Annotated in this window: 218 protein-coding genes, 3 tRNA genes, 1 other RNA gene and 1 riboswitch (1 of these 223 cut by a window edge); of the genes, 111 read left to right on the top strand and 111 right to left on the bottom strand. The window is 61.6% G+C overall.

What is annotated here, in order from left to right; translation table 11 throughout:
* The 10 genes from E4662_RS01100 to E4662_RS01055 form a co-directional block, all read left to right on the top strand.
* Window positions 1-760: the 3' portion of a Bug family tripartite tricarboxylate transporter substrate binding protein gene (locus E4662_RS01100; protein WP_136439405.1), read on the top strand. It extends 188 nt beyond the left edge of the window; 760 of the gene's 948 nt are visible here — the last part of the coding sequence; its start codon lies beyond the left edge, outside the window; the stop codon is at window positions 758-760.
* A gap of 67 nt (window positions 761-827) precedes the next feature.
* Window positions 828-1,370, top strand: a complete 543-nt coding sequence (locus E4662_RS01095) for a hypothetical protein (protein ID WP_136439404.1) — start codon at window positions 828-830, stop codon at window positions 1,368-1,370.
* Window positions 1,370-2,968: a tripartite tricarboxylate transporter permease gene (locus tag E4662_RS01090; protein ID WP_136439403.1), complete on the top strand. Its 1,599-nt coding sequence runs from the start codon at window positions 1,370-1,372 to the stop codon at window positions 2,966-2,968. Before E4662_RS01095 ends, E4662_RS01090 begins: the two co-directional genes overlap by 1 nt.
* Window positions 2,965-4,479: a sulfatase-like hydrolase/transferase gene (locus E4662_RS01085; RefSeq protein ID WP_136439402.1), complete on the top strand. Its 1,515-nt coding sequence runs from the start codon at window positions 2,965-2,967 to the stop codon at window positions 4,477-4,479. Before E4662_RS01090 ends, E4662_RS01085 begins: the two co-directional genes overlap by 4 nt.
* Window positions 4,480-4,504: 25 nt before the next feature.
* Window positions 4,505-5,635 carry an alpha-hydroxy acid oxidase gene (locus E4662_RS01080; RefSeq protein ID WP_136439401.1) on the top strand — a complete coding sequence of 377 codons (1,131 nt, stop codon included), beginning with the start codon at window positions 4,505-4,507 and terminating at the stop codon, window positions 5,633-5,635.
* Window positions 5,636-5,665: 30 nt separating this feature from the next.
* Window positions 5,666-6,607: a formylglycine-generating enzyme family protein gene (locus E4662_RS01075; protein ID WP_136439400.1), complete on the top strand. Its 942-nt coding sequence runs from the start codon at window positions 5,666-5,668 to the stop codon at window positions 6,605-6,607.
* A gap of 136 nt (window positions 6,608-6,743) precedes the next feature.
* Complete coding sequence (locus tag E4662_RS01070; protein ID WP_136439399.1) at window positions 6,744-7,580, top strand: tryptophan 2,3-dioxygenase; 837 nt, start codon at window positions 6,744-6,746, stop codon at window positions 7,578-7,580.
* Window positions 7,577-8,764, top strand: a complete 1,188-nt coding sequence (gene kynU / locus E4662_RS01065) for a kynureninase (RefSeq protein ID WP_136439398.1) — start codon at window positions 7,577-7,579, stop codon at window positions 8,762-8,764. The genes E4662_RS01070 and kynU overlap by 4 nt, the downstream gene beginning before the upstream one ends.
* A 101-nt stretch (window positions 8,765-8,865) precedes the next feature.
* Window positions 8,866-9,079, top strand: a riboswitch (cobalamin riboswitch).
* A 117-nt stretch (window positions 9,080-9,196) separates the two neighbouring features.
* Window positions 9,197-10,426, top strand: a complete 1,230-nt coding sequence (locus E4662_RS01060) for an aromatic ring-hydroxylating oxygenase subunit alpha (protein ID WP_136439397.1) — start codon at window positions 9,197-9,199, stop codon at window positions 10,424-10,426.
* Between the two features lie 4 nt (window positions 10,427-10,430).
* A complete protein-coding gene (locus E4662_RS01055) occupies window positions 10,431-11,507 on the top strand; it encodes an FAD-binding oxidoreductase (protein WP_136439396.1) in 1,077 nt (358 codons plus the stop codon).
* 51 nt (window positions 11,508-11,558) lie between these two features.
* Here the strand turns inward: E4662_RS01055 and E4662_RS01050 are convergent, their stop codons facing one another.
* From E4662_RS01050 to E4662_RS01030, 5 genes are all read right to left on the bottom strand, one after another.
* Window positions 11,559-13,979, bottom strand: a complete 2,421-nt coding sequence (locus E4662_RS01050) for a GcvT family protein (RefSeq protein WP_136439395.1) — start codon at window positions 13,977-13,979, stop codon at window positions 11,559-11,561.
* A gap of 70 nt (window positions 13,980-14,049) precedes the next feature.
* Window positions 14,050-14,289: a hypothetical protein gene (locus E4662_RS01045; protein ID WP_136439394.1), complete on the bottom strand. Its 240-nt coding sequence runs from the start codon at window positions 14,287-14,289 to the stop codon at window positions 14,050-14,052.
* A 3-nt stretch (window positions 14,290-14,292) separates the two neighbouring features.
* Window positions 14,293-15,744, bottom strand: a complete 1,452-nt coding sequence (locus tag E4662_RS01040) for an aldehyde dehydrogenase family protein (RefSeq protein ID WP_136439393.1) — start codon at window positions 15,742-15,744, stop codon at window positions 14,293-14,295.
* Window positions 15,741-16,895, bottom strand: coding sequence for an aromatic ring-hydroxylating oxygenase subunit alpha (locus E4662_RS01035; protein WP_136439392.1), 1,155 nt, complete (start codon window positions 16,893-16,895; stop codon window positions 15,741-15,743). The genes E4662_RS01040 and E4662_RS01035 overlap by 4 nt, the downstream gene beginning before the upstream one ends.
* A gap of 83 nt (window positions 16,896-16,978) precedes the next feature.
* Complete coding sequence (locus E4662_RS01030) at window positions 16,979-17,893, bottom strand: LysR substrate-binding domain-containing protein (protein WP_136439391.1); 915 nt, start codon at window positions 17,891-17,893, stop codon at window positions 16,979-16,981.
* Window positions 17,894-18,113: 220 nt separating this feature from the next.
* On the opposite strand from E4662_RS01030, the gene E4662_RS01025 reads away from it, so the two are divergent.
* Window positions 18,114-18,764: a class I SAM-dependent methyltransferase gene (locus E4662_RS01025; RefSeq protein WP_206080242.1), complete on the top strand. Its 651-nt coding sequence runs from the start codon at window positions 18,114-18,116 to the stop codon at window positions 18,762-18,764.
* Window positions 18,765-18,883: 119 nt separating this feature from the next.
* On the opposite strand, the gene E4662_RS01020 is transcribed toward E4662_RS01025, so the two are convergent.
* On the bottom strand, window positions 18,884-19,381 hold the full coding sequence (locus E4662_RS01020) for a plastocyanin/azurin family copper-binding protein (RefSeq protein WP_240705079.1): 498 nt from the start codon (window positions 19,379-19,381) through the stop codon (window positions 18,884-18,886).
* 475 nt (window positions 19,382-19,856) lie between these two features.
* Here E4662_RS01020 and E4662_RS01015 point away from each other — a divergent pair, with 475 nt between their 5' ends.
* Window positions 19,857-20,594 carry a hypothetical protein gene (locus tag E4662_RS01015; protein ID WP_136439390.1) on the top strand — a complete coding sequence of 246 codons (738 nt, stop codon included), beginning with the start codon at window positions 19,857-19,859 and terminating at the stop codon, window positions 20,592-20,594.
* Window positions 20,595-20,714: 120 nt separating this feature from the next.
* Here E4662_RS01015 and E4662_RS01010 read toward each other — a convergent pair whose 3' ends face one another.
* From E4662_RS01010 to lepA, 3 genes are all read right to left on the bottom strand, one after another.
* Window positions 20,715-22,373, bottom strand: coding sequence for a dipeptide ABC transporter ATP-binding protein (locus tag E4662_RS01010; RefSeq protein ID WP_136439389.1), 1,659 nt, complete (start codon window positions 22,371-22,373; stop codon window positions 20,715-20,717).
* Window positions 22,374-22,505: 132 nt separating this feature from the next.
* The gene (locus tag E4662_RS01005; protein ID WP_136439388.1) at window positions 22,506-23,096 is read right to left on the bottom strand and encodes a hypothetical protein; all 591 of its coding nucleotides are present in this window, start codon (window positions 23,094-23,096) and stop codon (window positions 22,506-22,508) included.
* A gap of 115 nt (window positions 23,097-23,211) precedes the next feature.
* Window positions 23,212-25,017 (bottom strand): translation elongation factor 4, encoded by a 1,806-nt coding sequence (lepA, locus tag E4662_RS01000; RefSeq protein ID WP_136439387.1) that lies wholly within the window; start codon window positions 25,015-25,017, stop codon window positions 23,212-23,214.
* A gap of 243 nt (window positions 25,018-25,260) precedes the next feature.
* On the opposite strand from lepA, the gene E4662_RS00995 reads away from it, so the two are divergent.
* Window positions 25,261-25,575: a hypothetical protein gene (locus tag E4662_RS00995; RefSeq protein ID WP_136439386.1), complete on the top strand. Its 315-nt coding sequence runs from the start codon at window positions 25,261-25,263 to the stop codon at window positions 25,573-25,575.
* 335 nt (window positions 25,576-25,910) lie between these two features.
* On the top strand, window positions 25,911-26,282 hold the full coding sequence (locus tag E4662_RS00990) for an arginine transporter (RefSeq protein WP_136439385.1): 372 nt from the start codon (window positions 25,911-25,913) through the stop codon (window positions 26,280-26,282).
* A 1-nt stretch (window position 26,283) separates the two neighbouring features.
* On the opposite strand, the gene hisD is transcribed toward E4662_RS00990, so the two are convergent.
* On the bottom strand, window positions 26,284-27,573 hold the full coding sequence (hisD, locus tag E4662_RS00985) for a histidinol dehydrogenase (RefSeq protein WP_136439384.1): 1,290 nt from the start codon (window positions 27,571-27,573) through the stop codon (window positions 26,284-26,286).
* Window positions 27,574-27,647: 74 nt separating this feature from the next.
* On the opposite strand from hisD, the gene E4662_RS00980 reads away from it, so the two are divergent.
* A complete protein-coding gene (locus E4662_RS00980) occupies window positions 27,648-28,613 on the top strand; it encodes a LysR family transcriptional regulator (protein WP_136439383.1) in 966 nt (321 codons plus the stop codon).
* Between the two features lie 144 nt (window positions 28,614-28,757).
* Here E4662_RS00980 and E4662_RS00975 read toward each other — a convergent pair whose 3' ends face one another.
* The 4 genes from E4662_RS00975 to E4662_RS00960 form a co-directional block, all read right to left on the bottom strand.
* Window positions 28,758-29,522, bottom strand: a complete 765-nt coding sequence (locus E4662_RS00975) for an alpha/beta fold hydrolase (RefSeq protein ID WP_136439382.1) — start codon at window positions 29,520-29,522, stop codon at window positions 28,758-28,760.
* 121 nt (window positions 29,523-29,643) lie between these two features.
* Complete coding sequence (locus tag E4662_RS00970) at window positions 29,644-31,209, bottom strand: trimethylamine methyltransferase family protein (protein ID WP_136439381.1); 1,566 nt, start codon at window positions 31,207-31,209, stop codon at window positions 29,644-29,646.
* 72 nt (window positions 31,210-31,281) lie between these two features.
* Window positions 31,282-31,992 carry an HAD family hydrolase gene (locus E4662_RS00965; protein ID WP_136439380.1) on the bottom strand — a complete coding sequence of 237 codons (711 nt, stop codon included), beginning with the start codon at window positions 31,990-31,992 and terminating at the stop codon, window positions 31,282-31,284.
* Window positions 31,993-31,996: 4 nt separating this feature from the next.
* Window positions 31,997-32,281, bottom strand: a complete 285-nt coding sequence (locus E4662_RS00960; RefSeq protein WP_136439379.1) for a DUF3572 domain-containing protein — start codon at window positions 32,279-32,281, stop codon at window positions 31,997-31,999.
* A 98-nt stretch (window positions 32,282-32,379) separates the two neighbouring features.
* On the opposite strand from E4662_RS00960, the gene E4662_RS00955 reads away from it, so the two are divergent.
* Complete coding sequence (locus tag E4662_RS00955) at window positions 32,380-33,879, top strand: diguanylate cyclase (RefSeq protein WP_136439378.1); 1,500 nt, start codon at window positions 32,380-32,382, stop codon at window positions 33,877-33,879.
* A 92-nt stretch (window positions 33,880-33,971) separates the two neighbouring features.
* Here E4662_RS00955 and E4662_RS00950 read toward each other — a convergent pair whose 3' ends face one another.
* From E4662_RS00950 to E4662_RS00935, 4 genes are all read right to left on the bottom strand, one after another.
* Window positions 33,972-34,502, bottom strand: coding sequence for a periplasmic heavy metal sensor (locus tag E4662_RS00950; protein ID WP_136439377.1), 531 nt, complete (start codon window positions 34,500-34,502; stop codon window positions 33,972-33,974).
* Between the two features lie 3 nt (window positions 34,503-34,505).
* The gene (locus E4662_RS00945) at window positions 34,506-34,877 is read right to left on the bottom strand and encodes a hypothetical protein (protein WP_136439376.1); all 372 of its coding nucleotides are present in this window, start codon (window positions 34,875-34,877) and stop codon (window positions 34,506-34,508) included.
* Window positions 34,858-35,454 (bottom strand): RNA polymerase sigma factor, encoded by a 597-nt coding sequence (locus E4662_RS00940; RefSeq protein ID WP_136440195.1) that lies wholly within the window; start codon window positions 35,452-35,454, stop codon window positions 34,858-34,860. The genes E4662_RS00945 and E4662_RS00940 overlap by 20 nt, the downstream gene beginning before the upstream one ends.
* Window positions 35,455-35,589: 135 nt before the next feature.
* Window positions 35,590-36,159, bottom strand: coding sequence for an EF-hand domain-containing protein (locus E4662_RS00935; RefSeq protein ID WP_168797857.1), 570 nt, complete (start codon window positions 36,157-36,159; stop codon window positions 35,590-35,592).
* 238 nt (window positions 36,160-36,397) lie between these two features.
* Here E4662_RS00935 and E4662_RS00930 point away from each other — a divergent pair, with 238 nt between their 5' ends.
* The 5 genes from E4662_RS00930 to E4662_RS00910 all read left to right on the top strand — a co-directional run bounded on the left by E4662_RS00930 (window position 36,398) and on the right by E4662_RS00910 (window position 39,365).
* Window positions 36,398-36,778, top strand: a complete 381-nt coding sequence (locus tag E4662_RS00930) for a DUF983 domain-containing protein (protein ID WP_420819255.1) — start codon at window positions 36,398-36,400, stop codon at window positions 36,776-36,778.
* A gap of 15 nt (window positions 36,779-36,793) precedes the next feature.
* On the top strand, window positions 36,794-37,516 hold the full coding sequence (locus E4662_RS00925; RefSeq protein WP_136439373.1) for an NUDIX hydrolase: 723 nt from the start codon (window positions 36,794-36,796) through the stop codon (window positions 37,514-37,516).
* Window positions 37,517-37,637: 121 nt separating this feature from the next.
* Window positions 37,638-38,228: a heme NO-binding domain-containing protein gene (locus tag E4662_RS00920; protein WP_338113485.1), complete on the top strand. Its 591-nt coding sequence runs from the start codon at window positions 37,638-37,640 to the stop codon at window positions 38,226-38,228.
* The gene (locus tag E4662_RS00915; RefSeq protein ID WP_136439372.1) at window positions 38,225-39,229 is read left to right on the top strand and encodes a GGDEF domain-containing protein; all 1,005 of its coding nucleotides are present in this window, start codon (window positions 38,225-38,227) and stop codon (window positions 39,227-39,229) included. The genes E4662_RS00920 and E4662_RS00915 overlap by 4 nt, the downstream gene beginning before the upstream one ends.
* Window positions 39,230-39,290: 61 nt before the next feature.
* Window positions 39,291-39,365: transfer RNA gene (locus E4662_RS00910), tRNA-Gln, on the top strand.
* Between the two features lie 181 nt (window positions 39,366-39,546).
* On the opposite strand, the gene E4662_RS00905 is transcribed toward E4662_RS00910, so the two are convergent.
* The 10 genes from E4662_RS00905 to E4662_RS00860 all read right to left on the bottom strand — a co-directional run bounded on the left by E4662_RS00905 (window position 39,547) and on the right by E4662_RS00860 (window position 50,641).
* The gene (locus E4662_RS00905) at window positions 39,547-41,175 is read right to left on the bottom strand and encodes a recombinase family protein (protein ID WP_136439371.1); all 1,629 of its coding nucleotides are present in this window, start codon (window positions 41,173-41,175) and stop codon (window positions 39,547-39,549) included.
* Window positions 41,175-41,588: a DUF2924 domain-containing protein gene (locus E4662_RS00900; RefSeq protein WP_136439370.1), complete on the bottom strand. Its 414-nt coding sequence runs from the start codon at window positions 41,586-41,588 to the stop codon at window positions 41,175-41,177. The genes E4662_RS00905 and E4662_RS00900 overlap by 1 nt, the downstream gene beginning before the upstream one ends.
* 4 nt (window positions 41,589-41,592) lie before the next feature.
* A complete protein-coding gene (locus E4662_RS24495) occupies window positions 41,593-41,847 on the bottom strand; it encodes a DUF3489 domain-containing protein (protein ID WP_136439369.1) in 255 nt (84 codons plus the stop codon).
* 222 nt (window positions 41,848-42,069) lie between these two features.
* A complete protein-coding gene (locus E4662_RS00890) occupies window positions 42,070-42,441 on the bottom strand; it encodes a ubiquitination-like system serine protease family protein (RefSeq protein WP_136439368.1) in 372 nt (123 codons plus the stop codon).
* 1 nt (window position 42,442) lies between these two features.
* Window positions 42,443-43,834 carry a ThiF family adenylyltransferase gene (locus E4662_RS00885; protein WP_136440193.1) on the bottom strand — a complete coding sequence of 464 codons (1,392 nt, stop codon included), beginning with the start codon at window positions 43,832-43,834 and terminating at the stop codon, window positions 42,443-42,445.
* On the bottom strand, window positions 43,834-44,688 hold the full coding sequence (locus E4662_RS00880; RefSeq protein ID WP_168797856.1) for a multiubiquitin domain-containing protein: 855 nt from the start codon (window positions 44,686-44,688) through the stop codon (window positions 43,834-43,836). Before E4662_RS00880 ends, E4662_RS00885 begins: the two co-directional genes overlap by 1 nt.
* Window positions 44,689-44,757: 69 nt before the next feature.
* Window positions 44,758-48,174, bottom strand: a complete 3,417-nt coding sequence (locus tag E4662_RS00875) for an ATP-dependent DNA helicase (protein WP_240705077.1) — start codon at window positions 48,172-48,174, stop codon at window positions 44,758-44,760.
* On the bottom strand, window positions 48,158-48,706 hold the full coding sequence (locus E4662_RS00870; RefSeq protein WP_136439366.1) for a hypothetical protein: 549 nt from the start codon (window positions 48,704-48,706) through the stop codon (window positions 48,158-48,160). Before E4662_RS00870 ends, E4662_RS00875 begins: the two co-directional genes overlap by 17 nt.
* Window positions 48,696-49,499, bottom strand: a complete 804-nt coding sequence (locus E4662_RS00865) for an RNA polymerase sigma factor (RefSeq protein ID WP_136439365.1) — start codon at window positions 49,497-49,499, stop codon at window positions 48,696-48,698. The genes E4662_RS00870 and E4662_RS00865 overlap by 11 nt, the downstream gene beginning before the upstream one ends.
* A gap of 209 nt (window positions 49,500-49,708) precedes the next feature.
* Window positions 49,709-50,641 (bottom strand): hypothetical protein, encoded by a 933-nt coding sequence (locus E4662_RS00860; protein ID WP_206080240.1) that lies wholly within the window; start codon window positions 50,639-50,641, stop codon window positions 49,709-49,711.
* A 475-nt stretch (window positions 50,642-51,116) separates the two neighbouring features.
* Here E4662_RS00860 and E4662_RS00855 point away from each other — a divergent pair, with 475 nt between their 5' ends.
* From E4662_RS00855 to E4662_RS00835, 5 genes are all read left to right on the top strand, one after another.
* Window positions 51,117-52,703 carry a hypothetical protein gene (locus E4662_RS00855; RefSeq protein WP_136439364.1) on the top strand — a complete coding sequence of 529 codons (1,587 nt, stop codon included), beginning with the start codon at window positions 51,117-51,119 and terminating at the stop codon, window positions 52,701-52,703.
* Complete coding sequence (locus tag E4662_RS00850; RefSeq protein WP_136439363.1) at window positions 52,700-55,177, top strand: phospholipase D-like domain-containing protein; 2,478 nt, start codon at window positions 52,700-52,702, stop codon at window positions 55,175-55,177. Before E4662_RS00855 ends, E4662_RS00850 begins: the two co-directional genes overlap by 4 nt.
* A gap of 8 nt (window positions 55,178-55,185) precedes the next feature.
* Window positions 55,186-55,500 carry a hypothetical protein gene (locus tag E4662_RS23975; protein WP_168797855.1) on the top strand — a complete coding sequence of 105 codons (315 nt, stop codon included), beginning with the start codon at window positions 55,186-55,188 and terminating at the stop codon, window positions 55,498-55,500.
* A gap of 67 nt (window positions 55,501-55,567) precedes the next feature.
* Window positions 55,568-56,689 carry a hypothetical protein gene (locus E4662_RS00840; RefSeq protein ID WP_136439362.1) on the top strand — a complete coding sequence of 374 codons (1,122 nt, stop codon included), beginning with the start codon at window positions 55,568-55,570 and terminating at the stop codon, window positions 56,687-56,689.
* A gap of 182 nt (window positions 56,690-56,871) precedes the next feature.
* Window positions 56,872-58,218 carry an MvaI/BcnI family restriction endonuclease gene (locus tag E4662_RS00835; RefSeq protein WP_136439361.1) on the top strand — a complete coding sequence of 449 codons (1,347 nt, stop codon included), beginning with the start codon at window positions 56,872-56,874 and terminating at the stop codon, window positions 58,216-58,218.
* Here the strand turns inward: E4662_RS00835 and E4662_RS00830 are convergent.
* Together E4662_RS00830 and dcm are read right to left on the bottom strand one after the other, a co-directional pair.
* Window positions 58,191-58,670 carry a very short patch repair endonuclease gene (locus E4662_RS00830; RefSeq protein ID WP_136439360.1) on the bottom strand — a complete coding sequence of 160 codons (480 nt, stop codon included), beginning with the start codon at window positions 58,668-58,670 and terminating at the stop codon, window positions 58,191-58,193. The genes E4662_RS00835 and E4662_RS00830 overlap by 28 nt on opposite strands.
* The gene (gene dcm, locus E4662_RS00825; RefSeq protein WP_136439359.1) at window positions 58,663-59,895 is read right to left on the bottom strand and encodes a DNA (cytosine-5-)-methyltransferase; all 1,233 of its coding nucleotides are present in this window, start codon (window positions 59,893-59,895) and stop codon (window positions 58,663-58,665) included. Before dcm ends, E4662_RS00830 begins: the two co-directional genes overlap by 8 nt.
* A 175-nt stretch (window positions 59,896-60,070) precedes the next feature.
* Here dcm and E4662_RS00820 point away from each other — a divergent pair, with 175 nt between their 5' ends.
* A complete protein-coding gene (locus E4662_RS00820; protein ID WP_136439358.1) occupies window positions 60,071-60,286 on the top strand; it encodes a hypothetical protein in 216 nt (71 codons plus the stop codon).
* Window positions 60,287-60,375: 89 nt separating this feature from the next.
* On the opposite strand, the gene E4662_RS00815 is transcribed toward E4662_RS00820, so the two are convergent.
* The 4 genes from E4662_RS00815 to E4662_RS00800 all read right to left on the bottom strand — a co-directional run bounded on the left by E4662_RS00815 (window position 60,376) and on the right by E4662_RS00800 (window position 62,894).
* Window positions 60,376-60,780: a DUF5681 domain-containing protein gene (locus tag E4662_RS00815; RefSeq protein WP_136439357.1), complete on the bottom strand. Its 405-nt coding sequence runs from the start codon at window positions 60,778-60,780 to the stop codon at window positions 60,376-60,378.
* A complete protein-coding gene (locus E4662_RS00810) occupies window positions 60,777-62,105 on the bottom strand; it encodes a site-specific DNA-methyltransferase (RefSeq protein WP_136439356.1) in 1,329 nt (442 codons plus the stop codon). The genes E4662_RS00815 and E4662_RS00810 overlap by 4 nt, the downstream gene beginning before the upstream one ends.
* 77 nt (window positions 62,106-62,182) lie before the next feature.
* On the bottom strand, window positions 62,183-62,683 hold the full coding sequence (locus E4662_RS00805) for a hypothetical protein (protein WP_136439355.1): 501 nt from the start codon (window positions 62,681-62,683) through the stop codon (window positions 62,183-62,185).
* The gene (locus tag E4662_RS00800; RefSeq protein WP_240705076.1) at window positions 62,673-62,894 is read right to left on the bottom strand and encodes a helix-turn-helix domain-containing protein; all 222 of its coding nucleotides are present in this window, start codon (window positions 62,892-62,894) and stop codon (window positions 62,673-62,675) included. The genes E4662_RS00805 and E4662_RS00800 overlap by 11 nt, the downstream gene beginning before the upstream one ends.
* A gap of 115 nt (window positions 62,895-63,009) precedes the next feature.
* On the opposite strand from E4662_RS00800, the gene E4662_RS00795 reads away from it, so the two are divergent.
* The gene (locus E4662_RS00795) at window positions 63,010-63,513 is read left to right on the top strand and encodes a hypothetical protein (protein WP_136439353.1); all 504 of its coding nucleotides are present in this window, start codon (window positions 63,010-63,012) and stop codon (window positions 63,511-63,513) included.
* Between the two features lie 229 nt (window positions 63,514-63,742).
* On the opposite strand, the gene E4662_RS00790 is transcribed toward E4662_RS00795, so the two are convergent.
* Genes E4662_RS00790 through E4662_RS00780 form a run of 3 tightly spaced genes read right to left on the bottom strand, consistent with a single transcriptional unit; the run spans window position 63,743 to window position 67,025 of the window.
* On the bottom strand, window positions 63,743-64,642 hold the full coding sequence (locus tag E4662_RS00790) for a plasmid partitioning protein RepB C-terminal domain-containing protein (RefSeq protein ID WP_136439352.1): 900 nt from the start codon (window positions 64,640-64,642) through the stop codon (window positions 63,743-63,745).
* Window positions 64,639-65,532 carry a plasmid partitioning protein RepB C-terminal domain-containing protein gene (locus E4662_RS00785; RefSeq protein WP_136439351.1) on the bottom strand — a complete coding sequence of 298 codons (894 nt, stop codon included), beginning with the start codon at window positions 65,530-65,532 and terminating at the stop codon, window positions 64,639-64,641. The genes E4662_RS00790 and E4662_RS00785 overlap by 4 nt, the downstream gene beginning before the upstream one ends.
* Window positions 65,532-67,025, bottom strand: coding sequence for a recombinase family protein (locus E4662_RS00780; protein WP_136440190.1), 1,494 nt, complete (start codon window positions 67,023-67,025; stop codon window positions 65,532-65,534). Before E4662_RS00780 ends, E4662_RS00785 begins: the two co-directional genes overlap by 1 nt.
* 219 nt (window positions 67,026-67,244) lie before the next feature.
* On the opposite strand from E4662_RS00780, the gene E4662_RS00775 reads away from it, so the two are divergent.
* Entirely contained in the window at window positions 67,245-67,562 is a 318-nt protein-coding gene (locus tag E4662_RS00775) for a hypothetical protein (RefSeq protein WP_136439350.1), read from the top strand.
* A gap of 581 nt (window positions 67,563-68,143) precedes the next feature.
* Here the strand turns inward: E4662_RS00775 and E4662_RS00770 are convergent.
* The 6 genes from E4662_RS00770 to E4662_RS00745 form a co-directional block, all read right to left on the bottom strand.
* Entirely contained in the window at window positions 68,144-69,163 is a 1,020-nt protein-coding gene (locus E4662_RS00770) for a GlxA family transcriptional regulator (RefSeq protein WP_136439349.1), read from the bottom strand.
* Between the two features lie 20 nt (window positions 69,164-69,183).
* Entirely contained in the window at window positions 69,184-69,990 is an 807-nt protein-coding gene (locus tag E4662_RS00765; protein WP_136439348.1) for a crotonase/enoyl-CoA hydratase family protein, read from the bottom strand.
* Window positions 69,991-70,049: 59 nt separating this feature from the next.
* Window positions 70,050-71,870, bottom strand: coding sequence for a BCCT family transporter (locus tag E4662_RS00760; protein ID WP_136439347.1), 1,821 nt, complete (start codon window positions 71,868-71,870; stop codon window positions 70,050-70,052).
* A gap of 73 nt (window positions 71,871-71,943) precedes the next feature.
* Window positions 71,944-73,047, bottom strand: coding sequence for a dimethylsulfoniopropionate demethylase (locus E4662_RS00755; protein ID WP_136439346.1), 1,104 nt, complete (start codon window positions 73,045-73,047; stop codon window positions 71,944-71,946).
* Between the two features lie 13 nt (window positions 73,048-73,060).
* On the bottom strand, window positions 73,061-74,674 hold the full coding sequence (locus E4662_RS00750) for an AMP-binding protein (protein ID WP_136439345.1): 1,614 nt from the start codon (window positions 74,672-74,674) through the stop codon (window positions 73,061-73,063).
* A 45-nt stretch (window positions 74,675-74,719) separates the two neighbouring features.
* Entirely contained in the window at window positions 74,720-75,895 is a 1,176-nt protein-coding gene (locus tag E4662_RS00745) for an acyl-CoA dehydrogenase family protein (RefSeq protein WP_136439344.1), read from the bottom strand.
* Between the two features lie 97 nt (window positions 75,896-75,992).
* Between E4662_RS00745 and E4662_RS00740 the strand changes: the two genes are divergently transcribed.
* Window positions 75,993-76,886 (top strand): LysR family transcriptional regulator, encoded by an 894-nt coding sequence (locus E4662_RS00740; protein ID WP_136439343.1) that lies wholly within the window; start codon window positions 75,993-75,995, stop codon window positions 76,884-76,886.
* Window positions 76,887-76,889: 3 nt separating this feature from the next.
* On the opposite strand, the gene E4662_RS00735 is transcribed toward E4662_RS00740, so the two are convergent.
* Window positions 76,890-77,801, bottom strand: coding sequence for a LysR family transcriptional regulator (locus E4662_RS00735; RefSeq protein ID WP_136439342.1), 912 nt, complete (start codon window positions 77,799-77,801; stop codon window positions 76,890-76,892).
* Between the two features lie 204 nt (window positions 77,802-78,005).
* Between E4662_RS00735 and E4662_RS00730 the strand changes: the two genes are divergently transcribed.
* The 3 genes from E4662_RS00730 to E4662_RS00720 all read left to right on the top strand — a co-directional run bounded on the left by E4662_RS00730 (window position 78,006) and on the right by E4662_RS00720 (window position 84,196).
* Window positions 78,006-79,673, top strand: a complete 1,668-nt coding sequence (locus tag E4662_RS00730) for a GMC family oxidoreductase (RefSeq protein ID WP_136439341.1) — start codon at window positions 78,006-78,008, stop codon at window positions 79,671-79,673.
* Window positions 79,674-79,700: 27 nt separating this feature from the next.
* Window positions 79,701-82,211 (top strand): CoA transferase, encoded by a 2,511-nt coding sequence (locus E4662_RS00725; protein ID WP_136439340.1) that lies wholly within the window; start codon window positions 79,701-79,703, stop codon window positions 82,209-82,211.
* A 122-nt stretch (window positions 82,212-82,333) separates the two neighbouring features.
* Window positions 82,334-84,196, top strand: coding sequence for a sensor domain-containing protein (locus tag E4662_RS00720; protein WP_136439339.1), 1,863 nt, complete (start codon window positions 82,334-82,336; stop codon window positions 84,194-84,196).
* A 45-nt stretch (window positions 84,197-84,241) separates the two neighbouring features.
* Here E4662_RS00720 and E4662_RS00715 read toward each other — a convergent pair whose 3' ends face one another.
* From E4662_RS00715 to E4662_RS00665, 12 genes are all read right to left on the bottom strand, one after another.
* Window positions 84,242-85,168, bottom strand: coding sequence for a 3-hydroxyacyl-CoA dehydrogenase NAD-binding domain-containing protein (locus tag E4662_RS00715; RefSeq protein ID WP_136439338.1), 927 nt, complete (start codon window positions 85,166-85,168; stop codon window positions 84,242-84,244).
* Window positions 85,168-85,914: an SDR family NAD(P)-dependent oxidoreductase gene (locus E4662_RS00710; protein WP_136439337.1), complete on the bottom strand. Its 747-nt coding sequence runs from the start codon at window positions 85,912-85,914 to the stop codon at window positions 85,168-85,170. The genes E4662_RS00715 and E4662_RS00710 overlap by 1 nt, the downstream gene beginning before the upstream one ends.
* Window positions 85,907-87,328 (bottom strand): aminobutyraldehyde dehydrogenase, encoded by a 1,422-nt coding sequence (locus tag E4662_RS00705; RefSeq protein ID WP_136439336.1) that lies wholly within the window; start codon window positions 87,326-87,328, stop codon window positions 85,907-85,909. Before E4662_RS00705 ends, E4662_RS00710 begins: the two co-directional genes overlap by 8 nt.
* 12 nt (window positions 87,329-87,340) lie before the next feature.
* Window positions 87,341-88,270 carry a 3,5-dioxohexanoate:acetyl-CoA acetone transferase gene (gene kce / locus E4662_RS00700; protein WP_136439335.1) on the bottom strand — a complete coding sequence of 310 codons (930 nt, stop codon included), beginning with the start codon at window positions 88,268-88,270 and terminating at the stop codon, window positions 87,341-87,343.
* Window positions 88,267-88,434 (bottom strand): hypothetical protein, encoded by a 168-nt coding sequence (locus E4662_RS23970; RefSeq protein ID WP_168797854.1) that lies wholly within the window; start codon window positions 88,432-88,434, stop codon window positions 88,267-88,269. The genes kce and E4662_RS23970 overlap by 4 nt, the downstream gene beginning before the upstream one ends.
* Window positions 88,431-89,225, bottom strand: a complete 795-nt coding sequence (locus E4662_RS00695; protein WP_136439334.1) for an SDR family NAD(P)-dependent oxidoreductase — start codon at window positions 89,223-89,225, stop codon at window positions 88,431-88,433. The genes E4662_RS23970 and E4662_RS00695 overlap by 4 nt, the downstream gene beginning before the upstream one ends.
* A 1-nt stretch (window position 89,226) precedes the next feature.
* The gene (gene betC, locus E4662_RS00690) at window positions 89,227-90,759 is read right to left on the bottom strand and encodes a choline-sulfatase (protein ID WP_240705075.1); all 1,533 of its coding nucleotides are present in this window, start codon (window positions 90,757-90,759) and stop codon (window positions 89,227-89,229) included.
* A gap of 102 nt (window positions 90,760-90,861) precedes the next feature.
* Window positions 90,862-92,001: an aromatic ring-hydroxylating oxygenase subunit alpha gene (locus tag E4662_RS00685; protein WP_136439332.1), complete on the bottom strand. Its 1,140-nt coding sequence runs from the start codon at window positions 91,999-92,001 to the stop codon at window positions 90,862-90,864.
* 129 nt (window positions 92,002-92,130) lie between these two features.
* Complete coding sequence (locus tag E4662_RS00680) at window positions 92,131-93,144, bottom strand: GlxA family transcriptional regulator (protein ID WP_136439331.1); 1,014 nt, start codon at window positions 93,142-93,144, stop codon at window positions 92,131-92,133.
* A gap of 86 nt (window positions 93,145-93,230) precedes the next feature.
* Window positions 93,231-94,292 carry a tricarballylate utilization 4Fe-4S protein TcuB gene (tcuB, locus tag E4662_RS00675; protein ID WP_136439330.1) on the bottom strand — a complete coding sequence of 354 codons (1,062 nt, stop codon included), beginning with the start codon at window positions 94,290-94,292 and terminating at the stop codon, window positions 93,231-93,233.
* Window positions 94,282-95,667: an FAD-dependent tricarballylate dehydrogenase TcuA gene (gene tcuA / locus E4662_RS00670; protein ID WP_136439329.1), complete on the bottom strand. Its 1,386-nt coding sequence runs from the start codon at window positions 95,665-95,667 to the stop codon at window positions 94,282-94,284. The genes tcuB and tcuA overlap by 11 nt, the downstream gene beginning before the upstream one ends.
* A 100-nt stretch (window positions 95,668-95,767) precedes the next feature.
* Window positions 95,768-96,193: an Lrp/AsnC family transcriptional regulator gene (locus tag E4662_RS00665; RefSeq protein WP_136439328.1), complete on the bottom strand. Its 426-nt coding sequence runs from the start codon at window positions 96,191-96,193 to the stop codon at window positions 95,768-95,770.
* A 129-nt stretch (window positions 96,194-96,322) separates the two neighbouring features.
* Here E4662_RS00665 and ctlX point away from each other — a divergent pair, with 129 nt between their 5' ends.
* Window positions 96,323-97,246 (top strand): citrulline utilization hydrolase CtlX, encoded by a 924-nt coding sequence (ctlX, locus tag E4662_RS00660; RefSeq protein ID WP_136439327.1) that lies wholly within the window; start codon window positions 96,323-96,325, stop codon window positions 97,244-97,246.
* Here ctlX and E4662_RS00655 read toward each other — a convergent pair.
* Window positions 97,243-98,106 (bottom strand): helix-turn-helix transcriptional regulator, encoded by an 864-nt coding sequence (locus E4662_RS00655; RefSeq protein WP_136439326.1) that lies wholly within the window; start codon window positions 98,104-98,106, stop codon window positions 97,243-97,245. The two genes, ctlX and E4662_RS00655, sit on opposite strands and share 4 nt — an antisense overlap.
* A gap of 110 nt (window positions 98,107-98,216) precedes the next feature.
* Here E4662_RS00655 and E4662_RS00650 point away from each other — a divergent pair, with 110 nt between their 5' ends.
* The 8 genes from E4662_RS00650 (at window position 98,217) to E4662_RS00615 (ending at window position 106,460) form a co-directional block, all read left to right on the top strand.
* On the top strand, window positions 98,217-99,656 hold the full coding sequence (locus E4662_RS00650) for an aldehyde dehydrogenase family protein (RefSeq protein WP_136439325.1): 1,440 nt from the start codon (window positions 98,217-98,219) through the stop codon (window positions 99,654-99,656).
* A 23-nt stretch (window positions 99,657-99,679) separates the two neighbouring features.
* Complete coding sequence (locus tag E4662_RS00645) at window positions 99,680-100,891, top strand: amino acid ABC transporter substrate-binding protein (protein ID WP_136439324.1); 1,212 nt, start codon at window positions 99,680-99,682, stop codon at window positions 100,889-100,891.
* Window positions 100,892-100,963: 72 nt separating this feature from the next.
* The gene (locus tag E4662_RS00640; protein ID WP_136439323.1) at window positions 100,964-101,824 is read left to right on the top strand and encodes a branched-chain amino acid ABC transporter permease; all 861 of its coding nucleotides are present in this window, start codon (window positions 100,964-100,966) and stop codon (window positions 101,822-101,824) included.
* On the top strand, window positions 101,821-102,747 hold the full coding sequence (locus E4662_RS00635; RefSeq protein ID WP_136439322.1) for a branched-chain amino acid ABC transporter permease: 927 nt from the start codon (window positions 101,821-101,823) through the stop codon (window positions 102,745-102,747). The genes E4662_RS00640 and E4662_RS00635 overlap by 4 nt, the downstream gene beginning before the upstream one ends.
* Window positions 102,744-103,475: an ABC transporter ATP-binding protein gene (locus E4662_RS00630; RefSeq protein ID WP_136439321.1), complete on the top strand. Its 732-nt coding sequence runs from the start codon at window positions 102,744-102,746 to the stop codon at window positions 103,473-103,475. The genes E4662_RS00635 and E4662_RS00630 overlap by 4 nt, the downstream gene beginning before the upstream one ends.
* Window positions 103,475-104,197, top strand: coding sequence for an ABC transporter ATP-binding protein (locus E4662_RS00625; RefSeq protein WP_136439320.1), 723 nt, complete (start codon window positions 103,475-103,477; stop codon window positions 104,195-104,197). The genes E4662_RS00630 and E4662_RS00625 overlap by 1 nt, the downstream gene beginning before the upstream one ends.
* 17 nt (window positions 104,198-104,214) lie before the next feature.
* Window positions 104,215-104,994, top strand: a complete 780-nt coding sequence (locus tag E4662_RS00620; RefSeq protein ID WP_136439319.1) for a coniferyl-alcohol dehydrogenase — start codon at window positions 104,215-104,217, stop codon at window positions 104,992-104,994.
* 20 nt (window positions 104,995-105,014) lie between these two features.
* Window positions 105,015-106,460: an aldehyde dehydrogenase gene (locus E4662_RS00615; RefSeq protein WP_136439318.1), complete on the top strand. Its 1,446-nt coding sequence runs from the start codon at window positions 105,015-105,017 to the stop codon at window positions 106,458-106,460.
* An 81-nt stretch (window positions 106,461-106,541) separates the two neighbouring features.
* Here the strand turns inward: E4662_RS00615 and E4662_RS00610 are convergent, their stop codons facing one another.
* Window positions 106,542-107,393 (bottom strand): MurR/RpiR family transcriptional regulator, encoded by an 852-nt coding sequence (locus E4662_RS00610; protein WP_168797853.1) that lies wholly within the window; start codon window positions 107,391-107,393, stop codon window positions 106,542-106,544.
* A gap of 150 nt (window positions 107,394-107,543) precedes the next feature.
* On the opposite strand from E4662_RS00610, the gene E4662_RS00605 reads away from it, so the two are divergent.
* Genes E4662_RS00605 through E4662_RS00585 form a run of 5 tightly spaced genes read left to right on the top strand, consistent with a single transcriptional unit; the run spans window position 107,544 to window position 113,968 of the window.
* Window positions 107,544-108,800 (top strand): sarcosine oxidase subunit beta family protein, encoded by a 1,257-nt coding sequence (locus E4662_RS00605; RefSeq protein ID WP_136439316.1) that lies wholly within the window; start codon window positions 107,544-107,546, stop codon window positions 108,798-108,800.
* Window positions 108,801-108,809: 9 nt separating this feature from the next.
* Window positions 108,810-109,076, top strand: a complete 267-nt coding sequence (locus E4662_RS00600; RefSeq protein ID WP_206080238.1) for a sarcosine oxidase subunit delta — start codon at window positions 108,810-108,812, stop codon at window positions 109,074-109,076.
* The gene (locus E4662_RS00595; RefSeq protein ID WP_136439315.1) at window positions 109,073-112,066 is read left to right on the top strand and encodes a sarcosine oxidase subunit alpha family protein; all 2,994 of its coding nucleotides are present in this window, start codon (window positions 109,073-109,075) and stop codon (window positions 112,064-112,066) included. The genes E4662_RS00600 and E4662_RS00595 overlap by 4 nt, the downstream gene beginning before the upstream one ends.
* On the top strand, window positions 112,059-112,631 hold the full coding sequence (locus tag E4662_RS00590; protein ID WP_136439314.1) for a sarcosine oxidase subunit gamma: 573 nt from the start codon (window positions 112,059-112,061) through the stop codon (window positions 112,629-112,631). Before E4662_RS00595 ends, E4662_RS00590 begins: the two co-directional genes overlap by 8 nt.
* On the top strand, window positions 112,628-113,968 hold the full coding sequence (locus E4662_RS00585) for an MmgE/PrpD family protein (protein ID WP_136439313.1): 1,341 nt from the start codon (window positions 112,628-112,630) through the stop codon (window positions 113,966-113,968). The genes E4662_RS00590 and E4662_RS00585 overlap by 4 nt, the downstream gene beginning before the upstream one ends.
* A gap of 23 nt (window positions 113,969-113,991) precedes the next feature.
* On the opposite strand, the gene E4662_RS00580 is transcribed toward E4662_RS00585, so the two are convergent.
* A complete protein-coding gene (locus E4662_RS00580; RefSeq protein ID WP_168797852.1) occupies window positions 113,992-114,885 on the bottom strand; it encodes a LysR substrate-binding domain-containing protein in 894 nt (297 codons plus the stop codon).
* Between the two features lie 190 nt (window positions 114,886-115,075).
* Between E4662_RS00580 and E4662_RS00575 the strand changes: the two genes are divergently transcribed.
* The 5 genes from E4662_RS00575 to E4662_RS00555 all read left to right on the top strand — a co-directional run bounded on the left by E4662_RS00575 (window position 115,076) and on the right by E4662_RS00555 (window position 119,264).
* The gene (locus E4662_RS00575) at window positions 115,076-115,909 is read left to right on the top strand and encodes a transporter substrate-binding domain-containing protein (protein WP_136439311.1); all 834 of its coding nucleotides are present in this window, start codon (window positions 115,076-115,078) and stop codon (window positions 115,907-115,909) included.
* Window positions 115,910-115,990: 81 nt separating this feature from the next.
* A complete protein-coding gene (locus tag E4662_RS00570) occupies window positions 115,991-116,746 on the top strand; it encodes an amino acid ABC transporter permease (protein ID WP_136439310.1) in 756 nt (251 codons plus the stop codon).
* A gap of 1 nt (window position 116,747) precedes the next feature.
* Window positions 116,748-117,641, top strand: a complete 894-nt coding sequence (locus E4662_RS00565) for an amino acid ABC transporter permease (protein ID WP_136439309.1) — start codon at window positions 116,748-116,750, stop codon at window positions 117,639-117,641.
* Window positions 117,642-117,655: 14 nt separating this feature from the next.
* The gene (locus E4662_RS00560; protein WP_136439308.1) at window positions 117,656-118,402 is read left to right on the top strand and encodes an amino acid ABC transporter ATP-binding protein; all 747 of its coding nucleotides are present in this window, start codon (window positions 117,656-117,658) and stop codon (window positions 118,400-118,402) included.
* A 13-nt stretch (window positions 118,403-118,415) separates the two neighbouring features.
* A complete protein-coding gene (locus tag E4662_RS00555; RefSeq protein ID WP_420819248.1) occupies window positions 118,416-119,264 on the top strand; it encodes a D-amino-acid transaminase in 849 nt (282 codons plus the stop codon).
* A gap of 6 nt (window positions 119,265-119,270) precedes the next feature.
* Here E4662_RS00555 and E4662_RS00550 read toward each other — a convergent pair whose 3' ends face one another.
* On the bottom strand, window positions 119,271-120,299 hold the full coding sequence (locus tag E4662_RS00550; RefSeq protein ID WP_168797851.1) for an alpha/beta hydrolase: 1,029 nt from the start codon (window positions 120,297-120,299) through the stop codon (window positions 119,271-119,273).
* Between the two features lie 293 nt (window positions 120,300-120,592).
* On the opposite strand from E4662_RS00550, the gene E4662_RS00545 reads away from it, so the two are divergent.
* From E4662_RS00545 to cobA, 11 genes are all read left to right on the top strand, one after another.
* Window positions 120,593-121,177: an ANTAR domain-containing response regulator gene (locus E4662_RS00545; protein WP_136439305.1), complete on the top strand. Its 585-nt coding sequence runs from the start codon at window positions 120,593-120,595 to the stop codon at window positions 121,175-121,177.
* A complete protein-coding gene (locus E4662_RS00540; RefSeq protein WP_136439304.1) occupies window positions 121,174-122,349 on the top strand; it encodes an ABC transporter substrate-binding protein in 1,176 nt (391 codons plus the stop codon). The genes E4662_RS00545 and E4662_RS00540 overlap by 4 nt, the downstream gene beginning before the upstream one ends.
* Window positions 122,350-122,628: 279 nt before the next feature.
* The gene (locus tag E4662_RS00535) at window positions 122,629-123,993 is read left to right on the top strand and encodes a CmpA/NrtA family ABC transporter substrate-binding protein (RefSeq protein ID WP_136439303.1); all 1,365 of its coding nucleotides are present in this window, start codon (window positions 122,629-122,631) and stop codon (window positions 123,991-123,993) included.
* A gap of 157 nt (window positions 123,994-124,150) precedes the next feature.
* On the top strand, window positions 124,151-125,227 hold the full coding sequence (locus E4662_RS00530; RefSeq protein WP_136439302.1) for an ABC transporter permease: 1,077 nt from the start codon (window positions 124,151-124,153) through the stop codon (window positions 125,225-125,227).
* A gap of 24 nt (window positions 125,228-125,251) precedes the next feature.
* Complete coding sequence (locus E4662_RS00525) at window positions 125,252-126,934, top strand: ABC transporter ATP-binding protein (protein WP_136439301.1); 1,683 nt, start codon at window positions 125,252-125,254, stop codon at window positions 126,932-126,934.
* A 5-nt stretch (window positions 126,935-126,939) separates the two neighbouring features.
* Complete coding sequence (locus E4662_RS00520; protein ID WP_136439300.1) at window positions 126,940-127,368, top strand: globin family protein; 429 nt, start codon at window positions 126,940-126,942, stop codon at window positions 127,366-127,368.
* A 53-nt stretch (window positions 127,369-127,421) separates the two neighbouring features.
* Window positions 127,422-129,863: a nitrite reductase large subunit NirB gene (gene nirB / locus E4662_RS00515; RefSeq protein WP_136439299.1), complete on the top strand. Its 2,442-nt coding sequence runs from the start codon at window positions 127,422-127,424 to the stop codon at window positions 129,861-129,863.
* Between the two features lie 58 nt (window positions 129,864-129,921).
* On the top strand, window positions 129,922-130,254 hold the full coding sequence (locus tag E4662_RS00510) for a nitrite reductase (NAD(P)H) small subunit (RefSeq protein ID WP_136439298.1): 333 nt from the start codon (window positions 129,922-129,924) through the stop codon (window positions 130,252-130,254).
* On the top strand, window positions 130,254-132,869 hold the full coding sequence (locus E4662_RS00505) for a nitrate reductase (protein ID WP_136439297.1): 2,616 nt from the start codon (window positions 130,254-130,256) through the stop codon (window positions 132,867-132,869). Before E4662_RS00510 ends, E4662_RS00505 begins: the two co-directional genes overlap by 1 nt.
* Window positions 132,866-133,822 (top strand): glycosyl transferase family protein, encoded by a 957-nt coding sequence (locus E4662_RS00500; RefSeq protein ID WP_136439296.1) that lies wholly within the window; start codon window positions 132,866-132,868, stop codon window positions 133,820-133,822. The genes E4662_RS00505 and E4662_RS00500 overlap by 4 nt, the downstream gene beginning before the upstream one ends.
* Before the next feature lie 12 nt (window positions 133,823-133,834).
* Window positions 133,835-134,719: a uroporphyrinogen-III C-methyltransferase gene (gene cobA, locus E4662_RS00495; protein WP_136439295.1), complete on the top strand. Its 885-nt coding sequence runs from the start codon at window positions 133,835-133,837 to the stop codon at window positions 134,717-134,719.
* A gap of 127 nt (window positions 134,720-134,846) precedes the next feature.
* On the opposite strand, the gene E4662_RS00490 is transcribed toward cobA, so the two are convergent.
* The 7 genes from E4662_RS00490 to E4662_RS00460 all read right to left on the bottom strand — a co-directional run bounded on the left by E4662_RS00490 (window position 134,847) and on the right by E4662_RS00460 (window position 143,315).
* Window positions 134,847-135,893, bottom strand: a complete 1,047-nt coding sequence (locus E4662_RS00490; RefSeq protein WP_136439294.1) for an ABC transporter ATP-binding protein — start codon at window positions 135,891-135,893, stop codon at window positions 134,847-134,849.
* Window positions 135,893-137,158, bottom strand: coding sequence for an MGH1-like glycoside hydrolase domain-containing protein (locus tag E4662_RS00485; RefSeq protein ID WP_136439293.1), 1,266 nt, complete (start codon window positions 137,156-137,158; stop codon window positions 135,893-135,895). Before E4662_RS00485 ends, E4662_RS00490 begins: the two co-directional genes overlap by 1 nt.
* Window positions 137,159-137,163: 5 nt before the next feature.
* Complete coding sequence (locus E4662_RS00480; RefSeq protein WP_136439292.1) at window positions 137,164-138,375, bottom strand: carbohydrate ABC transporter permease; 1,212 nt, start codon at window positions 138,373-138,375, stop codon at window positions 137,164-137,166.
* Entirely contained in the window at window positions 138,372-139,601 is a 1,230-nt protein-coding gene (locus tag E4662_RS00475) for a carbohydrate ABC transporter permease (protein WP_136439291.1), read from the bottom strand. The genes E4662_RS00480 and E4662_RS00475 overlap by 4 nt, the downstream gene beginning before the upstream one ends.
* 120 nt (window positions 139,602-139,721) lie before the next feature.
* A complete protein-coding gene (locus tag E4662_RS00470) occupies window positions 139,722-141,056 on the bottom strand; it encodes an ABC transporter substrate-binding protein (RefSeq protein ID WP_240705074.1) in 1,335 nt (444 codons plus the stop codon).
* 27 nt (window positions 141,057-141,083) lie between these two features.
* Window positions 141,084-142,175: a LacI family DNA-binding transcriptional regulator gene (locus E4662_RS00465; RefSeq protein ID WP_136439289.1), complete on the bottom strand. Its 1,092-nt coding sequence runs from the start codon at window positions 142,173-142,175 to the stop codon at window positions 141,084-141,086.
* A gap of 195 nt (window positions 142,176-142,370) precedes the next feature.
* Window positions 142,371-143,315 (bottom strand): sugar-binding transcriptional regulator, encoded by a 945-nt coding sequence (locus E4662_RS00460; RefSeq protein ID WP_136439288.1) that lies wholly within the window; start codon window positions 143,313-143,315, stop codon window positions 142,371-142,373.
* A gap of 243 nt (window positions 143,316-143,558) precedes the next feature.
* Between E4662_RS00460 and E4662_RS23965 the strand changes: the two genes are divergently transcribed.
* Window positions 143,559-143,717: a hypothetical protein gene (locus E4662_RS23965; RefSeq protein WP_168797850.1), complete on the top strand. Its 159-nt coding sequence runs from the start codon at window positions 143,559-143,561 to the stop codon at window positions 143,715-143,717.
* A gap of 448 nt (window positions 143,718-144,165) precedes the next feature.
* Here the strand turns inward: E4662_RS23965 and E4662_RS00455 are convergent, their stop codons facing one another.
* The 3 genes from E4662_RS00455 to E4662_RS00445 form a co-directional block, all read right to left on the bottom strand.
* On the bottom strand, window positions 144,166-145,947 hold the full coding sequence (locus E4662_RS00455; RefSeq protein ID WP_136439287.1) for an acyl-CoA dehydrogenase C-terminal domain-containing protein: 1,782 nt from the start codon (window positions 145,945-145,947) through the stop codon (window positions 144,166-144,168).
* A gap of 33 nt (window positions 145,948-145,980) precedes the next feature.
* Entirely contained in the window at window positions 145,981-146,385 is a 405-nt protein-coding gene (locus tag E4662_RS00450; protein WP_136439286.1) for a MerR family transcriptional regulator, read from the bottom strand.
* 255 nt (window positions 146,386-146,640) lie between these two features.
* Window positions 146,641-147,015: a MerR family transcriptional regulator gene (locus E4662_RS00445; RefSeq protein WP_136439285.1), complete on the bottom strand. Its 375-nt coding sequence runs from the start codon at window positions 147,013-147,015 to the stop codon at window positions 146,641-146,643.
* Between the two features lie 346 nt (window positions 147,016-147,361).
* Here E4662_RS00445 and E4662_RS00440 point away from each other — a divergent pair, with 346 nt between their 5' ends.
* The 4 genes from E4662_RS00440 to trpB all read left to right on the top strand — a co-directional run bounded on the left by E4662_RS00440 (window position 147,362) and on the right by trpB (window position 151,346).
* Window positions 147,362-147,790 (top strand): PaaI family thioesterase, encoded by a 429-nt coding sequence (locus tag E4662_RS00440; protein ID WP_136439284.1) that lies wholly within the window; start codon window positions 147,362-147,364, stop codon window positions 147,788-147,790.
* Window positions 147,787-148,299 carry a PaaI family thioesterase gene (locus E4662_RS00435; protein ID WP_136439283.1) on the top strand — a complete coding sequence of 171 codons (513 nt, stop codon included), beginning with the start codon at window positions 147,787-147,789 and terminating at the stop codon, window positions 148,297-148,299. The genes E4662_RS00440 and E4662_RS00435 overlap by 4 nt, the downstream gene beginning before the upstream one ends.
* Before the next feature lie 403 nt (window positions 148,300-148,702).
* Window positions 148,703-150,019 (top strand): MATE family efflux transporter, encoded by a 1,317-nt coding sequence (locus E4662_RS00430; protein ID WP_136439282.1) that lies wholly within the window; start codon window positions 148,703-148,705, stop codon window positions 150,017-150,019.
* A 79-nt stretch (window positions 150,020-150,098) separates the two neighbouring features.
* Entirely contained in the window at window positions 150,099-151,346 is a 1,248-nt protein-coding gene (gene trpB / locus E4662_RS00425) for a tryptophan synthase subunit beta (RefSeq protein WP_136439281.1), read from the top strand.
* A gap of 396 nt (window positions 151,347-151,742) precedes the next feature.
* Here trpB and E4662_RS00420 read toward each other — a convergent pair whose 3' ends face one another.
* Both E4662_RS00420 and pth read right to left on the bottom strand, forming a co-directional pair.
* Window positions 151,743-152,114: a DUF2237 family protein gene (locus tag E4662_RS00420; protein WP_136439280.1), complete on the bottom strand. Its 372-nt coding sequence runs from the start codon at window positions 152,112-152,114 to the stop codon at window positions 151,743-151,745.
* Window positions 152,115-152,123: 9 nt separating this feature from the next.
* Window positions 152,124-152,810, bottom strand: a complete 687-nt coding sequence (pth, locus tag E4662_RS00415) for an aminoacyl-tRNA hydrolase (protein WP_136439279.1) — start codon at window positions 152,808-152,810, stop codon at window positions 152,124-152,126.
* A 189-nt stretch (window positions 152,811-152,999) separates the two neighbouring features.
* Here pth and E4662_RS00410 point away from each other — a divergent pair, with 189 nt between their 5' ends.
* Genes E4662_RS00410 through E4662_RS00400 form a run of 3 tightly spaced genes read left to right on the top strand, consistent with a single transcriptional unit; the run spans window position 153,000 to window position 155,019 of the window.
* Window positions 153,000-154,070, top strand: a complete 1,071-nt coding sequence (locus E4662_RS00410) for a hypothetical protein (RefSeq protein WP_136439278.1) — start codon at window positions 153,000-153,002, stop codon at window positions 154,068-154,070.
* A complete protein-coding gene (locus E4662_RS00405) occupies window positions 154,067-154,522 on the top strand; it encodes a hypothetical protein (protein ID WP_136439277.1) in 456 nt (151 codons plus the stop codon). Before E4662_RS00410 ends, E4662_RS00405 begins: the two co-directional genes overlap by 4 nt.
* Entirely contained in the window at window positions 154,519-155,019 is a 501-nt protein-coding gene (locus tag E4662_RS00400; protein ID WP_136439276.1) for a hypothetical protein, read from the top strand. Before E4662_RS00405 ends, E4662_RS00400 begins: the two co-directional genes overlap by 4 nt.
* A gap of 130 nt (window positions 155,020-155,149) precedes the next feature.
* Here E4662_RS00400 and E4662_RS00395 read toward each other — a convergent pair whose 3' ends face one another.
* The gene (locus tag E4662_RS00395) at window positions 155,150-155,788 is read right to left on the bottom strand and encodes a 50S ribosomal protein L25/general stress protein Ctc (protein ID WP_136439275.1); all 639 of its coding nucleotides are present in this window, start codon (window positions 155,786-155,788) and stop codon (window positions 155,150-155,152) included.
* Window positions 155,789-156,085: 297 nt separating this feature from the next.
* On the opposite strand from E4662_RS00395, the gene E4662_RS00390 reads away from it, so the two are divergent.
* The gene (locus E4662_RS00390; RefSeq protein WP_136439274.1) at window positions 156,086-157,540 is read left to right on the top strand and encodes a hypothetical protein; all 1,455 of its coding nucleotides are present in this window, start codon (window positions 156,086-156,088) and stop codon (window positions 157,538-157,540) included.
* A gap of 96 nt (window positions 157,541-157,636) precedes the next feature.
* Here the strand turns inward: E4662_RS00390 and E4662_RS00385 are convergent, their stop codons facing one another.
* On the bottom strand, window positions 157,637-158,800 hold the full coding sequence (locus E4662_RS00385) for an alpha-hydroxy acid oxidase (RefSeq protein ID WP_136439273.1): 1,164 nt from the start codon (window positions 158,798-158,800) through the stop codon (window positions 157,637-157,639).
* A gap of 135 nt (window positions 158,801-158,935) precedes the next feature.
* Here E4662_RS00385 and E4662_RS00380 point away from each other — a divergent pair, with 135 nt between their 5' ends.
* Both E4662_RS00380 and E4662_RS00375 read left to right on the top strand, forming a co-directional pair.
* Window positions 158,936-159,481 carry a heme NO-binding domain-containing protein gene (locus tag E4662_RS00380; protein WP_136439272.1) on the top strand — a complete coding sequence of 182 codons (546 nt, stop codon included), beginning with the start codon at window positions 158,936-158,938 and terminating at the stop codon, window positions 159,479-159,481.
* A complete protein-coding gene (locus E4662_RS00375) occupies window positions 159,482-160,891 on the top strand; it encodes an ATP-binding protein (protein ID WP_136439271.1) in 1,410 nt (469 codons plus the stop codon). It begins immediately after the preceding gene.
* Window positions 160,892-160,946: 55 nt separating this feature from the next.
* On the opposite strand, the gene trpA is transcribed toward E4662_RS00375, so the two are convergent.
* Complete coding sequence (gene trpA, locus E4662_RS00370; protein ID WP_136439270.1) at window positions 160,947-161,738, bottom strand: tryptophan synthase subunit alpha; 792 nt, start codon at window positions 161,736-161,738, stop codon at window positions 160,947-160,949.
* A gap of 420 nt (window positions 161,739-162,158) precedes the next feature.
* On the opposite strand from trpA, the gene E4662_RS00365 reads away from it, so the two are divergent.
* The 3 genes from E4662_RS00365 (at window position 162,159) to E4662_RS00355 (ending at window position 164,583) form a co-directional block, all read left to right on the top strand.
* The gene (locus E4662_RS00365; RefSeq protein WP_136439269.1) at window positions 162,159-163,049 is read left to right on the top strand and encodes an NAD-dependent epimerase/dehydratase family protein; all 891 of its coding nucleotides are present in this window, start codon (window positions 162,159-162,161) and stop codon (window positions 163,047-163,049) included.
* Between the two features lie 90 nt (window positions 163,050-163,139).
* Window positions 163,140-164,099, top strand: coding sequence for a polyphosphate kinase 2 (ppk2, locus tag E4662_RS00360; protein WP_136439268.1), 960 nt, complete (start codon window positions 163,140-163,142; stop codon window positions 164,097-164,099).
* Between the two features lie 103 nt (window positions 164,100-164,202).
* Window positions 164,203-164,583 (top strand): STAS/SEC14 domain-containing protein, encoded by a 381-nt coding sequence (locus E4662_RS00355; RefSeq protein WP_136439267.1) that lies wholly within the window; start codon window positions 164,203-164,205, stop codon window positions 164,581-164,583.
* Window positions 164,584-164,863: 280 nt separating this feature from the next.
* Here E4662_RS00355 and E4662_RS23960 read toward each other — a convergent pair whose 3' ends face one another.
* Window positions 164,864-165,547 carry a lipoyl protein ligase domain-containing protein gene (locus tag E4662_RS23960; protein ID WP_168797849.1) on the bottom strand — a complete coding sequence of 228 codons (684 nt, stop codon included), beginning with the start codon at window positions 165,545-165,547 and terminating at the stop codon, window positions 164,864-164,866.
* Between the two features lie 138 nt (window positions 165,548-165,685).
* On the opposite strand from E4662_RS23960, the gene E4662_RS23955 reads away from it, so the two are divergent.
* From E4662_RS23955 to E4662_RS00335, 3 genes are all read left to right on the top strand, one after another.
* Window positions 165,686-166,240: a CIA30 family protein gene (locus tag E4662_RS23955; RefSeq protein ID WP_168797848.1), complete on the top strand. Its 555-nt coding sequence runs from the start codon at window positions 165,686-165,688 to the stop codon at window positions 166,238-166,240.
* Between the two features lie 48 nt (window positions 166,241-166,288).
* Entirely contained in the window at window positions 166,289-167,092 is an 804-nt protein-coding gene (locus tag E4662_RS00340) for a DUF2189 domain-containing protein (RefSeq protein ID WP_136439264.1), read from the top strand.
* A 77-nt stretch (window positions 167,093-167,169) separates the two neighbouring features.
* Window positions 167,170-168,531, top strand: a complete 1,362-nt coding sequence (locus E4662_RS00335; protein ID WP_136439263.1) for an MATE family efflux transporter — start codon at window positions 167,170-167,172, stop codon at window positions 168,529-168,531.
* Between the two features lie 30 nt (window positions 168,532-168,561).
* Here E4662_RS00335 and E4662_RS00330 read toward each other — a convergent pair whose 3' ends face one another.
* A complete protein-coding gene (locus tag E4662_RS00330) occupies window positions 168,562-169,254 on the bottom strand; it encodes an SIMPL domain-containing protein (protein ID WP_136439262.1) in 693 nt (230 codons plus the stop codon).
* A 168-nt stretch (window positions 169,255-169,422) separates the two neighbouring features.
* Here E4662_RS00330 and E4662_RS00325 point away from each other — a divergent pair, with 168 nt between their 5' ends.
* Window positions 169,423-172,380 (top strand): hypothetical protein, encoded by a 2,958-nt coding sequence (locus E4662_RS00325; protein WP_136439261.1) that lies wholly within the window; start codon window positions 169,423-169,425, stop codon window positions 172,378-172,380.
* Here E4662_RS00325 and E4662_RS00320 read toward each other — a convergent pair whose 3' ends face one another.
* Entirely contained in the window at window positions 172,381-173,010 is a 630-nt protein-coding gene (locus E4662_RS00320) for a CatA-like O-acetyltransferase (protein WP_136439260.1), read from the bottom strand. It abuts the gene before it with no gap.
* Between the two features lie 165 nt (window positions 173,011-173,175).
* Here E4662_RS00320 and E4662_RS00315 point away from each other — a divergent pair, with 165 nt between their 5' ends.
* Window positions 173,176-173,952, top strand: coding sequence for a gamma-glutamyl-gamma-aminobutyrate hydrolase family protein (locus E4662_RS00315; RefSeq protein WP_136439259.1), 777 nt, complete (start codon window positions 173,176-173,178; stop codon window positions 173,950-173,952).
* Between the two features lie 24 nt (window positions 173,953-173,976).
* On the opposite strand, the gene E4662_RS00310 is transcribed toward E4662_RS00315, so the two are convergent.
* Both E4662_RS00310 and E4662_RS00305 read right to left on the bottom strand, forming a co-directional pair.
* Entirely contained in the window at window positions 173,977-174,288 is a 312-nt protein-coding gene (locus tag E4662_RS00310) for a hypothetical protein (RefSeq protein ID WP_136439258.1), read from the bottom strand.
* A 195-nt stretch (window positions 174,289-174,483) separates the two neighbouring features.
* Entirely contained in the window at window positions 174,484-174,690 is a 207-nt protein-coding gene (locus tag E4662_RS00305; protein ID WP_136439257.1) for a cold-shock protein, read from the bottom strand.
* A gap of 233 nt (window positions 174,691-174,923) precedes the next feature.
* Between E4662_RS00305 and E4662_RS00300 the strand changes: the two genes are divergently transcribed.
* Complete coding sequence (locus E4662_RS00300; RefSeq protein ID WP_136440188.1) at window positions 174,924-175,241, top strand: ArsC/Spx/MgsR family protein; 318 nt, start codon at window positions 174,924-174,926, stop codon at window positions 175,239-175,241.
* Entirely contained in the window at window positions 175,241-175,609 is a 369-nt protein-coding gene (locus E4662_RS00295) for a hypothetical protein (protein WP_136439256.1), read from the top strand. Before E4662_RS00300 ends, E4662_RS00295 begins: the two co-directional genes overlap by 1 nt.
* A gap of 64 nt (window positions 175,610-175,673) precedes the next feature.
* Here E4662_RS00295 and E4662_RS00290 read toward each other — a convergent pair whose 3' ends face one another.
* The 6 genes from E4662_RS00290 to thrS all read right to left on the bottom strand — a co-directional run bounded on the left by E4662_RS00290 (window position 175,674) and on the right by thrS (window position 181,385).
* Entirely contained in the window at window positions 175,674-176,246 is a 573-nt protein-coding gene (locus E4662_RS00290; RefSeq protein WP_136439255.1) for a DoxX family protein, read from the bottom strand.
* 10 nt (window positions 176,247-176,256) lie between these two features.
* Window positions 176,257-177,087, bottom strand: a complete 831-nt coding sequence (locus tag E4662_RS00285) for an HvfC/BufC N-terminal domain-containing protein (RefSeq protein ID WP_136439254.1) — start codon at window positions 177,085-177,087, stop codon at window positions 176,257-176,259.
* Complete coding sequence (gene bufB / locus E4662_RS00280) at window positions 177,084-177,932, bottom strand: MNIO family bufferin maturase (protein ID WP_136439253.1); 849 nt, start codon at window positions 177,930-177,932, stop codon at window positions 177,084-177,086. The genes E4662_RS00285 and bufB overlap by 4 nt, the downstream gene beginning before the upstream one ends.
* Window positions 177,933-178,006: 74 nt before the next feature.
* Window positions 178,007-178,306: a BufA1 family periplasmic bufferin-type metallophore gene (locus tag E4662_RS00275; protein WP_136439252.1), complete on the bottom strand. Its 300-nt coding sequence runs from the start codon at window positions 178,304-178,306 to the stop codon at window positions 178,007-178,009.
* 316 nt (window positions 178,307-178,622) lie between these two features.
* Window positions 178,623-179,177, bottom strand: a complete 555-nt coding sequence (locus E4662_RS24265) for a VPLPA-CTERM sorting domain-containing protein (RefSeq protein WP_136439251.1) — start codon at window positions 179,175-179,177, stop codon at window positions 178,623-178,625.
* Window positions 179,178-179,438: 261 nt separating this feature from the next.
* On the bottom strand, window positions 179,439-181,385 hold the full coding sequence (gene thrS, locus E4662_RS00265) for a threonine--tRNA ligase (protein ID WP_136439250.1): 1,947 nt from the start codon (window positions 181,383-181,385) through the stop codon (window positions 179,439-179,441).
* A 202-nt stretch (window positions 181,386-181,587) separates the two neighbouring features.
* Between thrS and E4662_RS00260 the strand changes: the two genes are divergently transcribed.
* The 13 genes from E4662_RS00260 to rpmG all read left to right on the top strand — a co-directional run bounded on the left by E4662_RS00260 (window position 181,588) and on the right by rpmG (window position 191,770).
* Window positions 181,588-182,259, top strand: coding sequence for a DNA-3-methyladenine glycosylase I (locus tag E4662_RS00260; protein ID WP_136439249.1), 672 nt, complete (start codon window positions 181,588-181,590; stop codon window positions 182,257-182,259).
* 169 nt (window positions 182,260-182,428) lie between these two features.
* Window positions 182,429-183,166, top strand: coding sequence for an alpha/beta hydrolase (locus E4662_RS00255; protein WP_136439248.1), 738 nt, complete (start codon window positions 182,429-182,431; stop codon window positions 183,164-183,166).
* Window positions 183,167-183,181: 15 nt separating this feature from the next.
* A complete protein-coding gene (locus E4662_RS00250; protein ID WP_168797847.1) occupies window positions 183,182-184,057 on the top strand; it encodes an alpha/beta hydrolase in 876 nt (291 codons plus the stop codon).
* Window positions 184,036-184,464, top strand: a complete 429-nt coding sequence (locus tag E4662_RS00245; RefSeq protein ID WP_136439246.1) for a VOC family protein — start codon at window positions 184,036-184,038, stop codon at window positions 184,462-184,464. Before E4662_RS00250 ends, E4662_RS00245 begins: the two co-directional genes overlap by 22 nt.
* Before the next feature lie 23 nt (window positions 184,465-184,487).
* Window positions 184,488-185,102 carry a hypothetical protein gene (locus tag E4662_RS00240; RefSeq protein WP_136440187.1) on the top strand — a complete coding sequence of 205 codons (615 nt, stop codon included), beginning with the start codon at window positions 184,488-184,490 and terminating at the stop codon, window positions 185,100-185,102.
* 120 nt (window positions 185,103-185,222) lie between these two features.
* Entirely contained in the window at window positions 185,223-185,957 is a 735-nt protein-coding gene (locus tag E4662_RS00235) for a hypothetical protein (RefSeq protein WP_136439245.1), read from the top strand.
* An 80-nt stretch (window positions 185,958-186,037) separates the two neighbouring features.
* The gene (locus E4662_RS00230; RefSeq protein ID WP_136439244.1) at window positions 186,038-187,090 is read left to right on the top strand and encodes a nuclear transport factor 2 family protein; all 1,053 of its coding nucleotides are present in this window, start codon (window positions 186,038-186,040) and stop codon (window positions 187,088-187,090) included.
* Window positions 187,087-187,704, top strand: coding sequence for a class I SAM-dependent DNA methyltransferase (locus E4662_RS00225; RefSeq protein ID WP_168797846.1), 618 nt, complete (start codon window positions 187,087-187,089; stop codon window positions 187,702-187,704). Before E4662_RS00230 ends, E4662_RS00225 begins: the two co-directional genes overlap by 4 nt.
* Window positions 187,705-187,835: 131 nt before the next feature.
* Window positions 187,836-188,960, top strand: a complete 1,125-nt coding sequence (locus E4662_RS00220; RefSeq protein ID WP_136439242.1) for a transporter substrate-binding domain-containing protein — start codon at window positions 187,836-187,838, stop codon at window positions 188,958-188,960.
* 3 nt (window positions 188,961-188,963) lie between these two features.
* A complete protein-coding gene (locus E4662_RS00215; RefSeq protein WP_240705073.1) occupies window positions 188,964-190,016 on the top strand; it encodes a transporter substrate-binding domain-containing protein in 1,053 nt (350 codons plus the stop codon).
* Between the two features lie 167 nt (window positions 190,017-190,183).
* Window positions 190,184-190,894 (top strand): alpha/beta fold hydrolase, encoded by a 711-nt coding sequence (locus E4662_RS00210; RefSeq protein WP_136439241.1) that lies wholly within the window; start codon window positions 190,184-190,186, stop codon window positions 190,892-190,894.
* A gap of 142 nt (window positions 190,895-191,036) precedes the next feature.
* Window positions 191,037-191,459, top strand: an RNA gene (rnpB, locus tag E4662_RS00205) — RNase P RNA component class A.
* A 143-nt stretch (window positions 191,460-191,602) separates the two neighbouring features.
* Window positions 191,603-191,770, top strand: coding sequence for a 50S ribosomal protein L33 (rpmG, locus tag E4662_RS00200; protein ID WP_065270785.1), 168 nt, complete (start codon window positions 191,603-191,605; stop codon window positions 191,768-191,770).
* An 87-nt stretch (window positions 191,771-191,857) separates the two neighbouring features.
* Here the strand turns inward: rpmG and E4662_RS00195 are convergent, their stop codons facing one another.
* The 4 genes from E4662_RS00195 to E4662_RS00180 form a co-directional block, all read right to left on the bottom strand.
* Window positions 191,858-192,286, bottom strand: a complete 429-nt coding sequence (locus tag E4662_RS00195) for a hypothetical protein (protein ID WP_136439240.1) — start codon at window positions 192,284-192,286, stop codon at window positions 191,858-191,860.
* Window positions 192,287-192,404: 118 nt separating this feature from the next.
* Complete coding sequence (locus tag E4662_RS00190; RefSeq protein ID WP_136439239.1) at window positions 192,405-192,860, bottom strand: cupin domain-containing protein; 456 nt, start codon at window positions 192,858-192,860, stop codon at window positions 192,405-192,407.
* Between the two features lie 125 nt (window positions 192,861-192,985).
* On the bottom strand, window positions 192,986-193,729 hold the full coding sequence (locus E4662_RS00185; protein ID WP_136439238.1) for a Bax inhibitor-1/YccA family protein: 744 nt from the start codon (window positions 193,727-193,729) through the stop codon (window positions 192,986-192,988).
* A 149-nt stretch (window positions 193,730-193,878) separates the two neighbouring features.
* Window positions 193,879-194,085 carry a DUF1127 domain-containing protein gene (locus E4662_RS00180; protein WP_136439237.1) on the bottom strand — a complete coding sequence of 69 codons (207 nt, stop codon included), beginning with the start codon at window positions 194,083-194,085 and terminating at the stop codon, window positions 193,879-193,881.
* A gap of 124 nt (window positions 194,086-194,209) precedes the next feature.
* Between E4662_RS00180 and E4662_RS00175 the strand changes: the two genes are divergently transcribed.
* Window positions 194,210-195,094: a LysR family transcriptional regulator gene (locus E4662_RS00175; RefSeq protein WP_136439236.1), complete on the top strand. Its 885-nt coding sequence runs from the start codon at window positions 194,210-194,212 to the stop codon at window positions 195,092-195,094.
* A 21-nt stretch (window positions 195,095-195,115) separates the two neighbouring features.
* Here E4662_RS00175 and E4662_RS00170 read toward each other — a convergent pair whose 3' ends face one another.
* Window positions 195,116-196,048: a LysR family transcriptional regulator gene (locus tag E4662_RS00170; RefSeq protein ID WP_136439235.1), complete on the bottom strand. Its 933-nt coding sequence runs from the start codon at window positions 196,046-196,048 to the stop codon at window positions 195,116-195,118.
* 137 nt (window positions 196,049-196,185) lie between these two features.
* On the opposite strand from E4662_RS00170, the gene E4662_RS00165 reads away from it, so the two are divergent.
* Window positions 196,186-196,662 (top strand): ester cyclase, encoded by a 477-nt coding sequence (locus E4662_RS00165; protein WP_136439234.1) that lies wholly within the window; start codon window positions 196,186-196,188, stop codon window positions 196,660-196,662.
* 39 nt (window positions 196,663-196,701) lie between these two features.
* Here the strand turns inward: E4662_RS00165 and E4662_RS00160 are convergent, their stop codons facing one another.
* Both E4662_RS00160 and ftsY read right to left on the bottom strand, forming a co-directional pair.
* Window positions 196,702-197,109 carry a hypothetical protein gene (locus E4662_RS00160; RefSeq protein ID WP_136439233.1) on the bottom strand — a complete coding sequence of 136 codons (408 nt, stop codon included), beginning with the start codon at window positions 197,107-197,109 and terminating at the stop codon, window positions 196,702-196,704.
* A 100-nt stretch (window positions 197,110-197,209) separates the two neighbouring features.
* Window positions 197,210-198,553, bottom strand: coding sequence for a signal recognition particle-docking protein FtsY (gene ftsY, locus E4662_RS00155; protein ID WP_136439232.1), 1,344 nt, complete (start codon window positions 198,551-198,553; stop codon window positions 197,210-197,212).
* A 106-nt stretch (window positions 198,554-198,659) separates the two neighbouring features.
* Here ftsY and E4662_RS00150 point away from each other — a divergent pair, with 106 nt between their 5' ends.
* Window positions 198,660-199,547 (top strand): lytic transglycosylase domain-containing protein, encoded by an 888-nt coding sequence (locus E4662_RS00150; protein WP_136439231.1) that lies wholly within the window; start codon window positions 198,660-198,662, stop codon window positions 199,545-199,547.
* Between the two features lie 53 nt (window positions 199,548-199,600).
* On the opposite strand, the gene E4662_RS00145 is transcribed toward E4662_RS00150, so the two are convergent.
* Complete coding sequence (locus E4662_RS00145; protein WP_136439230.1) at window positions 199,601-200,263, bottom strand: lysoplasmalogenase; 663 nt, start codon at window positions 200,261-200,263, stop codon at window positions 199,601-199,603.
* A gap of 139 nt (window positions 200,264-200,402) precedes the next feature.
* Here E4662_RS00145 and E4662_RS00140 point away from each other — a divergent pair, with 139 nt between their 5' ends.
* The 4 genes from E4662_RS00140 to E4662_RS00125 all read left to right on the top strand — a co-directional run bounded on the left by E4662_RS00140 (window position 200,403) and on the right by E4662_RS00125 (window position 204,281).
* Window positions 200,403-201,422 carry an alkane 1-monooxygenase gene (locus E4662_RS00140; protein ID WP_136439229.1) on the top strand — a complete coding sequence of 340 codons (1,020 nt, stop codon included), beginning with the start codon at window positions 200,403-200,405 and terminating at the stop codon, window positions 201,420-201,422.
* An 81-nt stretch (window positions 201,423-201,503) separates the two neighbouring features.
* Window positions 201,504-202,028, top strand: coding sequence for a redoxin domain-containing protein (locus tag E4662_RS00135; protein WP_136439228.1), 525 nt, complete (start codon window positions 201,504-201,506; stop codon window positions 202,026-202,028).
* 704 nt (window positions 202,029-202,732) lie between these two features.
* Window positions 202,733-203,635 (top strand): DMT family transporter, encoded by a 903-nt coding sequence (locus E4662_RS00130; protein WP_136439227.1) that lies wholly within the window; start codon window positions 202,733-202,735, stop codon window positions 203,633-203,635.
* Window positions 203,636-203,666: 31 nt separating this feature from the next.
* On the top strand, window positions 203,667-204,281 hold the full coding sequence (locus E4662_RS00125; protein WP_136439226.1) for an inner membrane-spanning protein YciB: 615 nt from the start codon (window positions 203,667-203,669) through the stop codon (window positions 204,279-204,281).
* Window positions 204,282-204,357: 76 nt separating this feature from the next.
* On the opposite strand, the gene E4662_RS00120 is transcribed toward E4662_RS00125, so the two are convergent.
* On the bottom strand, window positions 204,358-204,789 hold the full coding sequence (locus E4662_RS00120) for an Lrp/AsnC family transcriptional regulator (RefSeq protein WP_136439225.1): 432 nt from the start codon (window positions 204,787-204,789) through the stop codon (window positions 204,358-204,360).
* Window positions 204,790-204,914: 125 nt separating this feature from the next.
* Here E4662_RS00120 and E4662_RS00115 point away from each other — a divergent pair, with 125 nt between their 5' ends.
* The 4 genes from E4662_RS00115 to E4662_RS00100 all read left to right on the top strand — a co-directional run bounded on the left by E4662_RS00115 (window position 204,915) and on the right by E4662_RS00100 (window position 210,126).
* On the top strand, window positions 204,915-206,030 hold the full coding sequence (locus E4662_RS00115; RefSeq protein WP_136439224.1) for a type III PLP-dependent enzyme: 1,116 nt from the start codon (window positions 204,915-204,917) through the stop codon (window positions 206,028-206,030).
* Window positions 206,031-206,120: 90 nt separating this feature from the next.
* Window positions 206,121-208,415 (top strand): xanthine dehydrogenase family protein molybdopterin-binding subunit, encoded by a 2,295-nt coding sequence (locus E4662_RS00110; RefSeq protein ID WP_136439223.1) that lies wholly within the window; start codon window positions 206,121-206,123, stop codon window positions 208,413-208,415.
* Window positions 208,393-209,445, top strand: a complete 1,053-nt coding sequence (locus E4662_RS00105; RefSeq protein WP_136439222.1) for a DUF2235 domain-containing protein — start codon at window positions 208,393-208,395, stop codon at window positions 209,443-209,445. Before E4662_RS00110 ends, E4662_RS00105 begins: the two co-directional genes overlap by 23 nt.
* Window positions 209,446-209,658: 213 nt before the next feature.
* The gene (locus tag E4662_RS00100; RefSeq protein WP_136439221.1) at window positions 209,659-210,126 is read left to right on the top strand and encodes a CoA-binding protein; all 468 of its coding nucleotides are present in this window, start codon (window positions 209,659-209,661) and stop codon (window positions 210,124-210,126) included.
* Between the two features lie 66 nt (window positions 210,127-210,192).
* Here the strand turns inward: E4662_RS00100 and E4662_RS24260 are convergent, their stop codons facing one another.
* From E4662_RS24260 to hisA, 7 genes are all read right to left on the bottom strand, one after another.
* Entirely contained in the window at window positions 210,193-210,861 is a 669-nt protein-coding gene (locus E4662_RS24260; protein ID WP_240705072.1) for a VPLPA-CTERM sorting domain-containing protein, read from the bottom strand.
* Window positions 210,862-210,967: 106 nt separating this feature from the next.
* On the bottom strand, window positions 210,968-211,276 hold the full coding sequence (locus E4662_RS00090; protein WP_136439220.1) for a phosphoribosyl-ATP diphosphatase: 309 nt from the start codon (window positions 211,274-211,276) through the stop codon (window positions 210,968-210,970).
* On the bottom strand, window positions 211,273-211,689 hold the full coding sequence (locus E4662_RS00085; RefSeq protein WP_136439219.1) for a hypothetical protein: 417 nt from the start codon (window positions 211,687-211,689) through the stop codon (window positions 211,273-211,275). Before E4662_RS00085 ends, E4662_RS00090 begins: the two co-directional genes overlap by 4 nt.
* Before the next feature lie 5 nt (window positions 211,690-211,694).
* Window positions 211,695-212,114 carry a hypothetical protein gene (locus E4662_RS00080; RefSeq protein WP_136439218.1) on the bottom strand — a complete coding sequence of 140 codons (420 nt, stop codon included), beginning with the start codon at window positions 212,112-212,114 and terminating at the stop codon, window positions 211,695-211,697.
* On the bottom strand, window positions 212,111-212,869 hold the full coding sequence (gene hisF, locus E4662_RS00075) for an imidazole glycerol phosphate synthase subunit HisF (protein WP_136439217.1): 759 nt from the start codon (window positions 212,867-212,869) through the stop codon (window positions 212,111-212,113). Before hisF ends, E4662_RS00080 begins: the two co-directional genes overlap by 4 nt.
* 98 nt (window positions 212,870-212,967) lie before the next feature.
* Complete coding sequence (locus tag E4662_RS00070; protein WP_136439216.1) at window positions 212,968-213,405, bottom strand: DUF2867 domain-containing protein; 438 nt, start codon at window positions 213,403-213,405, stop codon at window positions 212,968-212,970.
* 167 nt (window positions 213,406-213,572) lie between these two features.
* Window positions 213,573-214,295 carry a 1-(5-phosphoribosyl)-5-[(5-phosphoribosylamino)methylideneamino]imidazole-4-carboxamide isomerase gene (gene hisA / locus E4662_RS00065; RefSeq protein WP_136439215.1) on the bottom strand — a complete coding sequence of 241 codons (723 nt, stop codon included), beginning with the start codon at window positions 214,293-214,295 and terminating at the stop codon, window positions 213,573-213,575.
* Between the two features lie 266 nt (window positions 214,296-214,561).
* On the opposite strand from hisA, the gene E4662_RS00060 reads away from it, so the two are divergent.
* Window positions 214,562-214,945 (top strand): DUF2147 domain-containing protein, encoded by a 384-nt coding sequence (locus tag E4662_RS00060; protein ID WP_136439214.1) that lies wholly within the window; start codon window positions 214,562-214,564, stop codon window positions 214,943-214,945.
* Between the two features lie 19 nt (window positions 214,946-214,964).
* Here the strand turns inward: E4662_RS00060 and hisH are convergent, their stop codons facing one another.
* Both hisH and E4662_RS00050 read right to left on the bottom strand, forming a co-directional pair.
* A complete protein-coding gene (hisH, locus tag E4662_RS00055; RefSeq protein WP_136439213.1) occupies window positions 214,965-215,600 on the bottom strand; it encodes an imidazole glycerol phosphate synthase subunit HisH in 636 nt (211 codons plus the stop codon).
* Window positions 215,601-216,000: 400 nt separating this feature from the next.
* Window positions 216,001-216,597 carry a TetR/AcrR family transcriptional regulator gene (locus E4662_RS00050; RefSeq protein ID WP_136439212.1) on the bottom strand — a complete coding sequence of 199 codons (597 nt, stop codon included), beginning with the start codon at window positions 216,595-216,597 and terminating at the stop codon, window positions 216,001-216,003.
* A 96-nt stretch (window positions 216,598-216,693) separates the two neighbouring features.
* Here E4662_RS00050 and E4662_RS00045 point away from each other — a divergent pair, with 96 nt between their 5' ends.
* The gene (locus E4662_RS00045; protein ID WP_136439211.1) at window positions 216,694-217,302 is read left to right on the top strand and encodes a DUF2306 domain-containing protein; all 609 of its coding nucleotides are present in this window, start codon (window positions 216,694-216,696) and stop codon (window positions 217,300-217,302) included.
* On the opposite strand, the gene hisB is transcribed toward E4662_RS00045, so the two are convergent.
* The 5 genes from hisB to E4662_RS00020 form a co-directional block, all read right to left on the bottom strand.
* On the bottom strand, window positions 217,282-217,869 hold the full coding sequence (hisB, locus tag E4662_RS00040; RefSeq protein ID WP_136439210.1) for an imidazoleglycerol-phosphate dehydratase HisB: 588 nt from the start codon (window positions 217,867-217,869) through the stop codon (window positions 217,282-217,284). The genes E4662_RS00045 and hisB overlap by 21 nt on opposite strands.
* Before the next feature lie 119 nt (window positions 217,870-217,988).
* Window positions 217,989-218,063: transfer RNA gene (locus E4662_RS00035), tRNA-Gly, on the bottom strand.
* Between the two features lie 70 nt (window positions 218,064-218,133).
* Window positions 218,134-218,208 (bottom strand) — tRNA-Gly (locus E4662_RS00030).
* A gap of 540 nt (window positions 218,209-218,748) precedes the next feature.
* A complete protein-coding gene (locus E4662_RS00025) occupies window positions 218,749-219,198 on the bottom strand; it encodes a phasin family protein (RefSeq protein WP_136439209.1) in 450 nt (149 codons plus the stop codon).
* Window positions 219,199-219,333: 135 nt separating this feature from the next.
* Window positions 219,334-221,133 (bottom strand): PHA/PHB synthase family protein, encoded by a 1,800-nt coding sequence (locus E4662_RS00020; protein ID WP_136439208.1) that lies wholly within the window; start codon window positions 221,131-221,133, stop codon window positions 219,334-219,336.
* 124 nt (window positions 221,134-221,257) lie between these two features.
* On the opposite strand from E4662_RS00020, the gene phaZ reads away from it, so the two are divergent.
* The gene (gene phaZ, locus E4662_RS00015; protein ID WP_136439207.1) at window positions 221,258-222,538 is read left to right on the top strand and encodes a polyhydroxyalkanoate depolymerase; all 1,281 of its coding nucleotides are present in this window, start codon (window positions 221,258-221,260) and stop codon (window positions 222,536-222,538) included.
* 186 nt (window positions 222,539-222,724) lie between these two features.
* Here the strand turns inward: phaZ and E4662_RS00010 are convergent, their stop codons facing one another.
* Window positions 222,725-223,300 (bottom strand): VPLPA-CTERM sorting domain-containing protein, encoded by a 576-nt coding sequence (locus tag E4662_RS00010; RefSeq protein ID WP_136439206.1) that lies wholly within the window; start codon window positions 223,298-223,300, stop codon window positions 222,725-222,727.
* A gap of 259 nt (window positions 223,301-223,559) precedes the next feature.
* Window positions 223,560-223,693 (bottom strand): biotin/lipoyl-containing protein (locus E4662_RS24490; protein WP_168797845.1); only part of this gene is annotated, 134 nt, incomplete at its 5' end.

Genomic DNA, 223,693 nt, shown 5'->3' with positions numbered 1-223,693 from the left:
CATTCCCGAGCAGGTGACCGGCAAAGGTGGCCTGAATGCGGTCAACGCGCTCAAGGGCGAGGCGACGGATGGCACCGCCATTGCGATGATCGTCACCGAAACGCTGGGCTACAACATGGCGTCGGCGAAAGCCGGGCAGCCGACCGATGTGACCCCGATCAGCACGACGGCGGGCACGCAGATGGCGGTGGTTTCGCTTGCGTCCAAAGGCTGGAAAACGCTGGGTGACGTGATCGAAGCGGCCAAGGGCGGCGAGCAGATCCGCTTTGGCGTGATGACCGGTCAGCTTGGCGATCTGGCCTATATCATTGGCAAGGAAAACGGTGTCGACTTCAACATCATCTCGGTGCGCGGCGGCAAGGCTGTCATGAACGGGCTCAACGCCGGGGACATGGACATCGGGTTTGGCGCTGGTGTTCAGGCCAAGGCTGTGGCGTCCGGAGACATGGTGGAACTGGCTTCGGCGCGCAGTGACGCGCTGATCAACTCGCCGGATGCGCCGTTGCTGACGGATTACGGCGTTTCTTACGTGAACGAGACCGCCTTCATGTTTGCCGGTCCGCCGAACATGGACGCCGGCGCGCGCGACGCGATTGCAGCGGCGATTGCCGATGTGGTGAACGCAGAAGGCGGCAAGGCCAACGCCTTTATCACACGCGCCTTTGGCGGCCCGGTGGTGCTTCACGGCGCAGAGCTTGAATCCGCCGTACAAAACGATTTCGACGCGTCCGGCGCGTTGATCCAGGCTGCATCGGAATAACCGTCCGATCGCTTCGGGCGGCCATGAGTGCCGCCCGACACGCCCCTTCAAACCTCGTGAGATCGTTATGCGCAAACTCTCTGCCAACACGGCACTGGGTCTGGGATGTATTGCCGTGGCGCTGGTCGTGGCCTTCGTCTGGATCCCTCTGGACACGGACACCTGGCTCGTCGAACGCAAGCGCGGGAAGTACATCATCGGCGACAGCCTCGCGCCGACTTTGGCCATGGGGTTTGTCCTGGTCGCAGGCTTGTTGCTGTTGCTGGAGAAAGGCGAGAGCGATGAGTACCCCCGCCGCGACAATCTGATTTTCATCGGTGCCATGGCCGGGATCGGCATCGTCAGCCTTTTGTTGATGCGCTGGGCCGGACCGGGGATTGCTGCGCTGTTTGCCAGCGAGGAATACCGGCTGCTGCGCGACACTGCGCCGTGGAAGTACATCGGTTTTGTGCTCGGCGGTGTGACCATGATCTTCACGATGATCACCTTTGTCGAGGAGCGGCCAAGCTGGCGCGCGCTGTGGATTGCGCTGGTCGCGGTGGCCGGGATCATCCTGCTCTATGACGTGCCGTTCGACGATATCCTCCTGCCGCCAAACGGGGACGTGTGATGACCGATCTTGGCACGCTTGATTACATCTGGCTGGGAGTTCTTGCGGTATTTCAAGGACCTGAGGCCTTCTCGCTGCTGGGTTTGCCGATCTCGGTGACCGTGGTGATGGTCACGTTCGGGTTGATCCTTGGCATCGTCGTGGGCGCGACCCCGGGGCTCGGCAGCGTGATTGCCATGGCGATTTCCCTGCCCATTCTCATCTCTGTCTTCGGCTTCAACTCTGACGCGCTTTTGCCGGTGCTTGGGTTCCTGATCGGGGTGATGAAAGGCTCCACCGTGGGCGGCGCGGTACCCGCGATCCTGTTCAACACGCCCGGCACGCCGGATGCCTATATGACGACGCTGGACGGCTATCCGATGGCGCGGGCAGGCAAGGCCCGCAAGGCGCTGCGGATCTCGCATTTCTCGTCCGTTTCGGGGGACACGTTTTCGGACATCGTTCTGATCCTCTGCGCGCCGTTTCTCGCTATTCTGGTCGAAGCCTACCTTGACCTGCCGGAGAAGACGGCGCTGCTGATCCTGTCGCTCAGCTTCATTGCGGCCGTGGTTGGCGGATCGGCGGCGAAGGGTTTGTTGAGCTGTGGCCTTGGGCTGCTCGCCGTCTATATCGGCACGGGCGAGGACTTTTATCCGAGGCTGAGCCTTGGCGCGCCCGCGCTGTCGGATGGCATCCCGATCACCGCCGCGGTGATTGGCATTCTGGTCATCGGGGCGATCTTCTTCGAGCTTGAAGGGCTGTGGCACCAGTCGCGCAAGGCGGGGCGGATCGAGGTGACGCGCGATGAAGGGGACCAGAGGCTGCACTGGGCCGACATCCGCCGCATCCTGCCTTACATTGGCCGGTCCGCCCTGATCGGCACCTCCATCGGTGCGTTGCCGGGGATCGGATCAACGCTGGCCGCGACGATTGGCTATGCCACGGGCAAACGCAGGCATGACCGCAACAAAGCCAAGGAAGACCCTGCGTTTGGACAGGGCGCGCCCGAAGGGATTGCGGCCACGGAAGCGGCGAACTCCTCGGTCTCAGGTGCAAACCTGATCCCTGTCCTGTCGCTCGGCATTCCGGGCAATACGGCGGCGGTTTTCCTGATCCTTGCGGCGGAGAGCATCGGTGGGCTCAACCCCGGTCCGGCGGTCTTCAAATTCTCGACCGAGCAGAACCCGGAACTGGTGATTGCCTTTGGTTTGTTCACCACGATGATCATTGCCAACCTGCTGAACTGGACGGTGGGCGGGGCGATGATGCGCTGGCTCGGCGTTCTGGTGCGCATCCCGAAACACTACCTGCTGCCTGTTGTCCTGCTGCTGACGCTGACCTCGCTCTACGTTCAGGAAACGGCGATGAGTGCGGTCTGGTTCGGCTTCGGCTTTGGTCTCTTGGGCTATTTCATGAAGCGCTTTGGTATCTCGCCCTTGCCCTTCGTGATCGGCTTTGTCCTTGGCGGACGGCTTGAGGCCACGGCGCGGCAGGCGTTTTCGGCCACCGGGGGCGACCCTTTCTTCCTTCTGAAGAGCCCGATTGCGGCGATCTTCATCCTTGCGGCCGTGGCCGTCGTCTATTTCTCCTTTCGCAAGCCAAAGGCAGCAAACCCATGACCCGTCCCAACATCCTGTTCATCACGTCAGACCAGCAGCGCGGCGATTGCTATGGCTTTCGTGGCCGCAACGTGCAGACGCCGCATCTGGACCTTTTGGCCAGCGAAGGGACAAGCCTTGAGACGGTTGTCACGCCCTGCGTGGTCTGCCAGCCGGCGCGGGCTTCGATCCTGACTGGCCTGCTGCCGCGCACCCATGGGGTGCATGACAATGGCATCGATCTGGACAAGGAGACGGGTGAAAAGGGGTTTGCCGCCTCACTGTCCGCCGCGGGCTATCACACCGGCAAGATCGGCAAGGCGCATTTCGCCACCTACCATGTGTTCGAAGACAGCGACACGGTGGAATCGATCCCCGGATCGCGCAAGGTGCCCGAAGGTTGGCGCGGCCCTTACATGGGGTTCGATCACGCGGAACTTGTTCATATCGGGCACAACTGGTGGCTGCCCGAAGAGCCGCCGGGTGGGTTGGCGTATGAGGAGTGGTACTACAGCGACGGGCGCGGCGAGTGGAAAAACAAGCTGCTGTGGGAAAGCGCGCGCGATCACAAGGGCGCGCCGCAGGTCTGGTCCTCGAAGCTGCCGGTTGCCTGGCACAACTCGACATGGATTGCAGACCGGGCGATAGATTTCATCAAGCAGGACCATGGCAAGCCGTTCTGTCTCTGGGTTTCCTTCCCCGATCCGCATCACCCGTTTGACTGCCCCGAGCCCTGGGCCTCGCTGCACCGGCCCGAAGAGGTTGATCTGCCCGAGCATCGGGAGCGCAACTTCGTAGGGCGGCCGTGGTGGCATCAGGCGGCGGTCGAGACCAAGATCGAAGGCAAAGGAGCGGAGGTGCGCACCAGTTATTCGCGCTACCCGGAGGTGCCGGACGAGCATCTGCGTGAAGTCATCGCCAACACCTACGGCCAGCTTGCGCTGATTGATCACAGCGTGGGCCGGATCATCGCGGAGCTTGAAGCGCAGGGTCTCGCGGACAACACCTACATTGTCTATACCGCCGATCATGGCGACTGGCTGGGCGATCACGGGCTGGTTCTGAAAGGGCCAATGCCTTTCGAAGGGCTGCTCAATGTCCGGGCGATTGTCAAAGGGCCGGATGTGCCCGTGGGCAAGGTCAGCCACGAGCCGCTCTCGACGCTGGATCTTGGGGCGACCTTCATGGATTGGGCCGGGGCGGACAGCCTGATGGAGATCCACGGGCGCTCCATGCGGGACGTGATATCCGGGGACGGCACCCGCGATGGGGCCTTGTCGGAATGGGAGCTTTTGCCGGGGCGCGTGGGCGTGGGCCTGTCGTTGCGCACGGTGCGGTCCAAAACGGCCAAGCTGACCGTGGATCTGAAGTCCGGGGCCGGGGAGATGTACGATCTCGAAAGCGATCCGAACGAGTTGGTGAACCTCTTCGACAACCCCGATCATGCGCAGTTGCAGGCCGATCTGACCGAAATTCTCATGGCGCGCCCGGATGACATTCAGCCGAACCGCGTGCCTGTGGGTATGGCGTGACATCGGGCGGATTGAGGGGCTGACAATGACAATCACCTGTGTCGACGACTTTCGCGCGCTGTACCGGCGCCGTGTGCCGAAGATGTTCTATGACTATGCCGAAAGCGGATCTTATACCGAAAGCACCTTTCGCCGGAACGAGAGCGATTTCGAGCGCCTGCTGATCCGGCAACGGGTTGGCGTCGACATTTCCGAGATCGATACCAGCGCCGAAATGGCCGGGGAGCGTGGCAAGCTGCCGGTGGCGTTTGCACCAGTCGGGATGCTGGGCATTCAGAACATCGGCGGAGAGATCAAGGTGGCCCGGGCGGCGCAGGCTTACGGCGTGCCGTTCATCCAGTCCACCATGTCGATCGCCTCCGTCGAAGAGGTGGCCGAGGCGATCAGGGCCCCTTTCTGGTTCCAGCTTTACGTGGTGAAGGACCGCGATTTTGTGCGCAACATGATCCACCGGGCGAAGGCTGCGGGCTGTTCACAGCTTGTGGTCACGATGGACTTGTCGATGCTTGGGCAGCGCCACAAGGATGTGAAGAACAAGCTGTCGATCCGGCCCAATCTGAAGAACCTGATCAACATCGCAACCAAGCCCCGCTGGGCCTATGAGTTTGCCACGGGACCGAAGCTGAGCTTTGGCAATGTGGTTGGGCATGCGAAAGGGGTGGACGATCTTGCCAGCCTGCTGACCTGGGCCGCGGAAATGGTGGACCCGGCGCTGGATTGGGATGACATCGAATGGATCCGCAAGGAATGGGGCGGGCCGGTGATCCTGAAGGGGATCATGGATGTCGAAGACGCGAAGATCGCCGCCGACATGGGGATCGAGACCATTGTCGTCTCCAACCACGGCGGGCGGCAGCTGGACGGGGCCGGGAGTTCGATTTCGTGGCTTCCGAAGATCGCGGATGCGGTGGGCGACCGGGTGGAGCTGATGCTGGATTCCGGGGTGCGCACCGGCATGGATATCTTCCGCGCCCGCGCGCAGGGGGCCTCTGGCGTGCTGCTGGGCCGCGCGATGGTCTATGCGCTGGGGGCCATGGGGCAGTCTGGCATCACGACGCTGCTTGAGGTACTGGAAAAGGAATACCGGACAACTTTGGGCCTGTCCGGGCGAACCGCGACCAAGGACATCACCCGCAGCGATGTGTATTTCTCCTGACCTTTTTCACCGCCTCGGCGCGGCGTCGATATGAGCGGGACAGACGGCAAGAGCGCCTGCTGCGCGCCGAGCCGGGTTGATGGCGGTCCGGCGGCACCTGAGCAGGTCACGGGCGAGGTCGAGCAGGACACCTCCGAACGCGTAGCGATCCCCGGCGGGCGCGGGCTGATCGGCACGGACCGGCCGGAATTGCCGGTGGATGGCGAAGCGCCGCTGCGCGAAAAGCGCGTGATGCCCTTCGAGATGGACACCACGGTTGTCACCAATGCGCGCTTTCGGCGGTTTGTGCAGGCGACCGGCTATGTCACCGATGCGGAACGGCTCGGCGACACCTTTGTTTTTGTGCACCTGTTGCCGATGGACGCGCCGCCGTCCCGCGCGGTCGAGGCTGTGCCGTGGTGGCGGGTGATCGAGGGCGCATGCTGGCATGCGCCGCTTGGTCCCGGCTCGGAGGCGGCCTGTGATCCCGATCATCCGGCGGTGCACGTGAGCTGGAACGACGCCCAGGCCTTTGCCAAGTGGGCAGGCGGGCGTTTGCCAAGTGAGGCGGAATGGGAGCACGCGGCGCGCGGCGGTCTGGGGGATGTGCGGTTTCCCTGGGGAGACCGGGAGCCAAACGACACGGATTTCTTTCCCTGCAATATCTGGCAAGGCCGGTTCCCGGATGAAAACCTGTTGCTGGACGGGCATTACGGGACGGCCCCGGCGCGCTCTTTTGAGCCGAACGGGTATGGGCTTTACAACATGGTGGGCAATGTCTGGGAATACACCTCCCAGCCGTTCCGGGTGAAATCCCTCAAGAAAGCGGTCAAACAGGCTCACGCGGGCAAGGCGGGCTTCAAGCTGTCCAAGGGCGGTTCGTTCCTGTGTCACGCAAGCTATTGCTATCGCTACAGGATCGCCGCGCGAACCGGCACGTCCGCTGACAGCACTACCTCACACCAGGGGTTTCGGCTGGTCTACGACGCCTGACGCCACCGTGGCGGGAGCCTCTGTGGTCCGGGTCAGATCGCGCCTTACATGTTGCTTCGAACCGTGATCTGAATGGGGGGCTTTCCCGTCAGGGAACAAGACGGATTCAATGCATGTGACTGAGGGAGGCGGTGCAATGACCGAGGCCTATGATCCCGGTGCCGATGGGGCGAAGATGGATTTCGAGGATGCGATGTCCTACGGGGACTATCTGCACCTGACCCCGGTTCTGACCGCGCAGCATCCGCAAAGCTCCGCGCATGACGAGTTGCTGTTCATCATCCAGCATCAGACGTCGGAGCTCTGGATGAAGCTGATCCTGCACGAGCTTGGCGCGGCGCGGGAGGCTTTGAAGAGCGGCGACATGGCGACGATGTTCAAGATGCTGGCGCGGGTGAGCCGGATCTTCGAGCAGCTCAACAACCAGTGGGATGTTCTGCGGACCATGACCCCGGCGGATTACACGGCATTTCGCGAGGCGCTTGGCCCGTCTTCGGGGTTCCAATCGTACCAGTACCGGATGATCGAGTTTGTCCTGGGCAACCGCAATCCGAACATGCTGGAGCCGCATCGCCACGTGCCGGAAGTGTCGGGCACGCTGGAGGCGGAACTGACGCGTCCAAGTTTCTATGACGAAGTTGTGGGCCTGCTGTTCCGCACCGTGGATGGGCACGAGGACAACCGTCCGGCGCTGCATCTGGACAGACCGCACAGCGCATTGCCGGAGGTTCAGGCCCGTTGGAAGGCGGTCTACGAAGACATTGACCGGTATTGGACGCTCTACGAGTTGGGCGAGAAACTGATGGATATCGAGGACTACTTCCGCCGCTGGCGCTTCAACCATGTGACCACCGTGGAGCGGGTGATCGGTTTCAAGCGCGGCACCGGGGGCACTGCCGGCGTGTCGTACCTGAGGCGGATGCTGGATGTCGAACTCTTCCCGGAACTCTGGCATGTGAGAGGTGAGCTATGACCCTGCCGCGCAAGGACTTTTTCGAGCTGCCCGAAGGGGTGATCTATCTGGATGGCAACTCGCTGGGGCCGTTGCCCAAAGGCGCTGCGGCGCGGGCTGCGGATGTCATAACGCGCGAATGGGGCGGGGAGCTGATCAAGGCGTGGAACACGGCGGACTGGATGGCATTGCCCGCGAAGGTCGGGGACAGGATCGCCGGGTTGATCGGCGCGCCTGCGGGATCGGTGGCCACGGGCGACACGCTTTCGATCAAGGTCTATCAGGCGCTGGCGGCGGCGTTGAAAATGCGCCCGGATCGCCGGGTTATCCTGTCGGACAGCGGCAACTTTCCTACGGATTTGTACATGGCGCAGGGCTTGGTTTCTACGGCAGGTCAAGGCCATGAGATCCGCACACCCGCGCCCGAAGCGGTGGCAGAAGCGATCACCGAGGAGGTGGCTGTCGTCATGCTGACGCAGGTGGATTACCGCTCCGGCCGGATGCATGACATGGCAGCAATTACCGCCAAGGCCCATGCGGTGGGGGCGGTGATGATCTGGGATCTGGCGCATTCCGCCGGGGCCGTTCCGGTCGATCTGACCACGTCAAACGCGGAATTTGCCGTTGGCTGTACCTACAAGTACCTCAATGGCGGGCCGGGAGCGCCGGCGTTTATCTATGCGCGCCCGGATATCGTGCTTGATGTGGAGCCCGCCTTGGCCGGTTGGCTCGGGCATGACGCGCCGTTTGCCATGGAGCCGGGCTACCGTCCGGCCATGTCCACAGAACGGCTGCGCGTCGGCACGCCGCCGATTGTGCAACTGTCGATCCTCGATGCCGCGCTGGATGCGTGGTCCGGGGTTGATATGGCCGATCTGCGGGCCGCCTCCGTGGCGCTGTGCGAGACCTTTATCCGGGAGGTCGAGGCGCGCTGCCCTGAGTTGACGCTGGCCTCGCCGCGAGACGCGGCAGAGCGCGGATCGCAGGTCTCGTTTGCGTTTGAGCAGGGCTATGCGGCGATGCAGGCGTTGATTGATCGCGGCGTGATCGGTGACTTCCGCGCGCCCAACATCATGCGGTTTGGCTTTACACCTTTGTACATCGAAGAATCGGACGTGCTCGCGGCCTGTGACATCATCGAAGAGGTGATCAAGGGCGAGGTTTGGCGGGATCCGAAGTATCAGACAAAGTCCCGCGTGACCTGACAAAACCCGAGCGAGGACGCCCGAGTTCAGGGGTTCGTCGCGATTGTCTTTTTTGTTCTCGCCGAGGTCGCAATTCGATGATCGCGGCGCAGGGCCACGGTTTACCCAAAGACATGTCAGGTGCCGCTCTTCATCACGGTTTGGAGGCGGAGAATTGGGAAGCCGGTGAAACTCCGGCACTGCCCCCGCAACGGTAACGGTGTTGTTTGGGGCGCGATGAAAACCACTGGAGCGGAGGAGCTCTGGGAAGGTGTTGCGCCCCGGTCCGATGGACCCCGCCGAAGTCCGGAAACCAGCCTGTCAAAACGTCAAACCGCGGGTGGCGGTCGGGATGCTGTTTCAGGGGCGGTCTCCTCTTGTGCCGCGCCCTGTGCGCTGTCCTGTTCTGCCGCCCGCCCAAGATCGTCGCGGGGACGCGGCAGGAGAGCGAAGATGAACGGGACACCCCTTACCGACATGCTGGCGCGGCGCAGGCCGGGTTATGCGCTGGAGCAGGCCTTCTACACCGATCCGGATGTTTTTCGGCAGGACATGGAAACGATTTTCTATCGCGACTGGCTCTTCGTGGCGCCGGTTTGCGAGCTGCCCAAGCCGGGCAGTTACATCACCCATCAGGTGGGCGCATATGGCGTGATCATCGTGCGCGGGCAGGATGGTGTGATCCGGGCATTTCACAACGCCTGCCGCCATCGCGGATCGGTGCTGTGCAAAGGCAGCAAAGGGACCAATCCCAAGATCGTCTGCCCCTACCACCAGTGGACCTATGAGCTTGACGGTCGCCTGTTGTGGGCGCGTGACATGGGCGAAGGGTTCGACGCCAGCCAGCACGGCTTGAAACCGGTGCATTGCCGGGAGGTGGCCGGGCTTTTGTACATCTGCCTTGCCGAAACCGCTCCGGATTTCGACACGTTCGCTGCGCTCGCCGAGCCCTATCTGGCGGTGCACGATCTGAGCGACGCCAAGGTCGCTTACGAGAGCAGCATCGTCGAACATGGCAACTGGAAGCTGGTCTGGGAGAACAACCGGGAATGCTACCATTGCGGCGGCAACCACCCGGGCCTGTGCCGGTCTTTCACCGATGATCCGACGGTGACGGGCATTGAAGAGGGCGTCAGCCCGCCGCATCTTCAGGCGCATTTTGACCGGCTGGAGGCGCAGGGCTATCCGTCCCGGTTCCGTATGTCTGAGGACATGCAATACCGCCTCGCACGGATGCCGCTTCTGCCGGGGGCGAAGAGCTTTACCATGGATCTGGACCCGGCCACCGCCAAGCGGCTTGGCCGGGTGCGGGACGAGACGGCGGGCACGCTGCTCAAGTATCATTATCCCACAACATGGAACCATTTCCTGCCGGATCATTCGCTGGTGTTCCGCGTCACGCCTCTGACCGCGACGACCACCGAAGTCACCACCAAGTGGTTGGTACACAAGGATGCAGTGGAAGGGGTCGATTACGACCTGAACCGTCTGACGGAGGTCTGGATCGGCACCAATGACGAAGACCGGCAGGTGGTCGAGGACAATCAGAAGGGCATCAATTCACCGGCCTATGAGCCGGGGCCTTATTCGCCGACCCATGAAACCGGCGTCATAGGGTTTGTCGACTGGTACTGTAACACGATGACGCGGCGGCTCGATCCTGTCGTTCTGGCGGCGGAGTAAAAACATGAACGATCTTTCCGGTATCCCCGCCCGCGCGAACTGGTCTGATGACGAGCTGCTCGAATGCGTGTCCGTCATCCCCGAGATGAACAATACCGCAACCTTTACGTTTCGGGCCCCTTCGGGCGCGTTGTTTGACTTCCTGCCGGGGCAGTTCCTGACGCTGGAGATCCCGGCTCCCGGCGGCACCGTGCACCGGACCTACACGGTATCCTCGTCGCCCTCGCGCCCGCGTTCGATTTCGATCACGGCCAAGGCGCAGGAGGACAGCATCGGCACCCGCTGGATGCTGGACAACCTCGCGCCGGGGGTGCGGATCAAGGCGTTTGGTCCGGCGGGGGTGTTCACACACCTGAACTTTGAGGCCGACAAGTATCTGTTCATCTCGGCCGGGTCCGGCATCACGCCGATGATGTCGATGACGACCTTCATGTTCGATCTGGGCAGCGAGCCGGACATTGTTTTTGTCAATTGCGCGCGCAGGCCCGGCGAGATTATCTTCCGCGAGCGGCTTGAACATATGGCCTCGCGCCTGCCGGGCCTTGATCTCAAATGGGTGGTCCAGACACCGGACCGCTACCAGCCGTGGACCGGCTATCAGGGGCAGTTCAATCAGCTGATGCTTGGCCTGATGGCCCCTGATTACCTTGAGCGCGAGGTCTTCTGCTGTGGCCCGGAACCCTTCATGCAGGTGGTTCGGGAAGCTTTGCAGGGGCTGGGGTTCGATATGAACCGCTACCATCAGGAAAGCTTTCACGCACCTGCGGAGACAGAGGCGGATCTTCCCGAGCTGGACGATGTTGTGCCGGATGAGGACACGCGGGCCGAGGTTGTCTTTGCGGTATCAAGGGTCACGGCCAAGGTGGCAGAGACAGACACGATCCTCGCGGCGGCCAAGGCCAACGGGCTCAATATCCCGTCGGGCTGTACGTTTGGCGTGTGTGGCACCTGCAAGGTGCGCAAGACCGAAGGCGAGGTGCATATGGTGCACAACGGCGGCATTTCCGAGGATGACATTGCCGAAGGCTATATCCTCGCCTGTTGTTCGAACCCGATTGGCAGGGTCTCGGTTGAGGTTTGAGGTTTGAGAACAGAGGCGGAGCGGTGACAGGGCCGCTCCGCCTTGGGCGCCTTATCCGCGCAGGATCCGGCCGTCCGGGTCAAAGGGCGGCCTGTCGAGGATCGTGGCCCTGTGCGGCTTGCCCAGCACCATCACATCAACCTCGTCTCCCGGAGCGGCGTCCCTGACGAAACCCAAGGCAAGCGACATGCCCACGGAGTAGCCGTAGCTGCCCGAGCTGACCCGCCCGATGCCTTTGCCGTCCTTGAAAATCGGCTCGCCGCCGGTGGCATCCGCATTGGATGCGGAAACGTCGGCTTCGTGCAGATGCAGGATGACAAGCTGCTCGCGGGGAGGATTGTTCACCACGCCAAGCGCTGCGGCCTTATTCAGGAAGTCTTTGTCGAACTTGCACAGCCGTTCGAGGCCAACTTCCTGCGGCCAGTACTCCGGGCTGTATTCGCGGCTCCACGAGCCATAGCCCTTTTCGACACGCAGGCTCATCAGGGCGCGGCTGCCCACCGGGCCTGCGCCCAGGGCTTTGCCGGTTTCGATCAGCGCGGCGTAGAGCTTTGCCTGATCTTCGGTCTTGCAATGCAGCTCCCAGCCCAGATCGCCGGTGAAGGAGACGCGCAGGGCAAGGCACGACACCCCGCCAAGTTCGATCATCTGGGAGCGCATGAACGGAAAATCAGCGGTTGCGAGCGAGGCATTTGTCAGCCGTTGCAACAGGTCACGCGAACGCGGCCCGGCCACATTGAACCCGCACATTGCCTCTGTCTGGCTTTCGAACGTGGTGCCAGCGGGCAGGGGGACCTGCTTGAAGAAGCGTCTGTGATACCGCTCTGCCATGCCCGAGCCGATGATCCAGAACGCGTCCTCGGCCACGCGGGTCACGGTGAAGTCCCCGGCGATCCCGCCACGTTTGGAGATCAGCGGCGTCAGGCAGGAACGGCCCACGGATTTGGGCATGGTGTTGGCAAAAACGGCGTTCAGCCAGTCCGCCGCGCCGGGGCCTTTGCAGCGGTATTTTGCGAAGTTCGAGATGTCGATGATACCGGCGCGTTCGCGTAGCATCTTGCATTCTTCGCCCACCGGCCCCCACCAGTTCTGGCGGGTGAAACCGTTCGTATCGGAAGCGCCGGGCGTATCGGCGAACCACAGAGGGTGCTCCCAGCCCGCGTTCAGGCCAAAGACCGCGCCCCTCTCTTTTTGTGTCTCGTAGATTGGCCGGGTGCGGGCCGGGCGGCCTGCGCTGCGCTCTTCGTTCGGGAAGTGAATGGCAAAGCGGTGCGCGTACTGGTCCTGCACGCGGGCCATGGTGAAGTCCTTGGTGGCCCAGCTGTCAAAGCGCGCCATGTCCCAGACAAACATGTCGTACTCGGTCTCGCCTTCGACGATCCACTGCGCCGCCATAAGACCCATGCCGCCCGACTGAGAAAAGCCCGGAATGATGCCGTTGCAGCAGAAATACCCTTCGACTTCCGGCACCGGCCCCATCAGAACGTTTGAATCCGGCGACCAGATCATCGGGCCGTTGATCACCCGTTTGATCCCGGCTTCGGCGACGGCGGGCACGCGCTCGATGGCGTTCATCATGTTCTCTTCGATCCGGTCCAGATCATCCGGGAAAAGGTCATGGGCGAAGTCCAGCGGGGTGCCGTCTTCGGCCCAGAACTTCATGTCCTTTTCATAAGCCCCGACAAGCAGGCCATTGCCTTCCTGACGCAGGTAATACTCTCCGTCGCGGTCACTGACTGACGGCAGGCGGCGGCCAGCGCTGGCCACATCGCCCATGGTTTCAGTGACGAAATACTGGTGTTCGGTTGGTTGCAGCGGCAAGTCTATGCCCGCCAGTCTGGCCACCTCGCGGCCCCAAAGCCCGGCGGCGTTGATCACCCAGGGCGTTTTGATATCGCCCTTGGGCGTGCGGACAATCCAGCTGCCGTCCGCCTGCTGCTCGGTGGCAGTGACCGGCGTGAAGCGGTGGATCTCCGCCCCCCTTTGCCGCGCACCAACCGCATAGGCGTTGGTCACGCCGGAGGGGTCCACGTTGCCGCCGTCGGGCTCGAACATCACGCAGCGGATGCCGTCGTAATTGACCATCGGGTTGAGCTTTTTGGCTTCTTCGATGCTGACCTCGTAGAAGTTCATGCCGTAGAGCTTTGCCTTGGCAGCCTGCAGGCGCAGCTGATGTTCACGCTCCTCGGTCTGGGCGAGATAGAGAGAGCCGGGCTGAAAGACGCCGCAGCTTTGCCCGGTTTCCTCTTCCAGTGCCTTGTAGAGGGTCATCGTGTAATGCTGGATGCGGGTGATGTTGGTGTTGTCATGCAGCCCGTGAATGTTGGCGGCAGCGTGCCATGTGGACCCGGAGGTCAATTCGTCCCGTTCCAGCAACACAACATCCGACCAGCCAAGTTTGGTCAGGTGATAGAGGATCGAGCAGCCAATGACGCCGCCTCCGATGACGACGGCCTGTGCTTCGCTTCGCATGGCATGTTTCCCAAGTTCGTGCGCGTTCGCGGCGCGGTTGTTGCCTGGCGGCCAACCGGCCGCCCGTGTTTCAGAATTCGAGCCGTTTGGCGCGGCCCCGTTCGGCCAGCCGGATATTCAGCGCCTCGGCCTCCGGCGCGCCGGATTCCAGCGCGAAGACAAAGGCATGGGTCAGATAGAAACAGGCCGCATCAATGTCTTGACGCTTCTCGGCCTCGTCCCCGGCGATAGTGTATAGGCGGATCAAGGCGCCTTGATCGTGGCGGGCGTGGGCGTCCAGCAGGGCCTTCTCCAGCGCGGCGCGTTCCATGGGTCACCCTTTCAGCGAGATCGCGATGTTCTTGGTGCGGACATAGTTCTGGAGTGCTTCCAGCCCTTTTTCGCGGCCAAACCCGGACTTTCCGACGCCGCCAAAGGGCGTCGAGATTCCCCCCGCAAACCATTCGTTCACAAACACCTGACCTGCCCGCAGCCTGCGTGCGACACGGTGGGAGCGGGCCAGATCCTTGGTGAAGAGACCGGCGACGAGGCCGAAATCCGTGCCATTGGCCATCGCGATGGCCTCGGCTTCCGTGTCAAACGGGGTGAAGCAGGCGACGGGGCCGAAGATTTCCTCCTGAGCGACACGGCTGGCCGGGTTCACGTCGGCCAGGATGGTCGGCGCCATGAAATGGCCTTTGCGGTCCAGGGGCGCGCCGCCAGCGGCTACGCGCGCGCCGTCCTGCCGGGCGGTCGAGGTCAGCTCTGCAACGCTCGTCAGTTGCAGAGAGGAGGCCAGCGGTGTGTGGTCCGGCTCGTCCAGCCCATGCCCGACGCTCAGCCCATTGGCCAGTGCTGCCGCGCGTTCCACGACCGCCTCATAGATCGAGCGGTGCACAAGGACGCGCGCCATGGCGGAACAGACCTGACCGGCGTTGTAGAAAATGCCGCTCTGCAAACTGGCAACGAAGGTGTCGAGGTCGGCATCTTCGAAAACCAGCGCGGCGGATTTGCCGCCCAGTTCCATCAACGAGGGCGTGACCGTTTCGGCGGCGGCATGAAGGATGGCTTGTCCGGTTGGCACGGATCCGGTGAAAACGATCTGGTCGATCTCGGAGCTTGCAACGAGCCGCGCGCCGAGATCAAAACCAATCCCGTTCAGGATCGAGACCGCCCCGGCGGGCACCTCCGCTCGTTCCAGCGCCCGGCCCAGCATGGCAAGACCAATGGGATCCAGTTCCGGCGACTTGATAATCGTGGCGTTGCCCGCAGCCATGGACGGGGCCAGGGAGCGGGCGGCGATGGAGACGGGAAAGTTCCACGGCACGATCTGGGCGGAGACGCCATAGGGTTCGAGCAGGGTGTAATCGGCGTAATCGGGGCCGAGCGGGATCGACTTGCCCTCAAGCTTGTCGGCCATGCCGCCGTAATACTCGAAGTAGGCCGCAGCCTCTTCGAACTCGTCGCGCGCCGCAGACAAAGCCTTGCCACTCTCACGGCACAGCAGGGGCGCGCCTTCCTCTGCGAGGGCGCGGATTTCCGTGGCGATGCGCTGCATCATGCGGGCACGGGCGTGTGGGTTCATGTCCGCCAGATCACCGCGATCCACCGAAGCGCGGGCCGCGTCCAGAGCGCGGGCGAGGCTGGCTTCACCCGCCTGCGCGCAATCGGCCATATGCTCTTCGAGGCCGGGGTCCTCGACAGCGATCACCGCGCCGCCGTCGCCCTCAACCCACGACCCGGCAAGGAAATTCCGTGCCAGACCGTCGTTCAGAAAGCCTGTCATGTGTCACGACCGTTTGCGACCTGTGTCGCCACCCAATGGTGGAAGTTGTGGGTCGGGCCGTCCATCGCGGGGGAGAAGCGACCCCCGTCAAAGAGTTCGCCGTGGCGGCCCTTTTGCATGCCTTCAACGACAAACACGTCTTCTTCGAACACGGTCTTCCACAGTTGCGCATTGGAGGCGCGCAGACCGTCCAGTTCCGGCGTGTCCACTTCGGGTTGCGCGTAGTAGAGTTCGATATGTTCGACGGTTTGGCCGCAGTTCTTCGGCTCCAGCACGATGGCGAAGGCATGATCACGCTGCACGCCCAGCAAAACGTTGGGATAGACCGCCACGTATTCCGCGCCTTCGTTCCATTTGTCGCTGAGCCCGTCGAAGTCCGGCAAGGTGTTGTCGTCTTCATCCTTGAGCTGGCGGTAGACCAGCGTGCCCTGACCGGAGTAATGGCCGCGCTTTTCGATGTTGTAGTGGTCTTCAAGGCGGGAATAGCTGTTCAGGCCGGGGTGGACCCAGGGCAGGTGATAGCTTTCGCAGTAATTCTCGACTGCCAGTTTCCAGTTCGTGGCGACTTCGAGCTTGAAGCCGGAGGTTTCACCACCATGAAAGAGCGGCTGTTCAAATTCGCCCCAGCGTTCCAGCAGTTCGGCGTGAACCTCTTCGAACGCCGGTGCGTTGCCATCCACGTTCACAAAGATCACGTCGCGCCAGACGTAGGCCCGAATACGGATAAGGCCCAGCTTGTCCATCTGCACGTCTTCATGGGTGTTCTGACCGGGGCCGCCCACATGCGGGGTCGCGCGCAGATCGCCGTTCAGGGCATAACACCAGCTGTGATAGGGGCAGCGGATCGCGCCGCCAATCTTGCGCGGTTTGTCGACAAGGATCATGCCACGATGGCGGCAGGTATTCTGGAACACGCCGATGTCGCCGTTGCGGTCCCGCACCAGCAGGATCGGCATGCCGAGGAAGTCCACCGGCTTGGCATCACCTGCTTCGGGGATGTCCTTGCCGAAGCCGATGCCGGACCAGTTTGCAAACAGGACCGAGCGCTTTTCTTCGTCAAAGACATCGGCATCGACATAATGTTCGTTCGGCAACCCGTTGGCCGTGTTCACCTCTGTGAGAACCGAAGACAGGGGATCGTGTTTGTTCATGGGAGTCTCCTTGGCGCAGTGCTTACAGGCACTTTGGGGGAGAGGTCCGGGTTCGCTCAATATCGGAAAACTTCACTTTCGGTTTATTTGATCTCATCCGAGCGCAGCCGCGCAGTTTTCAGGAGCCAGGCCTTGAGCGTTTGGGCATGCGCCGAAAGCTCCGCATCCGGCGGGCCTGCGAGGTAGAATTGATGGGGTGCGGGGACGGTATGGCTGCCCACGACGGTCAGTTTGCCGGAGGTGATCATCGGTTGGATCAGGTTTCGCCATCCGAGCGCAACACCGGCCCCTTTGCGCGCAATCTGCAAGGCGACAGAGTAGCTGGTCACGCGTGCGCCCGGCGCGACATCGCCCGTGTACCCAAGCCGATCAAACCACTCGGGCCATTTGGTCCAGCTCGGGCTTGCGGCGTTCAGATGGATCAGTCTTTGCCCTGCGAGGTCCTTCAGGCTGCAGCCATCAAGCTGCGCCGCCAGATCGGGAGCGGCAACAGGAACCAGCTCATCGCGGTAGAGCGGCGTATGGGTCAAGGAAGGGTGCGGTGCGCGCCCATAGCAAATGAAAAAGTCGAAGTCTCGGGTGTTGCCGAAAGGGCGGTCCTGTGTCACCTGATGCACGTTAATGTCCGGATGGTCGCGCCAGAACTCGATGATTGCGGGGGAAAGCCAGAGGGCGGCGACGGCGGTTGTGGAGCCGACAGTGACCGCATCGGTCTCGCTGGTTTGACGGATCCGTATCAGCTGTCGCGATATCTGCCGGAAGGTTGAAGAGAGTGTTTCGTGCAACGCTTCGCCATCCGCAGTGAGTTCGACGCCGCGGTGCCGACGGGTGAAAAGCGGGGTCCCCAACTCACCCTCCAGTGCCTTGATCTGGTGGCTGACGGCCCCCGGTGTTACCGACAACTCCTGCGCCGCGTTCTTGAAGCTGAGGTGGCGCGCGGCCGCTTCAAAGGCTGCCAGCGTTGTGAAGGGGGGCAGATCGTAGTGGCGTCTGGACATGCTGGCCTCAGCTGGAGTGGAGTTAGCTCATCTCACCTGTATAGGGGGCTTTGCGCGCGTGGGCGAGCCTTTCATTGTGTTCGACCGGTTCGGGTGGCCGACCAGGTCCTGACCCATTGAGGATGAAAAGTCCGGCGATCCCGACAATGATCGGTTGAGAGCTTTTATTAACGGGATCAATCTGCTTAGATACTTTTGTGGCCTCTTTTCGGGGCCGCGCGTGTGCGATTTGCGGGTGCCAGAGCCTACGGTCTCGCCCGGTGTGACGGAAGCGGAAGTGGTGACCATGCAGAACCTCCAGCGAAAATGCCGTTCAGAGGATCGCTCGTTTCTGCGAGAATGGGCCAGTGCGCCACTGCGCGTGGCGGCCATCGCCCCGTCAAGCGCAACACTGGCGCGGATTATCACAGCAGATATAGGTCCGGACACAGGCCCGGTGATCGAACTTGGGCCCGGAACCGGGGTGTTTACCAGAGCCCTGTTGGAACGGGGGGTGAAGCCGGAAAATCTCGCTTTGATCGAGTTGAGCACAGCGTTCGCCCGGCGGCTCGAAGCCGATTTCCCGGGTGTGGCGGTCCACAACCGAAGCGCGGCTGATCTCAAAGAGATGGACTTATTTGGCGGCGCGCCAGTGGGGGCGGTTGTCAGCGGCCTTGGCCTATTGGCCATGCCGGACGATCTGGTTCTGGCGATTTTGGACGGCGTGTTCCGTCACCTGAAACCGGGTGGGGCGGTGATCCAGTTTTCCTATAGCCCGCGCTCGCCCGTGCGGACGGGGGTTCTGGACAAATCCGGCTACGGCGTTGAACGGGTCGGGCGCACGTATCGCAACCTTCCGCCCGCATTTGTGTACAAGATTACACAGGGCTGACGGGCTACGGTTTCGATCAACTTTTGCATGGATGGCCTGCGCCGCAATGCGCTGCCTGAGAGCGTGCGCTGGTTGCCGGACGGGGCGTCCCCGTCCAGCGTTTTCATGAGGTGGTGGCTTTAGGCCGTGAGGTCCAGCGCGTCCACTTCTTCCCAGATTTTTTCCCAGATTTTCCGGGACTTGCCTTTTTGCTTGGCGTTGCGGACAGCGTCCATGTTGTCCATCATGCCTTCGCCTTTGCAGATCACGAGGCCGACCATGCCGATGGAGGCGTGCGGGGTGCAGACGTAGCCGTAGAAGCCCGGCACATCGATGGTGACGGAGATGTCCTTGGACACTTTGCCGTTCCAGGCTTCGGCGCCTTCGGGGATCTGGCCTTTGCCGGAAGCACTGTTGTGGCCGCGATCGGTTGCAACGAAGTTGATGGTGTCACCCTGCTCGACTACCGCGAGGTGCGGCATGAAGATGTTGCGCATCTTCTTGTCTTCGGGGTGCTTGTTCAGCATCTGGATTTCGTGGGTCGTGGCTGCGCGCACGATGGACGGCGCTGCCAGAAGGGATGCGCCTGCTGCGGAAAGGGTGATGAGCGCGGTACGGCGCGTGATGAGTTTGGTCAAGATGACCTCCTAGATTAACAGGTCTTGCAAGACACGCGAGAGCACCGCATGTGCGCCCGCATATCGCTGGATACGAGATAGCCTTGCCGGCTTCGAATAGTCTATGTGATCGATCAATTTCGGCCACACGACCATCGTCTAACAGGCCTATGTCATTGGTCTGTATTGGTTAATTTCGGGTGCGGCTTTTGCACGCACGTTTTTCGAAGCTCGGTTTTGATGCGGCTCGCGTTTGGTAAGCCTCTGTTGAAAAGGCGTTTTTTGCGGGGCGGCGCGCTGCCAACCAGTGGCGGCGCGGCCTTCGGTCACGGCACTGGCACCAACGTCAAATTTACATATTTGAAATTGTGGGATAGCAGGAGGCCGCGTTGCCGAAGATCGAATGGTCTGTCCCGGATTCCTGGGGTGGCCGCGTTCGTGGTGCGTGTCCGGCCTCTCGCAAACGCACCGCGCAAAGTCGCCAAGGAGCGCGCCGATGATCACAGCCCTGTTTCATGCCGTAGCGGCTTCAGCGCGATTGGCCTTGCTTGTCGGTGCGGTTGTTCTGGGCGCGCAGGTGCAGGCACAGGACGTGCTTCAAAGCAGGGAGATCCACGTCACATCCGATCCCTATGACTTCGAGGCCACGGTTTTGATGCGGTTCCCGCTGCCGCTTGTCTTTGGCGGCGTCTTGCCAACCTCGGGCGAACAAACGAGCCGCGCGCGCGCGCCTTTTTTGCAGGAAAAACGTCAGGACGGGCAGGTCACCTACCACGTGGATCAGGCCGCTTATGAAGACGATTTCGACGGGTTTGTGGACTACCTGCTGAAGGACTACCGGTTTTCGGTGGACGGGCGCGAAATTGAGCCGCTGCTCGGTGCGTTGTCGCTTGTGCCGAAGAAAGGCGCGGTCATGCCGCCCGAAGGCTATGCCGAAACGCTGTCTTTGGTGGATATCTGCACGGCGTTCCCGGGGCGTGAGGCGGTTGCCGATCTTGAGGTGGTGCTGCTCGTGTATTTGCCCGATACTGTGCCGTCCGACAGGCTGACCATCGCGGTCACGGCTCCCGAAGGCGTGCTGTCCAACACGCCCGGACCGGTGACAACCTTTACGGACCATCGCGGCGATGCCCTGCAGAGTGTTGTGCACGTCGGGTTTGCGCCGCCGGCGGTGGTGATGGACGGGGTTCAGGACAGCGGGTTCTGGGGCTGGCTCTGGGGCGCTTCGGAGTAAGCTCCAAGTATGGCAGAGGGGCTTGAGCACCCGCACAAACAGCCCCCCGAGCCGTGAGCGCGGGGGCCGATTGGTCTGTATAAATGCGGCGTTTGCCGTTTCAGCGACGTGCCGCGAGGCTCACACCCGTTCGATACTCGCGGCAATATCCGCCGCTTCCTGCGGGGTAAGCCGGGGCGGGTGCCAATCGCGGCCCGGTGCTGCAGCCAGAAGCATCTGTGTGTATGGATGTTGGGGGTTTTCGAAGACCTCTTCGGCGGGGCCGAACTCCACCATGACACCCTTCTCCATCACCGTGATGTAGTCGCTGATCTGCGCCGCCACGCGCAGGTCATGGGTGATGAAGATGATTGCCATCTTGTACTTTTCCTGCAGGTCGTTGAGCAGCAGGAGCACCTGTTTCTGCACGGACAGATCCAGCGCCGAGACGCTCTCGTCCGCGATCACCACATCCGGCTCAATGGCGAGGGCGCGGGCGATGCCGATGCGCTGGCGCTGACCGCCGGAGAAGCTGCGCGGACGGCGCTTCATCGCCGCTTCGCCAAGGCCCACCTGTTCCAGCAACTCAATCGCGCGAGCCCGGGCCTGCTGCGCGCCAATGCCCTGCAGCTCCAGCCCGCGTGTGACCATGTATCCGACGGTCTGCGACGGGTTCAGCGAGCCAAATGGGTCCTGAAAGATCATCTGAATGTTGCGCCGTGCGGCGACCAGATCCTCGCCGGTCAGCCCAAGGAAATCCTTTTCATGGATGATCACGGAGCCTTCGGAGGCTTCTTCCAGCCGGATCAGTGTCTTGGCCAGTGTCGATTTGCCGGAGCCGCTTTCGCCGACCACGCCCAGCGTCTCGCCCGAGCGCAGGACAAAGCTGGCGTCGTTGAGCGCATGTACCTGCTTGGCGCCGGAGGTGTAGATCTTGTGCAGGTCCTTCACCTCGACCACAGGCGCATCGTTGCGGCTCTTGTCCGGGCGGCGCGTGGTCTCCAGAAGCGGCATCGCATCGACGAGAAGCTGGGTGTAAGGCTCCTTGGGGTGCATCAGGATCTCTTCCTTGGTGCCTTCCTCGATCACACGTCCCCAGCACATCACCGCCACGCGGTCCGCAACCTCGGCCACCACGCCAAAGTCATGGGTGATGAAGATCGTTGCGTTGTCGTAAACCTCCTTGAGATCGCCGATCAGCCGCAAAATCTCGGCCTGCGTGGTCACATCAAGCGCCGTCGTCGGCTCGTCCGCGATCAGAATGTCAGGCTTGCAAGCCAGCGCCATGGCGATCACGACGCGCTGACATTGCCCACCAGAGACCTGATGCGGGTAGCTGTCATAAATGCGCGGCGGGTTCGGCAGCTTCATCTGCTCAAGCAGTTTGAGCGTCTCCGCCTTGCGGTCCTCCGCCGAAATCTCCGGGCGGTGCAACTCGAACACCTCATCCACCTGACGGCCAATTTTCAGCGTCGGGTTCAGCGCGGCCATGGGCTCCTGATAGATCATCGCGATCCGGTCGCCGCGCATCTCATTGAGCTCGGCCTTGGTCATGCTCAGAACGTTCTTGCCGTCAAACAGAACCTCGCCCGAAGACACCGTGAGCCGGTCCGCCACATCGGCCATAATGGCGCTGGTCATCACCGACTTGCCGGAGCCACTTTCGCCCACCACACAGAGGATCTCGCCCCGGTTTAGCGTGAGCGACACATCGGTCACCGCATGCTTGCGATCCGCGCCTTTGGGCAGGTCAATGGTGAGATTCTTGATCTCCAGAATCGGACGGCTGGTCTCGGACATCGGCTAAGCGCTCCCTGTGCTTGGCATTTTAAGTCCGGGTTTGTCCCGGTTACCGGGTAGCCAAGCAGGAAACGGGGTGTGGGGCAAGGGTTTTGGAGATTGAGGGGACGCCAAGGATGTTTGCGGCGAGGGTTAAGGTTTTCTTTCCGATGGCTCGATTGCGTAGGGGCGAACCACCTTCTTCAAGGTCATTTCAAATCTCGAGTCGTCGTAGGATCCAAAATGCTCAAGGCGTTGCAAGAAACCATCTTTCGAGAATTGTCTTCGGGTGGTCCAAAGCTCGGTACCGCTCTCACTCTTTACAATTTCTATGAGCCAATCGCCTTGAATTTGACTTTCGGTAACTCTCTTGAATTCGCGGCCTTTGATGTTCGTAAACGTATACTCGCAGTGACCGAGGACCCTTGAGCAGTTGTGTGGGGTGTAGGTTTCATATCGCCCGGGTTGGTATTCCAAACTGGTAACATTTCCCATTATGTCCGCGAAAATCGTGTGCGACACCTTGTTGTCGTTGTAATTCTCTTCGATGTCAGTGGACACTTTTAAGACCGGGTTTCCACTGTTGTCATAAGAGACCTCTCGAACTCTCGTGGAACCATCTGAAAGCTCATAGATTAATTTAGTACCGCTAGGCGTTTTGTCAGTTGGCCATCCCAGGATTTCCTGTGCGTCGGTGGATTGGCTGGCAAAGACGGCCAAAATCAACGGGAAAACTAAACGCATTGGCAGATAAAACCCTACTGCATATTAACTTGAAAACGACGGACTTCCAAAAAAGGCAACCGGAGCCTGCTACGAAAAACCCGCTTTCACCGCCTGCAAATAAAAACGGACAGCCTTAGCTGTCCATTTTCAAAGCAGAAATAAATGCTTCCTGCGGGATATCCACTTTCCCGAACTGGCGCATTTTCTTCTTACCGGCTTTCTGCTTTTCCAGAAGTTTCTTCTTCCGGGTCGCATCGCCGCCGTAACATTTCGCCGTTACGTCCTTGCGCAGCGCAGACAAAGTTTCGCGTGCGATCACCTTGCCGCCAATCGCCGCCTGGATCGGGATTTTGAACATGTGGCGCGGGATCAGCTCCTTGAGCTTTTCACACATCGCCCGCCCGCGCATTTCCGCGCGGTCGCGGTGGACCATCATCGAAAGCGCATCAACCGGTTCGTCGTTCACCAGAATTGACATCTTCACGAGGTTGTCCTCGCGGTAGCCCTCAAGCTGGTAATCGAAAGAGGCGTAACCCTTCGTTACGGATTTGAGCCTATCGTAGAAGTCGAAGACCACTTCGTTGAGCGGCAGGTCATAAACCGCCATAGCCCGTCCGCCGACATAGGTCAGGTCAAGCTGGATGCCGCGGCGGTCCTGGCAAAGCTTCAGCACGTCGCCGAGGTAGTCGTCCGGCACCATGATTGTCGCCTTGATGCGCGGCTCTTCGATGTGGTCGATCTTCGACGGATCGGGCATGTCGGCAGGGTTGTGCAGGTCAATCTGCTCGCCGTCCTTCATGTAGAGGTGATAGATCACCGACGGGGCCGTGGTGATCAGCTCGATGTTATACTCGCGCTCGATCCGGTCACGGATGACCTCAAGGTGCAACAGCCCAAGGAAGCCGCACCGGAAGCCAAAGCCAAGCGCGGCGGAAGTTTCCATCTCATAGCTGAACGAGGCGTCATTCAGCGCCAACTTCTCAATCGCGTCGCGCAGGTCTTCGAACTCGGCACTGTCCACAGGGAAGAGACCACAGAAGACCACAGGCACAGACGGTTTGAAGCCCGGAAGCGGCTCTTCGCAGCCCTTCTTCTCGGTGGTGATCGTATCGCCCACCTTGGTATCGCGCACCTGTTTGATCGACGCCGTCAGGAAGCCGATCTCGCCGGGGCCAAGTGCCTCAACCGCTTCCATCGCGGGGCGGAAGACACCGATCCGGTCCACGCCGTATTTCGCGCCGGTCTGGAGCATCTTGATCTGGTCGCCCTTCTTGAGCGTGCCATCCATGATCCGCACCAGCACCACCACGCCGAGATAGGGGTCATACCAAGAATCCACCAGCATCGCCTTGAGCGGCGCATCGGGATCGCCGCTTTCGGGCGCGGGCAAGCGGTTGACGATGGCTTCCAGCACGTCGGGAATGCCGATGCCGGTCTTGGCCGAGATCAGGCAGGCGTCGGAGGCGTCAATCCCGATCACATCCTCGATCTGCTCCGCCACGCGCTCAGGCTCGGCGGCGGGCAGGTCAACCTTGTTCAGAACCGGGACAATCTCATGGTCCGCCTCGATGGCCGTATAGACATTCGCCAACGTCTGCGCCTCAACCCCCTGGGAGGCGTCCACCACCAGCAGCGAGCCCTCAACCGCGCGCATGGAGCGGGAGACCTCATAGGCAAAGTCAACGTGTCCGGGGGTGTCGATCAGGTTGAGCACATATTGCTCGCCATCCTGCGCGATATAGTCGATGCGGACGGTGTTCGCCTTGATCGTGATTCCACGCTCCCGCTCGATATCCATGGCATCAAGGAGCTGGGCCTTCATGTCCCGCTCGGCCACGGTGTTCGTGGACTGGATCAGCCTGTCGGCCAGGGTAGACTTCCCGTGGTCGATGTGGGCAACAATGGAAAAATTGCGGATGTGGGACAGGGGTGTGCTCATAGGCTGCGATATGCTTGGGATTGGGGGTTTGGTCAAGTGGGGTTGAGTAACTGAAGGCGCGCGTATGAATGTGAATGACCGCCATCTCGAACTCTAGCAGTTATCGGAACAGTTGCAGGCATGGTCAGAAGTTAACAGTGTTACGCCTTCTGTCGCCAGATTTGTATTGAGAACGCTTCCAGTAAGCTTTGGTGAACCTGATGCCCGTTTCAGTCTTGGTGGGCACGAAGCGAGGCCATCGAGGTGGCTTTTCGTGAAGAAATCGGGCGGCTCAATGCGCGCGTCGCAAGTCTTGAGGCTGCGCTCAAGGAAGCCAAGGATAATCTGGAGCTACAAAGGAAGCCTTGGTTTGGCAAGCTGGCGTTATTGACGGGAGGAGTTGCCAGTGTTGGAGCAGCGGTGTGGACGCTGTCCGGCGATGACCTTGGGCCCAAGAAACGCTGCGAGATGCTGAGCAGTTATTGGGAGTTTTTTGGAGGTGCGAGTTGGCAATGCGAGGGACCGGTCGCGGAAGATACAGAGACTGTGCCGGAGTTGCCGCCAAAGTACGAAGTTTGAATCAAGCGCCCCGGCGCGGAATCAAGGCCGCAGGCCGCCGCGCCATCGACGGGCCGTCCCCGCGGCACGGCGATTGGGTTGGTGCCGGGCACTACACAATGCCAGCGCGCCAGTGGCTGGGATAAATCGAGGGGATCACAGGGAGGATCGCCGTACCACGGTCCGTCGATGGCGCGGCTTGCACCTTAGCGGACAAATCTCCCAATAGAGCAGCACCCCGCCACCTCTCCAAAACGCGAATTGATCCCTGACCCGTTTTCAGGCATCCTCCCCCCAAGAGCACAAAGCCGGACAGACGGGAAAACCCGCGCGGCGATAGCGGTAGAGCAGGTGACATGAAAACAGTTGGTGTGATGATGGTGGCCGTTCTGGCCCTTTCCGCCTGTGGTGGCGGAGATCGGAACAAGCGCAATTATGGTGGGGCAACGATCAGCCGGGCGGCTTCGGTGAGTTTTGCCAGTGGCCCGATTTCGCAGGCCTGCCTGAAGGCCGGGCGCAAGGCCGCGAACCGCAGGCTTTGCGGCTGTATCCAAGGGGTGGCCAACCGCGATCTGAGCAGCAGCGATCAGCGCAAGGCCGTGCCGTTCTTCGCCGATCCGCACAAGGCGCAGGTGACCCGGCAATCGGACAACCCGAGCAACGAGGCGTTCTGGAAACGCTACAAAGCCTTCGCCGCGCGAGCCGAGCAGACCTGCAAGGGGCTTTGATCTACCCGTTTACAACACGCGGAAACGGGGGCTGCGGCACGCGGGCTTCGGCGGTGAGCGCATGGCCCGTCATGCCTTCGGCGTGGGAGATCAGCGCCGTGGCGCGGGCGAGATCGGGCAGGGCCTCTTCGTCAACCTTCTGATAGGTCACCACTTTCACGAACTTATGCACCGAGAGGCCGCCCGTATGCCGGGCGGCGCGGGACGTGGGCAGGACGTGGTTCGGGCCTGAGGCCTTGTCGCCAAAGGCAACCGTGGTCTCTTCCCCAAGGAAGAGCGAGCCATAGGCGGTGAGCCGACCCTGCCACCACGGCAAATCGGCGGCCTGCACGTGCAGATGTTCCGGGGCGTAGGTGTCGGCCACCTGCGCCATTTCCTCGCGGTTCTCACACAGGATGACCTCACCCATGGCGTCCCATGCAGCACGGGCAGCGCTTTGGTTGGGTTCAGGAAGGAGGGCCAGGGTATGAGGAATGGCGTCCAGCACCTTGTGTGCGAGCCCGGCGTCATCCGTGATCAGCCAGCAAGGCGAGGTCGCCCCGTGTTCTGCCTGCCCGATCAGGTCGAGCGCAACGCGCTCCGGGTCCGCCGATCGGTCAGCGATGATGGCCACATCGGTTGGACCGGCGATCATGTCGATCCCGACCGGGCCATACAGTTGCCGTTTCGCTTCGGCGACAAAAGCGTTGCCCGGCCCGCACAAAATGTCTGCTTCCGGCGTGTCGAAAAGGCCGTAGGCCATGGCCGCAACCGCCTGCACACCACCCAGAGCAAGGATCGTGTCGGCTCCGGCGAGCCGCATGGCGTAAAGCGTCGCCGGGTCAATTGCGCCGTTGCGGGGCGGGGCGCAGGCGGTGACATGCTTGACGCCAGCCGCCTTGGCGGTCGCAATGGTCATCAGCGCCGAAGCGATATGGGCATAGAGTCCGCCCGGCACATAGGCGCCGGCGGCGGCCAGCGGGATGACCCGTTGTCCGGCGGTCAGCCCGGGGCGCAGTTCGGTTTCGAACTCTGTCAGCGAGGCGCGCTGGGCGAGCGCAAAGGCGCGGATGTTGTCATGCGCGTAGGTGAGCGCCTCTTTCAACTCTGCCGGAACAGCTGCTTCGGCGGCATCAATCTGCGCCTCGGTCACACGCGGCGATCCCTCCCAGCCGTCCAGCCGTTTGGCATAGTCCAGTGCGACCGCATCACCGCCGTCCCTGATCCGGGCCAGCATGATCTGAACCGTGTCGCGCACGTCGGCTTGGGCTTCGGGCGCGAGGCCCGGGGCGGATTTGATCATGCGCGGCATGGGTTTGCTCCTTGACGGATGAGGCATAGTTTCGGAAAACCCGAATATAGGGCCGGTTGAGGGAAGGATGCGAAGTGCTGATGAAAGGCGTGACCTTGCGCGGTCTTGAAGTGTTCGAGGCGCTCGCCGCCAGCGGCTCTGTTGCAGGCGCGTCCGAGACGACGGGGCTCAGCCAGCCCGCGGTCAGCCAGCAGATGCGCAATCTTGAAACAGCCCTCGGTGTCGATCTGGTGGATCATGCCCGCAGGCCAATGATGCTGACCCCGGCAGGGCGTGCTTTCCTCGAACGGACGCGCACGGTGCTTGGCCAACTCAGGCTGGCGCAGAACGAGTTGACGGTCATGGATCTGACCCATCTGAGCCAACTCAGCCTCGGTGTGATCGACGATTTTGACAACGATCTGACGCCGCGCCTCGTGACGCTGCTGGCGGAGAACATGACCCGCTGCCGCTTTCGGCTGATGACCGCCGCCAGCCACCAGATCACCGAAGCCCTGCAAGCGCGCCGCCTGCATCTGGCTATTGCGGCGTCGCCCAGTGCGATGACCGATGGTGTTGTCGAGTACCCGTTGGTGCGGGATCCCTTTGTTTTTGTGTGCCCTAAAGGTGCGAAAGCCGACAGGGGCGGGCTCGAGCAGGTGATGTCCGGACTGCCGCTGCTGCGCCATGATCGGGAACTTGTGATTGGCAAGCAGGTCGAGGCGCAACTGGCCCGTCACAAGCTGCGCTTTGCCGAACGGTTCGAGATTGGCGCGCATATGTCGCTGATGACCCTTGTCTCGCGCGGCGTGGGTTGGACGATCACGACGCCGCTCGGGTACATGCGTGCGGGCCGCTACCACGATCAGCTGGAGGTGCATCCGCTGCCGTTCAGCCCGTTCTCGCGCAGCATTTCCCTGCTGGCCTCGACCGATTGGACCGACGAGGTGCCGCGCGACGTGGCGCGCATGGCGCGCATGCTGATCCGGGAAATGGTTGTCGCACCGGCCATCGAGCGCCTGCCGTGGCTGGAGGGCGAGCTGCGAATTCTGGAAGGGTGAACAAGGCATGGCAACGGCGGGTCCTGTGGGCGCAACCTAAGGTGCCATCTGTGACGCCCGCGACAAGACGCAGGCGGACGCTTTTCGAAAACGGGACGTGCAGTTTTCAGAAAGCCGAATTTGAGAGCGGTTTGTTAACCACTGTCAGCGTGTCAGGGACAAAAAAGCCCGGACGGAGGCCTCGAAATCCCTTGGTTTCTCCGCGTGCAGCCAATGGCCTGCGCCGGGCAGTTTGGCGAAGCGTGCCTTCGGAAAATGGCTTCGGATCTTAGGGCGATGCTCGGGCAGGACATAATCGCTTTCTGCGCCTGACAGGAACAGGGTCGGCCCCGAAAACTGACCTGTAACCTCTGGGAAAGACAGGATCTTATCCATTTCAGAGGCCAGAACGTCAAGATTGAGAACCCAGCGTTTTCCCTTCAGATCGAGCGATTGGGTGAAGAAACTCTGCAAGGTCTTGTCGGGCACCGAAGCAGCCAGTTGTTCTGTCGCATCTGATCGTTTTTCGACCCGAGACAGATCCACTGCCCGCATGGCTTCGATGAACTGGATTTGGCTGTGGCCGTAGGCAACCGGTGCAATATCGGCGACAATCAGCTGGTTCACCAGATCCGGGCGGGTCAGGGCCAGAACCATCGCGGCCTTTCCCCCCATCGAGTGGCCCACAATGTCGGCAGGGCCGCCGATGGTTTCGATCACCTCGGCAAGGTCGCCCGCCATGTCCGGATAGCTGTGCGTGTCCGCCCAGGGGCTTTCGCCGTGATTGCGCTGGTCCACGGCAATGACTTGCCGTTCATCGGAGAGCCGTTTTGCAATGACGCCCCAGTTGCGCGCAGAGCCGTAAAGGCCATGCACGATGACGAGGGGCGGTTTGTCGGTGGCGGAGCCATGGGTGATCGTATTGAGCATGAGTCCTTGTTGCTCGGAACGAAACCGGGGCGCAAGTCGCTTTGTGACCGGTCGCATATTGCGCCTGCCCCGGTCCCCGATTGAAATGGCCCGTAGGGCGGGGCTGTGCCCCGCTACCCGCTCAGAAGTCGGTCGGCGCGCCGCCCTCTTCCTTGCGTTTGGCGACAAAGCTCTGCAACTCCTCGCGGATGCCTTCGTCCATCGGAGGCTCTTCGAAATCGGCGAGGATGCGTTTGTACATCGTATGCGCCCGTTCCGCCGTCCAGACGCCGCCCGCCACTTCCCAGGCCTCGTAGTTTTTCCAGTCCGACAGGAATGGCTGATAGAAGGCTGTGGTGTAACGGTCCTGCGTGTGCTGTGTGCCAAAGAAATGCCCGTTGGGACCAACCTCTTCGATTGCATCCAGTGCCAGCCCGTCGTCCGAGGTGTCGCAGATCTCCGGCTCCAGGTAGCGTTGCATCTGTTGCAGGACTTCGCAGTCCATGATGAATTTCTCCGGGCTGGCGATCAGCCCGCCTTCGAGCCAGCCTGCCGCGTGGTAGACCATATTGGTGCCGGATTGGATCGCGGCCCAAAGCGAATGCTCGGTTTCCCACATCGCTTGCCCGTCCGGCACGTTGGCCGCGCAGACGCCGGAGGAGCGCATGGGCAGCCTGTAATAGCGGGCCATTTGTCCGGTCATTTGCGTCGCGCGCATGTATTCCGGCGTGCCAAAGGCCGGGGCACCGGATTTCATGTCCACGTTCGAGGTAAAGGTGCCGATCACGCAAGGCACGCCCGGCGAGATGATCTGCGCCAGTACGACGGCGGCGAGCCCCTCCGCCAGCGATTGCGCTACAGCGCCTGCCATGGTCACCGGAGCCATGGCACCCGCCAGCGTGAAGGGGGTGACGACAAGCCCCTGACGCCGCCGCGCCAGCCGCATCCAGCCGTCGAGCATCGGCCAGTCGTGTTTGAGCGGGGAGGTCGAGTTGATGTTGGTGTACATGCGCGGCGAAGCCTCGAACTCTTCGTGGCTCAGACCGCCCGCGATGCGCACCATCTCCACGACGTCTTCGACCCGCTCCGGCCCGAGCGAATAGGCGTGCATCACCTTGTCGGTCAGTGTCAGCTTGTCATAGAGCACGTCGAGGTGGCGGACGGAGGCGTGAATGTCCACCGGCTCCACCGGATAGCCGCCGGCGAAGTGAATGCAGTTGAAGTATTGCGTCAGCTTCAGAAGGTTGCGGCATTGCTCCCGGTTCCCCGACACCTTGGAACCGATCTCAAGATCCCAATAGTTCGGCGGCGAAGATACGTTGCCAAAGAGAATATGCCCTTTGCCGATGGTGATTGTCTTGTCCGGGTTGCGGGGGGTGAGCGTGAAGTGGTCCGGGGCGAGGCCCACGTAATGCATGACCAGATCGCGGTCCATGCGGACGTTCTCACTGTTTACCGTGCAGCCCGCCTCGCGCAGGATCTTGACCGCGTCCGGGTGAAGGAACTCGATCCCGATCTCTTCGAGAATGCGCATGGTGGCATCGTGCATACGGGCCATGCCTTCTTCGGGGAGCGGCTCCGTGGGGCGGTCGATGTTCAGTGGCAGACGCCACGGCATCTGCTCGATCGCGGCGGTGCCACGCCGCGAAGCAAGACCGGCTCGACCGCCGCTGCGGCGTTTGCGGGTGGGGGCAGGGGTGTCTTCCATGGCGCGTATCCTTGCTCTGCGGCCCCATGAGGCCACCAGTATCGCGGGGATACATGCCGGAATACGACGAGATCAGTCGTTTTTGGATGATGGAAGGCCCAGCCAGTCCTGGAGATGCCCAATATCGGGCAGCACCACATCCGCATATGGCGCGAGGGTTTCGGTGCGTGCCGGGCCGGTCAACACGCCCACGGTTTGCATCCCCGCCGCCCGCCCGGCGATCAGATCATGCGTGCTGTCCCCCACCATGGCGCAGGTTTCCGGCGCGTGGCCCGTGGCGTCGGAGAAGGCCAGCAGTGGAGCGGGTGAGGGCTTTGCACCAAAGCCACTGTCAAAACCGGCAATGAAGTCAAACAGGGCCGTGATCCCTTCGGCCTCAAGATGCGCATGCGCGGCCAGTTCGCTGTCATTGGTCATCAAACCAATGGCGTAGCCTTGGCCTTTGAGGGCGCTGAGCAGCGGGTGCAACGGCACGGCCGGCACCAAGGGGGCTTCGGCCGCCATCTGGTTGAGCAAGGCTTCCAGCGCATCAGGATCGCGGTCCGGGATCGCCTGATGCAGGCACGCGGTCGCTTCCCGCGCGGTGCCTGCGATGATCGGGCTGGCCTGATCGAAGCTCCGGTTCGAGAGATCGAAGAGCGCGGCATCGGCAAGCGCAGCCCGCACCGCCGCATCGCCGCCGGAGAGATGGTCAATGACGTTCATGGCCCATATGTTCCATGTCTCGCCAAAGTGAAACAGGGTGCCATCCTTGTCGAACAGAAGCGCGGAAACTGGCGGCATGGGGTCAGGTCCAGTGTACTTGGTCGCCGCCGGGCAAAAGCGCCCGAGCGCGCATCAGGCGGTCGTAGGGAAGTGATTCTGCGTTGCAGAAGCTGGTGACCCATTCATCATTCATTAACAGAAAGTCGAGCACCGCTCCCTGGAACTCCGGGGATTCGAGATTGGTGCGAAAATCATCAATGCTTGCTCCGGTGGAGCCTAAAAACACTGATAAAAGATCATCTTGGCCCGCCAGCCACGCCGCGGCTCGCAAGCCCAGCAGTTCGGCGGATTCGCGCTCTTGAGTCATTTAGAAAGGATTCCGAAACGGTTTCTTAACCAATCGGGAGCAAACCTGAAGCTGCGATATTGTGCAAGCGCATACGGCGCGATGCTAGGGTGATATATATGACAGGACGTATTCTGGTAGTGGATGCGGTTCCCACGAACCGTATTATCCTGCGGGTCAAGCTGTCGGCGGCCTTTTACGAGGTCAGTCAGGCGGCCAGCGGTCTCGCGGCGCTCAAACTGTTCCGAAAGGCACGGCCAGATGTCGTTATCGCGGCTGCCAACCTTCCAGACATGTCCGGACGCTCCCTTATCGAGAAGATCCGCACGATCGCGGGCGACCCGCGTCTGCCGGTCGTTTTGATGCATGAAGAAGATGACATCAACGAACGCCTGGTGTCGCTGGCGGCGGGGGCGGATGACGTTTTGTCCAAGCCGCTTGACGAGTTGGTCATGCTGGCGCGCCTGCGTTCCTTGCTGCGCGCCCGCGATGCGGAAGCAGAGTTGCAGCTGCGCGACGACACGCGCCGCGCGCTTGGGCTGGCGGAGCAGGCCTCTGACTTTGAAACGCCGGCCCTTGTCCGGCTGATCACCACGGGCCGCGCGTCTTCGGTTCAGACGTTGCAGGCCGAACTGGGCCGTCGTCTCAGCGACAAGATCGAGATCAGCCCCGCGGACGAGGCCCAGAAGATCACCGGCGCGGTGCCGGATGTCTTTGTGATCATCGAGGGCGAAACGGCAGAAGGCGGGGGTCTGAAGATCCTGCCGCAAATCCGTTCGGACCGCACGATCCGGCACTCGTCCCTGATCTACGTGGCGCAGCCTGATCAGCGCAAGGAGGCGGCTGCGGCGCTCGACATGGGGGCCAACGATCTGCTTGCCTCCGGCCCCGATCCCGAAGAACTGGCCCTGCGGCTGAAAAAGCAGATCGCACGCAAGCGGATCAATGATCGGCTTCGGGCGAACATGCAGGATGGCCTGCGCGCGGCGGTGTGCGATCCGCTGACCGGGCTGTACAATCGCCGCTACGCTCTGCCTCATCTGCACCGGCTGGCGGAGCGGGGGGCGACGCAGGGGCGCGACTATGCGCTTTTGCTGCTCGATCTGGATCACTTCAAATCTGTCAATGATACCTACGGGCACAGCGCGGGTGATGCAGTGCTGCAGGAGGTTTCGAAACGTCTTGTCGACAACCTGCGCGCCGCGGACCTGGTGGCGCGCTACGGCGGCGAGGAATTCCTTGTTGCGATGCCGGACACCACGCGGGAACAGGCTCAGCGCACTGCTGAGCGCCTGTGCCGGTTGATGGCGGACCGGCCTGTGCGCCTCGGCCCCGACAGCGCGGTTACGGTAACGTTGAGCATTGGCGTCGCGGTGGGACACTCCGGGCGCATGGAAGATCCCACGGAACTGATCGAAGGGGCGGATCGCGCGCTCTATGCGGCCAAGAACAAGGGGCGCAACACGCTGGTGATGGCGGATACGGTCACCGCCTTTCCGGTCCGTGAGCAGAAGTCCGTGACGAAGTCATTCCCAGAGCCTTATCAGAGCGGCGGTCGGCCTGGTCGGGTTATTCCGTCCCGCTGGCCGGAACCGCGCGATTCCAAAGCTGGCGGTTGATAGCGGCTTGTAGCGCGTCACAGAAAAGAGCGACCGCCCAGTTTTGGGCGGTCGCTCTTTTTTTGGTGAAGCTGCTCGGTGCCTTGCCTGCCTCAGCGCCGATCTGAGCGCCAACGGTCGCGCCGTTCTTCGAGCTTTTCAATCTCGCGTGCCAGACGCTTGGCATAGGCCGCGCGTTCCTTTGCAGACAGGGCCTTGAGCTGTTCGGTGAGCACACGCTGCCCGGTCGCTTGCCGCTCGGACGCGCGGGCGGTCTGCTGTTCCAGCACTGCCATCATGGCCGCTTCATCAAAGGGTTCCGTGGTCAGGACCGCAAGCGCGTCCTGATAGCCGGCAATGACACCCTTGCCGGCATCTTCGTCTTTGCGGCGTTCTGCAAAATCGCGTCTGAGGGAGCGCCAGACTGCTTTGCGCTGCGCGTCATCAAAGGCCCGCGTGTACGGGATCACGTAGTCCGCGCCACCGCGTTTCGGCGGGTGGCCGGGGCCGTCACGCAGCATGACCCCTGCGGCCAACCCTGCCACAACAAGGTTGAGAGCCAGCGAGGCAAAGAGCAGAACACGCAGAGCAGGCTTCATTCGGTTGGAGGACGTCGGTGCGGAGGGTTTGGGATCGTCTGCCATGTCTCAGCCTTCCATCAACGCAAGTTCAAACCCGGAGAGCGGATCGACACCAAAGCTGTCGATTTCCGCCGCATCGGTTCCAATGTAGGGGCTGATGCTCGCAGGCGGGCTGACGCCCATCCAGACCCCAACGGCGCAGGCGGTGGCAAGCCCTGCCATGCCGGGCCAGCCGCCGATCGTTTCAAGCACCTGTCGCAACAGACCCGGCGCCGATTTCGGGGCAGTCGGGGCGGGCTGGGCTGCAAGTGCCTGCGCCTCGATCCGGGCCATGAAATCGCCGGAGGGCAGGGGGGCTTCAGCCCGGGCCGCATCGAAGAAGTCTTCGAGACCGCCGGTTGCTCCGGTCCACAGATCGTCATCCTTGCGCTTCGTCATCGTCCTCAAACCCCAATTCGTCGCGCCGTCCCGAGAGCAGCGCCTCCAGCATTCTTTTGCCCCGGGCGGTGAGACTTTCCACCGCGCGCGGGCCGATGTCCATGATCTGCGCGATCTCCGGGTTGGCCAACCCTTCTATATGGCGCAGGATGACCGCCTGTCGTTGCCGTTCCGGCAGTTGGTTCAATGCGTCCTGCAACGCCTCGGCGCGGGCCTGCGCCTGCAGCCCGGCGGCGGCAGAAGGCGCGGTATCCACAGGCTCGGGAATGGCATCCAAAGCCGGTCCGCTGCGGGCCTTTCGCATCCGGTCGATGCACAGGTTCGCGGTGACACGGTAGAGCCACGTCGTGACCTTGGCTTCGCCTTCCCGCCAATCGGGTGCGATCCGCCAGAGCTTTAGCAATGCGTCCTGCGCCACATCCTCGGCTTCTGCCCGGTTGCCAAGCATGCGCATGGCATGGGCAAAAACCCTAGGCCCGAGCCGCGCAGTCAGCGCGCGCGCCGCCGCAGCGTCGCCCGAAGCATAGGCCGCAAGCAGATCGTCGTCGCTTTTATCGCTCATGGCATCAAAAGGCATCGGCTCCATTCCACCGCGCTACCGCGCCCGAAGGCGCGGCGCAAGCGCGTCCATTGGACCGGGCTCTGACCGTGACTGGCGCTGAAGGGACACGTCGCGCCAGTCTGGCAGGGCAAAGCCCGGTCCGGAGGGTGCTTACTGCATCCACCACGGCATGCGGTCACCGCGCATGCCGCCGCGCTCGCCACGGTCGCCTTTGCCCCAGCCGCCATGATCGCCGCCGCCAAAGCGGCGCTTCATCTTGCCGCGCATTTCCTGCAGCTCTTCAAGGCTGACCGCGCCGTCGTCATCCGCGTCCAGCCGCGCCAGCATCTTGTCGCTGCCCGGGCCCATGGCCGCCGCTTCTTCGGCGCTGATCTTGCCATCGTCGTCGGAATCGATCCGCTCGATCATGCGCTCGGCACGAGCGGCACTGCGCTTGGCCTTGCGCTCTTCGCGCATCTTGTCGCCATAGGCGGCCATTTCCTCGGCGGAGAGGAAGCCGTCACCGTCTGTGTCCGCCTCCTGGAAGCGAGCGAGTTTGAAAGCGGTGATCTCGTCTTCCGTGACCTTGCCGTCGCCGTTGGCATCCACTTCGGAGAACCACTGCTCCATCATCTGGCCGCGCCCTTCGCGGTCCGGGCCGCCCTTGGCGGAAGCCATGCCAGCGGTGCCCATGATCAGCACCAGCGCGCCCGTCATCAGAGTTGCATATTTCGTCATCATCAGGTTCCTTCCTGCTCGCATCTTTGCGGTTTGTGATCAGCCCCTCTTCGGGGCGTCTCTGCAGTCTTCAACGGGGTGGCCCAGAGGTTCCGTCGCAGATTTCGAATCTTTTTTTGACGGCCGCGTCAGAGCCTTTGCGACATCCCGACGCAAGGACACTTTGGGCACTTCTTTTTAGCGCTCACATTGGCCATCGTCCGAACTCTGTTGCGCGAAGGACCGAAGAGACATGAGCGATATGACCGACATCGAAGAAACACCATTCTGGCCGACCATCTGGCGCGGCTGGCGGCGGCGTTGCCCGCAATGCGGCACCGGTCCGATGATGACGGGCTACCTGACCGTGAGGGACCATTGCCCGGTCTGCCGTGAAGACCTGCATCACCACCGGGCTGACGACGGACCGGCTTATCTTGCGATCATGATTGTCGGTCACGTGATGGCACCGCTCTTGCTGGTCGTCTTCGAGATGTACCGCCCGGAGCCGCTCATTCTCTTTACGATCTTTGCAGTTGGCTCTGTCGCTCTGTCGCTCTATCTTCTGCCTCGGTTGAAAGGGGCGATCGTGGCCTTCCAGTGGGTCCGCGGCATGCACGGATTTCCGGGTCCCTCTTCGTAGTGCAGCAGAGGGTTCATGAGCGAAGCAAACAACGCAGCCGCCGCGCCGGTTGACAAAACGGCGATCCGGGACGCGGCCACAGTAATCGTGGTGCGCGACCGGGGCGCGCGTCCCAGCGTTCTGATGGGGCAGCGCGGTGCAAAAGCCGCGTTCATGCCGAACAAGTTCGTGTTTCCGGGGGGCGCGGTTGACGCGGCTGATGGGCACGTGGAACTTGCCCGCCCTCTGCCCTCCCTCTGTTCGGATCGCCTTGATGAAGACGCACCGCTTGGCATCGCCAACTCACTGGCTGTGGCGGCTGTGCGCGAGCTTTGGGAAGAGACCGGCCAAATCCTCGGCGCTCCGGCGCCCTGGCCTTCGGATATCCCAAGCGATTGGCTGGCCTTTGCCGGCAACGGGTACAGACCAGCGGCGGATTCGCTGCAGTTCGTGTTTCGCGCGATCACCCCGCCGGGTCGTCCGCGCCGCTTCGATGCGCGGTTTTTCCTCGTGGATGCGGAGGCTCTGCAGTCCGATCCGGACGATTTCGCAGCGGCCGAGGATGAGTTGTCCCATTTGCAGTGGATACCGCTGGACGAGGTTCGGGGATTCGATCTGCCGTTCATCACGGAGGTCGTTCTCGCAGAGGTCACGGCACGGCTGCACGAACCTGGACCGCCCGCGTCGGTGCCTTTTTTCCGAAATGACGACGAAGAAAGCCTGTTTTTGCGGTTGCGGGGTGGTCCGCTGACCGATTGAAGGCGGTTTTTGGCCGTGAAAAATCGGCGCAATTGTCTCTGTTACACGTCCATTAAGAGTCCGTAGGTCAAAAAGGGCACCAACCGATGGGGTTTGTGCCGACATGATTCATGGTCTGATCTTGAAAACGTTTCAGGTGTTCGTCGAAGACACCTATGGAACAACGACCTGGGATGAGATTGCTGCAGAAGCGGGGCTTGATCCGCCCAACTTCGAAGCAATGCTCACCTATGAGAAGACCATGTTGCGCACGCTGATAAGCTCGGCGGAGACGGTTCTGGACAAGCCCAGCACGCAGTTCATCGAAGATATCGGCACTTATCTCGTCTCGCACCCGAACCGAGAAGGGCTGCGGCGCCTGCTGCGGTTCGGTGGCGTGGATTTCATTGAATTCCTGCACTCTTTGGACGATTTGCCGGGGCGCGCGCGCCTTGCTGTGCCAAACCTTGATTTGCCTGAGATTGAGTTGATCGACGAGGATCCGGCCCACTTCGTTCTGAACATCACCGGCGACATGCGCAGTTTCAGCCACGTTCTGGTCGGTGTGATGCGGGCGATGGCGGATGACTATGGCGCGCTTGTCCTTCTGGATCACAAGGGCGGGACAAGCCGGGTTCAGCAGATCGAAATCACCCTGGTCGAGACCGCCTTTGCGGAAGGCCGCGAGTTCGAGTTGAGTCAACCGGGAGAGCAAGCGGGGGAAGGAGTATGAAATCAACGGCGCAGATACTGCGCGGGCTGTGCCCGATGCATGTTCTGATTGACGAAGAAGGGATCATCCACAGCGTCGGTCCGACCCTGCACAAGTTGCAGACGCCCAAGCTGATTGGCGCAAACTTCCTCGAGGCGTTCGATCTGTACCGGCCACGCGGCGTTACGAACATGGCGCAGCTTCTGGCCAATGAGGGGCGGACTTTATACGTGCGGCTGCGCAACCCCAAGCGCACGCAGCTGAAGGGGGTTCTTGTGTCAGACGGCGCGGGGCGCGTCGTCATCAACCTGTCCTTCGGGATTTCCGTTATCGACGCGGTGCGCGATTATGCGCTGACCAGCAGGGATTTTGCCGCGACCGATCTGGCCGTTGAAATGCTGTATCTCGTCGAGGCGAAGTCTGCGGTTCTGAACTCTTCGTTGCATCTGAATACGCGGTTGCAGGGCGCCAAGACAGAGGCAGAACGCAGGGCGGCGACGGATGGCCTGACCGGCCTCGTGAACCGCAGCGCGCTGGATCAGGTTCTGGACCGTCTGTGTCGGAGTGGCCAAAGCTTTGCGGTCATGCATATGGACCTCGATTTCTTCAAGCAGGTCAACGACACTTATGGTCATGCCGCCGGTGACCGCGTCCTGCGGCGCGTGGCGCAGGTCATGCTTGAAGTAACACGTACAGACGATACGGCTGCGCGCGTGGGTGGCGATGAGTTTGTATTGATTTTCAATGGCTTGGTCAATGAAGTGCGACTGGGCGCCATTTCGGAAAGGCTGATCGGCCGCATTGAGCAACCAATTATGCATGAAGGTCAGGCCTGTCATGTATCGGCCAGTATCGGCATCTGCATCAACGCCGAAGAAGGGGCTGATCCTGACGTTTTGCTGGAACGCGCGGACCAGGCGCTTTACGCGTCAAAACGTGCTGGCCGCGCTCAATACACCTTCTATGATCCGGGTCAGGAGGACGGCAACTCGGGCGAAGGAAAGGCGCTTGCCGGAGAATGAATTTTTTGCGGAATAGGGGCTTGATCCCCGCGAAAACGCACATTAGATACCGCTCCACAGTTGGGGTGTAGCCAAGTGGTAAGGCACCGGTTTTTGGTACCGCGCACCGTAGGTTCGAATCCTACCACCCCAGCCAAACACTTCCCTGTTTTCAGACGTTGAAAGTTTATCGCGCAATTGTCGCGTGTTTTCGGGCGCTTGGCAGGCAAGGATTTCAGCAGAGACGCAGATAAGAGCGCGAACCAGACGGAATTCTGGCCGCAGTCTCTGTTTGCGATTCCGGCGGTACTAGTTTGCAGATTTCAGGGTGTTTTGTTTCAGAGCGCAGCGAACTGTTGGCGCTGTTCTGACCAGACAGCAGAGAAGCGGCTCTTGATCAGGTAGTCCGTGGTGAGGCCATCTGGCTGTTCACCTGTAGCGATACCGTCAAGAACGTCAGGCGCGAGCAATGCCAGGTTGGTCACGTCCTGAACCCGGCGCTTCGACACTCCTTCGGTGTCGGCAATTTCGGAGAAGGTTCTACCCGCGATAACCATCGCCAGCCAGCTACTCCCCTTCACGATGTTCTGCACCAGTGTTCTGTCGATCTCTGCCGGTGGTTCTCCGAGATGCAGTTTCAGTTCCACACCACGCCGACGCATCTGGAATGGAGCTTCGATTGTCAATCCAGCAAGATTGATCTTTTCCGGCATGCAACGGAGGTGGTCAGCAAGCATTGCCTCGTCCAGCCGCACTGTCAGGAAACCCTGTTGCAGATCGGCTCGTTCGATCAAAGCCAGTCGTTCCGTTGCATCGCCCAGATCCTGAAGCTTTTTCGGCACGTCTGCCAGTTCGGCTGCCGTCAAATCTACAGTCATCACTGCCGCGGCACCGGGTCTGGTCAGATGCTGCCCTACCAGTTCAGCCAGCAAGCCCTCCACCTGATCTGCAGGCAGCCGCCAGGCATCCGGATGCTTCCGGCTGCGATCTTTGACCAGCCTGCGGGATATGTAGTAGCGAAGTCGTTTGCCGTCCTTTCGGCTGTGGCTGGGCGTCAGGCGATCGCCGGTTTCATCAAAGAGCTTGCCCGCCAGAGGGGATCTTGTCGCTTTTTGTCTGGAGCCGCGAGCAACCACCGCCCCGCTCTGCAGCATGTCCTGAACCTTGTCCCAAACCGCCGGATCGATGATGGCCGGATGCTGTCCATCATAGACCTGTTTCTTGTGCCGAATTCGGCCCGCATAGACCGGGTTGCTCAGAATATGCTGGAGATGACCCCGGTCGAAGTGAGTGCCTCCTGAGATCCGACCGTCCGCTCGTTCACGGCGCCGGGATCTGAGGTCGAGATCCTCTGCCCGTTCTTTTACATCCCGCAGGGTGCCAAGTTTCAGATAGAGGTCATAAAGCGTTCTGATCGTTTCAGCTTCGGTCTCGTCGATTTCCAACGTTCGACCATCTGGCTGATAGCCCAGAGGGACACTCCCGCCCATCCACATACCCTTCCGCTTGGAAGCGGCGATCTTGTCCCGGATGCGCTCTGCCGTGACCTTACGTTCGAACTGGGCAAAGCTAAGCAGCATGTTTAGTGTCAGGCGCCCCATGCTGGTGGCGGTGTTAAAGCTTTGCGTGACAGAGACAAAAGATGTCTCAGCCGCATCCAGCCGGTCGACCAGCTTGGCGAAGTCGGCCAGAGAGCGCGTCAGGCGGTCAATCTTATAAACCACAATCTGATCGACACGTTTCTCGTCCACAGCCTGCATCAGCCGTTGGAGCGCCGGGCGATCCAGATGACCACCCGATATGCCGCCATCGTCATAATGATCGGGCAGCAGCTCCCAGCCCTCGTGTTTCTGGCTGGCAATATAGGCCTCACACGCTTCCCGCTGGGCGTCCAGCGAGTTGAAATCCTGCTCCAGCCCCTCTTCCGAGCTCTTGCGGGTATAGATTGCACAACGGATCCGGCGCATCACTGAACTCCAAAGAAACGCGGTCCGGACCAACGGGCGCCTGTGATGTGCCGGGCAATGGCAGACAATGACCGCCATATCCGTCCATCCATGAGATAGCCGCCGTCGACAACCTCAACCTGATAGGTGCGCCCGTTCCATTCCCGAACTAGATGCGATCCCGGCTTTGCCTTCGCGGGGGGCGTCTTGCCCGAAGCAATCTCCTTCAGGCGGCGCTCGGTGCCGATGGAAAGCCCGCCCAGTTCCTTGTTTTGCAGATCCCAGATCAACACTCGTTTCATGAACTGAGGCGAGAGATGCTTTGGCGGAGGCCGGCCGAACGCATCTCGCCAACGATCAAGGCATCCACCCCGGTCAAGTCGCTCGATATCTGAGATAGCCTGGTTCAGGTCAAACCGGAGTTTCCTGGCCATGGTCTCAGCCCTCCGTCAACGCGCGATAAACGGCTCCTTTGTCTGTATCGGTTCGCTCGATCCGAGATCCCCTTTTACGCAGTGTTGAAATCGCCGCCCGGGCAGTATGAGGCTGCCATCCAAAAGCCTTTTGTATCTGTGCGATCGAGGCACCGGATTTGCGGTTCAACAGCTTGGTCAGTTGCTCCCGCCGTGTAGGTTTGGCCCTAAAGGTCTTGGCTGGCTCAGCATTGGGCTTAGTTCTATTTCCAGTTGCCATGTTTCTCTCCACTTTTGTTGCGTGGGCCAATCCCACGCCGTGTACTGAGTGGAGCCCGGTGATCCGGGCGAACTGAAAGGTGCGAACACTACCGCTCCATGACGCTCTGAAGTCCAGTCGTTTCTTTAGGCTAGGGCGGAAACCGGTTATTCGCTGCATTGTGTCGGCAATCTTCGAACCAACACCCAAGCAGACCTTCGGCTTGCACCCACCATTGAGCCTTCATCTATCTGCCTTGGGGCGTTTGGATGGTCTTCCTCCCCGACACCAAGTGATCTGCCCGGTCTTAATCCAGAAATGGCATCCACACTCGTTCTTTTGATGAATAGACGGATGTATTGTTGGCCGTGCCCAAAAGTCTTCCGAAACCTGCCAGCGTGGTCGCTGGTTGGGGTTGAGCGAAAGACTGATGATTTCACCGCAGCCACCGGGACACTTCATGCACGCCCACTTTTTGACATCGCCACTTTCGACGATGGTGAGCTTACCGGCTTCAAGCATCGACCGGTCTGGCAAGGTTGATGCGCGAGTTGTCAGAACATCAAAACGTAGAAGGTGCAGCCGTCGTAAAAGGCGCGAGATGATATTTTTCATTTCAGCTCACCATGTCCAGAAAGGGGTGCATATCCCCACGACCAAGCGTAGCTGCTTGGTTGCAGCAGGGACAGTCCGGCTGCGTTTCGACCAAGGGTCTACGCTCATCTCTGGCGTGAAAGCGCCGCATGCGGGTGGGGACCATACCAGCCTCTCCAGCAAGCCCAGTCACACCGGCCAACCACTCATTGACCGCCATTGCCGCCGCTTCAGTCGTGAAGGTTACCACGGCGGGAGAAGGATCGCCTTCGCCCAGAACGTACGCTTCTTCTTTCAACCTCTCGTAAGCGTCAGGGTCGTCGCGTCTTGTAGCTTCTTCGCGCGCGCGGCGGAGATCCACGTAACCGCCGCAAAGCAGGCAGGGATGCCCAGGCACAAGTGTCGAAACGCGGGCGAAGAGATCATATGCTGTGTCGGTGCGCCGCTGCATGGCAAGCCCCACATCGATAACGGGGATGCCGTAGAACCGCGCGAAGCGATTGAGAAACAACCGTCCGGCGTGGTCATCTGTGCAACAAAAGATCACATCGCACGCTTTCAGCGCGTCCCGGGTTTCAGGGTCTCCGGCCCAGGCATCCACACTCACCAATGTCATACCGAGTCCGGATTCCTCTACGGTTCGCGTGTGAATAGCGATCTTCGGTAATTCGGAATCCACATCCGAGCGCCGCGCGCCATGAAGGCGGTTGAGATTTGTCTCGTCCACGATGTCCTTGTCGATTTGGATGGCCTCCTGAACCCCGAGCCGCAACAGCAGGGGCAAAACAGCACTTCCGGTCGCGCCGCCGCCAGCGATCCCACATCGGAACCCAGCAATTTGACGCGAGGCTTCCTTCCCGAAGAGCCGCACCTGGCGATCCAGAAAATCGGCCGGCGTTCCTTTCAGGCTCGAGATACGCATGCGAGGTCCGACATGGAGGATCCGATCGATGTCATCTGTTTTGTCCGACTGCGTCCAAATCCGTGCAGCGAGATCGCCATTGCCGGCGATAACGACACTTATCAATCCTGGCGTCCCCTTCAGAAGTGCGGTGCGGGCCAGCTCGGATTCGTTGCGGTCGTCCTGCTCAGAGAACTTGGCCTGGCCTTTGGGGTGGGTATGAACCAGCGCAGGAACGAGACCCATCACCTTAGCCTTGTTCAGGAGGTGCATGAAGCCATCGGTCTGCCAAGTGACGTGCCGCGCTGACGCTGACACAAGCTCGTCACCGCCGATAGCATGGAAATGATGCGAAACCAGCCGACGCCGCGATTGACGTGTCCACGGATCGACTTCGATATCGGCAATGCCAAAGAGCATATAGCCGGAGCGCTCCGACCCGGCCCCCGCCGTCAGCAGGGACCGAATCTGCGCCTCGTGCGGGTCCAACAGGATGAGATCCAATGCCTCCATCACGCCCGGGCCTCCGCCAACGCTGTTTGCACACGGGCGACCATAGTCTGAAGCCCGTCAACGCCCGGACGCCATGCATTATTGTGCCGAGACCACCGCTGCCATACGCGACCACCGAAGCGGTGCTCAACAGTACAAGCCTTTGGCACTTGCCCGGTGCCTGCCAAAGTCAGCTTCGGCGCGACGTAGAACATGTCAGGCGGGCAGTCCGGGTATCCCCTGGGAAGCAGGATCAGAACATCTGCCACCGTGTGGTTAAATTTGCCGACCGGCAGCGGCAGGTTTTTCAGGATGATCCCTGTGTTGCCACATTCCGTCACCACTTCAAACTCGTAGCCATGACCAGAAAGATAGACCTGATCTTTCGACGGAAGGGCATCCCCCTCCGTCGTGTGGTCGATCAGCGAAACGAACCGCTCAACCCCGGCATCGGCCAGGTTGATCACATCCGTATCCGCGATCTTCTTGTCGTGTTGCCCAGGGATTTCCTGCCAGAGGTTGTAGTTCGGCGGCAACTTGGCCAACTTGCGCAGCACGAAGCCGCTGATGCACGCCCGAGGCCATTCGAGATCGGCGTCGTCGATCTTGAACTTGAAGCTCCGATCGGAACGGGCGACGAGCACCTTTTCCACACCACGGCCACGTAGGTCATAGCTTTCGTCGAGCCGGATGTCTTCGAAGTCGCCATTGGGTAGGATCGCGATGGCCGCATGCTCGTCGACGGGGCGACCACCTGCAGCCTCGATAAGCTGGCGCCCCAAGACCTTTGGATCGTCGAAGACGTGCTTTCTGAAGTTGAGGTCCTCATCGGCGATGAGAACAGGGAAGCGAGGAGTGTTTCCTTGCGATTTCATAGTTTTAGACCTTGTACATTTTGAGGTCACAAACACCATGTCTGCGCCTTCACAAGGACAATCGCGGCATCAGGAAGAATCCGGTAAGCCTGATCCGATTTTTTTTCTGAGGGTGCCGGATGGTGGCGGATTACAGATGAAAAAGTAGGGGCATCGCGCACATCGGTCGTTGCGGTTGGGTGGAAATCGGCCCTCAATGATTGAGATCGCAGCGTCTGCGATCTTCTTTTTTCGGGTTTTGATTTTACCTTCGGACATACTCAGGCGATCCAGATCACCGCCTGTCAAGAACACGAATTCCGCCTCCCCGCGTCCTTCAGCTGCAATCTGAAACGCGGCAGCATCAAGAGCATCCAACGCCGTGCTTGTCTTGCGACCTGTGCGGATACGCCGGAACACCGTCGAATGACCGGTCTCGATTTGCTCATGCGCAGTCACCAAGACCTCGGCGTCCCCGAAGCGAAGAGAGAGAGATTGCGGCACCCGCCGGTGCTCGCCGTGCCGGAGTTGTATAAAGAATTGCAGCAACTCATCGGAAATCTGCCGATACTCGGTGGCATAGCCGTGGTCAGTCGGGCCGTGCGCTGCCCAGGCGGCATCGATAATCGTACGCATCTCGGTCTCGTCGGGGGCGTAGTTTGGGCGAGTTGTCAACTCATCGACAACAGCCTGTACGGCGTTGTGCATGCGCATGGGCGCGGACTCCATGCGCCGCCCACCAACCTGCAGCACATGGGCGAAGAAGAATCGCCGCGGACATTTGTCGAAAGTCGCGAGTTGAGACGGCGACATGCGGGCAATTCCATCGACCTCCAATGTGAAGCGCTCAGCCTCGCCTGTGACATCTCTCACCGCGGAAATCGGGGCTTGATCGGACAAATAGCCCGAAATGTCGTCGACAAAGTTGGACCGGCTCTGCCGATGACCATTGGATTTTTTGTTGGGCGCGTAGAGGAACAAACCGTCTTCCGCCCGGGATAGCGCTACGAAGAACAAACAACGCTGTTCCTCATCGTGGCCAGCATCTATTGCGTCGCATCCTCGAAACACCGGGCCCTCGATCATGCCGTCGGGTGGAGGAAGGCCACGGCTCTGTTTGGCCGAGCGTGGGATCGAGCCGCTTGTCAAAGACGGGAGATGAAGCACCTTGAACTCAAGCCCCTTGCTTCCGTGGATCGTCATCAGACGAACAGCGTCTATGCTCTGGGCAGCGGCAGGCAGATCGCGTAAATCCCGTTCGTCCGACAGGATCACCAGACGCCGGATATGTTCCAGGAGATCGCGGATAGGGTAGCCTGATTTTTCGGGAAGGGTTGAGCGCAGGAAGTTTTGGAATTGCCAGAGGGCAAGCGCAGGGTTGGCGTTCCCCTCACGCGCCTGTTTAGCGATGTCGGCGGCAAGGCGGGTGCGATCCAGATAGATTTTCGTGATCACCTGCCACGCGGTTGTCGTAGGCTCGATTCCCTCAAACGCATTAATAAGAGCTTTCGCTGAGGCCCGACCCGGCTCGCCCATCCCTGGTGCTGTTGCTAATATAATGCGCCAGTCGAGCGGCAGAGGCTTCTTGCCAGCCCGAACTGTTTCGATGGCGACGGCGACGTCTTCGATAGACATCTGAAATGGCGAAATCGAAGCCATGCACGTCAGCCCCATAGCCCTTGGATCGATCACGAGCGATAGGAGGGACAATGCTTCCTTGATCTCCGGCCGGTCGAACAATGGACCGAGGAACAGCACCGGGATCCCACGCGCCTCGAGGCCCGCAGCTATTTCTGCCAAACGTGCATTTCCCTTGCAGATCACGGCCTGATCGCGAAACGCGGTCGTATCATCGCAGGCAGCCATTATGCGTGCTGCGATTTCGTCAATCTCGTGATCTTTGGAGTCAACAGAAACGAAAAAGGGCGATACACCGCTTTTGCCCTTGAAGGCATTTGCCTGAAAACCCGTAGCCGCCATGCGCGTCGCCGCGAAAGCGCTGAACGTGTCGCAGATTTCCTGAGACGATCGGTAGTTCATACTGAGTTGCATCGACGTCCCACCCGGGAAGTCTTCGGCCTCGAACCGGTCGATATTGTAGGAGGACGCGCCCCGAAAACGGTAGATCGATTGCTTGGCATCTCCCACGACCCAGAGGTTCTTGCCGTCTGGTTTGAGAGCGCGCAGAAGCCGAACGCTTGCGCGGTTCACGTCCTGATACTCGTCGACAAGGACGTGTTCATATCGCCCTTGCAACTCCTTTCGCACGGCCTCGTCGGATTCGATCAAGGCCGTTGGGCGGGCGACAAGATCACCGAAATCGACCGCACCACGCTCGGATTTCAATTGTTCATAGAGGTCGTAAACGGAGGCGATCTCGAGGCACTTCTCCGCAGCTATCTTGTCTTCTTCCGCCTCCGCCGCATCAGCCATCTGTTGCGCCAGCTCGCGGTAGCGATGTTGATCGACAACTTCGTCTTTCGCCCGGGAGATTGCCGAAAGGATGGACCGCAAATTGTCGGTTGGGTCCCAAAGATCGTTGAAATGCTTTAGCCTCAGGCGCGGGAATTCGTCCTCAAGAAGTGCTATGGCTTCCGTGGCATCGATCAAGCGCGGGTTCGGAGGCAATCCTGCCCGATCATGGAACCGGCGCAGAAGGTCGAGCCCAAAAGAATGAAATGTTCCGATCCACGCAGACCCGGCTGCTTCCGGCCAGGCCAGCATGGCACGATCCGTCATTTCACCGGCCGCCTTGTTGGAGAAGGTGAGCAGCAAGATGCTCTCTGGATCGACGCTTCGGTCCTTCAATACCGACAGCCGGCCGACGAGCGTCTGAGTTTTTCCGGTGCCAGGCCCAGCTTTCAGGAGCAAGGCCTTGCCTTCATGTTCAGCCGCGCGTCGCTGTTCTTCGTTCAAGGGTTTGGGCGGCGAGGCCGCATCCTCATCCGGCTCATTCTGCGGAAGAAAGAGCGCATCAAAAAGCTGAACCGCCACCATCGGATAGGGGGCACCCAGCTTCTTGGTGATGTCATTAGCGCTCAAACCTTCGTCGATATGCCACGACCAGGCCAATGAGCGTGGAAACAGGAGCTCGCGTGCAAAGAGGTCCATTTGGACCTCCTCGCGTGCGCGATTGCTATAGTCGACTACTCGATCAGCGCCGACAGATGACGGGTCTGCAGACCGCGCTGGATCGACCTCCATGGTTGGCGGTATGTCTACTTCACCACCAAATTCGTGGTGCCCGATTTCGTGCGCGACTAGGAAAGCGTCGAGAAATATATTGCCCGTGTCTTCATGCAGGATGGTGGCAGATGCCCGTTGCAGAAGAGCTTTGCCGCCTTTGAGCTGCGGATGACCCGCTGGAAGTCTTCTAACCTCAAGATCGCGAACTCCGGCTTCAGCCAAAACGAATTCATAAGGCTGTGTGGGATCGCCGCCCTTGTTCACACGGTGATTATGAAGATCGGTCGCGCGTGCGCGTATCGCTTCAATCCGATCCATCATCAGATAGCAGCGACTGCAACACGCGCTGCTCCTCCTCGGAAAGACCGGCGCGACCAACGTAATCTTGGAAGTCGATCGGTGGCACGGCTCCTGGCTTTACATCTGATTTCATCGAAACGGCGTGCCCATCCCCTTGCTGCATGCCGCTGATGACATCCTGCATGTGTACGCCGAGCTTATTTGCCAGAGTTTTCAACAGGCTCGTTGGCATCGACGCGATATGGACAACTTCGGCGGTCAAGCCGGTGAAGAAGGCTCGAGGAAGACCGAGGTCACGGGCAAATTCCCTTACACCTGTTCCGAAAAGGGATTGTCGGACGTGTTGGACGCGCAGCGCTTCCGCGCTTACAGCCTTGGTTTCAAGTGGAAGACTTGCCTCAGCCGACGCCAAATCGCTCATCGACAGTTCGTTGAAGAGCGCAAGGAGGTCCTGGGTGAATTCCGGGAAACGCTGGAGGTATGCCTTGAGAATTGCAGGCGACATCTCCTCTTCCACGGTGAAGTCGTTGAGGACGTCTTCTCTATTGGCCATCACCAACCTCCAGTTCCAGCGCTTGCCGAATTTTCTTAAAAGCACGTTCTCGTCGGTTGCGCACAGTCTTTTCAACGCAGCCCAAAAGTTCCGTCATCGAGGGTTCGCCATCTTTGTTCGTCTCAATAGGAATGTCTGCGAGTATCAAATCAATTACCTCTCGTTCGTCTGTCGGTAGAGCGTTAATCGCGTCACGCAGATGAATCCGGTAATCGAGATCCTCTTCAGCCGTGAGGCCGACTTTCTTGTATCGGTCCAGAGCGGCTTCGACGATAGCGCGCACCTCGCCGGTGACTTCGTCCTCGATGTCCTCGCTCGCGTTTTCCCGTCGGCTTACTTTGCGGAGCTTCGTGATGTGCGCCGCGCGAACAGCCTTGTCGAAGACAACTTCATAGATATCGAGTTGTTCGTCATAGTCCTGCCGGTCGGTGAACATCAGCTCCGTGACATGATCGACGGTTGCGTCACGAATTTCAGAAAGACGCGCATCTTCATGAACTTTTTCACCCATGTGCCGGTTTGCCCTCGGACACGCTGCTTCAACCCGATCGCGCAGAATGTCGTAGAGCTGAATGAACCGACCATCCGCATTGTCTGACTTCGTCTGGCGTAGATAATAGACGAGCACTTCAGACGGGACGTACTCGCCCCGATTCCTATCCCGTATCGACGCGCGGTCAAGCAGATCATCGAAGGACCAGTGAAGGCTCTTCTCGATGTACTGTATCGTTGGTGACCGTCGCGTATAGAGTTCGCCGCTAGTTTTGCGTTTCCGCAGTGGTTCAATACTCATTCAGATACACGCTTAATCCTTACTCTACGCATTGCTATCAAGAGGCGAGCTTAAGTGGCAAGTTCTCAACTGTGTCGAGCACACATTTGATATGATTCTACGCAAGAATGAATGAAGTTCAATTTCCGCTTGTCGAAAAACCGGTTTGACTGCACATACATCGCATCACTGAAATCAGCCATTGAATGGATGTGACGGGGAGATAACTGTTACTCAGTAGAGAAGAAAACCTTTCGATCCGTAGCATTGTGAAGATCATGTCGAACAATAATGTCCTGTTGAACTGGAGCTGATTCTGAGAACAGCTGAAACGGTGGAACATCGAAACATATCTCAGCTACGACAGCAGCGAAATCCTTATCGTAACAGTCTGCCAATACCTTTAGATGAGTTGAAGGGAAACTATTTTTGAATTCGGTATTGTAGTGTGGGCGAAAGTAACGAATGAGAGACGCCTCGTAAAGTGTGATACGTTCATGCTCACTGGTGCCAAATAACTTGTCGAGGCCTTGGCCGATCCGATCCTGGCCGGCTGACGAGTCTTTCGCCCAAGGATTCAAAACAGTGAACATCGTGGTTGCTGGCTCGATCTCAAGCAAGAGTAATTCAAGTCGGTATCCGTCAGGCACTCCCGTAAGTGCAATCTTCTGCAACGTCTCGTGTTTGCGAAGCCGGTCAATGGCACTACGTGAACCATCTTTACCATACGCCTGCCCGACATAGACAACTTCAAATTCCGGGGTCCCATGCTGCAGAGTGAACGCTTGCATCAATTGCTCTTCAGTTGGTGCGAAGCGGTTTCCTTCTTCGTCGGTAAAATGCCATGTCTCTCCTACGTAATTGAGTTCAAGTCCCTCAGGTATTGGGAGCTCCACTGCCAAAGCTGTTCGGCATCTTTGGAATTCGACTAGGAGCTTTCGTCCGTCCTGTCGCGCGCCCACCAAATCGATTCTGGGCACAAAACCCACTAAGTAGATGTGGGCGTTTTGTGCTCTCTCACCTAGCCTTTCCAATAGATCGCTATCGTAGAGATGTTTTGCAGGAAAATGAAAGAAGCTGAGGGCGTACATCCCTAGAGCATGTTCAACATCGAAGCGTTTTGCGCCCATCAATGCCTTTAACTTATCGTTCTCATCGTTCACAGTGTAATTCCTTTGAGGTAAGTAAAATTCATCTCTTCAATTTTTCGGCGAGAACATCACCTAGGTTGGGCTCTGAATGGCATGCCTAATGATGTTGGCTTGAACACCTTCATCCAGCAAGCAGAATGCACTGTTTGATTGAATGACTTCTAACCGCAAGCTGCATCGCAGCGAATTTTGTTGCGAGCAATGTCCGGTTAGGGTCGACGGAAACGATAGTCAACACACAGACAAACTTTCATCGCGTTCTGATAGGTACGGTGTGCGAGGTTGTTCGAACCATGCATCCTTCAATGGGTCACCGAAATGCCCCATAACCGTTGGAAAATCACAGTTATCCTAGGGCGATGGCATTGAAAAGGCGACAGGTCCAGAGGGTCTTCGGGCTTTGCGCGCTGTGCAAAAGCAGTTTGATCTTGGGTTCATGCTCACCGAGTATGATTTCTAATCAGTCGATTACCAAGAGTACAGGTCTATGGATGGTGAAGAAAACGAGCAGGTGAATTTCCCCGAGTGGACAGAGTACCGGAGCAAGAACGGGCTCGATCCGCTTGGCATGCAGAATAGCAGCATCAACCTCTATCAGACGTTCCTGCCCGGCATCAGCAACGTGACGCTGCGCATGCGTTATTACGGCCTCTACGCATGGCTCAACCGGGCCTACGGCCAGAAAACCGGCGACACCAATCCCGAGACATGGAAGCGCTACATTCGCCGCACCGAAGCGCTCTACGCCCTGATCGCCTATCGGCATGGCGGCGAAACCGGTGTTGCCGGAATCGACTGGGCCACGAAGAAACTGAACAACGCCACCGGCGATACCATCGAATTTGCGCAGGACGCCGAACCCGGCAGCGAGACACATTATCTCCAGCAAGCGTGGGGCGCCTATGGCGCTGCCTATGGCAGTCAGGTTTCCGAGATTGGTATCCTCACCACCGTAGGACATCCGATACCGGTGCTCACCGAAGAGATCGGCGAGCCGCTTGCGGCTGTGTTCGATGATGCGATGGGACCGCTCGCCAGTCGCTTCTTCGAAGTGATCCAGCGCGGCTCTGTTAGCATATCCGAGCTCGATGAGTTTTCCGCACTCGCACCCTCCGAGATCGATCCATCAAGCAAGGAACGCGCATGCTATCAGGACATTTTGCTCAAAGAACCCGAAAGAGAAGATGCCTCCGCACTATCACGACGGCTGAGCGTGCTGCTCATTCTGAAGGTCGCGGGGCTTTTGGGCCGTGAACCCAAGCCGGATGAAATCAGATGGATTCTATACGCGGGATACGAAAGCGAAGGCCGCCCCCTCGATCTGGCATCCCCTTCTTTGGAAGCGCAGCGTCAGCGTTGGTGGGTCTATCATGCCAACGACCTTAGCCACATCGTGATGGAGACACTGCTCAAATTCGCGCTCGATCAGTTGGGTAATTTTCCCGCAGGAATCACGCTGGAGCGCCTCATCGGCCTTTGCGTCGATCAAATCCGTGATGCTGCCGACACATGGCCAGAAGACTGGGAGAGTTTCTTCGAAGAACTGAATCCTGCCGCAAATGCCTACGCTGCGAACGATCCGCATTCCGAGTGGTCGCTCTCGCGCGACATCGTGCGCGGAGCGGGGCGCAATGACGAGAAATTCTGCTCACCCGAACTTGCGTGGAAGGCCGTCAAACTGCTGGCGATCATCCATAAGCGCAGTCAGGTAGGCGAGCGCGACATTGCTGCCGAGCTCGGCCACTTCAATCCTGACGCTTTCCGCTCGCTGCTGAGCGAGACCCGTTTCCTCGACCGAAACCTGAAGGAGCCGTTTGCCGATATCATCGCACACATCGTCGAGGAACGGGTCATACGCCGCCACATGTGGGTGGCGCTGCGCAAATTCCGCTACCAACGAGATTACACTTTTCTCATCGAGATGGATGAGGGACGCATCAGGCTGCGCGAAAAGGACGGGCCGGTCTTCACTAACCCACGTCTCGGCCCCGCGATCACCTTCCTCAAAGACATCCATCTGGTCGGAGGTCAGGGTCTGACCGATCTTGGCGCAGAAGCGGCAGGTGTTGCATGAAACTCTACGAGCGCTTCGCCGACAAGGGCTATCACAGCAGCATCCTGACGACATTCGGGATCGATTTCGACGCCTACGAGAACATCGTACTGCCGCGCCTGTGCGGTGCAGGCTGTCGCAACAACATCGTCATTCCCGACGCCAGAATGCTGACGCACGCCCTCACCGGTGCATCGACGCTGCCGGACCATGCGGGCAAGCTCTACACGGTCACGGGTGCGACCGCCCGCCAGGTGTTTCACCCGAAGCTGTTCCTGCAAATTGGACGCAAGGGCGGTCGCATCATCGTCGGCTCCGCGAACATCACCTCGTCAGGCCTTGCGGGCAATCTCGAACTGGTCGGCACAATCAGCTGCGGTGAAGAAGATTCCGCAGAACAGCGCATTGTCGCGGCGGCATGGCAGTATCTGACACGCTTTGTCAGTTATGATCAGGAAGCACAGCGCGGCCAGCAAGACTGGATGCTGGCAAGGGCGCCATGGCTTCGGGATGCGGTCGCCTCGTCCGAGAAGATGGGCCTCGCGGACAAGACCGAAGCCGCATTTCTGACAACGGGAGAAGAGACCGGCATTGGCCAGCGCTTTGCCGATCTCATCGACGAACCGGTCACACGGCTGATCGTCGTAAGCCCGTATTGGGACATGGGCCTTGCGGCACTGTCCTATCTGAACGACCGGCTATCACCCGAAGAGGTTTCTGTGGTGATCGACCCTGCGGTCGTCCAGTTCCCGAAGGACGCCGCAAGCGCACTACCCAACCTAAAACTCTACCGTCGCAACGGGTTTCGGGAAGGACGCTTCATCCACGCAAAAACCATTATCGCGCAAACCCCTGACGCCGATCACGTTCTGTTCGGCAGCGCCAACTGCACGCTCGCGGCACTCGGTCGCGAGGGCTATGTCGGTGAGAACGAAGAAGTCTGCCTCTACCGAAAGCTGCCGCCCGACACCATCATACAGGTGCTCGATCTCGCCGGTGTCCTCCATGAAGAGCACACGATCGAGCCCGCAGAAATCGACGAACCCGAACTCGATGACGATCTGCCGCTGGAAGAGCTGGCAGAACAAGCTCCCGGCCAATTCGAGGTCAGGGTTGATGTGCTGGTCTGGCGGCCTGCATCCTCCATCGATCCCGCCGGTTGCACCATCGAACTGCTCGATCAGAACGGATCGGTAATCCCTTGCACCTTGTCTCCGCTGCACAGCGAGCGCAGTCTGCGCTTCCAGATTTCCAGCACGGATGTCGGGCCGTCCTTCGTCCGTCTGGTCTTCACTGACGGTCATCGGTCGGCACCCGCCATCGCCACGCTCATCGACCGCTTGAGCTCGGCCATCAGGGAGACACGCTCGCGCAAAACTGAGAATGCCCTGCGCGGTCTCGATGAAGAAACCGAAGCCGGTTTGATGCTGATGGAAGTGCTCGATGTCCTGGAACGGCTCGAACCGGATGCAGCCAAGGACAAAGCGCCGATCTCGATCCCGAAAGCAGGTCACAGTAACGATGGCGAGTCTGGGGCGCACTATGAAGTACTCAGCTACGAACAATTTATCGCCGGTCGACGTCCGCGCGCTGATCAAGCCAGCCTGACACATAACAGCCTCGCGGGGAGCGAAGTCACGCTCGTGCGCGGGTTTCTGAACCGCATCCTCGGCATGGACGGCCAGCGCGACGAGATCGACGAGGCCGATGATGATGACCTGATGCGCGACGCGTTCAATCTCGGCGATGAAACCGACAACGCGGAAGCCGCGATCGCCGCTGGGGCGGACTTCGGGAAAGAAAAAAAGTCGCCGGAAGAGGAAGAGCGGGAGGAAGCGGCGCGCAAACGCATAGCGGCACAGCGCAAAGTCACCAAAGACCAGCTCGTCAGCGCTACACTCAAATTCGGCCAACGCATCAAGGAGCGGCAAGAAACCGGCAAGCTGGACAATCGCGATATCCTGCGCCTGCGCGCACTGCTGATGATTGTCGCGGCTGCGTCGTGGAAGGGATCGGACGCCAAGAAAGGCAAGCAACCACCGCGCGCCTCTATCCAGGTTCTGCCTGCCGAAGGCGATAAAGACAGCTGGCCCTTTGTCATGGGAAGGCTGCTATTCACCGTATTCGGCGGCAACGATCCGGCCATCCGTCAGCTCTATCTAAGCAACGAGCACGACCAGATACCTGACGACATCGTCGAGTGCTGGGCGACTTGCTATTGGTGCTTCCAGGCCTGCATGCAGGCTTCGATTTCGGAGATTGAGAAGACACGGATCACCAAGCATCTTAGTCCGATCGCTTCCTATGCCTACACCATGACACTCCCGACCAAGGCAGAACTGCTCGGCGAAGATGTCATGACAATCATCGAGGGCATGAACGCACGCTATGCCGAGAAGCTCGGCATTGAACCGGAGGCCATCGAGAACGGCCACCAGTCGTTTATTGAGAACCTGTTCTCGCTCGATTTAGCAGCAACCCGACCGACGCTCTGAAGCTGACAATGATAGTCGACCGCGGGTTGGGCATGCGCGGCGGCGCTGAAGATCAGGCGCTTATCGTCCTCCAGAAACTTGTTCCACGAGGCGATATCGGCGTGATTTCGTTATGCGAAGAACTAAAGAACAACCCAAAAAACTCGAACGTGCCACGAATGACCGGCTTGGCGATGCTGAGCTGCGGCGTCGTGGATCATGTTCATGGTCCGGATTGGACCACCTTGACCAATTCGGATAGAGGTCATATCAAGATCATGGCCTTCACGCAGGCCGGTGTGCCCGCCATGCAAAGCAAAGCAGCGTTTTCAGCTTTGATATGACACTCTGCGCAATATGCGCGGGAAGATTAGCAGCGGGCACCTAGTCATATCCAATTGGAGATGACACATGACTGACCACAATATGAAAAAGCTAAAGACGCTTGGCAAACGGTATGCGCGTGCGACTGCTATGGCGCACACGGAAGCTTTGAACTTACTAGCCGCTGAGTTGGGTTTCGCACACTGGAAAGCACTAACCGATGCGTCAAAGGAGGGCTGGCTTCCAAGCGACGAGGATCTTGCGAAGACCGGCGAAATTGTGCGCCAAGCGGGAGCCAGGACCGAAACAGCGGTTTCCCAAGGCGAATTCACTTGCATTGATGACCCAGCTCCCGAGGAAGGTGAGCTTAGCAGTCACAAATACCGGATTGGTGACCACCTTGGGGACGTTGTCGTGTCCGGGGAAGGATGGGATTTGCGCATTCCAGAAGCTCCGTACAAAGCACCTATCGCGGAAATTGATGAGCGGCATGCAGAAAGTAGCCCAATCAAAGACCCTTCCTTTTTGGCTGAACTCCTCAATATCGCAAAAGCGCGCAGGACACGCATCCGAGCAAAGATCGCAGTGGATTGGCCCCGACGTTCTACAAAAGCTAATCTTGACGGAGTTGCGCGTCACCCACTGGGAGGTGGAGAGGCCTCAACCTGGTATTGTCACAGCTGCGATGCGCAGATTTCAGGTCCACAAGTTGCAGAAAACTTTTGGCACTGCCCGAACTGCGGCACGCATCCTCTCAATATCCGCGCTGTACCGTTTGACGAAGAGAATCCCGGGGAGCCAGTGCCGACGCTTGGTACGGCGCAACGAGAGAACCCGGAGATACGGATTGTGGAACCCAGGCTGACTCTGCACTTGAACGAGGAAACTGTCTCGTTGCTCATCCGCTGTGCGCTCCTTGAAGACGCGGCGTCAGTCAACGAACGCTTGGGCGCTATGCGAGCCGAAATCAGTCTCATAGATGGAGAAGAGGTCTGGATCACATTTGATGAGATGCTGTGGCCGGAAAACAAGGAACCAACTTCGGCTTTGGCGGTCGCCAAAAAGCTCGGGCTGGACGTTGAGCAGGAGCTGTCATTGTTTACCGAACCTTTTGCCTGGCCGGACTTGGGCAGTATGACTTCAAAGACCGCAGACTTCGCCACCACTCTAATAGATGCCTATGAAGCACACGGTGTGATCAAGCGGTGATGCTCCTAATACTGCTCGAGCTGGATGGTCGGCGACGCAATACTGTCTTCTTAGCTCGAGCAGCTTTGTCGAATGTCTGCTTCAGGAAAGCAGCTGCGCAGCATTTGACAGCAACGGCAATGGTCGGTTTTGGGCCGTGACCACCATTGTGCCTGACACAACCACCGCGCTAGTGTCCGCGCATGGGTATTTCATCAATCGATCAGTTCAGAAATCTATTCAGCAGTGCGGGCGTTGACCGGATTTACGTCAAGGTTCTCGCGCCCAAACAGGACAATGACAAAAACCAGATCGTGCTTGCCAGCCAGCTTGAAGGTCTGGTCAACGCGTTCCCGGTTCGCGAAATTCGCCTGCGCGAACCAAGCAGCAGCACAAAGAAACGAAAATCTGCCGCAGGCCGGCCAATCACCGAGGCGCATCTCAATTTCTTCTGGCTCAATGAAAACGGCGATCGATACCACGCACCTGACACGAAGCTGATCGAGTATTTTCAGTATCCGGAAGCCCGGCTGTCGGGATTCTTAAAAGGGTGCAAATGGGCACCCGCTGCAATCCGACGGACCAGACAAGCCGAGTTCGGTAAACGCATCCTCGGTATTGGGGCCAATCGGGCCGGTGAAATCTTCGGGTTGCTTCTGACCGAACGTGATGACCCGGTCGTAACGGATTTTCCCGAGCTCGCACCCTCGGGCATTTCAGGTGTTCTTGGCATTCTGAATGTCACCGGCGATACAACAACAACGCCCCAGGAACAGCTGACCCGCGAACTTCGGGGGATTGTCGCTGCCGGCTGGCATCCATCCGTCAGAAACAAGGGTGGCACGATCGTTCCGTTCAAAGGAAACCAGGGCGCCGGATACACGCTGGAGGCCCTGCTCGGTGTCGAGACCAACGCCCTGAAGGAACCCGATGCGTATGGCCATGAAATCAAATCCTTCAGAGGTGATAAGATCAGCCTGATGACACCAACAGCTGATCTCGGCGCCGAGGGAGACCTGACGTTTCGCGATTTCATGATGACTTATGGCTGGGAGGGGAAAAAGGGAGACGGCTCTCACCGCTTCACGGGGGTGCATCGCGCCGGAAAACGGAGCAACTCGACCGGATACCTTCTTGGGGTCTCAGGATTTGACCCTGTGAGCGGCAAGTTCAGCGACAACCCGGATGAAATCTTCGTTGGAATCTTAGATCCGGACACCGACAATCTGATTGGTGGGTGGTCTCTCGAAAAACTGGCTAACTCCTGGAACACAAAACACGCGCTGGCGGCCTATGTACCTGCCGGGCTCCGGAAGGATCCTGATGGTGGAGGTGATCAATACTGCTTCAACGCGCCCTGGTTCATGTGTGAAGGCACCGATGTCTGGCGTCTGCTGCGCGCGATCGCATCTGGTCTGGTTTACTATGACCCTGCCCACACAATCTACGCAGACGGCAGCGCGAAGGTCCGGCCCCAATGGCGGATCGGGACGTCTCGGCTGGAAGCGGCTCTGCGGGAGCTCTACGCAAGGGTATCGGTGGTTTCCTGACGCTGACCCTCAATCAAACAATCTGTGGCATTTCCAACGAGCCATTGGTTGAGAAGATCCAGAACGGTTGCTGGCTGAAGGCGGCGTTTCCCTTTCAGTGCACACTCCCAGACGACACCGACACGCCAGCCTGCGGCTTTCAGAGCAGCCATGTTCTTCTGGTCACGTTCCACGTTCCCGCCGATCTTGTCCCGCCAGAAATCCTCCCGGGTTTTCGGCCATTTGAAAAGCGGACAATTATGCCAATGCCAGAAGCAGCCGTTCACGAAAATCACTGCCTGGTACTTCGGCAGCACCAGATCAGGCCTGCCCGGAAGCTTGCGATCGTGTAACCGATAACGAAATCCGCGGGCATGTAGCCCCTGGCGGATGAGCAGTTCGGGTTTTGTATTGGTTCCCCGGATCGCCGCCATGTTGCGACTACGGGTTTCCGGGGAATGGACGTCAGCCAACTTTTCGGACCGGGCTATTCGCCTGTCCCTGCAGAATTGCCCGGACATGCGGCTCCATCACCCGCGCGACTTCGGCGAAAACCGGCACTGCCACCGAGTTGCCAAACTGTTTATAGGCCTGTGTATCCGAAACCGGGATCCGGAAGTCCTCAGGATAGCCCATCAGTCGGGCGCATTCGCGCGGGGTCAGACGGCGGGGGTTTTTTCCTTCGCCACGGCTCACCAGGATTTCGGATCCGTCCTTGTAGTACCGCGCAGACAGGGTTCGGGCGATGCTGTCACCGTCTACCAGACCAAAGCCAAACCCGTTGCCCTTGGCTTTGTGCTTTGCTGCATAGTCCTGCAGGTACTTCCACAGTTTGTCCGTCAGAGTGTATTTGTCGCTGACTTTGGCATCATTGCCGAGAGTGTAATGCCCCTCGGGGCTCTCAATGCCGTTTTCAGGGTGCAGGATATCCCGCATCCGGCGCTCCCGATGGGGGGGCAGCAGAACATCATCGAAGCTGAACGTTACGTCTTCGCGAAAGCCAACTATGACAATCCGCTCCCGGTGCTGCGGCACGAAATGGGCCGCATCAATGACCCGGGGTTCCGGCACATAGTAACCTAGCTCATCCCGCAGCTTACGCATGATGACCTGGAACGTACGACCTTTGTCATGGCTGCGCAGGTTCTTCACATTCTCGAGCATGAAGGCGGCGGGACGGTGATGCTTGAGGATCCGCAACACGTCAAAAAACAATGTGCCCTGAGTTTCATCATCAAAGCCGTGGGCGCGGCCAAGGGCGTTCTTTTTTGAGACGCCGGCAATTGAGAACGGCTGGCAGGGAAAACCTGCGACCAGCACGTCATGTTCGGGAATCTCTTCGGCTTCGATTTCGGTTATGTCCCCTGCGATGGGGCGGTTGTCCGAAAAGTTGGCATCATAGGTCTGCTGGGCGAACCGATCCCATTCTGAGGTGAACACGCAGCGCCCGCCTGCGCTCTCCATAGCTTTGCGCAGCCCGCCAATCCCCGCGAACAGATCGATAAAGGAAAATGCGGATCCGGAAGTCTCCGGCTGTCGCGCATCGACTTCCATACGAAGAAGGTTCATTACGCCTTCGCGCGGGGTTTCCTCTCCACGTTTCCAGCGGTAGATGTGCCCCTCAGAATAGCCGAGACTCTTTGCGGCTTCGGCGACTGAGTGCCCTGTTTTCTGCAAAAGAAGTTCGAATTCGGTCATTCTGCGCGCCCTCCGGTACCGCGATTCAGTCTCGCGGGGAATTTTTTTGTCACTATGGCGACAGGATTCCCGCGAGGCAAGAACATTCAGAAAACATTTCGATGAATGTCGGGTTAATCCTGATCACAAAAGAAACCACTGGACTTGCTTTCCAAAGGAAGCGTCAGTCACCGCTATGGAAAACGACCCGAAAGATACGGTTCAGCGCCTGTTTGCGGAAGTGACGGCCCGGCTTGAAGACGCGGCCCTTGCCGCACTTGAGGGGCAGTCACCGTGGATAGACGCGGAAAAGGCCCGCATTGCCGCAATGACGGTGCGTGAACACCTGGCAGATATTGACCGAAAGCTGGATGCGGCTGAGATGATCGCCGCACGGTATCTGCGCGGCTGATCAGATAACCAGCCCATTGATGGGCGCCCAAGCGGGAAATGCCTTTCTGCCCCGTCCCGCGGAATCCCTGTCGATGAAAGGTCAGCCATTTACTTCTCTTCCGAATCCGGGCCTCTCGCAAGAAACTCATCGTGGCTCATTCTCTGTCCGTCGGGCAGAACGAACTCCCAAATTACAGGCTCGGGCGCGGTTTCGTTCTCAAGCAATTCCGGCGCGATCCGTTCGACCTCTTTCAGGAACGCCAGCATGTCACGCATGCTCCCGTTCATCGCCTTTTCAGTGAGTTTTTGCACATAGGCTTCGCGTAAACGGATTGTTTTTACCTTGCCGTTCACGCGCACCTGCACGCGTTGGTTCAATGTTTCCCGCAGTAATGTTCTGACATTCTCACTCTTCCTGGGGCGACCCTTGGAATTCCCTGATTGCCCCTTTTTAAACTGCGTTGCCTTTGGTGGTTTTCCATAGCCAACTTCGTAGCCTTTCTTTTTACTCATAGTTCTGCCTCGCGTTCCTTGGCGACAGCTTCAAAGCTCTCGAAACTGTCTGCGTGAATAGCTGTTTCGCCGGTTGCGTCTGCCAGGCGGCGGACGGTCAGATCGGCGTAATGCGCATCAAGTTCAACACCGACACCAATGCGACCGGTCTTTGCGGCCGCCAACAGCGTCGTGCCGGATCCGGCAAAGGCGTCCGCGACGATGCCGCCACGTTTCGAGCAATCCATGATCGCGTCGGCGATCATGTCTATTGGCTTCACCGTCGGGTGAGCTTCAAGGTCATCCATCCGGCCCGCGCGGAAAGTATTTGCACCCGCATAGGTCCAGAGGTTGGTGCGGTGCCGGCCGGTTTCACCCAGCCCGAAATTGTTGATGTGACTTGCCCCACCATGCTTGAAAGCAAACACAAGTTCATGCTGCGAGCGATAAAACGACCCCATGCCTGCGTTGGTTTTGGCCCAGACACAAAGGTTCTTGAATTCCAAATAAACCCCTTCAGAAGCATCAAGGACTTCGCGCATATGACGCCAGTCCATGCAAATGAAATGGATGGCACCATCGGCGCTGACTGAGGTCAGATTGCAGAATGCACTGCGCAGGAAATCGGTAAAACCGCCCTGGCTCATTTCCCCCGACGCCATTGCGAACTCACGGTGCTGCTTCTTCCCGAGCCCGGACACATGGCCGGCGATGGGCACATTGTACGGCGGATCTGTAAAGATCATCTGAGCCTTGTCATCGCCCATCAGCGTTTGCCATGACGCGCGCTCGAGCGAATCACCGCAATACAGGCGATGTGAACCAATCAGCCAGAGATCGCCTTTTCGGCTGACCGGTGGTGCGTGTGTTTGCGGGAGCGGAACGATCTCTGGCTCCGATGATTTGTCATCCTTCAACAGCACATCGATTTCGCCCATCTCAAAACCGGTCAGTTCGATACTGAAACCGATATCCATTTCCAGAAGGCCCTGTAGCTCGATTGCCAGCAATTCATCATCCCAGCCAGCGTTCTCTGCCAGCTTGTTGTCAGCAATGATGTATGCGCGTTTCTCTGCTTCACTCATGTGATCAAGCTGCAGGACAGGGACCTCTTGCATACCAAGCAGCTTTGCAGCCTCGAGACGGCCGTGACCGGCAATAACCCCGCCGTCCGCATCAATCAGAACGGGGTTGGTCCAGCCGAAGGCCGTAATGCTGTCTGCGATTTGCCGGATTTGCTTTTTGGAGTGCGTTCGCGGGTTGTTCGCATATGGTTTGAGGTCGGAAACTCGCCTGGTTTCAATGCGGCCCGTGGGCAGGGATGTCGGAAGGTTCTGTTTGTTCATGGCATCACCGGAGATTTGCTCGTCGTGAACAACCCTGGCTGCAAACTGGCCTGATAGCTTGCCCAACAATCAAAGGGCTATTTCCGGGCGGATTTCCCGATTGGCGATCTTGCAGCACCTGCAAGATTGCGCAGCTTTTTGTGACTTCCAGGCTGCCCGTAGAACATGCATGAAACAACCATCCAGGCGGCCTCAGATGGCGAATAGCTGTCCTCAGTTTCAGACGCCCACGATTGCCAGATATTCACAGCTTCCGGCAGAGCATCTGGATCGCCATTCTGAGCTTTGCGAATGGCATCATAGCTGTGGGCCGCATGTAAGCCGATTACGCGCCGCTCCAATGGGGATTCACCTTTCCGGCCACGGGTTTCAATACTGCCTTCAAGGTAGTCACAAAGCCAACCCAGCAGCTCGGGAGGTAGTTCTGACGCTTCACGTTCACGAAGCTCGCTTGCGACGTCGACAGGGTCGACCTTCTCCGGCTCGCCCTGTTCAATGTGGTGAAGGGCGCTGGCAAAAGGGCGTAGATCTAGCGCTGGCCTGATCGGGCAATCATCGGTTTTGGTGTCATTCCCCATCGACTGGTTCTTCCAGCAATTTGGACGCCGGGATGCCGAGGGGCTCTGCCAATTGAGCCAGAACAAGAACAGTCGGGTTCCGCACGCCCCGCTCAACACCGCTGACATAGGTTCGGTGAAGACCGCATTCCAAAGCCAGCCCCTCCTGAGAGAAACCGGCAGCCTTGCGGTATATTTTGAGATTCAGCCCGACCAGCCTGCGAATATCCATCCCCATCTTGGGCCATGAATGCAGACGTTAAATCTACAGACTATGAGTCTCTTTTTTTACTTGACTGTTTGCGTCCCGGAAGCGTGACTGATGCCCAGGTCAATGCGGAGCAGTAATGAAAGACACCAAGCACAACGATGCTTCCAGCCTTCGGGAACAGTATCTTGAATACGGCTTTCTCGGTGAACTCTGCCGGGAGATGTGGAAACGCGGGATCGAAATGGACATCCTGCGCAGTCATACCGACCGCAGCGGCTATGACATCCTGCTGGAAGCGAATGGCATTGAGCGACATGTACAGATGAAATCCAGCTTTGTCGGCGCCAAAACCGCAAGGCAGAAGATCAACGTCCGGCTGGCAGACAAACCATCAGGCTGCGTGATCTGGGTGCGCTTCGATCCGGAATCTCTCAAGCTGACAGAATTTCTGTGGTTCGGTGCACAACCCGGCGAACCACTGCCCGAACTGGGAGACAAGATCGGCAAACATGAGAAGGGCGATCAACACGGGCACAAAGCCCAACGTGCTGCTATCCGTGTTATTAATAAGGGTAGATTTGAACGTATCCCCGACTTAACAAAACTTGCGGATCGCCTGTTCGAGCCAGACTTAACATAATGGCGCTTAAGCGGCGCGGCGGAAAACCGTCGCGCCGCCTTGTCGTGAGCAATACTCACAATTCAGCCGGGTGGATTATGCCGGCTTGGTGGGCCCCGTGCGGGATCGCCGCCATCCCCACCGCCACACTTGATCCGCCCCACCGTGCGGCGTCTCCTGTGGTCCCCGCGCTTCTATGGGTCCGGGTCCCCGGTTGTGATCCAGTCCGAATTGACCGGCGCCACTGAGATCAGGAAGTCAGAGCCTCCGTCTCTGTTATCTTTTCGAACTCGGGCAGAAACTCGGCGTGATGCATTTCAATGTATCGCGTGATCCGTGTATTGCTGATGAGTTTCGAAACGTATCCACGTGCCAAAACCAGATCGAGATGATCGGTGCCGTAGGTGTCTTCGACCAGTCGTAACTCCCGCTCCAGGTTGGCAGACTCGCGCTCCATCAGCTCCAGTTGGTGGCGGGAAACGCCCTTTGCAGCCTTAGGTTTCTCTGGATTAATAAGCTGGCTTTCGGGCGTCGCTGCCAGAAGTGAACGGGCATAGTTCACCGTGAATTTGTTCATGGTGACCATCAATTCTGCAGCCTCGATCTGACGCAGTGGTTTCATTTTCCGGAGAATGCGAAAACTTGTCAGCGTTACCTGCTTGTCCTTCAGCAATTCCGCGGCCTCCGGACAGATCCCGTCCAGCAGGCGTCTCTTCTCCTGAAGCGTCTTGATGTTGATATTGAGGGCACGCGCCAATCGCTCTTCCGGAACGCCGCGTTTCAGAGCCATCAGGATCATTTTGTGTTCCTGGATGGTTGCAAGACGACTGATGCGCTTGTTGTAGGTAAAGGCTTCGTCGTCTGTGGAAATCTGACAAAGGGCATGTTTCTCGCCCATATCCAGCAGGATTGCGTGGCGTAAATGTCCATCGAGCAGCATGTAGTTGTCAGGGTCGGACTTGTCCGGTGTGACGACCAAAGGCTCGACCAGACCAACTTCCCTGACGGATGCAGCAACCTGCGCGTATTTGACGGTCTCTTTTGTATCTTTCTGGACCGCATAGAGCGGACAGATGCAATCCAGCGCAACGTGGACAAGTTCCTGTTTGAAGGCCAGATCAACCGATTTCGAACGCTTCTTTCTCGTCATTTCACCTCTCCCACCCTCGATGAAAGCCTGTCCATCAGGTTTTTCGGTATTGTCGCAAGGCACTCCGCCCGCAGCAGCGTCACGAAGTTTTCGTCATTCAACAAAGACCGGAGGGCTTCGGTGAGGAACATCAGTTCGTTGCGGGTTGCGGTCGCCTTTTGAAGCAATATCTGCTTCCGTTCGACGTCATTTTGATAGGTGCGCAGCAGGCTTTCGACAGACAGCGTCCGTTTTTGTTTTTTGTCAGATCCGAGTTGCCCTTTGCCGTGTTTCTGACGAGCCTCTACCAGGCGCTTCGCAGCCAGAAGCTTGCCGCCCCTCAGAAGGTTGTTTTCGTAAGCCTGGCGAAGGACATCCTGGACTTTCGTATCCTCGGCGTCTGCGATGTCGACGGCAACACTCACCGGAACTTTGCCGCTTTCGACGGCACTGAGCAGCCGGTGTTCACCACTTTCCAGAAGCCGAAGAACACCGCGCACATATTTCATCGACAGGTTGGTTTTCCGCGCGATTTGCGTCTCAGAGTATCCTCTGTCTTTCAAACCCTTGATGTCGCGCAGCAGATCCAGGGCCCTGTGCTGGCGACGCGCCAGGTTCTCAACAAGGCTCATGACGAGGCAATCTTCGCTGCTCGCCGAGATTACGATGGCGGGGATTTCGGTCTGCCCCAGTTCCTGAAAGGCCTCGAGCCGTCCCTGGCCGCAAACCAGGTCATAGCAGGGGCCATCCTCGCCTTTCCTTTTTGCCACCGTAATTGGGCGCTTCAGACCGAGTTCAGCAATGCTGTCGACCATTGCATCAAACGCTTTGCGGTTTCGAATGCGGGGATTGATGACAGTAATCAGATCAATGGAGATCATTTCAGCAATTTGGGAAGATTGGTCATTCATCAGGCGACCTCCGGAATTGATACCTGAATGGCCATTTCAAAAAGCGGGGACAGAGTATCGAAACGGTAGGCATCAAGTGACAGGCCGTTGCTTTCAGCAAGCCGGAGGCGCGGCAGTGTTATATCGATGCCCGGGAGCAGGTAGTAATCGAGCGGTTTCCGATTGGGGCGATCCATCCGGATCGCCACAGTGATGTCAGGTTTCAGACTCGTGTCGAAACGGATATTCCAGCGGAGGGAGCCGGCGCTGGTTTCATGACATCGAACAATCACGAGAGAGGCAGAAAACTCGTTGTTGATTGTCAGAAGATCCGTAATCGGGTCCCGTTCCACACTTCCGCCAGCGGCCGCTATCCCGTCGATTGTTTGATCCACAATATCCGGGTGCAGGTCCCGCAAACGCCGGTTGATTTCGACATACCTGTAGTCGCGACCCGGTTTGAAGCCAACAAGCTGGTATGCGCGAAGCAGACTCCCGAAACGCGTGCGGTATGAGCCGCTCGAAGGAAGCGTATCCGCCTCATCGATGATCAGGCCCGACAAATATCCCTGGGCTTGGAACATGTCACGGAGGGCTGACAGCATCTCGTCATCAGTCAGCTTTGCCGACCTCGCGCCTATGATGGCACCAGCCGCAGCGAAAAGCTCCGGGTCAACAATTGCCTCAAAGGCCCCGTCGGCCCTGACCCAGATATCCGGATCGTTATGCACGCGGAGTTTCTTCAGTTTGAAGGAACTCCGGTTCCAGACATTGTTCCCGATGTATTTCTCGTTGATTAGTATCTGATGCACGGTCCCGCGCGTCCAGGCACGCCCCAGGTCGGTTAGAACTCCACGGAGGTTCAAGTTCTCCGCGATTTCCGCTTCTGACTTTCGATCATCGACAAACGCCCGGAATATCTCATGGACAATGGCGATTTCTTCGTCGGGGCCTGGAACTAGCGTAACCCTGTCTGTTTGAATGCTCTTGTGCTGACCCCGTTCGAGAATCCCTTTGGGCTGACCGTGTTCGTCGATCAGCATGCGTCTCAGGCCGAAGCCGGGTGGCCCGCCCTGACGGTATCCGCGCTCGATCAGGCGACATTGTCCGGTAAAGACCTTTTGTGAAAGCTCTCGACTGTATTCACCGGCCATGGCGCGTTTGACGCCTTTGACAATTGTCGAGACCGGGCTGCCGTCGTTTTCGAATTGCTCGGCGCAATAGACAACCGAAATTCCGGCGCGCTTGCAGATGTATTCGTAGTAGGCACTCTCGTCGGCATCCTGAAACCGGCCCCAGCGACTGATGTCGTAGACCAGGACAACTTCGAAGTCTGCACGTCCTGACTGAATATCGTCGATAAGCTGTTTCAGGCCATCGCGCCCCTGAATGCGCAGGCCACTCTTACCTTCATCAGAGTAGGTCCGCACAATGTCGATGCCTCGCTGTTCCGCATATAGCGCTATGGCATCAGACTGGTTCTCAGTCGAATAACGCTGATGCTCAGTCGACATGCGCACGTATTGAGCCCCGCGGATAGCGCGACGGAATTTGGGAGCATCGGGGCTTTCGTCATGATCGTCGCGCCAGCTCAAGTGCAAAGCACCTCCATTCGTTGAATTCGACATCTGTTTGGAATGGCCGTGATTCCTGTGTGTCAAAGCTTAAACGCCAGCTTTCGGAAAAGTGTTTCCGAAGATGGGCAACATTTTTCCAAATTAGGACAATGGCACATGAACAATTTAGACTACCGACTGGAAATTGCCGCAGCGCTGAAGCGCGAACTTGGAGGTTCTCATCGAGCAATTAAGGCAACCATGAACTGGACAGGGGCTTCCGAGCGAACAACGAAAAACTGGCTTGCCGGGACACACGGACCCGCAGGTGTGCACCTGATTGAACTCATGCGGCACTCGGATGAAGTCGCTGAAACAGTCCTGACCCTCTGTGGCAGAAGCGAAGTCGCCATTTCTTTGGAGCTTGCATGTCTCAGGACTGCGCTTGTTCGAATGCTGACAACGGCTGATGAAATCATCGGGGCAGAAACCTGAGCGAAATTTCCATTCCCTGAAAGCCATCGTTTTTTCACTGAAAGGTCGCCAGAGTTTCCCTGCTAGTGGATTTAGGGAATTCTCCCACAAGGCACTGATCTAACTATCTATTTCGGAGCCTCAGGCACCAAAAGCCGCCGAAACGGTGCGTATTCCCTGTAAATTTCCCTGTTTTCAGGGAATTTTGGGGGAGACTGGCTAGCTCGAAACTGTCCGCACAGCCATTATTCTTTCTTCAACAAATCCAGCGGCCTGAAGTTTGGGTTCGGCGAGCAGTCGAAACACCTTCCCGAAGTGTGTTTCCGGTACAACGCGAGTCACTTGCTTTTGAAATGGCGAGTCTGCGAAGAGCCACACCAATTGGTTGGATGCACGAATGAGCGAGCGGCAGGAGGAAGGAGGCGGCGACAGCGGACGCGATTTTGACGCAGCCCATTCCAACCTTCCAACGTCCCAACCAACGCCCGGCTTGGCGTTCATTGATCAAATTGCGTGCGACGATGTTTAACGGCAGGCCGCCAAGTTGGGTTGCCTGTACTAGCCATTCATCTCCGATTTTGACCGACCCCCGACGGACCGGATCAGCACCGCTCGCGGTTCTTCGACGCGCTCAAGCCGCGTTCAACGGTCGGGGTCACCGCGAACCTGTTCTTGTAGAGCTTCGAGAAATGCGACGTGTTCTGGAACCCGGTGGCGAGCGCGATTTCCATCACTGACAAGCGGGTCTGCTGAAGCAGCGTGCGCGCGTATTCGAGCCTGATCTTGTTGATGTAGGTCTTGGGTGACATGCGCAGATGTTTGGAAAACAGCCGCTCAAGTTGGCGGGTGGAGACGCCGATTTCCGAAGCGATCTCTCCGGAGGATAGCGGCATTTCGATACTGCTGTGAATGCGTTCGATCGCCATGGTCATGTGTTTGTTGAGGTGTCCAAAGCGACACGACAGCGCCATGGTCTGTTCGTTGTGCTTGTCCCGGATGTTCGAGCAGATCAAGGAGGCCGCCGCGGCCTGCGCCACGTCGTCGTCGTTTTGCTGTGCGACAAGCGTGAGGAACAGATCCAGCGTTGCCGCGCCGCCGGGACAACTTATCACCTTTTCCGACAACTCGAACACCGATTGGGTGAACTCGGTGTCGGGATGAACTTCCTGCAGAGCCAGGGCTGTTTGCCAATGGCTCGCAATCTTTTGTCCTTGGGTCAAACCAACGGAGGCCAGAAGGCTCGCGCCTCCACCTAGAGCGCCAAATTGTGCCCCATGGCGGGCCGATTTACGCAGCCAGTTGGCGACGTCGCGCTCCACCGGATCGTCGATCCGGTCGCCGCCGCAGATGATGATGGTCGTGTCCGAAGAGCAGGCCATCAATCCTGCGTCCACGGCGAGCGTCACACCGGAGCGGGACGTCACAGGCTCGCCGGAGACGCTGACGACTCGCCATCGGTATTCCGGGGAAGCGCCCGCCGCGTTGGCCTTGTCGAGCGTTTCGATGGCGGTGCAAACGCTCATCGGAGAAAAGGAAGGCGTGAGGAAAAACAACATGTTGCGCGTGACCGACTGAGCCGTGCGCGGTGTGGCCGACAGCGATCCGGGGTCCAGCTTGGTCATGGTGTGTCCGCTGTGCCTGTTCAGGGGGTGGGGCGAATGCGGCTGGCCGACTTGTTGGCAAACGCGTTGAAACGTTCACGGGCCAGCGGCTGGGTGTTGACCACGCCCGCGACGACGCTTTCGGCGTAGGCGGCATCCAGCGCCGACATGTTCTGCATGTGGCTGACCGCAGAACAGATGGCGAAGTTCGACAAGGGCAGGTTTTGGGCCACCCGCTGTGCGATTTCTCTCGCCTGATCGAGGCTCGATCCTTCGGACAGGTATTGCGCCAGCCCCAGATCGACAGCCTCCTGTCCCTGATAGACGCGGCCCGTCAGCATCATGTCGATCATTCGGTCTTTGCCGATAAGATCGCTGACCCGGATCGTGGCACCACCGCCGGTGAACAGGCCCCGCTGCCCTTCCGGCAGGGCGAAATAGGTGCTTGGATCGGCAACGCGGATATGCGCCGCGCTGGCCAGTTCCAGCCCGCCTCCGACAACCGCGCCTGTCAGGGCGGCGATGATCGGCACGCCGCCGTATTCCATCTTGTTGAATGCTTCGTGCCAACGCAGGCAGACATGCATGAATTCAGCTGGGCTGCGGTCCCGGTCGCGGTGTTCCACCAGATCGAGGCCGGCACAGAAATGGTCTCCGGCACCGGTCAGGATGATGGCGCGGGCTTCCATCCGGGGCGCTTGGGAAAACAGCGTGATCAGCTCCTCGATGGTGGCCTCGTTCAAGGCGTTGCGCTTGGCGGGGCGGTTCAGGGTGACGGTCCAGATGCCGTCCGGGCCTGCATCGACAGCCAGGTTTTCGAATGTCGGGAAAAGGGGCGCTTGTGTCATCAGGGCAGTCTTTCTTCGGGGTTGGGAGAGCCGGAAGGCATCCGGCTCTCCGCGTTGCGTCAGTCTTCGGTGTGCACGGTTTGCACGCCCCGGGCTTCGCGGCGGCCATCGCGGACGATGCCCTTGATCAGGGCAACCCCCATGAGCGCCATCACCACCGAGAAGGGCAGGGCGCCGATGACCATCGCGGTCTTGATCGCGCCAAGTCCGCCGATGATCAGAAGCGCGCCCACAACCAAAGCCAGGGCCGCGCCCCAGAACAGGATGTGCGGGCGGCCCTTCGGTCCTTCGTCACCGCCGGAGTTGATCGTGTTGACGATCAGGACGGCGCTGTCAGCCGTGGTCACGAGGTAGGTCAGCAGCAGGATCACCACGATGATCGCCATCACCCAGGCCATGCCGCTCGACAAGATGACGTCCAGCATTGCGAAGAGCTGCTTTTCCTGTCCTGCGCCGGAGATGGCATCGCCTGCGGTGCCGTTCAGGGTCAGGTCGATGGCGGTGCCGCCGACGATGGTGAACCAGACAAAACACATCATCGAGGGCACGATGATTGCGCCCAGAACGTACTCCCGAACCGAACGACCCCGCGACACGCGCGCCAGGAAAACGCCCACGAAGGGGGCAAAGGCGATCCACCACGCCCAGTAGAAGACGGACCAGGCGTCCTGCCAGCCGGACAGGCGGCTGTCTGCGGCTGCCGCGTAGGTTGCGGCAATGTCTGCCTCCGAAAGACCTGCGGCCGAGGCCGGAAGCGCTTCGGTGAACGATCCCAGCGATCCCCAGGGGCTGGTGGCCGAGCCGTAGATGGCAGAGATGTCCTCAGCGGACAAAGCTTTGACCGCATCGGGGATGGTGGCATTGAAGGTCGTCTCGGGAACGGATGACCAGACGGTGAACAGCAGGCCGGGCAACGCGATCAGGTAGTCGAACAGGCCAACAAACAGCGCTTGCAGGCCGAAGGTGGCCGAGCCGAAGATCAAGAAGAACACCAGCAGGAAGAAGCTCAGCCCCATGTTGATGTTCGAGAGCCACTTGATGCCTTTGCCGACACCGGACAGGGCCGAAAGGGTTGAGGCCCCCATGATCACGATCAGCGCAACGACGATAGCCGCCGTGGTCGCCTTGCCGTCATCGTTCAAGAGCCAGTCGCCAATGCCGATCCGGTGCATCCCGGCCACGAACTGCTCTACGCCGAAACCGAGTGTTTGCGACACGCCCAGAACCGTGGCCACAACAGCCACGATGTCGATCACATGGCCCAGTTTGCCGGACAGGGCAGAGCCAAACAGCGGCGTCAGGCCCGACCGGATCGTCAGCGGCAGGTTGCGGCGGTACGAGAAATAGCTCAGCGACAGGCCGACCAGCGCATAGCAGGCCCAGGCCGAAAAACCCCAGTGCAGGAAGGACCATTTGTAAGCGTTGCGCACATTGTCCGCGCCGGAGGCTGTGGCCTCGCCGGTGATCGATTCCGGGCTCAGGCCGAAGTGATACATCGGCTCCGCGGTGGCAAAGGTCAGCATCCCGATGCCGATGCCTGCGCCGAACATCATGGAAAACCACGAAAAGCTTGAAAACTCCGGTTTGTCGCCCGGCAGGCCAAGGCGCAGCCGCCCGGTGGACGGGATGATCGCGAGGATCACGCAAACAACGATAAAGAAGGCCACAACCCAGATGTACCAGGTCGCAAAGCTCGACAGCAGAAAGCTGTTCATGGTGGACAGGACCGAGGATGCATTTTCAGGAAATGCAACGGCCCAGAGGATCAGCGCGCCGATCAGGATCTTGGCGGTGATGGTGACGTCCTTGCTGAATCCATCATAGAAGCCGCCGTCGGCGACCTCGATTTCAAGATCCATAAGGGGTGGTTCTTTGGCCATCGTAATTCCTCCCATGTTTACGATGTGACCTCGGGTTCGGCGTACCGGGCCCGCGAGGTCTGATTGACGGTGTTCAGTTCCAGAAGCGGGATTGAACCTGTGCGGCTCTTGGCCCTTTGGGCGTTTCAACGGTCAGGGTTCTGCCCGCGTCCCAGTGGCTGGCCTCGACCATGGCGATGGCCACGTTGGTGCCGATGTCCGGCGACCAGACCGCCGAGGTGACCTTGCCAACAGGTGTTCCCTTGTCGTGCAGCTGCCAGCAGGCTTGCGCTGGCGGAAGCGGGGCGCCGTCGATTGCCACGGCGCGGACCTGGCGGCTGGGACCCGTGGCGGCCTCTGCCCTCAGGGCGCTTTTGCCGATGTAATCGACGTCATCCGGCGCATTGCAGAACTTGCCCAACCCACATTCGAATGGGGTGTTCTCCATGGTCATGTCATTGCCATAGCTGAGCAATCCGCCTTCGATCCGTTCGATCAGGTTGGGGCAACCGGCGCGGACCTCCAGATCGCGGCCCGCCATAAACAGCGTGTCCCAAAGCGGCATGCCGTTTTTTGTCCCTTCGACATAGATCTCGAACCCGCCCTGTTTGGAGTAACCGGAGCGGGCCACAAGGAAACTCTGGCTGTTGAAGCTGAGACGTTTCTGCCGAAAGAATCGGATGTCGTGCACAATGGGACCAAAGACGCGCTCCATCAGCATATCGGCCTTGGGGCCCTGAACAGCCAGCGGTGAGACATCCGGCTCGAATACGTCAACATCCAGCCCGGCCCCAAGCGCCAGGCCCTTGACCCAGAACAGCAGATCGCTGTCGGCTATCGAAATCCACCAGCGGGTTTCGGAATGCTTGATCGCCACCGGATCGTTCAGCATCCGCCCTTTGTGATCGACAATCGGCACATAGTAGCACTGATCGTCCTGCATCCTGCTCAGGTTGCGGGGCGTCATCATCTGCATGAGCCTTGCCGCATCCGGGCCGTTCAGTTCGACCTGGCGTTCAACGGACACGTCCCAGACCTGAACATGGGTCTTGAGGTGCCGATAGTCGCTTTCGACGTCCTGAAATACGGTGGGAAGCAGCATGCGGTTGTAAACCGTGTATGCCTTGACCCCGGCCGCAACGACACCGCTGGTGAACGGGGTTTCGCGCAGACGGCGCGATTGGGAGATGAATGTCATTGAGGGGCTCGTTTTACCCAAACATCTTGCGCAGTTCGAACTTCTGGATCTTGCCCGTCGATGTTTTGGGCAGCTCCGCAAAGACAACTGATTTCGGAGTTTTGAACCCGGCGAGATGCGCGCGGCAGAAGGCGATGATATCGGTTTCCGTCGCAGTCTCGCCAGGGCGCGTTTCGACAAAGGCGCAGGGGACTTCGCCCCATTTCTCGTCCGGTTTTGCCACAACGGCGGCGGCCTGCACCGCCGGGTGTTTGTAGAGCACCGCCTCGACCTCGACAGAGGAGATGTTCTCGCCGCCCGAGATGATCACGTCCTTGAGCCGGTCGCGGATCTGCATGTAGCCATCGGGGGCGACCACCGCACCGTCACCGGACCAGAACCAGCCGTCTTTGAAGGCTTCGGCCGTGGCATCGGGATCCTTGTAGTAGCCTTTCATCACCGTGTTGCCGCGAATGGCGATCTCGCCCTGTTCACGGCTGTCACGTGTGACCTCTTCACCGGTTTCACGGTCGATCACTGCCACGGCGTCGACCATGGGGAAGGCGATGCCTTGCTGCGCCTGCAATCGGGCCAGTTCTTCAGGAGAGGCTGCCTCCCAGCTATCCTGCCACAGGCATTTGGCAATATGGCCGTAGGTTTCCGTAAGCCCGTAGACCTGCATAACCTCTAGGCCCATAGCGCGGGAGCGTTCCAGAACCGAAGGCGGCGGCGGGGCGCCGGCGGTCATCACCTTGATTGGCGGATCGAACCGGGTGCCCGCTTCGCCTTCCTGCTCGGTGAGCATCTGCAAAACGATTGGGGCCGCGCCCATGTGGGTGACGCCATGGTCGCGGATTGCCGCCAGCAACAAGTCCGGCGCGGGAACGCGGGTGAAAACCATCGCCGCGCCCAGCATCGCCATGACCCAGGGGTGGCACCAGCCGTTGCAGTGGAACATCGGTACCACGGACAGGTAGACCGGGTAATGCGGCATCTGCCAGCCAGCCACGGTGCCGAGCGCCATCAGGTATGCGCCACGGTGGTGGTAGACCACGCCCTTGGGGCGGCCCGAAGTGCCGGATGTGTAGTTGAGCGCAATCGCGTCCCATTCGTCGTCGGGCAACGAGAGGTCCATCTCCGGTGCCGTCATGGCAAGCAGTTGGTCATAGCTTGTGCGATCAAGATCCTGCGGGGTCTCTGTCGGGCCATCGACGATTTCGACCATCGGCAGCGCCTTGCCCATCAGCGCAAAACTGCGCTGCAGCAGCGGGATCAGCTCACTGTCGACAATAACCAGCTTGCTGTCCGCGTGATCGAGGATATAGGCGATGGTCTCCGCCTCGAGCCGCGTGTTGAGCGTGTTGATCACCGCGCCGGTGAGCGGTACGGCGAACTGCAACTCCAGCAGTTCGGGAATGTTCGGGCACAGGACGGAAACCGTATCGCCCTTGCCGATCCCCAAGGTGCGCAGCCCGCCCGCAACGGCGCGAATGCGTGCCACCGTCTCGCGCCAGTTGCGCCGCGTCTCGCCGTAGATAACCGCCGTCCTGTCCCCATGCAGCCTGTCGGCGCGGGACAGAAAGGACAGCGGAGACATAGGCACATGGTTGGCCCGGGCTTTGCCCAGGCTGTCGTAATGCTGTTGCATTGGTCGCTCCTCCCAAATTGACCATTGCGGGTATCAGATGTGGGATCAGGCTTCGCCGAAGCCTTTCGGAACCGGCAGGTCCGGCAGATCCCGCGCGCGTTTTTGCAGGCTGCGCCCGATGACAACGCGGCTGATCTCGGTGGTGCCATCGACAATGCGCAGCATCTGGCTCAGACGCGACAATCGGTCGAGCCCATACGGCTTCAAAAGCCCCATGCCGCCCAGAACCTGGGTCGCCGTGTTGGCCGCCTTGACCGCAGCGTCCGGCACAAAGCGCTTGGCATGGGCGGCCATCAGCGGACCTTCCGGTGTGCCAAGCGCATTGGCCGCGGCGCGGTAGAGCAGCCGCGAGGCTTCCAGCTCTGTTGCAATGTCGCCCAGCATCCACTGGATGCCGTCGAGATCGAGGTTTTTGCCGCCGAACATCTTGCGGTTCTTCGAATAGGCCAGTGCCGTGTCCAGCGCCGCTTCCATCAGCCCGCAGCACCCCGAGGCAATCGAAACACGTGCAATATCAATCGCCATGAGCGAACCCTGAAGACCCTGGCCAACCGGCAGGATGATGTTGTCTTCGGAGACAACCACGTCCTTCATGTACATCTCGCCCAGCGGCAGGAACTCGTAGGAAGGCGTGTCGTAGCGCGGGCCAAAGCTCAGGCCTTCAGCATCGGCTGGGATGGCGATCATCGCCATGTCCTTGTGGCCCGGCTGATCGGTGGTCTTGACCACGGTGAAGTAGACGTCCGCTTCCCCGGCGAGGCTGACCCAGGCCTTGGCGCCATTGATCGTCCAGGTGCCGTCTGCATTGATCATGGCGCGCGAGTACATGTTGGTCGCGTCCGATCCCGACTGCGGTTCGGTCAGGGCAAAGTTGGCCAACTTGCGTCCTGCGGTCAGATCACGCGCCCACTGTTCCTTGAAGGCGTCCGTGCCATAGCCGCAGGCGGCAAAGGTGCAGATGTTGTGCATGGACAGGGCAAAGGCATAAGCGCCGTCACCCTTGCCCAGTTCTTCGTAGACCCGGATGCCTTCGCCAAGCGGCAATCCCTGTCCGCCGAAGGCTTCTGGCGCGTAGAGCCCGGTGAGCCCCAACGCTCCGGCCTTGTCCGAGGCCGCGCGCGGCCAGACGCCTTTTGCGTTCCAGGCGTCTACATTCGGTTTGATCACGTCGTTGGTGTGGTCGCGCGCAGCGCAGAGAATGGCGGTGATGTCTGCAGGCATGGATCTTCTCGTTGACTAATTTTGTAGCGCCGAGTGATAAAATCAAAGCATTCCGCTTAAAATACGGAAAAAATCACCGCAAGGATTGAAAAATTCGATGACAAAAGGCCTCCCGACGCTCAAGGGCCTGCGCGCTTTCGAAGAGGCATATCGCCTGCGCAGCTTCACCGCCGCCGCCCGCAAACTCAACGTGCAGCAACCGGCGATCAGCTATCAGATCAAGCGCTTGGAAGAGGATCTTGGGGTGGCGCTGTTTGACAAGCAGCGCGGCGGCGCGATGCCGACGCTGCACGCCCATGCTCTCTACGAAACCGTGTCCCGCGCTTTCGAGTCCATCCGGCATACGTCCGAAGAGATTCGGCAGACGACGCAGGCCGCCAGTTTTGCGATTGCGACCTATCCGGGTATCGGAACCTATTGGCTCTCGTATCGCTTGCCGCTTCTGTCTCAGGCGCTGGGGCAGAAGACCAAGTTGGTGACCCTCAAGCGTGACGCGGATCTGTGGCGCGAGCCCGCCAATTGCTGGATCGCCTTTGGTCATGGAACTTGGCAGGACCGTGATGCCCGGTTGCTGATCCGTGAACAGGTTTGCCCGGTGGCCGCGCCGCATGTGGCGGAGCAGGTTCTCGCCGGGCAGGTGGCCATCGGCGAACAGGATGCCCGCATCATCGAGCAAGAAGACCCGGAGAGCCGCTGGCTGGGCTGGGATAACTGGTTCGCAGGCACTTCGAAAGCGCCCGAGGACCGCATCGAGGTCAACGACCACGGGCTCGCGCTGCACATGGCACTGGCCGGGCAGGGGGTCGCGCTGGCCTGGCTTGGAGTGGTGGATGATCTGCTTGCCGGGCGCAGCCTGATCCGGCTCTCGGACCAGCTTCTGACTTCGGAGGCAGGCTATTGGCTGGTGGGGCGTGAAGGCTTCTTTGACACCGCGCGGGGGCAGACGGTGTTGCGCTGTCTGACGCCGGGTGAGGGGCTGACATTGGGCTAAAGGCTACCAGGCCTGCTCCAGCAGCCGGAAGGTTTCGGCGATGGTCGGGATGTCTCTTCGGCTTTCCAGCGTGATGAAACACAGGCACGCCGGGACGGACACCGTCTCGCAGACCGACAGGCCAAAGGTTTGCCTTTGGTGCAATGCGATGGAATCGCGGCAGAGGCTCAACCCCAGCCCGGAACGCACCATCTCCAGCATCGAGGCTTCCTGATCGACCCGCGCCACAACGGTCCGCTGCCGCTCCTCATGGTGGAACACTTTCGCCAGCAACCGGTTGTGCACCGATGTTGGCGGAGTCCCGATCCAGGGCAGCCGCGCCAGCGCCCGCCAATCCGCTTGCGCAATTTTCGCCTCCCATCCGACCGGGCCAACCACATGATAGCGGAATGTCGCGAGCTTGCGGGCGGTGATAGGCTCGCCGTTTGCAATGTCGATGCGCGGCAGGTCATCGGGGCTGCAAAGATAAAAACCGGCATCGATGCGCCCTTTGCGCAGCCAGGACAGGATGTCGCCGCTAACCCCGTGAACCAGCTCCGTTTCGATGGCTGGATGCTCACGCCGGAGCAGGGCCAGAAGCCGGCCGAGCCGGATGAACTCCGGGTCCACAATCGTGCCGACCCGCAGCCGTCCGCCCAGCTGACCGGAACGCTGCCGCGCGCTCAGGCGGAACTCGGCCAGCGTTTCGAGAACTCGCTCCGCCTTCGGCAGGATCGCCGCACCATCGCTGCTCAGGGCCAGCCCTGTTGCTGTCCGCTCGAACAGCGCCAGCCCCATTTCATCCGCCAGCCGCTTGATCTGATGGCTCACGGCCGGTTGTGTCAGGTTGAGCACCTCGGCTGCACGCGACACGCTGCCTTCGCGCGCGACGGTGACAAAGGCTAGGATCGTGTTGATGTTGGATAGGCGAGTCATATTAGATTTCTTAATATGACTCTGTGTGATTTGTCATTGGTTTCCGGCACGCATCTTTTGCAAAAAGGAAGGCAGAGCCGGGATCAGCTCCGGTGGGTCCGTCCGTTCGGCAAGGTTCGGCAACAGCGGGCGCCGCGAGGGCTGACTTCGGGGGAGATGCGACGCTTTGGGTGAATCCCAAGCTTTTTCAGGGAGGTAGACGCCATGAGCGCACAGCAGACCGAATTCGACTACATCGTGATCGGGGCAGGGTCCGCCGGTTGTCTCATGGCCAATCGCCTCAGCGCAGACCCTATGAATCGCGTTCTGTTGCTTGAGGCGGGCAAGCCAGATACCTATCCGTGGATTCATATCCCTGTGGGCTATCTCTACTGTATTGGCAATCCGCGCGCGGATTGGATGTACAACACCCAGCCGGACAAGGGCCTCAACGGGCGCAGCCTGATCTACCCACGTGGCAAAACGCTGGGCGGCTGCTCCTCGATAAATGGCATGATCTACATGCGCGGTCAGGCGCGGGACTATGACAACTGGGCCGAGTTGACGGGTGAGGATGCCTGGCGCTGGGACAGCGTGTTGAACGATTTCAAGGCGCATGAGGATCACTACCGGCTCGACAACGGCGAAGACCCGGTGACCGGTGACAACAGCCGCTTTTCCGACATGCATGGTTCAGGTGGTGAATGGCGCATCGAGAAGCAGCGTCTGCAATGGGATGTGCTCGACAGCTTTGCCGACGCCGCCGAGCAATACGGCGTGGACAAGACAGATGACTTCAACAGTGGCGACAACGCGGGTGTGGGGTATTTCGACGTAAACCAGCGCTCCGGCTGGCGCTGGAACACCTCCAAGGCCTTTCTGCGGTCTGTCAAACACCGCCAGAACCTGACCATCTGGACCGAGGCGCAGGTTGAGAAGCTACATGTAGAGACCGGCCCGGATGGCGTCCTGCGCTGCACCGGGGCCAAGGTTCACCGCGCTGGCACGCCTGTTGATGTGACCGCCGCCAAGGAGGTTGTCCTCTCGGCCGGGGCGATCAACTCGCCGCAGATCCTGCAACTGTCGGGCATCGGACCGGCGGACCTGCTTCGGCAGCACGGCATTGATGTGGTCATGGATCAGCCCTTCGTGGGCGAGAACCTTCAGGACCATTTGCAGATCCGCGCGGTCTTCAAGGTCAAAGGTACGAAAACACTCAACAGCCTGACCAGTTCGCTCTTTGGCAAGGCCATGATCGGGCTTGAGTATGTGCTCAAACGCTCCGGCCCGATGAGCATGTCGCCGAGCCAGCTTGGGGCCTTTACCCGGTCTGATCCGAGCCGTCCGCACGCCAATCTCGAATACCACGTGCAGCCGCTCAGTCTCGAAGCTTTTGGCGAGGATCTGCATGATTTCCCGGCCATGACGGTGAGTGTCTGTAACCTCAATCCGACAAGCCGCGGGCATGTGCGCATCGCCTCCGGCAATTTCCGCGATGCGCCGCTGATCCAGCCGAACTATCTGGACACCGAGGATGACCGCAAGATTGCCGCCGACAGTCTGCGGCAGGTGCGGGACATCATGGCGCAATCGGCCATGGCTCCGTACGAGCCCGAGGAATACAAACCCGGGGTGCAGTACCAGAGCGACGAAGAGCTTGCCCGTCTTGCAGGGGATATCGCCAGCACGATCTTTCACCCCGTCGGGACCGTGAAGATGGGGCGGGACGATGATCCGACCGCCGTCCTTGACCCGCACCTGCGCATGAAAGGCGTCGCCGGGCTGCGCGTGGTGGATGCCTCCGTGATGCCGGAAATCACCAGCGGCAACACGAACTCACCCACCATCATGATCGCCGAAAAAGCAGCCTACTGGATGCTCAGCGGACGTTAACGCGGATCCAGACCCGTGGAGAGACCCATGCGCAATTCCTTTTCCAACCTGCCGCTGACGGGTGTCAAAGTCGTCGATTTCGGGCAGTACATCGCCGGGCCTGCCGTGGCGATGCTGCTCGGCGACCTTGGTGCCACGGTTGTGCATATCGACCCGCCCGGCGGGCCGATGTGGGACAGTCCGGCCAATGCCACGCTGAACCGCAACAAGGCCATCGTGACGCTCGATCTCAAGAGCGAAGAGGGGCTCGAGCAGGCCCGCGCGCTTTGCGCAGAGGCCGATATACTGATCGAGAACTTCCGGCCCGGAAAGCTTGCGGCGCTGGGCATCGATTTCTCCAAGATGAGCGAAGAGCGGCCCGAGTTGATCACCTTGTCGATTCCGGGCTTTGCCTCGAATGATGATCTGCGCCGCGAGCTGCGCGCCTATGAGAGTATCGTTTCCGCCAGTTCCGGTGTCTTCACCGATATGGGTTTGAACCGGGTTCTGATGGGGCTCAACCCGTCCTTTTCGCCGCTGCCTCTGGCTTCCGCCTATGCTTCGCAAATCGCCGCCTCGGCGACGGTTCTTGCGCTGCAGGCGCGGCAGGTGACCGGGCAGGGGGACCAGATCGAAGTGCCGCTCGCCTCTGCCGTCATGGAAGGGCTGTGCTACAACTCGATCAAGGTGGCAGATATGCCCGAGCGCTACCTCACCCAGCGCGAAGTTGAGATCGAGCGCCGCCGCGTCGAGGGCCTGCCGATGAACGTGGCTTATGAAGACCTGCAGGAACTCTTGGATCCGTTTTTCCGCAGCTACATGTGCAAGGATGGCCGCATGTTCTATGTGGTCTGCCCCAGCCACAAGAACCATGCGCGGCGTTGCCTCGAAGTCCTTGGAATTTATGACGAGCTTCTGGCCGAGGGACTGACCTCGGAAGAAGACACCTACAAGCCGTGGTCCGAATGGGAGAATGAAACCTCGCTCGGGGTCTACCCGATGCCCAAGGACTGGGCCGACAGGATCGCCTCGCGCATGAAGGAGGTGTTCATGACGCGCACCTCACACGAGTGGAAAAAGATGTTCGGGCGCGGTCTGATCCCCGGCGCGCCGCAGCGGTGGCTTCAGGAGTGGATTCACGACGAGTACGCCGAAACCTCGGGGTTGATGATCGACGTGCACGACCCGGTTTATGGAGACATGACCCAGCCCGGCCCGGTGGTCTGGATGGAGGAAAGCGGCGAAGAGGCGCTGCAGCCCGCACCGCGCCGCTGGGTCTCTTTTGACGAGGCGCTCAAGGTCCTGAAGCGGCACCGCACAGAGCTGCCCGACCCATCCGAAGCGCAGCCGCGTGAAAGCTGGCTTTCGGGCGTGCGGGTGCTCGATCTGTGCAACGTGATTGCCGGGCCGCATTCCGCCAGCTATCTCGCCCGTTTTGGCGCAGAGGTGATCAAGCTCGATCCGTCCGAGCCGATGTACGACAGCTGGAACACCGTGATTTACGGCATGTCCCAGATGCGCGGCAAACGCTCGATCCTCGCCGATATCACGTCGCGCCACGGGCGGCAGGTGTTCGAAGACCTGGTGAAATCCGTTGATGTGATCGTCTGGAACGCGCCGGACAACCAGATCCGAAAGATGGGCCTCAACGCGGAAAACCTGCGCAAACTCAACCCCGATGCGATCTTCTGCAAGCTTGATTGCTTCAGCGGTGTGCGGCGCGGCACCCGCACGGATTACATCGGTTATGACGATCTGGTGCAGGCCACCACGGGCATCATGCTGCGTTTTGGCGGGGCGATGGACCGGCCCGAAGAGCACGCCCACGTGGGCACCATCGACGTGATGTGCGGCTTTGGCGGGGCTTTGGCCGTGGCATCTGCCCTTTATCAGAAACACCGGTTTGGCCGGATCGGGCGCGGGCGCACCTCGCTGTCGTCCAACAGCGGGTTGCTGCAGGTGCCCTTTGCCTTCGACTACAAGGGGCGGGGGTTGTTTGATGAACCCAGCGGCCCGGAGGCCAATGGCTATGACGCGCTGACCCGTTTCTATAGCACCGCATCTGGGCGCCATATCCTGCTCAGCGCCTATGAAAACGATCTGCCGTTGTTCCGCAACGTGGAGGATCTGAGCGATCTGCCGGATCTGGAGCCGGAGGACCGCGCAGCCTATCTCGCCACCGCGTTTCAATCGCAGCCGGCCTCGGAATGGGTGGAACGCTTGCAGGCCGCCGACATTGGCGCGGCGATTTGCGAAAACCTCGACGCTCTGCGGGCGCGCAACACCTACGAGGCGGACGGCTCCGTGGGAACGGATCGGGGGAGTTACTCCTTCTCGGTCTACCCTGATCATCCAAGCGGCCATGAGGTGACACAGCTGGATCCTTATGCGGTGCGTCCGGCACGCTGCAAGGTCATCGCCGTGACCCCGTCTGAGAAGTTCGGCTCCTCGACACGGGCGATCCTGAGAGAGATCGGCTACGCAGATCAGGCCATCGAAGCCATGATCCGATCGGGTGAGTTGAGCGAAAGCTGGAGCGCCGAGTACTTGCCGAGTTAACCGGGAGACCGAAGCGGCGAGGTCACATTCTTCGCTTGCTCTGTCTGTTTTGCGGCAAGGATTGGTTAACCGCTGACACAGAATTCTTTTTGGTGGATGGCGCGACCGGGGTACAGTGGGGCATGGCCCCGATTGTCTCGTCCGTCGTTCCCGAAGAACTCCTGGAAGCCTTGCCCCAGAAGTGCTCTGAAGGTTTGATGCTCGCGATGGCCAGCGACGATGACGGCGCTGTCATGGTCATCCAGTGGTGCAACAAGGCTTTCTGCTCGATCATGGGCTACACCTGCGAAGAGGCCATAGGGCAGCGCGGGACGATCCTGATTGGCGCGGACACGGAGCAGGGCACACACCTGCTGATCATCGACCGTCTCATGAAGTGGGAGCGGTTTACCATCACCACGCCGACCAACCGCAAGAACGGGGATCGGATCCGGGTTCAGATGAACTGGACACCGCTTTCGGATTCAAAAAGCGGCAACCGTTGGTGGCTTGGCTCGTTGATCGAAGTCGAAGAGGCGCAGCCTCTGGCGCAGACCGCCTCTTCGGATGGTGCCGCTGCCAGCCCGATGCTGATCGAGCATTACACGCGGGAAGTTCTGCGGCTCAAGAGCGAGAACAAACGCCTGCATGAACTGGCCCGCACCGTGGCCCGTGAATCCAACGAGGACCCGCTGACCGGCCTTTCGAACCGGCGCCACTTCGAAGAGAAACTCAAGGCGTGGCTGGGCGGACTGCGCAAGGGCGGCACGGACTTTGCAATCCTTTACGTCGATCTTGACCGGTTCAAGGCGATCAACGATTCACTTGGGCATGATGCCGGGGATCGTCTGCTTGTATCGGTCTCTGAGGTGCTGCGTTCGGTTACGGACCAGGGCGACCTGATTGCCCGGATTGGCGGCGATGAGTTTATCGTCCTCAAACCTTTGGGTGACAGTGCCCTGAGCATCAGCAGCCTTGCAGACGACATCGTGCGCGAGCTTGGCAAGCCGTTCAAATTCGAGGGCAAAACCATCTCGTCCAGCGCCAGTGTGGGCGTTGCGATTGCTGACGCCAAGATGAAGAACCCCGATCAGGTTGTCGCCGACGCGGACAAGGCGCTGTACCAGGCCAAGAAGCAGGGGCGAGGCCGCTGGTCCTTTTTCACCGCCCAGATGCATGAAGAGGCGATCGCCACCAAGCAGCTGGCAGCGGAGCTTCTGGTCGCCTGTGACCGGCAGGAGTTCGTGCCGTTTTTCCAGCCGCTCATCAACGCAGAGACGGGCCAGATTGCCAGCGCCGAGGTTCTTGTACGCTGGGAGCATCCGTCACGCGGACTTCTGGTTCCGGATGCCTTCCTTGGGGTGGCGGAGACAATGGGGATCGTGAACCGCATCGACGAAATCGTATTTGCACGGCTGCGCGAGACGCTGGCCCACATCGACGCAGAGGGCGTCCCGCTGCCGCGCGTTGCCATCAACGTGTCAGCCGGGCGGCTGGAAGATACGAACTTCATCCACGACATCCGCAAATCCGGCATCTGCCCCAGCCGCCTCACGGTGGAAATCCTGGAATCGGTTTACCTCGAACAGATGGGGGATCGCATCCGCTGGGCACTGGACGAATTGCACGAACTTGGGGTCACGGTGGCGGTGGATGATTTTGGCACCGGCCATGCCTCGGTTCAGGGACTGCTGAAGATCAAACCTTCGGTGCTCAAGATCGACCGCCAGTTCCTACAGCCTGTCGTCGAATGCAAAACCGCCCGGGATCTGCTGCAATCCATTGTCGACATCGGCAAGAGCCTGAACACACGGGTGGTTGCCGAAGGGGTCGAAACCGAAGCGCACGCCCGCATCGCTCGCGACATGGGATGTGACTACCTGCAAGGGTACTATTTTGGCCGCCCGATGGACGTTGACGCCCTGAGCGAGGTTCTTCTGGAAACAGGCGGGCTTTTTTGGCAGCGGGCAGAAGATCCCGTCGCGCTGGCCCGGCGGGCGATGTGACGTCGCCCGGCAGACTTCGCTCTGAACGAAAAACCCAAATCAGGCTTAGCGCAGTCCCGCCGTTGCTTTTTGCATTGCGGTGATCAGCGCGTCGCGCCGGGCGGAGAGTTCAGCCGGTGTTTGCCCCCGGGCCGCGTCCTCGACCCCGTCGATCAGGGTTTTCGCCACTTCCGGCGTCAGATGAACCTGACCGAGATCGTCCCACCAGCCGTTGAACGTGTCACTGAAATGGTCACAAAAACTCTGTAAGCCGCCGGCCCCTGCCCCGAGATTGAACAGCATGGTCGGCCCCATGGCAGCCCAACGTTGCCCCGGACCGGCCCAGACGGCCTTGTCTGCATCCTCGACACTGACAACACCTTCGACCACGAGAGAGATGGCCTCGCGCCAGATTGCTGCCTGCAACCGATTGGCGACATGACCGTTTTTCTCCTTGTTGACGCGAATGGTCACTTTGCCGATGCCGGTATAAAACCGCTCTGCTGCGTCGACAGCCGCGGGATCGGTCTTGTCGTTGCCAAGGATCTCCACCAGCGGGATCAGATGCGGCGGGTTGAAGGGGTGACCCAGAACAAAGCGCGCCGGGTCTTTCCAGCCGCCCTGCATCTGGCTGAGCATCAGGCCTGAGGCCGAACTTGCCACGATGGCCGAGCCGTCCAGAACCGGCTCGATTTCGGCAAAGGTGGCGTGTTTGATCGGCAGGCGTTCGGGCACGTTTTCCTGCACAAAACCTGCCCCCGCCACAGCCTCTGCCGCCGAGCTGTGAAAGCTGATTGCATCGGGATTGCCATTCTCGGTCAGCCCCAGCTCCGTCATCGTGCGCCAGGCCATCTCGACATAGTCGCGCACCTGTTTTTCAACGCCCGGCGCTGGATCATGAACGGCCACGGAACGCCCAGAGGCGAGGAACAAGGCTGTCCAGCTGGCCCCGATAACGCCGCCGCCCAGGCAGGCTGTATGTTGAAATTCCATCAGAACAATCCCGGATTGAGGGGCGAGGCGGCGGTCATGCCGCCATCAACGGTAAAGCATTCGCCCGAGACATAGGTAGACTGATCCGACGCCAGCCACGAGACCAAATTGGCGATGTCTTCGGGCTGCCCGAACCGGCCAACGGGATGGCGTGCCAGCGCGTCTGCCATGGCCCTCTGCGGATCGCCGGCGAGTGCAAAACCGTCTTCGGCCATCTCAGTCATGATCCAGCCGGGGCGGATCGCGTTGCAGCGCACCTTGGGGCCGTGATCCACGGCGATCGACCGGGTCAGCCCGTGCACAAAGGCTTTGGAGGCGTTGTATAGCGCCATGCTCGGGTCCGCGACCATGCCGGAAATCGAGCCGATGTTGATGATGTTGCCGCCGTGCGCAGCCATGTCCGGTAGCGCGGCCCGGCACATGTTGAAGACGCCTTTGCAGTTGACGTTCATCACCAGATCCCAGTCGTCATCGCCGCTGTCGGCCACGGTTTTTTCGACCTGCACACCGGCGTTGTTGACGAGCAAGGCGATGCGCCCGAAAGCGGCGTTCGCCTTTTCGATCAGCATGGCGGCGTCGCCGGTTTTTGACACATCCGCCGTGACCCAGACCACGGCATCGGGCAAACCCACGGGCCGCGCCCCGCGCCCGCATGTGACCACATCAAAGCCATCGCTCAGCAGGCGATCCACAACCGCCCGGCCAATCCCCCGGCTGCCGCCGGTGACAATTGCACAGTTATCCATGGGCCAGCATCACGTGGCGGATGGAGGTATAGGCGTCCAGTGCGTAGACGCTCATGTCGCAGCCGGTGCCGGAGCCTTTCATCGCGGCCCAGGGCATTTCCGGCGTGCCGACCCCGTGGGTGTTGACCCAGGTAAAGCCGTAGCGCAGGCGGCTGGTGACATCCATCGCCCGTCCCACGTTGGCGGTCCAGACAGAGGAGGCCAGCCCGTACCGTCCCCTGTTGGCCACGCGCACCGCCTCATCCGCATCCGAGAAACGCGAGAGGCTGACCACCGGGCCAAAGATCTCTTGCGTCGCTACTTCGGCGCTGTTGTCGACGTTGGCAATTACCGTCGGCTGATAGAAAAAACCGTCCCCGTCGCCTGCTGCCCCCCCGGTGACGACCTCGCATGAACCGCGCGCGCGCTCGACAAAGGCGGCGACACGGTCGCGCTGCGCGGCAGACACGATTGGCCCCATTTCGGTGCCTTCGGCCTTTTGCGCGCCAAGCCGGATTTCCTTGACCTGTGCTTCCACGGCGGCCACGAGCCTGTCATAAACGCCGTCCTGCACCATGACGCGGCAGGGTTGGGCGCAGTCTTGTCCCGCGTTGAAAAAGCTGCCGTAACGGATGGTCTCGGCCACGGCGTCAATGTCTGCGTCGTCAAAGACGATCACCGGCGCTTTGCCGCCCAGTTCCAGATGCACGTGGCGGATCTGTTCGCTTGCGGCCCGCATCGCGGCCATGCCGGTGGCGGGGCTGCCCGTAACGGTGATCGCTTCCATTTCCGGGCTGTTGATCAGCTGGTCGCCCACGGACAGCCCACGCCCGTGGATCACGTTCAGAACGCCCTTGGGCAGGATATCGTTCAGCAACTCCGCAGCGCGCAGGGTGGACAGCGGCGTGAGTTCCGAAGGTTTCAAAACCACGGTGCACCCCGCCGCAATCGGTGCGGCAAGCTTCCATGCGGCCATCATCAACGGATAGTTCCAAGGCGCAATCGCCGCCACCGGCCCAACCGGATCACGGCGGATCATGCTGGTGTGCCCGGCAACATACTCGCCCGCCGCCGAGCCGGTCATGGTGCGCGCGGCCCCGGCAAAGAACCGGAAGGTGTCGATGGTGAGCGGCATTTCGTCATCGCGCGCGCTTGGCCAGGGTTTGCCCACGTCGAGGCTTTCAAGCTCGGCCAGTTCGTCCTGATGGCTCTCCAGCACGTCAGCGATCTGGAGCAGAAGCGCAGAGCGGTCCGCCGGGGTGCTGCGGGAGAAGCGCTCGAACGCGTCTTCGGAGGTACGCACTGCCGCCTCGACCTGTTCGGCGCTCGCCTCATGAACCTGCGCCACCTCGCGGCCTGTGGCGGGATCGATGATCGGCAGCGCGTCACCCGCGCCCGCCACCAACTCGCCATTGATCAGCATTTTTGTCTGCATCTTTTCCTCCCCTCAGAACCCCACCTGATCGCCACCCTTGAGGCCTAGGCGCAAGCGCGCCTCCTCGGGTGTGGCCACGGTAAGCCCCAGATTTTCAATGATATTGCGGATCTTCCGCACCTGCTGTGCGCTGGACGTGGCCTTCTCACCGGGGCCGATATAGAGGCTGTCTTCCAACCCCACGCGCACGTTCCCGCCAAGCAGCGCGCTTTGCGTGGTGAAGGGCATCTGGTGACGGCCAGCGGCCAGCACCGACCATTCATACTCATCGCCAAACAGCTTGTTCGCAATGGTGTGCATGTGCATCAGGTTGTCGAGATCCGCGCCAACCCCGCCCAGGATTCCGAACACCATCTGCACAAAGATCGGCCCGTCGATCCAACCCTGATCGCGGATCCAGGCGAGGTTGTAGAGATGCCCCAGATCGTAACATTCAAATTCAAAGCGCGTGCCGTGACCCTCGCCCAGCTCTTTCAGACAGTACTCGATATCGGCGAAGGTGTTGCGAAAGATGAAGTCGCGGGTCATGTCGAGGAACTCGGGCTCCCAGGCATGTTTCCAGTTCGAATACTTGCCCTTCATCGGGAAGATGCCGAAGTTCATCGACCCGATGTTCATGCTGGCCATCTCCGGGCTGGCGCGGGTTGCGGCGCGCAGCCGTTCTTCGCGCGTCATGCCCAGCCCGCCGCCGGTCGAGACATTCATGACGGCATTGGTGGCCTGTTTGATACGCGGCAGGAACTCCATGAACAGATCCGGGTTCGGATCGGGTTTGCCGGTGTCCGGATCTCGGGCGTGCAAATGGATGATCGAAGCCCCGGCCTCTGCGGCTTCGATGCTGGCGGTGGCGATTTCGCTGGGCGTGATCGGCAGATGCTCGGACATGGTGGGCGTGTGAATGCCGCCCGTTGGCGCGCAGGTGATGATGACGGATCTGCTCATGAGGTTGGCTCCTCTTCGGGCTTGGGGACAAGGACCAGATGGCGGCGCTGCCCGTTCGGGATCCAGAGCGGGTTGCGCCATGCCTGTTCTCCAATTGCAAAGCGCAGGGAGAGCAGGGGTTGCGCGTCCGCTTCCACCTCGCCGGGGGCAATTGCCAGTTTCACAGTTTCATCTGCTGGACTTGCGCGGAGAGCCCGCCGTCCAGCACCCAAAGCTGCCCGCTCGCATAGCGAGCCTCATCCGAGGCGAGCCAGTTCACGAGGTTCGCAATGTCCTCCGGTGTCCCGTAGGTCCGCATGGGGTGCACATCGCGCACCGCCTGTTGCAGTTGGTCAATCGACTGACCGCCGCCGCCCGAGCCGTCCCCGGTGAAGAAGCTCTGCAACATCGGGGTGTCGATATAGCCGGGGCAGATCGCGTTGACGCGGATGCCTTCGGGGCCATGATCGCAGGCCATGGCGCGGGTCAACGCGTGAACGGCCCCCTTCGTTGCGCAATAGGCGGCGAGACCGGGATCGGCGATGAACCCGTCATAACTGCCGAAGTTGATCAGGCTGGCGGAGGCCCCGCCCGCAGCTGCCTTGCGCATCAGCGGCAGGGCATGTTTCGAGGTCAGGAACGTGCCGGTCACATTCACCGCAAAGCTCTGGTTCCATTCTTCCAAAGAGGTGTCTTCGATGGTCTTCTCGATCTCGATCCCGGCGGCATTCACGAGGATGTCGAGCTTGCCGTCTTCCGCATCGACCTGCTGCATGGCGGCCTTCACAGCGGCCTCATCCGCCACGTTCATCGCGACAAAGCGGCTGCCGTCGTCGTCATGTTCGGCCAGCGACCCCTGCGGCGTCAGATCGGCGGCATAGACCGTGGCCCCTTCGCGCAGGAACCGCGCGACAATGGCTCGGCCAATCCCGCCACGCCCGCCGGTTACAAGGGCAGTTTTTCCCTGAAGTTTCATGTCATTGCTCCTTGAGAGGCGGATACCGGTAGCGGCCTGCGGCCTCGGTCCAGTCCATGTGATTGCGCACGTATTGCTGGCTGGCGTCGCTGGGTGGGTTGTAGTCCCAATGCTCCCCGGCTCCGGCTTGCATGGAGGCGTGCAGCGCGCGGCGGGACTTCTGCGTGGCAATCACATCGCGGCGCAGGGTTTCGCTGTCCCACCGTTCGGCGACCTCAGATGCAAACGCGGCGGCGGCCTTTGCATAGGCCGGATCAGCCGCAAGGTTGCGTGTCTCCAGCGGGTCGGCAGACAAATCATAAAGCTGCGGCGGATCCGGGTCACAATGGATGTATTTTAGCGGCCCGCGCCGGATCATGAAAACCGGGTAGGGGGTCATCTCGGCGCAGTATTCTCCGATGGCCTCGTCCACGGGATCGGCCTCGCCCCGGGCCAGCGCCATGAGCGAACGCCCGTCGATCGGCTCGCCAAGCATCTGCGCATCTCCGCCGCCGATCTCGATAAAGGTCGGCAAAAGGTCGAGCAGCGAGCAGGCGTTGGCCGCCGCGCCCTGCGCTACGCCGGGACCGGCCATGATCAGCGGCACGCGGGCGGAGTGCTCGAAGAAGTTCATCTTGTACCAGAGTCCGCGCTCACCCAGCATATCGCCGTGGTCGGCGGTGACGATGAGGATCGTGTCTTCAAGCGCGCCGATGTCTTCCAGCGACTTGACGATCTCGCCCAGCTTGCTGTCGAAATAACTCACGTTCGCCAGATAAGCCCGCCGCGCCCGGCGCACCTCTTCCTCGGTCAAAGGCACGTAGCTGGCCTCGATCCCGTCCATGACCCGCCGCGAAAACGGATCCTGTTCTTCGGGTGACAAAGCGTGCGCGGGCATGTCGATCTCGACGTCTTCGTAAAGATCCCACCATTCCGGCTGCGCCACGTAAGGGTCATGCGGGTGGATGAAGCTGGCCACCAGACAGAAGGGCGCATCCGATCCGTGGGCGCGGTCGCGGCCCCGGTCAATCAGCCACCGCCGCGCGGCAAAGCCAACCTCGTCATCATAATCGGTCTGGAAGGTGGCCACGGCCACGCCGCTTTCCTTGACCGTCTGCATGTTGTGATACCACTTGTCGATGCGCTCATCATGGGCCTCCCAATCGGGGGTCCATGCGAAATCGGAGGGGTAGATGTCCGTGGTGACACGATCCTGAAACCCGTGTTTCTGATCCGGGCCGACAAAGTGCATCTTGCCGGAAAGGCAGGTGCGATACCCCAAAGCTTGCAGGTAATGGGCAAACGTCGGCACGCTGGCGCGGAACTCCGACGCGTTGTCATAGGCGGCGATGCGGCTGATCAGCTGCCCCGACATGAAAGAGAAGCGCGACGGCGCGCAGAGCGGGGAGTTGCAATAGGCAGCATCAAACCGCATGCCGCGCGCCGCCAGCGCATCGATATTGGGGGTCTTGGCAATGGGATGGCCGTAAGCGCCGCAAAACTGCGGCGCCAGTTGGTCAGCCATTACGACGACGATATTCGGGTGTCCTGGCACGTCCTGTTTCCTCCTGTCTGGCCGTTTCGCTGGGACAAAGCGTGGGGGTGGCCGGGACGGGAGGTGGCTCAAAGCTCAGAGGTTTGCACAGGGAAACAGGTGTCATCCGGCAGCCCGTTTGTAGGCATCCAGAACCAATCCATGGAAATGGTGCACGGCATGTTCCGATTTGCCCGATCCGTCAGGGTCATTGACGATGCGCCCCTGGGCAAAGGCCGGTGTGTTCATGCCACGCTGAACGCTTTCGACAAGGTTGATGTCCTCGACCTGCAGCACTTCGTCGAGGTATCTGATCGTATCCAGCTCCGCTTCGTTGGGCGTGGTTTCCTCCAGGTAGAAATCATAGGTCTCAAGCGTGCGGTCCGGCCCGGCGGGAATGATGTTGAGAATGATCATGGAGGACCGGCCGGGATAGCGCATGATGCAGGTGTTTGGCCAAAGCCACCAAACCGCATGGGTCTTCACCGTCGCGTTCGAGACGTCATAGGCGCTGTTTGCCGTGTTGCCCGCATCAGCCATGTGGCTGGAGTAGATGCCGTGGGTTGTCACCTTGTAGGTGTCCATATCCACCAACTCGCAGAAATCCTTATGCGCGGTCGGGCAATGGTAGCACTCAAGGAAATTGTCGACGACGTTCTTCCAGTTGGACCTGATGTCATAGGTCAGACGGTGTGCAAAGGTCAGCTCGTCGATGTCCGGTGCCCAATGCTTGATCTCGGTTTCCAAATCGCCGGAAAGTTCCGAGAGGCTGGCGGCGTCAGGGTCGAGGTTCACATAAATGAAGCCGCAGAACGCCTCGACCTGAACCGCATCGAGACAGATATCCTTGGCCTGAAATCCATCGAGGTTCTCGGTATGGGGCGCGCGGACAAGCTGGCCGTCCAGCTTGTAAACCCAGGCGTGATAGGGGCACATGATGCGGCTTGTCTGGCCTTCTCCGGACAAAAGCTCGTGCGCACGGTGTTTGCACACATTGTAGAAGGCGCGCAGGACGCCTTCGCGGTCGCGCACCACGGCGATGGGCTGACCGGCGATCTCCACCGTGACAAAGCTGCCGGGCTCCCGCAGCTTTTCCACATGGCACACCCACTGCCATGTTTTGCCGATGATTTCGCGCAGGTCGACAGCGTGCCAGGCAGGATCAGTGTAAGCCTCGGCCCGCAGAGACAGCGAGGCAGAGGGGTTTTCGTCATAGCCGCGAGAGATATCTGCGAACTGTTGCGAGGTCGGCTGTTGGGTCATGGGAAACCTGCTGGCTGCCGGGAAAAGCACCCGGGTGTCTTTGGTCGGTGCCAACAGGATTGACCCGATCAACCAGTCGAACTGTGCGCAGTTGGCCGAGTTCTTGATTTTTTTCGCCGTCCGGTGACGTCAATCCGCCTTGCGATGCATCGGCCAGGCGCGGAACTCAAACGGCACCCGGCCCTCGACCCGGTCATTGCGTGGGGACAGACCAAAGCGTTCGCGGTAGGCGCGGCTGAAATGAACCTGACTGGCAAAGCCCGAAGCCACCGAGACCTCCAGCAAGGACATGTCGGTCTGTGTCACCAGCCCGCGCGCCCGATCCAGCCGGATATCGCGGTAATACAGGATCGGGGTTTTCTTGACGTGGCGGGCAAAAAGCCGGTTCAGTTGACGCTGCGAGAGGTTGATGGCGTCGCAGATCTCCGGGATGCTCAGCGGCGTCTCAAGGTTCTGTTCCATCAGCGCAATCGCCCGTTTGACCGCAGCCGGGGCCAGATGCCCCATCGGCTCTGCGAGACCGGGGCTTTGCATTGCGCCTTGCGGGCGCACGGTTTGGTGAAACAGATACCGCGCGGCGGCGTTGGCCAGCGCATCGCCTGCGGTGCCCTTGATGATATGCAGGGCAAAATCCACCGATGCCGCCCCGCCGCAGCAGGTGATCCGTCCTTCGTCAAAGACAAACAGCTCTTCGCTGACCGTGACGTTCGGGTAAAGCTCCTGCATGGCGTCGATGTGCTCGTAATGCACCGTTGCGCGCCGCCCCTTGAGCAGGCCAGCCTCGGCAAGAATGAACGCGCCTGTATCCAGCCCGCCCAGCGTGACCCCTTGACCGGCCCACCGCCAAAGTGACGTGTGCAGAGGGGTTGAGTTGTAGGACTCGGGCGCCCAGCTGCTGGAAATGACAACCATGTCCCGGCGTCCGTTCTGGACCTCGGCCAAGGCGGTGGTTTCCAATGTCAGACCGTTGCTGGCGGTGCAGGCCCCGCCGTTCGGAGAGATGACCTGCCATTGAAATCGCGCCTTTCCTTCCAGGTAGTTGGCGGCCCGAAACGGATCAATGAAACCAACCGTCGCCGCCATGTTGAAGTTCGGGGTGACGAGGATGAGCAGGGAAAGCGTATCGCCGGAACGGTCTGTCATAAGGCGATTCAGGTTAAGTCAGCGGCGGAAAGCGTCAACCCTTTGAGCGGTCAAAGGGTGGTCCAGCGCCGCCGCTGACCAAGGCGTCACCGTCCTGACTGGGCGTCGCGGACAAGGGCCGCAAGGCGATAGAAACCGTGGGCCATTTTCGTGTAGGGCGTCAGCAGGAAGAAAGCCAGCACCGCGCCGAGGTGCAGGGCAAGGATCGTCGGCATGACAGCGGAGGATCCGGCGACAAAGAGCGCGAGCCCGGACATGGCGATGAAAAACAGCAGCAGGATAAAGGCCATCTCGCCGCTCCACGCGTTTTGCGCTGCAAGTTCGGGGTCCGATTTCAGCTTCAGCGACGCCATCCACGCGGTCCCGAAAGCGAGCAGAACGCCGCCCGGTAAGCCGAAGAGTTTGGGCAGGGAAAACAGCCCGTGCGGCCCCTGAATGTCAAACACATAGTGCAGGATCGTGCCCGAGCAGGTTGCCGCAAAGCAGAGCAGGAAGCCGTACATGGTCAGCTGGTGAGCGGCGCGCCGGGCATGGCTGAACCGGTCCTCGTCTTCGAAGTTGCACCCGTCGCCGTGGCCCCCTTTGAGATTCTTCATGTTTGCGGCGGCCCCAAAGGCTTGGGTGACATGCGCCAGCCGGACCTTTTCGCCCCCCACGGTTTTCCAATAATCCCGCAATCCAACGCCGATCGCAAAGAGCGGGAACAGGAAGGCGGGCGCAAAGATGGCCACAAGCAGGCCATGGGACACCACGCTGTAATACCGCTCGCCGCCCTCCTCGCCAAAGGCGCGGGCGATCATGAACAGCAGGGCAAAGCCGATCAGGGCGGCCAGCGCAATCGGAACGCCATTGCGCTGGAAGATCTTGCCCAGCCCGCCCGGCCAGGCATGGCTTTCCCAGCTGTCCACGCGCACATCGGCCAGCGCCTGCGGCAGGTTGAGCGCAAACTCATGCGGCGCCGTGTACTGGCAGGCATAGTAACACCCACGGCAGTTGTGGCAGAGATTGGCCAGCTGCGTGATGTCGCCGTCGCTGAAGGCGCGCTTGGCGTGCAAGGCGGGAAAGACAGAGCAATAGCCTTCGCAATAGCGGCAGGCGTTGCACACCTCGGCCTGGCGCCGGGCTTCCTGGATCAGATCAGTTTGCATAGTTGGCGGCCTCCCGTCCTGCCATGCGTCCAAAGACGGTTCCAATGGTCATGCCGAACCCGGCCAGATAGCCCTGGCCCAGAATGGACCCGGCCATGGTTTCCCCTGCGGCCCAGAGGTTCTGGATCGGGCCGCTCGCGGTGCTGCATTGCGCGTGGTCGTCCACCTTCAGACCAAGATAGGTAAAGGTCACACCGGTGCGCAGGCTGTAGCCGTAGTAGGGCGGCTCATTGATTGGCCGGGCCCAGTTGGTCTTGGCCGGGGTGATGCCGGTTGTTGCAACGTTGTCGAGCTCGGTCGGGTGGAAGTTGCTGTCATCGCCGCAGGCGGCGTTGAATTCATCCACTGTGGCCCGCAGCTTGTCAGGGGGCAGTCCCATCATGTCCGCAAGGTCTTCCAACGTGTCCGCCTTGAGCGGAGGGAAGACTGAGGTCATGAAGAGATTCAAGGACTTGCTGTCGATGATCACATAGCCAACCTGATCGGGCTGACCGGCCACCAGACGGCCCCAGATCGCATAGCGTTTGGGCCATGTGTCCTCGCCTTCGTCGTAGAACCGCTGCGCGTCCTTGTTGACCACAATCGAGAAGGGCACGCAGTCGAGCCGGGTCACGATGCCGCCGTCGAATTTCGGCGCGCGCCCGTCGATGGCAACCGCATGGCACTGGGTCGGATCACCCACGCTCTCGACCCCCTGATCAAGAAGATCGGCCAGCACGATGCCCCGGTTATAAGGGGTACCGCGGATCAGGAAATTCTTGGCAGGCTCACCCCATGCGCGGGTGAGCCAGTCCGTGTCCGCCTGGAACCCGCCGGAGGCGACAACCACCGCCTTGGGAGACAGGCTTTTCTTCTGCCCCTCATAAGTGAAATCGACCCGCGTGATCTTGTCTCCTTCGAGCTCAAGATGGGTCACGGCGGCCTCGTAGAGAACTTCGACACCCAGCTTGGCAGCGGTGCGGTAATAAGCGTTCACGAGGCTCTTGCCGCCACCCATGAAAAACGCGTTGGTGCGCGCGAGCGAAAGCGTGCCCGACAGCGACGGCTGAAAGCGCACCCCGTGCTCGATCATCCATGGCAGGCATTCTTCGGATGTGCGGATGGCGAGCCGCGCCAGATGTTCGTCGGTTTTGCCTGCCGTGACCTTGAGAAGATCCGCGAAATATTCCTCTTCGCTGTAACTCTCGACAAGCGGTCCATGTGGCCCCGAATGCATGCAGCGAAAGTTCCGCGTGTGTCGGGAGTTCCCGCCCCGGTAGGGTTTCGGCGCGGTCTCCAGGATCAGAACCCGTGCCCCCGCTTCTGCGGCGGTCATGGCCGCGCAAAGGGCGGCATTTCCGCCTCCGATGACAACAATGTCGGGATCTGTCTGCATGTGGCTACTTTCCTTGGCTTGCCGGTTGTTAGCCGAATGCCAATTGATTTTACCAATGCTCGTTTTGTTTTGATTGATGCTTCAGGCGCATTAAAAGGGGTTAAACCGAACTCAGCAGAATCGAGGTTTCGCTGTTTGTGATGCCGGGAATGCTGCGCACTTCCCGCAGGACCCTGTCGAAGTCCGCGAGGCTCTCGGCGCTCAGCTGCGCAATCAGGTCCCAATTGCCATTGGTGGAATGCAGTTGATGCAGGGCCGGGATGCCGCGCAGGCTGCGGATGACTTGCGTGGTCGATTGTCCGGATACCTCGATCATCATGATCGCCCGCACGCCCTCCGGCCCGCTGTCCTCGCGCGCGCGGATGGTGAAGCCCAGTACAGCCCCACTGTCCAAAAGCCGGTCGATCCGGGTTTGTACCGTCGCGCGTGAGACGCCAAGGAGCACGGCCAGTTTGGATACCGGCGCCCGCCCGTCTTCGCGCAGGAGGGTGATCAGTTTGCGGTCAAGGTCATCGTATACATGCATGGCAAAAATGATAACTCATATTAACAAAATGCGCAAAAAGCATTTGCAAAAGGTGCAACATGGCCCTGCAGTGTGTCAGGCGGGTGCGGTAAACCTTGGGTAGTGTTTCGCAAGAGGAAGACCTTTGCCATGCCCCGATCCTCGCTTCAGGCCCCGGCCTCCGTCGTCATGATCCGTCCGCATCATTTCACGCCCAACGCTCAGACGGCGCAGGACAACCATTTTCAGACCAGTGCGGCAAGCGACGCCGCAGACGTGGCTCAGGCCGCCCATGCCGAGGTCACCCGCGCCGCAGAGACGCTGCAATCGGCGGGCGTGCGCGTGCACCTGTTCGAAGATGAAGGCACAGAGACCCCGGATTCCGTGTTCCCGAACAACTGGTTCTCCACCCATTCCGGTGGTCATGTGGCCGTCTACCCGATGTATTCGCCAAACCGCCGCGCAGAGCGGCGGCAGGACGTGCTGACCATGCTCAAGCAGGACTACCGCGTGCAGGACATCATCGATTATTCCGGGTTGGAATATGACAACCTGTTCCTCGAAGGCACCGGGGCTATGGTGATCGACCATCTCGAACGGGTGGCCTATGCGGCGCGCTCCAAGCGCACGAGCGAAATCCTGCTGGAACGCTTCTGCACCCATTTCAACTATGAACCGGTCGTCTTTGATGCGGTCGATGCGCAGGGGCAGCCGATCTATCACACCAATGTCCTGATGTGCATCGGTACCGATTTCGCGATGATCGGGTTGGATAGCCTTCCTGATGCCGCGCGCCGCCGCGAAGTGGCGGAACGCCTGCGCCGAGGGGAGCGGGACATCATCGATCTGACCAAGGATCAGATCGCGAATTTCGCGGGCAATGCGATTGAGTTGCAGGGGCGCGACGGCATCGTGCTGGCCTTGTCATCGCGCGCCTTGCGGTCTCTGGAGGCGGAGCAGAAGGCGGTGCTGAACCGGCATGTCACGCTCCTGCCGCTGGACATTCCGACAATCGAGCACGCCGGTGGCTCGGTCCGCTGCATGATTGCCGGTTTGCATCTGAGCGCGCGTTAGGGCCAGTCCGAGAAGCCGCGCCTCAGTTCCGTCAGATCCTCACCCTGCGGCCTGCGGACAATAGCGCGGTAAGCGCCGGGCGAGATATCGGCCCGGCGTTTGAAGAAATGACTGAACCGCGTGGCATCGGCAAAGCCGAGGTCGGCGGCGATGCGTTTCAGCGGCAGGCCCGTGTTTTCGAGCCGCGCCTTGGCCTCGGCGGTCAGACGTTCATGGACCAGCTCGCCAGGGCTGCGCCCGACCTCGCGTTTGCAGATCCGTTGCAGCCGGTCGTAGTCCACACCCAACTCTTCGGCATAGCGCGACATGGGCCAGTGTTCGCGATAGTGCAGTTCAACGAGGTGCCGGAAACGGCGCAACACGCTGGTCAGTTCGGCCCCGGTCTCCGCCGGTTCCGGCCTGTAGACCCGCAAAGCGCCGATAAAGAGCAGGCGAAGGATGGCCGACAGAGACATGGGCGATTGCCGCTCCTCCTCGGCCAGTTCCTTGACAAACCATCCAATCAGCGTGTCGACCTGATCGCGCAGATCGGCCTCTGGAAGCGGCGCAAGAAAGCTTTGCTCAACCAGCATACGCAGATGCACAGACTCGGCGCGCGCGCCAATTGCGTCGAGAACGATGGTATCCCCGAGGCCCAGAATGCGCGCCCGCGCGCCAGCGACAAGCCGCAGCGGCGGGCGCCCCCCCGGTGGCCAGAAGCAAAGGGCCGGGCCATCGATTTCCAACCCGGTTTCATCACGCGCCAGACGCCCCTGTTCGAGAAAAAGCATGGTCGAATAGGATTCGGGATGATGAATGCGCACCGCGCGATCATGCAGGGCTTCTTGTTCGAGTTGCGCTCTTGCGTAGCTGTCTTTCATGGCGTTTTCCAATAAATCGACAATGAATGCCCAGAAATGCGCATTCCATGACAATATGCATTACCCATAATCAAAAACAAGGGAGGTCGGGCCGCGCCCGATGGACATGAATGACACGACAAACTGCACATCAGCCGCGGGCCATCGCTGGTCCGGTTGTCGAACGGGTCAGCCCGATTGACGGCAGGATCGTCAGCGCAGAGGCGGCTCTGGACCCGAGCGGGTGCCAGTCCGTCGCGGCGCGGGCGGCTGCGGCCTTTCCCGCATGGTCCGCGCGCCCGGCGGCAGAACGCGGTGCCTTGCTGCGCAGGGCGGCAGAGCTTCTGGAGCAGCGCGGCGAGGCGTTTTGCCTTGCGATGGCCGAAGAGATCGGCACCGCCAGTGACTGGGCTTGGATGAACGTGCGTTTCGGTGCAGAAATGCTGCGCGAGACGGCCTTTTACGAGGATGAGGTTTGTGCGGAAGTCGCGGTGCGCGGCGAAGCGGCAAGGGGTCTGAACAGCCGTGTGATCCGGGTGCCCTGCGGCGTGGTTCTGGGGATCGCGCCCTGGAATGCACCTCTGGTTCTGGGCGCGCGTGCCATCGCCGCGCCGCTGATGTGTGGCAACACGGTCCTGCTGAAAGGCAGCGAGTTTGCCCCACGCACCTACCGCTTGTTTGGCGACGTGCTGACTGACGCCGGTTTTCCCGAGGGCGTGGTGCAGGTGTTGCTCGCGCGCGGCGAGGACAGCGAGGCCGTGGCCGATGCCCTGATCGCCTCGCCGGTGGTGCGGCGCGTGAACTTCACCGGCTCGACCCGTGTCGGGCGGCGCGTTGCGGAGCTTTGCGCGCGCCATCTCAAACGCCCTTTGCTGGAACTGGGTGGCCAGTCGGCGATGCTGGTGCTGGGGGATGCGGACCTTGACCTTGCGGTTGAGGCGGCTCTGGACGGTGGATACCGCAATCAGGGCCAGATCTGCATGTCGACCGAGCGCTTGATCGTGGCCGAAACCCTTGCTGATGCGCTTGTCGAACGGTTGGAAGCGCGGCGCTGCAAGCTGAGCCTCGGCGATCCGCGCGATCCGCACACCCAGATTGGCCCGGTCGTCAGTGCCGCCGCCGCAGAGCGTCTGGCCGGGCTGATCGGGGATGCGGTGTCCAAGGGCGCGACGCTGATCGGCGGCGGGCGCGTGTCCGATGCCTATCTCGAACCGACGCTGCTGGACCGGGTCGAGCCGGACATGCGCATCTACCGCGAAGAAGTCTTTGGCCCGGTGCTTTCGATCACCCGTGTCCGCAACGATCTGGAAGCCGTGACCGTGGCCAATGACAGCGAATACGGTCTCGCCGCAGCGGTTATCAGCCAGGACCCCGCCCGCGCAGAAGCCGTGGCGCTGCAGGTTCAAAGCGGCGTCTGCCACATCAATCGCTCCACGTTCGACGACACGCCCCACGCCCCGGTGGGCGGGGTCAAGGCCTCTGGCTACGGCCGGTTTGGTGGCGCGTGGGGCATTCAGGAATTCACCGAGCTGCGCTGGATCACCAGCCCCTCGGATGCGCGAAGACCCTAGACTTTATCAGGAGGAGAACTCAAATGACCATCGGTATCAAGCGGCGCGCGCTGCTCGCAGGCGCCTCGGCCCTGACCCTCACCGCCATGACCAGCGCGGCCTTTGCCGCAGACCCCATCAAGTTCGGCGTCGTGGCCCACCTCACCGGCCCGCTCGCGGGTGGTGAAGCAGTGACGCACACGCCCAACATCGAGCTTTGGGCAGCGCAGGTGAATGCGCGTGGCGGGCTCAAGGTTGACGGCGGCATGCGCCCGGTCGAGGTGATCACCTACGACGACAAGACCGATCCGTCCGAGCACATCAAGGCGGTTCAGCGCCTTGCCACGCAGGACAAGGTCGATTTCATGTTCTCGCCCTACGGCACCGGCTTCAACATCGCTGCCGCGCCGATCTATGCCAAGTATGACTTCCCGCTGGTTGCGGTCTCGGCCATCACCGATCAGCAGGAAGAACTGTCCAAGCGCTTCCCCAACATGTTCTTTACGTTGGGCACCACCACCGGCTTTGTCGAAGGCGCGCTCGATGCGCTGACCACGCTGCGCGAGGCCGGGTCCATCGGCAACACGGTGGCCATGGTCAACGTGGCCGATGCCTTCGGGATCGAACTGGCGGACAAGGCCCGCCCGATGTTCAAGGAAGCGGGTTTCGAGATTGTCTATGACAAGTCCTACCCGCTTGGCACGCCGGATCTGTCGCCGGTGGTAAAAGGCGCAAAAGCCGCAGAGCCGGACGCCTTTGTGGCCTGGTCCTACCCGCCTGACACCTTCGCCCTGACAGAGCAGGCGATCATCGAAGACCTCCAGGTCAACGCCTTCTACACTGCCGTGGCCACGGCTTTCCCGGCCTTTTCCGGCAAGTTCGGTTCCAAGATCGAAGGCAACCTCGGGGCAGGGGGCATCAACCCCGATACGCCCGCCATGCAGGATTACCGGGCCGCGCACCTTGAGATCACCGGCGGCGAGGCGGATTACTGGGCGTCGGCCACTTACTACGCCTCCCTGCAAATTCTGGAGCAGGCGATCGAAGGCGTCGGGACAATCGACCGCGAAGCGACCGTCGCCTACATCGCGGACAACAGCTTTGACACTGTGATCGGCGAAGTCTCCTTTGACGAGCAGAACAACTCCATGCGTTTCTGGTCGGTGGGGCAATGGATTGACGGCGTGTTCCACGCGGTTGCCGACACGGGCATGGGCGACAGCGTCGCGCCCGTGGCCAAGGACGGCTGGAACTGATCCAGCCGCCACCTCTGCGCCCGGCGTGTCTTCCCCGCCGGGCGCTCCTTTCCCTTCTTGTCGGAAAATCTCATGGATATTCTCCTGTCCGGGCTGCTGCTCAGCGGCACTTATGCCCTTATTGCGATGGGGCTGAACCTTCAGTACGGCGTCGCCCGCATCATGAACCTCGCTAATGGCGAAATGCTCGTTCTGGGTGGTCTGGCGGCCTTTTGGATGTACACCGCTGCCGCCCTCAGCCCGCTCCTGACCGCCCTCATCGCCGCGCCGCTGGCCTTTTCTGGCAACTGGCTGCTCTACCGCTATTTGCTGCTGCCGCTGGTGCGGCGCGCCAAGACGCAGGGCCAGCTGGAAGTTGACAGCATTCTGGCGACCTTCGGCATGAGCTTTGCGCTGGTCGGCATCATGGTGTCGATCCATGGTGAATACTTCACCTATTCCTACCTTGCCGAACCGTTCAAGATCCTCGGCCAGACCGTGGCACTCAACCGCCTCGTGGCCTTCATTGTCGCCATCGGCATCGGCGGCGGGCTCTACTACTGGCTCACCCATACCTACCAGGGCACCGCCGTGCGCGCGGTTTCGGTCAGCACCGAAGCAGCCGGGCTGGTGGGCATCAATGTCGAACGGGTCTCTGCTTTTGCCTTCGCGCTGGGCGGCGCGGTGACGGCGGTCGGCGGCACGCTGATCTCGACCTTCATCACGCTGGAGGCCTCCGTCGGGGTGATCTTCACCATGAAAGCGCTGATCATCATCATCATGGGCGGCGTCGGGGACATCCGGGGCGCGATTGTCGCCGCCGTGATCCTTGGCCTTGTCGAGACCACCGTGGCCAGCGTGATTGACCCCGGCCTGACGCTCGTCGCGGCCTATGTGATCTTCCTCGCCATCCTGCTGTTCCGCCCACAGGGCCTGTTCGGGAGGCGCGCATGAAACCGGCTGAACTCCGCAATCTTGGCATTGGCGCGGTTCTCGTGGCGCTTGCCGCGATTTTCCCGCTGGTCAATGACGGCTACTGGCTCTCCATCGCGACCACGGCGATGATGTACATCGCGCTCTCGACCAGCTGGTCGCTGTTTTCCGGGCCAACCCATCTGATCGCGCTTTCCACAGCAGCCTTTTTCGGCATCGGCGGCTACCTCGTGGGCACCGGCATGTCGGACTACGACACTTCGTTCTGGTCCATGGCGATCCTCGCGCCGCTGGTTGCCACCGCCGTGGCGCTCCTGATCGGCCTTGCCACGCTGCGCCTGTCCGGCGTCTATTTCGTGATCTTCACGCTGGGGCTGGCAGAGATGATCCGCAACCTTGTCAGCTGGGTGCAGAACAATTTTCTTGGCTCACGCGGGCTCTACGTGCTCACCGATTTCACCGAGGCGCACATCTACTGGATGCTGCTTGGCGTGTCGGTGGTGGTCTTCCTCTTTGGCTGGTGGATCAACCGCTCCCGCCTTGGCTTTGCGCTGAAGATCATCGGCAATGACGAAGAGGTGGCGCGCCATGTCGGCATCAACACCGCCTGGTCCAAGGTCATCCTGTTCATGTCCACCGGCTTCTTTGCCGCGCTGATCGGCGCCATCGTGGCACCGCGCTACAGCTACATCGAACCAAACGTGGTCTTCTCGCCGCAGCTGTCATTCCTCGTGGTGATCATGGCGCTGCTCGGCGGCACGCACCGCCTTTGGGGGCCGCTGGTCGGGGTTATCCCCTTCACGCTGGCATGGGAGGCGATCTCCGTGTCCTTCCCGAACTCGACAACGCTGTTCCTTGGCCTGTCGTTCCTGATCATCGTCTACGTCCTGCCCGACGGCTTCACCGGCCTGTTGGAGAAATTCACAAGGAGGGCCGCGAAATGACCCCCGGTGACACGATCCTGCACGTTCAGGGCCTGACCAAGCGCTTCGGCGGTCTGGTCGCGGTGAATGACGTGAGCTTTGATGTGCGTGAACATGAGGTCATGGGCATTATCGGGCCAAACGGCTCGGGCAAATCCACCACGATGAACCTGATTTCCGGCGCGTTGAAGCCGACCTCGGGCAAGATCGATCTCGAAGGGCACGATCTTACGCCGCTGCCACCGCACAAGATCGCCCGTTTCGGCGTGGCCCGGACGTTTCAGCTGGTGCGGATCCTGCCGAAGCTGTCGGTTCTGGAAAACGTCATGGCGGGGGCCGCCTTTGCGCACAAGCCGCGCTGGGGGCGGGAGGCCGAAGACTTCGCCGCCCAGTTGCTGGACCGGCTGGAACTCGGGGACAAGAAAAACCTCGGCATCGACAGCCTCACCTACATTGACCAAAAACGGCTGGAACTGGCCCGCGCGCTGGCGTCGGAGCCGGAGATCCTCCTGCTCGATGAATGGCTGGCCGGTCTCAACCCGTCCGAGCTGCAAATCGGCATCGAACTGATCGCCAGCCTGCGCCGCGAGGGGCGGACCATCATCCTTGTGGAGCATGTCATGGATGCGATCCGCTCGCTCTGTGACCGCTGCGTGGTGATGAATTCCGGCGTCAAGATCGCCGAAGGCACGCCTGCCGATGTGCTGTCGGATCCGGACGTGATCCGCGCTTACCTGGGAGACGCCTGATGCTGACGATTGAAAATCTCTCCGTGTCCTACGGGCTGCACCGGGCGCTTGCGGGTGTCTCGCTGACGGTCAATCCCGGTGAAATCGTGGTGATGCTGGGCGCCAATGGCGCGGGCAAGTCCACCTTGCTCCGGGCGGTTGCCGGGATCTGTGAAGGCGGGGCGACAGGCCATATCGACATCTCCGGCAAGGACCTGCTCAGCCGCAAATCCGATGAGATCGTGGAAGCCGGGATCGCCTTTGTGCCGGAAGGGCGGGGCATTTTCGGGGACCTGACGGTCTGGGAAAACCTGATGCTCGGGGCTTATTCCAAACGGGCTCAGCGCGCCAAGGACAAGAACCTGAAATGGGTGCTGGAACTGTTCCCCAAGCTTATAGAGCGCAAGGACCAGATCGCGCGCACCATGTCGGGGGGCGAGCAGCAGATGGTCGCCATTGGCCGCGCGATGATGGCCAACCCCGAAGTGCTGATGCTGGACGAGCCGTCGCTCGGGCTGTCGCCGCTCCTATGTCAGGAGCTGTTCGGCAACCTCAGCCACATCCGCGAAACTGGCATGGGGGTGCTTCTGGTTGAGCAAAACGCCAAGCAGAGCCTCGCCATCGCGGATCGCGGCTATCTCATCGAAAACGGTGAAATCACCGGTGAAAACAACGCGCAAGCCATGCTGAACGATCCGGCGGTGCAAGCCGCCTATCTCGGCGCGGGCGCGGCAAAAGACTGAAGAAACGGGAGAAAGACATGTTGGAAGGAAAAACGATCATCGTCACCGGAGTCGCTTCCGGGATTGGCGCGGAAACCGCGAGGCAGCTCAAGGCGCAGGGCGCCAGGGTGGTTGGCGTGGACCGCAATGCGCCGTCCATGGAGCTTGACGGGTTTCATCAATGTGACCTGATGGATGAGGCCGCGCTGGATACGCTGATCGGGAAGCTGACGGCCATCAAGGCGGACGGTCTTGCCAATATCGCAGGCGTGCCGCCCACCGCCGCGGCGGAAGCCGTGGTCACGATCAACCTCGTGGCGCTGAAAAGGCTGACGCTTGGCATCGTGGACAGTCTGGCGGACGGCGCGTCGATCGTGAACCTTGCCTCACTGGCCGGGCTGGGCTGGGAAGGCGTGGTCGAGAAGATCAAGGCAACTGAAAAGCTGACCCACGCAGGGGTCGCGGATTTCTGCGCCGCCAACGAGATCACCCATGAGAACAGCTACTTCTTCACCAAACAGGCGCTTGTCGCCTGGACACATGAAAACCGCTGGACCTGGCGCGACCGGGGTATCCGGATGAATTCGGTCTCACCCGGCCCGGTCGAGACACCGATCCTCAAGGACTTCATCGAAACCCTGGGTGAGCGCGTCGAGGAAGACATGAAAGTCATGGATCGCCCCGGCACGCCCACGGACATCGCCCCGGTTGTGACGTTCCTGCTGTCGGACGGATCGGTTTGGCTGCGCGGGGTCAATATCCCCACGGACGGCGGCATGCGCGCCCATATCGAGGCCAAATCGAACGGCCTTTCGTAAGAGTTTCAGGGAGAAAAGACATGGAAGTCAAAATGTTGATCGGCGGCGAAGATCTTGCCGCCGAAACCGGCCGCACGTTTGATCGCATTGATCCGGTGACCGGAGAGGTTGCCACCACCGCCCCCGCAGCGGGCGCGGCGGACGCACGCAAAGCGGCCGAAGCGGCCCAGGCCGCCTTTCCCGGATGGGCCGCAACCAGCCCTGCCGAGCGCCGGGCGCTGCTCAACAAGGCGGCGGATGCGCTGGACGCCATGACCCCCGAGGTTATCGCCGCCGCCACGTCCGAGACTGGCGCAACAGGCCCGTGGATCGGGTTCAACTGTATGCTGGCGGCGGGCATGCTGCGCGAAGCGGGGGCGATGACCACGCAGATCCTCGGCGAGGTGATCCCCGCCAACAAGCCGGGCACGCTCGCCATGGCACAGCGCAAACCGCTGGGGGTTTGTCTTGGGATCGCGCCGTGGAACGCGCCGGTGATCCTTGGCACGCGGGCCGTGGCCATGGCCATCGCCTGTGGCAACACGGCGGTGCTCAAGGCGTCCGAACTCAGCCCGGCGACCCAGCTCGCTATCGGCGAAGCCTTCCGCCGCGCCGGGTTCCCGCCGGGTGTGATGAATGTGATCACCAATGCGCCGGAAGACGCGGCGGAGGTGGTGAACGCCCTGATCGAAGCGCCCGAGGTGCGCCACATCAACTTCACCGGCTCCACCGGAGTAGGGCGCATCATCGCGACGAAAGCGGCGCAGAACCTCAAACCGGTCCTTCTTGAACTCGGCGGCAAGGCGCCGCTGGTGATCCTCGATGACGCTGATATTGACGCGGCGGTGAACGCCGCCGCCTTCGGGGCGTTCATGAACCAGGGCCAGATCTGCATGTCGACCGAGCGCATCATCGTGCAGGACAGCATCGCCGACACCTTCACCGAACGCCTCGCCGCCAAGGCCTCGGCGCTGCCTGCGGGCAATCCGCGGGATCAGGTGGTGTTGGGTGCGCTTGTCACGCCGGAGGCGGCGGAAAAGATGGACAAGATCATCGCGGATGCCACCGCCAAGGGCGGCACTGTCGTCGCCGGCGGCGGGCGCGACGGAGCGATCGTCGAGGCGACGCTGATCGACGGTGTGACGCCGGACATGACCATCTACGCCGAGGAGAGCTTTGGCCCGGTCAAACCGATCATCCGGGTCAAGGACGACGAAGACGCCATCCGCGTGGCCAATGACACCGAATATGGGCTGTCAGCGGCGGTTTTCTCGTCCAACATCCAGCGCGCCATGGCCGTGGCCGACCGGATCGAAAGCGGCATTTGCCATATCAACGGTCCGACGCTGGCCGATGAGGCGCAGATGCCTTTTGGCGGGGTGAAGGACTCCGGCTATGGCCGGTTCGGAGGCAAGGCGGCAATTGACGCCTTTACCTCGATCCGCTGGGTCACCATCGAAGACCCGCATCAGCATTACCCGTTCTGAACGGCGCGGGCGCGGCCTGTCCCGGGCCGCGCCTGACACTGCAAACTTGCAAGGGTCCCGGCCCTGTGCGGGCGTCCGAAGTCAGTATTCGATGTAATGCTGATTGCTCGACCGGATGGTTTCCCATTTGCGAATGCTGCGAAGTTCTTGCCCGTCGCCGCTGGCGACAACCGTGGCCAGCAAGGCTTCGACAATGACCATGAGCGGCGCGACGGAAGGATAATAATGCGGGCTGGCGGTGTTTGCGCAGAGCACATGCTCCGCCCCTTCCGCAATCGGTGAACTGGGGCGATCGGTTATGGCGACCAGATGCGCGCCGTTCTTGCGGGCAAATTGCATGGCGTCGGCGGTGCGTTTTGCCGTCGGGTTCAGCGCAAACCCAATCACAACATCGCCCGGTTTCAGCGCGGACATGGCCTCGGCTGCAACTTGAAACTCCGTACCGACAAGACGCAGGTTCGGCAGCACCATGTCGCCGGTCGTGCGCATGAGCGTGGCCAGCCAGAACAAGGAACCGGAGCCAACCAGATAGACGTTGGAGGCTTGCCGCATCAGCACCGCAATCGCATCGAGATCGTCCTGCCGCAAAGTTGTGTGAAGATCCCCGATATTGCCACGGGCCGCGCTGATGATCCGATCGCCGAGCGCGTCCTGGTCCGATTGCCCTTCGTCATGCAAGGCCCCGGCGCGGGACGCGAAAACACCGCTCACCAGCTCCGACTGAAACGCCGCGCGAAAATCGTCAAAGCTGTCGTACCCAAGATGCCGGGCGAGGCGCAGCATCGTCGTCGAGGTCACGCCGACCTCTGTCGCGGTCGCGCGCATGGAGTGCAGCGCCATCTGGTCGGGATGATCGAGCGCATAACGCGCGGCCAAGGCCAGCTTCTTGGGCAGGTCAGGCAGCGCAGAACGCAGGTTTTGCAGGATGCTCATCGCAGTTTCCGGTATTTTTTTGAAGCAAACGGTATTTTTCGCCGGGGTGCAAGGCAGGTTTTGCACGAAAAGCGCGCAAATGATATTTTTTACTTGGTGAAAAGTATCAAACGGTGCAAAGGTGGCCCGACTCATATCGTATGGCACACCATGACCCACTATTCGGCCTTTTCCGTTTTTCGCCACGCCTTGCGCGGCAACAAGACCTGGGGGCGCGCCTGGCGCGATCCTGAACCCAAGGCATCTTATGATGTCGTGATCGTCGGCGGGGGCGGGCACGGGCTGGCCACCGCCTATTACCTCGCCAAGGAACACGGCATCACCAATGTCGCGGTGATCGAGAAGGGCTGGCTCGGGGGCGGGAACACCGGGCGCAACACGACAATCGTGCGCTCCAATTACATGATGCCCGGCAACACGATGTTCTATGAACGCTCGATGAAGCTGTGGGAAAACCTCAGCCAGGATCTCAACTACAACGTGATGATATCCCAGCGGGGCCAGTACAACCTGTGTCATTCACCGGGCCAGATGGATGCGGCGCGGCGGCGCGGCAACGTCATGCGGGCCAACGGCATCGACGCGGAGTTGTTCGACCGCGCGGAGGTGCGCCGCAGGCTGCCGTATCTCGACTATACGGAAAACGCCCGTTTCCCGATCCATGGCGCGATCTACCAAAGCCGCGCCGGGACAGCGCGCCATGACGCGGTTGCCTGGGGTTTTGCGCGCGGCGCGGACCGGCGGGGCGTGGACATCCTTCAGCAGCGCGAGGTGACAGGCTACCTCTGGGAAGGGGGCAGAATAGTCGGGGTGCAGACCAACCGCGGCGACATTCGCGCGGGCAAGGTCGGCCTTTGTGTGGCCGGGCATTCGGGGCATCTGGCCCGTATGGCGGGGCTGCGACTGCCTATCGAAACCCATAGTCTGCAAGCCTTTGTCACCGAGCCTTACAAGCCGCTGGTCGACACGGTGATCAGCTTTGGCGCGGCGCATTTCTACATCAGCCAGTCCGACAAGGGCGGGCTGGTGCTGGGCGGCGATCTGGACATGTACAACTCTTACGCCCAACGCGGCGGGCTGCCGATTGTCGAGCATACGCTGGCCAGCGCCAAGGCGCTGATGCCCTCGGTCTCGCGGCTCAAGCTGCTGCGGCACTGGGCCGGGGTGATGGACATGTCGATGGACGGCTCCCCCTTCATCGCCAAGACGCCGGTGGACGGGCTCTACCTCAACGGCGGCTGGTGTTACGGCGGCTTCAAGGCGACGCCCGCGTCGGGCTGGTGCTTTGCTCACACCATCGCGCGGGATGCCCCGCACGCGGACAACGCCGAGTTCACGCTGAACCGCTTCGAACGCGGCTATCAGATTGACGAAAAGGGCATGGGCCCGAAACCGAATGCGCATTGAGACAAGACGATGATCAGGATCAACTGCCCGATTTGCGGGCTTCGCAGCGAAACCGAATTCACCTACGGCGAGGATGCCAGCGTGACCCGTCCGGCCATGGACGAAAGCGCGGCGCAGCCCTGGCTGGACTACGTGTTCAATCGCGACAACCCGCGCGGCTGGCACCGTGAATACTGGCACCACGCACAAGGATGCCGTCAATGGCTTGTGCTGGAACGCAATACGCTGACCCATGAAATCGGCACCTGCCGGCTGGCGCGGGAGGATGCGGCATGAAACGTCTCGATCAGGGCGGGCGGATTGATCGAAGCAAGCCGCTGAACGTCTCCTTTGACGGCCAGAGCCTGCCCGCTTTTGCCGGGGATACGCTGAGTTCCGCGATGCTGGCCGGCGGCGTGTCGCTGGTCGGGCGCAGCTTCAAATACCACAGGCCGCGCGGCGTGTTCTCTGCCGGGGTGGAAGAGCCGGGTGCCATGGTTCACCTGCGGAGCGGCGACCGGCATGAGCCCAACGCCCGCGCCACGGTGACGGAGGCGTTTGACGGGCTGGTATCAACCTCGCAGAACGCCTGGCCCAACCTGCAATTCGACATCGGGGCGGCGAACACCTGGCTCAGCCCGTTTTTCAGCGCCGGGTTCTATTACAAGACCTTTATCGGCCCGTTCAAACACTCCACGAAATTCTGGATGATGTGCGAAACCGTCATCCGCAAGGCAGCGGGCATGGGGCGCGCCAGCCTGCTGTCCGATCCGGATCGGTATGAGAAGCGGGGTGCGTACTGCGATGTGCTTGTCATTGGCGGCGGCGTTGCCGGGCTGACTGCGGCACTCGCGGCGGGCCGCGCCGGGGCGAAGGTGCTGCTTGTGGAACAGGACACGGCGCTGGGCGGCGCGCTCCTGTCCGATCCGGTTGGGGGCGCTGGCGACGCTTGGATTGCTTCCGTGCTGGCCGAATTGCAGGCCATGGACTCCGTGCGCATCCTGACGCGCACAACCGCGTTTGGCGCCTACGATGGCGACACCTATGCTCTTGTCGAGCGGGTGACGGATCACCTTCGGGTGCCCGAGGACGCCCAGCCCCGCCAGCGCTATTGGCAGGTCCATGCCAAACGCGCGATCATGGCAACCGGGGCGATTGAGCGGCCTTTGGTCTTTGGCGGCAATGACTTGCCCGGTGTGATGCTGGCGGGGGCAGTTCGGACCTACCTGAACCGCTTCGCCGTGCTCATGGGTGAGCGTGCCGTTGTGACCACCAACAACGACAGCGCCTATAGTGTCGCTGCGGATCTGGCGCGGAGCGGGGCTCTCGTGACGCTCGTTGACATGCGCGCCGAGGTCGCCGCCGATACGCGCGCCCGTGCAGAAAAGGCAGGGGTTTTCATCCTGACTGGCCACGGGGTTTTGCAGGCCAAGGGCGGCAAACGTCTGACCTCGGTCGACGTGGTCCCGGTTGATCGCGGCAGCCGGACCTCGGGGGCCGTGCGCGTCATCCCTGCGGATGTTCTGGCGATCTCCGGCGGCTGGGCGCCTGCGGTGCACCTGTGGTCGCAGCGCTTCGGCAAGCCGGTGTATGACGCCGCCTCCGGCAGCTTCATCGCGCCGGAGGATCCCGACAAACCGTTGCAGCCTGCCGGGATCTGCGCCGCCGCGGCCTCGCTCGAAGACGTCATAACCCAAGCCATGAGGCGCGGTGCCGAGGCGGCCCGGGCGACCGGCGCGACGGGCGCGCCCGGTGACAGCCCCGCCGCCTTTGACACAGGCGCATTCTGGCAAAACGATCTCTCCCCGAACTGGGCGGTTTTCGATGCAGAAGGGCGCTGCAAGGGCAAGGCCTTTGTCGACTTCCAGCATGACGTGAAGGTCAGTGACATCGATCAGGCGCATCTCGAAGGCTACGTCTCGGTCGAGCACCTCAAACGCTACACGACGCTGGGGATGGCCACCGATCAGGGCAAGCTCGCCAATATCAACGCGCTCTCGCGGATGGCGGAGTTGCGCGGGATGGCGATCCCCGAAGTTGGCACGACAACCTTCCGCCCGCCGTTTACCCCGATCACCATGGGCGCGCTTGTCGGGCATGAACATGGCCGCCACTTCCGCCCCACGCGCCTCTCGCCGCTCCATCACTGGCACGCCGAAAATGGCGCGCAGATGACGGAAGCCGGGGCATGGATGCGGCCTTGGTACTATCCGGAAAAGGACGAGGACCTGCGCGCCGCCTATATCCGCGAGGCGACCCACGTGCGGACGCATGTCGGCATCATTGACGTGTCCACCCTGGGCAAGATTGCCGTGCAGGGGCCGGATGCGGCCGAATTCCTCAATCGGGTCTATGTGAACGGGTGGAAGACGCTGGCGATTGGCCGTTTGCGTTATGGCGTGATGCTGCGCGAAGACGGGTTTGTGATGGACGACGGCGCGACGGCGCGTCTGGGCGAGCATGACTATGTCATGACCACCACCACCGCCAACGCCGCCAAGGTCCTCGCCTTTGCCGAACATCTTTTGCAGACCGCGTGGAAGGACTTGCGCGTGCACGTCACCTCCGTGACGGACCAATGGGCCGCCTTTGCCATTGCCGGACCAAAGTCCCGTGCCTTGCTGCAAACGGTGTCCGGGGCCGATCTGAGCCGCGATGCGCTCCCCAACAATCATTGGACCCTTGCGCAGATCAGCGGCGTTCCGGTGCGCATCCACCGGATGTCCTACTCCGGGGAGCTGGCCTATGAAGTCTATGTGCCCTCAGGACACGCGGCCCATGTCTGGGAGGCGCTTCTTTCGGCTGGGGATGACTTTGAGCTGCGGCCCTACGGCACCGAAGCCATGGGCGCGCTGCGCATCGAGAAGGGCCACGTGGCCGGGCCGGAGCTTGATGGCCGCACAACGCTGAAGGACCTTGGCCTCGAAGGCTTTGCTTCATCGAAGAAACCTTTTGTCGGATCGGTTCTGCGCAAACGCCCTGTCCTCGAAGACCCGGAACGCCCAACACTGGTTGGCCTCGAAATCGACGGGGACACCGGGGCCAAGGCCGGATCGCTGCTCTTCGCGGCAAACGAAGAGCCGAAGGGCCATGGCGACGGCTGGGTGTCCTCCACCACCTACTCCCCGGCCCTGGGGCGCAATATCGCTTTGGCTTTGCTGAAGAACGGCAAGGCCCGAACCGGGGAAGAGATCCGGGTGGTGAATTTCGTGGGCGGCGAGGACCTGAAGGCCAGAGTGGTCTCACCGCAATTCTTTGACCCGGAAGGAGACCGGCAGAATGGTTGAGGTCAGATCCCCATTGCGTGAGCGGATCACGCCCGGACAATTCGGCGCGCCGGGTGACGCGGGCGTCGTGCTTGGAAACCGTACGCTTGCCGGGCTTTGGCAAATTGCCGGCTGGTCCGATTTTGATGAGGCCGCGGACCCGGTCCTGCAAGCACTCGGGCTGACCGCGCTTGGCAGCTACCGGCAGGCGCAGCAAGCGGCAGGCGTCCGCGCGTGGCGCACGGCACCGGACAGGATGTTGTTCGAGACACCGCAGGACCTGACGCCTTTCAATAGCGCGGCACTTGCCGTGCTTGATCTTGGCCATGCACGGACCTGCATCACGCTGTCGGGGCCGATTGCGCGCGATGTGCTGGCGCAGGTGATCGCCGTCGATACCGCGCCCGATGTGCTGAAGCCGGGCATGTTTTTGCAAACCGGCCTGCATTCCGTGGCGGTGCTTGTGCACTGCACCGGCCCGGACGCTTTCGAGATTCTTGTCCCGGTCACATGGGCCGAGTCCGTCTGGGACATCTTGTTTGAAAACGCGTTGCCCTACGGGATCGCAGTCAGAGAGGCCGCATGAGCCAGCCGATCGCCCGACGCTTTGCGGCCTTCGCCGCACGCCCACCGGCGTTTCCGGCGGAGGTGACACATGCCGGGCAGCGGGCGGTGCTGGATACCCTTGGGGCCATGATCGCCGGTGGCGCGCATCCGGGCACCAAGAGGGTTGCAGCGGCCATGCCCCGGCACGCGGGGCCTTGTCCTCTGGTGACAGGAGGGCGGTCAGACGCGGAAACGGCCGCTTCGATCAACGGCATGGCGGCGCACGTCTGGGACATCGACGACACGTCTTACACCGGCATCATGCATGGCTCGGCGGTGATCCTCCCGGCGGTTCTGGCTGTTGCGGCGGAAATCGGAGCGGAGCCTGACCAGATCCTGCGCGCCTTCGTTGTGGGATCGGAAATCACCTATGTGCTGGCTGATCTGTGCACCCATGATCACTACTTTGCGGGCTGGTGGAGCACCGTCACCTTCGGCCTGACCGGGGCGACGGCGGCGATGGGCGTTCTGCTCGGATTGAGCGAAGTGCAAATGGCATCGGCCATCGGTATGGCGGCGGCGGCCACGGGCGGCGGCAAGGCGGTGTTCGGCAGCGATGCCAAGCCTTTCCTCGTCGGCGACGCGGCGCGGCGCGCCATCACCTTTGCCCGCATGGCCAGCACCGGGTTGCGCGGGCCGGAACAGGCGTTCGAGGACGCGCGCGGCTTCCTCAAACTGCTGAACGGCGGCAAGGCGGACCTGTCCGCGCTGGAAACGCTCGGGCAGCGCTGGCGCCTCGTTGATCCGGGCCTGCTGTTCAAGACCAACCCGGTCTGCTCCGCCGCCCATGCCGCAATCGACCAGATGAACGCCCTGATGACGTCGCTGGCGTGCAGGGCGGAAGACATTGCCGCAATCCGTGCAGACGTGCCCGAGCTTGTCTTTATCAGCCTCGTCTTCCCTGATCCGCAAACCCCGCAGGAGGCGCAATTCAGTCTGCCCTATGCCTTGGCCTGCGTTGCGCTTCATGGCCGTGTCCGGTTCGAGGATCTGCTGCCCGAGGCCTTGCATGATCCAGCCAAAAGAGCGCTCATGGACAAAGTGCAGGTTGCCCAGGCGGCGGATCTGTCAACCGGCGAGATGCGGGAGCGCTATCCCGAGAGCGCGCGGCTGACGCTGACCTTGAGCGACGGGCGCAGCGCTTCGGGGTTTTGTGGCTCGGCCAGAGGCATGCCGGACAATCCGCAAGGCGATGATGCGCTTGTCGCCAAGTTCTCCGCTGCCTTGGACTACGCCGGGCGGCAAAGGTCCGCGCCGGTCTCGGTCTCCGTCAATCCGCTGGCGCTCTTTGCGGATATCATGGGGAGCGCGCCATGACGCTGCTGCGAAAAAAGGCTCCGCTACAGGCTGGCGTTGTAGGACCACAGGCGTTCGATCATCTTTCGACTGCGTTCGATCGACCGGTAGAGGTGGATCTGCATGGTACATTCCTGATCGGGGGCACTGATCCGGGCCAATTGACCCGTCTCCAGCATGTCCGCCGCCGCCAGTTTCGGCACCCAGGCCACGCCAAGCCCCGCATGGCAGGCCGATTTCAGCGCTTCGGCCACGGAATTTTCGCAGATCACGTCAAACCGCTCCGTCAGCCCGGCGCGTTCGGTGACATGGGTGGTCATTCGGCCAAGGAAGCTGTCGCGCGTATAGCACAGGAAGGGCAGGGGACCGGGATCGGACAAATCAAAGATTGGGCTTCCGTCAGGATGGACGCCCGAAACCGCGACAAGCGTGTCCCGAGCGACTTCCAGCGATGTGTAGCTGCTGCTGTCGGTGATCGTCGGGATCGAGGCGTGGTGATAGCCAAGCATGAAGTCGGCGTTTCCCGTCATCAGATCTTCGACACAGCCCGAGTAATCCGCAGCCACGACCCGGCTGCGCAGCGTGCCCAGCGACCGGGCGCATTCGGCGATCCACTCGGGAAAGAAAGAGATGGCCAGCGTGTGCAGGGCGACAAAGCTGATCACCTCGCCTTCGCGTTGCAGCTTTTCGTGGGCTTCACTGCGCGCCGTGTGGAGCGCATTCACCGTCTCCAGCGCCGTCACCCGGAAGGATTCGCCGACCGGAGTCAGCGTCACCGGATGCACGCTCCGGTCGAACAGCGGCTGGCCAATCCATTGTTCGAGGTTGCGAATACGGCGCGTAAATGCGGATTGGCTTATATTTCGGGCATCTGCGGCGCGCGAAAAAACGCCCCCCGAGGCCAGCGCGAGAAAGTCCTCCAACCAGTCTATTTCCATGAAAACCCTCCCTTTCCGGAGGATCATAGCAGCAATCACCGCCAACGTTATGCAAATTTTGCAATGCCTATGCGGAGTTTGTCGTGGAGTTGCGCAAATTGCTGCGCCACGTTTTCCCCAGCCGGTCCGAGACACGTCGGCTGGGATCAAACCGGGCGGAACGACGTCCACAATCTCAGGGAGAGATGACATGAAGACATTGACCACACTGACCACCGCCTTTGCGGTGCTTTGTTCCACCACGGCCGTGACCGCGGCAGAGTGCAGCAACGACACCTGGAACAAGGTGATGTCCTCCGGCAAGCTCGTTGTCGGCGTCAAGGCGGACTACAAACCCTGGGGCTATCGCAACGCGGATGGCAGCCTCGTCGGCATGGAAATCGACATGGCGCAGGACGTGGCGGACACGATGGGCGTCGAGCTGGAGCTGGTGCCGGTGCAATCCTCGAACCGGATGCAGTTCCTTGAGCAGGGCAAGATCGACCTGATGATCGCCACCATGTCCGACCGCAAGGACCGCCGCGAGATCGTCGGCATCGTGGGCCCGAACTACTACACCTCCGGCACCAACCTGCTGGCACCTGACGCGTTGGCCTTTGCCGATTGGGAACAGATCCGCGACAAGCCGATCTGCGGCAAGCAGGGCGCGTTCTACAACCAGATCGTTGAAGAGCGTTACGGCGCGCAGGTCATCGCCTTCACCGGCAATGCCGAAGCCAAGCAGGCTCTGCGCGACAAGAAATGCGTCGGCTTCGTCTATGACGACAGCTCGATCATGGCTGACCTCGCTTCGGGCGAATGGGATGGCTTTGGCATGCCGATGCCGACCGAAGACGACAACCCCTGGGCGCTGGCCGTGCCGAAAGCCGAGGAAAACTGCGTCTTTGGCCGCTTTATGTCGGGCATGCAGTACAACTGGCACGTGGACGGCACGCTGATCGCGCTTGAGGAAAAGTGGGGCATCCAGGCGACCTCTTACCTCGCCAAGGAGCAGGAGCGCTTCAAGGACTGGCTCGCGGACTAACGCCGCGCCTCTCGCCAATCAGCACCTGCGTCCCATCCGGGGCGCAGGCCAGAACAGGACACACAACAGGAAGGGGACGGAATGCTGGAGGCTTTCCAGGAGTTTTTCCGACAATTTGCCGCCGACCATCCGACGTGGAACTTCATCTTCTTCTATGAAGAGCGTCAGTGGAACAAGGTCATCAGTGGCCTTTGGATGACCATCAAACTATCCGTCGTCTGCGTGATTTTCAGCGTGATCATCGGCATCGTCGGGGCCGCCATGCAGGGTGCGCGCAGCGCGATTGTGCGCGGTATCGTGCAGGGGTACATCCAGTTTTTCCGCAACACGCCGCCATTTGTGCAGCTCTTGTTCTTCTACTTCGCGCTGGGCCGGTTCACGCCGACCTACAGCCCCGATGGCTGGCTCGAAGTGCCGATCATTTCCAATGTCGGCTGGGCGATCATTTCGCTGTCCTTCTTTGCTGGGGCATTCAACGTCGAAATCTTCCGCGCAGGCGTCGAGGCAGTGCCGAAATCCACGCAGGAAGCCAGCGAGGCGCTGGGATTTACCCGGCTTCAGACCTTTGCCTACATCGTGCTGCCTCTGGCGCTTCGGGTGTCGATCCCGTCCCTGAACAACAACCTTGTGAATCTCGTGAAAACCACGACACAGGCCTTTGTCATCGCGGTGCCGGAACTGCTCTACCAGTCGATCACCATCTGGAACGATTTTCCCTCGGCACAGAACCCGATGATGCTGGTGCTGTTCATCTCTTATCTCGCCTTGGTCGGCATTCTGGTGCTGGGCATGAACAAGTGGGAACGCTCCATGCGCATCCCCGGATACGGAGCCTGACATGAGCCGCATGATTCCCGGCCTCACGGCCCCCGCGACCACCGACATGCCCGTCCTGTTGCCCGCGCCCACAGCGCGCCACACGCCCCGCGCTCTGAACTTCAGCCACTGGCTGGCCAGCATCCCGCCCTGGGTTCCCTTCCTGATCTTCACCGCCGCCTTGCTCTGGCCGATGATGGCGCTGGCGCAAGGCACGGGCGAGGGCAAACCCACCCCGCTTGAGGCGCTCTGGCGCTGGATGCCCTTCCTGATCACGCGCGGCTTTGTCTTTACCGTGCTGATCTCGGTCATGACGATGCTCTTTGGCACGGTCATGGGGGTGTTCCTCGGACTTGGGCAGATCTCACCGGTCAAAGGGATCCGCGTGGCGAGCTACTGGATCACCCAGATCTTCCGCAACTCGCCCTGGCTGGTGCTGCTCTTTATCGTGATGCTGAGCTTTCCCTTCCAGGTCACCGTGTTCGGCGTGACCATTCCGATCCCCGACTGGACCAAGGCGGTCATCGGGCTTGGCCTGCCGATCATGGCCAACATCTCCGAGATCGTCCGGGGGGCCATTGCCTCTGTGCCTTCGGCGCAATGGGAAGCGGCCGAGAGCCTCGCCTTTACCCGCCGCCAGACGCTTTACCAGATCATCCTGCCGCAGTGCATCAAACGCATGATCCCGCCTTGGATGAACTGGTACGCGATCCTGACCATGGCCACGCCCATTGTCTCGATCCTCGGCGTCGAGGAAATCCTGAACCTGACCCGGCAGGCCATCGAGGCCGAGAACAACCGTCCCGAACTGCTGGTGCCGTTCTATGGCTTCGTCCTGCTGATCTTCTTTGTCTACTGCTACCCGATTGCGCGTCTGACCATCCGGCTTGAACGCAAATTCGCCCTGAAACTGTGACCGGAGGACCGACTATGACCTGGACACCCGATCAACCCATCGTCTCGATCCACAATGTCAAGAAAGCCTTTGGCTCGCTGGAAGTGCTCAAGGGCGTTTCCATGGACATCATGAAGGGCGAGGTGATCTGCATCATCGGCCCTTCCGGCTCGGGCAAATCAACCCTGATCCGCTGCATCAACGCGCTGAACGACATTCAGGGCGGCTCCATCACCGTCGAAGGACAGGAGGTGCATGACGACAATCTCGACAGGCTGGAACTGCGCAAGAAGGTCGGCATGGTTTTCCAGCAATACAACCTGTTCCCGCACAAGACCGCGCTTGAGAACGTCATGATGGCCCCGGTCAAGGTGCTCAAGCAGAACAAGGCAGAGGTCGAAACCCGCGCCCGCGAGTTGCTGCGCAAGGTGCGGCTTGAAGGCAAGGAAAACAGCTATCCCGGCGAGCTCTCCGGCGGGCAGCAACAGCGCGTGGCAATCGCCCGGTCGCTCGCCATGAGCCCGGACGTGATGTTGTTTGACGAGGTCACGGCGGCGCTTGATCCCGAGACGGTCAAGGAAGTGCTGGTCACGATCAAGGATCTGGCTGCCGAGGGCATGACCTGTATCCTTGTCACCCACGAAATGGGCTTTGCCCGCGAAGTGGCCGATCACATCTACTTCACCGACAAGGGCGTGATCGTCGAACACGGCCCCCCCGAGACCTTCTTTGACAATGCGCAGGACCCGCGCACCAAGGAATTCCTCAGCCAGATCCTCTGATCGGAACATGACAATGCGGACAGTTTATGTGAACGGGGCTTACCTGCCCGAAAGTGATGCGAAGATTTCCGTCTTTGACCGCGGATTTCTCTTTGCCGATGCGGTCTATGAAGTGACCTCTGTGGTTGGCGGAGCCTTGGTGGATTTCGACGCCCACATGGCGCGGCTGGCCCGCTCGATGGCGGAGCTGGACATGGCACCGGCCCCGGACAAGGCGGTTTTGCTGGACATTCATCAAGAGATGATCACCCGAAACGCTATCACCGAAGGGCTGATCTACATGCAGGTCAGCCGGGGACAGGCGGATCGGGATTTCGATTTTTCGGGGCTGGAGGCTCCGCTCAGCCTCGTGATGTTCACCCAGGACAAACCCTTGGTCGACAACGCACTGGCCGCGCGCGGCCAGTCCATCGCGCTGGTCGAAGACGGCCGCTGGGCGCGCAGCGACATCAAGACGGTGCAACTGTTGTTTTCCTCGCTGGCCAAGACCCGCGCCAAGAAACAGGGCTTTGACGATGTCTGGATGACGCGGGACGGGATGATCACCGAAGGCTCTTCGGCCAACGCCTATATCGTGACAGAGGCAGGCGAGATCATCACCCACACCGCCAACCACGAAATCCTGCGCGGGGTCACCCGGCAGGCGGTGTTGCGGCTGGCCGAGAGTCTTCAGCTCAAGGTCATCGAACGCCCGTTTTCCGTGGCCGAACTGACGTCCGCGCGGGAGGCGTTCTCCACCTCCTCCTCCGGCTTTGTGAACCCGGTTGTCGCGGTCGATGGTGCGCCTCTGGGCGATGGCACGCCGGGGCAGGTGGCCACGCGATTGCGCGAAACCTACGTCTCGATGGCGCGCTCCGCCTGATCTGCCTTACTTCTTCTTCGAGGAAGCGAGGAACTTGCGAAGCTTGTGCGGGGCATTTTCGCCGGTCATGGTCAGGGAGCGGATAAACTCGATGGCCGTCGGCGAGGTCACCGGCACGAAGTGATTGTAGTTCTGACCATCGGCAAGGCTGGAGAAGTCGAAAACGGCAATGTCGTCCCGGCCGATCAAGCCCTGATCAATGGTGCGCCCCAGTCGCGGACGCCCCGTCAACAGGCCGGACAGCGACAGCGCCCGGTCCTGTTCGGCGGTCAGCACCATGAAGGGTTGCGGCAAGGGTTCGGCCACCTCCACCTGTCTCAGGAAAACATCCAGATCAATGTCCGGCGACATCAGAACCACCGCCGAGATGTTGTCCACCAAGCGGTCATTGCCGGTCAGCCGCGCCTGCCGCAGCGCCTCCATCGCCAGATGGGAGCCCATGGAATGTGCAACAAGCACAACACGGCGCCCCTTTCGCGTCAGCGCGTCCAGAACCGTCACCAGATCATCGCGTGAGTAAATCACGCTGTCCCGATCATAGGCATAGCCCGTGGACAGTCCGGCAGAAGGCCAGGAGAACAGAACGCCGGGATCGTCGAGGGCGAAGTCTTCCTGGATCTGCGCCATGCGAAACACCGCTTCGCTCGCCGTGGTGTTGAAACCATGCACGTAAACAAGCACTTCGCCCGGCACGGCGTCTTGCTGGTCAAAGACCGTGCGGGTAAAGCCGTTCAGGCTGTCCTGCGGCTGCGCATCCACGATGGCAAACTCGCGGCGCGCATCCGGGGTGGGGCTTTGCCATTCGATGCGTCCAATCTGATGGTTCGGCGGGACGGAGACGGTCACTTCGCCAAAACTCAACGCGGTCTGCCGCGCCGTGCCAAAGGACTGGCCCAGCTGATCCGCGCTGCGCTGCGTGGCGACAAACACAGTCTGAAGCGATGCGCCTTCCGCGGGCGGCGACAGACCGTCCAACTCCCGGACGGTTCCGCAAGCCACCAGACACAGGCACAGAAAAAGGGCTTGGATTTTCACGATACTCGACCCGTTGCGCGCAGATTTTCGCCAGTGTTTTCACATGAACAGTTTTTTGTGCTGGCGCAATGGTGCAGTGGCGTCAGCGCGGCCGCGGCGAGAAACCGGGCATAATGTGTCCCGCAGTGCGCAGATTTCGAAGGAGGCGGAATCGGCAAAGCCGCTTCGAGAGTTGCTCAAAAAATAGGCATATGCCCGGCGCGCGGGCCCCAATCCTCCGCTTTCTCATTGCCATCATTTTGCAGGTGCAGCATCGAGAAGGGAGTTAGCCAGACGCGTGGACACACAGCCCAGTGACAGACAGCATCTCCATAATCGTGGTCGAAGCCGACGCGGATCGGGCGGTGCAAATCGCCAACAGCCTGAAAGAGGCGGGCGAGTGCGAAATCCAGATCATCTCCGAGCCAACCGCTCTGTCCCGACGCATCCGCGAGGTTCAGCCGGATGTCGTGCTGATCGACATCGAGAACCCGTCCCGTGACATGCTCGAAGGGCTGGCGCTGGCCTCTGGTCCGATGGAACGGCCCGTGGCCATGTTTGTGGATCGCTCCGATGCCGGCCTTTCGACGGCGGCAATCGAGGCGGGGGTGTCGGCCTATGTGGTTGACGGTCTGCGCCCGGATCGGCTCCGGCCTATCCTTGACGCCGCCATCGCTCGCTTCCGCATGTTCCAGCGCATGCGCAAGGAACTGAGCGAAACCAAGCGCGCGCTTGAAGAGCGCAAGGTGATTGACCGGGCCAAAGGCATGATCATGAAGGCGCGCGGCGTTGATGAAGATGAGGCCTACGCAATCCTGCGCAAGGCCGCGATGGATCAGGGCAAGCGCGTCGCCGAGGTCGCACAGGCGCTGGTGACAGCGGCGGGGCTGCTGTCATGAAAGCAACGGAGCTTTCCATCGGCTTCATGCCGCTCACCGATGCCGCCCCGTTGATCGTGGCGCAGGAAATGGGGTTTGCCGAAGAAGAAGGGCTGCGGCTTGATCTGCGGCGCGCGCCCAGCTGGTCCAGTTTGCGCGACATGCTCAGCTTTGGTCAGGTGGACGCGGCGCATATGCTCTCTCCCGTGCCGATTGCCGCGGCCTTGGGTTATGGCGGGGCAGGGGCGCCGCTTTCGGCGGTCTCTGTGCTGTCTGCCAATGGCAATGTGATCGGGGTCAGCCGCGCGCTGGAGGAGAAACTCCGCGCTTTGGGCCATGACTTTGACTTCGAGGACGCGGGCAAAGCCGGCAAGGCCCTGATCGCCGCTACCGGCCAGACCCTGCGCATCGGCGTGCCTTTCCCGTTCTCCATGCATGCGGAACTGGTGTTCTACTGGCTGTCGGCCCTTGGCTTTGCGGTGCCCGAAGCGGTGGAGGTCCGGACCGTGCCGCCACCGCTCATGGCAGAAGCCATCGCCGCTGGCGAGATCGACGCGTTCTGCGTCGGCGAGCCATGGGGCACGAAGGCCGTTGAAAACAATGTCGGCGCGCTGTTGCTGCCGGGCAAGGCGATCTGGAGCTTTTCTCCGGAAAAGGTGCTGGCCGTGCGCAGCGACTGGGCCGAAACCGAAACGTCTCTCACCGAAAGGCTGATCCGCGCGGTCTGGCGGGCCGGGCGCTGGCTCGGCGATCCGGATTCGCGCATGCTGGCCACCGAGATGCTCGCCCGTAAAACCTATCTCGACCTGTCGCCGGACCTTGTCGAGCGGGCGCTGTCCGGTCGTTTGGTCATCTCGTCCAAAGGCGAAGAGCGCAGCGTTCCGGGGTTTGTCGAGTTTTACCACGGCGCGGCGGGCTTTCCCTGGCGCAGCCAGGCGGAATGGATCGCACTTCGGCTCGCGGAGCGGATTGGCCGCGATCCCCGGGCCGCGGCGCTGGCGGCGCGGCAGGTGTGCCGCACTGATCTCTATCGGCGCGCCTTGCAGGGAACCTCGGCGGATTTGCCCGAGGCGTCCTCGAAAACCGAAGGCGCGCTGAGCGCCCCTGCCTCTGTGCCCTCCGCGAGCGGCACGCTGATTCTGCAGCAGGACTCGTTTTTCGACGGGCGTGTTTTTGAGCCGCTCCCGGAGTGATGCTCATTTTTTGTGCAGTTGCAGCGAAGAATATGCTGCGCTGCCGCAAAAAAGCCGGAAATTGACTCATATTTCTTTGCACCGGCCCCTTGGCCCCGGCCAATATGAGGACATCAGCTAGCAACGACGCCCGCTGGTAAGAGTTTCTCCCTAAGACAGGGACTTCCTGAGCAAAGCCGCTCGACCCTCCGCCATTCCTCCCTGGCGGTGTGAGTCGACGGCTTTTTTCTTTTTCCGGGGCTGCCCCGGACATGATCAGAACCGAAAGGGACACGACCCATGAAGCGACTTCTTCTGAGCCTTGCTGCCACCACGGCGCTTGTCAGCCCGGCCATGGCCGAGCTGGAGCTGGAAAAAGATGAGCTGACCTTTGGCTTTATCAAACTGACCGACATGGCGCCGCTCGCGGTGGCCTATGAGCAGGGCTACTTCCTCGACGAAGGTCTGTTCGTCACGCTCGAAGCACAGGCCAACTGGAAAGTGCTGCTCGACGGTGTGATCGGCGGTCAGCTCGATGGCGCACACATGCTTGCCGGTCAGCCGCTCGCGGCGACCATCGGCTTCGGCACCGAAGCCCACATCATCACGCCTTTCTCCATGGACCTGAACGGCAACGGCATCACCGTGTCGAACGAGATCTGGGAAGCCATGCTGCCGAACATCCCGAAAATGGATGACGGCCGCCCGCAGCACCCGATCTCCGCCGAAGCGCTGGCCCCGGTGGTCGAGCAGTATGCCTCCGAAGGCAAGCCCTTCAACATGGGCATGGTGTTCCCGGTCTCCACGCACAACTACGAGCTGCGCTACTGGCTCGCGGCCGGTGGCCTGCACCCGGGCTTCTACTCCCCGGAAAACATCTCCGGCCAGATTGGCGCAGACGTGCTGCTCTCCGTGACCCCTCCGCCGCAGATGCCGGCGACCCTCGAAGCGGGCACCATCTATGGCTACTGCGTTGGGGAACCTTGGAACCAGCAGGCCGTGTTCAAAGGCATCGGCGTTCCGGTCATCACCGACTACGAGCTGTGGAAGAACAACCCCGAGAAGGTCTTTGGCCTGTCGGCTGAATTCCAGGCCGCCAACCCGAACACCACGCTGGCCGTGACCAAAGCTCTGATCCGCGCCGCCATGTGGCTCGACGAGAACGACAACGCCAACCGCATGGAAGCGGTGGAGATCCTGTCGCGCCCGGAATACGTGGGTGCGGACGCCGAGGTGATCGCCAACTCCATGACCGGCACCTTCGAGTATGAGAAGGGCGATAAGCGCTCTGTTCCCGACTTCAACGTGTTCTTCCGCTACAACGCGACGTATCCGTTCTACTCCGACGCCATCTGGTACCTGACCCAGATGCGCCGCTGGGGCCAGATCGCGGAAGCCAAGCCGGACAGCTGGTACGACGAAGTCGCCAAGCAGGTCTATAAGCCGGAGATCTACCTCGAAGCGGCCCGCATGCTGGTGGACGAAGGGCTCGCCAATGAGGCCGACTTCCCCTGGGACAGCGATGGCTACAAGGCGCCGACCCCGGCGGCCGACATCATCGACGGCATCCCCTACGACGGCAAAGCGCCCAACGCTTACCTCGAAAGCCTGCCGATCGGCCTGAAAGGCGCCCAGATCGTCGAAGGCACCGAGGTTAAAGGCTGACGCCTTCCCCCACTCCCAACCCTCTCCCCCACGGGGGAGAGGGCCGCTCCCAAAATGACCCGCGCGCGGCCGTCCCGCCGCACTCCGCTGACCCTGCCATCCGCGCTCCCTCCCCTTGGGGAGGGCCGGGGTGGGGGAGAGACAAGGACCCGAGATCATGACAACTGTCGATCCGAATTTCGCCGCAGAGGCCGACCGGGAAGCCCGGCGCGCGCGTCTGTTCACCCACATCAACGCAGCTGACAAGTGGTTCGGCGTGTTGGGCCTCGCCTGGCTGACACCGATCCTCAAAGCCGCCGCCGGGGACAACCCCCGGGCGCAGATGAAGGAAATCTGGCGCCTGCTGGCGGTGCCGCTGCTTGCCATCGTCGGCTTCCTGCTGCTCTGGGGCACGCTCGCGCCCAAGGTTCAGACCTCGCTCGGCGCGGTGCCCGGCCCGGCTCAGGTCTGGGAAGAGGCGGTGAACCTGCATGAGGACGCGCAGGCCAAGGCGGTCAAACGCGCCGCCTTCGAGGCCAAAGTTGCCCAGCTCAACGAACGTCTGATCGCGCAGGGCAAGGAGCCCAAGGAACGTGCCTTCACCGGCGCGCCGACCTATTACGCACAGATCTGGACCTCGATCAAAACCGTCTTCTTCGGCTTCCTGATCGCCACCGTTGTGGCCGTGCCGCTTGGCATCGCGGCGGGCCTGTCACCCTCCGCCAACGCGGCGATCAACCCGATCGTTCAGATCTTCAAGCCGGTCAGCCCGCTGGCCTGGCTGCCCATCGTGACCATGATCGTCTCGGCGGTCTACGCCACCAACGACGGTCTGTTCTCCAAGTCCTTCCTGATCTCGGCGATCACCGTGACGCTCTGCTCGCTCTGGCCGACTCTGATCAACACCGCGCTGGGCGTGGCCTCCATCGACAAGGACTTGGTGAACGTCTCCAAAGTTCTGAAAATGAACACCTATACCAAGATTACCAAGCTGGTTCTGCCTTCCGCCCTGCCGCTGATCTTCACCGGCCTGCGTCTGTCGCTCGGTGTTGGCTGGATGGTGCTCATCGCGGCGGAAATGCTCGCCCAGAACCCCGGTCTCGGCAAGTTTGTCTGGGACGAGTTCCAGAACGGCTCTTCGAGCTCGCTCGCCAAGATCATGGTGGCGGTCTTCACCATCGGCATCATCGGCTTCCTGCTCGATCGCGTGATGTATGCCCTGCAGTCGCTCTTCACCTTCACGAACCAGCGCTAAGGCGCCAAGGCAAGGACAAGTCACATGAGTTTTCTCAAGTTTGACAACGTTTCCAAATCCTTCGGCACCGGCACCCATGCCACCGACGTTCTGAAGGACATCAACCTCGAAGTGGAGGAGGGCGAGTTCCTCGTGCTCCTCGGCTTCTCCGGCACCGGCAAGACCACGCTGATCAACCTCATGGCCGGGCTGGAAATGCCCACCACGGGCAGCGTGACCTATCGTGGCAAACCCGTTGACGGCCCCGGCCCGGAACGCGGCGTGATCTTCCAGAGCTACTCGCTCATGCCCTGGCTCACGGTCGAAGGGAATGTCCGCCTCGCGCTCGACAGTGTCTTCCCCAAGATGCCCAAGGACGAGAAACAGGCCACGGTCTCCAAATACGTCGACATGGTGGGCCTCAGCCACGCCGCCGCGCGCCGCCCTGCGGAGCTGTCGGGCGGGATGCGCCAGCGGGTCAACGTGGCCCGCGCGCTGGCCATGTCGCCGGAATGCCTTCTGCTCGACGAGCCGCTCTCGGCGCTGGACGCGCTCACCCGCGCCAACCTGGCGGACGAGATCGAGCACATCTGGGAGCAGGACAAGAAAACCTGCGTGCTGATCACCAATGACGTGGACGAAGCGATCATCCTCGCGGACCGCATCATCGCGCTGAACCCCGATGGCACGCTGGGCGAAGAGTTCAAGGTCACCATCCCGCGCCCGCGCGACCGGATGGAGATGAACACCAACGAGACCTTCAAACAACTGCGCATGCAGGTCACGAACTACCTGATGGATGTGGGCATCGAAGGCCGCGTCGAAGGCAGCCGCATCTTGCCGAATGTCACCCCGATCCATTCCGTGCCTGCGGTGGTCAAGGAAGCGTCCGGCTCCTCGCGCGAGGACAAGTTCCTCGAGTTCTCGCAGCTGCACAAGATCTACCCCACACCCAAAGGCCCGCTCACCGTGGTCGAGAATTTCGACCTGAAGGTGAACAAAGGCGAGTTCATCTCGCTGATCGGTCACTCCGGCTGCGGCAAATCCACGGTTCTGACCATGGCGGCGGGGCTCAATGAAGTCTCCAAAGGCGTCATCAACCTCGACGGGCGCGGCGTGACCGGCGCGGACCCGGAGCGGGCGGTGGTCTTCCAGTCGCCGAACCTCTTCCCCTGGCTCTCGGCCCGTGAAAACTGCGCCATTGGCGTGGACAAGGTCTACCCGCGCGCCTCTCAGGCGGAACGCCAGGACGTGGTCGAATACTACCTCGAACGGGTCGGCCTCGCCGATGCGATGGACCGCTCGACAGCGGATATGTCCAACGGCATGCAACAGCGCGTCGGCATCGCCCGCGCCTTTGCCCTCTCGCCGAAACTCCTGCTTCTCGATGAGCCTTTCGGCATGCTCGACAGCCTCACGCGCTGGGAGCTTCAGGAGGTTCTCATGGAAGTCTGGTCGCGCACCAAGGTCACCGCGATCTGCGTCACCCACGACGTGGACGAGGCCATCCTTCTGGCGGACCGCGTGGTGATGATGACCAACGGACCGCAGGCCACCATCGGCAAGATCGTTGATGTGGACCTGCCGCGCCCGCGCACCCGCAAGGCCCTGCTTGAGCACCCGGATTACTACACGTACCGCCAGCAGGTGCTTGATTTCCTTGAGGAGTATGAGCACGGCGCCAAGCCGAAGCCAAAGCCCGAGCCCAAAGCCATCGCAGCGGAGTGAGCGCCATGCAGGACCAGACCATCCGCCTCGTACAGGACAGTTTTGCCAAGGTTGTGCCGATCAAGGACGCCGCGGCCAAGATATTCTACGCCGATCTGTTCGAAACGGCCCCGGAGGTGAAACCGTACTTCGAAGGCGCCAACATGGCCGATCAGGGCGCAAAGCTGATGGCGACATTGGCGGCGGTGGTCAACGGTCTGCGCGACCTGGACAAGATCGTTCCGGTCGCCCAGGCGCTGGCCGTGCGCCACGTGGACTACGGCGTGGCCGCCGAGGACTACGACAAGGTTGGCGCATCGCTGCTGCGCACGCTGGAGGCCGGGCTGGGCGAGGCCTTCACACCGGCGGTCCGCGAGGCCTGGACTCAGGCCTACGCAACCCTGGCAGGGGTCATGATCGACGCGGCCTACGGCGCTGAGCGCAAAGCAGGATAACCCGGCTTGCGGCACCCGCCGCCAGCCTCACGAAGACACGTAAGGACAAAACCATGGGTAAGAAAAAACTGGTGGTTGTCGGCGCAGGGATGGCCTCGGGCCGCGCGCTGGAACACCTTTTCGAAGCAGAGCCGGGTGAATGGGACGTTACCCTCTTCAACGGCGAGCCGCGCGGCAACTACAACCGCATCATGCTCTCTCCGGTGCTGTCCGGCGAGAAGACCTACGAGGACATCGTCATCCACGATGACGCCTGGTATGCGGAACATGATGTCACCTGCCGCTTCGGCGAAAAGGTGGTCGCCATTGACCGCGACGCGAAAACCGTCACCGGCGAAAAGGGTGACGTGGCTTATGACAAGCTGCTGATCGCCACCGGCTCCAACCCCTTCATCATCCCGATGCCGGGTCATGATCTCGACGGGGTCATCGCCTATCGCGATCTCGAAGACACCAACCGCATGATCGACGAGGCCGCCAAGCCCGGCGCCAAGGCCGTTGTGATCGGCGGCGGTCTGCTCGGGCTGGAAGCGGCGGCGGGTCTGCAACTGCGCGGCATGGACGTGACCGTGGTGCACCTGATGGGCCACCTGATGGAGCGTCAGCTCGACGAGGCGGCGGGTTACCTTCTGCGCAAGGAACTCGTGGGGCGCGGCATCAACGTGCTGGTCTCCACCAACTCCAAGCAGATCCTCGGTGAGGACGGCAAGGTCCGCGCGCTGGAGCTTGAGAACGGCACCGAACTGCCCTGTGATCTTCTGGTCATGGCCGTGGGCATCCGCCCGAACACGGCTCTGGCCACCGAGGCCGGTCTGGCCTGCGGGCGCGGCATCCACGTGGATGACGCCATGGTCACCTCTGACCCGAACATCCTTTCGGTGGGGGAGTGCATCGAGCACAACGGCGCGATCTTCGGTCTCGTCGCGCCGCTCTACGATCAGGCAAAGGTCGTGGCGCAAACCCTGATCGGTGAAGAGGCGGCCTTTGCGCAAAAGGAGCTTTCGACCAAGCTGAAAGTCACCGGATGTAACCTGTTCAGCGCCGGGGATTTTGCCGAAGGGGAAGGGCGCGAGGACATAGTCTTCCGCGATCCCGCCCGTGGCCAGTACAAGCGCCTCGTGATCGAGGACAACAAAGTCATTGGCGCGGTGCTTTACGGCGATACGGCCGATGGCAACTGGTTCTTTGGCCTGATCAAGGACGGCACCGACATCTCCGAGATGCGCGAGACGCTGATCTTTGGCCCGGCCTATCAGGGAGGTGCCGCTGTGGACCCTCTCTCAGCCGTTGCAGCCTTGCCGGATGATGCGGAAATCTGTGGCTGTAACGGCGTTTGCAAAGGAACCATTGTAAAGGCAATTGGCGACGGGGCGACGGACATTCCCGCGCTGCGCGCCACCACCAAGGCGTCTGCCTCCTGCGGCACCTGCACCGGGCTGGTCGAGCAACTTCTCGAAGTCACGCTCGGCGATTCCTACGCCGCGCCGACCGCCCAGCCCATGTGTGGCTGCTGCGATCACACCCATGAGGACGTGCGCCGCCTGATCAAGGCCAAAGGTCTGAAATCCCAGGCGGCTGTCTGGCAGGAACTGGGTTGGAAGACGGTCAACGGCTGTCCGACCTGCCGCCCGGCGGTGAACTACTACCTGCTGGCCGACTGGCCGCTTGAATATCAGGATGACCCGCAGTCTCGCTTCGTCAACGAGCGCCGCCACGCCAACATCCAGAAGGACGGTACCTTTTCGGTCGTGCCGCGCATGTGGGGCGGGATGACCACCCCGGACGAGCTGCGCGCCATCGCGGATGCCGCTGACAAGTACAACGTGCCCACTGTGCACGTCACCGGCGGTCAGCGCATCGACCTTCTGGGCGTCAAAGGCGAGGATCTGCCGAACATCTGGGCCGATCTCAATGCCGCTGGCATGGTCTCGGGCCACGCCTACTCCAAGGGCCTCAGGACGGTGAAAACCTGCGTCGGCAAGGATCACTGCCGCTTCGGCACACAGGATTCGACCGGGCTTGGCATCAAGCTTGAGAAAAAGCTCTGGGGCTCCTGGACCCCGCACAAGGTCAAGCTGGCGGTCTCGGGCTGCCCGCGCAATTGCGCCGAAGCCACCTGCAAGGACATCGGTGTGGTCTGCGTCGACAGCGGCTACCAGATCGGTGTCGCGGGCGCGGCAGGCATGGACGTGAAGGAAACCGAACGTCTGGCGGATGTGGCCACCGAAGAGGAGGCCATCGAACTGGCCACCGCCTTCATGCAGCTCTACCGCGAAAACGCCCAGTACCTTGATCGCCCTTACAAATGGGTCGCCAAGGTTGGCCTCGACTGGGTCAAGGAACGGGTTGTGGACGATCTCGAAGAGCGCAAGCGCCTCAACGAGGCCTTCGAGCTGAGCCAGTCCGTCTATCGCAAGGATCCGTGGGCCGAACATACGGACAAGCCCGAAGAGTTCGCCCCGGTGGCCGATCTGACCCAAATCGCCGCCGAATAAGAAAGACGTGTCCCGGGCCTGACCCGGGACCTCACCGCCCAACACAGGAGAAGCATCCATGTCCTGGATCGACGTTGCAGACCTCAATGACATCCCTCTGCCCGGCGCCCGCGTTGTCAAAACGCATTTCGGCGACATTGGCCTGTTTCGCACCGGCGAAGCGCAGGTCTTTGCCACCTCCAACGCCTGCACGCAGGATGGCGGGCCGCTGTCCGAAGGCATCGTGCATGGCACCCGCGTGGCCTGCCCGATCGACAACTCGGTCTTTGACCTCGAAACCGGCGCGCTGCTCGGCACCGGCGAAGGACACCTGCAGACCTATCCCGTCCGGCTCGACGGCACGCGGGTTCTGCTCGAACGCGAAAGCGTTCTGGCGCGGGGTGCTGCCTGATGTCTGAAGTCCGCTCAACCTGTCCTTACTGCGGTGTCGGCTGCGGCGTTCTGCTCAAGGCGGACGGGCAGGGCGGGCTCGACGTTCGGGGAGACCCGGACCACCCGGCCAACTACGGCCGCCTCTGCTCCAAGGGCTCTGCCCTCGGCGAGACCGTCGGTCTGGGCGAGCGTCTGCTGCACCCGCAGATCGGCGGCGCGCAGAGCGATTGGGGCACGGCACTGGACCTCGTGGCCGGCAAATTCGGTCAGGCCATTGCCCGGCACGGCCCGGACTGCGTGGCTTTCTACGTCTCCGGCCAGCTTCTCAACGAAGACTATTACATCGCCAACAAACTCATGAAAGGCTTCATGGGGTCGGCGAATATCGACACGAATTCAAGGCTTTGCATGGCCTCCACCGTGGCGGGGCACAAACGCGCCTTTGGCACGGACACCGTCCCCGGCACCTATGAAGACCTCGAAGAGGCCGACCTGATCGTGCTGGTGGGCTCCAACCTGGCCTGGTGCCACCCGGTGCTCTACCAGCGGGTTCTGGCCGCGCGTAAGGAGCGAGGCACCAGAATCGTCGTGATCGACCCGCGCCGCACCGCCAGCTGCGATATGGCCGAGCTGCACCTGCCGCTGGAAGCGGGCAGCGATGTCGCCCTGTTCAACGGCCTTCTGGCGCAGATCGAGGCGCGCGGCGTGACAGATGCGGCCTTCCTCGGCAACGTCGACGGGGCCGAAGAGGCCTTCGCCGCCGCCCGGCAAAGCAGCCTTGAGCCGACCGGGCTCGATCCGGCGCTTGTCCGGCAATTCTATGATCTCTGGCTCGGCACCGAAAAGGTCGTCACCGTCTTCAGCCAGGGCGTGAACCAGTCTTCCTCCGGCTCCGACAAGGTCAACGCGATCCTCAACTGCCACCTCGCCACGGGCCGCATCGGCAAGCCGGGTCTTGGCCCGCTCAGCGTCACCGGCCAGCCCAACGCCATGGGCGGGCGCGAGGTGGGCGGTCTGGCCAACATGCTGGCCTGCCACCTCGACATCGAAAACGCCGAACACCGCACCGCCGTGCGGGACTTCTGGTCCGCCCCCACGATCCCGACCCAGCCGGGACTCAAGGCGGTCGACATGTTCAACGCCGTGGGCGCGGGCAAGATCAAGGCGCTGTGGATCATCCACACCAACCCCGCCGTCTCCATGCCCGATGCCAGCGCGGTGCAGGCCGCCATCGCGGGCTGCGATTTTGTCGTGGTCTCCGATATCACGGCCCAGACCGACACGGCGCGGCTGGCGGATGTGGTTCTGCCTGCTTCGGCATGGGCCGAGAAATCCGGCACGGTGACCAATTCGGACCGCACGATCTCGCGCCAGCGCACGGTCCTGGCCACGCCCGGCGCGGCGCGCGCCGATTGGGACATCCTGTGCGCCGTGGGCCGCCGCATGGGCTGGCACGACGCCTTCGACTTTGAAACCCCGGCCGAGATTTTCCGCGAATACGCCGCGCTTTCCGGCGTGGCGGCGCAGTTCGGTCGCGATTTCGACATCTCCGGTTTCAGCGATCTGGATGATGCGGGCTTTGACGCGCTGGAGCCGACCCGCTGGCCGGTTTCCGCCGCGCGTCGGGGCGGACGCTTCTTTGCGGACGGGGCCTTCTACCACGCGAACGGCAAGGCAAAGATGTTGCCGCTGACGCACCGCCCGCCGGAATCCCGACGCGCCCCGCGCTTTCCCTTCGTGCTCAACACCGGACGTTTGCGCGACCAATGGCATACCATGACCCGCACGGCTCTCTCACCGCGCCTGTCGGCGCATCTCGCCGAACCCTTCCTCGAAATCCACCCGCTCGACGCAGAAAACCACGGGATCAAACCCAATGATCTGGTGAGCGTACGCAGCCCACAGGGCGAAGGCATCCTGCGCGCCCGCATCACCGATGCCGTGACCCGCGGGCAGGTTTTTGCCCCCATGCACTGGACCGGCGAGACCGCGCCTTCGGCCCGGATTGACACGCTGGTGGCGGCTGTCACCGATCCTGTCTCGGGCCAGCCGGAAAGCAAGGCCTCCGTCGTCGCGGTCTCGCCGTTCAAGGCCCGCTGGTACGGCTTTGCCGTCAGCGCACAACCCCTGAATCCGCAGGCCGAGTATTGGGCCCGCGCCCGCACCAAATCCGGCTGGCGCATGGAAATGGCCGGACTGAAGGAGGTCACCGATTGGGAGGCCGAGGCGCGCGCGCTCTTTGGCCTGCCGGATGCAGAGGTGCAATCGCTGGTCGACGTCAACCGCGGCTCCGCCCGCATCGCCTTCTTCGAAGAGGGCCGGATCATTGCGGCTCTCTTCATCGCGCCCGAGCCGGTCGCCGTGGTGCGCGACTACCTCGCGCAGCTGCCGGGCGAAGAACAGGCCGATGTGCTCACGGGCCGTCCGCCCGTGGGCCGCCCGGATCCGGGCCCGACGCTTTGCGCCTGTTTCGACGTGGGGGTGAACACCATCGTCAACGCTGTCGAAACCGAAGGTCTGATCAGCGTGGATGCGGTGGGATCGGCCCTGCGCGCCGGGACAAACTGTGGCTCCTGCCGTCCTGAAATCGCAACGATCCTTGAACGTCTGCGGCACCGGGAGGCTGCGGAATGAGCCTGTCCGGGCACGTCAGAACGCTGGGCCGTGGTCCGGGCCGCGCGCGGTCGCTGACCTTTGACGAAGCCCGGGACGCCATGACCCAGATGCTCTCCGGCACGGCGGATCCCGAAGCCATCGGCGCCTTGCTGATGCTGCTCCGGATGAAAGGCGAGGAGGCCCCGGAAATCGCGGGCCTGTCCGCAGGTGCGCAGGCCGCGCTGCCCGTCATGCCGCAAGCGGATCTGGACTGGCCGAGCTATGCCGCCGGGCGCACGCGCGGCCTGCCGTGGTTCCTGCTTTCCGCCAAACTCGTGGCGCAGGCCGGTCACCGTGTGCTGATCCATGGCTGGAACGGGCAGGACCCGGCTGTGCGCGGCGGGCTGGCTGCGGCGGGCATAGGATTGGCCGATGGCCCCGAAGCGGCCGGTCGCCTGCTGGACCGTGACGGCATCGCCTATCTGCCTTTGGAGACGCTCTCGCCTGCCTTGTTCGCGCTGCTGGGCCTGCGCAGCAAACTGGGGCTGCGTTCCTGCGTGAACACCGTCTGCCGCATGCTCAACCCGGCGCGGGCCTCTGCCAGCGTGCAGGGCGTTTTTCATCCGTCTTATCGCCTGCTGCAGGCCGATGCCGCGCATCTTCTGGGCTGGCAGGGGCTTTCGGTGATCAAGGGCGGCGGCGGCGAGTTTGAACGCAATCCGGCCAAGGCCATCGCGGGCTTTGGCCTGCGCGCCGGTGCGCCCTGGGAAGACAGCCTGCCGATGCTGCGCGACGAAACCCGCCGTCTTGACGACGGCGCGCGGGATGCCTCTGCGCTGACCGCGCTCTGGGATGGCGCGCTCACCGATGATTTTGCCGAAGCCATTGTCACCGGCACCGCTGCCCTGGCGCTGAGCACTCTGGGCGATGACGCGCCTGAAACCCACACCAAAGACCTCTGGACCGCACGCACCCGCGCGCGGGCCGCCTGAAGGAGAGCCGCCATGAAAAGCCTGATGCCCACCGCGCCCGCCACTCCGCTGCCCGGCACCATCCTGCGCTTTGTCCGCAATATGGCCGATCGCCTGCCGACCATCCGTCGCCGTGGGGCCGAGACGGCCGAACCGGTGCCGGGGCAGGGGCAGATCGCGCTGATCGGCTGCGGGCCGGGGGCGAAGGACCTTCTGACCCTGCGCGCGGTGAACCGCATCGGGGCGGCGGATGTGGTGTTCTATGATCGGCTCGTCGATGACGAGGTTCTGGGTTTTGTCCGGCCCGGCGCAGAGCTGGTCTTTGTCGGCAAGCACGTGGGCAACCATTCCTGGCCGCAGCAAAGGATCAATGACGTCATCGTTGAAGAGGCTCTGAAGGGCCGTCGCGTGGTTCGCCTGAAGTCGGGGGATCCGGGGGTGTTTGGCCGGGCGGGAGAGGAGATCGCCGCGGCCAACAACCATGCCATCCCCGTTGAAATCATCCCCGGCATCACGGCGGTCTGCGCGGCGGCGGCGACGATGGGCCAGAGCCTGACCGAGCGCGGCGTGGCCAATACGCTGGTGTTGACCACCGGCATGGCGCGGGCCGGGGATCCTCTGCCCGATACCGCGAAAATGAGCGGCCCGGGCACAACAACGGCCTTCTATATGGGGGTGGCGCAGGCCGGGCGGATCGCGGGCGCGCTGATGGAACGCGGCCTGCCGGGGGATGCGCCGGTTTCGGTGGCGGTCGAGGTGTCAAAACCGGACGAGCGCGCCTATCACGGCACGCTCGCCGGGTTGCCCGATCTGGTGGCCGAGAACAAGATCACCGGCTGCGCCATCGTGCTGGTCACATGGCCCGACACGCCGGATGCGCCGCAGGTGACGCGGGTGGCGGCTGCGGTCGCGCGCTGAAGTTGGCCCTTCTGGCGCGTTGAACACGCCCCGTCCCGGACCTGATCCGGGACCTCATGCAAAAGGCGCGGCCTGAGACCGCGCCTTGGGGGAGGGGACAAAACGCCCCCTTAGGTCCGTTGCCCGCTCAGACGCGCAGGCCGTCCCCATCAAAGAACGACAACCGGTCCGCGTCGAAGGTCAGGCCAACCTGATCGCCCGGCGCGTGGGTCACGTCACCGCTGGACCGCTGGGTGATCTTGCCCAGTGGACCGCAGTCGATCACCAGGTAGCTGTCCGCGCCGAGGTATTCGATCACGTCGACCACCCCGTCACACTGGCCACTGCCAGAAGCGCCGACCGCGATGTGTTCCGGGCGAATGCCCAGGTGCACCGCACCATGATCGCCGGTGAACGCGCCGCCGCGTCCGCCTTCCAGACGGTATTCGCCGCCGGAGGTGGTGCAGGGCAGGATGTTCATCTTCGGGCTGCCGATGAACTGCGCCACAAACAGGTTTGCGGGCCGCTCATACAGCTCGCGCGGCGAGCCGACCTGCGCGATCTTGCCGAACTCCAGCACGACGATGCGATCCGCCAGAGTCATGGCTTCCACCTGATCGTGGGTCACGTAGATCATCGTCGACTTCAGCGACTGGTGCAGCTTGGCGATCTCGTAGCGCATCTCCACGCGCAGAGCCGCGTCAAGGTTCGACAAAGGCTCGTCGAACAGGAAGGCCGTGGGATCCCGCACGATGCAGCGCCCGATGGCCACACGCTGGCGCTGGCCGCCAGAGAGGTCCTTGGGGCGACGTTCCAGATAGGGCCCAAGCTTGAGCACCTCGGCCGCCTCATCCACCTTGCGGGCGATCTCGTCCTTCGGCACACCGGAGGTTTTCAGCGAGAACCCGACGTTGTCGCGCACGGACATGTGCGGATAGAGCGCGTAGCTCTGGAACACCATCGCAAGGCCGCGCTTCGAGGGCGGCTCGGCAGTGGCATCGCGCCCGTCGATTTCCAGAACACCGCGGCTGATGTCTTCCAGACCGCCGATCATCCGCAGCAGGGTGGACTTGCCACAGCCCGACGGGCCGACAAAGACGACAAATTCACCATCGGAAATCTCAAGGTCAACGCCCTTGATAACCTGAGCCGAGCCGTACCATTTTTCTACGGCATTCAGTTTGATCGATCCCATTATGCGCCCTCCACGTTCGGCGAAGCCCAGGCAAGCCATACGGCCGCCGTCCATGTAAACGTCCCGCCCCCGGCGGGATCGCCGGATGTGGGGTCAAAGTATTCCGCGAAACCGTATTTCGCGATCAGCCCGGCGGTGAGCGCCCGCAGCTTCTGCGCTTCGGCATGATGGCCCATACCGGCCAGACCGTACCCGATCAGCGCATTGACGATGGCCCAGGTCGGCCCGCGCCAGTACCGCTTGGCGTCGAAGGTCTCGTCTCCGGGCTTGTGGCTTGCCACCGGATAGCTGCAGGTCTCGAAAGCCTCATGCAGCTCGCGCATCATGTCCGCGCTTTCGATCCCCGCGTACCAGCACAGGAAAGACGCGTTGGACACGTTCCCGGTGTGATTGCCGGTGATCAGGTTGACCGCGTTGTAGCTGCCGGTCTCGGGGTTGCGCAGCCGGGCCGTGCCCGCCTCCAGCACCTTGGTCCAGCCGTCGATCTCCGTGCGGTCTTCGCCCAGGGCATCGGCGATTGTCGCCAGATCCCGGTTGGCGCGCAGCAGGATGAAGGTCATGGTCGGATCGGCCACCTTGAACGGCATATCCTGTGCCATCGCCGCCTCGTCCCAGTCCAGACGGCTGCCACGCTGAACAAGCCAGATGTAGCGGTCGTAGTCTGCCTTCGTGGGGCGCATCGCCGGATCGACATGGCTTGTGTCGCGGCGGGTGTATTCGCCGACACCCACCGGATCGATCGCCGCCATGGCTTCGTCCCAGTCCGGCGCGTTGTCCCGGCCGGCTTCCCACGGGTGCGTGATGAAGATCGCGCCATTGTCATTGCGCCAGTCCATGAACCAGCGGTGCCACTTCACCATCTTGGGGAACAGCGCCTTCAGCGCCGCTTGTCCCTGATCCGGGTTCTTGCGGTACACGGCGAGGGCGAAGGTCGCCGCAACCGGAGGCTGGCTCACGCCAGAGCTCGGCACCGGCCCCTTGGTCTCCGCGCCCCAGACGTCGGCCCCGGGGAAATACCCCGGATCCGGCTGGTGGAACTGGATGTGCGGGACCATGCCGCTCGGCCACTGACCGTCGAACAGCGTGGTCAGCTCGTCCCAGGCCCGCTCCAGATCGAACTGGGCAAACCCCCAGGCCGCAAAGGCGCTGTCCCAGTTCCACTGGTAGGGGTAGAGCCCCGCCGTCGGCACGGTGTAGCCGCCGCGGTCGTTGCCGCGCAGGATGGCACGTGCCTGCTCATCCATGCTAATCGTATCTTTGCTCATCGGTTTCATCCTTTGACTGACCCGGCTGTCAGGCCCTTGGTCATGAAGCGTTCAAGGCCAAGGAACAGCACCATGATCGGCACGGTCGCAACGACAGATCCGGCCATCAGGTGTTGCCTTGGAATTTCAGAAGAGTTGAGGCTGGCAATGCCGCGCGTCAGGGTGAACTTGCTCGGATCATCCAGCAGCATGAAGGCGAGCAGGAACTCGTTCCATGCGATCATGAAGACGTAGAGGCTCACCGAGGCCAGCGCCGGCAGCGACAGCGGCAGCGTGATCTTCCAGATCACCGCAAGCCGGCTGAGACCATCCATCAGACCCGCCTCTTCGATCTCCGCAGGCAGACCGCGGAAGTAGCCCTGCAACATGTAGAGCGCCACTGGGATCGTCGTGACCGGATAGATCAGCAGGATACCGATGATGGTGTTGCGCAGACCCGTCATCGAGAAGGCGATGTAGATCGGCAGCGCCAGAACGATGATCGGCACCATGTAGATCAAGAGGATCGAGCGCGACATCATCGCCTGCCCCTTGAACCGAAGCCGCGCAACCGCGTAGGCGCCGGGCACGCTGAACAGCAGCGTGATAAAGACCGCCATCACCGAGATGAACATGGAGTTCAGCAGGTAGGTGCCAAAGTTGAAGTCCGCGAACAGCTCCGTGTACGAGCGGAACAGGTCCCAGCCCTTCGACAGATCAAGCGAGAAATCCAGCGGGTTCTGAATGAGCTCCGACTGGTTTTTGAAGCTCGTCATGACCATGACGTAGAAGGGAATGAAGACGATGGCGGTGAAGAAGACATAGCCGAAGCCGGTGAGGAAACGGATCACCGCATCTTCAAAGATGTGCCGTGTCATCTCGCCCTTGTGGGCTTCCTTCAGGAAGGCCAGCAGCGGCCAGCACACGGCCAGACCCAGCACCAGCCCGGCGATGATCTTCCCCATCACGCCGACATCTTCGGTCAGCACCGGGCCGATCCCGAGCAGCATCAGCAGGACAAACCCCGCACAGCCCGCCGCCAGGATCAGCTGACCCCGCGCGGCCCCCAGGCAGGCCACACCCAACGGCGCGCCCACGATCAGGGAATACAGCGCCGAGGGGCGGAACGCGTCCCCGGTGGCGAAGCTCATGGCCACGGCAACGGTCACCGCCGCCACGAACACCCAGATCACGCCAATAATCGGACCGATCACATAGCCTTGTCGCAAGACGCTCATAGCCCTTCCTCCCGGCTTACATATTTGAAGAAGAAGACGGAGAAGGTGAGCAGGCAGAGGAAGATCACCACTGCAACCGCCGCGCCCGCGCCGATGTTCGAGACCGCAAAGGCCTGTTCATAGACGTTCACCGTCAGCGTCCGCGTCCCGGCGTTACCGCCCGTCAGCAGGAAGATGTCGTCGAACTTGTTGAAGGTCCAGATGAAGCGCAGCAGGAACAGCACCGACAGGATGCCCAGAAGTTGCGGCAGGCTGAGATACCAGAACTGCTGGAACGGCGATGCCCCGTCCATGTCAGCCGCTTCATACATATCCGTGTCGATGGACTGCATCCGCGCAAGGATGAACAGGAACGACAGCGGGAAATACCGCCAGATCTCGAAGACCGTGACCATGATCAGCGCCAGAGGCTTCTCGCCAAAGAAGTTGATCGCGTCATCGGTCACGCCCATCTGGATCAGCAGCGCGTTCGCAGAGCCGGAGAAAGGATCAAACAGGATCAGCCATGAGAAGGCGACCGCGATCACCGGGGCGACATAGGGGAACAGGTAAAGCCCGCGCAGAATGCCTTGCCCCTTGAAACTCTTGTCGAGCAGCAATGCGGCAAACAGGCCGACGCCCAAAGCCCCGATGGTGCCGACCACCGTGTAGAACATGGTCACGCCAAGCACGCCCCAGAACTCGTCGCCGTCAAAGATGCGGGCGAAGTTCACAAAGGAGAACTCGAAGTTCGTCAGGATGCTGTCCGACTCGCCGGTGACGATGGGCGCGCTGCCCTCGGCCAGCGCTTCCATCGCGTCCTTGTCCGCCGCCGTGGCCGGGATGCGCAGCCGTTCGTTGTAGCCGCCCTCCAGCGTGCCGATGTCGCAGAACAGCGCCGCACCATCCAGCGAACAGCCGTCCGGCAGGGCCCTAAGCGTCAGCCCGCTTGGGATCGTATCGGCCAGCGTCACCTCGGTCACTTCCGTGTCCTGCGAGGAGTTTCGTACCCGGTATTCGATCCGCATGTTTTCGTCGGATCCGCGCAGGCTCTCGCGCACCACAGGGGCCGCTGGCCGCAGGTCCGAGAGACCGATCGGTTTGAAAGAAATCCAGAAAATCGCCAGAAGCGGCAGCACCACAACCAGCGCCACGCTGGTCAGGGTCGGGGCAAGAAGGCCCCAGGCCAGCCGCGCCTCGCGTTTCGCGAGGGGCGTCGTGCCTGTCGGGGGGAGGACTTGGGTCATGATTTGGCCAGTCGGGTTCGGGCAAGACCCCGTGCGGTGTCTTGCAGCGTGCAGGAAAGAAAGTCGGAAGCCTTCAAAAGCGGGCGGGCCACCGGGGGTCCGGCAGCCCGCCTCGGGAGGTTACTCGAGCGCGCCGAGTGCCTCGTTCATCGCGGCAACGGCCGCTGCGGCGTCGATTTCGCCGTCGATGAACTCACGCACAAAGCGGTTGATCGCCTGGCTGTTGATCATCTTGGAGGCAAGGCCAAGCTGACCTTCCGCCACGCCCCAGCGCTGTGCCACGTCCAGACCGCCAACGATCTCGTCGATCATCGCCTTGTCATAGAGGTCGCCCAGTGGGGCTTTGCGATCCACGCCGACCGGCAGGGTTGCCCAGAGGTCCTTGAACTTGTTCGGCGCATCAGCGGTGCCCGCGCGGACCGGGAACTTGCCTTCCGGCGCAATCGACAGGGTCTGGCCGTAACCGTCATCCATCGAGAACTTCACGAAGTCCATCGCCGCGTCGGTGTCCGCGTCAGAGGTGATGCCGAAGTAACGGATGTCACCCCATGCCGCGCCGTCCGGGTTGGAGGGGCCTGCAAAGGTGGTCACAACGCCGGTCTTGGACGCCAGCTCGGAGCTGGTCGGATCGTCGGTGATGGTCGGCGGAGCGCTGTCGCGCAGACCGGCCAGCTCGTCGAGGATGAAGGGCGACCAGATGATCATCGCCGCGTTGCCGCTGAAGTAGAGGCTGCGCGACTGATCCCAGTAAAGATCACCCGGAGGCGACGCTTCCGCGATGGCCTTGTAGAAGTTCAGCACTTCGATGGTCTTGGCCTCATCCAGCGGCTGGAAGCCATCCGGACCAACCGGCGAGACACCATTGGCGAGGAAGACATGCTCCAGAACCTGGCTCATGAAGTTCTCGTCCACCTTGGTGGCCGCAACAAAGCCATACATCTCTGGCGGGTTGTGCAGCTTGGCCAGCGCCGCTTCGACGTTGGCGTAGGAGGTCGGCGCTTCAAGACCGGCGGCCTCGAAGAGGTCCTTGCGGTAGACAACCATCTGCGTCCAGCCATCAACCGGAACAGAGGCGGTCTCGCCTTCATAGGCGGCCATGGCGATGGCGCCCGGCGCGAAGGTGTCGGTGCCAAGGGACTCGATCACTTCGGTGGCGGCCTCGGTGTCGAGGATACCGGCTTCAGCCCAGGGCAGGGCGTATTGCAGCGTGTGGTAGATCACGTCCGGCAGATCGCCTGCCGCAAAAGCCGCCGTGGCGCGCGTGCCAAGGTCACTTTCCGAAACCGGGATCACCTCAACGCCGGTGCCGGTTGCCTTTTCAAAGGCCGCGGCCATTTCTTCTTGCTTGGCAAGGCGCTCCGGCTGCTCCTCGGTGGTCCAGAAACGGATCGTGTCCGCCTGTACCGCGCCCGCAAGGAACGCCAGCGTCATGGCGCTGCTTGTCAGCAATCTCATGTGCTTTGTCATGGTTTCAGTCTCTCCCTAAAGTGTGGTTTTGGTTGGTGTTAACACGTGTTTCGGAGCAGGGCCGTGAGAGCCCCGATCCAACAGCCGGGCGGGAACCAGCGCCCGGCACGCCTCCGGCTCGGAGCCGTCGATTACCTGGATCAGCATCTCCGCGAGCCGCTCTCCGGCTCCGCGCGAATCCACGGACCAGGTGGTCAGCTGTGGCACGATCATCGCGCTCTCCGGGATGCCGTCATAAGAAATCAGCGACAGGTCCTGCCCAATGGTCAGCCCGCGCGTCTTTGCCGCCTCATAGGCCCCCAGTGCGGCCCGATCGACGCTGTAGACAATCGCCGTGGCCGGACGGTCAAGCGAGACCAGCATATGCGCCGCCGCTTCACCCGCCGCCGCGTTGACCGCAGGTTCGGCCACCAGCGCTTCGTCAAAGCTGAGCCCGGCGGTCTCCAGCCCGGCCTTGTAGCCTTCGAGGCGCAGCTTTGCGTAGGTGTAGCCGGGGCTGCCGGGGACAAAACCGATCCGCTTGTGACCCAGCGCGCCCAGCATCAGAACCGCATCGCGCATGGCGTCTTCGCTCTGGATGTCGAACCAGGCGCAGCCCGTCGGATCCGCCGTGCGCCCGTACAGGACAAAAGGAATGTCATGATCGCGCAGGTAATCCACGCGCGGATCGCTCAGGCGCGTGCGCGGCAGGATGAACCCGTCCGCCTTGTGCTCGTCCGCCAGCTTCTGCATCAGCCGCAGCGTGTCGCTCTCCGTCGAAGCGGTGGCGACGGTCAGCGTCCAGTCCTGTTTCGAGGCCGCTTCCGACAACCCGGCCAGGAACTTGTCCACGAACGGGCGGTGCGCGTCGTGCTCCGTCACTTCCAGCACCAGCCCGATGGACTTTGTGCGGCCGGTCCGGATCGCCTGCGCATGGCTCAGCGGGCGATAACCCAGCTTTTCAGCCGCCTTGCGCACCCGCGCGCGGGTGCTGTCCGAAATGTCGGGGTAATCGTTCAGGGCCCGGCTGACGGTGCCCTTGGTCAGATCGAGATAGCGTGCCAGATCAGAAATCGTCACCCGCTTCGCGCGGGTCCGTTTTGCTGAAATGACCTGGTCACCAAACATCGTCGATTCGTCCTCCCTTGCAGCATGAGGCGCTCCGAAACCGGTTTCGGCAAGCTCCGAAATCGGTTTCGGAGCGTTTTTCTACGCTGCACCTGCACAATGCCGAAGCCCGTCAATGCGACAATCGGCACATGTGGCATGACCCCGCAGGCCATGCTGCAGGTGCAGAAAGTTCGGATTTTGGGAGAGCCTTGCTTAACCGGCCAGAAGCGCGCGGGCGGTCTCTTCGTCGGTGACCAGCCCGTCGAGCAAACCGCCCTTTAATGCGGCTCGGATCGCGCGGGTCTTGCCCGCGCCGTTGGCCGCGCCGATCACCGGCCCGCCGGGGGTAGGGCGCAGGGCGGCGCTGCTGACCCTTTCGTTGATCTCGTCGGCAACCAGCGCGCCGGTCTCGTCAAAGACAAAGCCGACGATCTCGCCCACCGCGCCTTTCTCAAGCAACCGCGACTGGTCGGCATCGGTGATGAACCCATCCGCCACCAGCGGCGGGTGCTCCATCATCGCGCCCACGCCGACAAAGCGCACATCGGTCTTTTCCGCCAGCATCCGGGTCGTCGCAAGCGTCGCCTGATCGAGCAGGGTGCGCCGCTCCTCGGCATTGGCGGCAATCACCGGCAGCGGCATGGGATAGGTCTGGGCCGAAACCTTGTCCGCAATGGTGAACAGAACGTTGTAATAGGCCGTCGCGCCGTCCGGGGCGATGTTGCCGGTGAGCGAGACGATCTTGTGCTGCCCGCACTCCAGATGCGGCAGATGTTCAATCGCGCCGCGCAGGGTGCGCCCGGTGCCGAGCCCGATGATCTGCGGCGCTTCGCGCAGGAGCCAGCTTTCGATCATGTTGCCCGTCGCGTGCGAGACCGCGATCCCGCTGGCGGTCTCGGAGCCGAGCGAGGGCACCACCTCGCAGATGTCCAGATCGAAATCCGCCCGCATCCGCTCTGCCAGATCCATACAGGCCGCCACCGGATGATCAATCCGGGTCTTGATCAGCCCGGCCTGCATGGCCTGCGCCACCAGACGCTGTGCCGCCTGCCGCGAGATCCCCATCTGCGCTGCGATCTCATCCTGCTTCATCCCCGCCACATAGGCGAGCCAGGCCGCGCGGGCGGCATCATCAAGTTTTTGGTCTGCCGACTTCATAAGGGTGGACTGCCTGTTGTTCGCGCTATCGTGTGAGAGTGTCGCTGCTTTGGCAAGAGGGGCGTGCCCGGCAATCTTGCTTATTTCTTCATCATTCGCTTAGAATTCATGCTTAACGCACCGCACGCAGGGGTTACCCTTCGTTACCGTGCGATTTGTTAGGATTTTGGTGATAGGCTTGTCTCACCAGCAATGTGGGAGGATGCCTTGGCCGGTTTTCGGCCTCAACAAAGGAGCCTCGCCATGTGCCTGTCCGCCGAAGCCCTCGCGGTTTTCCTCAACATGCTGTCCGCCTCGATCATCACGACAGAGCCGGGATTGGTCATCGTCAACGCCACGGACGGGCCGATGCATTGGGTCGCTTATGAAGATGCCTGGTGCACAAAAGACCCGAACGCCTGACTGCGGGTTCTGGCCGGGAAAGGTCATTGGGACTGTGACGCTCATTCTTCTCGCCAACGGCGCGGAATCAAGGCCGCAGGCCGCCGCGCCCATCCTTTGCCCAACAGACGACTTTTCAAAGAAAAGTCTGTCGAGAGGGACGGGCCGTCCCGTCGCACCAGAGGTGCGCCAGCAAAATCTCGGCACGCCTTTGGCGTGACGGCACGGCGATTGGGCTGGTGCTTGGCGTCACATCGGCCTAGCGCGCCAGTTTCTGGGATAAATCAAGGGGATCAAAGGGTGCGTCGCCGTACCACGGCCCGTCGATGGCGCGGCTTGAGCGCTGATCAAAAGGCCCCTGATCAGGTCCGGGACGGGTGTGCGCTGGACACCTCACCAGCCCCAACACACGCTGTAACCTGCCCCATGAAAAAGGCCGGGGAAAATCCCCGGCCTACAGAGCGTTGGTTCAAAACGCCTCGGCATCCAGCGACATCACCGTCTCCGCGCCGCTTTCGATGCGGGCAAGGTGCATCCCCGTCGCGGGCAGTTGCCGCGCCATGTAGTAGCGCCCCGTGGTGATCTTGGTCTCGTAGAACCCCTTGTCCGACGCGCCCGCTGCAAGCGCGTCCTCGGCGGCCACGGCCATCTTCGCCCACATCAGCCCAAGGCAGACATGCCCGAACAGGTGCATGAAGTCATAGGAACCCGACAGCGCCGCATTCGGGTTCTTCATGCCGTTGTTCATGAAGAACATACCCGCCGCCTGAAGATCCTTCGACGCCGCCTTCAGAGGCTCACGGAAATCCTTTTCAAAGGCGTCCGAGCGGCCCTTGGTCTCCTTGATGAAGTCCGTGACCATGGCAAAGAAGGCCATCACGTGCTTGCCGCCGTCCTGCGCCAGCTTGCGGCCAACAAGGTCCAGCGCCTGCACGCCATTCGCGCCTTCGTAGATCATCGCGATCCGCGCATCGCGGGCGAACTGGGACATGCCCCACTCTTCGATATAGCCGTGGCCGCCGTAAACCTGCTGCGCGGCCGTGGCCATCTCGAAACCTTTGTCGGTCAGGAACCCCTTGATCACCGGCGTCAGCAGCGAAATCAGCCCGTCGGCGGCGGCATCCTCGCAGCGGTGCGCCCGGTCGATCATCGCGGCACCCCAATAGGTGAAGGCCCGCGCGCCTTCGACAAAACTCTTCTGATCCATCAGGTTGCGGCGAATGTCCGGGTGCACGATCAGCGGATCGGCCGGGCCGTCCGGGTTCTTCGCCCCGGTCACATCGCGCCCCTGCAGACGATCCTTGGCATACTCAACGGCGTTCTGATACGCGACCTCCGCCTGTGCGTAGCCCTGCAGGCCCACACCCAGACGCGCCTCGTTCATCATGGTGAACATCGCGCGCATACCCTTATGTGCGTCGCCGATCAGATAGCCTTCCGCCTCGTCATAATTCATGACGCAGGTCGAATTGCCGTGGATGCCCATCTTCTCTTCGATCTTGCCGACAGACACACCATTGCGCTCGCCCACCGAGCCATCGTCGTTCACCAGGAACTTCGGCACGATAAACAGCGACACACCCTTGATGCCCTCCGGCCCTCCGGGAATCTTCGCCAGCACTAGGTGAATAACGTTCTCGCTCATGTCGTGATCGCCGGCGGAGATGAAGATCTTCTGACCGCTGACCTTGTAGCTGCCATCTTCCTGCGGGACGGCCTTGGTCCGCATCAGACCCAGATCAGTGCCGCAATGCGGCTCCGTCAGGTTCATCGTGCCGGTCCATTCGCAGGTCACCATCTTCGGCAGGAACTGCGCCTTCTGCGCCTCGCTGCCATGGGCGTGGATCGCCGAATAGGCCCCGTGCGTCAGACCCGCATACATGTTGAACGCCATGTTCGCGGCAGAGAACTGCTCGCCCACGGCGGTGTTCACCACATACGGCAGCCCCTGACCGCCATACTCCGGATCACAATCCAGCGCCGTCCAGCCGCCTTCCTTGACCTGCTCAAACGCGTCCCTGAAGCCTGCGGGCGTGCGCACCACGCCGTTCTCCAGCGTACAGCCCTCGCTGTCGCCCACCGCGTTCAGCGGCGCCAGCACGCCTCCGGCAATCTTCGCCGCCTCATCCAGAACCGCCTCAAGCGTATCGCGGTCAAGCTCTTCATAGCCCGGCACGTCCTGCCCGGCGACGTTGAGCAGATCGCTCAGAACAAACAGCTGGTCCTTGACCGGTGCGGTGTAGCTTGGCATGTGATTCCTCCTCGGGTGCCTTGCGGCCGAGGGTTATCCGGCCGCGCTTTTCTTCTGGGCCAGCGTGGCGAGCATCCGTTCCGCCCACTTCATCTGGTCCGTCAACTCGTCGATCGCCTTGGTCAGATCGTCGCGCTGCTTTTCCAGATCCCGCAGCCGGTCCTGTGCCACCTCGTAGGAGCGCTGCAGCTGGGTCTGCTGCTGGTCGCCCACATGGTACAGGTCCAGCAATTGCCGGATCTCCTCGAGGCTGAAGCCAAAACGCTTGCCGCGCAGGATCAGCTTGAGGCGGGCGCGGTCGCGCCGGGTATACAGCCGCTTCTGGCCTTCACGAATGGGAAACAGCAATTCCTTCTGTTCGTAGAAGCGCAAGGTTCGAGGCGTTACCTCGAATACATCGCACATTTCCCGGATTGTCATTATCCTGTCTTCAGTCATGTCTCTTCACAGCCCTCGTGTTTCAACGAACTGGATGTGAAGTGCGAATTTCCTCACATCCATACAATGGGAAAAACCGTTGACGTAACTCATACGCTACGTCACAAACCCTGTTGACGTAACATCAACTAACGTCACCCCCATGCGCGCGCCATGGTAAACCGTTCATAAAGGTTAACGAGGGTCAGGAAAACCTTACCCTCCGAAACGTTTCGGTCGTAAATTGCTGAAAATATTCTCTAAAATTTCAGGCGATCAGCCTTTGAGGCTGGCTTCCGTGCGGTCTCGCAGGGATTTCAGCTCTGCCATGGCCTCGTCGAGCTGCCGTTTTTGCTCGGCAAGCTCGTCCAATTGGCGGTCCGCCATGGCGATCCAGGCCTGCATTTGGGCTTCGGTGCCGTCTTCTTCGTAAATCAAAAGCCATTGACGGATGTCTTCGAGCTGGAAGCCGAACTTGCGACCGCGGAGAATCAGCGTCATGCGCGCCACTTCGCGCGGACCATAGAACCGCGAGCGTCCTTCGCGATCGGGCGTGAGCAGCTCGATATACTCGTAATAGCGCAGCGTGCGCGGCGTTACGTCGAACTTCGCGCACATCTCCTTGAAGCTGAGCCGGGTCTGGGTGGTCATGATCATCCTCTTCCACGGGTGACGATAGGGCGGGTTCGCGTCAAGCACAACCGGGCAAACGCGGCGCTTGCGGCTTCGGACGGGGCGACCCATAAAGAAGCCCAAGCAAACGGTTAACTCTGTTTTGCGAGACGAATGAGAGAGGCCCCCGGATCGCTTGCCGATCCGGTTCGCGCCCGGCCTCGCCCCACAGGGCGGGCGCGAAGTGGCGGGACGTGTCGAAAAGGCAAGACGTTGATGCTTTTGACGAGTTCAAAGCGAAAAATCAAAACCCGCCCTCGAGGCCGGGCGCGAACCTCTGTCGCGCACCGAGCCACCGGTGAAGGCAAGTCCACAGGAGCGCCCCATGGCCGTCGATAAATCCACCCTTGCCAAGCAATTCATCGAGTACCTGCCGCACTGCAAGGCGCTGGGCATGAAGGTGCTGCGCATCGAAGACGGGCTGGCCGAGATCGAGCTGCCCTATGACGAACGCTTCATCGGGGATCCCGAAAGCCGGGTGATTCATGGCGGTGCGGTCTCTGCTCTGATGGACACCACCGGCGGGGCCTCGGTGATTGCGCATCCAAAATCGCCCGGCGGGACGGCCACGATCAACCTGCGCATCGACTACATGCGCCCCGCCACGCCCGGCCAGACCATCACCTGCCTTGCCGAATGTTACCACATCACCCGCTCCGTCGCCTTCGTGCGCGCCACGGCTTATGATGCGGACCGCGAGCGGCCCGTGGCCAGCGCCACGGGCGCCTTTACCGTCGAGGAGAAAAAGGCATGAGCCCGCGCAAGAAGCCCGAACCGGTCCAGGTCATCAAGCAGCGCCGCGATGCGGCCCTCTCGGCGCTCGTCACCGGCGTGCCCTACATCCAGTATCTCGGGATTACCTTTGACCGGCGCGGCGATGAGCTGACCGCGATCCTGCCTTACGAGGACAAGATCATCGGCAACCCGACGCTGCCCGCCATCCACGGCGGTGTCACGGCGGCTTTCCTTGAGATCACCGCGCTCATGAGCCTCAGCTGGGTCTGGCTCTGGGAAGACATCGAGAACGGCACGCTGGACGCCGAGGAAATGGCACGGGGCAAACTGCCGCGCCTGCCGAAAACCATCGACTTTACCGTGGATTACCTGCGCACCGGCCTGCCGCGTGACGCCTATGCCCGCGCCCGCGTCACCCGCTCCGGCCGCCGCTATGCCTCTGTCCAGTCGGAAGCCTGGCAAGACAACCGCGACCGCCCCATCGCCCAGGCCACCGCCCACTTCCTCATGCCCCGCCCCGGGGACTAACGGATCGCGTCTGATCTCGCGTGAACATCAAGCACACGCCGTCCCGGACTTGATCCGGGACCTCAGGGGTAAAGTGCAAGCCGTGCCATCGACGGGCCGTGGTACGGCGATGCTCCTTCAGTTCTCCTCGATTTATTTCGGTCACTGGTGCGCTAGGCTGGTGTGGCTCCCAGCAACAACCCAATCGCCGTGCCGCGGGAACGGCCCGTCGATGGCACGGCGGCCTGCGGCCTTGATTCCGTGCCTAGTGTGAGGGGAAGACCTGCTCAAGCTTTCACCGTCGAACCCAAGTTCAACTCTTTCCCAATCGGGGCATCACCCATCCACCCCTTCCGAAGCGCCGTGTTTCCTGTATTGAGGAGACACACTTACTTCCAAGCATTCCTCCCGAGCCACGCCCGCCATGACCTCAGACAAACCCATCACCCATGGCCGTGTGCTGAAGATTGCCGTGCCGATCCTGCTCGCCAATGCCACCGTCCCGATCCTCGGCGCGGTTGACACCGGCGTGGTGGGCCAGATTCCCGCGCCCGAACCCATCGCCGCTGTCGGGGTCGGCGCGATTATCCTTACAGCGATCTACTGGATCTTCGGCTTTCTGCGCATGGGCACCACCGGCCTGACCGCGCAGGCCTCGGGGCAGGGCGATCGCGGCGAAGTGGCCGCGCTGCTCACCCGCGTCCTGATGATCGGCCTCATCGCCGGCGCGGTGCTCATTCTGCTGCAAGACCTGCTCTTCGCCGGCGCCTTCCGTCTGTCTCCTGCCGAAGCCGAGGTCGAAGACCTCGCCCGCGCCTACATGCAGATCCGCATCTGGTCCGCCCCCGCCGCCATCGCGCTCTATGGCATCACCGGCTGGCTCATCGCCCAGGAACGCACCCGTGACGTGCTGCTTCTCCAACTGTGGATGAACGGCGTCAATATCCTCCTCGACCTGCTCTTCGTGCTCGAATTCGGCCTCGGCGTCGACGGCGTTGCCCTCGCCACCTTCCTCGCCGAATGGTCCGGGCTGCTGCTCGGCCTCTGGCTCTGCCGCTCCGCTTTCCGCGAACCCGACTGGCGGATCTGGTCCCGCGTCTTTGACCGCCCCAGCCTCGCCCGCATGGCGCTCGTCAACACCGACATCCTCATCCGCTCCCTGCTCCTGCAGGCCATCTTCGTCTCCTTCCTGCTGCTTGGCGGGCGCTTCGGCTCCGTGACGCTCGCGGCCAATCAGGTCCTCCTGCAGTTCCTGCACATCGCCGGCCACGCCCTCGACGGGTTCGCCTTCGCCGCCGAAGCGCTTGTCGGCCAGGCATTTGGCGCCCGCGCCGTCGCCCGCATCCGCAGCGCCGCCCGCATGACCTCCCTCTGGGCGCTGATCTTCGGCCTTGCCCTCGCCGCCGGGTTTGCCCTTTTCGGCCCGCTTCTGATCGACATCATGACCAAGGACCCGGAGGTCCGGACCGCCGCCCGAACCTTCCTGCCATGGATGGTCGCCACGCCCATCTTCATGCTCGGCCTTGTCATGCTCGATGGCATCTTCATCGGCGCCACCCGCACAGCCGACATGCGCAACATGATGCTGGTCTCCGCCCTCATCTATCTTGTCGCGCTTTGGGCGCTGCTCGAACCCATGGGCAACCACGGCCTCTGGGCCGCAATGCTGATCTCGATGCTGGCCCGTGGCGTCACGCTGGGCCTGCGCTATCCCGCCCTGGAACGCGCCGCTGCGCGCTAAAGCCGAACGGGCAATTTTCCGCATTTCCATTGCCCGCAGCCTCCCCTAAGTAGAGGGGAAGCAAACGCGGAGAACTCACATGGCGGACGATCTGTTCAACTCCTTCATGAATGGCCCTGATGAAAAGGGCCGCTTTGGTATCCATGGCGGGCGGTTCGTCTCTGAAACGCTCATGCCGCTGATCCTGAGCCTCGAGGAAGAGTACAACAAGGCCAAGGATGATCCCTCCTTCTGGGCCGAGATGGACTTCCTCTGGAAGCACTATGTCGGCCGTCCGTCGCCGCTCTACTTCGCCGAACGCCTGACCGAACGCCTCGGCGGGGCGAAGGTCTACATGAAGCGCGACGAGCTCAACCACACCGGCGCACACAAGATCAACAACGTGCTTGGCCAGATCATTCTCGCCAGGCGCATGGGCAAGACCCGCATCATCGCAGAGACCGGCGCAGGCCAGCACGGCGTCGCCACGGCCACCGTCTGCGCCAAGTTCGGCCTCAAATGCGTCGTCTACATGGGCGCCCATGACGTTGAGCGCCAGCAGCCCAACGTCTTCCGCATGAAGCTCCTCGGTGCAGAGGTGGTCCCGGTCACCTCCGGCCGCGGCACTTTGAAAGACGCCATGAATGACGCACTGCGCGATTGGGTGACCAACGTGCGCGACACCTTCTACTGCATCGGAACCGTCGCCGGCCCGCACCCGTACCCGGCCATGGTCCGCGATTTCCAGGCCATCATCGGCAAGGAAACCCGGGAACAGATGATGGAGGCCGAAGGGCGCCTGCCCGACACGCTCGTTGCGGCCATTGGTGGCGGTTCCAACGCCATGGGCCTGTTCTACCCTTTCCTGGATGAAAAAGACGTTAAGATCATCGGCGTCGAAGCAGGCGGCAAAGGCGTGAACGACAAGATGGAGCATTGCGCCTCCCTGACCGGCGGTCGCCCCGGCGTTCTGCACGGCAACCGCACCTATCTGTTGCAGGACGAGGATGGCCAGATCCTTGAAGGCTTCTCGATTTCGGCGGGCCTCGACTATCCGGGCATCGGGCCGGAGCACTCGTGGCTGCACGACATTGGCCGCGCACAATACGTCTCGATCACCGACAAGGAAGCGCTGGAGGCCTTCCAGCTGTGTTGCGAAACCGAAGGCATCATCCCCGCGCTCGAGCCGTCCCACGCGCTGGGCCATGTGATGAAGATCGCACCGGAGCTGCCCAAAGATCACATCATCTGCATGAACTTGTGCGGGCGCGGCGACAAAGACATCTTCACCGTGGCCAAACATCTGGGTGTCGATATGTCCGGAACCGAGGGGCGCACCGCGGACTGACAGAACGCGGTCCTGCATTATGGACATGGACAATGACAAAACGGAGCCCGTCAGAGGCTCCGTTTTCTTTGCGCGATGCGTGAAGTGTCGAATTCAATCATCTGAAAAATATAAGTTTTTCCTGCCTTCTTGATGCGCCATTCGCGATCCGAACGGTTGCAGGCCAAGCCGCATTCTGCCACCTATCAGCGGGAAAGAAGCGATCCTGTGGATAACTCTGTGAGTAGACAGTGTATGTGAGCCAAAATCGTAAAATCAGGCGTTTTTGTTAATCCAAAAATCGGGTTGTTCTCAGGGTTTGTCGCAGCGGAGACAACGATCCAGCCCTTCAATACGAATTCCAGGCAGCTCTACCGGGGTTGCAAATAATCTACCTTTATCAAGAAAAATGCCAAATCAGGCGGCATTTTCTTTCAATATCGCAATATCTACAATCTCCAGAGCCCGTTGGTGCGTCGCATCAAGATGCACCTTTGGCGCACATCCCTCGTCATGTGCCTGCAAGAAGCGAGAGGCGCATAGACACCAGCAATCTCCCGGTTGCAGCCCTGCAAAGCCATACTCCGGGCGCGGCGTGCTAAGATCGTTCCCTACGTACTTGGAAAAAGCCAGAAATTCCGCCGTCATCACGGCGCAAACCGTGTGGCTCCCGGTGTCATCGGCGCAGGTGTTGCAAAAGCCGTCCCGAAAGAAACCGGTTTTGGGATCCATGCCGCAAATCTCAAGTTTGCCGCCGAGTACGTTGATTTCCGGGTCTTTTTCCAACATCAGGCACTCCTATCGAAATTTGTCCGCAAGCTTCTGCAATGCGCTGCGTGTATCCTGCGCTTCAGGTTCCGGATCGGGCGCAGCTTCTGGCTTCTTTTCGGGTTTCTTGGGTGTTTTGGACGAACGCGGCGGGGCGGTGCGCAGAGCGACGGCGTTGGAGAATTTCGAGGTATCTCCGTCCGCCAAGGCCGCTGCCCCGTCTGAAATCCCGCGCATCAGATCGTCGAGCCAGTCTCCATCGGCTTTGTGGAAGTCATGCAGGACATAGGCCGCCACAAGCTCCTTGCGACCGGGGTGGCCGATGCCGAGGCGGATGCGCTGGTAGGCCTCTCCGACATGTGCATGGATCGAACGAAGGCCGTTGTGCCCGGCATGACCGCCGCCCATTTTCACGCGGCATTTGCCGGGGGCGAGATCCAGCTCGTCGTGGAAAACGGTGATGTCGCCGGGTTCGAGTTTGTAGAAGCGCATGGCCTCACCGACGGATTGGCCAGAGAGGTTCATGAAAGTTTCGGGCTTGAGCAGGAGGACCTTTTCGGAGCCGAGACGGCCCTCGGCAATCTGGCCCTGAAACTTCGTCTTCCAGGGGCCAAAGCCGTGGTCCGAAGCGATCTGGTCGAGGGCCATGAAGCCGATGTTGTGGCGGTTGCCGGCGTATTTGGCACCGGGGTTTCCGAGGCCGACGAAGATCTGCATGGTTGCCTCCAGGGTCGCTTGTGATGTCTTCCTAGGCCGATCGGCAGATATTCTCAACGGCACAAAAAACAATATACCTATGGGCGTGCCCATGTGTGGGCTTCACTTTATGATTGAACGACATGCTGTTCCTTGGTTAACTTTTGAAAAAGGGGGAGTGGGATGTACAGAGTTTTGGCTGGCTGCGCTTTGTTGTTGGCGGCCTGTGGAAGCCCAAATGGGGATATTCAAGCGGAATACAGTGAGATTGCGCGCAAGACCGGAATTATTCCGGTCTTTCCCCCAAAAGAAAACATCCAGGTCGGAGATATCATGGCCCTGTCTTCCGGTGGGGCAAATGACACGCTGCGTGAATGGATCGGTGAGGATGTGTCCGTTCTTGAAAAAGCAGAGAAGCACATGGCAAGCCGCCTGGTGTTTCGGACAACGGCCGGGGGCACCAGCTTCACCGAAAATGCCCCGGGCCAAACCGACCTGTTCGGGACCGGATTTACGCGCCGGGATCAGGAGCGAATCGAGAGCCTTCCAATCGTCGCGCTTCCGGCTGTAACTGCCGACGCTGGCGCGGCGTTTGGGCTTGGTCGGGCTTCGCCCTTGGCCGCATTGGGGCTGGGGTTTGGGGCACGCACCAAGGTCCGTGTGGACTTTGGCGACGTGCGAAGCTACGGCATCCCAAAGGTCAAACTGGTGAAATCGAAATATGATCATCAGGACGTTCTCAGAAAGGCGATTTTCGTTGGCGAACAAGGGTCGCTGTGGGTGCGCCGGGCCCTTGAGGACAAATACCTCAAGGCGATCAGCGCGGGGCGCCGCATCGTGCCTCAGGACGAACGGTGTCTTGCTTCTTTCCTGATCACTCAAGTCTATCTCACACGGCGCATTGAATACACGTTTATTGATGCCCGGTTCGGCGCGCTTTCGGCCGCGCAAGCCAAAGACGGGGCAGAAAAGACCCAGACACCGGACGTGCCGGCTGTCACGGTTACGGTTAACCAAACAGCGGGCGAGGCACCGGAGTTGAACACGACACAATTGGAGAAAGACCTCGACGCGCTGTCAACGGCGGTGCGCGATGTGAACCCGGGGGATGGCAGCGCGACAAGCTTTGCGTTTGAGGGGTTCAGCGCGCTTGGCGCGACATTCAGCCAAACATACCAACGCCCTGTGGTTGTGGGTTACGAAGGCTGGGGTTTGCCTTTTGGAAATACTGAGGAGGATTGGGGGAAATGCGAAGCTGCATTAGGGTTACCACCTGGTTGATTTTTGCACCAAGCGCTGTCTTTGCGCAGGATGCGGTCGAAGGGCCGTTTTATAAATTTCAGAGGGATCTGCCCGGCGCGGTTGTCTCTTCTGATGGCACGACCTCCGATTTGACGATTGAGTATTTCGCCAACAGCGCGGGTCAGATTGATGCTTTGAGTGTGCTCGGCGCAACGTCGGACGCGGCGGGTATTACAAGGATGCAACGGTGCGATGTGCAGTGCTTTCCCGACCCAGGGAACCCGCCGACCTTTCAAACCTGCTTTTACTTCAACTGCCCCAGTCCACAGGGGGCGGCTCCACTCATCACTCTGCGCCCAAGTTTCGATGAGGAAGGCCTGAATTTTACTGTAGGTATTCAGCAGATCATGAAGGACGGGCTGACACTGGTTGAGGTGCCCGGGTTTGATGTGGATGCCAATGGGGTCGCTACGCCGAGGATGGACCAATGAAAGTTGTTCTGACAGCCTTGGCCCTGGGGATATTGGCGGCTCCGGCTTTGGGTGATGAGTTGCGGGACCTTGAGAAGCGGCTGGAGTTGTTGACCGCGCGGGAGGCCGTTCTGAAAAAGGAAAAAGAGGTTGAGGGGCTGCGCGAGGACATCGCCGAGTTGCGATCCAAATCTGCGAATTTCCGGAAGCAAGAGGCGGAGCGTTTGCGCGATGCCCGGGCTGTGGAGCGTCTGGACGCGGTACCGACCATTGTGATCAACATGGGCACCATTGCTTCGGCCAGATATCCGGACAAATTCTGCAATGCGACGCCGTTTTTGCAGTACAAGTGCCACGCTTTGAAGGATTGCCCGGAGTTCACGGTCGACGGCGATATCTGTCCTCTGCCGGGCGGGGAGACAGAACCTATGGTGTTGACCGTCAACTATTCGTGCGGCACGTCCCAGCGTGATCTGACCTTTCCGGTTGGCGCAAAGGCATGGATCAGTTGCAAGTAAGTCAATGCTGCGCGCGGTGAGCCAAGCCTTTCTTGCCGTTTGTTCACTTAAGAACTGTCTGATCTGGTATCAAAAAGGCCCCCGCGTGGGCAGGGGCCTTCTTTGCGTGCGATAGAAAAGGGAAAGGCTCTTATGCCTCTTCGCCCTCTGCTGCCGCTTCTTCTGCTTCGCCTTCTTCCTCATCGTCGGAGGCCTTGAGGCCGGACGGGGCGGAAATGTTGGCGATGACGAAGTCACGGTCGATGGTCGGCTTGGCGCCTTCCGGGAGGGTGACGTCGCTGATGTGGATGATGTCGCCGATGTTCAGGGCGGAGATGTCGATCTCGACCTTCTCGGGGATATCACCGGCGGTGACAACCAGTTCGATTTCCGGGCGCACGACGGTCAGAACGCCGCCTTTTTTGATGCCGGGAGCAACTTCTTCGCCGACGAACTCAACCGGGATGAAGAGGTTGATTTTCGTGGTGCGGCGCAGGCGCATGAAATCGACGTGGGTCGGCAGGTCCTTGACCACATCGCGCTGAACGTCGCGGCAGATGACGCGGACGTCTTCCTGGCCTTCGACTTTCAGGTTGAAAAGGGTGGACTTGAAACGGCCTGCTTTGAGGCGCTTGAACAGCACGTTGAAGGGGATGTTGATAGGCAGCGGGTCAGTGTCGCCACCAAAAACGATCCCCGGAACGAGGCCGTCACGACGGGCCTGACGAGCGGCGCCCTTGCCTGTCCCCGTACGTTCAGAGGCGATGAGATCCGGAATCTCTCCAGCCATGGTATTCTCCAATATGTCTAGGGCAGGGTGCCTCCAAGGCTGTCACCCTGCGATGAAGGGCTGCGCGTACACCGGATCGGGGGAGAAGACAAGGCGATTCGGGTGGGGCCCCTCGGACTGGTGATCCCATAAATGTTTCGCGCGCGAAACATTGTTTGTTAACAATGGGTTAATTTGTCCAGACGTTGCATCGAGCCGGTCGGTTCTTGATCAGAGCGCGGAAATCGTTGGAGGCGGATAGGATCACTTTGGAGAAACAACGTTTGTTATAGGTATTTCAAATGCGACCGCACTTACTTGAAATCTTGTTTGATTGCATCTTTAGAGTGTATTACTCTACCACTATATCCAAAAATCAATCTTGCTTCGAAAAATGGTGCCGATTTGTCTTCAGATACTGACTTCGCAAAAGCCGAAGAGGAGGCCGCGAAAATTGATGGGACTGAAATTCCGGAAATTTCCGACCTACCGTTTGAGTTACTACTTGGGAAGGGTAGAAAAACTACTAAACTGGTGGCCAACTCGGGAGACCCGTCTCCGATAAGCGGTTCCAATAGGTGGTTCGATTTTCAATTTGCCGAGCCAGTTTTCTTGGTCGAAGTCATCGTTGATGAAGAAAACTACAGCACATTTAATGAGTTTGAGTTTCGCTGGACATTGGCTCAAGGTGGAGAGGGAAGTCAGGAGTTTTCAAAGAGAAGCAACGAAGGCTATAGAGCCTCCATCAATCAACTAGTCCGGAGAGTTTCTTTCAAGCCTCCTAAAAAGTGGCTAACGAACACGCAGATTACTCGGGTCCGGCTGTTAGGGTTTCAAATTGATGAACTGGAGGATTTTATTCGTCTAGTGGCGAAACTCGATCAATATAAGGAAAATGTTTCCGAAGAAGCCCGTAAGGAAATAAGAAAAGCAGAAGCGGCAAATGAAAAAGCCAAAAATATTGAAATGCATCGTGAAAAACTTCTGTCGGAAATTTCTGATTCCAATTCCAAGGTAGCAGAACTTAACGCGAATATCGGAAGGCTGACCGAGCAACGTCAAGGGCTAATAGAAGACATAGCATCGCGCGAAGAAGCTATTTCGAATCTTGATGAGAGAAGTGTGCAAGTTCAGGAAATTATTGCTGAGAGGACCACTGAGAGAAAAAGTTTGGCAAAGAGTGTTGCCGAGCTAAAGCAAGAGTTGCGTGCTCTTGAAGACGATGTGAACATGTTTCCTACCGAAATCGGTGGGTTCGTTTCGCAGGGTGGTCAGAACATCGGAACCTATTGGAAACTTGCAGCTGTGCCCATTGCACTTATGGTTCTTGTAACTGGACTTTTGGTCTTTAACGCTGCAAATTTGACAACTGTCTACGATGAGGGGGGAACCGCAAAAATATGGTCAATATTACTAACGAGAATACCCTACGTCATAATTGCGACTGCAATAATTACAGCCTGTTACAAATTGGCCAGAGTGTTCATTGCGGAAATCATGCGGATCAATCAACAACGGCTGAACCTTTCAAAAATTAGCATCGTGGCGACGGACGCGTCTAACACTTCGCAGGAGGGGTTGGATTTGACAGACCGCGAGCTTTATGAATTGCGAACCGACCTCAAGATGCAACTTCTGCGAGATCACTTGAAAGAGTATTTGTCGACTGACTTTCGGTATCAAGGTAGATCGACCAACAATTGGACGAGATTGTTGGAGAAACGTAGTGCATCGGCGGCCGAGGAAGAACCCGACGAAGCAGTCTCTCCTTAGTTCGGACAATTCAGCGCTCAAAAAGTTCGACGGCGCGCGCAATAGTTGAGGTAACGTAAGGGTTCCCCGGTTGTTTGGGTTTGGAACCAAGCACGTTCACCCCCAATCCCCAGAAAACCCCTTCGGCACCATCAGGATATCGCGGTCGACGCCCTGAATATCCCTATGTCCGCAGAGCGCCATGGAGGTGTCGAGTTCCTTGTGGATGACCTCCAGCGCCTTTGTCACGCCGGCCTCGCCCATGGCCCCAAGTCCGTAGACGTAGGCGCGGCCGATCCAGCAGCCTTTGGCGCCGAGGGCCGTGGCTTTGAGGACGTCCTGGCCGGAGCGGATGCCTGAATCAATGTGGACTTCGATTTTGTCGCCGACCGCGTCGATGATCGGCTCCAATGCGCGGATGGAGGACAGAGCGCCGTCGAGTTGGCGGCCGCCGTGGTTGGAGACGACGATGGCGTCTGCGCCGACGTTCAGGGCCTCGAGCGCGTCGCGCACATCCATGATGCCTTTGATGATCAGCGGGCCGTCCCACATTTTACGGAACTGGCGGATGCGGTCCCAGTCGAGCGATTGATCGAAGCTCTCTGCGGTCCATGAGGAGAGGGAGGAGGCGTCTTTGACCCCCTTCGCGTGGCCGACGATGTTTCCGAAGAAGCGGCGTTTGGTTTGCAGCATGCCGAGGCCCCACTGCACCTTGGTCATCATGTTGGCGACGGAGGCGGGGGTGAGTTTGGGCGGGGCGGAGAGGCCGTTTTTCAGGTCTTTGTGACGCTGGCCAAGGAGTTGCAGATCGACGGTGATGACGGCGGCGGAGCACTTGGCGGCTTTGGCGCGGTCAAAGAGGTTCTGCATGAAGGCGTCGTCTTTGAGCGTGTAGACCTGCATCCAGAAGGGTTTGGAGGTGTTCTCGGCCACGTCTTCGATGGAGCAGATCGACATGGTGGACAGGCAAAAGGGAACGCCGAATTTTTCAGCGGCCTTGGCGGCTTTGATCTCGCCATCGAAGTGCTGCATGCCGGTCAGGCCCACGGGGGCGAGAGCGACGGGCATGGAGACGTCCTGGCCGATGAGTTGTGTGGCGGTGGAGCGGTTGGCCATGTCGAGGGCGACGCGCTGGCGCAGGTAGATTTTGTCAAAGTCGGAGGTGTTTTCGCGGAAGGTCTGTTCGGACCAGGACCCGGATTCGCAGTAATCGAAGAACATTTTCGGCACGCGGCGGCGGTAAATGCGTTTGAGGTCAGCGATTTCGGTGATGACGGGCATGGGGTGATCCGGGTTTTGCTGCGAATTGGTAAGGTATTGTTACCGGTTTGGGGCAAAAGGTGCAATGGCTGGTTTTAAGCTGGGGTTTACCGGTGGTGCGGTAAGGAGGGGGCGGCGCAGTACGGAGATGGTTTGGTGAAGGGCTTGGTGTTTACGGAACTTCTGGAGATGGCGGAGGCGGCTGTCGGGGAAGAGGTGGTTGACGAGGTTCTGGATGGGCTGGAGCTGGAGACGGGCGGGGCCTACTCCTCCGTGGGCAGCTACCCCTGTTCGGAGCTTTTCGCGATTGTCGGCGCGTTGAGCGAGAAGACGGGAATGAGCGGGGAGGCGTTGCAGGTCGCCTTCGGGCACTGGATGTTCGACCGGTTTGTCGTAGGATATCCTGCGTTTTTCGAGAGCAAGCGGTCTGCGCTGGAGATGCTGGATGCGATCGAGGGGGAGGTGCATGTGGAGGTGCGCAAGCTCTACCCGGATGCGGAGCTGCCGCGGTTCGAGACAGAGTGGCTTGGCGAAGATGCGCTGCAGATGGACTACCGCTCGCCCCGGCCGTTGATGGCGTTTTGCCGCGGGTTGGTGGAGGCCTGTGTGAAGCATTTCGAGCAGCCGATGGACATTGAGGAGCACGCGAGCGAACAGGTCGAAGGGCATGGCGCGCGGTTCGTGATTCGCCGGGCGGCGTGAGTGGTGGGATCTCAGGCGGCACATCCAAAGGTAGATCCCGAGCGTGTCAGCCGAAGGCGGTATGATCGGGAGCGCAGGGCGCGCAAGGAGGTGGAGACGCTTCTGGAGGTGAAAAGCCGCGAGCTTTTCGAGCTGAACGAAGCTTTGCGTGAGCAAGCGCGCCATCTTGAGGAAGAGGTTTCGCGGCGGACGGCGGATCTTGAGGCGTCGAAGACGCTGGCCGAAGATGCGAGCGCCGCCAAAAGCGCCTTCCTCGCGATGATCAGCCACGAGATTCGCACCCCGCTCAATGGACTTCTTGGAATGGGGTCCGCGCTTGCGGAATCCGGTCTGACCGACGAGCAGGCCGACATGGCGGCGCTGATGCAATCGTCGGGGGAAACGCTGCTCTCCTTGCTGAATGACATTCTGGACCTGACCAAGATCGAGGCGCGGCAGATGGAGGTGGAGACCATCCCCTTTGACCTGCCGGAGCTGATTGACCGGGCGCAGCAACTGTTCAGTTTCAAGGCGCGGGAGAAGGGGCTGTTGATGGCGGTGACCATCGAACCGAGCGCGGAGCGGCAGATTCGCGGCGATCCCACCCGGCTGGGACAGGTGATCAGCAACCTTTTGTCGAATGCCATCAAGTTCACCAAGTCCGGCAGCGTGACCCTGCGGGTCTGGGTCGATGCGGAAGGTGGTCATTGCCTTGTGACGGACACCGGGCGGGGCGTGCCCAATGAGCAGCGCGAGACGCTGTTCAAACCGTTTTCACAAGCGGGCCGGTCGGTGACGCGGCGCTTTGGCGGGACGGGGCTTGGCCTCGCCATCGCGCGGGAGATGTGCCGCCTGATGGGCGGTGATCTGACCTTTGCCCCGAACGAGGGCGGCGGCTCGTCCTTTCATGCCAGTTTCGATGTGGGCGCTGCGGTGGATGCAGCGCAGCCCGTGGCCACACCGGCCACGCAGGGCGGCGATTGGGAGCTGTTGCTGGGCTGTCACCTGTGGCGCATTCTTGCGGCGGAAGACAATCTGACGAACCAGCGGGTGCTCGACCTGATGTTGAAGCGCTACGGGCTTGACCTGACCATGGTTGAGGACGGTGCGGCCGCGGTTTCGGCCCATTGCGCCAACCCGTTTGATCTCATCCTGATGGATGTGAACATGCCGAAAATGAACGGGCTGGAAGCCGCCGGGTTTATTCGCCAGTTCGAGCAGGCCCGCGATCTGCCGCGCGTGCCGATCATTGCGCTGACCGCCAACGCAATGACGCACCAGGTGGAGGAATACCTGCGGCAGGGGATTGATGCACATGTGGCCAAGCCGGTCCGCCGTGCCACGCTGGGCGCAGCGATGGCGCGGTTGCTATGCCAGTCCCACCCGGAGGTTATGGGACATGCGCCCGATGGTTCAGAAAGGGGGGGATGACCCGGCCGCGTGGGCCGGGGTATTGTAGAGATTTCAGATGCTTGGAGGCGGCAGATCAGGCCGAATGCGCGCCGTCTGCCAGACCTTTGACAAAGGCGAGCACGTCAGAGGGGCTCTTGCCTGCGGCAATCTCGGAGACAATGGCGGAGCCGACAACGCAGCCGTCGGCCACGCTGGCAATCTCGCGGGAGGTCTCCGGGGTGCGGATGCCGAAGCCGACGATCACGGGGATGTCGGTCTGGGCCTTGATGCGGGCAACTTCCGGGGCGACCTCGGCGGCCTGCGCGGCGGCGGCCCCGGTGATGCCGGTGATCGAGACGTAGTAGACAAAGCCGGAGGTGTTCTGCAGCACTTTGGGCAGGCGTTTGTCATCGGTCGTGGGCGTGGCGAGGCGGATGAAGTTGAGCCCGGCGTTCTGCGCCGGAATGCACAGCTCTTCGTCCTCTTCGGGCGGCAGGTCGACAACGATCAACCCGTCAATGCCGGCTTCTTTTGCCTGGGCGAGGAAGGTGTCGACGCCGCGATTGTAGATCGGGTTGTAGTAGCCCATGAGCACGATCGGCGTGGTGTCGTTCCCGGCGCGGAAATCGCGGACCATCTGAAGGGTCCGGTCAAGGGACATGCCGTGTGCGAGGGCGCGTTGACCGGCGAGCTGGATGGTTTCGCCATCGGCCATGGGATCGGTGAAGGGCAGGCCCAGTTCGATGATGTCGACGCCGGCGTCCGGCAGGCCTTTCATCACGGCGAGGGAGGTTTCCACGTCCGGATCGCCCGCCATGATGTAGGAAACGAAGGCTTTCTTTCCGTCGGCCTTGAGGCGGGCAAAGGTGGCGTCGATGCGAGTCATGGGTGTCCCTCTTGCGTGTTCCAGTCGATGTGCCGGATGCGCGCGGGAAAATCAATGGGGTGAAGGCTGGTTCCGCGCAACGGGCAAACTCTCCGGGGGTGCGTTTGGGCGTAGAACGAACCTGTCCCGGACCAAATGGCCAGAGTACGAGCCGCGCCTTCGACGGGCCGTGGCATGGCGATCCAACTTCCGTTCCCCTTGATTTATTCAAGTCACCGGCGCGCTAGGCTGGTGTGGCGATTAACGACACCCCAATTGCCGTGCCGTGGGGACGGCCCGTCGATGGCGCGGCGGCCTGCGGCCTTGATTCCGCGCATTTGGGTGGGCGAACTTGGTTGTCCAAATTTCCCTAGCCCGTGTCTTTGCAGGACGGGCCAAAGCGCATTACCTCTAGGGTGGAAAACCAGGGAAGGGCATCTCATGCGCATTGCATTCACCGGCGGCAGCGGCAAGGCGGGGCGGCATATTCTGCCGATGCTGGCCGCAGAAGGGCATACGGTCCTGAACCTCGATCTGACGCCGCTCGAGGCGGAAGGGGTGGACAACCTGATCTGCGATCTGACCGACCCGGGGCAGGTGTTCAGCGCGCTGTCGGGTTACGCGAATTTCGCAGAGCTGGCGCCGGGGACAGGGGTGCCGAAGTTTGATGCGGTGGTGCATTTCGCGGCGCTGGCGCGGATCCTGATTGCGCCCGATTGCGAGACGTTCCGGGTGAACACGCTCTCGACGTACAATGTCATGGAAGCGGCGGTGAAGCTGGGAATCCCGAAGGTGATCTTTGCCAGTTCGGAGACGGCCTATGGAATCTGCTTTGCCGATGGGGTGCGTAAACCGCAGTATATTCCGGTGGATGAGGATCACCCGACCGAGCCGGAGGATGCCTATGCGATGAGCAAGGTGGTGGGTGAGGCGACCGGGCGGGCGTTTCAGGCGCGCGCCGGGATCGACGTTTATGGCTTGCGGATCAACAACGTGATCGCGCCGGAGGAGTACGAGACGCTGTTCCCGGCCTTCGTGGCGGATGCGGCGCTGCGCGAGCGCAATATCTTTGGCTATATAGATGTGCGCGATCTGGGGCAGATGGTGATGCGGTGCCTCGCCGTGGACGGGCTGGGGTATGAGGTGTTCAACGTTGCCAATGACGATCTGTCGGTGGGCGCGTCGAATGCGCAGGTGCGGGAGCAGTTCTACGAAGGCATTCCGGTCAAGCGCGAGATGACAGGCAACGAGACGATGTATTGCAACCGCAAGGCGCGGGACGTGCTGGGCTTTGCGCCGGAGCATTCCTGGCGGGATGTCATAAAAATGTGAGAAATCCGTTCACAATTTGACAGGGGTCAAGGTGGGGGCCGTTTGGCCGGGGTAGAAACGCGCGAAATCTGAAACCTGCAGGAGACGCGTATGACAACGACCGCCGTGAAATCCGTGAAAGCACCCGTAGCTGCCGTGGCTGCGGCCAAGGCTGTGGGCACCGATGTGCCCAAAGCACCGGCCAAGCCGCACCCCACCACCGACGAGATCCGCCGGGCGTTCGAGACCGGTCAGTATCCCTACAAGACCAAGCTGTCGCGCAAGGAATACGAGAAGGAGAAGGCGCAGCTTCAGGCGGAGCTGTTGAAGGTGCAGCTCTGGGCGCAGGAGACGGGTCAGAAATTCGTGCTGCTTTTCGAAGGGCGCGATGCGGCGGGCAAGGGCGGTACAATCAAACGCTTTACCGAACACCTCAATCCGCGTTCCGCGCGCGTCGTGGCGCTGAACAAGCCCACGGACGAAGAGCGCGGACAGTGGTATTACCAGCGCTATATCGATCACTTGCCGACCGAAGGGGAGATCGTGCTCTATGACCGCTCCTGGTACAACCGCGCGGGCGTAGAGCGGGTCATGGGCTTCTGCGAGCCGACCGAGTACCTCGAATTCATGCGCCAGACCCCGGATCTTGAGCGGATGCTCGTGCGCTCCGGCATTCGGCTCTACAAATACTGGTTCTCGGTCACGCAGGCCGAGCAGAAATCCCGTTTTGCCAGCCGCGAGACCGACCCGCTCAAGCAGTGGAAACTGTCGCCGATCGACAAGGCAAGCCTTGGCAAGTGGGACGATTACACCGAGGCCAAGGAGGCGATGTTCTTCTACACCGACACCGCTGATGCGCCTTGGACCGTGATCAAGTCCGACGACAAGAAGCGCGCGCGCCTGAACTGCATGAAGCACTTCCTGAGCACGCTGGATTATCCGGGCAAGGACGAGAGCATCGCCACCCCTCCCGATCCGCTGATCGCGGGCGGCGCCGGCCATGTGATCCACCGCGCCGATCACATTCTGGGCGCAACGCTGCACCCCGATGCGCGCAAGGGCAGCGAATAAGCGCGCCGCATGCCGAAATGAGACGAGAGGACGGCGGGGTTATCCCGCCGTTCTTTTTCCAGCGTGACAGATCGGAACGCCCCAGAAGGACGAGGAGACTGCCATGTTGAAACTGACAAATCCCGCGCCGAACCGGATTGATATTCTGCTCGACGGACCGGTTGGGGCCAATGAGATGCGCGACGGGCTGGATGCTTTTGTCGAGATGGCCTCTGGCATGCAGGGCGGTCAGATCCTCTACCGGATCCCGGAATTTGCCATGCCCTCCTTTGAAGCCATCGGCATCAAGATGGCGCAATTGCCAAGGCTTTTCGGCCTGTTTGGGCATTTTTCCAGCATAGCCGTTCTGACGGATTCAGCCTTGCTGCGCACCGCCGCCGAGATCGAAGGGGCGGTGATCCCCGGCATTGCCATCAAGGCGTTTGAACTGGACGAAGAGGCGGCGGCCGAAGCTTGGCTTGCGGCGCGGGCAGAGGCCGCCTGACGAAGAGGCTTCGTCCTAGGGTCAGGACCCATGGATTTACGGCGCGCAGCAAGGAAAAATGTGCGGTATCCGTGGCTTGGATTTCGCAGGCAAGGCTGGTTGCCTTGGCAAGGAAACCACGCCGTTGAGAGCGTGCATTTCTCCTTGCCCTCCGGGTTTGACGGATTTTGCCCCAATCTGCGTTATAGAGCCTTGAAATAGATAACTATTCCTGCGGCTCTATGCCTTGTCTGGAGCAAAATCTGTCAAACTGCGCGTCGTAAATCCATGGGTCCTGACCCTAAGTGTTTGGCGTGTGAATTGAAGCGAGCGCCGTTTTTGCGGCTGTGATCAGCGCTTCCGCGGGCAGGGTGGTCAGGCCGAAGGCGGATTCGGTGCTGGTGTGCACGGCCTCGGACACTGGATCGAGGCCGAGCGCGGCGTGCAAGGCGTCTACCGCGCGGGCGCCGGGGCCGAAGGTGTCCGTGGTCAGGATCAGCGCATGGACGAGCACGCGCGGCCGCCCGCCGCGCACCGGGCGCCAGCGCTGCGCCGTGCCGACGAGTTTGCGGCCCGCGACCGAAAGGTTCCACGCGCCATCGCAAAAGCTGCCCGGTGTCTCGCCCGGATGCATGAGGGCCCCGTGCGCGCCGTAGCCGTCGATGATAACCTGCGTGAACAGGCGGTAGCTGTCTTCGATGTTGAAGTCCTTGGGCGCGTTGAAGGCAAGCGCGAGGTTCACCACACCCGGCCCCTGCGGGACGATGCCGCCGCCGGTGGGGCGCAGGTGCACGGGCCAGCCGCGCTGGCGCGAGGCCTCGGCAGCTTCGGCAAAACCTTTGCGGGCCTGGTAGGCCTTGGGGCAGACAAGGGCGCGGGTGGCGGCGGTCCAGATCCCGACGGCGGCGTCCGTCCCGGAGAAGAGATCGGCTTCGAACGCCAGCCCGTCCGCCGCGTCCGGCAGGCTGTGCAGAGCGGCAGTCATGGCGGCATCCTTTCGCATTTCATAGCGCATCGCCCATCCCTCATAGGGCAGTTTTCCAAGCGCCACCACTGGCACAGGCCGGATGCGGGGCTAGGTGACGGTGCATATGGAGGCGCAGCGATGCAAACAAGAAACGGAATGACCCGCAGGCGGGTATTGGCGGGCGCGGGGGCGGCGTTGTGCTGGCCCGTCACGGCGGCAAAAGCCGGGGGGCTCATGATCGAAGATTTTACCGACGGCGAGGCCGAGGCATGGCGCTATGTGAGTGACCGGGTGATGGGCGGTGTGTCGGACGGCACGATGCAGCTCGTGCGGCAGGGGGCGGATCAATTTGCGCGGCTGACCGGCACGGTGAGCACGGCGAACAACGGCGGTTTCATCCAGATGCGCCGGGCGCTTGACGGGGCGTTGCTGGAGCAGGGCACGGGCCTGCGGCTTCGGCTGCGGGGCAATGGGGCGCGGTATTTTGTGCACCTTCGGCCATCGGGTTCGCTGCGGCCCTGGCATTATTTTGCGGCTGAGTTCGAGACCTCCGGCCAGTGGGAGGAGATTGTCCTGCCCTGGAGCCGGTTTACAGCGCAGGGCGGGCTGAAGGCGACATTTGACCCGGCGCGGGTGACCAGCATCGGGTTGGTGGCCTACGGCGCGGATTACGAGGCACTTCTGGATGTGGCTTGGGTGAAAGTGGAATAGGGGTTAGGCTCGGGGGCAGGGACGCGCACCCCTGATGAGGAGAGGGTCATGACTTCCAAGACAGAAGCGGCCACAGCGCCGCCTACGGGCGGCATGCCGGTGATCAACACGGTCACGCCCGACGACATCCGAGAGGCGCTCAAGGCGGGCTTTGCGGATTTTCTGGCGCGGCCGGTGATGAGCGGGTTTTTTGGTCTGTTTTATGCGCTGTTCGGAATCGGCTTTGTCTGGTGCCTGGTCTGGCTGGGACAGATCTGGATGATCATTCCGGCGGTTGTCGGCTTTCCGCTCGTTGCGCCGTTTGCCGCGGCCGGGCTTTACGAGATGTCGCGGCGCATGCAGCGAGGCGAGGATTTCGGCTGGTCCGATATCCTTGGTGTCATGGCCGCACAGCGAAAGCGCGAGATGGGCTGGATGGCCTTTGTCACGCTGTTCATCTTCTGGGTCTGGATGTACCAGATCCGGCTGTGGCTGGCGATCATCCTGCAAAACGCGTCTTTTTCGAACTTTGACGGCTTCCTCTACACGGTGTTCTTTACCCCGGCGGGCTGGACCTTTCTGGCGGTTGGCTCGGTGGCGGGGGCAATCTTGTCGGCGGCGCTGTTTGCGGTGACGGTGGTGGCCATGCCGCTGCTGCTCGACCGGGAAACCAATTTCGTGACGGCAATGCTGACCTCGATCGGGGTGGTGCAGAAGAACCCGGTGGTCATGCTCACATGGGCGGCGATCATCACGGCGACGATCATGCTGTCGCTGGTTCCGGCTTTCCTCGGGCTGATTTTCACCCTGCCCATCCTTGGCCACACCACATGGCATCTGTACCAGAAGGCGGTGGCGCCGGAGGGTGGCTGAGGCGCGGATATATCGCGATTTGTGATGCTGTACTCTTGGGTCTTGCCGGTTTTTTGTGCAGGGCCTAAGCGTGTGTGATGACACGCGACGTTTTGAGTTCCAAAGGCCACGCCAAGGCTATTTTGACGCTGGGTCTGCCGATCATCGGCGGCCATCTGGCGCAGTTTGCCATCGGGCTGACCGACACGATCATGATGGGCTGGTACGGGGTGCCGGAGCTGGCGGCGCTGACGCTGGCGGGCTCGTATTTCTTTACGCTGTTCCTGCTCGGGAGCGGCTTTGCCTGGGCGATCATGCCGATGGTGGCGGCGTTTTCGGCGCAGGGCGATGATGTGCAGATCCGCCGCGCCACGCGCATGGCGCTGTGGTGGTCGCTGCTGTATTTCGCGGTCAGCCTGCCACTCTTCTGGTTTTCCGGGCCGATCCTGATGGCCATGGGGCAGACCGCCGAGACCGCCGGGATGGCGCAGACCTACCTGCGGCTGGCGGGGTTCGGGATGCTGCCCGCGCTCGGGATCATGTGTTTCAAGAGCTATCTGGCGGGACTTGAGTACACCCGCGTGGTGCTTTGGGTGACTGTTGCGGCGGCGGTGGTGAACGCCTTGGCGAATTATGCCTTTGTCTTTGGCAACTGGGGCGCGCCGGAACTGGGGATCACCGGGGCGGCGGTGGCCTCGGTTGCGTCGAGCCTCGCGGGCATGGTGCTGATCGTGATCTATGCGCTGCGCACCCTGCCGGATCACCAGATTTTCGTGCGGTTCTGGAAACCCGACTGGGAGATGTTCTCTCGCGTGTTTGGCCTTGGCCTGCCGATCGGGCTGACCACGCTGGCGGAGGTCTCGCTCTTTGCCGGATCAGCGGTCCTGATGGGCTGGATCGGGGTGATTGATCTGGCCGCGCATGGCATTGCGCTGCAGATCTCGACGGCAACTTTCATGGTGCAGATGGGGCTGAGCAACGCCGCGACGATCCGCGCGGGCAACGCCATGGGGCGCGGCGACCGGGAGCATCTGGTGCGCGGGGCGAAGGTGACGCTGGTGATGAGCGCGATTGCCGCCGTGGCCTCGGTGGCGCTGATGCTGCTTTTGCCAGAGCTGATGATCGGGGCGTTCATCGACAAGGCGGATCCGGCGCGCGCGGCGATCATCGCCACGGGCACCGGCCTGTTGATGATGGCGGCGCTGTTCCAGGTGGTGGACGCGGCGCAGGTGCTGCACATCGGTTTCCTGCGGGGTTTGCAGGACACAAGAGTGCCGCTGTTCTGGGCGGTCTTTGCCTATTGGGGGGTGGGGATGCCGGCGGCCTACGGCTTTGGCATCGCGTTTGGCTTTGGCGGCATGGGGGTCTGGCTGGGCCTGACGCTGGGTCTTGCGGTGGCTGCGGTCGCCTTGGGCTGGCGGTTCTGGACCAAAGGCGTGCGCATGGTGGCGGAGGGGTAGAGCGCCCCCTCGCGCCATTGGAAAAACGCGTTATTCGAGGCCAAAGACGATGGTCACCTGTCCGCGCAGGGTGATCTCGCCTGCGGCCACCGGCACGCGGGCGGCTTCGGCGAAGGCGACCACGGGCATGTCGCGGCTGGCAACCATGGGCGAGGCGGAATCGGTGATCGAGAGCACCGGCCCGAGCCGCACGCCTGCCGCCCCCGCATAGAGCCGGGCCTTGTCCATGGCATCGCGCACCGCCGCGCGGCGCGCTTCGTCCTGAAGCGGGCGCGGGTCGGCCACGTCGAATTGCAGGTTGGCCAGCGAATTGGCCCCGTCATCGAGCACCGCCTGAAGCACATCGCCCAGCCGGTCGAGATCGCGCACGCGGATGGTCAGCATGTTCGAGGCCTCATAGCCTTCGAATTCCTGCCCTTTGGAGAGGCTGCCGTTGCGCCAGCGCTGATCGAGCCGCAGCGCGCTGGTCTGTACGTCGCGCGGGTCAAGCCCCAGTTCGGTGAGCCGGGCGAGCACCGCCTCAAGGGTTTCGGAGGTCTGGTTCATCGCGCCGAGGGCCGTTTTGTCCAGCGCCCGCGCGCCAAGGCTGAGCCGCGCCATGTCCGGAACGGCGGTGACGGTGCCTTGCCCCGAGACCGTCAGGGTGCGCGTTGGCGCATCTTCGGCGGCGGCGGAGAGGGGCAGGGAGAGGGCCAGAACGGCAAAAAGGGCAACACGCAGCATGGAAGGGGCCTCCGGTTGAAAAGCTGTCTCTTCAATGTCAGGGCTTGCGCCGTCTGCGGCAAGCCCCCGCAGCGCAGCTTTTCTTTTCCTCGGCAAAAGCTTGCTATATACTGGGGGTGTACAGGAATTGGACTCCCGCCATGAGAGCGGGACTGGTAGAGACCGGGCATGGTACCTGATTTTGCTCTTTCCCTCTCTTTCGAAGGCATTGCCTTGCTGCGCCATGTGGATGGCCGCTGGGCGCGGATTTCGGAGGTGGCGCTGGACGTTCCGGATCTGGACGCGGCGGTCAATGCGCTGCGCGATCAGGCGCTTGCGCTGGATCCCGAAGGCGGCAAGGTGGTGCTGGTCATTCCCAATGAGCAGATCCGTTTTCTCGACACGCCCGATCCCGGCGGTCCGGCAGCGGCGCGCACCGAGGCGGTGCAGCAGGCGCTGGAAGGGGCGACACCGTATCAGGTGGACGAGCTGGTGTTCGATCAGGTGGTCGATCGCGGGCGTATCCTGATTGCCGCTGTCGCGCGCGAGACGCTGGACGAGGCGGAGAGTTTTGCAAAGACGCACGGCTTTGACGGCGTGTCCCACGCGGCGATTGCGCCCGAAGGGGCGTTCAAGGGCGCGGTGCATTTCGGCAAGGTCAAAAGCTGGAAAGGCCGGGTCAAGCGGCTTGCAGCGCCGATTGAGATTGTCGAGGCGGATGAGGCGGCGCTGACGCCGGTGCCGCCGCCGCCACAGGCGGAGCTTGATCTTCCGGTTGAGACGGCGCCGGAGCCCGTGGTTGCTCCCGAACCTGTGCCGGAGGTTGCGCCCGAGCCGGAAGTCCAGGCGAAACCGGAGCCTGCCCCGGAGCCAGAACCGACGCCGGAGCCTGAGCCGAAACCGGAGCCTGTGGTGCTGACTGCGGAGGACGCGCCGCACGAAGAGCCGCCGCAGGCAGTGCCGGTGACGCCGCCCGAGCTGACGCCGGGGGATCCCGATGCCGGGGCGTCCTTGTATTTTTCGACCGTGCGCGAAGCGCTGTCCGAGACGGATACCGCCAGCACACCCGAGATCCCGCAGAGCGAGCATAAACCGCGGTTCACCCCGGTGGTGCAGACCCCGGCGCGAGCCCCTGAACCAGCGTCTGAGCCAGCCGCTGAACCTGTGCCTGAACCGGAAGCAAAGCAGGAGCAGGCCGAGCCACCGAAGGCGGATACACCGCCTGCGCCTGCGAAGAAAGCCGAGCCAAAAGCGCCGGATGCGGCCCGCGCGCGCGCACTGGCCCTTGCGGCCCGCACGCCCGGCGCGCCGGTGGATGCGCCTGCCAAGCCACAACCGCCGAAAGCGCCTGCGCCGGAGCTGGCACAGAGCCTGACCGCGCCGCGCGCAGGCGAGGATGCGCCGGACAGCGCCGAGACCGCGAAGAAAGGCGGTGCGGTGGCGGGCGCGATGCGGTTCCTGTCGCGCCGCGGCCAAGGCAAGACGGACAAGACGGAAAAGGCGGCCCCCGAGGCCCCGGCGCGCGCCGTGCCAAAGCTGGACAGTGGCCGCGCGGCACCCGCCCCTGCGGGCCCGACGCTGTCTGCCAAACCGGTTCCCAAGGCCCCGGTGGCCGAACCGGCCCCGGCCCCCGAGATACCCGCGCCGGATCCGGCGCTTGCCGCCCCGGCCAGCGAGCCGCCGTCAAACGGCGCTTTGGCCAAGATCGCCGCGCGCCGCCCGGCGCCGGACGCTGCGGCCAGGAAAACCCCGCCCGCCCCGCCGATGCCTGCCAAGGGCGCGCCCGTGGCCGCGCAGAGCGAAGCGGAACGGATGACCGTTTTTGGCGCGCGCGGACAGGAGATCGGCGGCAAGCCGCGTTACCTTGGGCTGATGCTGACCGCGACGCTGCTGCTGTTCCTTGTGGGGGTTGCGGCCTGGGCCTCTGTCTTCATGCAGGACGGATTGGCGGGCCTCTTCGGCTCTGATGAGCCGGAAGCCGTGGCGAGCTTGCCGGAAGGCACCGCCACGATCCCGAGCGCCGATCCCGAAACCCCGCTTGCGCGCGCGCCCGCGACCGAAGAGGAAAGCGCCGAAGCCGAGGACGAGGTGGCGGAAGATTTGCAGGTGGCCTCGCTGGGGCTGGGCACGCCGGTGCCGTCTCCCGCGCCGCGCCCGACACAGCCCATCGCGCCGCAGGCCGCGCCGACCCCGGAAGAGGCCGCCGCGACCTATGCGGCGACCGGCGTCTGGCTGCGTGCGCCGAGCGCGCCGCTGACCCCGCCCGAGGACGCCATCGACGAGGTCTATGCCGCCTCGCTTGATCCCACGGTGATGAAATCCGACGCCGTGGCGCTGCCCGGTGCGGCGGAGATCGGGCCGGAGTTTGCCATGCTGGACCCGGGCCTGCCGCCGCCCGCCGGGATGGTGTTCAACTTTGATCCGCGCGGGCTTATCCGCGCCACGCCGGAAGGGGCGCTCAGCCCCGATGGTCTGCGCATCTATACCGGGCGTCCGCCCGTGGTGCCGCCGCTGCGCGGGGTTGCTGCCGCGCCGCCGCCTGTGCCGGGAACGGATGCGGCAGGAGAGACGGAAAACCCGCTGAGCCGCGTCCGCCCCGAAGCCCGCCCCGATGACATCGTTGAGCAGCGCGAGCGCGCCACGCAGACCGGGATTTCCAACGCCGAACTGGCCGCTTTGCGCCCGGTGATGCGGCCCCGGACCGAACAGGAAGTGGCGGTTGAGGAAGAGCCGGAAGCGCCCGCGACGGATCGCGCGATTGCACGGTCTCTGGTGCCGGTGACCCGACCGCGCAACATGCAGGCGATTGTGCGCCGCGCCGAGCGCAGCCGTCCGGCGGAACCTGTTCAGACAGCCTCTGCCGCAGCCATTGCGCCGCGCACGGTGCAGCCCAGCGGCACCACGGCGGGCAGCGTTGCCCGTTCGGCCACGGTGCGCAACGCGATCAACCTCAGCAAGGTCAGCCTGATCGGTATCTACGGTACGCCGTCGAACCGCCGTGCGCTCGTGCGGCTGCCCTCGGGCAGCTACAAGAAGGTGAAAGTGGGCGACCGCATTGATGGCGGCCGGGTGGCCTCGATCAGCGAAAGCGAGCTGCGCTACACCAAGGGCGGGCGCAATATGACGCTGAAGATGCCGCGCGGCTGATCACAGCGCGCCCAGCGTTTCCTGTACGGTCTCGAAGAACACACCCAGATGCGCCCCGTCCGCCAGTGCGTGGTGCACCTGTATGGTCATGGCCGCGCGAAAGCCCCCCTGTTCCGGCACGATCTTGCCCCAGCTGACGCGCGGAATGCAGTCCTCGGCGTTGGGCAGGGCGTTGTCGAGCGCGGTAAAATCGAGCCAGGGCAGGCAGGAGGCAAAGACCACCGCATCACCTATGCTGTCATCAATCGGGTTCAGATCTGTCGCGGCGCGGGCCTGCGCGATGCGCTGCGCCGCGATCTTGTCGAAGCGGGCGAAGTCCGTATCGAAGGGCACATAGCCGAAGTTGAAGCCCCCGTCCGCGCGGGGAACCGGCATCGACAGGCTCACCCTGTCATGCCGCACAACGGTCTCGCCGCGAAAGCGCATGCAGAGTTCCGGCACCGCGTGAATGCCCGCGCCAATGGCAAAAAGGCAGGCGTGATAAGGGGATAGCCCGCTGGCCTTGCGCGCCATCACATGGGTCAGATCAAGCCGTACGGTGATCGCGTAGTGGGGCCGTTCATAGCCGCGAAACAGCCGGTACTGCGCCGCGCGCGGCCATTTGGAAAGATCAACGGGATGTGTTGCCATGGCGGCAGGCTACCCGGTTTCGGGGGCGCGACAAACTGTGCAATTGGTGCTCATTTCACAGGTCCTGCGGCATCATTGTGCGCTGCTGCAGGGCTCTTCATCTTTCGTAAGGGGACAGTATGGTTTATTTGTAAGGTCGACACGCAGGACAGACGGAGCATTTATATGGCACGGCCTATCGTTGGCATCATCGGCAACACCTACCTGATCAACGATCAGTACCCCGCGCATGCGGGCGGGACGATGAATTCCGAGGCCGTGGCTGAAGTCTCCGGCTGTATGCCGCTGCTGATTCCTGCCGATCCGCGGTTCCTCAGCGTCGAGGAACTGCTGGACACCTGCGACGGCTTTCTGCTGACCGGTGGCCGCCCGAACGTCCACCCGGAGGAATATGGCGAGGCGTCGACCGAGGCGCATGGCACGTATGATCGCGCGCGCGATGCCATCACGCTGCCGCTGGTGCGGGCCTGCGTGGAGCGCGGGCAGCCGTTTCTGGGCATTTGCCGGGGATTTCAGGAGGTCAACGTGGCCATGGGCGGCACGCTGTACCCGGAGATCCGCGATCTGCCGGGTCGCATGAACCACCGCATGCCTCCCGATGGCACACTGGAAGAGAAATTCGCGCTGCGTCATGTGGTGAACCTGACCGAAGGTGGCGTGTTTCACCGGCTGTTCGGCTCGAACGAGGTGATGACCAACACGCTGCACGGGCAGGGGATCAAGACGCCGGGACGGCGTATCGTGATCGAGGGCCTTGCGCCCGACGGCACGCCGGAGGCGATCCATGTGGAGGGGGCCAAGGGCTTTACCCTGTCGGTGCAATGGCATCCGGAATGGGACGCTGCGAATGATCCGGTCTCGCGCCCGCTGTTCGAAGCCTTTGGCGAGGCGGTGCGGGCTTGGTCTGCGGGGCAGTCCGGTCAGGTACTGAAATCCGCCTGAAGTCCGCCTGAAGTCCGCCTGAGATCAGGAGCAGGACTCGCTCGCCTGCGCCTTGGCCAGTTCCCATTGATCCGCATAACGGAACCCACCGACGCGCGGCCGATCATCCTGCAGAACCTGCGTGGCCTTTTGCTGGAAACAGGCGCAATCGACGCCGGGCATGGTTTCGCGGCAGAGCGCATACCCGCCGTCTTTCGCCACTTCCGGCAGGCTCGCGGTCTGGCGCGCATCGGCGGGCGGCTCCCAGGAGGTGAGCGGTTTGAACTGGGCCACACCAATGACAAAGGCCGGCCCGCCAATCAGCACCGCCAGAATAATCTTGAACTCACGACCCATCCAAAGCCCCCGTTTCAGGTGTAAGGGCAGTATAGCCGCAAAGCCCCGGTCCAAGGCGCATTTAGTGTTTCAAATTGAGAGCGTCGGTGCGGTGAAACCCGCTGGTTCGAGCGGCACAACAGAGCAGCGTGGGCCGCAAAGCGCGGCCCACTGCCTCATCTTGGTCTGATCCGGCAGATCGTCTGCCGTCAGGTCTCAGAGCGCCTGAAGATCGGACGCCATTTCCCGGCCATCCCGGCCTTCACGCAGCTCGTAGCTGACTTTCTGATTGTCGGCGAGGCCGGTCAGACCAGAGCGCTCTACCGCAGAAATATGAACAAATACGTCTTTGCCACCTTCATCAGGGGCAATGAACCCGTAGCCTTTGGTCGTGTTGAACCATTTCACGGTGCCGTTCGGCATAATCCCCGTGCTCCTTTCCCAGTCATAGTAAACAGCCCCGACTGTTGCGGGGCTTTTCGTCACATTCGCCTTTCAGGAAAGAACTTAGCTGCAAGAGACGTTGCGGTGTTCCGGGGCTGATCGTCGAAAGTCACAGCCTTAGGATTTGCAGCGCTTTTGTAAAAATCAAGCAAAACGTCCTCGTATTTCAGTCTTTCGCCCCTTATGTGAACGCAAACGACGAAGGAATTGGCATGATCCTCTATGGTCTGAAAACCTGTGATACGTGCAGAAAGGCGCGCAAAGCCCTGCCGGACATACAATTTATGGATGTGCGGGAAGACGGAATTCCACAGGATGTTCTGACAGCCGCCCTGGAGGCCTTCGGCGAAAAATTGCTCAACACGCGGTCCACCACATGGCGGGGCCTGAGTGATTCTGAGCGGGCGGGCGCGCCTTTGGATCTTTTGAAAGCGCATCCGACCTTGATGAAACGCCCCTTGATCGTCGATGGCGAGAGCATGACATTGGGCTGGGACAAGGCGGCGCAATCCGCCCTAGGAGCGGCCTGATGCGCAACGCGGCACTGACTTTGGGGATCATCGCGGGCGTCTTCGGGATGCTCGTCGGCTTTTTCGGCTTCGGCTACACGGAGCTTGCGCGTAACTTCAACGAGGTTGAAGAGGTGTTCGGCATGTTCGACGATCCGGCGCTGGTGCGCGTGGTCTCGATCCTGTCGCCCATGCTGGCGATTGCGGGCGGCGCCATGGCAAAGGCGCGCGCGCTCTGGGGCGGCATCCTGCTGCTGGTCTCGGCACTCGGCATGTATGTGGCTTTTGGCTTCAACGTCTTCACCATGTTCCCGATTGCCTTTGCCGGGCTTGGCGGGATCCTGGCGCTGGCGGCGGGCAAGCCGGACGAGCCGAAGGCGCATTTCTGAGCTTTGAACGCAAAACAGCGCCTGAATGGTCAGGCGCTGTTTGAATGTCAGGTTGCTGACAAGGTCAGGCCGTGACCGGCTGGCCGCCCATGCGGGCGCTCAGGATCCGGTCGACGGACAGAACCCCTGCGCCCTTGATCACCAGCGTGAGCAGGACAAACACCCAGAAGGCGCGTTGATCGAGGATCAGGCTGTCGGCGGCGCGGTCAAACCATGCGCCCAGCGTACCTTCGTGTTCGATGCCGCCGTGGCCGTAGAGGTCGGTCAGGCTCTGCACCACGACAAACCCGATCATCCCAAGCGCCGCGAGGCGGGTGAACAGGCCAATCACAATGAGCACGGGCAGGATGAACTCCGCCCATGTGCCAGCGACGACCACGAGCCAGTGGAACCAGCTCAGTTGAGAGGTGTCATAGGTCACCGCTTCCATCGCCTTGGGGAAAATCTGCGCGTAGGCGCCGACGCTGGGGCTGAGAAAACCGAAGAAACCGTCGCCCAGTTTGGTCAGGCCCGACGCCCAGAAATAGTGGAACAGCACCCCTGCAAAAACCAGGCGCGAGAGCAGCGGCAAGAGCCCGTCACCAAAGCGTTCGACCATGGAAAACAGGCGGTTGTGAAGAGAGATCAGGGTGTCCATGGGGGGCTCCTTAGGGGATCGTTATGATGTCGCTGAGCGCGCCGGTCTGCAGCAACAGGCCAAGCATCGCGCCCAGATCGAAGTCTTCGCCCGCAGCCTCCAGAGCCGCGCCAAAACTCTGCCCGACCTGAACGGCGGCAAGGAAGGGCGCGCCGCCCGTGGGCAACAAATGCGGCTCGGGGTCAAACTCGGGGCGGGCAATCAGCACGTCTTCGGCCTGCGCCTGCGGCTTCGGGCTGCCGGGCGTCATGGTGAAGCGATAGACGGACAGCACCGGCCAGGGCGAGCGCAGCAGCCGAACGCTTGGAGCCAGCACCAGACGGGCCGCCATGAGCGCCTCTTCCGAAAGGTCCTGAAGCCGCGCCGGGTTCAGAACGGGCGCATCGGCGGCGTGGTAACTCTCGCGCAGGGCAAATTCGAGCCGCGCCACATCGGCCAGGTAGCCGATGCTGTTCAGTGCTTCGATCCCCGCCAGAAAATCGGCAAATCCAGCACCATAGCCCATCATCAGGGGTGAACCCGGCGGTTCCGCCCGCAGATACATCCCGGCGGCCCGTGCAAAATTCTCCGGCCCGATCAGTTTGGCCACAGCCGGAAACCCGGCCTCCAGCGCCTCGCGCAGCGACACGGCGACGTTGTTGCGATACACCGCAAACCGCCGCCCCGCGGGCCGGCCTTCGCCATCCATCAGCCCGTCGGGCACGTCCAGCTCCGCATCCCGCAGCGCGCCAAGAAAACCCGCTTGCGAGACGGGATTTGGTTTCTTTGTGCTCAAAATATCCCGGGGAGTCGCAGCCTCGGGCTGCGACGGGGCAGCGCCCCGAAGATCTGCGCCGCTCATACCAACACTCCGGCCAGAGCGCGGTCCGCCCGCACAGCCTCTTCGCGCAGAACCGGCCAGTCCGGCACATCCGTGTCCCATTCGATCAGGATCGGCTTCGGCCCCGAGCGTTCCAGAACGTAATCCAGAAGCGCCCAGACCGGATCGGCGACCTCGCGCCCGTGGCTGTCGATGAGCAGCGGCGCGCCGTGATCGTCCTCGTCCTCGTCATGCCCGCCAAGGTGAATTTCGCCAACACGGTCAAGATCATAGGCGTCGATATAGTTCTGCGGCGAGAACCCGAGGTTCACGGCGGAGACAAAGACATTGTTCACATCCAGAAGCAGCCCGCAGCCGGTGCGCCGGGCGATTTCGCGCAGGAACGCGGGTTCTTCCCAGGTGCTCTCGGCAAAAGCGAGGTAAGACGAAGGGTTCTCCAGCAGCATCGGGCGCTGCAAGACGTCCTGCACCTCGTCGATGTGATCGCAGATGCGCGCCAGCGTGGCGTCGGTATAGGGCAGGGGGAGAAGATCGTTGAAGAAGTGGCTGTCGTGGGTGGACCAGGCCAGATGCTCGGAAAAGCTCGCCGGGTTCAGCCAGCCCACAAGGTGTTTGAGCCGCGCAAGGTGCTCTGGATCAAGACGGCCCGCGCCGCCGATCGACAGGCCCACGCCATGCACAGATATGGGAAACCGCTCGGACAGGGCGCGCATTTGCGCCAGCGGGCGCCCGCCCGCGCCCATGTAGTTCTCCGCATGAACCTCGAGCCATCCAACCGGTGCCGCCTCTTCGAGGATGTCGCGGTAATGCTGGGGCTTGTATCCAACCCCGGGCAGGGGCGGCAGGTTTGGTTCGAAGTCGTACATGACGGTCATTTCCAAAGAGAAACAGGCGGTAGGGCGGGGCTGAGCCCCGCCCCCCGTATTGTCAAAGACGGGTCTTAGGTCGACGGCAGGTCACGCTCGAGCGCTTCGAGGCTGCCCATGCGGGCCGTGCCGTCTGCCATGGCCGGCAGTTCGATGTCGGCGCAGGTGCCTGCGTCCACCAGGGTCCATGCGTTGCCCTGATAGTCAACCTTGGAGCTGCCCGCGCAGGTGGTGCCGGGGCCGGCGGCGCAGTCGTTTTCACCCGCGAGGCTCACGCCGAAGCACTTTTCCTTGTCCATCGCGTGCACGCCGGTGGCAGCGAAAGAGGCAGCAACAGCACCAACGATGGCAGCGGTTTTGAGGGTCTTGGACATTGGACTTCCTTTCAGTCTGGTCAGTCTTTGAACGATTTGAAACTTGGTGCCCCGTGGCGTTTGCCCGGGACCTCTTCACTCTGCCTTTGAAACTGTTTCAGAACCATTCACGCCCCCGTGCATCACAGGCCTGTCAGCCGCGGGCTGGGTTTCGTGAGGTTTTGCAACCGCAGAAAGTCAATAAAAACAGGGGCAAAGCAAATGGCCCCGAAACATTTCGGAGCCTTGTGTCATGCTTCCAGCGCTGGAATGTTACAGTCTTTGCGCAAGCTGGGCGGGCGCGACGTCACAGATCACGCCGCATGTCAGCAATATTTCAGCGACGTGTGCGCCTGCGCAGCAGCGCCAGCCCGCCGATCCCGGCCAGCAAAAGCGGCAAGCCCGCAGGCAGCGGTACGGGGGCCGCTTCGTTCAGCGTGGCCGAATAGGCAGAGGGTACAAAGGCCGTGGGAGTCGTGGTTCCCGAGGTGAGGCGCGCGAATATGTCTCCGCCGATTGTTGCGGAGGCAACCGAGTTCACCGCAAACAGGAAACCGCCCTCGCAAGTGGCGTCTTCACAGGCGAGGATGTCCAACGAGGAGCCGTCCAGCGAAATCGTCGGGAGGGCGCCGGGCACGGCAAAACCCAGTGCATCGTAGGATGTGACAAACGTCAGCGATGCGGCGGGCAGGCCTGCAATCGTCGCGAAATCCTGCACGCCGGTCACAAGGAAGGTGTTGCCATCGCCCTGCAACGTGCCTTCGAAGGTGGCGGAGAGCAGCAAGCCATAGGTGACGCTGACCGTTGCCGCTGTCGCCGCGCTTGCGGTGAGACCGGCGGCCAGCGTGACAGCCGTGGCCACAGCGCCGAGACGTTTGAGTGATTTTCTCATGTGAAGGCCCCCTGGTTACCCGCTTCACGATTAAAAGGTGAATTTGGTTAACAATTTTTCCGTGTGTTGTCACGGGTTGGCAAAGAGGGTGGCTTTGAGGGTGCCGGCAGGCTAGCCGATCAGAGTTTGCGGCGGTGACGCAACAGGCCGAGCCGTGTCGGGATATGGAAACCAGCCAAGAATGCAAACGAGTGGGATTGCGCAAAAAAAAACGGCCCCGCAGCGGGGGCCGTTCTTCTGTAGTCCGGGAACTGTGTGGCGTCAGGCCTGATCCGGGGGCAGCGCGCTTTGCTTCAGCTCTGCAATCACGTCGTCCAGAGCCTGAACCTTGGTCTGCTTCTCGCCAAGGCGGCGCACGGTGACGGTGCGTTCCTCAACCTCGCGATGGCCGATGGCGAGGATCACGGGGACCTTGCTCAGCGAGTGCTCGCGCACCTTGTAGTTGATCTTTTCGTTGCGGATGTCGGCTTCGGCCCGGACGCCGGCGGCTTGCAGAGCGGCGACAACCTCGCGCACATACTCATCCGCCTCGGAGACGATGGAGGCGACAACCACCTGACGCGGGGCGAGCCAGAAGGGCAGTTTGCCTGCATGCTCTTCGATCAGGATGCCGATGAAGCGCTCGAACGAGCCGAGCGTCGCGCGGTGCAACATGACGGGACGGTGCTTGGCCCCATCTGCGCCGATGTAGGTGGCGTCGAGCCGTTCGGGCAGGACAAAGTCCACCTGGAAGGTGCCGCACTGCCAGACCCGGCCGATGGCGTCGGTCAGGGAGAACTCCAGCTTCGGGCCATAGAATGCCCCTTCGCCGGGGTTCATCTCGGGCTCCACGCCTGCTGCGCGGGTGGCTTCGAGAAGGGCCTTTTCCGCCTTGTCCCAGGTCTCGTCCGAGCCTGCGCGGGTTTCCGGGCGGTCCGAGAACAGAACGCGGAACTCCGCAAAGCCCAGATCGCGGTAAATCTCGGACAGGAAGGCGATGAAGCGTTTGCATTCCGCTTCGATCTGGCTTTCCTCGGCAAAGATGTGACCATCGTCCTGCGTGAAACCGCGCACCCGCATGATGCCATGCAGCGCGCCGGACGGCTCGTAGCGGGCGCAGGAGCCGAATTCGGCCATGCGCAGCGGCAGCTCGCGGTAGGATTTCAGACCCTGTTTGAAGATTTCCACGTGGCAGGGGCAGTTCATCGGCTTGAGCGCGTTGACCGCCTTTTCGCGGGCGTGTTCCTCGTCCACTTCGACGATGAACATGTTCTCCTGATACTTTTCCCAGTGGCCGGATTTTTCCCAGAGCTTGCGGTCCACGACCTGCGGGGTGTTGACCTCCACATAGCCGCCTTTGCGCTGCTGTCGGCGCATGTAGTCCTGCAGGGCGGTGTAGACGGTCCAGCCGTTCGGGTGCCAGAACACCTGACCCGGCGCTTCTTCCTGCATGTGGAAGAGGTCCATCTCGCGGCCCAGCTTGCGGTGGTCGCGTTTGGCGGCTTCTTCGAGCATGTTCAGATGCTTGCGCAGGTCTTCCTTGTTGCGGAAGGCGGTGCCGTAGATGCGTTGCAGCATGGCGCGGTTTGAATCGCCGCGCCAGTAGGCACCGGCCACGCTCATCAGTTTGAAGGCGTCGCCCGGAACCTGTCCGGTGTGCAGCAGGTGCGGGCCACGGCAGAGATCCTGCCACTCGCCATGCCAATACATGCGCAGTGGCTCGTCGCCGGGGATGCTTTCGATCAGCTCGACCTTGTAGGGCTCGCCGCGATCCTCGTAGTACTTGATCGCCACGTCGCGGTCCCAGACCTCGGTGCGCACGGCATCGCGGGCGTTGATGATCTCTTTCATCTTCTTTTCGATCGCGCCCAGATCTTCGGGGGTGAAGGGCTCTGCGCGGTCGAAATCGTAGTACCAGCCGTCCTTGATGACCGGGCCGATGGTGACTTTGACGTCGGGCCAGATCTCCTGCACGGCGCGGGCCATGATGTGCGCGAGGTCGTGCCGCACCAGCTCCAGCGCGGGGGCCTCATCCGCCATGGTGTTGATGGCGATCTTGGCATCCGCTTCAAGCGGCCACTGGAGATCCCAGTGCTGGCCGTCGACCATCGCGGAGATGGCTTTCTTGCCAAGGGATTTGGAAATGGATGCAGCGACTTCGGCGGGGGTTACGCCCTTGTCAAAGTCTCGGCTGTTGCCATCGGGAAAGGTCAGGGAAATCTGGCTCATGGCCATGCTCCTCGTCGTTTTGGCGCCCACGGAACGCCCGGTTGCGGGTTATGTGTGGCCGCCTTTTGGCGGGGCGCGGCGGAGGTGTCAAGCGGTGGGGGGACCCGGGGGGGAATTGGATGCGTGTTCTATTTTCGTTCTTTCATTGCGCGCGAAGCTGTGCCACGCTCGCGCCAAAGGGGAGCCGGGTGAGGGCATTGTCATGCGCAGCTATGAAGAGATTCTGAACATTGCCGCCGATCGCAAAGGCGGGCGGGCGGTTTTGCTGGAAGGCACGGCTCCGCCGAAGTCGGCGGACGAACTGGCGGCGATCCCGGATGACCGCTGGCTCGCGCAGTTTTCGCGCGGGATCATGAACGCCGGGATCAGCTGGACCGTGGTGGACAAGAAATGGCCGGGGATCAAAGAGGCGTTCCATGGCTTTGACGTGGGACGCGTAGGGCATATGTCCGACGATTGGTTTGACGAACTGATCACCGACACCCGGATTGTGCGCAGCCCGCCCAAGGTGCGGGCCATTCAGGAAAACGCGGTGTTCATCCAGGAAGTCAGCCGGGAGTACGGCAGCTTTGGCCGCCGCATCGGCGACTGGCCTTCGGAGGATTACGCGGGGCTTCTGGCCTGGCTGCAAAAGGAAGGATCGCGGCTGGGCGGGGCGACGGGGGCCTATGCGCTCAGGATGCTGGGCAAGGAGAGCTATATCCTGTCGGGCAGCGTTGTGACGCGGCTGATCGCGGAAGGGGTGATCGACAAGGCGCCGACCTCCAAGGGTGCAAAGAAGGCGGTGCAGGACGCGTTCAACACCTGGAAAGAGCAGAGCGGGGAGAGCCTGACGGTGATTTCCCGCGTGCTGGCGCAGAGCGTGGATGGGTGAGGCGATGCCGGGGCAGAGCCCCGGCCTACGGGCTGCTGCGCCCGGGCAATCGCAGGGCGAGGATGCGCTTGGGTTCGATTGGATATTTGGACAGAGAAGAAAGCCGGCTCGGGGCTTGGGTTTCTGACGGTGCTGCCTATTGTGTGCGGCGGATTGAACTGGAGGCAGCATGACAGAGATTGCTTACATTGACGGGCCGCGCGGGGAGAGTTTGGCCTATGCGTATACGGCGGGAACCGGTCCCTGCGTGGTGTTTTTGTCGGGCTATCGCTCGGACATGGAAGGAACCAAGGCGGTGCATCTGGAGGCATGGGCGAAGGCGCGGGGGCGGGCGTTTCTGCGGCTCGATTACAGCGGGCATGGCGTCTCCGGCGGGGTGTTTGAGGACGGCTGCATTGGCGACTGGGCGGCGGATGCCGAGGCCGTGGTGCGGCATGTGACGGAGGGGCCGGTGGTGCTGGTGGGCAGTTCCATGGGGGGCTGGATCGCGTCGATCCTGTCGCAACGGCTTGATGTCGCGGGATTTGTCGGAATTGCTGCGGCGCCGGATTTCACCGAGGATGGCTTTTGGGCCGGGTTTGACGACGCGCAGCGCCGGGCGGTGATGGAAGAGGGCGGGGTCGAACTGCCGTCTGCCTATGAGGATCCCTATATCGTGACAAGGAGGCTGATCGAGGACGGGCGCGAGAACCTTGTGTTGCGCGCGCCGCTGCCGATGGGTTGGCCGGTGCGGCTTTTGCAGGGCACCGAGGATGAGGCGGTTTCGCGCGAGACCGCTCTGGCTTTGCTTGATCATATCGAAGGTGCGGATGTGCGGTTGACGCTGGTCAAGGGAGCCGATCACCGGTTTTCCGAGCCGGAGTGCCTCGCGCTGATCGAAGAGGCGGTGCTGGAGGTTCTGGGCTGAGTTATGGGGCGGGGCTTGGGTGATCTGGATGCTGAACTGGCCGCCGGGGAGGCGCGGGTTCCGGGGATCACACCCGGCACGGAAAAGCGCGTGATCTGGGCCGGGGCCGCGGGCGTGCGGACAGGGCTGAGCCTTGTCTATATCCACGGGTTTTCAGCGACCTCCGAAGAGCTGCGTCCGATGCCGGATCTGGTGGCGCAGGCGCTTGGGGCCAACCTGTTTTTCACGCGGCTTGCGGGGCACGGGGTGCCGGGCGCGGAGATGGGCAAGGCGACGCTGGAGGATTGGCTTGACGACCTGCGGCAGGCTGTGGCGATTGGTCAGCGGATCGGGGAGCGAACCGTTCTGATCACCTGTTCCACCGGGTCCACGCTGGCGGCGCTGGCGCTGGCCGAGGGGGCGGATGTGGACGGCGTGGTGATGCTCGCGCCGAATTTCCGTATCAAATCCGCCGCCGCGCGGATTTTGACCTGGCCGGGTGTTGAAATCTGGGGGCCAATCGTGGCCGGCAAAGAACGGCAGATCGAGGTGCGCAACGCGGCGCATGGCGTGTTCTGGACCACGCGCTATCCCACGGCGGCGCTGTTTCCCATGGCGCGTGCGGTCAGGGCGGCGCGCAGCATTGACTACGCGGCGATCAAGACCCCGGCCATGGTGCTTTTTGATCCAGATGACGCGATCATCGACCATGGGCAGACGCGCCATGTGGCGGCGCGCTGGGGTGGATCGGTGGCGGTGGAGACCGTGCATATGGGGGCCGAAGACGACTGCTATCACCATGTGATTGCAGGGGATATTCTCTCGCCCGGGCAGTCGGTGCCGCTGGCGGAGAGGATTACGGAGTGGATTAAACGTTTGGGAGAGACGAGATGGAACAACGGATCAGCCTGATCACATTGGGCGTGCGCAACATGGATGCGGCGGCGGGGTTTTACGAGGCGCTCGGATGGCGCCGGGTGGAGACGCAGGACGGGGTGGTTGCCTTTGATCTGCTGGGGCAGACGCTGGGCCTCTATCCGCTGGAGGATCTGGCGCGGGATATGGGCCTGTCGCCGGATGAGATCGGCACCGGGGCCTCGACCCTGTCTCACAATGTCGACAGCCGCGAAGAGGTCGACGCTCTGGCGGCCAAGGCCGAAGCGGCGGGGGCCAAGGTGCTCAAGGCCCCGCATGAGGTCTTCTGGGGCGGCTACATCAGCTATTTCAAGGACCCCGAGGGCCATGTCTGGGAAGTGGCACACAATCCGTTTTCACAGCTGGGGCCGGAAGGGGCCTTTCGCTGGAACGGCTACGGGTAATGCCACGCCGCAAACCGAAATCCATGCGCGGGCTGGAGGATCTGGGCCGTGTGCGCCTGTCCAAACACTTCTTTTTGCGCGAGTTTCTGCATTCGGAGATAGGCAACCTCTACGGTATCCCGAACATCCCGGAAGACCCGGATCTGGCCATCGAAAGGGGTGAAGCGTTCTGTCAGACCATTCTGGATCCGCTTCAGGAGACCTTCGGGCGGATCTTTGTGCGCTCGGGCTATCGCGCCCCTGCGCTTAACGCGTTTGGCAATGAAAACGGGCTGAATTGCGCGGCGAATGACTGGCATCTGGAGTGCCATATCTGGGACATCCCGGATCGGCCTATCGCCGGGGCCTCCATTGCGATCCCCTGGTTTGCCGATCAGTACGCGCAGGGGCGCGACTGGCAGGATCTGGCGTGGTGGCTTTATGATCACGTGCCGTTTGCCGAGGTTTGGTTTTTTCCCAAGCTCTGCGCTTTCAACATTTCCTGGCGGCCGAAGCCGCAGCGCCGCATCGACAGCTATATCGCGCCGAAAGGCTGCCTGTTGCGGCCCGGTGCCGCGCCGTCCGAGCCAGAGGCGCAGCGGCGCGCGCGATATGCCGATTTTCCGGGCATTTCCGGGGCCGTGTTACCCTTACGTTAACTCTGCGGGTGCACAGTGTTTGCCTGACGCCTTTCGCCTTGGCACAGTCCGGGCAGACCAGTTGAGACGAGTGCCCCTTTGCCCGATTCGCTTCGAAGCCGTAGCGCCAAGGATGCGCCTTTGACCCTGCCACAGCGGCAGGGATTGACGCTGGCCGCCGAGTACCTCGCGCGGGAAATCCCGCTTGGCATGGAGCAGAGCGCCTTTGGCAGCAGCCTTGTGGCCCCGTCCCCGGTGATCGGGGTGGGGGCGGAGGCGCTGGTGCGGCTTGGCATCTTTGCTTCGGGGGCGCGCGGCGGGGTTTACACACGTGTTGTTGCGCGGGAGGATCTGCGCCCGCACCTTGGTCGGCTCAGCCCGGTGCAGGCTGATTTTGATCATACCTTTCAGGCTTTTATCTCCCACGCGGCGGGCCATGCGGAAACCTTGCCGGATACGCGCGCGGCGTTCACCCTGCCCGAAACACACCGCAAGATCGGCGTTGTACTGCTTCGGCTTGGCTATCTGGCGGAGGAGCGGCACGGGGTCTACTGGACCGAAGCCGTGGCCCCCTTCATGCGCGAGGCCGTGCTCTGGGACGAGAAGGGGCAATGCCTGTCGGAGATCTGGCAGGCGCAGGAGGAGGCCGAGGCGCGGCATTTCTTTGCCGGTCTGCCGGACCATCTGCGCGTGGCTCTGCAACGCACGGTGATCGAACAGGGCAGTTTCGAAGGGCTGGACATGCTGCGGCGGCATTGGACCGAGCAGGGTTGGAGCGAGATCCGGCAAGACACACCCGGCGATCTTCTTGAAGCGGGATTCAAGGTTAACTACTTCACAACCCTTGTGCGGTTAATTCGGGAAGGACGGGGCTGAGCTTGCCAAGGTGATGACGCCCCCGCGTGATCAACCCGGAGAACCCGCATCATGCCCTCTCAGCCCGAGGCGCTCCGAAGATGAGTGCACATCCCGCCCATAGCCATCCGCTGGCCAACCTGCCGCGCATGACCCAATCGAACCAGCCTCTGGGGCAGATCGCCGCCGCCCGCGCGGCGAGCGGCTCTGACCCGGCGTTCAACGATTTCCTGCGCGAGACCACCCATGTGATGCGCAGCGAGCGGACCATCGCGGGCGCTTTGAAATCCTGTTTCCATGCCCATGTGATCCGCCGCGACGCGCTCGGGATTGCTTTTGGCACAGGGTCGGTTCTGGCGGATCTGCAAGGACAGATGGTGGCGGTGCCCGATCAGGTTGCGCTGACCGAAGACGTGTTCAGCACCGGCAAACAAGAGCGCGGATTTCTGGGCGCCAGCCGGGTCTGGCTGCAGGGTCATCATCGCGGTCCCGGTCCTTTCGGTGCGCCCACGGGGCGGGCGCTGCGCTACCGGGAACTGTCTGAAACCTATGCCAAAAACAACCGCATCAGCGACATCTGGAGCGTGCGGGATCATGGCGCGGTCTGCGCGCAACTGGGGCTGGAGCCAGAGCGGCTGGCGGCCGATCTGTGGCAGCGCGCGGACCTTGAGACCATGCCGTTTCGCCCGGAGGTGGACCAGCAGGGGCCCTATACCGGCGAAGGCAACGGCAGCCAGTGGGGACTGGCGTTTGCGGAGCTTCTGACGCGGATTCTGGATGGCGAGCTCCAGACCATCACGGACCAGTACGACGCGGCCTGCGGGCTGAGCTTTCCCGGCGGCGTCGAGCAGTTTGGCCATGATGCGGCAACGCAATTCTGGATGGGCCTGCGCGCGGCTTTCCCCTCGGCGGAGTTCAGGGTCCACCACACGATGGGATGCGAAGAGCCGCTGATGCCGGCCCGCGCGGCGGTGCGCTGGTCGCTGTCCGGGCGGCACGAAGGCTGGGGCATTTTCGGGCCACCGACAGGCGCGCCGGTGCACATCATGGGCATGAGCCACGCGGAATTCGGCCCGCAGGGGCTGCGCCGGGAATGGACGCTCTACGATTCGCTGGCCATCTGGATGCAGATCGTGGCACATCGGGGGGTATGACCGAGACACCGCCACCCGGACTTTCAGAGACAACCCAAGCCACCTATGAGCGCGAAGCCGCCGCGTATGATGCGCAGCGTGGGCGCAGCTTGTTTGAACGCGGCTGGCTGGAGCGGACCTTGCGCGATGTGCCCAGAGGCGGGCCGGTGCTCGATCTGGGCTGCGGCGCCGGGGAGCCGATTGGCCGCTATCTGTCCGAGCAGGGCTTTGCCCTGACCGGCGCGGATTTTGCCGAGCCCATGCTGGAGATTTTCCGAAATCGGTTTCCGAAGGCAGCGGCGATCAACGCAGACATGCGCGTGCTGGATCTGGGCCAGCGTTTTGATGCGATCATTGGCTGGGGCTCGTTCTTTCACCTCACCATGGACGAACAGCGCGCGGCCCTGCCGCGCATCGCAGACCACCTCAATCCCGGCGGGCGGCTGCTGCTAACCGTGGGGCCGGGTGCGGGCGAGGCGCTTGGCCACGTGAACGGCGCGCCGGTCTATCACGCCTCACTGAGCGAAGAGGACTACCGGGCGATTCTCTGCGCTGCGGGTTGCGAGACCGAAAGCTTTGCGCCAAACGATCCCGAGACCCATGGTCACACGCTTCTGTTGGCGCGACGTAAATAATAAATATCGCTGTTAACGCCTTGTTAACATGTCGGAAGCCACTATGGTCGACCACAAGTACTTGCGTTTAGGTTGACGAGTGACCACTAGATGCGCCAGATTTCTGGCACAGAATCTAGGGGGATGCTGCTATGTTGAAACGCGCGAGCGCGCTTGCTGCCGCTGTGGTTACGGCCACGACACTGTCGGCCCAGGCGCAGGACACCTGCGGCGGGCTTTACACCGTCCAACGCGGCGACAGCCTGTCGCTGATTGCTGACAAGCTCTACAAGAACGTCGGCGCCTGGTCCGCGATCTACCGCAACAACATCGACATCATCGCCAGCCCGGACAGCATTCGCGTGGGCGCGACCTACCGCATGCCCTGCATCGACGGCCTGCCGACGGGCCTCAAAGGCGGCACCGTTGTCGAAGCCAACGCAACCGCTGCGCCGAAGATCGCCCCGGCCGCCGCGCCGGTCAGCACCGAAGCGCAGCTGGCCGCGCGCCAGCGCAGCGCGGCCGAGGCTGCGGGGGGCGTGGATGTGCGCCTGCTCGCCGGTGACGATTTCCGCCCCTTCACCAACCGCCTCCAGATGAGCTCGGGCATGATCACCGATCTGGTGAATCGCGCCTTTGTCGCCGATGACAGCACCGGCCAGCACAAGTTCTACTGGGTCAACGACCGCTCCGTGCACCTTGACCCGATGCTCGCCGACGGCATGGTGGATCTGGCCTTCCCCTGGAAAAAGCCGCGCTGCGAAGAGGGCGACACCAATTCGGTCTGCACCGATTACGTCTTCTCTGAGCCGATGTTCGAGATGCTGGTGGTGCTCTTCACCTCCCGTGATCGTCCGGTCACCTTCAACAGCGAAGCCGATCTTGCAGGTATGCGCGTGTGCAGCCCGCTCGGCTTTGAGGCGGGCAGCCGGCAAGGTGGCGGCCACTACCTGACCAAGATGGGCGCGCGTCTGCAGCAGCCGGTGAGCGCCGAGGAGTGCTTCAACCGTCTGGTGAACGGCAGCGCCGATGCGGTGGCGATGAACGAGTTCACCGGCCGCGTGGTGCTCAAGGACATGGGGCTGACCTCGGATGTGGAGCTGATGCTGCGCCGTCCGCTGGCGATCGAAGGGCTGCATGTGGTTGCGCACAAGAACAACCCGCGCGCAGATGCGCTGATTGGCGCGTTCAACGCGGGGCTTGATGAGATGCGCGAGAGCGGAGAGTACCTCAACGTGATCGACACCCATATGTCCAGCATCTGGGCGGGGCTCTGATCCATGGGTCACTGGACACAGATGGCCGCGGCGGGGATCGTCGCGGCGCTTGGAAGCCTCACCGGCGGCGCGGCACTGGCGCAGGATTGCGCCCCCACCGCGCACCGCGTCGGGGCAGGTGAGACCATCTTTACCATTGCCGAGGCGCGCTATGGTGACCCGGAAAAGTGGACGCTGATCTACTATGCCAACGAGGTCGCGCTGACCGCTTCGGTGTTCCAGGTCAAGCCGGGTGACATGCTGATCATTCCCTGCGAGGCGACCACGGTCACCGCCGATGCAACCCCCTTGCAGACGGATGTGGAGAACGCGGAGCTCAAGCTGCTGACCGGCTCAAACTACGAGCCGTTCACCGATCTCGGCTGGCCGGGGCAGGGGATGCTGACGGAGCTTGTCAACGCGGCGATGGAAACCACGCCGGACCCGGTGACCTATTCGATCACCTGGGAGAATGACTGGGGCAAGCATTTCCCGGCGCTCAACGACAAGACCTTTGACATGGGCTTCCCGTGGTATCAGCCGGACTGCGACTCCCAGCGCGATTCAGAGCGCTGCGTGAACTACCACTTCTCGGATCCGTTGGCCGAAGTGCTGATGCTGCTCTTCGTCAAGGACGGCTCGGATTTCACCTTCGAGCGGGATGAGGACATCTTTGGCAAGAAGATCTGCCGCCCCGATGGCTTCCTGTCCTTTGACCTCGACACGCCGGAACGGCAATGGCTGACGACCGGCAAGGTCGAACTGGTCCGCGCGGACGATGAGCCGGCCTGTTTCAACAAGCTTCTGGATGGCGAAGTTGATGCGGTGTCTCTGAACGTCTTCCTTGGCGCGCAGGTGACCAAGGAGATGGGGCTGCAGGGGCAGGTTGTGCCGCTGGACCGGCCGGTGTCGTCGCTGGGCATGCATATGATCATTTCCAAGCGGCACTGGCGCGGGACGACGTTCCTGTATCGCTTCAATGCGGGGCTGGCGAAGCTCAAGGAAAGCGATAGGTACAACGAGATTGTCTCCAAGCATCTGGGCGTTTTCTGGGATCGGATGCAGGCGGACGGGTGAGCCGTGGTCTCCGCCCCGTGACCTACTCTAATGAACCGGCGCAAATTTGCGCCGGTTTTTCTTTCCGCTCTTTCCAAGGCGAACGGGTCTGGTAATGTGCCGGAAACTATAAGTTTTCTCTTGGTGCGTGTCTGCTGGGCCGCGCCGGACCGAAGGGTGGCTGGGACGTGCGCGAAACTGTTGTCTTCATTCCGGGGCTTCTGGCCGATGCGCGCGCTTTCGGGCCGCAACTGGCGGATCTGAGCCGCGATTTTGCTGTCATGTGCATCGCCCCGACACAGGGCGAGCGGATTGAAGAGATTGCCTCCGGCATGCTCGATCTGCTGCCCAAACGCTGCGCGCTGGTCGGGCACGGCATGGGTGGCATGGTGGCGCTGGAGGTGGCGCGGCGCGCGCCGGACCGGGTGTCGCGGCTCGCTCTGATGGACACCTCGCCGCTGGCGGACACCCCGCAGCAGGCGGCGGAGCGCGATCCGCGCATCGTGCGGGCCAAGACCGGGCGGTTTCGCGAGGTGCTGGAGTATGAATTGCCGCTGGAGGCACTGGCACCGGGACCGTATCGCAATGACATTCTCGCGCTGGCGCGGGACATGGCGGAGGTGCTGGGGCTTGAGGTGTATCTGCGGCAGGCCCGCGCGCTGCAGCGGCGGCGTGATCAGCAGGGGACGCTGCGCAAGATCGCGGTGCCTGTGCTGGTGCTCTGCGGCGGGCAGGATCCGCTTTTTGAGGTCAAACGCCATGCTTTCATGGCCGACCTGATCCCCGGCGCGGTGCTGGAGGTGATCGAAGAGGCGGGGCATTTGCCCGCGCTGGAAGCCCCCGAAGCCGTGGCGGACGCCCTGCGCCGCTGGCTTGCCATGCCGCTGATGCTGCGCTGAGCCTGCGCTGCCTCCTCCGCGCGCCTGCGGCGCGCGTCCGGTGATCCGGCGGCCTGCGTTTGTGTGGCGGGGCATTGATATTTGGACAGAGAAGAAGCAGGGGATTGACGGCTGCGGCCGCGCTTCTTATTGCGGCGCTTGCGCGGAAGGCTGGACGGCCGCTTTCTCTCCTTGGAGAGCGAGAGGAAAGTCCGGACTCGCTGAAGCATCGGTGCCGGGTAACGCCCGGGCAGGGTAACCTGACGGAGAGCGCCACAGAAATGAAACCGCCCCTTCTTCGGATGGGGTAAGGGTGAAACGGTGGGGTAAGAGCCCACCGGGGGGCTGGCAACAGACCCCGCATGGCAAGCCCCACCGGGAGCAATGCCAAATAGGGACCGCGCGCCCGCCTGATTCCCTTTCGGGTTTTCCCGGGTCGGAATATCGGGGCAGGGGGGCTTCACCCCGAGTGGTCCGGGTTGGCAGCTTGAGCCATGTGGCAACGCATGGCCCAGAGGAATGGCCGTCCAAGGCGCCCGGGAGACCGGCGCCGGGACAGAATCCGGCTTACAGGCCTTCCGCGCGTTCTTCTGTTTCGGGTTTCGCCCGAAACGCCTTTATTTTCTCGCCTACCCCGTTGACTCGGGGGGCGGTGCGGGTAAAAGGCAGGCTCGAACGATTTTCACGGGGCTGCCGCCCTGTAGCAGCACGACCCCAGGAGACACGACAATGGCGAAGCCGACGACTATCAAGATCCGCCTGAACTCGACCGCAGGCACCGGCCACTTCTATGTGACCAAGAAAAACGCACGCACCATGACCGAGAAAATGGTCATCCGGAAGTACGACCCGGTTGCGCGCAAGCACGTGGAATACAAGGAAGGCAAGATCAAGTAATCTTGCGCGTTCCTTTCGGAACGAAGAAGGCCGCGCAGGGTTCCTGCAGCGGCCTTTTCTGTGTTTGATCGGGAGGCGGTGGAGGCCCTAGTCGGAGACGATCCGCGCGTCTTCCATGATCACTGCCTGCCAGGTTTGTGGGTCCGTGACGCGGCGCAGGGTGCCTTGCAGGGTAATGCGTTTGTTTTCGTCCACCGCAGGGATCGGCTCGGCCAGCGAGACCATCAGCGAGGCCCCGTGATCGAGGCTGCCGCAGAACGGGCAGGTGCCCATGTCCGCCACCAGCATCAGTTCCTGGACGAGTTCACCGGGCAGCGCCGGGGCGGCGTAGCCGGTGATGGTGATGGATTGCGGGGCTTCGGCAATCCCGGCCGGGTAGCGCTTTTTCACCTCGTAGGAGGTTTCCGTCACGATCTCGTCGATCTCGATATCATCCAGCAGGTCCCATGTGTCCGGCTGGGCGGCAGCGGATGTGGCGCCAAGGGCGGCGAGCAGGGCGATCGGACTGGTTTTCATGGCGTCTCTCTGCGGATTTGGGCAACTTGCGTTATAGTATAACGCTTCTAGGGCCCTGGGTGAATCCCCGCACAGGGGTCATCGGCGAATTCCGGCCAAACCGTGCGGGGGCGAGTCTTTATGGCAACGGATCGGCGGGCGCGCCCGCCTCATTGCTCCAGCGGCGCTCGTCATGGGCGCGGTCCACGTGCTGGACGCGGTCGTGGTTGGGGTAGTGCACCCGGTCGCGCACGGCCCGCGTTCCGATGACCAGAAGGCGGGCCGGGGCCTTGCTGCGGTTCTCGATGCAATGGCCTGTCTCGACCCCGGCCTTGAAGCAGGCCGCCTCACCGGCGGTGAGCGGCGTTTCCGTGTCGCCTTCGCGCAGGGTGACATTGCCGTCGAGCACATAGACCATTTCGTCCTCTTCCGCGTGCCAGTGCAGCGTGGATGAGCTGGAGCCCGGTTGCAGGATTTCCTCATGCGCGCCGAACTGGGTCAGCCCGCCGCTGTCGCTGAACCTCAGCTCTTCGTAAGGCCCGCAAGCGCCGTCTCCCGTTTCCCGCTTCACTGCCTCGCGCGTGATCTTTGGCATAGACCAGTCTCCCCCGTGGTTGCCCTGAGCCTAGCGCGGATCGCGCACCAAGCAATAAAAACCTCGCCAAACGAAAAGGGCCGGTCGCGGTGACCGGCCCTTTCGTAAGTGTCATGGTGCAAATGTTATTCGCGGTTGCCGAACAGCTGCAGCAGGAACATGAACATGTTGATGAAGTCGAGGTAGAGGCTCAGCGCGCCCATGATGGCGGCTTTGCCCAGCCACTCCTGATCCGCATGTGCGGCGTGCTGGATGTACTCGTTCTTGATCTTCTGCGTGTCATAGGCGGTCAGACCCGCGAAGATCAGCACACCCAGGATCGACACGGCGTAATAGATCGCCGGCGATTGCAGGAAGATGTTGAGCAGCGACGCCACGATGATGCCGATCACACCCATGATCAGGAAGGAGCCCCAGCCGGAGATGTCCTTTTTCGTGGTGTAGCCCCAGAGCGACAGACCGGCAAAGGCGATCGAGGTCACGAGGAAGATCTGCGCGATCGAGTAGCCGGTGAAGGCCACGAAAATCCACGCCATCGACAGGCCCATGATGGCCGCGAACGCATAGAAGAACAGCTGTGCGCCAGCCATTGACAGCCGGTTGATCATGCCGCCGAAGAGGAAGATCATGCCCAGCGGTGCGAACATCACGATCCAGCCGAGGATATTCGGCTGCAGCGTCGCCGGGTCGCGGAAGATGCTCAGCAGATCGGCGTTGGAGCCAACAGCCCAGGCCACGAGGAACGTCAGCAGCGTGCCAACGGACATCGTCGCGTAGACCTTGTTCATATGGGCGCGCAGCCCTTCGTCAATCTGGGCGGCGCGGGCGCCGGAGACGCCAGAAGCCCGGATCGTGTTAAAGTCAGCCATGAAAAGCCTCCGATTAATCCCTGTTCAACTCCGCGCGACAGGCGCGGACCCCACGCGTGCCAATGCAAGCGTGGACCCTGAATGGAATATTGGGGAAGCCCCGGCGTTTTTCAAGCACAACCGGCCGATCTGCGACCGAAAGACAGGTTTCAAATGCGCCAATTTGACGGAGCGTCCCAAAACGGGCGGCTGGCTTCGGATTGTGCCGCATCGCGCGACAATCCGATGTCGCTCAGCGCCGCGTCGTCAAGCCTGGCCAGAGCGCGGCGTTGCCGGGCAAGCGCGGCCCACTGGCCGAGGCGGGAGAGGGGGCGCAGCGCAATCTGCGGGGCGATCAGGGGTAGAGCACGGATCATGATAGTCTCCTTCAAGAATTGTGATGATACCGGACTTGGTCATTTCGTATGGTGATGATATGCAGGATGTGCGATCATTTGTGAAACGAATGTTCTTTAAGTATTCCATCACGAGGATTGATGAATGCGAAATCTCGACATCACCACCCTGCGCTCTTTCCTGGCCGTGGCCGATTCCGGGGGTGTGACACGGGCCGCCGGTTTCCTGAACCTGACGCAATCGGCGGTCTCCATGCAGCTCAAACGGCTCGAAGAGATGCTCGATCTCAAGTTGCTGGAGCGCTCGGGGCGCGGCGTGACGCTGACACCCGCCGGGGTGCAGCTGCAGACCTATGCGCAGAAGATGATTGATCTGAACGACGAGATTTACAGCCGTCTGACCGATCAGAGCTGGGAGGGCGAGCTGGTGCTCGGCGTGCCGCATGACATCGTCTACCCGGTGATCCCCGAGGTGCTGCGGCGTATGGGGCGCAGCCATCCGCGTGTGAAGGTGCGGCTGGTCAGCTCTTATACGCGGGACGTGAAGGGGCTGTTCTCCAAGGGAGAGGCGGATGTGATCCTGACCACCGAAGACACGGTGGGCGAGGGGGGCGAAACGCTGGCCTCCGTGCCGCTGCGCTGGGTTGGCGCGCCGGGGGGCACCGCCTGCCGGGCGCGGCCCCTGCGGCTGGCCTATAACCAGAACTGCGGCTTCCGCCCTGCGGCGCTGGCCTTGCTGGACAAGGCGGGGATTGATTGGGAGATGGCGGTGACCACGGACAGCGACCGCACGGTCGAAGCCTCGGTCAGCGCCGATCTGGCGGTGACGTCGCATCTCGAAGGGCACGCGCCGGAGTTTCTGGAGTACATTGATCCCGGCATCCTGCCGGATCAGGGCCTGCAGGCGATCAACATGTATGGGACCAGCACCCGGCGCGAGTTGGTTGCGGTGATGCAGGACTACCTGCGGCAGGGGTTTGCGGCGGTCAGCACGCGGCCCGGCAGCGCCAGCACAGGCTTCGCCGCCTGAGACTGTGCGTCTCGGGAGGTGTCAGAGTGCCGGTCCGGTAGGCCGGGGCTTTGCCCCGGTGCGCCGGGAGGGGCGGGGGCGGTCGCTCAGGGCGTCCAGAGCCAGATGCACGATCCCGTGTTTCGGCGCATTGGCGGGCCAGACCGCAAAAGCCTCAATCGCAGGCAGGCTCCAGTCCGGCAGCACATGCACCATCCGCCCCGCCGCAATGTCGTCCTGTGCGAGGAAATCGGGCACCATCGCCAGTGCCGCCCCGGCTTTGGACAGGCTGTAGAGCGCCGATACGTCGTTGGTCTGCGCGATAGGCTCCAGCCGGACAGTCGCCGTCTGACCGCTGGCATCGGTGAACCGCTCGGTCCGGGCATGCACCGCTTCCAGCGTGTACCACGGCCAGTCCTGAAGTTGCGCGGGGTGGGAGACCGGCCCGCGCGCGTCGACCAGGGCGCGCGGGGCCACCAGCACACGGCGCAGGTCGAACAACCGGCGCGAGGTGGCGGAGGTTCTGGCCCCCGCACCCAGCCGAATGGCCAGATCGAACCGATCCGCGATCAGCTCCCGCCGCACGTCCGAGACATCCAGCGTCAGCGCGATGCGGGGATAGCGGGCGGAGAAGGCGGCAATCCGCGCCATCAGCACCGATTGAGACAGAACGGCGGGCAGGGTGATCCGCAGGGTGCCGCTGGGCTCCTTGGCCTCGGCGGACAGGTCCGCCAGCTCCCCTTCGACCGCCGCCAGCATCTTGTGCGTCGCCGCCAGAAGCCGCTCCCCTTCCGGCGTCAGGCTCAGTTTGCGGGTCGAGCGGTAGATCAGCGGCACGCCAAGCTGCTCTTCGAGCTGCGAGACATGGTGGCTGACCACCGAAGGCGACAGCGCCAGATCCCGCGCCGCCCCGCGAAAGGAGCCGTGGTCGATGGTCCGGGCAAAGATGGCCAACTGGCGCAGGCGGTCGATCATAGTTCAAGAAATCCGAACAGTGAGATTTAAATATCCTATCTTATGAAACATTGGAGATTTGTCCATCTTAACGGCACGCACCGCGACAAACGTCAGACGACAAACGCGGTCCTCACAATCGCAAAAGGACAGATCCCATGACCAAGACACGCACGCTTTTCGCTGGCATCGCCACCGCCATTTCCTTTGCCGGTGCCGCTCTTGCCGACAACACCGAGACCGTTCAGGTTTTCTATGACCTGCTCAGCAACCCCGGCTCCGAAAGCCATCAGGCCGCCCTTGTGGAGGTGACGGAAGCGGATTGGCAGAGCATCGGCGACTACTCCGGCAAGTCCAAGAGCCGCGAGGCGTTCCTTGGCCAGATGGGCGGCTTTTCCAAGCTGATCCCGGACATGAACTGGAAAGTCGAGGCGATGCACGAAAGCGGCGACGTGGTTGTGGTGCGCAGCCGTGCCACCGGCACCCCGGTTGCGCCGTTCTTTGGCGTGGACGGTCAGGGCCGCAGCTTTGACATCCTGACCATCGACATTCACGAGCTGGAAGACGGCAAGATTGCCCGCACCTACCATGTCGAAGACTGGGCCGGCGCGCTGCAGCAGCTTTCGGGCAAGTAATCCCGGTTTGACCCGGTCCCCCGGCCCCGCGCCGGGGGATTACACGCCGACGTCCGGCCCGTAGCAGAGCATCGGTTCTTCGTCCTGCTGCGCCTCGTAGAGCACCGTGCTGGTCGGATCGTTTTCAAACACCGCCCGCAGCTTGTCACCTTCCTGGAAGAAGGACCAGCACTGCGGTTCCGGCTTGTCCTCGTAGACAAAACAGATCGACCCGGCCTCTTCGTACCAGTAGCCATCCTTGCATTTGCCATCGAGGAAGGACCAGCGCACCTGCCGGTTCGGCAGGTACTCCTCGGCGCCGTAGGCTTTGCCCGCGAGGCCGAAATAAAGGGTCTTTCCGTCAACGTAGCGTTCGAAATCCCCACCCGACATCGATTCTGCCGCGATGGCGGTGAGGGGGCTCAGGCCAAGAAACAGGCCAAGGGCAAGAGAGGCTGTGCGTGTCATGCCGCCATTGTGCCCAAGGCCCGCCGAACGGGGAAGAATTTAGTTGCTTTTGAGTTAATTTGCGCAAGGCCCCGCCGGTTTTTCGGGCCGAGGCGGAGGGTTATCCTTCCAGCCCGGTCAATGCGGCGGCAAATTCTTCGGGATCAAACGGGGCAAGATCGTCGATCTGCTCGCCCACGCCGATGGCATGGATCGGCAGGCCGAACTTGTCCGCCAGAGACACCAGAACGCCGCCCTTGGCGGTGCCGTCGAGCTTGGTCATGACAAGGCCCGACACGTCCGAAAGCTTCTGGAAGGTCTCGACCTGATTGACCGCGTTCTGCCCGGTGGTGGCATCGAGCACCAAGAGCGTGTTGTGCGGCGCTTCGGGGTCTTTCTTGCGGATCACCCGGACGATCTTGGCCAGTTCTTCCATAAGATCCGCGCGGTTCTGCAACCGGCCTGCGGTGTCGATCATCAGAAGATCCGCGCCGTCGGCCTGCGCGCGGGTCATGGCGTCAAAGGCGAGGCTCGCCGGGTCCGTGCCTTCGGGTGCGGTCAGCACCGGCACATTGGCGCGCTCACCCCAGACCTGAAGTTGCTCCACGGCGGCGGCGCGGAAAGTGTCGCCTGCGGCAATCACCACCTTCTTGCCCGCAGCGCGGAACTGGCTGGCCAGTTTGCCGATGGTTGTGGTCTTGCCGGAGCCGTTCACCCCAACCACCAGAACCACCTGAGGTTTGGTCGGGTAGAGCGGCAGCGGGCGGGCCACCGGCTCCATGATGCGGGCGATCTCGCTGGCGAGCAGTTGCTTGATCTCCTGCACCGAAAGTTTCTTGCCCATGCGCCCTTCGGCGATGTTCGCGGCGACGCGCAGGGCCGTATCGACCCCCATGTCCGAGGCGATCAGCAGCTCTTCGAGGCTTTCGACCATATCATCGTCAAGCACACGCTTGACCACCGGCGCGCCGGACTGGCGGCCAAACAGACGGCCCAGAAGGCCCGGCTGCGCGGCCTCTGCGGGGGCCTCTTCGAGCGCGGCGGCGATGGAGAGGTCTTCGGGGGCCTCGTCCGTATCTTCCGGCGCGGGGGCCTCTTCCGGAGCTTCGGGCGCGGCGGGCTCTGCCGGGGCCGGGGCTTCGGGAACCGGGGCAGGGGCCGGCTCCGGATCCGCTGGCGGGATCACCTCCGGCTCTGGTCTGGGTTCGGGTAGCGACGGCTCAGGCTCAGGGGCAGGCTCGGGCGCGGGTGCCGGTTCGGGGGCCGGCTCCGGCACCTCCTGCGGCGCGGCAGGGGGAGTTTCGACCGGGGCTTGCGGCGTCTCGACAGGGGGCTCTACAGGCGCTTCAACCGGGGTCTCGGGCACTTCCTCCTGACCACCGTCTTCGACAATGGCCTCCAGCCCCTCATCGAGTTTGGAGGAAGACTTGAACAGCCTGTTCTTGAGTTTGCCGAAGAAGGACATGGACCATCCCGAAATTGTGAGCCGCTTTGTTTCAACCACCTAATACGCCCGGCAGGGTAATGAAAGTCTGAGTTGACCTCTATCCCTGCGCGCGTTGTACTTGCGCATGGTGTTTCGATGGGTGCTTTTGGTGATCCTGCTTCTGCCCGGCGCGGGTCATGCGCGGGAGGCGGGCACGATGTGTTCGGCGGGGGCCTTTGGCTACGTGCAATGCATCAGGCCCGCGCATTTTGTCTATGACACCTGTCAGGCGATCGAGCGTTTTGCCGGGGCGCATGGTCTGGACGCGGGGTTCTTTGCCCGGCTGATCTGGCAGGAAAGCCGGTTCAACCCCAATGCGCTGAGCCACGCAAACGCGCAGGGCATCGCCCAGTTCATTCCCTCAACGGCCAAGCTGCGCGGTTTGCGCGATCCTTACAATCCTGCCGAAGCGCTTGAATATTCGGCGGAATATCTGGGGGAGCTGCGACGGCGCTATGGCAACCACGGGCTGGCGGCGGTGGCTTATAACGGCGGCGAACGGCGCGCGGATGGGCTTGTGGCCGGGACCGGTGGGCTGGCGAAAGAGACGATCAACTATGTGCGCATCATCACCGGAATCCCGGCCCGCACGTGGGCGGATACGCCGCCGGACAGCCATGACTTCCGGCTGCAAAAGGACAAACCTTTCGCGAGCGCCTGCCATGAGCTGGCCCGCAAACGCATCCTGACCGCCTATCCCCCGCCCGAGCCGGTGGTGAAGCCCTACGGCGTGCAACTGGCCTTCGGGACAACGAAGAAAAAAGCGCTGAACCTGTTTGCCCGCAGGACGGCACGCTGCACCCGGGTGCTGAACGGCGAAGAGCCGGTGCTGATCTGGGAGAAGAGCCGCGCCTCGCCGCAGGGCGGCTATTACATGGCGCGCATTGGCCGGAACACGCGGGACGCGGCGTGGAAACTCTGCACGCGGCTGAAGAAAAGCGGCTGCCTCTGTGCCGTCTATCGCAACGATTGAGCGGGCGACTGCGGCGTTATTTTGGATATTTTGACAGAGAAGAAACAGGCGGGTCAGGCTTTATCGTTTAACAGGGCGAGTAAACCGTAGGTCAGAAGGGCCTGCGCGGCGCAGTAGGTGATCCAGATGAGGAGGGGCTGTCCCGGGAAGGATTTGCGCAGGAATGTCTCGCGCCCGATCAGCGCATCGGAGATGACGAAGAGGATTGCCCCGGCGCTGATCAGCTTTCCGGCGGCGGTCTGTGGCATCTGCACGCCAAGCACGGCCATGGCGGCAATCGCGGCGCAGTAGAGGGCGACAGGTACGCGCAGGTCTCCGGCAGCGCGGATCACATGGTAGCCGGTCCAGAGGGCAAACCCTCCGAGGATGATCAGCGCGCGGTGGCGGCGGTCTGGCCAGGGGGGCGCGCCATATGTGTCGAGGATCTGCCAGAACAGGGCGATGTAGACGAGGTGCGCGCAGAGGAAGGTGACCATAGCGATCAGAAAGGCGCGTTTTCCGGGGCGGGAAAGGGACCAATCGCCGATTGCGGAGAACAGCAGGGCCAGAGCGACGACAGGTGCGCCGTGGTTCAGCGCGATTGGAATGAGGGCGAGGATCGCCAGCGTCTTGACCATGCTCCGGGTCAGCGTTTGCGCTTTTAGGAGCGGGTAGGCCAGCGCGCCGCCGAGAAAGATGGCGACGCAGAGCAGATCAAAATGCGACAGCGGGATCATGAAGGCTCCGAATTTTGGCCTGAGTATCGGCGGCGCTCATCAATTCGCAACCGATTTGGCTTAGAGTTGCGCCGGTTTCGCCCGAAGCGTGACGAAATTGGTTAATATGTTAGGGTCGGTAGGGAGATTGAGGCAGGGCATGGCGCGTTTTGCGGGAGTGACATGGGGGATGGTGATTCTGCTGGCGCTTGGGATGGCGTTCGGTGGTGGTTGGGCCGTGGCCGCTTTGCTCTATATCACCGTGTTCACCTTCTTCATGGACAAGATCACGGCTCTGGCGGCTCCCGATCACCCCGGTGCGGAGTTCCCCGCAGGGGACGGGCTGGCGGTCTTGCTAGCTTTGGCACATTTTCCCTTGCTTTACGGCGGCATAGCGGTGCTGGCTGGCGCCATGCCGATCTGGGAGAAGGGCGTGCTCTTCGTGGCTTTGGCGCTGTTCCTTGGGCAGGTGAGCAATTCGAATGCGCATGAGTTGATCCACCGATCTGCGCGCAGCCTGCGGCTTTTGGGGATGGCGGTCTATTCGGCGGTGCTCTTTGGCCATCACGCCTCGGCGCATGTGCGGGTGCATCATGTGCATGCGGCCACCGACCGCGATCCCAACTCCGCGCGCCCCGGTGAGGGGTTCTGGCGTTTCCTGCTGCGCGCCTGGCGGGGGGAGCTGATCGAAGGGTACAGGGCCGAGACGCGGTTTCGGCGCGGGCGCGGCATGCACCCGTATCGCGGCTATGGGCTCGGGGCGTTGGCCTCCCTCGGCGTGGCCTATGTTATGGGCGGCGGGGCCGGGGTGTTCTGGCTTCTGGCGCTGGCGGCCTATGCGCAGATACAGCTCTATCTGTCTGATTACGTGCAACATTACGGGCTTCGGCGGCGAGAGGTCGCCGGTCGGCTGGAGCCGGTTGGCCCGCATCATTCGTGGAACAGTCCGCATGGGTTTTCCTCTGCCCTGATGCTCAACGCGCCGCGCCATTCGGACCACCACACGCGGCCCTCTGTGCCTTATCCGGGGCTGGATCTTGACCGGGAGGCCATGCCCGTATTGCCGCAATCGCTGCCGGTCATGGCGGTGATCGCGCTGGTGCCGCCTCTGTGGCGGCGCATGATGGACCGGCGGGCGCGGCACTGGATGACAACGCCCGATCCGCTCACGACTGAGTGAGGCGTGGTTGCGCAGGGTCTTTCGCCTTGCCACCTGTCAGGTCCAATCAGGCCTCAGGCGCTTTTCAGAACAGGACATCCCATGCCGCACGCTCTCTCCTCCGCCCAACCGTTTCCCGTCACCGACGTTGCCCGCCTTGGAGGCGGCACGATCACTCTGGGCCGTCCGGAGCAGCCGGGCTGGCAGCTGATCTTTGTCTATCGCGGCATCCATTGCCCGATCTGCCGCCAGTACCTGAGTGATCTGGAGCCGAAGCAGTCCGAGTTTGCCGGGATGGGCATCGAAGTGGCCGCCATCTCCGCCGACACCGAAGCCAAGGCGCGCAAACTCAAGGCCGATCTGGGCGTGACCGTGCCGCTTGGGTTCGGCCTGACGCCGGATCAGATGCAGACCCTTGGCCTTTACATCTCCGATCCGCGCTCGCCGCAGGAGACCGATCGTCCTTTCGCGGAGCCGGGGTTGTTCCTGATCAACCCGGAGGGCAATCTGCACATGGTCGACATCTCCAACGCGCCGTTCCTGCGGCCGGAACTGGAGCGCCTGCCGTCGCGGATCAAATACGTACTGGACAATGATTACCCGATCCGGGGGACGCACAGCGGCTGACGCAGACCTGTGGGCGCGGGGCTAACTCGGGTGTTCTTGAACTGGCGTGGCGTTTTGTTTCGAAAATGACATGTCTGAAAGGCTTCCGTCCCCGGCGCCCCAGCGCGGAATCCAACCCGAAGGGCGCCACGCCACGGCCCGTCATGTCGGAGACATGCTTCCAGCATGATGGCCCGGATCGTGCATTGACCGGGAGGTCCCGGGTCAGGTTCGGGACGCGCTTTGCTCAACGTCCGCAGAAGCCATATGCGTTACCCGTGATCGCCCCGTTTCGCCCGCACACCGAACACCCATTCTGAGCCCGCCAACCCCCACCGCACGGTACCGCAAGGTTTTCCTAACTCCGATCCTGCAGTTTTCTCCCCGGTCGACCACAGCAAGCGTTTGGCGCAAGCCCTAACAAACCAGCATCAAAATACGCGCGGATCGGCGACAGCCTGACTGCGTTTTTTGATCCGGGGTTTTGCACAAACGTGCCAAGGATCTTGTCCCGTCTCACAGCGGGATCGCGATTCCGTAGAAATGAGCCTGCGGGTGACGCCGCAGGATGGGCACGGGGGCCACCCCCCCGCGAAAAGGTCCGCAACTTCAGGCGGCCGCCTCTTTTTCCTCCCTCGGGCCAAATGGCCCGGCCCCGCCCCGGAGCACTCCGGCGGCGGGCGCAGGTGCTTGCATCTGATCGCCGCATCCGCCAAAGCCGGTCCATGACCGATTGGCTGATCTCCATCGAAGGCACCGAGACCGGCCACCATGTGGCCCTTGGCCTCGCGCTCATGGCCGCCTTTCTGCACGCCGCCTTTGGCGCGCTGCAAAAGGGGCGGCACGATCCCTGGCTCTCGCGCGGGGCAATTGATGCCTCCTACGGCCTGATGGCCGCGCCTTTTGCGCTCTTTGTGGTGCCATGGCCAGAGCCGCATATGTGGGTGATCTTTGCCGGGGCTTTTGTCATCCATACGATCTACAAGATCCTTCAGGCCATGGCCTACACCCGCGGCGCTTATACGGTGGTTTACCCGGTGGTGCGCGGCACCGGGCCGCTGTTTGCGGTGATCGGGGCCAGCCTGATCTTTCATGAGCATTTCAACGCGGTGCAATGGGCCGGTGTCGCCACGCTGCTGGCGGGGATCTTCGGCCTCGCGCTCTACAATTACCGAACGCTGACCCTGGGTCGCGAAACCCTGCTCCCGGCGCTGGGCTTTGCTTTTGCCACCGGGCTGTTTGTCGCGCTCTACACGACCTATGACGCATACGGCATCCGCGCCACGGCCAACCCGTTCACCTTCCTTGCCTGGTTTTTCATGATCGACGGGATCGCCATCCCGATTGTGGCGGCCCTGCGCTATCGCACGATGTCTCACCCTCCGGCGCTTGGCCCCTTGCTCTCGCGCGGGGTGATCGGCGGGCTTATCGCCTACGCCAGCTTTGGCGGCATCATGCTCGCCACGCGGCTCGACAAGGTGGGCGAGGCGGCGGTCCTGCGCGAGACCTCCACGGTCTTTGCCGCCCTCATCGGCTGGCTGGCGCTGAAGGAAACCGTCGGCCCGCGCCGCGTCGCTCTCATGGCTTTGATCGCGCTGGGCGCGGTGATCGTTGAGTTTGGCGGCTGAACGCCCTATCTGAGGTCCAAAGGAGCCTGACATGTCGCAAAAAGAAATCAGCCCCGGCCTGAAAACCACGCTCGAAATGGGCCCGGTTCTGGCCTTCTTCGGCGCCTATCTCTGGCTCAAGGACGAGGTCTTCACCTTTGGGGGCACCGATTACGAAGGCTTCATCGTGGTCACTGCCGCCTTCATCCCGGTTTTCCTGATCGCCACCGGCATTCTTTGGAAACTCACCGGCCACCTCAGCCGCATGCAGGCGGTCACGGCGGTGCTGATCGTTGTCTTCGGCGGGCTGTCGGTCTGGCTCAACGATGACCGCTTCTTCAAGATGAAACCCACGCTGATCTACGTGCTCTTCGGCGGCGCTCTGGCGATCGGCCTCATGCGCGGCAAAAGCTGGCTGCGTGCGGTCATGGAAGGAGTCATGCCGCTTCAGGACGAAGGCTGGATGATCCTGACAAAACGCGTGATGATGCTCTTCTTCGGCCTCGCAGCGCTCAACGAGATCATCTGGCGCACGATGTCGACGGAAATCTGGGTCTATTTCAAAACCTTCGGCCTCACGGCAGCCATCATCCTCTTCTTCATCACCCAGGCTGGCCTGTTCAAGACCTACGGCATCGAAGAAGACGAAGAAGACAGCGCCGCCTGATCCCGGTTTCTTTGGGCTAAAAATACCTTGGGGTCCGGGGCAACGCCCCGAGTAAAATTTTGTCCCGGCAAAATTTTCACCCGCGCTGAATCTTGGTGCTGAGGTGAATGAGGCTCTCCGAGCTTTTCACACCTTCCACCGCCCCGATCCGGTCCAGTGTTTCGTCCAGTTCCTCGGTGCTTTGCGCCGAGAGCGTGACGATCATGTCCACCCGCCCCGAGGTGGTGTGCACCTCTTCCACCACCGGCATGGTTTTGAGCCGCGACAGCACCTGCGCCCCGGCGCGCGGCGCGATGGAGACAAGCACCGTGGCCCGCAAAGGCGCGCGCAGGCCGGGGCCGCGCCGCACGGTGAACCCCTCCAGCGCCCCCTTTGCCAGAAGCCGTTCGATCCGCGCCTGAACCGTGGTGCGCGCAATGCCAAGCTGCCGGGCCAGATCGGCCACCGGCAGGCGGGCGTTGTCGGAGAGGAGCGCGATCAGCGCCTGATCGGTTTCGTCGATTTGCATGTCTCTCTCGCCGATTTGGGCAATCCAATGAGTCAATTCGTCATTCTGACACGTGAAATCGTAGCGGTCTTTGCGCAAGCTGGATAGCGGAAACGCAAAAAACAAAAGAGCAGGAGACGCGCGCGATGGGTATTCACCCGGATTTTCCGTTTGATTTGGCCGAGGTTCTGGCCGGGACCGAGCCGGACAGGCCGGTCTATCTCTTCTCCCCCGCCGCGCTGATCCGAACATTCCGCCAGTTTGAGACGGCTTTTTCCGGAGAGGTGACCTTTGCGGTCAAGGCCAACCCGGAGCGCCATGTGCTCCGCACGCTGTGTCAGGCGGGCATGCGCGCCTTTGACGTGGCCTCGGTCGATGAAATGCGGGCGGTGCGTGCGGTCTGTCCCGAGGCGCGGCTGCATTACCACAACCCGGTGCGCAGCGCGGCGGAGATCGCGGCGGCAAAGCGCTTTGGCATCACCTCCTGGAGCATCGACCGGATCAGCGAGCTGGACAAGCTGGGCGAGATCATGGGGCAGGAAATTGCCGTGCGCATCAAGCTGCCCGTGAAAGGCGCGGCTTATGATTTTGGCTCGAAATTCGGCGCGGAGCCGGAGCTGGCGCAGGCCCTCCTGCGCGCGGTCGAGGGACGCGGCGCGCGGGCGTCGATCACCTTCCATCCCGGCACGCAATGTGACGATCCCGAGCCGTGGCGGCGCTATATCGCGGCCGCGGCAGAGATTGCCGAAGCGGCCGGGATAAAGCTCGAACGGCTGAACGTGGGCGGCGGGTTTGCCGCCAATCGCGGCGTTGCACCGGATCTGCAGGCTGTCTTTGCCGCAATCGAAACCGCCGTGGCCGCGTCCTTCGGGCGCGGCGCGCCAAAGCTTGTTTGCGAGCCGGGCCGGGCGATGGTCTCCGAAAGCTTCACGCTTGTGCTCGGGGTCAAGGCGCTTTGCGAGGAGGGTGTGTTCCTGTCGGACGGGCTTTATGGCGCGCTGATGGAGTGGCGCGATCTGCCCGCGCCGGAGCGTATCACGGCGCTTGACCCGGACGGCATGCCCCGGAGCGGCCCGCGCGCGCCGCGCGTTGTCTTTGGGCCGACCTGCGACAGCCTTGACCGGCTGCCGGAGCCGCTGCCCCTGCCACAGGACCTTGCGGCGGGGGACCGTCTGGTGATCCGCGGCATGGGGGCCTACAGCCTCTGCCTTGCCACCGGATTCAACGGATACGGCCGCGCACAAGTGGTTGTGACGGGCTAGCGTCCTGACCCGAGGCGCCGAACCCGCTGGACACCGCCGTGGCAACCTCTACTCTTTGCTCCAAAGCGCACCCAGTCTCAAAGGCACGCCATGGACAAGTTCGGAAAAAGCCAGTCAGTCACACGGGTTGAAGACACCCGCTTTCTCACCGGGCAGGGGCGGTATGTCGATGACATCACCCCGGGCGGGGCGCTGCACGCCTATGTCTATCGCTCGCCCGTGGCCCATGCGGAGATCAAGGCCATCGGCACCGAAGACGCCGAAGCGGCGGAGGGTGTGCATCTGGTGATGACCTCGGAAACGCTGGCCGCCGAAGGGATCACGGAGGCGATGAGCTACACCGTCATGCCCAACCGCGACGGCAGCAAGGGGGCAAATCCGCGCCGCCCGTTCCTTGCCGAAGGGCGCGTGCGCTTTGTCGGTGAGCCGATTGCGCTGATCGTCGCCGAGAGCATGGAGCAGGCGAGGGATGCGGCGGAGCTGATCGAGTTTGAGTACGAAGACCTGCCGGTGCACATGGGGCTGGCCCCGCTGGGCGATCCGATCTACCCCATCGAGGCCCCGAAGAACCGCGCCTTTGACTGGGCCATTGGCGATGCGGAGGCGACGCATATCGCGCTGGAGAACTCCGCGCGGGTGGTGCGGCTGGAGGTGGATGACAACCGGATCATCGTCAATTCCATGGAGCCGCGCGGCTGTTTTGCCGAATGGCAGGAGGGCCGGGTGCATCTGTCTTTCAACGGGCAGGGCGTCTGGGGGATGAAGGGCGAGCTGGGCCGCGTCTTTGGGCTGGAGCCGGAGATGATCCGCGTGACCAACCCGGATGTGGGCGGCGGTTTCGGCATGAAGGCCATGCCATACCCTGAGTATTTCACCGTGCCGCTGGCGGCGCGGATGCTGGGGCGTCCGGTGCGCTGGATGTCGGACCGCACGGAGGCGATGTTGTCGGACAACGCGGGCCGCGATCTGGTCTCGCTGGCCGAACTGGGCTTTGACGAGGCGGGCAAGATCACTGCCTACCGGGTGCACAATATCTGTAATCTCGGGGCCTATTGCTCGAATTTCGCGCAGGCGATCCAGACCAACCTCTTTGCCCGCGTGCTGACCGGTGTCTACGACATCCAGACGGCCTATCTGCGCTGCGAGGGGATTTTCACCAACACCGCGCAGGTCGATGCCTATCGCGGTGCGGGGCGGCCCGAGGCGATTTACGTGCTGGAGCGGATGATGGACCGCGCGGCGCGCGAGCTGGAGATGGACCCGCAGGAGCTGCGCCGCCTCAATTTCGTCAAGGAGTTCCCATACAAGACCGTTACGGGCGAGACCTATGATGTCGGTGATTTCCCGCGCGTGCTGAGCCATGCGGAAGAGAGCGCCGATCTGGCCGGGTTTGCCGCCCGCCGCAGCGCATCGGAGGCGCAGGGCAAACTGCGCGGATTGGGCCTGTGTTACTATATCGAAAGTATTCTGGGCGATCCTAGCGAAGGCGTGCAGGTAGAGTTTACGGAAGGCGGCGGCGCTTTGATCTATGTCGGAACACAGTCGAACGGGCAGGGCCATGAGACGGTCTATGCACAGTTCCTGTCTGACCAGACCGGCATCCCGGCGGATCGGATCACGGTGGTGCAGGGCGATTCCGACCTGATTGCATCGGGCGGCGGCACCGGCGGGTCGCGCTCTGTCACCGTGCAGACCAACGTCACGCTGAAGGCCGTTGGCGAGATGATCGAAGGCTTCTCCGCCTTTCTGGCCGATGAAATGGGCGTTGCGGCGGGCGAGGTCTCTTTTGACGACGAACGCTTCCGCGCCGATGGTTCGAACCTGTCACCGACCATGCTGGAAGCCGCGCAGATGGCGCGGGAGGCCGGGCGCGAGGATCTGTTGATCTGGCGCGCGCGCGATCAACTTCCCGCGCGCAGCTTCCCCAATGGTGCGCATTTCGCGGAAGTGGAAATTGACCCCGAAACCGGCTCTGTCACCTGCGAGCGCTACACGGTGGTTGATGATTTCGGAAACCTTATCAATCCGATGCTGGCCGAGGGGCAGGTGCATGGCGGGGTTGCGCAGGGTCTGGGGCAGGCTTTGGTCGAGCGGGTGGTCTATGACGAGGACGGCCAATTGCTCACGGCAACGTTCATGGATTACGCCATGCCCCGTGCCGATATAATGCCCATGATCGGGTTTGAAACAGAGCCGGTCCCCTCCACCGCCAATGCCATGGGCATGAAAGGGTGCGGTGAGGCGGGCACCGTGGGCGCAATGGCGGCCATGGGCAATGCGGTTCAGGACGCGCTGTGGGCGCGGGGGATCAAACAGGTTGATATGCCATTCACCCCGATGCGGGTGTGGGAGATGTTGAAGGATGCGCCAAACGCGGCTGAGTGATACGGTTCTTGGATGGCTTCAGAGGCGCTTCGCCCGGGGCCACTCTTCCTTTGCGCCGCGCCGCGGGCCGGTGGACCATGTCATCATCCTTGACGGCACCATGTCTTCGCTCACACCCGGACAGGAGACCAACGCCGGGCTGACCTACAAGCTGCTGACCGAAACGCCGGGCACCTCCGTCTACTATGAGGCCGGCGTGCAATGGTCCGACTGGCGCTCTACCCATGACATCATCGTCGGGCGCGGTATCAACCGTCAGATCCGGCGTGCGTATGGCTATCTTGCCTCGCGCTATCGGGAGGGGGATCGCATCTTCCTGATGGGTTATTCGCGCGGGGCCTACGCGGTGCGCTCGCTGGCGGGGGTCATTGACCAGGTCGGGCTGGTGCAGGCGAAACACGCCACGGTGCGCAACATCCGGCAGGCCTACCGGCTGTATCAATATGACCCCGAAGGGCGGGCGGCGGATGTGTTTCACCGCCGCTATTGCCACGCCGAGTCGCCCATCGAGATGATCGGGGTCTGGGACACGGTCAAGGCGCTGGGCTTTCGCGTGCCGATCCTCTGGCGCTTCTATCGGGACAGCCACGGCTTTCACAACCACGACATCGGCGCTTCGGTGAAACACGGCTTTCACGCGCTGGCCTATGACGAAAAGCGCCTCGCCTTTGCGCCCGTGCTCTGGACCGAATGCCCGGGCTGGGAGGGCGAGATGGAGCAGGTCTGGTTCCGCGGCTCGCATGGTGACATCGGCGGCCAGCTTGGCGGGTTCAACGAGGCGCGGGGGCTGTCGAACATTCCTCTGGTGTGGATGCTGGAACGGCTGGAGCGCTGCGGCATTGCGTTGCCGGAAGGGTGGCAGGCGCGCTTTCCCACAGATGAGAACGCGCCCTCGGTCGGGACGTGGTCCGGGACGGCAAAGCTCTTCCTGCTGCGCCACGCGCGCAAGGTTGGCCACGATCCGTCAGAAAAATTTCATGCGACTCTGGAACGGGTTATGCCGAAACGGCAGGCTGCGGCCCAGTCCTGAGGGGCGCGTCAAGGAAAACTTCACAGAGTGGTGAAACCCCCTTTTTACTGTGACATTCGTGCCTATATCATTTGTACCATCGCGGGGCCGGAACCCCCGCGTTGTCTTCACTGTCCCTCGTTCCGTGACTGGCGCCCGGGGTTGCCCCGGGCGCTTTTTCTTTTCTCGAAACGCGATAGTGCAATCGCTCGTCTCGCGACCTAAAGTCGGCGCATGAGCTATTCTGACGCCTTTCTGAAAAAGATCCTGACCCGCACCAAAACCATCGCCGTTGTGGGCGTGTCGATGAACCCTGTGCGCCCGAGTTACTACGTGGCGCGTTACCTGTCGCTGAAAGGCTTCACGGCGATCCCGGTGAATCCGGGCCACGCGGGCAAGATGCTGTTTGGACAAGAGGTACGGGCGTCATTGCAGGACTGCCCGAAGGATGTCGATATGGTCGATATCTTCCGCCGCTCCGAACACGTGCCGCCCATCGTCGAAGAGGCGCTGGACTGTTTTGACGGGCTCAGGACGGTCTGGATGCAGATCGGCGTTGAGAACGCCGAAGCGGCGGCGATGGCGGAGGCGCGCGGGGTGGACGTGATCCAGAACCGCTGCCCCAAGATCGAATATCAACGCCTGTTCGGCGAGCTGCGCATGGGCGGTTTTAACACCGGGGTGATTTCGTCAAAGCTCTGAGCCTGCGCGGTGAAGGTCCGTGGACGGACCTTGCAAATTCCATGGATGGAATTTGGCCCGCCCGGATCAGACCTTTTTGCGCCGCATCAGGCCAATGGCACCCAGACCGGTGAGCAGCAGCAGCCCGCCAGCGGGCAGAGGCACGGCGGAGATCAGCGTGGCGGAGGCGGCGGAATCGACCGATGGTCCGACGTTCTGGCCACGGCTGTCTTCGCGGAAGGTGTGGCCATAGTAGCCGAACCCGGTATAGCCGCGCAGGCGGAACAGTTCGTTGAAGTCCACCTCCAGCTCTGACGTTCCGATATCTCCCATATCCGCAAAGGTCATGTAGAGAATCGACACCCAGCCTTCGCTGTCCAGGAAACCTGAATGACCATAGTGGTTGCGGATCGAGAAGCTGCCGCCGCCAAGATCGGAGATGGTGACGTAAGGGTCCCCGAAGGTGTAGCTGACCACCTGTTCGGGCATGCCAACGAAAGGCTCGACGTTTTCAGGAATGCCGCTGGTGAAGTTGAAGTCGGTGAAGATGTCGGTCCCGGTCAGAGAGCCGTCCAGTGTGAAACTGCCGGAAAGCGTGCCGCCGGCCGTGGTGGGCGGACCATATGCGCCGCCGCAGCCGACGCAGTAATACTGGGCGCCGGGGTAGGTGAAGTTCACCGAATAGGACACGGGCACGGCCGTGGCGGTTGTGGCGGAAAACGCAAGGGCAGCGAGAGAAAGCGCGGTGCGACGCATGGAATAATCCCCGGAGGCAAATAAAATTTGCGAAGTGTTTACCCTGCGTCGCCCTTGTTTTCAAGTTTCTGTGTGCTGTGCCCGTATAGCGGGAGTGGACCGCGCCTCACGCGCGCGAGGCTTTTTCCGCGAGGCCGGATTGGCTTTGCCGCCCCGCCAGTACCGCCATGACCGCCGAAAGGGGCACGTCGCGGGATTTGAGCATGACGAGCAGGTGGAAGAGCACGTCCGCGGCTTCGCAGGCGAGCTTTTCGCGGTCGTCCTTGATGGCTTCGATGATGGCCTCCACCGCCTCTTCGCCAAACTTCTCGGCGCATTTCTCCGGGCCTTTGGCCAGCAGCTTGGCGGTCCACGACTCGTCCGGGGAGGCGGCGGCGCGGGTGGCGACGATCTGTTCGAGCTCTTCGAGGGTCATGCGCGTAGGGCCTCCAACCGGCTGTCTTTCATGATGATGGCGTCGATCATGGACCAGTATTCCGTGGCAAAGGGCGTGTCGAGTACATCTTCGCGATCCAGCAGCGTGAAGAGCGTGATCGCGGCGCGCTCTTCGGCGGACCAGTCGTCAAGCCCGAGCCCTTCGCTGCGCCAATATGAGCGGATCGCCCAGCGTTGATCGGCCCGCGCGCCGTCTGACCCGTCACCCACATAGACCGTCAGGAGCGGCGGCGGGGCATCAGAGCAGTTCGACCAGCGAACCGAGTAGCAACTGATCCAGACGTTGCCGTGATGCAGGTCTCCGTCTGCCTGCAGGGTCGTTTTTCCGCAGCATTCACAGGGAGTTCGTGTGAGGGACGCGGTCTCTTCGACGGTGATGGCCTCCCAGTCCATGGCGCTTACAGGCGGGAATCGCGGGTCAGGATGCGGTTTGTCAGGGTCCAGATCTGCGCTTCCATGGGCGTGCCGAGGATCTGGGCGCGGCTGAGCGGGGTGAAGATCGGGGTGGCCTCAGTGATGTCCGCCTCCGGCCAGTCCACCACATGCGCGCCGTCGCGGTCGATCCCCATGCGGATGCCCCAGCGTTCCTGCGGGCCGGCCGTCTCGGACCAATCGCCGATGTAGAGCCGCAGCAGCGGCAGTTGGTCCGTGGCTCCATGGGTGACAGCGACGGTGTACCATCCGGCGGACATGTCGCCCACGTCGAGATGACCGGTGACGATGGTGACAGGTTTGCCGGTGCGTTTGCAGGTGGTCTCTTCGACCGCGCCTTCACGCACCACGACATTGCTGCCGTCAGAGGTGCCTGCGGCGCTCACAGCCGGACCGGCACGCCCGCAGCGGCCATATGGGCCTTGGCTTCGGCGATGGTGTAGGTGCCGAAGTGGAAGATCGAGGCGGCCAGCACGGCGGAGGCGTGGCCTTCGGTGACGCCCTCGACGAGGTGGTCAAGTTCGCCCACGCCGCCCGAGGCAATGACCGGGATGCTGACCGCATCGGCGATGGCGCGCGTCAGGGGCAGGTTGAAGCCGGACTTCGTGCCGTCGCGGTCCATGGAGGTGAGCAGGATTTCACCTGCGCCCTTCGCGGCGATCATGGTGGCAAATTCCACGGCGTCGATGCCGGTGGGTTTGCGCCCGCCGTGGGTGAAGATCTCCCATTTGCCGGGGGAGACGGTTTTGGCGTCGATGGCACAGACGATGCACTGGCTGCCGAAGTGATCGGCGGCCTCGGCCACCACATCGGGGTTGGCCACGGCGGCGGAGTTGAAGCTGACCTTGTCGGCCCCGGCGAGCAGCAGCGCCCGCACATCGGCAACGGTGCGCACGCCGCCGCCGACGGTCAGCGGGATGAAACATTGCTCGGCGGTGCGGGTGACCACATCAAACATGGTGCCACGGTTTTCGTGGGTCGCGTGGATGTCGAGAAAGCAGATCTCGTCCGCCCCGGCGGCATCATAGGCGCGGGCGGCATCGACGGGATCGCCGGCGTCGACCAGATCAACGAAATTGACGCCTTTGACCACACGGCCATCGGCGACGTCGAGACAGGGGATGATGCGGGTTTTCAACATGTCGCTGAGGTAGCGCGAAAGCGGGGGCGTTGTGAAGGTGGTAGCGGCGGAATGTGGATATTTTGACAGAGAAGAAGACAGGGTCCGTATGGGGGCGGTTATGCTGTCAGTCGGCGCAGGGCGGTGCGGGTGATCAGGATATGGAAGGGCATGACCAGGATCAGGTAGGCGCGGCCGAAAAGGTTGTGGGGGTGGACCCAAGTGGCCATGTGGATCATCTCGCCCTGGCGCGCGAGGCCGATGCGGAAGTCGAGGTGGCGATCGTTGATGCCGATGTTGATTTCCTGCTCTGTCTCGTAGGTGACCGGGAAGATCGCGTCGCTGTCGGTGGGCCCGGTTTTCAGGCCGAGCGGGGCCACGAGGAGGTTGCGCAGGGATAGCAGCGCGTTGGCCCAGCCGGGCAGGCGCAGGGCTTTGGTCAGGGCGTCTTTCAGGGGCAGGTCCGAGCGCACGGCGTAGCCGTCGACGAAGTCGCCGGGCTGGGCGTGGGTCCAGAGATTGGCCGTTTCGGGGAAGCGGGTTTTGGTGATCGGCATGAGCGCACCTATGATCTGTTCGCGCTATCAGTGAAGCACTGCCAAAGAGGGCGGGCAAGGGAAGCGATGTCGCAGATCGGATGCGGACGGGGGCGCGGCCGACAGGCCGCGCCCCCGCGTGGCGACGGGTCACAGACCCGGCGCAAATCCTCTGTAGTGGGTGCGGGTTAGCCGCGCAGCGCCTTGATGGCTTCTTTCAGGTCCAATGCGCCGTCGTAGAGCGCCCGTCCGGAGATCGCGCCGTTCAGCGATGCGTCGCAGTCGCGCAGGGCTTTGATATCCTTGAGAGACGAAACGCCGCCCGAGGCGATGACCGGGATGGTGACAGCACGGGCCAGCGCTGCCGTGGCGTCGACATTTGGCCCCTGCATCGCGCCATCGCGGTTGATGTCGGTGTAGATGATCGCCGCGACGCCGGCGTCTTCATAGGATTTTGCCAGCTCGACTGCGTCCACGTCCGTGACTTCGGCCCAGCCCTTGGTGGCCACGCGGCCGTCCTTGGCGTCAATGCCGACGGCGATCTTGCCCGGGAAGGCCGCTGCGGCTTCGCGCACCAGCGCCGGGTTTTCGACTGCAACGGTGCCGAGGATTACGCGAGCGAGGCCTTTGGAGAGCCACATCTCGATGGTTGCCATGTCGCGGATGCCGCCGCCGAGTTGCGCCGGTGTCCGGGTCTGCGAGAGGATCGCTTCGACCGCTGCGCCGTTCACCGGCTCGCCGGCGAACGCGCCGTTGAGATCGACGAGGTGCAGCCATTCGCAGCCAGCCGCAACAAACTCCAGCGCCTGCGCGGCGGGATCGTCGTTGAACACGGTGGCCTTGTCCATGTCGCCCCGAAGCAGGCGGACGGCCTTGCCGTCTTTGAGGTCAATCGCGGGATACAGGATCATCTCGCCCATCCTTTTGGAAGTCTTGACAGCCCCTTAGTCTGACGTGGCCTTTGGTGCAACCATTCATGCTGCACCGCGTCAAAATGCGGGATCGAAGGGCATCTTTTCGCGGGTTTTGGGGCTGGTTTTGAGTACGTCAGGCGGAGCGGGAGCACCGGAGGGCGCGAAAATGCTGTAACGTCATGACGCGGCGCGCCGTTACGTCAATCTTGATCGGGAGAAGCCGCCTGCGCCAAGCTGCCCGGACACTCAGGGAGGAGATAAAGATGAAGACGACACTTCTGGCGGCGGGGCTGATCGCTCTCGCGGGGATGGCGAGCGCGGATCCGGCCGTGGGCACCTGGAAGACGCAGGTGGATGACGGGGCCTATGCGCATGTGACGATCAGCCCGTGCGGCGCAAATGTCTGCGGTGTCATCAGCCGGACGTTCAATGCGTCGGGCGAGTACAATTCCCCGAACAAGGGCAAACAGTTGGTGCGCAGCATGGCGCCGCAGGGGGGCGGTGCCTACAAGGGCAAGGTCTGGCGTCCGTCGAACAACAAGATCTACACCGGCAAGATGCAACTCAGTGGCAACAGCCTGAAACTGTCGGGCTGCGTGGCGGGTGGTTTGCTCTGTTCGAGCCAGACCTGGAGCCGGATTCGCTAAGGCCCGGCTGACAAGGATATCATGGTCGCCAGCTGAGGAAGTTGGCGATCATGCGCAGGCCTGCTCCGGCGCTTTTCTCCGGGTGGAACTGCAGGCCAAGCATGGTGTCCCGCCCGACAATTGCCGTGACATCGCCGCCGTAGTCCACATGCGCGATGCGCTGGGACGGGTCCGTCATGGCCATCTGGTAGGAGTGGACGAAATAGGCGTGATCGCCGGTTTTCAGCCCGTCCAGCACCGGGTGGGCGCTGTCGATGACCAGATCGTTCCAGCCCATATGCGGGACTTTCAGCGCCGCATCGCGCGGCGAGATGGCGGAGACTTCGCCGTCGATCCAGCCAAGCCCGTCGGTATCTTCGTATTCGTGGCCTTTGCGGGCCATCAGCTGCATGCCGACACAGATCCCGAGGAACGGGCGGCCGCGGGTTTCGACCGCTTCGATCATCGCATCAAAGCAGCCGGAGGCGCGCAGCGCCCTGGCGCAGGCGGGAAAGGCGCCGTCGCCGGGCAGGACGATGTGATCGGCTTTGGCGACCACGTCCGGGTCGGTGGTCACACGCACTTCCGCGCCGCCGGTTTCCTGCGCCATTTTCTGGAAGGCCTTTTCGGCGGAGTGCAGGTTGCCGCTTTCATAGTCGATGATCGCTGTGAGCATGGCAGGGTGCCTCCTTGGTCGGCCTTGGGATTGCGCCCGTGGGTCGCGTGAAACCGGGGGAATGTCAACATGGGTCTGGGCGCGGGTGTATGGAGGGGGAGGTATTGGCCTTGAGCGGACATTGAGCCTACCCCGTCCCGGACTTTATCCGGGACCTCATGCTCAGCGCACAAGCCGCGCCATCGACGGGCCGTGGTACGGCGATCCTCCTTCTGATCCCCTCGATTTATCTCAGAAACTGGCGCGCTAGGCCGGTGTAGTTCCCAGCATCAACCCAATCGCCGTGCCGTGGGGACGGCCCGTCGATGGGCGCGGCGGCCTGCGGCCTTGATTCCGCGCCTGGGGTGAGATGAACGGCCGCTCAAGGCCAACCCTATTCCCGCACCGGCCTTTCGCGTGGTCAACCGATCCGGTCGAGCATGGCGAGCACGGTCTCATCGGAGGGCGGCTCGGGGCCGAGGCGGCCGTGTTGGCAGAGCAGGGCGAAGCCGTGCACGAGAGACCAGACCTGCGTTTCGATCACCACCGGATCGGTGCCCGCTGGAACAAAAGGCGCGCAGGTCTCGCGCAGGAGCTGGTAGGCGGGGCCGCGGGTTCGGTCTCGGGCGATATCGTTCGGGCCTTTGTCCGCAGGCGGCGTATTGGGCGTGTAGCAGAAGATCATCGCGTAGAGCGCGGGCTCGGCGCGCGCGAAGGCGAGATAGCCAAGGCAAATACCATGCAGCCGAGCGCGGGGCGTGTCGTCCCCGGCGTCTGCATGGCTGCGCATGAATTGCGTGAAGCGTGCAAAGGCTTCCTGCGCGATGGCCTGTTTCAGACCGTCGAGATTGCCGAAGTGATGCGCGGGCGCGGCGTGAGAGACGCCGGCCATGGCGGCGCATTTGCGCAAGGACAAAGCCTCGAGGCCATCTGCGCGGATTATCGAGATCCCGGCCTCGACAAGAGCGGCCTGCAGGTTGCCGTGGTGGTGGCGTGATTTTTCCTTGGTCAACTCCATGGATCCTGTCTTCGATGAGAAACTTGACGGCGTCAAGTCCATGTCTATATGACAGTGTCAAGTTTACACTGTCAAGATTCGGCAAGGAGGGGCGTTATGGTTCTGCGCATAAGAGGATATCTGTTCTGGGGGCTGTCGCTTTTGGTGGCGCTCGTATCGTGGCGCTTTCTGGTGCTGGGGGTCGAGGCGGGGATGCCGCACATGGCGCATTTCCTCGATGGCCAAGCGCTGGCGCTCTATGCGCATATCGGGCTCGCCCCGGTGGCACTGGCGCTTATGCCGTTCCAGTTTTCCACGCGGTTCCGGATGCGCCGCCCGGCGCTGCATCGCTGGATGGGGCGAGTCTATGCCCTGGCGATTGTGCTGTCCGGCGTGGCGGGGCTAGTGCTGGCCGCCGGCACGGTGTTTGGCCCGGTGGCGGGCTGGGGATTTGGGATCCTGGCGGTGCTTTGGGTCGGGACCACGGTGCAGGCTGTGCGATTGGCCATGATGAAGCGCATCGCAGAGCACCGCCGCTGGATGATCCGTTCAGCGGCGCTGACCTTTGCAGCGGTCACGCTGCGCGTCTACATGCCGTTCCTTGGCATGGGCTTCGGGTTTGAAACAGGCTACCTGATCGTCGCCTGGCTGTGTTGGGTGCCGAACCTGCTGATCGCGGAGTGGGTTCTGCTGCGAGAGCGCCCTTTACAGGGCGCCCTTGGTTGACGGCAGCTTGTCCGCCACGCGCGGGTCCGGCTCGACCGCCATGCGCAGGGCGCGGGCGACGGCCTTGAAAGCGGCCTCGGCGATGTGGTGCGAGTTGAAGCCGTGCAACTGGTCGATGTGCAGCGTGATGCCGCCATTGGTCGCCAGCGCCTGAAAGAACTCGCGCACCAGTTCCGTGTCGAACGTGCCGATCTTGTGTGTGGGGAAATCCACGTTCCACACAAGGAACGGCCGGTTCGACAAGTCGAGCGCCGCGCGCACCTGCGTGTCATCCATCGGCAAGTGGCATTCGCCGTAGCGGCGGATGCCTTTTTTGTCACCCAGAGCCTCGACCAGCGCTTGCCCGATGGCGATGCCGGTGTCCTCGACGGTGTGGTGATCGTCGATGTGCAGATCACCTGTCGCGCGGATGGTCATATCAATGAGCGAGTGGCGCGAGAGCTGGTCCAACATGTGATCGAAGAAGCCGACGCCGGTCAAATTGTCATAGACGCCGGTGCCGTCGAGGTTGACGGTGACCTCAATCGCGGTCTCGGCTGTCTTGCGGCTTACGGTGGCGGTGCGCATCGCGGTCTTCTCCTTGGCAATCGAGGGCCTTATAGGCGCGGGACGGCAAGGGGGGAAGAGGGCACGGAGCGGCGCTGTGCAACCTGTTGCTCTGCTGTTCTGGATGGGTGGGAGGAAAATGGAGCGGGCGAGGCGATTCGAACGCCCGACCCTAACCTTGGCAAGGTTATGCTCTACCCCTGAGCTACGCCCGCAAACCATTTTCGTCTTGGCCCGTTTCGGCGGTTCCGCTGGGTAGGCGGCGCATCCCGAAATTGACCGAACTGGAGCGGGCGAGGCGATTCGAACGCCCGACCCTAACCTTGGCAAGGTTATGCTCTACCCCTGAGCTACGCCCGCGTACCAGTTGGTGACGGCGGATTTAGCCTTGGGGGCGGATGGGCGCAAGAGGGAATTTCGGGTTTTTCGAGGAATTTTTCCAGGAGCGGCGGTGAGGCGCTGGGGACAAAAGTCTTCGAAGACTTTTGCAAGTTCCGTGGACGGAACTTGGCGCGGGGCAGAGCGAGTGCCTGGAATGTGTGGAGTGAAGGCAGGGCGGTTTTGGGGGTCCGTGAGCGTTTGGGCCGGTGGCAAGCGCTGCGCCTGGAATGCTCATGGTGTGGGCGTCGACAGTTTTCGGTGAAAACTGCGACCTTGCCCACTCGTCGAAAAAGACGGGGCTTGGGAGCGCCGCGCCCGGAATGCTCGGGGTGTGGCGTCGACACTTTCTTTGAGAAAGTGCGACTTTGCCACCGTCTGCGTTTTTTCGGAGAAAAACGCAGACGAAAAAAGGGCGGATACCTTGCGGTACCCGCCCTAGGATATTGCGCCGAAATGGGAGGAGAAGGCGCAAATCCTGGTATCGCCTCCGGGGAGGAGTGGAGGCGATGACTTACTTACTTACTTCGCAGCTGCGGTCGCTTTTTTCGCGGTCGCGGTCAGCTCGTCGGTGGCTTTCTTGACGGCTGCGGTTGCGTCTTCGGAGAAGTCTTTGCCAGCGGCCATCATCAGCTCGACGGTGTCCATCTGAACTTTTTTGGCGATCTCAGCGAAGGCTGCCATGTTTTCGGCGGCAACTTCAGCCTGAGCGGACGCGAAGTCGGTCACGGACTTGGCGTAGTCTGCCGGCTCGGCTTTGGCTTTGGACAGGTCGGCCATCTTGGCGAGCGTGTCCTTGGTCCACTTGGAGGAGATCTCGGAGGACTTCTCAGCGGCTTCCAGAGCGACGGAAGCGAGCTTCTCGTTCATGGTTGCGGAGGTCTTGAATGCGTCTTCCATGGCCTTGGTGTCGACCGGGAAGGAGCCCATCATGTCTTTGAACATGCCGGTGAAATCTTGTGCTTTTGCCATCTTGCTTATCCTTTTCTGTACAGCGAGGGCCCACCCCTCTTTCCGTGCTGTTGAGAAGAATATGCATTCTGCGGTGCAGCATTTCAAGAATTATTTGCTGCACCGCAGAAAAAATCGGCAAGTCGCTGATTTCTATCAGATTTGATCGCGGGCTTTGATCGCGACATAGGTTCCCGGTGCAGGGCAGAGGCTCTTGTAAGGCGAATCGCCGGGCACGCGGGCCGGGACTTTCTTGCCCGAACGCTTGCGCAGCCAGGCTTCCCAATGCGGCCACCAGGAGCCTTCGTGCTTCTCGCCGGTTTCCTTCCACGCATCGAAGTCGAGCGACAGGTCATCATTGACGTAGTGGCCGTACTTGTTCTTGGTCGGCGGGTTGACGATCCCGGCGATGTGGCCGGATTCGCCCAGCACGAACTGCTTGTTCTTGGAGCCCATCATCTGCACGCCGCGAAAGACGTCGCGGGCGGCGGTGATGTGGTCCGTTTCAGTTGCGATGGACATCAGGGGCACGTCCACGTCCTTCACCGACAGGGTCTCGCCCAGGAATTCGAACGTCCCTTCGGCGAACTCGTTGCGCTGGCACAGGGCGCGCAGGTAATCCTTGAACATCTTGCCGGGCAGGTTCGCGCCATCGCCGTTCCAGTAGAGCAGGTCGAAGGCCGGGGGTGTCTCGCCCATCATGTAGTGGCGGATGGCGGGCCCGTAGATCAGGTCATTGGACCGCAGGTAACTGAAGGTGCGCGCCATGATGAAGGAGGGCAGGATGCCTTCCTGTTCGATTTCCTGCTCGATGCCGTCGGCAAAGTCATTCTGCAGGAAAGGGGTGAACTCCCCCTGATCCGAGAAATCGGTGAGCGCGGTGAAGAAGGTGGCGGATTTGACCGATTTGTCGCCGCGCTTCTTCATCAGGGACAGGGTGAGCGACAGGGTTGTGCCCGCGATGCAGTAGCCCACCGCGTTGACCTTATCGACTTCGCAGACCTCTTTGGCGACCCCGATCGCCTTGAGGTAGCCTTCTTCGACATACTCTTCGAGACCGATGTCCGCATAAGAGGCGTCCGGGTTGATCCAGCTGACCACGAAGAGCGTGTAACCCTGATCAACAACCCAGCGGATCAGGCTGTTTTGAGGCTTGAGGTCGAGAATGTAGAATTTGTTGATCCAGGGCGGGAAAAGCACGATGGGGGTTTCGTGCACTTTTTCCGTGGTTGGCTTGTACTGGATCACTTCCATCATACGATTGCGGAAAATCACCTCGCCTTCAGCGGTGGCGATGTTCTCGCCGATGGAGAAAGCGCTTTCATCCGCGAGGCGGACGAGCATCTCGCCGTTGTTGGCTTCGAGATCGGAGACGAGGTTCTCCAGCCCGCGCACGAGGCTTTCGCCTTCGGTTTCCACCGCTTTCATCAGCGCATCGGGGTTGGTGGCGAGAAAGTTCGTGGGGGCGAGCATGTCGACGATCTGTTGCGAGAAGTAGCGCAGGCGCCTTTTCTCGACATCGTCCAGCTCTTCGAGTTTCTCGATCCCTTCCCGAATCGCGTTGGCGTTGATCAGGTACTGTTGCTTGACGAAATTGAAATAGGGGTGCGAATCCCAAAGCGGGTTCTTGAAGCGTCGATCCTGGGGGCCGGGGTTCTCGGGGGCTTTGAGTTGACCACGGGCGAGGGTTTGCTGGGCTTCGACAAAATGCGTCAGCGTCTTGCCCCAGTATTCGACCTGATGTTCCAGAACCTTGGCCGGATTGGTCATCCATTCCTGAAAATAGGCCTGTGCAGCCTTGGAATAGAATTCGTTTTCGGGACCGTTCAGAGCCTGCGGGGTGGGCTTGCGCTTGGAAATCGCGGAGATCAATCGTTGCTGCAACTCCTCGACACGGGCCAGATTTGCCTCGAGTTTTTCGCGATTTTCGCCTGCGACTTCAGTGTTCGTTGTCATGTTAACGATTCCCCCCTATGATCTTCCCCTACGATAACGCCGCCTTTGACGGGAGGCAAAGCGGCGAAATGGCTCGACTGACGCGAAAATGTCGGGGGGCAGACAACGTGAAGGAGCAGAGCCCATGCGCTACATGGCGACCTATGATATGATGGAGACCTTCCGGAACACCAGCCAATGGCTTGGTGCAACGGCGAAGACCATGGCCTCCTATCCGGCCTTCGCCGCGATCCCGAACCCGGGTCTGGCCTGGATGGCGGCCTGGGGTCAGGTGACGGAACGCACGTTCGAGCGGATGGTCGTGAAGCCGGACTGGGGCATTCGCAGCTTCACCTGCGACGACGGCAAAGACCACCTCGTAAGCATTGAAACTGTTGTGGAAAAGCCGTTTGGCGATCTGATCCACTTCAACGTGACGGGCCGCGAAGAACAGCCGCGCAAGATCCTTCTGGTTGCGCCGATGTCCGGTCACTATGCCACGCTGCTGCGCTCCACGGTAAAATCGCTGCTGGTGAACTGCGAGGTTTACATCACCGATTGGCACAACGCGCGGGACATTCCGGTGTCTGCGGGCAAGTTCGATATCGAGGATTACACGCTCTACCTGATGGACTTCATGCGCCATCTGGGGCCGGACACAAACGTGGTTGCGGTCTGCCAGCCTGCGCCGCTGACGCTCGCCGCAACGGCGTATCTCGCCGAGCTTGACCCTGCGGCACAGCCGCGCACGCTGACCCTGATCGGCGGGCCGATCAACCCGGATGCGGTTCAGACCGATGTGACAGATTTTGGCGCACGGGTGACCATGGGCCAGCTCGAAGAGACGATGATCCAGCGCGTCGGTTTCAAGTACAAGGGCGTGGGGCGGATGGTCTATCCGGGCCTGCTGCAACTGGCGTCCTTCATGAGCATGAACGCGGATCGTCACTCCAAGGCGTTCCAGGAGCAGATCCTGCGCGTGTGCCGTGATGAGGCCTCCGATCACGACGCGCACAACCGCTTTTATGACGAATACCTGGCGGTCATGGACATGCCGGCGGAGTTCTACCTGTCGACGGTCGAGCGCATCTTCAAGAAGTGCGAGATTGCCAAGAACGAATTTGTGGTCGATGGCCACAAGGTCGACATGGGCAAGATCACCAATGTCGCCATCAAGACCGTCGAAGGCGCGAAAGACGACATCACCGCGCCGGGGCAGTGTATTGCCGCGCTTGACCTCTGCACCGGCCTGCCGGACGAGATGAAGGCCTCTCACGTGGAGCCGGGTGCTGGTCACTACGGTATCTTCGCGGGCAAGAGCTGGCGCAACAACATCCGCCCGCTGATGCTCGACTTCATCGACAGCAATGCAGGTGACAAGAAACCGGCTAAGGGCAAGAAAGCGGCGAACGTCAACGCAGCCTGATCCGGGTTTCTAAGGTTAATTCAAGAAACGGGGCCTTTGCGGGCCCCGTTTTGTTTTTCCGGGGGCTTGAGGTTTGCAAAGGCGAACGGGTGGTGCGGGGAAAGCTTGTTGCTCCCACAAAAGAAAAGGCCGGGGGCGGTGCCTCCGGCCTTTTGATCTTGTACCGAGCGTATCAGCTCAGACGTTTTACTTCGCCTTGCGGCGCAGGAAGGCGAGGCCACCCAGAGCGCCAAGCAGAAGCGGCATGCCTGCGGGCAGCGGCACTTCGGACGGCGGGGTGAAGTCCTGCGGCGGGGTCTGGATGAAGAAGGTGAAACCTGCACCTTCGACACTTGTACCAGCCAGCGAGAAGCTCGCGGACGGCGCCAGGCCGGTGTTGGTGCCAAGCACGGACACATATCCTGCGAGGCTCCAGCCAGCCGGCGTGCCAGGGCCATTGGAATTGATCGAGGCGACCGCAGTGTCTGTGATCGTGAAGGTGACGAAGTCAATGCCATCGCTGGCAGAGAAGGATTCCCCGTTATTGACCGCACCGGTTGCCATCGTCAGCGGGTCAATGCTGCTCAGCGTGTACCCGGCATATTCCCCGGAGCTGATGGTTCCGGTTGTGATGAAGGACAGAGAAGCACCGAGAGAAACAGTTCCTCCGTCGGTGCGAAGACCGGTCCCGTCGAGAACGCCGTTAACCGTTGAAGCGTCTGCGGTAAACGCAGAGGCGGCCAGAGCAACTGCGGCTGTGGCAGAAAGTACAAAATGCTTCATGAATACGAAATCCCTTGGTTCCGAAGATTAATAAATGAGTAACGGTTCGGGAGGGGTGCGGCAACGAAAAGCTGTCGATTTCGTGGCAAATACCGGGCTGAATGTGACCTGCGTCACAAAAAACATGCCAAATGCAACCCACGCGAGAAAGTCAAGAAAAGCAGGGGCTTTTAGAGGGTGCCGCTGGGGAAGCCTGCGGTCTCCCGGCCCGCAAAAACAGGATTTGCGGGCCGGGATGTTTTGATAGATTCGCCTGTTGTCACTCGAGCTCGATGAGTAGGTCTTTTGCGTCGATTTGAGCGCCTGGTGTGACGTTTAGGGCTTTGACGGTTGCGTCGCGTTCGGCGTGGAGGCCGGTTTCCATTTTCATCGCTTCGATGGTGAGCAGCAGGT

This window comes from Pacificoceanicola onchidii, assembly GCF_004804335.1.
GTDB classification, from domain to species: Bacteria; Pseudomonadota; Alphaproteobacteria; order Rhodobacterales; family Rhodobacteraceae; genus Pacificoceanicola; species Pacificoceanicola onchidii.
The sequence above is the reverse complement of the archived record's forward strand: the minus strand, read 5'-3'. Positions and strand labels throughout refer to the sequence as shown.

Excerpts from the sequence above, each read along its gene's own strand:
- E4662_RS00310 (WP_136439258.1), bottom strand. The coding sequence starts at position 174,288 with ATGGGTCGTGAGTTCAAGATTATTCTGGCGGTGCTGATTGGCGGGCCG.
- hisF (WP_136439217.1), bottom strand. The coding sequence starts at position 212,869 with ATGTTGAAAACCCGCATCATCCCCTGTCTCGACGTCGCCGATGGCCGT.
- E4662_RS01050 (WP_136439395.1), bottom strand. The coding sequence starts at position 13,979 with ATGCGAAGCGAAGCACAGGCCGTCGTCATCGGAGGCGGCGTCATTGGC.
- E4662_RS00300 (WP_136440188.1), top strand. The coding sequence starts at position 174,924 with ATGATCCTCTATGGTCTGAAAACCTGTGATACGTGCAGAAAGGCGCGC.
- E4662_RS00435 (WP_136439283.1), top strand. The coding sequence starts at position 147,787 with ATGAGCCCGCGCAAGAAGCCCGAACCGGTCCAGGTCATCAAGCAGCGC.
- E4662_RS00865 (WP_136439365.1), bottom strand. The coding sequence starts at position 49,499 with ATGAGTATTGAACCACTGCGGAAACGCAAAACTAGCGGCGAACTCTAT.
- E4662_RS01060 (WP_136439397.1), top strand. The coding sequence starts at position 9,197 with ATGAACGGGACACCCCTTACCGACATGCTGGCGCGGCGCAGGCCGGGT.
- E4662_RS00780 (WP_136440190.1), bottom strand. The coding sequence starts at position 67,025 with ATGTCGACTGAGCATCAGCGTTATTCGACTGAGAACCAGTCTGATGCC.
- E4662_RS00560 (WP_136439308.1), top strand. The coding sequence starts at position 117,656 with ATGACCTGGACACCCGATCAACCCATCGTCTCGATCCACAATGTCAAG.
- E4662_RS00335 (WP_136439263.1), top strand. The coding sequence starts at position 167,170 with ATGACACGCGACGTTTTGAGTTCCAAAGGCCACGCCAAGGCTATTTTG.
- E4662_RS00540 (WP_136439304.1), top strand. The coding sequence starts at position 121,174 with ATGAAAGCAACGGAGCTTTCCATCGGCTTCATGCCGCTCACCGATGCC.
- E4662_RS00325 (WP_136439261.1), top strand. The coding sequence starts at position 169,423 with ATGGTACCTGATTTTGCTCTTTCCCTCTCTTTCGAAGGCATTGCCTTG.
- E4662_RS00180 (WP_136439237.1), bottom strand. The coding sequence starts at position 194,085 with ATGATCCGTGCTCTACCCCTGATCGCCCCGCAGATTGCGCTGCGCCCC.
- E4662_RS00485 (WP_136439293.1), bottom strand. The coding sequence starts at position 137,158 with ATGAGCAAAGATACGATTAGCATGGATGAGCAGGCACGTGCCATCCTG.
- E4662_RS00145 (WP_136439230.1), bottom strand. The coding sequence starts at position 200,263 with ATGATCCCGCTGTCGCATTTTGATCTGCTCTGCGTCGCCATCTTTCTC.
- E4662_RS00915 (WP_136439372.1), top strand. The coding sequence starts at position 38,225 with ATGAAATCAACGGCGCAGATACTGCGCGGGCTGTGCCCGATGCATGTT.
- E4662_RS00520 (WP_136439300.1), top strand. The coding sequence starts at position 126,940 with ATGCAGGACCAGACCATCCGCCTCGTACAGGACAGTTTTGCCAAGGTT.
- E4662_RS00810 (WP_136439356.1), bottom strand. The coding sequence starts at position 62,105 with ATGAACAAACAGAACCTTCCGACATCCCTGCCCACGGGCCGCATTGAA.
- E4662_RS01035 (WP_136439392.1), bottom strand. The coding sequence starts at position 16,895 with ATGAACAAACACGATCCCCTGTCTTCGGTTCTCACAGAGGTGAACACG.
- E4662_RS00945 (WP_136439376.1), bottom strand. The coding sequence starts at position 34,877 with ATGACGAAGCGCAAGGATGACGATCTGTGGACCGGAGCAACCGGCGGT.
- pth (WP_136439279.1), bottom strand. The coding sequence starts at position 152,810 with ATGCAGATCTTCGTCGGCCTCGGAAACCCCGGTGCCAAATACGCCGGC.
- E4662_RS01005 (WP_136439388.1), bottom strand. The coding sequence starts at position 23,096 with ATGCGTTTAGTTTTCCCGTTGATTTTGGCCGTCTTTGCCAGCCAATCC.
- E4662_RS00480 (WP_136439292.1), bottom strand. The coding sequence starts at position 138,375 with ATGAGCGTCTTGCGACAAGGCTATGTGATCGGTCCGATTATTGGCGTG.
- E4662_RS00355 (WP_136439267.1), top strand. The coding sequence starts at position 164,203 with ATGTTGAAACTGACAAATCCCGCGCCGAACCGGATTGATATTCTGCTC.
- E4662_RS00490 (WP_136439294.1), bottom strand. The coding sequence starts at position 135,893 with ATGGGATCGATCAAACTGAATGCCGTAGAAAAATGGTACGGCTCGGCT.
- E4662_RS00715 (WP_136439338.1), bottom strand. The coding sequence starts at position 85,168 with ATGGAATTTCAACATACAGCCTGCCTGGGCGGCGGCGTTATCGGGGCC.
- E4662_RS00620 (WP_136439319.1), top strand. The coding sequence starts at position 104,215 with ATGTTGGAAGGAAAAACGATCATCGTCACCGGAGTCGCTTCCGGGATT.
- E4662_RS00105 (WP_136439222.1), top strand. The coding sequence starts at position 208,393 with ATGCGCCAAACGCGGCTGAGTGATACGGTTCTTGGATGGCTTCAGAGG.
- ctlX (WP_136439327.1), top strand. The coding sequence starts at position 96,323 with ATGCCCCGATCCTCGCTTCAGGCCCCGGCCTCCGTCGTCATGATCCGT.
- E4662_RS00635 (WP_136439322.1), top strand. The coding sequence starts at position 101,821 with ATGAAACCGGCTGAACTCCGCAATCTTGGCATTGGCGCGGTTCTCGTG.
- E4662_RS00010 (WP_136439206.1), bottom strand. The coding sequence starts at position 223,300 with ATGAAGCATTTTGTACTTTCTGCCACAGCCGCAGTTGCTCTGGCCGCC.
- E4662_RS01030 (WP_136439391.1), bottom strand. The coding sequence starts at position 17,893 with ATGTCCAGACGCCACTACGATCTGCCCCCCTTCACAACGCTGGCAGCC.
- E4662_RS01075 (WP_136439400.1), top strand. The coding sequence starts at position 5,666 with ATGAGCGGGACAGACGGCAAGAGCGCCTGCTGCGCGCCGAGCCGGGTT.
- E4662_RS23975 (WP_168797855.1), top strand. The coding sequence starts at position 55,186 with ATGATAGTCGACCGCGGGTTGGGCATGCGCGGCGGCGCTGAAGATCAG.
- E4662_RS00475 (WP_136439291.1), bottom strand. The coding sequence starts at position 139,601 with ATGACCCAAGTCCTCCCCCCGACAGGCACGACGCCCCTCGCGAAACGC.
- E4662_RS00365 (WP_136439269.1), top strand. The coding sequence starts at position 162,159 with ATGCGCATTGCATTCACCGGCGGCAGCGGCAAGGCGGGGCGGCATATT.
- E4662_RS00110 (WP_136439223.1), top strand. The coding sequence starts at position 206,121 with ATGGACAAGTTCGGAAAAAGCCAGTCAGTCACACGGGTTGAAGACACC.
- E4662_RS00225 (WP_168797846.1), top strand. The coding sequence starts at position 187,087 with ATGACCGAGACACCGCCACCCGGACTTTCAGAGACAACCCAAGCCACC.
- E4662_RS01055 (WP_136439396.1), top strand. The coding sequence starts at position 10,431 with ATGAACGATCTTTCCGGTATCCCCGCCCGCGCGAACTGGTCTGATGAC.
- kce (WP_136439335.1), bottom strand. The coding sequence starts at position 88,270 with ATGAGCAGATCCGTCATCATCACCTGCGCGCCAACGGGCGGCATTCAC.
- E4662_RS00135 (WP_136439228.1), top strand. The coding sequence starts at position 201,504 with ATGCCGCACGCTCTCTCCTCCGCCCAACCGTTTCCCGTCACCGACGTT.
- E4662_RS00925 (WP_136439373.1), top strand. The coding sequence starts at position 36,794 with ATGAGCGAAGCAAACAACGCAGCCGCCGCGCCGGTTGACAAAACGGCG.
- E4662_RS00870 (WP_136439366.1), bottom strand. The coding sequence starts at position 48,706 with ATGGCCAATAGAGAAGACGTCCTCAACGACTTCACCGTGGAAGAGGAG.
- E4662_RS00705 (WP_136439336.1), bottom strand. The coding sequence starts at position 87,328 with ATGCAGACAAAAATGCTGATCAATGGCGAGTTGGTGGCGGGCGCGGGT.
- E4662_RS00755 (WP_136439346.1), bottom strand. The coding sequence starts at position 73,047 with ATGACATTCATCTCCCAATCGCGCCGTCTGCGCGAAACCCCGTTCACC.
- E4662_RS00165 (WP_136439234.1), top strand. The coding sequence starts at position 196,186 with ATGACCAAGACACGCACGCTTTTCGCTGGCATCGCCACCGCCATTTCC.
- E4662_RS00290 (WP_136439255.1), bottom strand. The coding sequence starts at position 176,246 with ATGGACACCCTGATCTCTCTTCACAACCGCCTGTTTTCCATGGTCGAA.
- E4662_RS00820 (WP_136439358.1), top strand. The coding sequence starts at position 60,071 with ATGGAAAACGACCCGAAAGATACGGTTCAGCGCCTGTTTGCGGAAGTG.
- E4662_RS00800 (WP_240705076.1), bottom strand. The coding sequence starts at position 62,894 with ATGGATATTCGCAGGCTGGTCGGGCTGAATCTCAAAATATACCGCAAG.
- E4662_RS00990 (WP_136439385.1), top strand. The coding sequence starts at position 25,911 with ATGAAAACAGTTGGTGTGATGATGGTGGCCGTTCTGGCCCTTTCCGCC.
- E4662_RS00125 (WP_136439226.1), top strand. The coding sequence starts at position 203,667 with ATGTCGCAAAAAGAAATCAGCCCCGGCCTGAAAACCACGCTCGAAATG.
- E4662_RS00115 (WP_136439224.1), top strand. The coding sequence starts at position 204,915 with ATGGGTATTCACCCGGATTTTCCGTTTGATTTGGCCGAGGTTCTGGCC.
- E4662_RS00630 (WP_136439321.1), top strand. The coding sequence starts at position 102,744 with ATGACCCCCGGTGACACGATCCTGCACGTTCAGGGCCTGACCAAGCGC.
- nirB (WP_136439299.1), top strand. The coding sequence starts at position 127,422 with ATGGGTAAGAAAAAACTGGTGGTTGTCGGCGCAGGGATGGCCTCGGGC.
- E4662_RS23955 (WP_168797848.1), top strand. The coding sequence starts at position 165,686 with ATGACCCGCAGGCGGGTATTGGCGGGCGCGGGGGCGGCGTTGTGCTGG.
- E4662_RS00955 (WP_136439378.1), top strand. The coding sequence starts at position 32,380 with ATGACAGGACGTATTCTGGTAGTGGATGCGGTTCCCACGAACCGTATT.
- E4662_RS00195 (WP_136439240.1), bottom strand. The coding sequence starts at position 192,286 with ATGAAAACCAGTCCGATCGCCCTGCTCGCCGCCCTTGGCGCCACATCC.
- E4662_RS01090 (WP_136439403.1), top strand. The coding sequence starts at position 1,370 with ATGACCGATCTTGGCACGCTTGATTACATCTGGCTGGGAGTTCTTGCG.
- E4662_RS01070 (WP_136439399.1), top strand. The coding sequence starts at position 6,744 with ATGACCGAGGCCTATGATCCCGGTGCCGATGGGGCGAAGATGGATTTC.
- E4662_RS00685 (WP_136439332.1), bottom strand. The coding sequence starts at position 92,001 with ATGACCCAACAGCCGACCTCGCAACAGTTCGCAGATATCTCTCGCGGC.
- E4662_RS00120 (WP_136439225.1), bottom strand. The coding sequence starts at position 204,789 with ATGCAAATCGACGAAACCGATCAGGCGCTGATCGCGCTCCTCTCCGAC.
- E4662_RS00060 (WP_136439214.1), top strand. The coding sequence starts at position 214,562 with ATGAAGACGACACTTCTGGCGGCGGGGCTGATCGCTCTCGCGGGGATG.
- E4662_RS00500 (WP_136439296.1), top strand. The coding sequence starts at position 132,866 with ATGAGCCTGTCCGGGCACGTCAGAACGCTGGGCCGTGGTCCGGGCCGC.
- E4662_RS00385 (WP_136439273.1), bottom strand. The coding sequence starts at position 158,800 with ATGCCCGTCATCACCGAAATCGCTGACCTCAAACGCATTTACCGCCGC.
- E4662_RS00975 (WP_136439382.1), bottom strand. The coding sequence starts at position 29,522 with ATGCTCAATACGATCACCCATGGCTCCGCCACCGACAAACCGCCCCTC.
- E4662_RS00930 (WP_420819255.1), top strand. The coding sequence starts at position 36,398 with ATGACCGACATCGAAGAAACACCATTCTGGCCGACCATCTGGCGCGGC.
- E4662_RS01080 (WP_136439401.1), top strand. The coding sequence starts at position 4,505 with ATGACAATCACCTGTGTCGACGACTTTCGCGCGCTGTACCGGCGCCGT.
- E4662_RS00175 (WP_136439236.1), top strand. The coding sequence starts at position 194,210 with ATGCGAAATCTCGACATCACCACCCTGCGCTCTTTCCTGGCCGTGGCC.
- E4662_RS00775 (WP_136439350.1), top strand. The coding sequence starts at position 67,245 with ATGAACAATTTAGACTACCGACTGGAAATTGCCGCAGCGCTGAAGCGC.
- E4662_RS00890 (WP_136439368.1), bottom strand. The coding sequence starts at position 42,441 with ATGAAAAATATCATCTCGCGCCTTTTACGACGGCTGCACCTTCTACGT.
- phaZ (WP_136439207.1), top strand. The coding sequence starts at position 221,258 with ATGCGCTACATGGCGACCTATGATATGATGGAGACCTTCCGGAACACC.
- E4662_RS00320 (WP_136439260.1), bottom strand. The coding sequence starts at position 173,010 with ATGGCAACACATCCCGTTGATCTTTCCAAATGGCCGCGCGCGGCGCAG.
- E4662_RS01085 (WP_136439402.1), top strand. The coding sequence starts at position 2,965 with ATGACCCGTCCCAACATCCTGTTCATCACGTCAGACCAGCAGCGCGGC.
- E4662_RS00580 (WP_168797852.1), bottom strand. The coding sequence starts at position 114,885 with ATGGAAATAGACTGGTTGGAGGACTTTCTCGCGCTGGCCTCGGGGGGC.
- bufB (WP_136439253.1), bottom strand. The coding sequence starts at position 177,932 with ATGTACGACTTCGAACCAAACCTGCCGCCCCTGCCCGGGGTTGGATAC.
- E4662_RS00395 (WP_136439275.1), bottom strand. The coding sequence starts at position 155,788 with ATGGCTGGAGAGATTCCGGATCTCATCGCCTCTGAACGTACGGGGACA.
- E4662_RS00790 (WP_136439352.1), bottom strand. The coding sequence starts at position 64,642 with ATGACGAGAAAGAAGCGTTCGAAATCGGTTGATCTGGCCTTCAAACAG.
- E4662_RS00140 (WP_136439229.1), top strand. The coding sequence starts at position 200,403 with ATGGCGCGTTTTGCGGGAGTGACATGGGGGATGGTGATTCTGCTGGCG.
- E4662_RS00590 (WP_136439314.1), top strand. The coding sequence starts at position 112,059 with ATGGTTGAGGTCAGATCCCCATTGCGTGAGCGGATCACGCCCGGACAA.
- lepA (WP_136439387.1), bottom strand. The coding sequence starts at position 25,017 with ATGAGCACACCCCTGTCCCACATCCGCAATTTTTCCATTGTTGCCCAC.
- E4662_RS00610 (WP_168797853.1), bottom strand. The coding sequence starts at position 107,393 with ATGAGCATCCTGCAAAACCTGCGTTCTGCGCTGCCTGACCTGCCCAAG.
- E4662_RS00025 (WP_136439209.1), bottom strand. The coding sequence starts at position 219,198 with ATGGCAAAAGCACAAGATTTCACCGGCATGTTCAAAGACATGATGGGC.
- E4662_RS00680 (WP_136439331.1), bottom strand. The coding sequence starts at position 93,144 with ATGACAGACCGTTCCGGCGATACGCTTTCCCTGCTCATCCTCGTCACC.
- E4662_RS00725 (WP_136439340.1), top strand. The coding sequence starts at position 79,701 with ATGCGCAATTCCTTTTCCAACCTGCCGCTGACGGGTGTCAAAGTCGTC.
- E4662_RS00900 (WP_136439370.1), bottom strand. The coding sequence starts at position 41,588 with ATGGCCAGGAAACTCCGGTTTGACCTGAACCAGGCTATCTCAGATATC.
- E4662_RS00770 (WP_136439349.1), bottom strand. The coding sequence starts at position 69,163 with ATGACCAAGCTGGACCCCGGATCGCTGTCGGCCACACCGCGCACGGCT.
- E4662_RS00745 (WP_136439344.1), bottom strand. The coding sequence starts at position 75,895 with ATGCCTGCAGACATCACCGCCATTCTCTGCGCTGCGCGCGACCACACC.
- E4662_RS00710 (WP_136439337.1), bottom strand. The coding sequence starts at position 85,914 with ATGGATAACTGTGCAATTGTCACCGGCGGCAGCCGGGGGATTGGCCGG.
- E4662_RS00965 (WP_136439380.1), bottom strand. The coding sequence starts at position 31,992 with ATGCCGCCAGTTTCCGCGCTTCTGTTCGACAAGGATGGCACCCTGTTT.
- E4662_RS00215 (WP_240705073.1), top strand. The coding sequence starts at position 188,964 with ATGGGTCACTGGACACAGATGGCCGCGGCGGGGATCGTCGCGGCGCTT.
- ppk2 (WP_136439268.1), top strand. The coding sequence starts at position 163,140 with ATGACAACGACCGCCGTGAAATCCGTGAAAGCACCCGTAGCTGCCGTG.
- E4662_RS00185 (WP_136439238.1), bottom strand. The coding sequence starts at position 193,729 with ATGGCTGACTTTAACACGATCCGGGCTTCTGGCGTCTCCGGCGCCCGC.
- E4662_RS00855 (WP_136439364.1), top strand. The coding sequence starts at position 51,117 with ATGGATGGTGAAGAAAACGAGCAGGTGAATTTCCCCGAGTGGACAGAG.
- E4662_RS00805 (WP_136439355.1), bottom strand. The coding sequence starts at position 62,683 with ATGGGGAATGACACCAAAACCGATGATTGCCCGATCAGGCCAGCGCTA.
- E4662_RS00595 (WP_136439315.1), top strand. The coding sequence starts at position 109,073 with ATGAAACGTCTCGATCAGGGCGGGCGGATTGATCGAAGCAAGCCGCTG.
- E4662_RS00655 (WP_136439326.1), bottom strand. The coding sequence starts at position 98,106 with ATGAAAGACAGCTACGCAAGAGCGCAACTCGAACAAGAAGCCCTGCAT.
- E4662_RS00050 (WP_136439212.1), bottom strand. The coding sequence starts at position 216,597 with ATGGAGTTGACCAAGGAAAAATCACGCCACCACCACGGCAACCTGCAG.
- E4662_RS00740 (WP_136439343.1), top strand. The coding sequence starts at position 75,993 with ATGACAAAAGGCCTCCCGACGCTCAAGGGCCTGCGCGCTTTCGAAGAG.
- E4662_RS00240 (WP_136440187.1), top strand. The coding sequence starts at position 184,488 with ATGCGCGGGCTGGAGGATCTGGGCCGTGTGCGCCTGTCCAAACACTTC.
- rpmG (WP_065270785.1), top strand. The coding sequence starts at position 191,603 with ATGGCGAAGCCGACGACTATCAAGATCCGCCTGAACTCGACCGCAGGC.
- E4662_RS00440 (WP_136439284.1), top strand. The coding sequence starts at position 147,362 with ATGGCCGTCGATAAATCCACCCTTGCCAAGCAATTCATCGAGTACCTG.
- E4662_RS00445 (WP_136439285.1), bottom strand. The coding sequence starts at position 147,015 with ATGACCACCCAGACCCGGCTCAGCTTCAAGGAGATGTGCGCGAAGTTC.
- E4662_RS00585 (WP_136439313.1), top strand. The coding sequence starts at position 112,628 with ATGAGCCAGCCGATCGCCCGACGCTTTGCGGCCTTCGCCGCACGCCCA.
- E4662_RS00130 (WP_136439227.1), top strand. The coding sequence starts at position 202,733 with ATGACCGATTGGCTGATCTCCATCGAAGGCACCGAGACCGGCCACCAT.
- E4662_RS00160 (WP_136439233.1), bottom strand. The coding sequence starts at position 197,109 with ATGACACGCACAGCCTCTCTTGCCCTTGGCCTGTTTCTTGGCCTGAGC.
- E4662_RS00735 (WP_136439342.1), bottom strand. The coding sequence starts at position 77,801 with ATGACTCGCCTATCCAACATCAACACGATCCTAGCCTTTGTCACCGTC.
- E4662_RS00720 (WP_136439339.1), top strand. The coding sequence starts at position 82,334 with ATGGCCCCGATTGTCTCGTCCGTCGTTCCCGAAGAACTCCTGGAAGCC.
- E4662_RS01045 (WP_136439394.1), bottom strand. The coding sequence starts at position 14,289 with ATGGAACGCGCCGCGCTGGAGAAGGCCCTGCTGGACGCCCACGCCCGC.
- E4662_RS00905 (WP_136439371.1), bottom strand. The coding sequence starts at position 41,175 with ATGCGCCGGATCCGTTGTGCAATCTATACCCGCAAGAGCTCGGAAGAG.
- E4662_RS00760 (WP_136439347.1), bottom strand. The coding sequence starts at position 71,870 with ATGGCCAAAGAACCACCCCTTATGGATCTTGAAATCGAGGTCGCCGAC.
- E4662_RS00555 (WP_420819248.1), top strand. The coding sequence starts at position 118,416 with ATGCGGACAGTTTATGTGAACGGGGCTTACCTGCCCGAAAGTGATGCG.
- E4662_RS00305 (WP_136439257.1), bottom strand. The coding sequence starts at position 174,690 with ATGCCGAACGGCACCGTGAAATGGTTCAACACGACCAAAGGCTACGGG.
- E4662_RS00220 (WP_136439242.1), top strand. The coding sequence starts at position 187,836 with ATGTTGAAACGCGCGAGCGCGCTTGCTGCCGCTGTGGTTACGGCCACG.
- trpA (WP_136439270.1), bottom strand. The coding sequence starts at position 161,738 with ATGACTCGCATCGACGCCACCTTTGCCCGCCTCAAGGCCGACGGAAAG.
- E4662_RS00665 (WP_136439328.1), bottom strand. The coding sequence starts at position 96,193 with ATGCATGTATACGATGACCTTGACCGCAAACTGATCACCCTCCTGCGC.
- E4662_RS00625 (WP_136439320.1), top strand. The coding sequence starts at position 103,475 with ATGCTGACGATTGAAAATCTCTCCGTGTCCTACGGGCTGCACCGGGCG.
- E4662_RS00090 (WP_136439220.1), bottom strand. The coding sequence starts at position 211,276 with ATGACCCTCGAAGAGCTCGAACAGATCGTCGCCACCCGCGCCGCCGCC.
- E4662_RS00765 (WP_136439348.1), bottom strand. The coding sequence starts at position 69,990 with ATGACACAAGCGCCCCTTTTCCCGACATTCGAAAACCTGGCTGTCGAT.
- E4662_RS00940 (WP_136440195.1), bottom strand. The coding sequence starts at position 35,454 with ATGCCTTTTGATGCCATGAGCGATAAAAGCGACGACGATCTGCTTGCG.
- E4662_RS00730 (WP_136439341.1), top strand. The coding sequence starts at position 78,006 with ATGAGCGCACAGCAGACCGAATTCGACTACATCGTGATCGGGGCAGGG.
- E4662_RS00470 (WP_240705074.1), bottom strand. The coding sequence starts at position 141,056 with ATGAGATTGCTGACAAGCAGCGCCATGACGCTGGCGTTCCTTGCGGGC.
- thrS (WP_136439250.1), bottom strand. The coding sequence starts at position 181,385 with ATGAGCCAGATTTCCCTGACCTTTCCCGATGGCAACAGCCGAGACTTT.
- E4662_RS00420 (WP_136439280.1), bottom strand. The coding sequence starts at position 152,114 with ATGTTGGAAAAAGACCCGGAAATCAACGTACTCGGCGGCAAACTTGAG.
- E4662_RS00460 (WP_136439288.1), bottom strand. The coding sequence starts at position 143,315 with ATGAAGTCGGCAGACCAAAAACTTGATGATGCCGCCCGCGCGGCCTGG.
- E4662_RS00230 (WP_136439244.1), top strand. The coding sequence starts at position 186,038 with ATGAGTGCACATCCCGCCCATAGCCATCCGCTGGCCAACCTGCCGCGC.
- hisA (WP_136439215.1), bottom strand. The coding sequence starts at position 214,295 with ATGATCCTGTATCCCGCGATTGACCTCAAAGACGGCAAGGCCGTCCGC.
- E4662_RS00695 (WP_136439334.1), bottom strand. The coding sequence starts at position 89,225 with ATGAAACTTCAGGGAAAAACTGCCCTTGTAACCGGCGGGCGTGGCGGG.
- E4662_RS00510 (WP_136439298.1), top strand. The coding sequence starts at position 129,922 with ATGTCCTGGATCGACGTTGCAGACCTCAATGACATCCCTCTGCCCGGC.
- E4662_RS00340 (WP_136439264.1), top strand. The coding sequence starts at position 166,289 with ATGACTTCCAAGACAGAAGCGGCCACAGCGCCGCCTACGGGCGGCATG.
- tcuA (WP_136439329.1), bottom strand. The coding sequence starts at position 95,667 with ATGCAGACAGATCCCGACATTGTTGTCATCGGAGGCGGAAATGCCGCC.
- tcuB (WP_136439330.1), bottom strand. The coding sequence starts at position 94,292 with ATGCAAACTGATCTGATCCAGGAAGCCCGGCGCCAGGCCGAGGTGTGC.
- E4662_RS00530 (WP_136439302.1), top strand. The coding sequence starts at position 124,151 with ATGACAACTGTCGATCCGAATTTCGCCGCAGAGGCCGACCGGGAAGCC.
- E4662_RS00465 (WP_136439289.1), bottom strand. The coding sequence starts at position 142,175 with ATGTTTGGTGACCAGGTCATTTCAGCAAAACGGACCCGCGCGAAGCGG.
- E4662_RS00535 (WP_136439303.1), top strand. The coding sequence starts at position 122,629 with ATGAAGCGACTTCTTCTGAGCCTTGCTGCCACCACGGCGCTTGTCAGC.
- E4662_RS00020 (WP_136439208.1), bottom strand. The coding sequence starts at position 221,133 with ATGACAACGAACACTGAAGTCGCAGGCGAAAATCGCGAAAAACTCGAG.
- E4662_RS00615 (WP_136439318.1), top strand. The coding sequence starts at position 105,015 with ATGGAAGTCAAAATGTTGATCGGCGGCGAAGATCTTGCCGCCGAAACC.
- E4662_RS00960 (WP_136439379.1), bottom strand. The coding sequence starts at position 32,281 with ATGACTCAAGAGCGCGAATCCGCCGAACTGCTGGGCTTGCGAGCCGCG.
- E4662_RS00785 (WP_136439351.1), bottom strand. The coding sequence starts at position 65,532 with ATGAATGACCAATCTTCCCAAATTGCTGAAATGATCTCCATTGATCTG.
- E4662_RS00885 (WP_136440193.1), bottom strand. The coding sequence starts at position 43,834 with ATGGAGGCATTGGATCTCATCCTGTTGGACCCGCACGAGGCGCAGATT.
- hisB (WP_136439210.1), bottom strand. The coding sequence starts at position 217,869 with ATGCGCACCGCCACCGTAAGCCGCAAGACAGCCGAGACCGCGATTGAG.
- E4662_RS00600 (WP_206080238.1), top strand. The coding sequence starts at position 108,810 with ATGATCAGGATCAACTGCCCGATTTGCGGGCTTCGCAGCGAAACCGAA.
- E4662_RS00315 (WP_136439259.1), top strand. The coding sequence starts at position 173,176 with ATGGCACGGCCTATCGTTGGCATCATCGGCAACACCTACCTGATCAAC.
- E4662_RS00935 (WP_168797857.1), bottom strand. The coding sequence starts at position 36,159 with ATGATGACGAAATATGCAACTCTGATGACGGGCGCGCTGGTGCTGATC.
- cobA (WP_136439295.1), top strand. The coding sequence starts at position 133,835 with ATGAAAAGCCTGATGCCCACCGCGCCCGCCACTCCGCTGCCCGGCACC.
- E4662_RS00070 (WP_136439216.1), bottom strand. The coding sequence starts at position 213,405 with ATGCCGATCACCAAAACCCGCTTCCCCGAAACGGCCAATCTCTGGACC.
- E4662_RS00400 (WP_136439276.1), top strand. The coding sequence starts at position 154,519 with ATGAAAGTTGTTCTGACAGCCTTGGCCCTGGGGATATTGGCGGCTCCG.
- E4662_RS01040 (WP_136439393.1), bottom strand. The coding sequence starts at position 15,744 with ATGACAGGCTTTCTGAACGACGGTCTGGCACGGAATTTCCTTGCCGGG.
- E4662_RS00750 (WP_136439345.1), bottom strand. The coding sequence starts at position 74,674 with ATGCAACAGCATTACGACAGCCTGGGCAAAGCCCGGGCCAACCATGTG.
- dcm (WP_136439359.1), bottom strand. The coding sequence starts at position 59,895 with ATGACCGAATTCGAACTTCTTTTGCAGAAAACAGGGCACTCAGTCGCC.
- E4662_RS00875 (WP_240705077.1), bottom strand. The coding sequence starts at position 48,174 with ATGATGGATCGGATTGAAGCGATACGCGCACGCGCGACCGATCTTCAT.
- E4662_RS01015 (WP_136439390.1), top strand. The coding sequence starts at position 19,857 with ATGATCACAGCCCTGTTTCATGCCGTAGCGGCTTCAGCGCGATTGGCC.
- E4662_RS00815 (WP_136439357.1), bottom strand. The coding sequence starts at position 60,780 with ATGAGTAAAAAGAAAGGCTACGAAGTTGGCTATGGAAAACCACCAAAG.
- E4662_RS00045 (WP_136439211.1), top strand. The coding sequence starts at position 216,694 with ATGGTTCTGCGCATAAGAGGATATCTGTTCTGGGGGCTGTCGCTTTTG.
- E4662_RS23960 (WP_168797849.1), bottom strand. The coding sequence starts at position 165,547 with ATGACTGCCGCTCTGCACAGCCTGCCGGACGCGGCGGACGGGCTGGCG.
- E4662_RS00570 (WP_136439310.1), top strand. The coding sequence starts at position 115,991 with ATGCTGGAGGCTTTCCAGGAGTTTTTCCGACAATTTGCCGCCGACCAT.
- E4662_RS00455 (WP_136439287.1), bottom strand. The coding sequence starts at position 145,947 with ATGCCAAGCTACACCGCACCGGTCAAGGACCAGCTGTTTGTTCTGAGC.
- E4662_RS24260 (WP_240705072.1), bottom strand. The coding sequence starts at position 210,861 with ATGCGTCGCACCGCGCTTTCTCTCGCTGCCCTTGCGTTTTCCGCCACA.
- E4662_RS00565 (WP_136439309.1), top strand. The coding sequence starts at position 116,748 with ATGAGCCGCATGATTCCCGGCCTCACGGCCCCCGCGACCACCGACATG.
- E4662_RS01010 (WP_136439389.1), bottom strand. The coding sequence starts at position 22,373 with ATGTCCGAGACCAGCCGTCCGATTCTGGAGATCAAGAATCTCACCATT.
- E4662_RS00645 (WP_136439324.1), top strand. The coding sequence starts at position 99,680 with ATGACCATCGGTATCAAGCGGCGCGCGCTGCTCGCAGGCGCCTCGGCC.
- hisD (WP_136439384.1), bottom strand. The coding sequence starts at position 27,573 with ATGCCGCGCATGATCAAATCCGCCCCGGGCCTCGCGCCCGAAGCCCAA.
- E4662_RS00970 (WP_136439381.1), bottom strand. The coding sequence starts at position 31,209 with ATGGAAGACACCCCTGCCCCCACCCGCAAACGCCGCAGCGGCGGTCGA.
- E4662_RS00850 (WP_136439363.1), top strand. The coding sequence starts at position 52,700 with ATGAAACTCTACGAGCGCTTCGCCGACAAGGGCTATCACAGCAGCATC.
- E4662_RS00330 (WP_136439262.1), bottom strand. The coding sequence starts at position 169,254 with ATGCTGCGTGTTGCCCTTTTTGCCGTTCTGGCCCTCTCCCTGCCCCTC.
- E4662_RS00430 (WP_136439282.1), top strand. The coding sequence starts at position 148,703 with ATGACCTCAGACAAACCCATCACCCATGGCCGTGTGCTGAAGATTGCC.
- ftsY (WP_136439232.1), bottom strand. The coding sequence starts at position 198,553 with ATGTCCTTCTTCGGCAAACTCAAGAACAGGCTGTTCAAGTCTTCCTCC.
- E4662_RS00640 (WP_136439323.1), top strand. The coding sequence starts at position 100,964 with ATGGATATTCTCCTGTCCGGGCTGCTGCTCAGCGGCACTTATGCCCTT.
- E4662_RS00880 (WP_168797856.1), bottom strand. The coding sequence starts at position 44,688 with ATGAAATCGCAAGGAAACACTCCTCGCTTCCCTGTTCTCATCGCCGAT.
- E4662_RS00150 (WP_136439231.1), top strand. The coding sequence starts at position 198,660 with ATGGTGTTTCGATGGGTGCTTTTGGTGATCCTGCTTCTGCCCGGCGCG.
- E4662_RS00605 (WP_136439316.1), top strand. The coding sequence starts at position 107,544 with ATGACCCACTATTCGGCCTTTTCCGTTTTTCGCCACGCCTTGCGCGGC.
- E4662_RS23965 (WP_168797850.1), top strand. The coding sequence starts at position 143,559 with ATGTGCCTGTCCGCCGAAGCCCTCGCGGTTTTCCTCAACATGCTGTCC.
- E4662_RS00275 (WP_136439252.1), bottom strand. The coding sequence starts at position 178,306 with ATGTCCAAGACCCTCAAAACCGCTGCCATCGTTGGTGCTGTTGCTGCC.
- E4662_RS00100 (WP_136439221.1), top strand. The coding sequence starts at position 209,659 with ATGAGCTATTCTGACGCCTTTCTGAAAAAGATCCTGACCCGCACCAAA.
- E4662_RS00285 (WP_136439254.1), bottom strand. The coding sequence starts at position 177,087 with ATGAGCGGCGCAGATCTTCGGGGCGCTGCCCCGTCGCAGCCCGAGGCT.
- E4662_RS00245 (WP_136439246.1), top strand. The coding sequence starts at position 184,036 with ATGGAACAACGGATCAGCCTGATCACATTGGGCGTGCGCAACATGGAT.
- E4662_RS00085 (WP_136439219.1), bottom strand. The coding sequence starts at position 211,689 with ATGGACTGGGAGGCCATCACCGTCGAAGAGACCGCGTCCCTCACACGA.
- hisH (WP_136439213.1), bottom strand. The coding sequence starts at position 215,600 with ATGCTCACAGCGATCATCGACTATGAAAGCGGCAACCTGCACTCCGCC.
- E4662_RS00505 (WP_136439297.1), top strand. The coding sequence starts at position 130,254 with ATGTCTGAAGTCCGCTCAACCTGTCCTTACTGCGGTGTCGGCTGCGGC.
- E4662_RS00525 (WP_136439301.1), top strand. The coding sequence starts at position 125,252 with ATGAGTTTTCTCAAGTTTGACAACGTTTCCAAATCCTTCGGCACCGGC.
- E4662_RS24265 (WP_136439251.1), bottom strand. The coding sequence starts at position 179,177 with ATGAGAAAATCACTCAAACGTCTCGGCGCTGTGGCCACGGCTGTCACG.
- E4662_RS00795 (WP_136439353.1), top strand. The coding sequence starts at position 63,010 with ATGAAAGACACCAAGCACAACGATGCTTCCAGCCTTCGGGAACAGTAT.
- E4662_RS00295 (WP_136439256.1), top strand. The coding sequence starts at position 175,241 with ATGCGCAACGCGGCACTGACTTTGGGGATCATCGCGGGCGTCTTCGGG.
- E4662_RS00170 (WP_136439235.1), bottom strand. The coding sequence starts at position 196,048 with ATGATCGACCGCCTGCGCCAGTTGGCCATCTTTGCCCGGACCATCGAC.
- E4662_RS00950 (WP_136439377.1), bottom strand. The coding sequence starts at position 34,502 with ATGGCAGACGATCCCAAACCCTCCGCACCGACGTCCTCCAACCGAATG.
- E4662_RS00255 (WP_136439248.1), top strand. The coding sequence starts at position 182,429 with ATGACAGAGATTGCTTACATTGACGGGCCGCGCGGGGAGAGTTTGGCC.
- E4662_RS00190 (WP_136439239.1), bottom strand. The coding sequence starts at position 192,860 with ATGCCAAAGATCACGCGCGAGGCAGTGAAGCGGGAAACGGGAGACGGC.
- E4662_RS00840 (WP_136439362.1), top strand. The coding sequence starts at position 55,568 with ATGACTGACCACAATATGAAAAAGCTAAAGACGCTTGGCAAACGGTAT.
- E4662_RS00260 (WP_136439249.1), top strand. The coding sequence starts at position 181,588 with ATGCGCAGCTATGAAGAGATTCTGAACATTGCCGCCGATCGCAAAGGC.
- trpB (WP_136439281.1), top strand. The coding sequence starts at position 150,099 with ATGGCGGACGATCTGTTCAACTCCTTCATGAATGGCCCTGATGAAAAG.
- E4662_RS00575 (WP_136439311.1), top strand. The coding sequence starts at position 115,076 with ATGAAGACATTGACCACACTGACCACCGCCTTTGCGGTGCTTTGTTCC.
- E4662_RS00835 (WP_136439361.1), top strand. The coding sequence starts at position 56,872 with ATGGGTATTTCATCAATCGATCAGTTCAGAAATCTATTCAGCAGTGCG.
- E4662_RS24495 (WP_136439369.1), bottom strand. The coding sequence starts at position 41,847 with ATGGCAACTGGAAATAGAACTAAGCCCAATGCTGAGCCAGCCAAGACC.
- kynU (WP_136439398.1), top strand. The coding sequence starts at position 7,577 with ATGACCCTGCCGCGCAAGGACTTTTTCGAGCTGCCCGAAGGGGTGATC.
- E4662_RS00650 (WP_136439325.1), top strand. The coding sequence starts at position 98,217 with ATGACACGACAAACTGCACATCAGCCGCGGGCCATCGCTGGTCCGGTT.
- E4662_RS00450 (WP_136439286.1), bottom strand. The coding sequence starts at position 146,385 with ATGACTGAAGACAGGATAATGACAATCCGGGAAATGTGCGATGTATTC.
- E4662_RS01095 (WP_136439404.1), top strand. The coding sequence starts at position 828 with ATGCGCAAACTCTCTGCCAACACGGCACTGGGTCTGGGATGTATTGCC.